We start from the raw sequence: 178,152 nt of genomic DNA, 5'->3' as shown, positions 1-178,152 counted from the left end.
CTTCACGGCTTAGAGTTAAATGAGCTTGAAAATACTGACGAATACCGCCTCCCAACAGAAGCAGAATGGGAATACGCATGTAAAGCCGGAAATAACACCGATTTTTCATTTACAAATGAAGCAACAGATATGGATGAGTATGGCTGGTCTGATTCTTACGGATGGTGTGCCATAAACGCAAATGGAACAACTCATTTTGTGGGTGAAAAGAAAGCAAATGCATGGGGACTTTACGACATGCATGGTAATGTCTGGGAATGGATTCAGGACAACTGGCACGACAACTATGAGAATGCTCCTGCCGATGGAACTGCATGGGAAGAGGAAAACAGTAGTAACCGTGTGGGAAAAGGTGGAAGCTGGATGGATGGACCTAATTATTGTAAAAGTGCTTTCCGTGGCAGCCTTGATGCTGATAGCACATCCTATGTGCTTGGATTCAGGATTGTAAAGGATATATGAAGTTCTTGTCTTACTTTCTGTAACCGGAAAATATAATTCACATAAATCCTCAGTTCAGAGTATGGTCAAAATTGCAGTCACAGGAAAAGGCGGAGTTGGTAAGACAACACTATCCGGCACTCTGGCAAGAATGCTGGCAAGGGACGGTTATGATGTGCTTGCCATTGATGCTGATGCCGATATGAATCTGGCTTCAGCTCTGGGAATAAAGAACGCTCCCAAACCACTTACCGATTACAAGGACCTCATTGAAGAGAGAGCCGGTGAAAAAGGCGGTATGTTCAAGTTCAACCCGAAAGTCGATGATGTTGTGAATAGGTTCGGTGTTGTTGGCCCTGATAATGTCAAAATGCTTGTAATGGGAACCGTGGAAAGAGGTGGAAGTGGTTGCATGTGTCCTGCTTCAGCATTCCTGAAAGCCTTCCTGAGACATGTGGTGCTCAAGGACAGCAGCGCTGTAATTCTTGACATGGAAGCAGGTATCGAGCACCTTGGAAGAGGAACCACACGTGGAATTGACCTTATGATAATTGTTGTGGAACCTGGTATGCGCTCCATTGAGACCGCCCAGAGAATTAAAGATCTCTCTGAAGGTATCGATATCAAGCACCTTGCTGCAATCATCAACAAAGGAACTTCAGCAAACATTAAACCAAAACTTGAGGAAATGGGAATCCCGGTACTTGGACAGATACCATATGACCCGGACCTTGTGGAAGCGGACTTCAATGGCCTTTCGCCGATCGATGTCGGAGGAAAATGGGTGGATTCTGTCACCGAAATTAAGAATCATATACTTGAGATGATATCAGGTTTTGAGAAAAAGGAATAGGCGATCATATGCCGATAATGAGTTCCTGTGACGATGTTGAAGCTTATGTTACAAAAGACGGTTCAATTATTAGAGAACTAATGCATCCGCAGGTTCATGGCAACTCCTCCCAGAGCCTTGCAGAAGCCAGAGTAGCACCTGGCAGTTCCACACTTTTACATCGCCATAATGTAACCGAAGAGATATACCACATTCTTGGAGGCATGGGATTACTTACTCTTGGAGACGGGCTAATTGAAGTAAAAGCCGGTGATTCAGTCTGTATTTCGCCAGGAACATTACATAGTATCAAAAACACAGGAGAGAATGAACTCAGAATTCTCTGCTGCTGTTCTCCTGCATATTCTCATGATGATACTGAACTGGCTGAATAATAGGATCTTCTTTTTCACTTTGTTCGGCCTTTTGAATTAGATGAAGTAAAGGATCACCGGCAATATAATTACGCCCATTGCGTGTGATTTCCGAATTCCCATAAATGAAGGCAGCATTCCTATAGGGGTTGCTATCAGAAATACCAGCAAGCCAAAAAAACCAGTGAATGCAAGACACATCGCAAACAGAAGGGTAAGTACAGCATAACAGAGTATAGAATAATCAAACCCATAGAGCAATCGGTGAATATTGTCCCCTAAAAAGATTGTGGAATAATAAGACAGTATTGCGGTCAATGAGATAGCAAAGAGAAATAGGACAACTAGTGGAGGATTAAGGTCGATGCCCCCCAGTAGTTCATTTATAGCTACCATGGCGCCACTGCGAGTCTTACCGATTACGGCCAGAGCCAGCAGACCAAAAATTGCATTACAGGTGTTCACACCTGAAATAGAAACTATGAATTCCTTTGCTGAATCAGTTACACTGTCTATTGAATCATCAGTGCCTGATGCAGCACCCTGATCCCTGTCAAAATCCTCTTTTATGAAAAGACGTGCAAACACCGTTGCAATAGATGAGGATACTCCCGGCAGCCATGCTACCATGGAGCCGGAAGTTCCACCCACTACAATTCCCCGGATTATTCTTTTTCTTTCAAGTTCCATTCTGGATTTGAACTGGAAAGGAATCAAGGGATGGGACATCAGACTAATGACAAGTTGTGATGAACCAAAAAGACCACTCAAGAGAGGAAGTAGTATTGAAGGTTCACCTATTGACAGAAATGGGTGCATGAGGCTTTCTTTATCGAATGCAAAGACACCAAGAAGTCCACAGAGCATGAATACAATAAATGCGCTTAGAGGATACCTTATCCTTTGTAGAGAGCCTTCTTTTCCAGAGTCGCCTTTTTCAGTAAACACCATGATCAAAACCACAAGGATCAAGACCCAGGCAATGTACTCCTGAATGATAGGATAAACGTAACTAAATGCCATAGAAAGCGGATATGCTGTAATAAGAGCCAGAGCTACCGAGCCTGCGCTTCCAAGAGCAGACAGGCGTATTGCTTCTGCTCCCCGGCCTTCAAGCAATAGTGTATGTCCTGGCAATACTGCCAGAGCCATATCACCTCCAGGAGCACCTAGAAATATAGCTGGAATTATGTCATGAAAAGTATGCGAGAGAGAATTTGCCAGAATCATTGCTGCTATGCAAACGAGTGGCAGGCCGTGCTCGGACAACACCGGAGAGAATGCAAGCAATACCAATGCGAAATTGTTGGTGTGTATACCAGGGATTAGGCCTGAAATCACACCAAGAAGATAACCTGCAAACACTGATAATAGGAAAGTGAATAGGGATACTTCTGTTACCGGGACCATCTGAATTTTCCTGAACGTTTTTGCTCAGGAATATTTGATTAATACTTAATTTTTGTGTTTTAAATCTAAAATATATTTGTAATTATAAGAGATTGATAATTATTAGAGGGAGTAGAATTGCCAGGACAATTTTATATAAGAAATTTCGGTTTATACCCGATATTCTCGATCTTAGGAAGATCGGTAATATGAAAGTGAATGAAATAAAGAATGACCCTGCTATTCGCAGGCTTTTCCGCATACGTGGAATTAAGTCTGAAAATACCATTAATCTATATATTAGTGCTTTTGTGTTGTTCGCAGAATTTACAGGTTTCTCTCCTTCTAAAATTCTGGAGATTGCACAAAGTGAATATGATGAAGGAATAAAACCACATATGATGTCTCATTTCGAGTTGATAGGAAGCTTCAGAGAATATTTGGAAAAATCAACTAGTAATCGAAAAGCACCTTATGCGCCATCTTCCATTAAGTGCTACGTAGACAGAATTAAATCATTCTTTACAACGTATTATTTGCCTGTTCCTGCAACCATCCGCAGTGTTGAAGTACGTGCAAAACCAAGAATAGAAAACCAAAAGTTACCAAATCGTGAACTTATTCTAAAGACAATTAAGATTGCATCAATACGAGACAAAGCCATTATTTTGGTAGGAGTTTCGTCGGGTCTTGCTGCATCAGATATCTGCACCCTTACTGTTAAGGATTTTATGGAAGGGTATGATCCTGCAACAGAGATTACAACATTGTCTTTGAGAAGACAGAAAACACAGATTGATTTCACTACTTTCTTATCTCCAGAAGCATCACGAGCTGTGAAAACATATCTAATGACGAGGGAATCAGCATGCTTAAAGAGTAAGATGATGAATGATGTAATGAAGGTGATCCCCGAAAGCCCACTATTCATAAAAAATAAAAACTTCTATAAGTACTTGTACAGCAAGAAAGAGCAAGATCGTGCATTGAATGCATACTCGCTCAGTAAGAATATTTATCCTCCTATTTCAAAAAGGATAGAAGGGCCTATAAAGCCTGGCACTTTTCGTTTGATACGTAGCCACAACATGAGGAAATACTTCAGCACAACACTAAGGAATGCTGGGGTCGATGGGGACGTCATCGAACATATGATGGGGCATACATTAGGTGAAGTGAAACAGGCTTATATCAAGTATGATCCTGAATTCTTGAAGAAGGTCTATATGAAGAACTATCTTGCTCTCCTTATTGATGAGAGGGCAGATGCTTCAAGTTCTCCTGAATTCAAGGCTTTAAAGGAAGAGAACAAGGAACTCAGTGACAAAAATGATGCAAACCGTTCACTAGCATACCAATATAAGGGACGTGTTGCAGAGTTAGAAGAGGTAAATGAAGAGCTTGCTAAGTCTAATGACACACAGAGTAAGCTGATGAATGCGTTTATGAGCGACCCTTCTATACGTGACCTTATGAGCAAGATTATGAAGCAAACTGAAGCACAGGATGAGGAAAAAGAGAACGAAGAATGATAATCAATTGATGAGTGTATTTATAGACAGGAGTTGATTGATAAAAATCATTATCCTTTTTTCTTTTTTGAAGGGAATAAGAGAAACAACAATCAATTATTTGATGAAATAAGAAACCTAAAACGTTGCTTCAAAAATGTTTGGTAAATATTTCCTACATGTCACATATTCCAAAGCAATAAAAACAATATCTTACTGGTATACCAATTTGTCGTGCTAAGCAGAATTTGTAAATAATTGTGAGCGTATTAATAAAAAGTGAAAGACATGTGGGAGTATAAACAAGTAATAGTGATACCTGAAGATGTAGAGATGTCTCCCGGGAAACTTGGAGTTCAAGTTGCCCATGCATCTATAACTCCAATCCTTAAAAATCTGAATCGTTTCGATGAGATAAAAGAATGGTTCGATGATGGAAAGCAACAAAAGAAAGTTGTTCTGAAGATCAAGAACCGAAGCAAATTATTGAATTTCAGAGACAAAGCAACTGATGAAGGATATATTTGTGAAGTAATACGAGACGCCGGGAGGACAGAAGTAGAACCTGGTACAATAACAGCATTGGGTTTTTTCCCCATGAAAAGTGAAGATATTGATAAATTAACAAAAAAACTAAGTTTATTCTCATGAACATCAGCAGAATACAAGCTATCGTATTTTGTATCGAATAGGAATCTAAAATCAATACTTGTGATTTTAATGTACTTAGTTCTACTCGAAACAGTGTTAAATCAATTATTCTATTCAACATATTTTCTACATGAATAAAGGAAAATAGCAGAATATATACAGTCTTTTGATAAATGTCAATGGCAGTTACTTTTCTCCACTTGTTATTCTATACTCATGCCTATATTGTACTGTCACTAAAATTTAATGAGAAATACCGGCGTGGTGTCGGTATTTACGCCGGGATATAGTACTGTTATTAAAATTTAATGAGAAATACCGGCGTGGTGCCGGTATTTACGCCGGGATATAGTACTATCATTAAAATTTAATGAGAAATACCGGTTTGGTGTCGGTATTTACGCCGGGATATAGTACTGTTATTAAAATTTAATTAGGAATGCCGGCGTGAACTCTAATAGTTATCAATATATTTATTTTACCTTGTACCTTGTTGCTGGTCCCTTGCCAATCTTTTCTAATAATCCAATTTCAATGAATCTATTCAATTGTCTTTGTGTTGCTCTTGAAGTTATATTGAATGCTTTTGTACAATCATTTGATGTGACTATTCTTTTCTTAGCAATAAAGTCCCATCTCTTCAACTCTTCAGCAGACAATTCATTTACTAATTCAGGAGCGTATCCTCTAATAATCTCTTCACTATTCAAATAGATCGTTAAGGTAAGATATAAGTCATCATATGAATACTGAGGACTTGGTAAGTTATATTCTGCAGGCATTGTCTCAAATGATTTCATTCCCAATCCTCTTTCTTCAGCCAAAGCCATTTGAGAGAACACATAATGTAACTTAGGATTACGACTTAACATTGGAGCTTTGAATTCTTTAAGTTGATCAAGAGTAATTGGTGCTACTGGTCCCCCTGGACTTTTAATTACTATTGTATTTGGAGTGATAATTAAATGACATTTAGCTCCATCAATATCATAGTCTCGATGAACTAGTGCATTTACTACAGCTTCTCTGATAAGTTCAAATGGAAAATTCTGCTGTTGTCTTTCCATACTACTCCGATCAATAACATTGGGTAACTTGTTTTTCATCCATTCTTCAACTTTACCAGGAATCAAAACTAATGGGTCATTAAAATCTTCAGTTCCCTCTTTTCCACTTGGATAATGGATTGTTCCTAATAACCCTGCCTGTGAATATGTCTTTCGAGGATCCTCTCCAAATAAAAGTAATCCAAACCCAGTAGGATTAAACGCACCATCCTCTTTCTCTTCCAAAATACCCATTTCAACAAGTTCCTTGTAAAATGCAGGAGACTCCACGTCACTTTTAAATCCAATTGCTTTTTTATACATTTCCAATGCACTTTTTGACAATTTAGACAAAGGTACAGATAAAGGCAAATCCAACTTCGAAATAGATGAATCAATATCCTCGTTTACTTGTTTCTCTTTAGCTCTCTCTTCTGCTTGTAAAATGAAATCATTATTTATTTCAAGAATTTTCTCTTGGAGATCACGATCAAACATTTTAACCGTAACACCATGATTCTGTAGATACTTCATTCCTTTATGATTTACTGTTGGATCCGGATCTTCGATTCCTATCCACACTTCTTTTATTCGAGCATTGACTATCCTTTCAGCACAACTTAATTTTGGATGGTTTCTTGCCCCTGGAGCACATGGTTCAAGAGTTGCAAACAGAACTGATCCATCTAACTTCTCGCTCCTATTCTTTCGCTCAATAAGAGTATATTCGGCATGGTCACCTTCTCGCAATTCTCCCCGGCAAGCTGTATTTTTTTCTCCATTTGGTTTTACTAAAACTGCACCAACTAATGGACTCTTTTTCCCATCAATTCGAGGTTCATGAATTGTATTTTCCATGACACTAACCGCTAACTCCATCATTTTACGTGGATCGAACTTTGTTTTTTTCTCAGAGACCATGGTTCTTATTATAAGTAATTCTTGTTAAATAATTTTGCCAGATTGATATTATTACTTATTAATAGAGTAATATGAACTTTGTAAAATACCTATTAAAATCAACATCTTTTGAATGGTATTGGTAATTATCATCTATTATATTATTACTTCAAATAATTATATATTTAAATCATGAATCAAGTATTGAGGATTCTGCATATCTAATTTTCATCTAAAGTACTGTGATTTATTTTCCAAATATATTTGATTATTATATCATGTAACTCTCCTACTACTCAAAAATTTATTATATATCAATTATAATGTTTTAAGCATGATTAAATAATAAATATTTTATATGTTTTGACTTCATTATTTATTGCATATTATTATAGGTAATTTAAGAGGTGAGTAAGTGAGGGATATTTTTATAGAAGAGTTAATGAAAGAGGTTCTTGGTCCAAGGTATGGTCCTGAAGAAGTACTTATTGGTACAAGTCCATATAATGAATACTTAACAGGAGTCATTATTCCAAAAAACTGCAAAAAAGTAGAGACATCTCCGGAATCGGAAATGATTTCTTCCGAGGAAGCATGCTCTGAATCAGAAGATGACAATTCTTCAGATGATCCAATATCTATACTTCCAACTGAACTTGACCCACGAATGAAACCCAAATCTTTTGGAATATCTTTTTTGATTAAGGGGCAAAATCCTGTAATTGATGTTTGCGTAACTTGGGGGAGATACAAAGATGTAAGTATTTCTGAAGATAGCGCATCCAATGATAGTAGTATACACAAAGCTGATAAATGGAAACGAAAACCTTTCATGAAGATACTGAATATTAATTTGTCGAGTGCTGCTGAAGGTAACGAAACTGTTTATGATGAAGAAGACGGACAAATACATCTAAATATCAAGAAAATTCAGTCAAATGGAACCTTGCATGTAGTTTTAAGTCTTATTAATGATTTAAAAATTAAAGAATGCACAGGGGATGCAATTGTTCAAGCTTCAATTTACCAGCCGTCTTTACGTGTAAATCTCGGAGAAGGATGTAGTCTGGAATCAATGGAGAATTCGAATGAAGATGATATTTTGGCTTTTATATATCGAGAGAATCCCATACTTTCCCGAGGCCATATGTGTTCTGCAATATGGAAAGCAATTGATTACCAAGAACAGTTTGAGATTGAGAAATTATGGCCTGATGGATACTTTTTCGATGATTGTGCTGTATTCTACAATTGTGCTGTAAGAAGCGAATTTATACCGTTATATCCTAACTCTGCACCTAACTTTACCTGGGATGAATCAATTTTTGATGTTAGTCCTGAATTATCTGCTCTCAAATTGTCTGAAATGTGGGAAAGTACAGATATTGATGCATATCTATCTCCTCTTGTAGAAGCTTACAGCTTATGGATTCAAAAGAATGAAAGTTCTATTGGCAAGTACGATGAAAAAAGTGCTGTATTTGTTCAAAAATTAGTTGACAAACAAAAATTATCATTAATTCGTCTGAAGTCCGGGATTGAGTGTCTTAAGAACAATAAAAATGCTCTTTTATCATTCTGCTTTGCAAACAAAACAATTTGGCTTCAAAATCTCTGGAAAAAGAAAAGAAAATACAGTGATGACGATGTTGACTTTAGATGGAGACCTTTTCAGCTTGCATTTTTCCTGATTAATATTGAATCTCTCTATTCACAGAACTCAGAATATAGAAATCATCTTGATCTACTATGGGTTCCTACCGGAGGAGGTAAAACAGAATCTTATCTTGCGATGATGGCATTTGTAATTGCTCTGAGACGTATAAATGCAAAAGATAATGATAAAAATATAAATGACATTACAGGTGCAGGAACTGCTGTAATTACACGTTATACTCTTCGTTTATTAACAGTACAGCAATTCCGTCGTACACTACTAATGGTTACAGCGGCAGAGTATTTACGTATCTTCAACAATAATGGAGCTATTGGTTGGAGGCCGGAAAAATGTTCATTTTCAGAGAACTGGTTGTATGGTTCTACAATATTTTCAGTTGGAATGTGGGTTGGAGGTAGTGTATCACCCAATCATCTACGAGGGGATTATGGTGCAGTAACTGCCTTAACAAAAGGTGATGTTGATGGGGAACCTGCACAAGTTGTCAAGTGTCCTGTATGTGGAGAATGGCTTGCAATTCCCCGGTCTGGTTTGCCTGTAGGGGCAAATAAACTTCATTTAATTGTAAAATCCAAAAGAACTATTAGTGACCTGCAGAATGCTACAATTAAATTAAAAGACCCTATTAAAACTGTAAATTTTTCGCAGGGAGGGCTTCTGCCAGGATACTATACACTTTTACTAACGGTTGATAGTACACGTAAAATTGATGAAAATGAGATTGATGAACTTGTGTGTGAAATGGAAAAAAGTCTTGATATAGAGGTAAAATCATTCCGAGCATCAAGACCTGGATATTTCCCTATAGATTCTGAGCCCGGAAGAAAAAAAGAACAACCAATTGATTTTGAAATATTCTGTACTAATCCTGAATGTGATTTAAATAAAGGAGTAAATCATAAAGAAGGGGTACCATTTACATTATTAACTACAGAAGATGAGCAGTTACCCGATGGTCTCTTTTTGAAAAAGAGGAAAACTCCTTTTTTACCAGAATCACGTATTCCTATTCCTGCATACACAGTTGATGAACAGATATATTCCCGATGTCCGACAGTTGTTGTCAGTACTGCAGACAAAATTGCACGGCTTGCCTTTGAACCCAGAGCTGCATCACTGTTTGGAAATATAACAAATTACAATATTTTTTATGGTTATTATCGTAAGGATATTTTCCCAAAAGAGATTCTCAAGTCTGCTACAAATAACAAATATTGCCTCGAAATAAAATCGTTTGGACCTCCTGAATTGATTGTGCAGGACGAATTGCATCTAATGGATGGACCGCTGGGAAGTATGTTTGGTTTATATGAATCAGTTGTTGACGGCCTTATTCGCAAAGCAGGCGGTAAACCAAAATATATAGCTTCTTCTGCAACAGTTAATCAGGCAGAAAAACAGGTTATGTCTTTATTTAATAGACCATTGTCTCAGTTCCCTGCATATGGTCTTTCTTTTAAAGACAGTTTTTTCGTAACTCTGCCGGAGTTCTCTGATGGATGGGATGAAAACCGACCCGGAAGAGTTTACATGGGAATATATGCACCCGGAATGGGACCTTTAACCCCTCTTGTAAGAATATGGTCAAGATTACTTAAAACCGGACATGATAATCTTTCAAAAAGAGAGATAATAAACTACTGGACACTTGTAGGGTATTTTAACTCTCTGAGAGAGCTTGGAGGAAACCGGGCACTTTACAGAGAAGACATAATAGAACGGCTTGCTCATATATCTGAAAATTTACCTCTACGAAGTACTGATGATGATAAGGCTGTTGAGTTGTCAAGTAGGATTGATTCAACTGATATCCCGCAGATATTGGAAGAACTTGAAAACGGAGGACAAAACCAGAATGTGAATGAAAATCCTGATGCAATTTTCACAACATCAATGTTCGGAACAGGTGTGGATATTCCACATCTTTCATTAATGGTTGTTAATGGACAGCCAAAAACAACATCACAGTATATTCAGGCTACAGGAAGAGTGGGAAGAGAACATGGAGCACTTGCTGTTACATTCTACAAAGCAGGTCGTCCAAGAGATTTAAGTCATTATGAAATCTTTGGAGGATACCATCACAGAGTAAATCTGGAAGTAGAACCGGCTTCAGTTTCGCCGTTCGCAGATGGGTGTATGGCGAAAGCCGCAGGGCCTGCAATAGTCTCTTTCTTAAGAAATATGTCTGAATCTATTGTGGAATGGGCTTCTGAATCAGGTGATGCTATAAGAAATTCCGATGCAATTAAAGATTTCGAAGAATTTATCATGTGCTGTCTGGATGACCGTCTGCAACCAGAAGAAAGAGATAAAATTATTAGATATTTTAAATCCGAGTTTGAAAAATGGGAGAATACATCAAAAAAGCTTGATATTGAAGGACAAGATTTAGTGTATAATGAGTACAGACCTTATCAGAAACCAGAGAAAAATGTTGTTTTGAGTGATCCTGCTCATGAAAGAATTGAGCACCTTACAAAAGTTTATAAAAATGCACCACAATCGTTGAGAGAAATAGAGGAAACAACATCTTTTGAGGTGTGAATATGAAAAGAGATTTCCAGCATATCAGCAGGTCTCAATTCGTGCTGACTTATGGTCCAGGGGCAATAATTGAGACAAAAAATGGACCACGAATAATTCCAATAATGCAATATGGTCTTGATGCCAAATATTTCAGCAAAGATGTTTTTGAAAGCTTTGAAATTGCTGAAACACGACTGTCCAGAATTATCCAACAATCATCCGATAAATGTCATAGAATTGTGGCACTACCTACAAATGCAGGTCTTAAGATACCAAGCAATTCAAGAATATATTCTACATATGTGTTCCCTGCCTGGAAAGTTTGTTATGGAAGAAAGGCAAACCATAGACCTTTGTTATACAATGGTCCTAAATGTCCTCTGTGTAAAACAGATGAAGAATCCTCAGCAACAAGATTTGTTTCGGCATGCTCTGAAGGACACCTGGATGAAGTTAACTGGCAATATGCGGTGCATGGGAAAAACAAGTGTAATCCACCCTATTATTATTGGAAAGCTAATGGTAGTTCTCTTTCAGATATTATTGTAGAATGTCCACAATGTAAATCCAAGAAAACGATGAAGGAAATCTATTCTCTGCAATTTTTCTGTACAGGCAGAAATCCAGAAAAAGAAGCACCAGCTTCAAAATATCCTCCATTTTACACCAGTCCGAATAGAACTAAGAACTGTGAACATAAGATGAAAATAATACAAAGGCAATCAACATCATTGCGTGTGTCTGAAACTATGACACTTCTTACAATTCCAGAATTTGATGATCCTATTTCCCGCAGGCTTCAGAAAAACGAAGTATCAATGGCACTTGACATGATTATGATATCTGCAAATTTGGAACAATTGACAATTCCAGATTTTATTGAACTCCTTTCAAAACTGCTTCAAAATAGAACAAATGACGAGGTTATTTCGACTCTTACAGATGAAATAAAAAAATGTGGAGTTTTGGAGTTCTTGAATTTATATCGTCGTCTTAAAGCAGAAGATCAGACATTTATGGATTTAATGTATGAAGAATTTGAATCACTTCGTTCAGCAAGTGGAAAAGTTACAGATAACTTTTCGATGTCTTCTCCAAAATACATTATACCTGATTCATCTTATGTACCTGAATTGCAGGTTTCTGCAGTGAACAAAATCAGAACTGTCACAGTACAATTAGGCTACACCAGGTTGGTCAATCTTAATGAAAACCAAGATCCTGGAATAGTATATTCAGGTGAATTTTTACCACCTAATGAGATCTGGCATCCGGGTTATGAAGGTTTTGGAGAAGGTATTTTCATTACATTTAAAAATGGAAAACTGCCTGACATCAGTTCTAAGTCTGCATATTCCAAATGGAAAATGTATAAGAATTCCGGTTATGAGCAAAAAAGCAACTGGTCTGATGTGACATTTGAACCTGGATTTGTATGGCTTCATACTCTGTCTCATGCAATTATTCTGTCATTGTCTGCTTACACGGGTTATTCCGCAGCTTCATTGAGGGAGCGCGTTTACATATCCCGTGACGGATCAAATGGTGGTATTCTAATATACAATACATCTCCCGGTGATGATAGTGGAATGGGAGGTCTTGCAGGAACCGTAGATTCCTTTTCAGACATAATCAATGGTGCTATTGATAATCTTTTGATCTGTTCAAATGATCCTCTATGCATTGATGTAGATAAATCTTCAGAAAGTATTAATGGTTCAGCTTGTTACAGTTGTCTTCTTATTTCAGAAACATCTTGTGAACACAGAAATCTCTGGCTTGATCGTCATATTGTAATTGGTAACTGATATGAAAGCAGAAATTGTTCCAGTGGCTACAGGAGAAAAATGGGTTGGCTCAGGTGTCAGATCATTTAAGTCAGTTATTCGTGAGCTAATTTCTACAGCATCAAATGAACTGGTTATGACGGTTTATGTTTTAACAAGTTCTGACATTGTCAACGATCTTCAGAAAGCACTCGAGAGAGGCATCAATGTTGAGATTTATTTGTATGCGGAAGGAATAGAAAAGGAGAACGACAAAGTCCAGACAATAATTCGTTTACAGGATGAGTATGAGTATCTACACATATATAAGATACAAAACGATATGCTTCATGCAAAGGTTCTGGTTGCTGACGGAGTAAAAGTTATTTCCGGTTCAGCAAATTTTACACTTAGCGGAATGACCAAAAATTATGAACTTGGTTTTCTTGTTAGTGACCCCGATATTGCAATGAAAATTCTAACACTTATAAAGAGGTTAAAATCAAAATGAGGTCATATTACTATCATGGGATTACCTGTCCCGACTGTCATGAGCCTCATGTAAGTGGGCAGGCAATTGAAACTATTAATGAAAAAACCTTTAGGTGCATTTCATGTGGTGCAAAATTCCATAAATATATTGATGTCCAATCATCTGACCTATTTCCTAAAACAATTAACCATGTTATAAGTAAGGAAGGAGATAACGCGGCAAATTATCTTTCCAATCTTCCTTTACTATGGAAAATAGAACCAAATATTATCGAACAGGAATATATTGATTTTTTCTCAACTGAAAAAAAAGGTTTTTACTTTATAACATGGCCATGGCGTGATGTACGCTTTATTCCGTTAATGGTTTTTGAATATTTACTAACAAATCCTGATAAAAAAGCAGTTGTAATAGGAAACTACACATGTGATGATAATACGGAAGTAGAATTGTTTCCTTCATCTCCTGCAGTATTCAACAATCTCTCTTTTTTGAAGGATTTTGATGAAGTAGATCGTGATGTTAAAAGAGAAATGAGGAAATTCACCGATAAACTTGTTTTTGAGAAGGAAAAAGTGGTTGAAATCAAATACCGAAACATAGGTTCAAATGATCAAATTTCTCCTCGACTGTGCTACCATACATTGCGAAAATGTAAAAATAAAATTTTGAATGAAGATAGTGAGTTTGGAGACAGTCTTTTAAGAAATATCTCTGAACACAAACTAGGACGTGATCCTGTTGTGGAAACAATTAACGAAAAAGGTGCGTGGGATGTTTCTCTTTATGAACAGGAACGATGGACTGGTTCTCTTCAATATAACAAGGTATGGTTATGGGAAGTTCTTTTTAATTCAACAAATTTACATGCCTGTAAATCATTAGTTCGATCTCATTTCTATAGAGAGATTGCTGACGATATTTACAATAGTTCCTCACATAGAAATATCAGACTTAATTTTTTGCCATCTGAACCTTATCTTGATAAAACGTTAGATTTAGTAGAGGAATTATCTCCGGATATTCTTATAATTGAAAATATGGATGAAATTATTTCCGACTCCCGATTTGGAGGAGAAAGAAGTAAAGTGCTACTTAATTTCCTGCATAATCATTCAGTTAAAACAATTATTATGTTTTCAACTGATCCTGATATGCGCCAATTTTACAAAATACATGATGATGAAACAATTTTCCAAGATATCGATGTAATTGTCCACACATGGGATTCTCAACATATTCTTAATAACTTGCCTGCGGGAAATGAGTCTAAATATCCTAATCCGGTATCATCAGGTACTAACCAGATAATTTGCGAAAATATGGAAAGGATAAATCCTGAATATCTGATTTTGGATTCCTATAACTCAGCAACAGAAAATATAGATAAATATCTATTAAATTTGAGCAATGATCATCGAAATGATTTGATTTTTTATTTTAACAGATTATTCTCCACACCTTTGGATTTAAAAGGTGACTATAGTGATTCAGAAATTTTAATGGTAAAAAGGAAAGGTGATAACTATCTTACCTATGACAATGTCATAAGCAGACTTTATACGTTGGTTGATCAAAACACATTTCAGTCAATTAACTCAACTTTAAATGAAATTTTTCAACTAAATTCTCTTGAACAAACAAATCCTCTTAGAGACAAAATATTATCATTTACTAAAACCATTCTTGAATCTGCAGATGATTGGTGTTTTACAGTAGTCGTTCTTTCCTATGAAGTAAAAGGAACAGAGCTTCTTTTCAAGAAAACATGGTCCACAGAAGATTCATTATCTACACACATATCTTTTTGTGATTGGAACAATTTAAAAGCGCATGAAAATAATGTACCAGACGGGTATAAGCACTGTATCATTTCAACTTGCTATCCTAGTTTGAACTATCGTCTGAATTCATCTAATGCTGACAGGTTAGTATTTATTGGAAACGAAAAAGCTATTGATAATATAAAGTACATTATAGAAAAAAGGCTCCTTGAAATAAATGCCTATCCTCTTATTAACCCAGATGAAGATCTCGACTGTCCTGATTTATTGCGTGAATTGTTTAATCTAGTGGACATTCCTGACAAAGAACAATTTACAAGGGTTACTGAAAGTTTGATAGAAGATGCAAGATTTATAATGCCATATTCTGAAACTGTATCTTCCGAAAGAATGGCAGGAACTTCAGATGATTTCACAACCCACTTGAAGATAAATACTGGGGAGGCTGCAATACTTTGTATAGATGCACAAAACAGAGGATTATTTCTTCCATTGAATAGTAACATATTGATAAGAGCTAATGAGACATTACAGGAATTCATAGTAGATGATACTTTTTCAATAAATAAACTGAAAAAAACTCTCATTGATAATGAAATAGTACTGGGCAAGTCTGGACTTTATATCTCTTTCAAATCCATTTTTTTCCGTTTTATGATTAAATTTGGTGACAAATTACACTTTCAGAGGGGACCTTTTGAATGGTATAGCTTCAAGAACCTATATAACGATTCAGTTTACTGGAATACACTTCTTGAAAGAGCAGTTAATGAATATGCCAAAATTAATCATGTTACTTTACATCAATCACGGAATCATGTTGCAAAAAAACTTGCAGAATCAGAAATTACAGCTGTAAATCCTGATTATATTATAGGTTGGTGGACTAACTATGAAGAGCTAACTCTTGATTGTGAAACATATAATTTGTACAAAATAGAACATCCTTTTACTCCAAATGATATGAGAATTATTTTTTCGGTTGTAAAAAGTCTATGTCCGGAACTTGTAAATGACTTGCAAATTGCAGATCGATCCTATGCTGCTGCTATTACACTTCAAAACCTTCGCAGAAACGCATTAAAAAGAAAAGATCAAAATGTTGATGTAAAGTACTATAGTATTTATTCAAGACTTGAGAGAGAGCTCATGCAGATTGTAAGAAATGCGGAACTATTCAGAGTTAATAATGTTCATATAATAAATGTATCCTGTGATGTAGAAGGGCTAAAAATATTTGATGAATATACTGATTATATTAGTAAATAAACAATTGAATTAAGTAATGCTTTCTACATAAAAATATAAAATATCAAAATCATGCGTATGGGATGCCTTTATATTTCCTATCTCCATATACCAATTATACCCACAATATTATATATCCAGGGATGTAAATGGAAAAAAAATACAGATTTCTCGATCTTTTCGCAGGAGCAGGTGGTTTGTCCGAAGGCTTCATTAAATCTGGTTTTGTTCCTGTGGCGCATGTTGAAGTCGATACTGCAGCATGTTATTCACTAAAAACGAGGATGGCATACCATTGGCTCAATAATAATGGAAAAATAGATGTTTATTATGATTACTTGAAGGGCAATATTTCGAGATCTGAGCTTTATGCGTCAGTTCCTGAATCACTGCTTAATTCTGTTATTAATGAAGAGATATCTGATGATACATTACTATCAATATTTGATCAGGTTGATTCAATGCTTGATGGTGAACCTTTGGATTTGATAGTTGGTGGTCCTCCGTGTCAGGCTTATTCTATTGTAGGCAGATCCAGAGCTGAAAACAAAATGCAAGGGGACAGCAGAAATTACCTATACGAATATTACGCTAAGTTTCTGGAAAAGTATTCACCTAAATATTTTGTATTCGAGAATGTCCAAGGATTGCTCTCTGCTAAATCAGTGGAAGGGGATTCATATTTTGAGAAGATGAAACAGCTGTTCCGCGAAAAAGGCTATACGGTTGAATGGGATGTTCTGAATGCCAATGACTATGGGGTGCTTCAAAGAAGAAAAAGAATTATCTTGGTGGGGAAAAAAGGTGATGACTCCGGATTCTATCCTTATCCTGAAAAATGGATCCCTGATGTGAAAGTAAAAGATATTTTTAAAGATTTGCCTGCATTGAAAGCAGGTGAAGGAACCCTTACTCCCTGTAAAACAGAAGCATATGATGGCAATTATCTTTATGAAGCAGGAATCCGTAAGGACGATGTTCCGGTCACTTTACATCAATCCAGAACGAATAAAGAACGTGATCTGGAAATATATCGAATTGCAGTCCAGAACTGGAATGCTGAGAAGAGACTTAATTATAATGACTTGCCGGCACATCTGAAGACACATAAGAATCGTTCTTCTTTCCTTGACAGATTCAAGGTTGTAGCCGGTGAAGACTCATCTTCTCATACAGTTGTTGCACATATAGCAAAAGACGGACACTATTACATCCATCCTGACATTAAGCAAAACAGATCGCTAACGCCCCGTGAAGCTGCAAGATTACAAACATTTCCGGATGATTACTTTTTTGAAGGTATTTCTGAAAAACCAAGCCGTACAGCAGCTTACAGACAAATTGGCAATGCAGTTCCTGTATTATTAGCTCAGAAAATAGCGGAAAAACTAAGGGAGAATTGGGAATGAATAATAGTCATACTTCATTTAAAACAAGAGCAAGACTTATAAATCAGCTTGGTGAGCAGCTAATAAAAAATGAATCAATTGCTTTGCTTGAACTCATAAAAAACTCATATGATGCAGACGCATCTGAATGCAATGTTATCATACATAACCCAAGTATTCCTGAAAAGGGAGAAATAATAATTCAGGATAATGGTGAAGGAATGGATTATAAAATATTATCCACTTCTTGGTTAGAACTGGGAACCAGTTATAAGGATGATCTTAGAAACAATCCTGATACAAAAAGAAGCAACCAGTTTGGTAGGCTTCGTATTGGTGAAAAGGGAATTGGACGCTTGGGAGTCCATCGTTTAGGGAAGCAGATAGAAATAATAACCAGAAAAGTTGATTCTAAAGAATATGTATTGACTATAGACTGGAATAATATTGAAAAAAGTAAATATATAGAAGATTTCCCTGTATTTATTTCTGAGCGTGAACCAACTGAGTTTGTTTCTGGTTCAGGTACAAAATTAGTTATAAAAAAGTTAAGAGTACCTTGGACACGGAAATTAGTTCGCGAGTGCGCACGTTCAGTTACTTCCCTAAATTCACCGTTTGATAGTGATGACTCTTTTAGAGTTAATTTTGAACTACCAGATTCAGATTGGTTGAAGGGTATTTTAACGTTCCAAGATATTGAACAATACAAATTATATTCATTTGATATAAAAATGGAAGAAGATAAAATTTCTTCATTCATGTATGAATTTACACCATGGCCAACAATGACTAAACTGATTCCAAGAACAATCACACATAATGATGGAAAGATGGGATCTCTTTTACGTATGGTAGCTAAAAAAGGCAGGAATGATTTTGAAGATATTGATTTAAGCAAATTTAAGATTGGTGAAATACGGTTCAAAGGTGTGATTTTTGATAGAGACCCTAAAATATTAAGTCTTGGCGTACAGGATAAACAGGGTTTAAAAAAGTACTTAAATGAAAATGGCGGCATTAAAGTCTTCAGAGATAATATGCGTGTGCTTGATTATGGCGAGCAGGAAAACGACTGGCTTAATCTGGGTGGAAGAAGAGTAAATATGCCAGCTAAGAGAATAAGTAAAAATATTATTTTAGGTGCTGTGTATCTAAATCATGAACATAGTACAGATTTAAAAGAAAAAGCTAATCGCGAAGGATTTGTGGAAAATGAAGCATATTATGAATTCTGGAAGGCTGTTAATTTTTCACTTGAAAGAGTTGAATCTCTTCGTAATACTGACAAGGATATCCTTAGGAAACATTATGGTCCACAAAAAGTTTCAGAGCCTGTATTTACTTCTATTTCAGAACTCAAAGCAATTGTTGATGACAAAATAAAAGATACGGACACTAAACATGAGATTAATCGTTACATCGACAGGATTGAAGATGAATATGAATTAATAACAAACAGTTTAATAACAAGTGCAGGCGCAGGATTAAATCTAGTAATGCTGATACATGAAATTGAGAAGATGATTAAGGAAATCCGTGGTATGCTTGAAGACAAATCACCTTCTGAAGAATTGAATAGAAGGTTTGAAAGTCTTTCATTGTTAGTAGATGGTTATAGTATTTTAGTCAAAAGCTCTGAAAAAAAAGTAAGAGATTTAAGGCCAATTGTTAGTCAGGCAATTTTTAATGTTGGCTATCGTCTTGAGAAACATAATATCAAAATAAACTCTGCATTTACATCACGGACTGAAAAGACAGAGGCTCTTTGCTCGGAAAATCATTTATTAAGTGCTTTAATGAATATATTTGATAATTCTATTTGGTGGCTTAACTACTATAAAATTGAAATGCCAGAAATTTATGTAGATATTTCAAATGAGTTCCCCGGTCATATGAGTATTATAATTGCGGATAATGGTCTTGGTTTTACATCGGAAACAAGTGAAATTATCAAACCATTTGTGACTGATAAACCTGATGGTATGGGAATTGGTCTTCATCTTACACATCAAATTATGGAAGCGTTGGAAGGACAACTTTTGTTCCCAGAAATGGAAATATTTGATATTCCTGAAAAATTTGAAAATGGAGCAATTGTTGCTCTTGCTTTTAAAACAGGAGGTAAATAAAATGAGTTTGCCAGAAGGAGGAGGCATTGTTTTAATCGACGATGTAATGGATGAAGTCTGGCCTTTAATGGAGACATTTGGAAAAAAGGGTATTCCGTATATGTATTTTAATGGTGACCCTGAAAATCTACCAGCATCGCCCCTTAAAGGCATACGCTTTATTTTTTTAGATATCGAGCTAAAAGGAATGCAGGGACAAAATGAAAAGATGAAAATCTCTGGATTGGTGCAAAGACTAAAACAAATAATTTCATTAGAAAATGGTCCTTATGTCATTATTTTCTGGACTCAAAATGATAAAATAATAAAGGATGTTATTACTGGTTGTGAGACTGCCTCAATAAAACCTGTATACTGGCTGGATCTTGAGAAATACAAATACATAAAAGATGGGCAGGGATTAGATGCTCTTGCAAAAAAGTTAGATGATTTTATATCTACCACAAATGCTTTTCAACTTTATGTGGAATGGGAAAATATTGTAAGTTCTTCATCCAAACAGTTTGTTTATGATTTTTCATCCCACGTAGAAATGGGCGATGAATGGTCTAATGATACGGCTTCTCTTTTCTACAAGCTGTATGCCTCATTTGTTAAAGAGAACTTTACAACAGATAAAAATGAAAAATTTCGTTGTGCATGCCATGTGGTTAACAGAAGTTTTCTTGATGTTCTCGAAAGCAAGACAACAACTGAATTAATGGCTCCAAGCAGCTTTGAACTTAAGCAAGGCACAATAACAGAGGACACGACAGCGAAACTAAATACGTCCCTTTTTCTTACAGACAATATTTTTTCCAGACCAGTTACAGGGTGCGTGTTTTTAGAAGATAATCCTTCTATCCTTGAAGGTATTAAAAAATCAATATTTAAGGCTTCCAAAAATCCTGAAAATGTGACTCTGTGCAAGATTATTTTGACTCCACAGTGTGATTTGGTACAGGATAAAACTATAAAAGTGTCAGATAAAGTGTCAGATGAAAAAAAAGAGGACATGATTTTACATCGGATAGTGTATGGCATTTTTTATCCAATGACTAGCAATTACGAAGAGGAAAAAAAGAATTTACATGACCGTGCAAAAGACGCGAGATATATTGTAGGCCCGATATGGCATGATAAAAAACGATGGCTCCTCATAATCAATTTATCAACTATGTCAATTCAGTCAGAATCTTGTCTCAGAGATTCGGTATTGTTCGTTTTACAAAAAGACATTTTATTTGACTTGCAATCTGAAGCATCAAAACATGTAAACAGATTAGGCAATTATTTGCTCAGTTGATGTGATCTATGGACGTTCATTCCCGCAAGCAGCGCAGTTACAATATGTCCCGGATAAAGGGGAAAGACACCAAACCTGAGATTACCGTTCGTAAATGGCTCTGGAATAATGGATATAGATACCGACTTCACAGAAAAGATTTACCTGGCAAACCGGATATTGTATTTCCGGGAAAAAAGAAAGTTATTTTTATAAATGGCTGTTTTTGGCATAAACATGACTGCGAGTACTTCAAATGGCCAAAATCCAATTCTGATTTCTGGTATCAGAAAATCAGTAAGAATGCCCAGAGGGACACAAAAAGTTATGAACAGCTGCGTGCAGATGGCTGGAATATCCTTATTGTCTGGGAATGTGAAATAAAGAAAAAAGATCTGACTTCTCTTTATAATAAGCTGACTGACTTTCTTGATTCATAAGAATCAATATAATATTGTATTCCCATAGCTTATTTTTCTGTGGTTACGATTAATGCTGTATAATTATACCTATTATCAGTATATGCCGCAGTGTCATTGCCAAAATAATCGCATAAAGATTGTACAGTTATTCGTGTTCAATTTCTTATCTCTAAATCTTTTAACATCGATATGCAGACTTCAAAATCATCAGGAATCTCAACCATTATTATCTTTCAGGAAGGCAAATCCACATCTACAAATAACTGCTCTAATTTATTAATTGTATTTTCAGTAGCAAAATGTAAGATGCCGATTCCACCTGCTTCTTCCTAGTTTATGATGTTTTCAATATTATCGTCTACAAGGATACTAGTGGGGGATGAATACATCTTTTTATCTGAACGCCTGCAGATAAGAGCTTTTTCTGCAAAGTCCTTGCCAATTTCTCTGACCAACCAATCATATTTTCCCACTTTACTGAATTCTGCTACGTTTCCTCTTTTAGGATTTGGATGTGCTGAAAGTATTGTTGTATTAAACTTCAATAGATAATCAACAAGTTCTTTTCCATCTTCTTTCCATGGCATCTCTGACCAAAAAGTAATCCCTTGGCATCCGATTATCTTCCAGAATTCATCTCTGTCTGAACTATGTAGTTTGATAAGATCAGCTGAAATACTGTTGCAGGCATTGTCAAAGTCGGTGATTACATTGTCCATATCAAGGTAAATTCTGTATTGGCTATTGGTATGATGATTACAGTTGTTTTTTATTGACATTTGATTACCCCTCTTTTGATAAAATACGTAGAATAATGGAAAGCATGGAACTCTACTTATACAATATATAGATGACATTATTCAAGTGTGACACAATCTTTTGTCTTACATTTAGCACTTCATCATAATTTTTTACATTTTTATGTACCGAGTCATTCCTATAAGAACTAATCATACCACATGCAAATTTGATTTTTTGCATATCTTCTGGAGAATATCGTTTTATTAATTCGTCTTTGAACTTTTGGTATACAGGATTCTTACTTTTTTCATTTACATATTGCAGTATTGTTTTCCAACCATTTAGTCCAATAGACCCTTTTTTGCTTTTATCCAGCATATACTTTAGGTATTGTGGGAATTCTTTTCCTTTAAATTTTCTGTAATCTTCACAAACACAATATCCAAATTCGTCATAAATAATTTGACGTATTTGGTTTGAGATCTGACTGTCAAGCATATTCTCCAGGGCTTTGCCATAATAATGTAAAGCTGTAGAGAAATCACGTTCATTGATATCTTCCATTTTCTTGATGTCACTAATCATCAGTTTTTCAGCAGAATACAATGTTTTTCTGATATTATCATTTTTTAAAGAGCTTAGGTTCAGCCTTTTGCTTGAAAGTGCATCAAGTTCTTCCTTAATAGTTTCGAGTCTCTCTTTATCAGCTTCCGAAGATAATTTTATTGCTTCTTCAATGCATTCTTTTGCTTTTAAGGTCTCTAAGTCTCTTCTATATTCTGTTGCCATTGATTCCCAGGCATAAATAGTTTTTAAACAATCGAGAGATTTTTGATAGTTCTCTATTGCTTTATCTGTTTTACCAATGCCGGAATATGCAAGTCCTTTATTGTATAAGAGAAGTGATTTTGTTTCATTGTCTGCTTTTGTACTCAGTCCACGTTCAAAATAGTCAAATGCATTTTCGAAGAATCCTACTTCTAGGTAGGCACAGCCAGCTATTAGATGAAAATTAATGCCCTTTGAAATTATTTTAGCTTCAAGTGAATCAATGATTTTATCTACATTTCCCTTTGACCACAACAAAGTTGCTGTGTTAATAATCGTAATTATAAATTCCAATAATCCATTGTTTAATTGAGTAAATATATCACAAGAATCTTCGAGATGCTTAATCCCCTCATCAAAATTATTTTCTTTAATGTCAATTAAACCAATATTGATTTTAGCAATAGCAGCATAAACGGGCTCCTGGGAGTTATCAATTAGTTCTTTGCACAACTCTTTTGCTTTTAGAAAATTACCGTAATATAGATTATACGTCGCATTATAATTTAAAGAATTGAAACAAGAAAAACCATGGAGTTTTTCAATCTCATACTCCTTTTCAAAATAGTCCATTGATTTTGCGAATTGAAATGTATGAAAAAGTGATGTTCCGTTTTTTGATAGTTCATCAACTTTTAATATGTTTTCAATTTTGTTCAATTTATTATAATCAAAACTACCATCTTGCAGCATAAATGCCATAGAATTAAGTATACTCATTCTTTCTTGAGCACGTTCTTCTGCTTGTGTATTTATGCCTTTTTCATTTAATACTTTTGACAAATATGTGAACTCTTCATTGAATTTGCCCAATCTTCTATTTGCGCAGGCTAAATTGAAATATATATTACTTTTTTCAGAGGGAGATAATTCAGAACATTTTCCTTCAGTTTCAAGGAAATATTTTTTGGCAATTTCAGTTTTCCCTAATTGATAATACATTTCCCCAATATTCTTTAACTCAATTGCCATTTTATGTGTATAATTGCAGTTTTTGTCAACATATTTACCGATGTGTCTTAATAATTGTTTTTCAGTTTCATCGGTGGTCAATTGATTCCAGTCAACATTATTTTTTTCGTTCAGTTCCTCTGATTTGCTAAGTTCTTCCGCTAAAACAAGTGATTTTTTGTAATAATCTATAGCTTCATCAAATTTTCCAAGTTCCCGAAGAGTTGTTGCTAAATTATCATAGCAACTGAACTTAGTATTTGTATTCTCAGTGCTTTTCAGGATAGAGGTCCAAATTATCCTCGCTTCTTCAAAAAAACATGACTGAAAAAGTTCATTTGCAAATATAGATAACTCAAAATAATCATTTTTCTCATTATTATAAAATCCATATTCACATAGAGCGGACTTATATTCTTCAAGTATATTATCAGATATTTCGAAAGGGTATACATTATTCAAAATATTTATTTTATCCATTTCATTATGTGAATTGAACCAAATGAGAGAAGCAACTGAAAAAGAATCATTTATGAATTTATTATAGTTCATTAAAGTATCTAGCATTGAGACTTCTTTATCATCTATCATTTCTTCCATTATTTTCACAAGCTCTTTCACAAATCTAACATCATGAGGATTCAATTTCACTAAATTGTGAATATTAAAAGAATGGGAATGGTAGTAATGGATACAAAATTTTATATTTTCAAGCATGTATTGGCTCTGAGAGTATAACCAACGATGTGAACCTACTTGTTCTCCATATAAATTATCCTCACTAAATATCTGATAGCCCTTAAAATACCCCGATTTATAATCGCTAATAAGTTGTGAGAGTACAAAGAATTCGTTATCATCCCCATTATCAATCGCATACTGAAGTCTTTTAGAAAAATAATATAAGGAATTATCATTAACCGCTTCGAAGTTCTTGGTTTTGTCTATTGACGGTGAAAATGGCCAGGTTATTGGATTTTTTATCTCTTTGTCAATCAATGTATCTTCAACTTCATTAGAGAATGATCCAAACAATTCTTGTTCAAAATTTAAGCTTGAAGTAACCAATCTATTTGCATATTGTTTAACAGTTGATTTGATTTTTTCATTTTTGTTTACTTTGTCAAGAACATAAAGATAGAAACCAGGATCATGACATCTTCTTATCAAAAAAAGATTATTCAATTGAAAATGATGGTAAAGCTCTTCTTTTTCCACCTCAGTAGTGCACTGTTTAAATTTCTCCCTTACTTTGAGATGATTATCAATTAGATATGTGTCAAAGAAAAATTCTTTAATTATATTATAGTCTATTTTTCTCATTCTCTCACCCACTTATATAAGAAATTATCGTACTAATAAAATCAATTATGAATACTGTTTTTTTCAATTACTGTAATACTTCCATCACAATTTAATGTCAATACTGAATATATATTTTTTGAAATATCATTAATGTCTTTTGAAGATAGTAAAATAGAACATGAATCAATAGTGTTTGTATGTTGATTAAAAACAGGTTCTTCTCCTGATTTCAATATAATATTTTCATTCAATTTTTGGTAATTTAGAAATTCTCGATCACTTATTAAGAACTTTGAATACTTTTCATCTTTTATGTTAAGTGCCTTAAATATCTCCCATTTGTCAGGGTTTAAGGCTCTTATAAATGGTTTCAAATCCTCTTTGCAGTTTAGTTTTGTAATAATGGTGTTAATCTTCAATTTTACATCCGTACATTTGAGAATATTCGATACTCTCTGAATGTTCTGTACGTGTTTTCCACATCCTCTTCCCAGTTCTTTTTCAACTTCTTCTTTACTTGAATCAAGAGGAAGTTCTATCCAATCAAGATAAGGGGATAATATTGCAATTTTCGAGCTTGTTAAAAGTGATCCATTAGTTCTGAGAGTTGTTATGAATCCTATTTTCTTTGCCATTTTTGTGATATCACATATAAATGGATAAAGTAAAGGTTCTCCTCCAACAATGTTTATTTTCTCAAAACCCAAATCATATAATCTGAACAATATAGTTTCGGCATCGAGTATTTCAGTTATCGTTGATTTTTGTTTTTTGACAGAACAAAATTTGCAATTGTAATTACATTTCAATGTAACATACCAGTTTACTGAATCAATGTTTGTCTTTGGCTGAAAAACCGTTGTCGTATCCTTCATACTTCGCACCTGTGTAAAATATCGAGCATTTTTTCAGCAGTATCCTCACCCATCTGAATGATATGAAGTCGTATCCCATACTTCTCTGAAATCTCAGCAGCTTTCTGTCTTTCGAAATCAAGCTCTTTCCTGATGACATCCAGATCAGTGATTCTTTTCTTTTTTGAATCTCTTTGTCTATGGTCAAGAATACGTTCAGGGTATGAATCGAGCAGGATAATGTCTGTATAGAATCCATAATCCATGTGGGTAAAGATGCCATCAATTTCTCCAGTCTTCAGGTTGTAGACCGTAAGGTGGGAATCAACTAGCAGGTCCTTACCATTTACCTCCTGCATTTTGTGAAGTGAATCCCTGATTTTCAACCTGTAAGCATATTTTTTGTATTCAGGTAAGAATTCAAATTGAGAGTAAGTTTCTCCCATCATATCCTGCAATATGTCAGAGCCTGAAGTGAAACAAAGATTCAGTTTTTCTTTGTTGATCTCTTTAAGCACGCTTGACTTTCCAACTCCCCTTACACCTGTAAAACAGATTCTTCGCAACGAACTCAGATAATCCTGAGATGAATCTGAAAAAGAAAAGAAGGTTTTAGTTCCAGTCATAGACACCTCTCCTCCCAGTGTACTTGTCTGCATCAACCAGATCTGTAAGCTCCATATGCTGAAGCAATTCAAAAGGGATTGTTGAGCGTTGATTACCTTTACTCAGGAGAATGTTTCCATCTGGACCTATGATGAAATATGATTCCAGCATATCTTCAACAGATTCAAAGACAGGTGAGGTACCATTCTTGAACACAATTCCATCGTTTATTTTCCTGAAGATTCCAAACTCTTCCTGGTTAAGAATAAGGTCAAGAGCATCATCATTCTGGCCTTTCATGTGTAATATCTGGAAGACCTTCCACCTTTCCGGGCTAAGTGATGAGATGAACGGTTTCATATCTTCAGAATAGTTCATCTTGGTAACTGTGGTGTTGATCTTTAACTTCATTCCGTACTTGTGAACAAGTTTGCAGACCTTACGGACATGTTCGACATGATTTCCGTTTCCCCTCCCTAGCTGTTTTTCAATTTCCCCATCAGCGGAGTCAACAGATATACCAACCCAATCCACATACTCACTCATTTCCCCGAGATTATTCTCATTGAGCAGAGCTGCATTTGTAACAATGCTAACTATGAACCCCATATCCTTTGCCATCTTAAGCAGATGGTCCAGGTTTTTATATAATAATGGTTCTCCACCAGCAAAGTTGATCTTTTCAATTCCTTTTTCCTTTAAAGTTTCAAGCTTTTGTCTGGCTTTTTCAATATCTTTGAATTCCCCACTCATGTTTTTGTAAAAACAAAACCTGCACTTGTAGTTACAATTCATGGTGACGTGCCAGTTTACAGATTTTATTGTTGTATTCATCATCAACTGAGAATTCGTTCCAGCCTACATAATAATTTTTTAGATTTACTAATTATTTAATAAATAGATTTATTACTTAATAAACTTAAATGGAACATAGAATGACAATAAAAGAGAAGATCCACATAATGAGTGCTGGAGCGAATGTGCACAATACATTCCCAATAGCAATTTACAACATCTCACCTGCTTCTGAGGTATATGTCATTGCTGAAAAGCGGGTATACGAGGATTCAGACAATCCTAAAACACAGGAATCACGAGTAGCAATAAGAAAGTCTATAGAGGATTTAATAAAACTAGCAACCCCTATTGTGAAAAATGGAGTGCATGAGGTAATTATAGAAGCTGATACCATCGATTACATCAGGGCAAAAGTCTTTGAAATATACAAGAATAACCCCAATGCTCAATACTACTTTAACGTATCAGGGGGAACTAAAATATTGTCCATTGGCTTATTTATGATGGCAATATGGCTAGAGGCGACACCATACCATATAGATATGGAAGACATAGCTAATGAGATACCAATCCCCAAAGTGCATATCGAAGATTTTCAGTCAAATCAAAATAGAGAGACAATACTGAGAATCCTGGATGCGCAAAAACCATCAGATGAGGATAATTTAAAAACGTTATCAAGAATGAAGCTACGTGAAAAGTTATCGAAAGAATATATCCCTATCAGAGATAAGAACAGAGAAGACAGAACTCTAAAAGATGGTGTATTTAACTCCCTGACACATGACCTCCTTAAATGGAATCTTATTGATGAAAGGCATATAGAAGGCAGAAAAAAAGAGAAAGAATATATTTTGACACCTGATGGGGAATTAACTTTAAAGTTTGTAAGTTTGAAAGGAAAATAAGCACTTAAGACATCTTTAGAGAGATTATCCACAAATATACAAGCAACAAAGAAGGTGATTAAATGGTTAAAATTACAGAAGCATACAATAAAACACCTGAAAACTTCATGAAATATGTTACTATCTCAAATAATGAATTAGTAATACAAGGCGAAGATGTAATCATCAGATTATCTGAAATACTACATATAGAAAATAAATTCGGTCACATGAGATACTATACAAGTAATGGAAATGTGACATTATCAGATGATTCTAAAATGGACAAAAAAATATTTGTGGAATTGTGGTGATTGTATGCGAATACATGCTGGCCTGCCAGAAGATTTTTTAGAAAAACTTGATATGTATAAGGTCTTTTCCTTATAATATCCCAAGAAACTCCCTTATAGTAAAAGCAGTTGATGATTTCCTAAAAAAGAAGGTTTTTGAGATTATTGGAATTATCAGAGGAATCTATAATCGTATTTTTTTACTTGATATTCTTATAGAACAGTTATTAGGCTCTGTAGAAATCCTAATTTGAGCAGTATTTGAGAAACTCTTGAATATTCTAATTTTCGATTTCCAACTTACTTATAAGTTCATCTGCAAGTGCCATATATGCTTCTGCACCCTTACAGTTTGGATTATAAGAGAATATTGTTTCATCAAAAGTAGCACTCTCTTTAAAAGAAACATCCATTGGAATCTTAGTATCAAGGACAGTTTTTCCATACCGGCCTATGACTTTTAGAATGTGTTTTCCTGTTTGTGTTGTCGAATCAAAAGATGTGAGTAAAATAAAAGTGTTGTCAACTCCCCCTATTCGTTTCATGTGATAAGTGTCAGCATCCTCTTTTACATTTTTGCGTTTCTCAATCTTAGAAAATACGCCTGGAAGTGTTCTTAAACTAGAAGAAGATTCTACAGGAACAATCAATGTGTCAGCAGCAAGAAAAACACTTGATTTTGCATATCCTTCAGAAGGAGTATCAATTATAATATAGTCATAATTTTCAAAATTGAAATATTCCAATAGACCTATTAAACCAAAGTAAAGATCTAAAGAATCAAAAGGTCTAATTAACCTTTCAAAATCTATTGAATCAATGATTTTTACGTTCTGTTCAGTCGATTCATATAAGACCATATCTTTTATTTTGCCTTCTAACTTAATACTCAATGGCAGCAAACAAGTTGCTGTATCCCCAAGTGGACTGGCATCAACAACTATAACTTTTTTTCCTTTTCGCCCAAATGCGACCCCAAGATTAATCGTCGTAGTAGACTTACCCACTCCATCTTTTCCCATCACAGAAATTACTTTAGTCACCTTTTCCCACCCCTGAACTTCACTAGAAAATCAAAAAGTTCATATATAGACATATAAACGCTTAGTAATGGCAATAAATATGTAATTATTAATTGTATCATTTCATCTTATAAAAAATTGGCTCAGTATAAATACTCGATATTTTGGTGAATTAGAAGTTAACAGTACTCGCAAACTCAAATAAATGATAAAAGTGAAATAAAAACATTAACCATAAGGTTAATATTCTTAAAAAAAGAACCGTGGACCAATTACATGCTTTTGTGGATGAATTTCTCTCACCTGGATCATTGGGACTACTTAGCAAAGGAATCTCTCAGAAACGGCAAGTACAGCTGATTATTGATTTTGATTATAGAAGACTTTTGACAAAGAGTTGCTGTTATCCAACTGATCACAATGGTTTAGAATTAGATAGAGTACTTGATGACGTGGAAAGAGTGTATTTGACCATACTGGATCAGTCTGTTATCGCAAAAAAAGGATTTTGGGAGAAATGTATTGCAGCTCTGAAAGTGCCGTTACACCTATCACCAAAATTAGAAGGCAATTTGCTTTCTCCGAAAATGGATTTATCTATTTCTAAGAATGAAGCAGAATTGCCACGTGATTTGGATGCCGAGAGAGTGGAATCTGAGAATAAAAGAGTTTGATAGCATGATCAGCTACCATAAAACAATGGCCTATGTAATGATTTTTATTGTTTTAAGCTACAGTGGCTGTATTTCAAAAATCGAAGATGGAAGTATAAACGATCGGGATCCTAGCAATAGTTTTGTTGTTATTTCGAATATAGAAGACTTAGAATTGATTGCAGAATCAAGTCAGAATGCAGGTTTTGATCAAGAGCTTGTTACCTTATTAGAGTCCTTAGAGAATTATGACTACTACTGTAATCCAGAATATGATTATGAAATGGCTGCTGAGACAGCATATTCAATATCCACGGAAATACAAGATTATGGGTTAAAACCACTTAACATTGAATTGTTGAAGGAATATGGGAGCTACAAACACGAAGTTGGACAAGCTAATCGAGTGATAGATACTTTAAATGGAAAGATGAAATATCATTTTGATAAAATCCCTGATGACGAACTATCTCATAATAAATTTATTAGTTTGATTAATAGCGGTCAAAAATATTTACCTATAGTGGATTCATATAACGAATTTTTGAATAGTTCCAAGTATGTGATTGATGATAGAAACAATCAAGATAACATAAGGCGATTTTACATATGTGCTTTTTTACTTGCTGTCGACATTGCTTTGATAGAGTCAGGTGGCATACATAAGACTACATTCAAATCTGTAGGCACCATTAGTAGAGATTTGAAGTTGATGAAAACGGTTCCATATTTGGGATACAGTGGATATGGTTTGTTATTAAGCACTATTTATTGGAGTATAAGGGGCTATATGGAAGAAACCAAAAATGAGGTTTTTGACGTGTTGCGCGATGGAATTCCTGAAGAAGAAATAAAAATTTATGTTTCACAAATAACAGCGGAAAATATAACCTCATGTTTTGATGCGGTTAGTGAAACTTCAATGAAGAAAATAGATATTGTGAACAATGAAGTCAAAAAGTTAGGTATTGATTGATTCGAGGCAGTTGAATGTTTTCTCCTATGGTAATTCTGACAATTGTTAAACTTGTACTTGCATATGGCATGTATCTATTTGTCTCGCAAAGCTACCCATTTGTACCAACACTAACAGTTTCAGCATGGGCATTGGGTACAGCATTCACAGTGTATGATGGAAGCAAGATCAAGTATAGTATTATAGTCATATCTATTGTGGCTCTCATATCTTTTATTAAATGGTTCGGCCAGTTTGTATAATTTAAAGTGGCATAGGAAGTTGGTTTTGTATCAATGGGGGATAATTTTAACCATTTTTAGTTTTGCACCCCTTCTGATATTAATTTCGTTGCGGACACCAAATATTTTAGAGATTATTACGTCAAAATAAAATAGGAAATAGGTTTTCTACAAATCTATTTTATCATGCAGTAACTCTTCTCATGTAAATATTGTTTTTCTTACGCACTAATTCAAAAACATCTGAATCTTCTACCATTTTAGAAAGCTTAGAATACCCATGAGTTCGTGGGTCAAAATCTGGATTCATATTATGCAACATATTGCTAATCTTTGATAATAACACGAGTTCATTGCTTTCCGATATTTTGTCGTATGCCCCTCCAAGGATCTTACGAGCTTTAATGGAGTGACTGTTCTTTGTTGCTACTATCTCTTTGTTTTTCACATCAGGCAAATCTTGATCTGTTAAGTTTTCAATATAAACAAATTCTATGCATGCGTTGACAAAGGGTTTTGGTGTTTGTTTTCTACCAACTCCTAAGACGAACAATCCTTCTTCCCTATACCTCGTTGCCAGTCGAGTATAGTCACTATCACTGGAGACAATTACAATTCCATCAATTTTTTCATTATAAAGAATATCCATAGCTTCGATAATGAGTGAGCTATCTGTACAGTTTTTGCTACCTACATTTCTGAATTGTTGACTTGGATGAACAGCATACTCTTGAAGAAATTCTTTCCATGGAGCAAGTTCCTGTGAAGTCCAATCACCATATGCTCTTCGAATGGTCGCAATCCCATACTTTGAAACCTCATTGAATATCTCGTTTAAACACCTGTATGAGGTGTTATCACCATCAATTAGTACAGCCAAAGCGCTTAGTTTCAAGTTTTGATCTTTAATATCGCGTATCATAGTAATATCCCCAATAAAATAAAGTAGAAATGAAGCTGCAATGAGCTTCACTTTTTGTTTTTAGATGCAGCAGACATGGCACGAGCTTTAAATCCCTGGTTTGTTCCAGATTTATCAGCACTTGACTGTATCCTTGATGCTGCTTTTGAGTCCATTGATTTTCCTGACATTACATTCCTCCTGATTTTATGTTCAACAACTTTCTGTTTTGGATTACGATCACTTCTCATCTTTAGATTCATAATCGTCTGGTCTTTCATCTTCTCCACGGCTCTGCCAGTATGCATCATTGTTTGGATTGCACTGGTTTGCATGGTTGTCACGATCTGACTTATCACTCATCTTTCTGACCTCCTTTAGTTGATGAACTCACATCTTCGAGAAATATATAAATAGTTTACAAAGAAGTAAAGACTTGAAATAATGTATTTGTAAATTGTTTTAAGAAACACTTTACTTAAAGCAAACTTATAAATAATAAGGCATTTCGGGAAATGGGACTACAATGAAAAGCGTCACAGAGGCACAGTGGGAGGTTCTTGAATATTTCATAATCAAAGAAAGTAATCAAATAGAGGATTATCTTAAAAGAAAAGAATGGGATAATAATCTGAAAAAAACACCTTTTAAAACCTATCCTGCCAAGATTGAAGAAGAAATTAAAAAAATAACAGGCAATGAAGTTTCAAGGGTAACTGCACAGAAAGCCTGCCAATCTTTTTTGGAGATGCATATTTTAGAAGTATTGGACAAAGAAACAGGAAAACATTTGAAAGGGAGAGATGTAGAACCATATGTACTCAAATCTGATCTACGGTCTATCAGAAAAATAGTTGCTTTGATATTCGATAGGACTTTTAATCAATCCAACAAAAAATACCAGTTCTCCTATCTTGATGCAATGAAGTTGCTTAATAACTACTATTTTACTTACAACATAAATGAATCACTTGTAAAAGAAGTCCTGGCTGAAAAGAACATAGCAATTAAACGCAGTTTTCAGATTTTAGATTGGGACTTAAAAAGTGCGCAGAGGTTGCTGGAAATTTATAAGGTGAATGATGAAGGAGTCACTATCTCTGAGATCGACAAAAATGCAGCTACTAATATAATGCTACAAGTCGTAGATGAATCAGAAAAGAAGAATAAAGATGCAGAAAATTCAATGATTCGTAGGTTGGCGGGGTATTGCAATGATTTTCTAGAATTTGTAAGTGAACACAAGTCTACAGAGTTATCAAATTATGAAACTCGTGCAATGAGATTATTTGAAGACTTTCGGTCTGGTGGATTGCTTGTTCCAAATGAATTTCAATATCATAATGAATGGCCTTTGTCTTGGGGAATATTGACAATCCCTTTGTGTAGCAATGAAACAACTATAATTGAGAGAATAACTAAGGTAAAAAAAGCAAACTATCAAGATTTTTACTATGTGTATCATGCAGAAGGAATAATAAAACTCTCTTTAATAGTTGATTTAGTGATTGCCAAGTACGATGCGACTATATGGTCACTCCAAGAAATAGAAACTTTTTTGGAGTTGGACCATGGATCAGGTTTGTCACTTCATTTTGAAAATGAATGCGATCAATTCAAAACAAAATGGAAGAAAATAGTTGAAGATAATGACAATGAATTTGATTCTAATCTTTCAGGAAAGTTGTTAGATGATATCAAGATCCTGAATGATGGATTAAAGGCTGATTTGAATAAATTGACCGAGACGTATGATGCAGATAACAGTGATTTATGGTCAAAGATACGAAAAATAGAATCTGATCTTCAATTTATGCCAAAGGATGCTAAAAAACATTCTACTATCGAAGACATAACAAATGATTACATAAAAAATAATTACAAGACCATTTTGGACGAACACGAAACAAAATTCGAATATGAGAAAGTCATTCTTCCCATTTTAGCTTTAATACATGCTTCCCCAATGGCTTTGAATGAATTCCTTAATGGAAACTGGGAGTCTTCTGAAATGGAGTTTGATCCCAGTTTTGGAGTAGAACAATTGAATAAGAGTACTCTTTTATCAAAATTAATCCAGATAGCTAGCATCAATTTATTAATGTATCCAAAAACCCTTACCAAAGGAATCATAGAAAGTGCAGGTATGGAACATTTCAATCTGCCTAATAACAGCCATTCCCAATCTGAGTATTATTCAAAAATGGATGTAAATGAATATTGGAAAATATATGATCAAATGCATAAAGATTGGTACAATAACCTCACTTATTCTGAAATTAAAAGCTATGAACCCACTTTTTTGAAATTGAAATTGAAACAACTTTATGAAATACAATACAAACTCAGCTTCTCAACAGATTCATCATCTAATGCTGATGCACCCATTTATTCAAAGATAGATATTAGAAATCATCCTGATTTTGATCTTCATTTCTTAAAGGTTGGGGATATTAGAGATTCTGTAGGTATAATTGAAAAACTCAGATCCGAAGAAAGATCATTTGTTTATATCATGAATAAATTCTCAACCAGAATGCAAAATAAGCTTAAATTTATTGATACCAGTACACAACCTTCACTGTCCTTTATTAAAGAGATTACACAGGAACTGAATAATGTACTTCTTCAGCCTGATTTTTATAGTAAGGATATTTTTGGATATATTCTGGATGACAAAGAAGATATTAAATCTGAATTTGAAAAACGGATTTCTAACAAATATCCAAGTAAAGAAGTCATGAAACTGATTAATATAGATATGCGGTATCATATTAATACCTTCAGTAGCAATAAGTACATCTTTCTGAAACTTATGAAAGATGAATTTCATCCTTGGGTTCTTGAAGATGATGTTGAACAATTTGAGGAATTATTACAAAGATGCGCCATGTATGATGAAAAACAAATCAAATCTCAAAATTAGTTTCACTGATTATCTCAATGAAACGTATTTTTGTAACCTCACAATCCATAATGCGTATTAGCAATTCATTCTCCAATTTTATTTCCTTATTTATCATCGCTAGTTGTAACCGAATATGTTGAAGCTCGTCAAAAGCATCACGATATTCATTTGAGACAGCGATTTGCTCTTTCAATTTATTTCTTACAGATTCGAGTTCATCTTCTTTGTTTTTGTATGCAAGAGAGTTTTCAACGTTATCACTTTCATTGATTAACAAATATGGAAGGTATTTTTGGTATGTTTCTTCAAGGTAAGATGTCTTATATTTAAAATATGCATCAACTGTATCGTTATTTTTGTGCCCTGAATAATGATTGATGATATTGAAATCGCATCCTGCATTTAATAAAGTAGATGTAAAATACTTTCTCATATTGTGGCTTCTTAAAATATTATACACTCCAGGCGTCTTACTCTCAACACCTAACGTTTTAGAGAGTTCTGCATATATGTCATCGATATTTTTTGTTGTTAATGCTCTGTCGCTTTCTATACGAGTTCCGAGATAAGATTCTAACTTCTTGCATAGAATGAAGAGAGGACTATTATCTGTAATTCTCACCTTTTGATACTCACGTAAATCATTATTATTCATTGAAGTAATGTCTTTTTCTCTTGTTTTTAGATATGTAAATATGGCTTGAGATGTCTCTGGTGAAAAGAATGTTGTAAATACAACTTCTGTTTTTTGTCTTGCGATATGAATAGTCACTATGCCTGTTTTGGAATTAAATCCCTCATAAAACTGCTTTACAGTCAGATTACAAATATCACTTGCTGATAATCCTGAACTAACTCCAACCAGAATGATGGCACGATCCCTAGGACAAGCAACTTTTAGCGCCTTTCGTATAAGTTCCTTATCTGGTATTTCTTGATTCTCAGGCCGTGATGAGGCTCTTTTTTGTTGTACGAGTGCTTTTGGAGGGACAGGGAAATGGTATGTTTTGAAGAATGATTCAATGGCACTCAAGTACTTTCCAATAGTACTTGTTGCATAGGGAACTCCATACTTGTTGGTCCTTTTTGTAAGATCATTCCTGAAGGAAATTATAAGAGAATAATGAGTCATTTCCTCTGGTTCAAAAGCACGTTTGCGTTCTTCAACTGCAGTTTCTATGATAGTTGAAGGACTTTGTCCGGCATATTGACAGAATAAACGTAAGGCAGTAGTATATCCTGCTATTGTGCTCTTGTTATGAATTCCTTTTATAGCCAAGACGTAAGCTACTCTTTTATCGTCCAGGATGTTGTCGAAGGTTATGGTAAATCCTCCTGGGGAATCTTACCAGTGATAATTTCAAAAACAATTTGTGTGAGAATATGCTGAATAATATTGTCACTTGATTTCCATGACTTTAGCATTTCCGGATTATTGACATATATGTTAACAACAAATTCTTTAAGGAGCAAATATTTCGAAATATTATCAATGTCATCTGTTGAATTAAATTCACGGTTCAGAATTCATCCTCCCTATTTTTGTGTTTTCTATTCCATAATTGTTTTCAAAGCTATTCTTGATCAGATTATACTAGTTATACGTTATATTTTCCAATCTTTTCATAATAGATCTGTTACATTGTGATTTTGCTGTGTTATTAGAATTACAAGCTTGATTCGCATGAGTATTATTATGTTATTCAAACATATAATGGTATCTAAATAATCAATGATTATTATTTTTTATTAAATTATTCACAAATCGCGCAATATGCTTAATGATACGGAAAATACATAATGAAATAACACATAATCATTAAAAATAAAAAAACACAATATTTAATCCACCATGCCTAATAAAACATTAAAGAACAAATTTGAAGATGAATCCTTTGAAGGGCTTCTGTATCTTGCAACAATGAATGAGAAAACAGCAGAAGAGACGCTTCACTTTATGTATAATAAAAAGACACTGAGTACATCAACATTTCAACGAGCAAGAAAATTTTTGATGGAAAACAATGCACTTGAAATCAAAAGTGTACTTGGAAAAAAAGGGCTTATTTCTGTATTACATGCAAAACCCGAACCATACCTTGATTATTTAAAAAATCGAGTTAAAGAATGCAATGAATACAAAAAAACAAATCTAATCCTTTCGGACATTGAAATTCGTTACCTAAAATTTATTTTTAATTCTACACTGTTCAAGGAAACATTTTTTAATACAAATCTATTTGGAAAAGCTGAATATGCATATAACGTTTCAATGTTTCTTGATAGTAAAGGAAAGACACATGCTTATGATATCTTTCGATGGATTGATGAGATATTTATATCAATGATTCCCAATCTAAGAGAATTCTACAACAATGGTTTTGAGGATTTATTCTTAGATGATATTCGTACTTTTTTAGAATATGAATATCCAGATGATTTTGTTAAAGCACAAATATCTTCGGTTCCTGTCGAGAAGGCAGAGCAAATTAATTCATATTGTAATGATTTCCTTTCAAGTACTTTTGGGAAGTATCCTCATGTACAATACATGATTAAAAATTCAATAGCCAATAGTTTATTTACAGTTTTTAATTACGAATTTTTAGCAAAAATTTACGTTATTATGGCTTTTGATAGTGGCATAAATATTACTGACACATTCATCAACGATTTTAATATGTTGTGAAGATCCGCAAGGAATAATCATTTATATGTAATGTTTCATATGGAAATTGTCAGTGAGTAATCTGGCATATTTCTATAAATTAAGATTAAAGAACATCGGATATATTCTGGAACTTCTAGTATGAACTATCGGTTTATACCCACATTTTATATAATAAGATTTCATGTCCATAATTAATGGATTCAAAAACGATCAAATGTAATAAATGCAACAATGATGCAATTATTTTCCAGAAATATTCCGGAATGCACCTTTGCCGGAAGCACTTTATAGAGGATGTTGAACGTAAGATAAAACTTACAATCAGGAAGCATTACAGCATCAAAAGAAATGAAATGATAGCTGTGGGTCTGAGCGGTGGTAAGGATAGTAGCACAACACTCTACATACTTCACAAATTATTCGGCAAAAGACCTGATATTGAGATTGTTGGAATATCCATCGATGAGGGAATCGAAGGTTACCGTCCTGATACTATTGAATCCGCACGTGAACTCACATCAAAACTTGGTGTCAGGCACATTGTACGTTCATTTAAAGATGAATATGACACCACCATGGATGAGATAGCTCCACAGCAGAGAGAAAAAGGTGCCTGTAGCTATTGCGGAGTCCTCAGGAAATCACTTATCAATAAGATTGCCTTAGAGATGGGAGCTACAAAACTTGCAATCGGTCATAATCTGGATGATGAAGCACAGACTATTTTGTTGAACCATCTGAAAGGTGATGTTTCACGTATGGTGAGACTGGCTCCTCCCAAGGAACTTGAAGGACTGGTGCTCAGAATGAAACCTCTGAGACACATACCTGAAAAAGAGGTTGCTCTTTATGCTTATTTGAATGACCTTCCTCTTGGATTTGGAGGTTGTCCATATGCTCATGAAGCCATGAGAAGAGAGATAAGGGTAATGTTGAATGACTTTGAAGTAAAGCATCCGGGTACAAAATATGCACTTTTAAGTGGGTTTGATAAGGTTTCAGGAATACTTGGAAGAGAATACCCGCAGGAAGGCCTTCAGAAATGCAGTATATGCGGTCAGGCTTGTACCGAGAAGGTCTGCCAGGCTTGTAAACTGCTTAAACGGGATCAGTAATCCAGCAAGTAATCCTCAAATGAATATAATTTCCTTTCTGTCCTGTCAAGATAGAAACGTGTCAGCCACACAGTGATCAGTGGCTGTATTACGATGGTGCTCAGGAGTAGATCGATTAGTGACCATAACTGAGCTACGATATCAACATAAGATGTGATCTGTCCAACGACTCCCAGTACAAAGGAGATACCCATAATAACCAGCCACATTCCAATCGATGCCAGTTTATTGGAAAGGACAAAAGATACTCCGGTTTCAATTGCAGTTATCGGATCAAGTTCGTCTGCCACAAGCACATAATTTACAAGGAAGAGCAACAAGCTGATAATAATGGTGTAAAAAGCCCATAGGAACATACCTAAGACCAGTAGTGATGCACTGGCAGTGGCCATATCAGGATTTGACAGAAGAATATTGATGTCATCTATGGAGAGAAAACCTGGTACAAGGAATATCACTCCAGCCAGTATCAGCAAAACTATCAATACATTAACAAAGAACAGGTGCAGATAATTCCGCTTGCCTATTATGAACATGGTGCCTATACGAGTGTGCCCTTTTTCAAGTGCTTCTTTGGCCATGCCGATGGCACCGGCCATTATGAAAGAATCAATTATCATATATATAGCAAACAGAAAGATAGAGAAGATTGCTATTACCAGCATATGTTCATAGAATACGGAATACATCAGATCAAACATTTCATCCTGTGTCATACTTGCAGGATCTATTGTATCTGACATTGCAGGGACAATGAACAATATTGTGAACAATATCACCGAGAACATAAGAAAAAAAACAGATGCAGCTATTTTCAATATAAAAGGCACACATAAGTTCAGGTTGCCAGTCCATGTTCCAAATCCCTTGCGAACAAGTGTTCCAATATCCTCTACCATCTATATTACTCCGAAGACACTGACACTACGTTTCTCTATTATTTATTTGCATCCCATATTTAATCCTGATAAATAGAAGAGAGAGATTGATTGCTAAATTTGAAAATATTAAATATGAGCAAAAGTGCAATGCCAAAACAAAAAATATAAATAGCATTATGCCATTTTTAGCGTGTTCTTGCGCGGGTGGCTCTTTTCATACACTAAACCCACTCCCACACTTAAACCCCACTCCCCAAATACATTAAACCCAACCACCCGTGCAAACAAATGTTTTTTGCTATTATTTTTAAACTTAAAGCACTAATAACAGACCGGTAGGTCTCTTCTAATTAAAACATATAGCAGAAAATAAGTAATAAGCAACAGCTACATAGCCAATTTACAATATTTTTACTTCGCTAAGTCCCGGATAAAATATATATAGAGGGTGTAGGCTATCTTTTTTGAGGTGATATTTATGTCAATGTTGTATAACATATGGGGATTAATCGTACTGGCTTCATTTATATGGGTAGTCTATGATATCTTTACAAATAACAAAGGCCTAGACCCAATTAAGAAAGCACTCTGGATCATTGTGGCTTTTCTATTTGGTATATTAGGTGCAGCTGCATACTACTTCCTTGGAAAGAAATAAAGATATAAATATTGACTTTTGATTATTTTGTTTAAAATTAAAATATCCGGATTCGGATATTCTATTCTTTTTTATTGAACACTGAATCGAAAATAGACTTATTGTTAATGGAAATAAGAGTATAAGAATCTAAAAAGAAAAACCATTTCCGGCTTAAGCCGGAATGATTTTTGTATATTTTGTTTAGAACAGTCCTGCGCCAATGAACAGAGATGCGAACAGGATTGCAACCATGTTCACTACTTTGATCAAAGCGTTAAGAGCAGGTCCGGATGTGTCCTTGAATGGGTCACCAACAGTGTCACCGACTACAGCTGCCTTGTGAGCTTCTGAGCCCTTTCCACCATGCTGTCCATCTTCGATGAGCTTCTTAGCATTGTCCCATGCTCCACCACCGTTGTCCATTGTGAGTGCAAGTAAAAGACCACAGACAATGATACCGATAAGAAGACCACCAAGAGCTGCTGGACCGAGTACAAGACCTACAATAAGTGGTGTGAAGATTGCAAGAGCACCAGGTATTGCCATTTCCTTAATTGCGGCTGCTGTGACGATATCGACACACTTACCATATTCTGGCTTTGCAGTTCCTTCCATGATTCCTGGAATTTCACGGAACTGGCGGCGAACCTCGTTGACGATCTTGAATGCTGCCTTTCCTACAGCCTGCATTGTTACAGCACTGAAAACGAATGGAAGCAGTCCACCAATGAAAAGACCTACAAGAACAACTGGCTTGGTAAGACTGAGATCAGCACCTGTAAGATTTACCTTTCCGGTGTAATCTGCGAAAAGTGCCAATGCACCAAGTGCAGCTGATCCGATTGCATATCCTTTTGTGACTGCCTTTGTGGTATTACCTACTGCATCAAGTGCATCAGTGATCTTACGTACATTGGATGGCATGCCAGCCATTTCTGCAATACCACCAGCGTTGTCAGTGATAGGGCCATATGAATCAAGAGCTACAATCATACCGGTTGTTGAGAGCATTGCTGCTGCTGCTACTGAAATTCCATAAAGGCCGATTGCAGGACTTGCTGCTCCACCTACAATGAAGAATGAAGACAGGATACCTATAATGATAATGATTACAGGAAGTGCTGTACTCTCAAAACCAATTGCAAGACCTGAAATGACATTTGTACCGGCACCGGTTTCGGATGCTGCTGCGATTGTCTTTACAGGACGGAATGAAGTTGAAGTATAATATTCTGTGAAAACCACCATGAGAACCATGATAATTACACCCACTATGGATGCATAATAGAAGTTCATGTCTCCCATGAGGGAAGTTGTAACGAAATAGAAAGCAACAAGACAGAGAACTGCAGAGACTGCTACTCCTTTATAGAGTGCTTTCATGATCTTTCCATCGCTGCCGACTTTCACGAAGAAGACGGAAATGATAGATGCGAAGATTGCCACTGCACCAAGGATGAGTGGGAAAAGAATTGCGTTTGCGTATGAATCAAGGATAAGTGATCCAAGAAGCATTGATGCAAGAACTGTTACTACGTATGTCTCGAAAAGGTCAGCACCCATACCGGCACAGTCACCGACGTTGTCACCGACGTTGTCAGCGATTACACCAGCGTTACGTGGGTCATCTTCAGGGATACCTGCTTCGACCTTACCTACAAGGTCTGCTCCTACATCGGCTGCCTTGGTGAATATTCCACCGCCAACCCTTGCGAAGAGACTGATAAGACTTGCACCAAAACCGAAACCGACTACAAGATCAACATCACCGTAAAGAATGTAGAAACCACTTGTACCGAGAAGTGCAAGACCGACCACAGCAAGACCTGTTACAGCTCCACCACGGAACGCAACGGACATTGCCTTCTGAAGGCCCTTTGATGCTGCACTTGCGGTTCTGACGTTTGCCCTTACGGAAACGTTCATACCTACATAACCTGCTGCTGCAGAACTTAATGCACCAACAAGGAATCCGGCAGCAATCTTGCCACCTTCGGGAAGAAGAGCAAAGATAAGTACTGCAAGAATAACAGCAACAATTGCTATTGTTTTATATTGACGATTCAAATATGCCATCGCACCCTCCTGGACGGCACCTGCTATTTCCTGCATTTTCTCTGAACCTGCATCCTCACTAAGGACACTTTTTGCAAAGAAACCAGCAAATAACAAACTAACGAGACCAGCAAGAGGGGCAAGATAAATTAATGCTTCCATATTAAAACTCCTCTCAAAGTTTAATTTTATTCTGATTTTAAATGTAAATTTAGTTGTAAATTTTATAATCGATACTATTATAATTATTATAAAGCAACAGGTCACTTACAGTATGACTTGCTACATAAATGTAACCACGACGGGGTATAATACTAAAGTATAATATATAAAGGTAGGCCGAAATTGTGCACACATAATATGAATATGTCGCTGGGAATAGCTACTTACATTCCCCCGCCTATCTGCATCAGTTCGAAATCTATATCTTCAGGAACATCTACCCTGAAAACAAAAACATTATATCTTGATCTTCTGGCAGCAGAGATAGCTGTTTTTTCCTCATGACTCAGGTTTCCATCTGTACTGGCAATACATAGCGATTTCCTGGAATCTTTCACGAGGAAGTCAAAATAATGGCCATATGCATTCAGAAACTCCACAAGTTCGCTCAATTCTTCCCAGTTCTCACACATATGTGTGCTTTTTGTAGCGGAGTTACTGACATACCAGTCCCTGCTCATATAAGGATATGCAGCATATTGATCCCGAAGGTCATCATGTGCTTTGTGTATCTTTGAAATGTCAGCATTAAGATCAATCCATTTCCAGCCCTGTTCAGAAAAATAGCGTGACGCTACAATTGATACAATCCTATCCTTATCTTTTTGGTCAAGCTTCATTTTAACACCTGTTGCCTATAATGAGGCTTATTGCATTTAATCTTATATTAATACCGTATCCTTATATTTTGTTTAATGAAACAAATCATTCGGGTGGATAATTGAAACAATGAATCGTTTCTGTTGATGTCATGTTTATGCATCGGATAGTTTGCTCAATATCTATAAGATCTTCCTTTGATGAATTTTCGGAATTGATAAGAATACTGCCTTCTATTGATACAACAGAACCAGGAGAAACATACCTGTTTATCTCACTGACCAATGAACGCTGAGTTGAAAGTATTCTTGGATCAGAGGAAAGTACAGGTTCTATTGTGTTAACATAGATGTTTTCGTTCCCACTATTATAAAAAGTCAAGTTGTATTTATACACCACAGTTGAACTATCGTTGCCAGAGTGCCCGGACATAAGACCCTCCACAAATATCAAACCTTCCACAGGAACAGGATCACATGAAAGATTACTTGCACTAAGACCTATAATCACTCCCAGAAAAAGAAGTAATGAACCATGCAGAAATCCTTTGTCTATCATTTTAACCTCGTCATTTACTCATTACAAAGTATATTTATTTTTAGTGACATGAATTTTTCAATCATAAAAAGTAATTCACATTTCATGAGCAACTTAAAGTAGCAAAGGGAGCATGTGTTCTCAAAATATGAAAAACTGGTTGGTATGATTAAATTATGAGACAATGGTGGTAATTTTCGCTCCCTTTGCCAATTAATCTGTATGGCACCCATACTATATAAAATATGACAAATTTGGTATAAAAAATATAAATATGACGATGATAATGTATGGCGATGAAATATATAGAAAGAACACAAGAGATATAAGCGTGGACACAAATATATTATGATTGTAAATATATTAACCCATATGCTGTTATAAAAGGGCCTAAATTAGTATCTGGAGAAAGAAAATGGACTGTAAAACATGTAACTATAAGAAAAATATCCCCCTATTTTCTAAATGTGCAGGTGTCCCTGGAAGAACCCGAGTTGGAACTGCATATTACTGTAGCCATCCGGATATGCAAAACCCGGTACCAGTAATAACTTCTGAAAATGTCCTTGAAGACTGTCCTGTAGACAAAAATCGCCTTGAAATTAAAAAAGAGCTGGAAGAATCAGGGATTATAGAATCCTGAATATTAACAATCTCATAACAACCCACATCTCATTTTTTCTTCATACAAAGTAATAAAGTAATTGTTATTTTGAAAAATAATTTCCAGCTTTTGTAATCTTACATATATGAGTCTTTCAAAAGCTTCATACTACCCTAAATTCAAGTTTTTTATATTCAACTACTCTTAAAAAATATGCAAGAGACATATTAGGACGAACTATAAGTATAAATCAATAGCAACCAACCATATGATATTCAAAAGGAGTATCATACGATGCATAAATCAAATATTATACTTATAATTACCCTTAACATACTTATAATATTAGCCAGTGGCAGCTCAGGTTGTCTTTCTGACAAAGAGACAGCATTTTCAGAAAACGCAAATGTGGATAGTTATGACAATGCAGATGAAACCAACACCCATATAGAGAACAATACAACTTATAAAGATGAAAAAGACGAACATAAAAACTTCAGTGAAGAAGAGCAGTTTGCCTCTATTGAAGATCTTGAAGAAGACTCAAACATCGAAAATGCTCCAGAACCGGAACCTGTGATAAATAATGTTGAAAACCTGAAAATTGGTTCTTTCAATATACAGGTATTTGGTGTTACAAAAGCAGGAAAAGAAGACGCCATGGACACTATTGCGAAAATAGTCCATGAATATGACATCATTGCAATACAGGAAATCCGTGGCTCATCCCAGACAACCATACCTGCACTTATGGATCAGGTCAACTCTGATGGACATCAATATGATTATGCCATAAGTGAAAGGCTTGGAAGAACTTCTTCAAAAGAACAATATGCATACATATTCAACACCGAAACCGTGGAGATTACCGGATACGCTCAGGTATATCCTGAAGCAAACGATAGTGACAGTTTCCACAGGGAACCTTTCATTGCATCTTTCAGCTCAACTGAAGGAAACTTTGACGCAGTCCTTATGGTCATACACACTGATCCTGATGAGGCTACTGAAGAGATTAATGCCTTGGATAATGTCCTGGAATATGCACAGGATATCTATCCTGCTGAAAAGGACTTCATCATCCTTGGCGACCTGAATGCAGATGGGTCTTATTTTGATGAGGATGGAACAAATGACCTTGAAACATATACATGGGTCATAGACAACAGCGTAGATACAACAACAAAAGCCACAAATTATAGCTACGATCGCATAATCCTGACTGATAGTTCTGATTTTACAGGCAATGGCGGAGTTTTCAGGTTCGATCTTGAATACGGACTCGATTATAATGAGACTATAGCAGTATCAGATCATTACCCTGTGTATGCAGAGTTTATTGCAGTGAATGATATGGATTAAATCTGCAATACAGATTTTATCTGTGAAATTTACCAGAAAAAATGGGACATGCAGAATGCATGTCTCTTTATCAAAATAGGATTATTAAGCGAGAAGCTGGGTTCCGGCTATCTTAGCCTGTTCCATAAGCTCTGCGTTCTCTTTTGCCTCACCTGGTGCATGGTGTCCGACATCGATAAAGGTACCTTTGACTTCCATTCCAAACATCTGGAGAACCTGTGTGAACTCATCAAAGACTCCCTTGAAGGCATCAGGTTCAGGATTTCCCTGTGCACCGACTATGATAGCTTTCTTTCCACCAGCAATACGTGGTGTAAAATCAGGATTTACAAGTGCCCAGCAACGGTCAATTACCTGACGCATCTGACTTGTGAATTGGAAGAAATAGATAGGTGAGCCGAATACAAAACCATCTGCATTTTTAAGGGCACCATATACTTTAGACATATCGTCTTTTAGTTTGCATCCATCGACTTCTCTGCAGTATGTGCATCCCTGGCAGCCTTTTATATTCATTTCATTAATGTAGAATTTCTCTACATCTGCCCCTGCTTCTGCAGCTCCGTCAAGAACCTGCTGGACGAGTACATCGGTGTTACCGTTCTTTCTTGGACTTCCTACAAAACCTACTACTTTCATTTTGACCATTTCCTTAAGATAGAATTGTAAAATGTATTATATTCAAAAGGTAGATGTGTTTGCACTATATTTATACAGTATACAGTCATTTTTGATAGCAGCTAACAAAAAGTATAGTAATGATAATATGAAGAAAAATATGGAGGAGACATTTTGGAAAGCATGAAAAATACTGAATACAGCTGCCCTGTGGAAGCCACACTTGGTGTTATCGGAGGGAAATGGAAAACACTTATACTCTGGCAGCTAAAAGAAGATGTGCTTCGCTACAACACACTTCAACAGATGTTGCCCGGCATATCTCCGAGGATGCTGACAAAACAACTCCGGGAACTGGAAGATGATGGGATTTTGAATAGGAAAATGTATCCTGAAATACCACCAAGAGTTGAATATTCACTTACTGATTTTGGAAAAACCATTATCCCTGTACTGGAAGCACTGGCACAATGGGGACTCACATATATGGACATAAGACAGGACAAAAATGAGAAATGAATTAATGGAGAAAATATATACCACAAATTATTAAATATATTAAATATAATAGTGCATTGGTATAGTGAATTTTAGTCCTGAGGTGTGGCTTCTTTCTCTGAATCCTCCTAGTAGTTCCCAGCCCGTCTAACGTGGTATCCACACCTCAGAAGAATTCGCATAATATAATTTGATTGGAAAAATATATATTGCTAAAGACTTTCTCCTTTTAGGTGATGATATGAAAGCAAAACTGCTATGCACATGTATTTTTATTGTAGTATTGCTTGCTGTGATATCCGGATGTGTGGAAGATTCAAGTGAGAATGATAAAACTGAAACAACTGTCATAGTTGTAAATGAAACAGAATTCTCACAGGTTATGGAAGAAGCAAATACTGCCTATGTAAAGGCATTGATATCAACCAGCCAGAAGAATGTTAATGCTTCCACATCTTCTATTGATGAACTGGTAAGCAAGCTGACCTACGTGTCAGATACATACGGAGAAAATCCTCCTGAAATGTATGTCAATGATAAGGATTGGAAGACAGAAATTAAAAGAGCAGTGCTGATTGCAGAGCATTCACAGGAAATGCTTGAAGTAGAAGGAGACATTGAAGCCGCACATACAGGACTTGAACCTATGAGGGATCTTTTCTTCAGTCTGCATGAAAGGAACAATGTCCTGCACATGGGAGATTATCTTACTATTTTCCATATGACCATGGAGGCAGCAATTGATGCGGCAAGTATCAATGATACCGAAACAGTTACAACATACATTCCAACACTTAAAAGAGAATGGCAGGATGTATAAGATGCCGATATTCCATATACTGCAGATAGTAACTATAACCAATCACTTGCAACTGTAGATACTGCAATAGAGGTTCTGGAAGAATCAGCAGCAACTGAGGATGCAATTCAGGTGCAGGAAGATGCTGAAAATCTCAGGCTTGCGTTTGCAAAAGTATTTGCAAAATACGGTATTGTAATTTCCTGAATAAAGTAAAAGGAATAAAATGAACAAAAAGTGCATATTGTTCTGTACTTTAAATTTTCAGTAAGGATCGAAAATGAAGAACGATGAACAAAATAAGCACAAAAATTTCAAAATTGAATCAGGAATTGTGGGCTTCCCCGGGAATCCAGCGTTCTCCTGATTCTCCAATTTCTTTTTTCCATATGGGGACACTTTCCTTTATACGCTCAAGGATGTATTCACATGCATCAAAAGCAGCCTTGCGGTGTCCAGCACCTACTATTATCAGGAGTATGTTCTCTCCCACAGGAAGGTCACCAATACGGTGAATGACCTCAACACTCTCAATTTCAAATTTCCCGAATGCTTCATCTTCTATAGCTTCAAGTTCATTGACGGCCACTTCTTCGTAGACCTCGAATTGAAGCATGTCCATGCCATCGTCCCTGACCGTTCCAAGAAATGTGACCAATGCACCCATTTTAGGAGTTCTGGCATTTGAAATCATAGCATTTACATCAAAATCATCATGTGTTATCTTAATCATGAATCTCACTCCTGTAATTTGGAACCTGTGCCGCATATCTTACAATCAGGCCTTCTGGAAACTTTCATGTATTCCATCTCTGAAGAAAGTCCGTTCCATATCAGCAGCCTATCAGTCAGAAGATCGCCTTTTTTAAGCAGGTATTTGATGGCTTCGTTGACCTGTATCATCGCTATGATCCCCGGAGTCACACCCAGCACAGGAAATACCTCGGTTGGTGTGGGAGATGGGAAAACACAATTAAAACAAGCACTTTTTCCCGGGATTATTGTCATTGCCTGACCGTCAAAACCACGAATTGCACCATGGATCAATGGAATTCCTTTTTCATAAGCAATCTGATTGAGAAGATATCGGACAGGATAATTGTCCATTGCATCAATAATAAGGTCTGCATCACCTACAAGCTCCCTTACATTTGATTCATCGATCGTAATGTGGAATGTCTCTGCCTCAATATGAGGATTAATCTCACGAAGTTTATCACCAACAGAGAGAACTTTTTCCCTGCCAATGTCATTTTCCCAATGAAGCACCTGCCGGTTGAGATTTGTTTTCTCAACTGTGTCCTTGTCTGCAATACGCAAGTGACCTACACCTGCCACTGCAAGATAGAGTGCCACAGGACATCCGAGTCCTCCTGCGCCTGCAATGAACACACAGGCATCTTTTAGACGCTCCTGACCGTCCTCACCAAAGAGCATGATCTGCCTGCTGTAACGTTCGAGTTCATCCTTGTCTAACATAAGAAATGTCCTTTTAAAATGTGAATGTTTAATATGTAATTTAGTATGTAACTATCAAGTAAATAATATGAGGTCAAAGGTTATCCCTGTTGTTATATAAAAAGGAGGCAACTACTATCCTTACCATTGATATTGCCAGGTCTGGTGGACTTACAATCGTTGGTTTTGTACAGGACAGGAAAAAGAACGTTTATTCATATGGATACGAGACAATTGATATTCCCGACTCAATAGATGATTTTTTGTAAAACTGTAAAAAAGAAAAGTAAAAAAATAAAGTGATCAATTTACAATCATTGAACCGGTTGGCATCATATCGTCTGATGGTGCAACACCATTTTCTTTTCTATAAGCTTTTCTTTTGCATTCATCCATTTTTGGTCCTTTGCAATACATGGCAATAAAACCGCTGCATGCCGCCTGTTTGGAATCCTGGTATTTACTAAAAAAACCACATTTAGGAAGTAATTCACATTCTACCATAATATTAACCTCATAACATTTTATATAATAGTGTAAATTATATATTAAGATATATATAACTTTTGTGTAACAGTGTTAACTTGTGCCTAAATATCAGTAATATAAATTAATTATTGAAAAAAATACAAATATTTGGATATACCTAAAAGAGTTTTTTAAATACATTGACTTAATCATAAGTCACTATGCTACATAATCGACTTTAAAATAAGCTTTATTTCAGGTCACTGAGCTGTTAGGGCACTTTTATGATTTATACCAGCATTAAATACGAATGTTTGTTTTCTTGTTTTTTTCTTTTTATTTCAACTACTGTTGATTCAACTGTTTCTTTAATTCAACAATTCCAATCCCTGCTTCAGGAAATAGAATGCAAAAACCATATAAACAAGCCCCAATGACCTAATTGTGTATAGATAATAATTGTTTTTCAAAAAAGTTCTTGATCTTCCCACCAGCATTGCAATAATGATTTTTGAACCAACCAGTAAACCATAAAAACCTGCAACAAAAAGCATTGCTGAAAAGATACTTGTATCCTGAGCTTTGAAAATAATTGGTCCGCCTATTGCAATCCAGAAAAGATATGGATGTGGGCTCAGGAAGTTTGCGATAATTCCTTTCTTTAAAGAATCTGTTTTCTTTGTTTCAAGCTCAAGATTAATGTTTTTTGTTTTTAGGGAGGAGATTCCAAGATAAATAAGATAAAAAGCCCCTCCAATACTTATCATGGCAATGACAGAATCGTAATTCTCAAATTCCAAAAGAAATAGTAAGATTATTGAAACAATAAGAATGTCTGTTATAAATGGAGATACTGCAACCTTGATCCCTGCACGTGAACCGTGCTCAAGTGATTCTGAAATTGTCATTGCCAATAGTGGTCCCGGAGAGATGCCAGAAGCAAATCCCATAAGTATCCCGGATATAAGAAATTCATTGAGCATAACCATATCAGAAACGCCTATTGAATTTAAATGTCTAAAAGTTGTTGATTCAATATTAAAGAGTGGTCCTACTTGTACAAAATACACAGTCTGTCATCAGTGAATAATATATATTTGATACTAATATATAATAATCATAATACGATTTGAAAAAGCATTCTGAATCAAGCAATAAAATCGTGAATATCAGGAATGGGGGAAAGCGATGAAAAATCTTAAAATGAACAAGTACCTGGCACTAAAAGTTTCTCTATTTTATGTATTCTTAGCCGGCTTATGGATATTAGGTTCAGATACTGTACTCAGCTGGATAATAACAGACCCCGAGATCTATATGCAATTTCAGACCTATAAAGGAATGTTTTTTGTCATTACAACTGGTTTTCTGCTTTTCGTTTACCTGAAACCGAAAGTTACAGAGCTCAATGACTCAAGAAAGAATTTGCTTGATGCAGATTCATTACTTAAAAAACGACTTGATTATGAACTGACTACCATTGAATGTATGCGATTGCTACAGGAACCGGAAGATATTGAAGAAATAATTGCACGCATACTTGCAAAAGTCCATAATACTGTAAACAATAGCAGAACCTATATATTCAGAAATGAAGATGATACTGAATTGGGCCTGTGCATGTCTCAATTATATGAAGAAGTTTCAGATGGTATTGAACCCCAGATAGATAATCCTGAATTGCAACACCTTCCGTATTCAGAAGGAGCTCCTACACTTCTACATGTTCTGCTTTCTGGAGAAAACTATGCACATATCGTTGAAGAACTCGAAGAACCTGAAAAATCAATTCTCAAAGAGCAGGGCATTCTTTCTGTACTGATAATACCTATTTTTGCCGGAGAAGAACTCTGGGGATTTATCGGCTTTGATGATTGTGCTGAAGAACGCAGATGGCACGAAGATGATATCAATCTCCTGAGAGTTGTAGCCGATGGTATTGGTGAAGCTCTTTTACGTAAAGAGTCTGGAAATAAGCTTATCGAAAGTGAAAAGAAATTCCGCACATACATAGAGAATGCACCTTATGGAATATTCATTGTGAACGAGAATGGTAACTTTGAGGAAGTGAATGAAACTGCATCTGCCTTAACTGGCTTTTCCGAAGATGAATTGTTAACCATGAATGTTTATTCACGTGTAGATCCTGAATGCAAGGAAAGAAGCATCCAGGGTATTCATGAATTGGAAACAAAAGGATTCTCCAGTCAAGAGTTACTGATCAGACGAAAGAATGAAACTGGCATCTGGGTGAGAATTGACTCATCTAAACTTTCAGATGGTCGTTTTATTATGTTTGCAAATGACATTACAGAAAAGAAAAAGGCTGAAGATGCACTTATAGAAGCTAAAATGCTTGCTGAAGAGAACAATCGGATGAAATCCGAATTCCTTGCTAATATGAGCCATGAACTAAGAACTCCACTTTCAGCAATTATTGGTTTTTCAGATGTACTGACAGATGAGATTTTTGGAGAGCTGAATGACAAACAAAAAAGACATGTACAACACATTAACAATGGAGGAAGACATCTTCTTGACCTTATCAATGATATTCTTGATTTATCAAAAGTAGAAGCAGGTAAAATGGAACTGAACCTGGAAGTGTTCAGTATTTATGATATAATGGAAGATATCAGGTCATCCGTATTTCCAATGGCATCAATGAAGAACATAGACCTTGAGATAATCAATAATATTGAAACTAAGGAAATATCAGCTGACAGAATGAAGTTCAAACAGATAATGTTAAACTTACTTAGTAATGCTATTAAATTCACTCCAGACAATGGTAAAGTTTCAGTCACTGCTACAAAGAAAGATGATGAAATTATGATATCTGTTACTGATACAGGAATAGGAATTCCGAAGTATATGCATGAAAATATTTTCAACCCATTCATGCAGGTGGATTCTTCAAACAAAAGGAAATATGGCGGAACAGGGCTTGGGCTTGCTCTTGTTAAGCAGTTTGTAGAGATGCATGGAGGAAAAATTTGGGTTGAGAGCGAAAAAGAAAAAGGAAGTACTTTCACATTTACTATTAAAGACGTGAATTAAAAAGAATAATAACTAAAATTAAGCTGTTGTATACGTGATACAGCAAAGGCACGTGCACCCCTCAGTAAAATATTGGTTGGTATGCGAGTTCCCGCCAAAGGCATGTTGCACACATGCCACCGTGCCTTATTAAGAAGATTATTTTAAGTAATATTTAAGTTTTTATAAATTATCCTGATTTTTGTAAATGAGTTACAAAGATACATTTTGGATTAAGTTCAGGATGAAAAGTAAAAAGAAATTAATTGCATATTCAGTTTGCAAGGAGCTCCTGATTTTGCTCGAATATGCTTGAAAAGAGCTTCATGTTTATTAATTTTTCATTAGCCTGTTTAAGATTATTTTTGAGTTCATAGAGATCATCTTCAAGGATCTTGATGTATGCCATCTGCTGTTCGATCCTTGCATCTTTTTTAATCATATCAAGATGTTGTCTATGAATAGTTACATGCTTACCGATCTCATCCTCTGTCTTTTGTTTTAACTGAACGAGTTCTTTTTCACGGGATGAGAATTCTTCTTCCTGTGAAGACAGAAGATCATGCATATGCCTGACATATTCACGCCTGCGTTCTATCTTCTCATTTTCAATATCAATATCCATCTCACCGGAAACAATCTCTTTTTTTAGTTCAGCAATTTCTTTGGCCTTCGATTCCAGCCTGTTTCTGGTCCTTTCAAGTCTTTTTTGCCTTTTCCTAAGAGCTAGCTCTTCTTCAAACTGAGCACGTTGAACCCTATATTGTTCACAATTCCTTTTCTGAAGAGAGGCTGTATCAATATCGTATCTGTCCATACGAGTAGCGAGCTCTGCTTCCAGCTTTAAGAATGAAACATGCTTTTTTTCGTATTCCTTTTTTGCCTCTTTGAGAAGATCGCTTTTACGAGAAAGGTTTTCGAATTCTTTAGTGATCAGCTTTTTTGCGTCACGTATCCTGTGGTATTCTTCCATTATATGAGCTTCATCAGCTTTAATTTGCTCCTTCTTCAAAGCTATTTCAGCACGCTTTTTCTCAACTTCATCGAGCTGGCTGAAGTATGAAGCTTTGATATCTTCAAGGTTCTGAAGTTGGTTCTGATAGAAAAGTTCCTCGCTCATATTGTAATCCCGTTTTTGCCATGATAATCTATTAGAAATACTACTGTTGCATATACAGAATAATTATGTCGATGTATAAAAGAATCATGTTCATGATTTTAAATTATGTCTGCAAATATGAACATCATAAATATCCTACAGGATTATAAAATTTTTAATCATTGTGCAAAATGATAATTAATACTGTAATTTTTAGGATTTTCCGTCACAAAACAACCGATAGACACTACAGAATTGACTAATTTAATCCGATACGAAACAAGAAAATATGGTATGTATATAGATACATTTATCCCAGGGAGTAATAAATAGTACCATATATACTAGCTATAAGTAGTATGAAGACTAACTGTAAGTGCTTATCAAAAAGAGAAAGGGGTTTTAAATTTGATGGGAAAAATGAACAAATTAGAAAACTGTCCGGAATGTAATTCCAAACTGAGTGAAAACGAAAATATCCAATATTGTGAAAACTGCGGTTACTGGACACAGAAAGGAACTGCAAGATTTGATTCTATTGCTATTTTCGCCTGAACATAAATTCGGAATTGTTTTCGAACAGTAAACCATACATAATTAAAAACGAAGGACTTGTTCCTTCTTTATTTGTTTTTATAAATTGATTCTCTTCTTAAAAGCATCTAAAGCGGCATTCAATTTTCCGGTGAAGCCGAAATTCACTCTACATGTATGCCCATAATACGTAGTCTTTGGAACAATAGCAAGAGACAGGATAATGTTTAATACTATATAAAGAAGAAATAGAACAATAGATTATTTATTACTATATGAAAACCGGTGTAAAACTATTTGTAGAAAAATGCTATCAATTACCACTACGGGATGCGTTTCCCAGTTTCTTTCCATGGCCTGTAGGACCAGAGTACATAATAACCCCACAAATGACTGTCCTACATGTCTACTTTTTAGTCATATGCTATTTCAGTGAATCGCATCATGTTTTACATAAGGTAAACTACTTCAAGTTTGTTTTAGCTAATAATAGCAATATAGAGATCATAGAACGAAAACATCAATTTAGATTATACAGGTGACTTTTGAGCTATATATTTCCATTAGCTTACAAATAAGTAAGATGTTATCGAAGAAGAGCTGAAGTTTGGGGAAAAACAACTGATAGGAATTTAGTGTACGATATGGAGCGTCAATTCGGGACGTTGACGTTCCATACCTTCCTTAGTTGGATTCTGTTATTTCGCATTCTATACTCTTTATACTCTTATATATCAGGAGGCTTCCAGCCACCCAGAGCATTTTCAATGTTTGCGCTATAGATAGAGCAACATCATGCAACCTTTGTTTGTAAAGATTAATCGTACTGGATCATGTCAACATAAAATAGAGCGTGTAAGATGGCGTCGCACTTATACCACCACCCGATGCCATACTTTTAGCCACACGCAAATCCAACCAGATAACATCAATTTCAACTAAAGATGCGCCCCCGCAAATAGTCCTTATATTCCTGATATAAAGGATTAATTGCTATGGAAAAAGACTAGAGGAAACATCATTCTGTTTCCTCATATTCCGGACTTTCAACTTTACCCATAAACAAAATGCATCCTGTTCTCTTGTCTTCTATGAAGAACATAAAAGGATGATCTGCCCTGAATTCCCTTTCAGGAATGGGTTCAACATCTACAGCCTCAGATGTTTCCACCGCCACTTCTGTCGCTGCAGCTGCTTCTGTACCTTCCTCCTGAACATCAACAAAAGCCTGATGAAGTACTTTTGATATCATCAAGTATTCATCTGAAATTCCAGACAAATTGGCGTTTTGATCGCTGAATGCAGCTATTACTCCCATCTGGATGAGCTGATCTGAAAGCTCGGTTCTTGACTCAAATTTAAACTTGGGTAGCCATGTTTTTACTTCATATTCAGAATCCATACCGGATTTGAGTTCTTCATAGTCGCTTATAGAAAATGAGTTTTCAAAGGATTCGATGTCATTCTCATCCGGGAGAACTACATACATGCAGAGGTTATCACCTTTGTATGGTAGTTCTAGCATCTTCGCATCTGAGCTTTCTGAATAATTGAAATATTGTTTAGTGTACATGGTGTCTACTGTGATGTCATCATCCTCTGAAATGTAAAAATCCCTCTTGCCGGTGCCTTCTTCGTTAAATTCGTTTAACCATTTGCCATTAAAGTAAACTGCATTTGTGATGATTAATCTGGTATAGTCGTTAATCACTCCATCAGAGATTGGGTCTTTTATTTTATCATTCGTCTTTTCTGCAACCCACTCGTTGATGATATCCTTTGATTCTTCAGGCTGGCCTATAAAATCCAGGTTTGTCACGTTTCCAAAATAGTAAGTTTCAACGTTGGAAATGTATTGCTCTTTTACCGGGAAGTTTTGTTGAATCCACAATGCATTTGCAGTTTCAAGTTCATAATTTTCATTATCGGAATTAATTTGCTCAATCATTTCCCCAAGACTTATTTCCAGCACATTTTTGTTGAGTGGGAAATAGAATACATTTGACATCTCCTCTTTGGTTGTACTTTCGGCTCCTTCATAGCACATAGCCATTGCTGTGAATATGCTGTAAGGAGAAAAGAACATGTTTCCGTCACTTGTATTTACAATTTCTGAATACATATCAAAAGCGAAGGCATTGTTTGCAGCGGCAATATTATAATCTTCAGCCGACTCTGCATTTATGGTTGACTCTGTATTTACAGTAGAATCTTCTACGCACCCGGAGATTAGCAATGTGCATAACACACACAGCAAAACTAACATTTTATTATATTTCATATTATAGCCACTCTTTTTTAATTAGTGGTTGGTTTTATGACTATTTAAGTTCTTTTGGATAATACTAAGAAGCGCAATAATTTGTAGTATTACTATTTTTGTGGACATTTTTTGTGAATGCTACCATTATCTATTTCTAATTCTTTGTGCAATTTCTCAATTTCGTCAACAAACGATGGTGGCCTATAACAAAAAGTATCATTTCCTATTTTATAAGAGGATTCATTTTTTGTAAGGTATTCTATTTTTTTGCATATACTTAGTACGAGTTCTGCATGCCATCGCATGCCGTAAGAAAGTGCATTTCTGATTTCATCCTCATTGACCTGCCCCTTTTTTATTGAGAAATATAGCCGTTTCAAATATCCAAAGTAAATAACCATATGCTGGTGTTCTGACAAATTATCAATCTGTGTATTGCCCTCATAATATTCCCCCACCACATGATATAGAAATCCCCTGGCTATTTCCATTAGAATCGTATCTTCATAGGTAATATTATTGCCATATGTTGCATTTTTATGAGTTTTATAGAGAGATGCCCTATGCATTGTGAAATCGTTGGAAAAGAATTCGTCAATAAAATCAGCGGTTTTCTGTTCTCTTTTTCTTTTTTTCTCTAATACATGATACATAAGTGCAGCAGCACCAGCACCTGCAAACGCACTAATAAGAGGAATAAAAATATCTGTAAATTGTGTATGAATATAATTGATAACAATAGAGAATGCATAGTTATGCGTTAAGAAAAAAATAATCAATACGATTGATACAATCAGGATTATAGCAATAAGTGTCTTATTTTCCCGTATAATAGGATAGTTCATTAACCAATATCTAAAGCCAGTCCATATTGCAACTATCAGCAATAATATAGTCACAATTTGAGTATCTGATGCATTGGAATTATTTAGGAAATCAATAAAAAAAGATGTAATTTGATTCGTGAAGTTTAGAAGAATAATTACCAGTACACTCAAAATAGGAACATATTTAAAACAATCTCCAGAGTTATACTCTACAGTTGTGGATTTTTTAGTGTTTAACTCCGCTTTCTTTTTCTGCTTTATTTTATACCAACCTGAAATAATATAGACAATCAACGTTACAATTGCGAGTGAAAAGAGGGCTATCACTGGATAAGGATTGGGATTTTTTGGAGATCCTGCCAGAGTTCTTAAAGAATTATAGTACAATCCAAGCGAAAGCACAGTAATTGAAAATAAAAAACCTATGCATATACTTGCCTGGAATTCAGGAGACTTAGTGATTTTCGTGATCATCACCCTCCTTCACCTGAAGGTGAGATTCAGTATATTATAGATAGTTAGGTACTTTAATAAGATAAGGTTAGTGCTCAGATTAAAAATTCTTTACACTTAACAAAGAATGCTGAAACTGATAAGCTATGTACTACAAATAATAGTGTTCGGGAGAGATGGGATAATAATCCACATTTTTACTCAGACTGGAACTAATAAAGAACAAAGGCTAAAAAATGCTAAAAAGGATTTCATCCTTTATAGTCATGCAAAATGAGATACGCACGCATATCGTCTTTTTGAATACCTTCATCACTATATTGAGGGAAATTGGTAACTACATACACTCTTGCATCGAGTATCTTAACCTGTGCACTTTCAGACATATCGTCATCAATGCCCTTTTTTGCAACTGTGAATTGACGTGAAAAAGACAATAAGTCTTCAGATGAATTAAATCCAGATGAATCCAAAAATTCGAAATACTGTTTAAGATCATCTTGTTTCCATTCAGTTTTCATTATTACATTTACATTTTCAACATTATCAATTGCAAATGTTCTGTTTGCGTCAGAACCGTTTATCGGAACATTCGCATGTAGCATGCTTTCTCTGAATTGACCCCATGTATCAACTACCTTTAAGGCGCTTTTTAATCTTTCTTTATGTTCCTCTGATAAACAATGATTAAAGAGGATATTTCTGGAAAATATTATGCAATTAAGTTGTTCGTCTTCAACGCCATACATCGGAGTAAATGCAGAAGATATGAGTGCATTCAAATGTGACCTGCCATATTCCACATCGCCAAACTCTTCGATGTTGTTGAGACCTACAAAATGAATTGGTGTTCTGTTAAAGTGGATAAGCGACTCTGTATCTTCTAAATCATCCAATTCATCTTCACTCATGTAAAATACTTCTTCGGGAAATATATAGCCTGCATTAGGCCGGCTATAAAAATCTATTACTTCCATCTTCTCGACATAGGATGCTATTTCCTCTGCGTCATTTAGACTTTCAGCAAAATTATCAATTAAAGCTATGTCTTCTTCTGTAAGAGGATTACGCGTATCCGTGCATTCGTCTCCATCGATTACCTGTGCTTGTTTATCTTCGATGCATCCCGTGCATAATATGATTATAATTAGACAGATAGCACATCCTAATGTTTTGCTCATGCTCAATAACACCTTTTACAATCCTGATTGTTTATGAAGTTGTAAGACTTAATAAATGTGTTGACATTTGAAATTTAGTGTTTAATTGGGCAATAATAATTATGTTGTACTTTTGCAATAGCGTTGCTAAAATTACTCGACTATTAATGTTATGTTATTTGATCTGAGAAACCCATTCCAGTGTGGTTTGGTAAAAATATTATAGCCAGTAAAATACTTTGAAGATAAAGAATGATTGCCTTTTGCAAAAGGCTCCCATGAAATGGAACTGACATTGATGGACAGTGACTCGTTTGGCTTCAATTCAATCAGATAGTCATCACCCATTGCATCTATTGAAGGAAGACTTTCATATCCAATATCTGACCCATTGGAATAAATTATATTGTAAGTAACGTGTTCTTCATTAAAACCTATTCACACAAACCAAATTAACAATCATTTTTATCTCAAGGTGATGCGCTGAAGAGAATGATAGCCATCTTTAGAGACCTTGAGGAATGGGCCTATGGCACCAACAGCGTAATGGTTATAACAAACCAGCTGAAAGCGAATTCAACAAAGAACCAAGCCACGCATTCTGGCCATTCGGAGACGAATCACAATTCGCAGCCAAGGAGATATGGAGAAAACTCTCAAATAATATATCAGAGTATAAATATACGTGGATTGATCAATAATGGCTGCAGAAAGTGATGCCATAGTACTGGACGATTCTGTTCTTGACGATATCTTCTTTAGCCCGGTCTGTACAAAATGCATGCACCTTCATTTCACAGCTGACATGAAGCACACTTGCGATGCTTTCCCGGATGGCATTCCTGAGGAGATCTGGAAAGGCGATAATGATCACACGAAGCCTTATTCAGGCGATAATGGGCTTCTGTTTGAGGTGGTTGAATGATACTGTTTTATCTCAATTCCACATGGAAATCTTTTATTTTCCATCCATCCGATTCGTTTATCAATTCAATTCTTTTTGTGAAAACATATTCCTGACCCAATGCTTTACCAAGTAACTTTGTTAACCCAAATGATTTATCGTCAGATATCGACTCTTTTTCATATTCAACTTCAAGAAAAGCAGAATTCTTATTAAGTTTTTTACTTCCTTCAATGACACTAATGAACTTATATTCATACCAGCTATCCCCATCATCTTGTATGCTGGTGGCAAAGTCATCTAATGTAGTATTGTTCTTGTATTCGCTGGACATTAGCTCATAACAAGTATTGCTGTCGCCCGTGCTTGCAGAATATGCAAATGAAGTAACTGTTTCTTCTGGTGTATTTGTAGAAACACATCCCGTGGTTAATATTAATAAGCTAACTATAATAATAACATAGATTGATTTCAAATAAATTTCTCCATGCGGTTTTATCTTTTTGAAATATTACAGTGTTGTTGCTATACTTTAACAGATATTCGTTTTTCCATTTAAAAAAAAAAGAATGATAAGTGCTGAGCTCCTATCATTATTCAATACCTTGTGCGGCTTGTGACAAGTCAGTAATCGACGACAATATTGAATCGGCTGTGTTTGGTGCAACCATTGCAAGCAAAACAAAAGCAATGACTGCTATTAACAGGTATGTCATAAACCCTGCATGGAATACATTTCCCATGATTTCACCTCAGTTTTTACAGAGATGTTCAACTACAATCAATTACGATTTATAAAAATCGAAAAAATACGCAAATTATAAATAGTTTTGAGTCTACAACGAAAGTACACAATAAAACATCAGGTTATTGGGTAAACTGAATATTATTGTTATTGTGCATGTTTCGTTTTATATTATCTCCGTTTTCGCCACGAAGGGCAAATAATGGAGACATTTATATTTTTATGAGATAAATAGTTTACGACATTATATATTTTTTGTGAATGTAATATATATTGAATAATATAGTAACTAGTATTATACTGATTTTATTGTATGAATCAAATATGTCGCTCCTTTTCTCTATTTTTGCCATAAAATTTTTATATCGTTGACATACACCCTGCAGTATCTAATGGTAATAATTGAAGGAACAGCTTTTCCATTAGACAAACTCAATTCTAATGGATGAGGAGTCACATCTTCCGAGGCAGTCAACGCTATTTCTTCTCTTAAAAACGCAGTTATCCGTGTCTGCCCTCGCGATTCTCCACACGGCTGTGACTTTTCTGAAGATCCTAATGCTGAGATCGGCAAAGTGCTCGATGTCTGGAAAGAAAAAAACCAGGTACGTGTCTGTGCCGACATCACTGATTCTATTGCCTCGCAAAAAATAGATGACGGGACTTGACCAAAGAAATGGAGTCCCTATGCTACTGCTTCTTCACTCAGCGGTAGCTGGGCTAAAGACATAGATGTCCGTTCCCTGACAAAAGTGTGTTTTCCAAGGATGATTAAAATGTGTAAGTATTAAAATTCTAGAAGTACGCTGAGGGGGAGATTCGAACTCCCGCAGCGCGTTAGCACTACCGGTTTTCAAGACCGGCGCCGTAGTCCACTTGGCTACCTCAGCATGTCGGATGGTATCTTAATAGCGAGCTAGAATATAAGGGTTTTGATACAAAATCGATACTAACAGAAATTGTCAGTGATACTGTAAAGAAAAATCCTATTCAGTATAAAAGTGAAGTAAAGAAGAGGAAGATTATTCCTCTGTAGCTTCAGCTTCTTCTTCCTCTGCAGGAGCTTCGGTTGCCTCAAGTGCTTCTTCTGCCATTGGAGGAACGTATGGGTGCTTCTCGACGTATTCGAGGCTTGCAATGCCCAGCTTGTCGATAAGCTCGCTTGCGATGGTCATCTTGGATACGATCCATCTCTGGTTAAAGCCAAGCTCGATTGGAGTGTAGATTCTGATAAGGTCATCTGTAACCTCAACCTCAATCTCTGGCATGCCGGTATAGAGTGAAAGCAGGCCCTGTGCTTTAGCAATTGGGTCCTCGATCTTCTCGACGATTGTGTACTCGTACTCGACTTCCTTACCTGCAAGAGCATGGTTCATGTCAACACGTACTCTGCGGCCGATAACCTGTGAGATAACACCACGTTTGCCGTTGAGCTCAACAGGCATTCCCGGATATGGTCTCTGGTCAGCGAGCTGGTCCTTAAGCTTTGTAACTGAAACAGTCTCAACAAGAGCAGGGTTGTGTGGACCGAATGCCATCTCAGGTGCAATGGTAACGGAACCGGTATATCCTACGTCCTTACCAACGAAATCCTCATCAAGACCCTTGATAGTGTGGCCGGAGCCAACGATCACAACATCTCCGCCGTAAACACCGCGTGGGTTGTAGATACCATTATCTTTTGCAAGCTGTTCATCGGTAGTGTCAAAGATCTGTCCTTCATTGAACTTACCGGTGTAGTTAATCTTTATAAAATCGCCTTTCTCAATTGCCAAATCTATCAACTCAATATAAGTTATTTGATTAATAATCTAATTTGATAAAATCCATGAATTGAATTACCTGCACGCTATACTCATATGTCTTTAAGAATCTTTTGCCAGCAAAACAAGGGATGTGGCTAAAAAGAAGAAATGATGATCAAAAAGTATCATCCACAACAATGCCAAGGACAAAATCCCTGTTAGGTTCATCAAGAAGAGTAATAGAAGACGGCAAATCCAGTATATCCTCAAAACCATGGAACATATTCTCAAAAGGAACCCTGGTATCGTGCCAGTCAACCTTCCTGCTATGGCTCAGTACACCCTTGCCCTCACGATACTTGTAATTATCACGCACCCTGCCAATTGCCACCTGTTTCTCACACATCAGCGGGATAACTATTAAGTCATATCTCCTGACATCATTAACAAAATGCAGCACATCCTTTGCCCATACTTCAAGCAGATCAACCGGAGGAGTGCTTAACCTTTCGATCAAAGCCTTCTTCATCTGCTCCACACGCTCAAACTCATCAAACTCATGCATGGTAGCATCGAACTGCTTGAGCTCATCATCGAATTTCTGGAGCTTACTGTTAAGACTTTTCATCTTTTTGACCATCTCAGGTCTTTCCGTTGACGAATCAACGTTTTTGATGGCATCCTCAAACTCCTTCCTGAACCTCTGGTCAAATTCCCGGTACTTATCCCCAAAATGCATATATTTCTTATAACTGGGCGACTGATGCTTGATATCCATCAGCTCGTTACCGAACAGGTCCATGATATGCAGGTTCAGGTCAAAAGAAATGAAATCCCTCTCTATGCAGGACTTTTCCTGCAGGCCGCAATAACCTGTGCGTATTACCCATACATTGTTCCTGTGCTCATGTACCATGTTTTTCACCATTCAAAGAGCCTGATAAACTCACCCTAAAAGACAATTATCAGTAATAGTTAGATATATCTAATAGAATGTGGTTTTTGATAAGCATATTGAGTCAGGGATAAAGAAGTTACGGGCGAAATACACTTTTTGGTCCGCCAACTTGTGCAAACTGCAAAAACCAATTCACAAATCTTTAAAACAACCATGACACCTGAAGATTCTTATGATATTATTGTGGTCGGAGCTGGTCCGGCTGGTTCCACCGCAGCAATGTATGCTGCCGAGAATGACATGTCAGTACTTCTTATTGAAAAGAAAAGGGATATAGGAGTACCACTCCAGTGCGGAGGATTTCTCCCCCACTATCCCGTTCTGCAGGAACTTGTCCCTAATGCAGAACTACCGGTAACACTTGAGGAGATCCCATCAAGCTGCATACATGCTACTGCCTCATATCAGCGTTTCATAGCACCAAACGGCCTGTCAAAAGGTTTTGATGTTGATGCAGATTCAATTGACAGGAGACGTTTTGATAAACACCTTGCAAAGGAAGCAGCTCGAGCAGGAGCAGAACTCCTTGTTGGAACAAACGTCACCGAAGTGAACGAAACAAAACTCTTCATGGATGGTGCCTTCGGTGAATTCGAAGTTGAAGGAAAGGTTATAATCGGTGCAGATGGGCCAAATTCTATAGTTGGGAAAGCATCAAACATGCTCCGTGATTCAGACCCAATGGGAACCGGAACAGCTTTTGAATACGAACTCAGCGGAGTTGACATTGATAAAGAAGCCGTTGAGATGTATTTCGGCAAGGATTTTGTCCCCGGCGGATATGCATGGATCATCTCACAGGGAGACGACACCGCAAACATAGGCGTGGGTATCAGGGAAGCTCTTTTTGAAGAACATCTTTGTGCCAGAGATTATCTCGAACGTTTCATGTACAAGCACCCTATCGCAAGCAAAAAGCTTGAAGGTGCATCCATAACCTCAGTTGTGGCAGGACTTGTCCCTGTAGGTGGAGCGCCAAAAGTAACAGCATCACACAACACACTGATTGCAGGTGATGCAGCAGGCCATATCATCGCAACCAACGGAGGAGGAATTTCCACCGCTATGGTCGGAGGTAAACTTGCAGGAGAAACAGCCGCAGAATTCCTCAAAGGTAAATGCAGACTTCAGGAGTATGATACAAGATGGAGGCAGCAGATGGGACTTGAAATCAAGACCGCAGTCTATGTCCGCAAACTCATGGATAAGCTAATGCTCTCTGACAGGCTCATGACCACAGCCATAAAAATGATCACACCGGAACAGATGAAAGCCATACAGTGCGGCCAGCTACCGGATCCTGTCAAAAAAACATTAATGAAACTGAACGTGGGACTCAGTTAATGTACATCTTCGTTTACGGCACTCTCAAAAAAGGTGACCCGAATCATGCACGACTTGAAGGTTCACGCTTTGTGTGCGCAACACAGACTATTGAGAATTACGTGATGCTTGACCTTGGAGCGTTCCCGGGAATTCTTAAACCCGAAGATATATCTCAAATGCCAGTATCAACTATTACGGGAGAAATTTACCAGATAAGTGATCAGACCTTAAAAGAGCTGGATCACTACGAAGGTGAATGGTACTACAGAGAAGAAGTCCACCTTGAATGCGGATTTTCAGCGCTTATGTACTTTCTGAAGAAAATCCCGCCTATCAATTACAAAGTCATCACAAATGGAAACTGGGAAAATAAGATAGTGGAGGTCAATAGTTGAAAGATAACAACAAAGAGAATACAATCCCTATGTTTAAAGGAACCATCGGCTATGAAGCATTTGGAAACCTCTATCTTAACATAACAAACCAGTGCAGCGCAAACTGTACATTCTGCATCCGTGATGGATGCGACGGGGTTTATGGTTACAATCTCCGCCTTTCCAGGGAACCCACTGAGCAGGAAATAATATCAGACCTCGAAAAACACGACCTTAGCACTTACAAAGAAGTTGTCTTCACCGGTTTTGGTGAACCAACCTGCCGTTTTGATACTGTTCTTCATATAACTAAATGGCTAAGCAAAAAAGGAATTAATGTCAGGCTTGACACTAATGGTCATGCTGCACTTATGTACCCCGGCAGGAATGTCGTAGAAGAATTAAAATCAGCTGGAATGGATGCTGTTTCAGTGAGTCTTAATGCAGAATCCGAAGAGATATACAACAAGATCTGCAAACCCAAATATGAAGGATCATATCAGGCAGTTCTTGATTTTGCAAAAGAAGCAGTAAGAGCAGGAATAAAGACCCGTATGACCGTTGTCGGCCAGGATGCAATTGACATCGATAAATGTGAAAAGATAGCAACCGATATTGGTGCTACTTTCAGGGTCAGATAACTATACGGCATGAATAATTTACAGGAAGACATCGGAAATAAGAGAACTGTTCAGAAATACTTGAACAGGTCGTCCCTCTTTTCATTGTGCAGTCTCTGCCTGACAAGTGATTTCAAAGCTTTAAGGTCACCTTTTTTTGCACTTATAGGAGCAACAGTATCAAGCCACTGTCTCCACGGAGGCAGCATATTCAGCTTATCACATATCTGATCCAGGGTCGCATCAAGTTTATCAGTTTTGATCTTATCGACCTTATTTACAGCTAGGATAATATCAAAACCCAACTCCTGGAAAAGTTCGAACATTTCAATATCAATGGGAATTTCGTTACGCTCTTCCCAGCGTTGTACTATTTCAAGAAAAGAAGCTCCGTCAATGACAAGCACAGCAACATTGATCCTTTCAGCATTTTTCTCGATATAACGCACGATCTGGTCTTTCACGATATCCTGCTTGCGGTCTTTCACACCGCTCATAAAACCAAATCCCGGCAGGTCAGTAAGAAGCAGGTCAGAATATCTTATATGAGTAGGCTTAAGTGTAACACCGGGACGCTTTCCGACTTTAACGTTCTTTCCCGTAAGTTCCTTCATAATAGAAGACTTGCCTACATTCGATCTTCCTGAAAAAATAATCTCGAAATTAATACCTTCAAGTTCATCAGTCTTCTTTGCCATTTATACCGCCATTAATGCTGCTATTTTGTTCTCTTATTAATTCTGCAGCCTGTTGTTTTTGTACCCCTATGGCCTTATCGAACTCACGAAGGAAAGCATCAAATGATTCTTTTGGAATCCTGGCACCTGCAGCAGAAGCATGCCCTCCACCACTGCCGCCAAATGAAGGTGCTATCCTGCGCAGCAAACGATTCAGGTCTACAGACTCTGAATTCCTTGAACGCATGCTCATATCATAAACGTTCCTCTTGTGGCGGAATTCGGCAGATACACCCACATCCCGCTGTCCATAGGAAGCAGCATATATAGCGGATTTTGACATATAACCATTGGGGTCAACCACATAAGCCAGATTATGGAGGGCTTTTACTTCATGCTTCACATGAATACGAAGCTGCTCCTCAAGATCAGCGCCTTCTTTTGCAAGCCTGAGCACATTTGGTATATCCGTAGGAATCTTGTCATGAGAAAGAGGTAAAAGGAGCTTTCTCTTAAAATCATAGTTCCTCCCTGAATAGATGAGCGCCTGAATAAGCGTTCCTGCCTGGAAAAAGAGACTTCTCTTATCCCAGTCCCGCAACCACTCTTTCACGGAAGGAGTGTTATCATAATAATCGCCAATAGCACCATAAATAGCCACCCTGCGCATATCACTGCTTAAGCGTTTCTCAAGAACCTTATATGTGAGTTCCGAGGCACAAACGGTAAGATCATGATGCAGCCAATCTGCAGTTATACATTTTTCCGGTAAAGGATGATGATCGATATATGTCAGATTAGAAACTGATGCAAGCTCAGCAAGTCTTTTGAACAGGGCAGTGCAATGTCTTTCATCAATAGCAATATCGCAAATGATGATATTTTTATAACCATCTGCAAGGTTCAAGTCATCAAGGACACCCACAGGAGATGTAAAATAAACATCACCCTCTGGATAAGCACTTTTTGCAATCGCACCTGAACATACCCCGTCCGAATCCCCATGTGTCAGGATAAGGGTGGATTTGTTCTTATGCTGTCTGGATTTTGTCATGGAAAACTCTCTCTTAAGCAAATATAGAGTAACTCATAGAAATATTCTCAAACAGGAGAAGGACATCATAGTATTTTGTCTTTAGTGTTCTTCAGAACTTCCGTTATCTTGTCCAGGATATCATACAGGAATTGTAATTTCCCATGGTCTACTTCAGATTCTACAGAATCCTGAGAGCTATTATCACTTACAACTGTTTCTTCAATTATTGTTTCGTCCTCAATATCTTCGGTTCCTGAACTTGAGGCTATAACTACATCAGGATCATTTACTTGAACAAGAGTTTTTTTGGAATAAGAGGTTCCTGAATATTCATATGAATCTATAAATTTTACAGTTGCTGATGGAATAACAATTTCTCCTTCTTTATCCATTCGCACTGTATACTCAACTGAAAATGTCTTATCAGGATGTAAAACAAGACTTCCACCCATTACACCGGATAATATCTTTCCCCCTAAAGGAAGCTGGTCTGAAAGAGTAATATAAGCTGCTCTGTCGCCTTCATTTACCACATCAACACTTATATTTACATTTTCATTCAAATTGATGCTATCCGTACTAAGAGTCTTATTGACAACAATATCGGGACCATGAACCACTAGAGTGGAAGAATTCATTTCTTTAGAATAGGATGTTCCATTCAATTCTGCATCTATTAAAGTTCCGTTTATCTCATATGTGCCTGGTCTTAATGCTTTAACTGAATATTGAAGTGACTTCGTACCATATGAATCGAAAGAATAATTCCAAACTCCGTCCGAATCCGGATCAAAGACCAGGCCATCAGGCAATTCTGCTCTTATTGAAACTGAATCGACAGGTTCTGGCTGCATATGTTTCATGTAAAGGCTATAATAAGCCCTTTCGCCCATGTACACTTCATTACTGAATTGCTCATCAAACTCAAAAGTTGCATCTATTTTTTTCACAGTTTTAGGAATTGATTCTGTTGAATTAGAAATAGCCACACTTAAAACGGTATAAGGTGCAGGTATATCATTACCTGTAATAATTTCAATTGCAGTGATATTTAGTCTGTCATCAAGAACACTATTATTTGAAAGACCAATGGTATTATTACTTAATATAGCACTCCATGAATCACCATAAATACTGTTGATAGTGAGCATCACATAATCGGTTTCGACATCAATAGGTTTTGCAGGAGAAAAATCCGCGGCTTTTATAAGATAGCCGCTATGATTTACTTCATCTCCCCAATAAAGGGTGTACTCTTCTGCATCCAGCCATTCAACATCATCCGACTGTGCACTGGCAACAATACAAAGATGTGACAACAGCACAGTCAGTCCTATAAAAAGGAAGATTTGCTGTTTCATAAAGTCATTACCTGTCTCTGCGCTTTGATACAAAATAAACTGCAAACAGTGCAAGCATCATAAAGCTTGCTTCAAATCCCGGTTCAACCCTGTCAGTATCTTCCTCATAAGTATAAGCATAATTGTCATCTGAGCTACTTTGTTCCGTATCTGATGAACTTGAGGAGGAAGAAGAAGAAGAAGCGGAAGAACTTTCAGTTGTCACTTCCGAGGGATCAACAACTGTAATAACAGGCATATTGGATACCTTTTCACCCTTGTAATCTTCAAGATCAATGAATGTTGCAGTTGTCTCAGGAACTTTGATATCCCCTGTTCCTTCAACTTTTAATATATATGAATAAGTATAGCTTTTTCCATGTGCTGCAACATCATGGAAACTAAGATCACCACTTACATAAGTTGCATTCTCAGGCATTGTTTCAGTTGTAGTTACACTGGCATCCTTTGTACCCTGATTCTTAACAGTTACCTTTACCGTAACTTCATCACCCGGACTTACTGATTCAGGACTTACTGTTTTAGTAAGTACTACATCCGGACCATCAATTTCCATTTTTGTTGTATCGGACTTAAAAGTATGTGTGTTTCCATCAGGATCGATAAAAGTAGCACTTGCAGCAGGGATAGTAAAAGATCCGGTTTTTGTTGGCTTTAATGTATATTCAAATATTTTTGCCTCGGTTTCCTTAGAACCGATAGATAATGTAACTTCATTCTCAACATTATCCTGAATTTCAAGATCGCTTGTTTGCGGATTAGTAAGAGTCACGGAACTCAGGCTGTATATACCATTATTCCAGATACTCACTGAAACATGTGCGGTTTCATCCATATAAATTTCTTCGGTTACTGTTTTTGTAACGATGAGCTCTACAACTGGCTCTATTGTAATTGTCTCGGTTTCAGTATCTTCATGAATCTCACCATTGATATCTTCTGATTTTGTAGTTACTGTGATATCAACATCAGTCTCATCCCAGTATTCAGGAATCTCAAGTTCGATTTCTATCTGGTCAAGCACCTCATCCTCTTCTACGGATGTAAAATGATATGAATCCTCGCCATCCAGAAACTCCATACCATCCGTATCAATTTCCACGATCAGATCCTCGGCCTCTGCATCTCCTTCGTTGTCTATATCTATGGTTGCAATAATTGAACGGTATGTTGACATACGTGGGTCATATTCATCTGATTCAGTTGTAATCGCTATATCCATCTCAGGAATACCACGTTCATAAATCTCAATGGCAGCACTAGGATCATCCATGTTGCCAGTCCATTCGTCAATATTAAGAGTTACTGTTTTAATAAGAATACGGAGGTCATCACCTTTTTCAGTATCCCTGAATTCAATACCTTCACCAGCACGTGCAGGGGATTTCTTTTCAAGCACACCATCACGATAGATACCCAGACTTACGTAACCATCCTCATTAAAGTCTTCAGCTTTTATTGTATAATCATCCAGGGTAAGAGTACCACCCCATTTCAAAGTTCCAGTTTTAGCAGTACTATCGCTCCATTCAATATCATCAAGCGTATATGCCATAGCAGGCAAGCTCAATAAAACAATAAACATTAAACAAAAAAACACTTTACGTATCATAGAAATCCCTGGATTATACGTTATTTAATACTAAATTTTTGGATATAATGGCTTAAATCCCCGAATCTGGGCAGGCTGGTCAATGACCCTGGTTCTGGAAGTAGATTCAGGCATGTTCATAAGCGAAGGCTGCATGATCATTCCTGCAATACACTTGTCAGTTACAAGAGAACTTCCATATCCTGAATCTATAGGTTTATTAGTAGATGAACTTGTAGTACATATTCCCTTTGAATTCTGACGCTCTTTTTCAGCCTCTTTTTTAGAGAGGCCTGCATTCATGTCCCTTTCCTTGGCCTTAAGACCGTCTTCTTTACCACATGTGTATTGTTCCTTTACTAACGTATCAAACCCGGCGGTTTTGGCAAGGTCTTCAAGCATGGAATAACGTTCACTAACCCATCCCAATTCTGAATGCTTATGGTAACCTACTTCATAGCCCAGATCATAGGCATTTTTTGTAAGTTCCGAAACCTCAGCATCAGTAAGCTGGGTTTTTTCTTCCTTTTTAGAAAAAAACCTTACCATTTGTATACACCATCATTCGAGAAGGCCACTTACCACAAGTCCCTTATCACTAAAACCCACCGCACGCATGTTGCAATCATGCTTGGTTCCACGCATCTTGATGATTTGCATTGCACGGGTCATCGTTTTGTCATAAAGGAAATTGTGCATAAATACAACTCCATGTGCAGCAAACTGCTCAGTTGAGTAAGCACTTGGATCGGTCATCTCAGATATGAGTATGGTTGTACAGCCAAGTTTCTTAAGATTCCTGATAAAACGGCTCATTTCTTTTTCCTGCAATGAGAGATCCCTTGTAGTGAACCTTATGGCAGAAACTGAATCAATAACAAGTCTTTTTACATCATACTCTGAAACATAAGCTGCTATTTCCCTGAATACCATTGCAGGTGACGGAGCCTCGTGTTCTCCAGCTGATGTTGAAACCTCGTATTCCGGAGTAATATACTCGCTCATCTCATCCATGAAACCGTATTCCATCCTCGGACCAAGATCTGCAAAGAGCAGTTTTTTCATCTTGATCAGGGTGAGCACATTCATGGAGTAATTGGACATATCATCGATAATATTCTGCGGACTTTCCAGTAAAGTCACATAAAGTCCGGTTTCACCGAGAGCTGCACCATGCGCCAGATACTGAACGCAAAAAGTTGTTTTACCACTGCCTGGTGGACCACTCACTAGATATACACGATCCGATAGCAGGCCACCCTGCACCAGTTCGTCAAAACCTTCTATGCCTGTCTTTATCCTCATGAACTATCCTCGAATAACCGTTAATTGAAGAATATATATAATAATCATTTATAATTATACAGTGCATCTATTTGAATGCTTCGATTGTATTCACATGAATAAAATAATAGTGAACTTATAAATATTGCGCAAAATTTTCAAAGCATTTTCCGACAGCTTAAAATCTGTTTGGATTTATTCTTTTTTTATGCAATTAAAAGATGTTATCAGTGTATTGGAGAATATTGCCCCCCCTGAACTAGCAGAAGATTTTGATATCGGCAGGATAGGCCTGAACCTTGACCTGCAAAATGACATTAAAAAGATAGCTGTAGCACTTGACCCCACAGAATACGTACTTAACAGGGCTGCTATGATAGAAGCAGATCTGCTTATCACACATCATACCCTGATATTCCATGCTGTGCACTCTATCAATAAAGAACTTGCAGACAGTCTGAAAATTGCACTGGATAACGGAATATCGTTGTACTCCATGCACACGAACTTTGATAAAGCAAAAGGAGGCATCAATGATGCGCTGGCAAACAGACTTGGACTTTCAGATGTGCAGGAAACTCCTATTGGCCGTATAGGCAGCATTGCCCCATGTTCTGTGGAGACTTTCGTTAACCATGTTTCCAAAAGTCTTGGCACCCATATTCAGTTTACTGGTAGTAAAGATGAAATTAAAAAAGTAATGGTTTTCGGAGGAAGTGGTTTCAGGTCAGAATACATTGATACGGCCAGAAGTTATGGTGCTGATGCCTATGTATCATCTGAAATAAAGCATGACATAATACGCTCTTATAGTGACATGCTGCTTGTGGATGCAACACACTATGCTACCGAAAATCCGGGAATGCAGGATCTCTGCCCTGTGCTTGCTGATAGACTGGGAATTGATGTGGAATTTATAGACCACGATCCACTGATAAAAACACTCTGAAATCCGTGATAATATGCCGGAAGAAGAAAGTAGAAATGCTAACGAAATCGATGAAGATGAACTTGACGAACTCTTCGAGCAACATGTGAAGAAAAGAGATGATCCAAAACACAGAGGATACGGGGATTATGAAAGGAGAAGAATATACAGAGGTCCTTCTGTAAAAAGAGATTAGTAAAAAATTCTTTACTCTCTTCTGTCTATAACATTTTTCCCGCATTTTTCAGGAATTATTGTAAGTTCCCCTCCTTCGAATTCCGACCTTAATGGATCGGTTCCTGCTATGCGATCAAGAGTTACCGCCACGGCTGCAACTTCAGAATGAGGCTGGTTTCCAACTGCAACGTTCCAGTCAGCCATCTCATATATCTCGAACGGGACTTTTTCAGCACCTACCACGATCATGAGCTTATCACATTCACTTACCTCAGGAACAGCATCAGGAAGGTTGACACCATACATTGACAGGTGGCATACTTTTCCACCGTCTTCTTTCCACTTTTTGATCTCAGCTTTCCAGCTTACATTATTCCTAACATAGAAATTACCGCCAAAACGGTTGGAAACGTCAGCAATGTTGTCTGCAAGTTTCTGATCATCTGATGCCAGGAGCATTCCCTCGGCACCGAAGGCACGTGCTGTCAGGCCAACATGAGTTGTTATTCTCTTATCACGCTGAGGACGATGGCCAAGTCTTAATATTACAATTTTTTCAGGCATATTTATCATTTCAGTTCTGTTATGTCAGCAACCTTCTCAAGAAGCATGCCTTCTACTACGATTGGAAGATCTTCTCTTGCGTTCTTGATCGCATCTGCCAGCTTGTCTTCTTTTTCAGCGTAAATAGTCAATACTGGTTGACCAGCCTTTACTTCCTCGCCACGCTTCTTATGTATCCTTACACCTGCACCTTTATCATTTGGAGCACCTGCAAGTCTTGCGATCTGCACAATGCGCTTGTTGTGGAACTCAAGAACATATCCATTTGTAGGAGCCTTCAGTTCTGCTGTATACTGACCTACTTTTATGTCCCTGTAAGTCACATTCGGGTCACCGCCCTGTATCTCAATGATCTCTTTCAATTTTGCAAATGCTTTACCATTTTTCAGGGTTTCTATGGCTAGATCGTGGCCCTGACCTTTTGCAGCAACACCGCCCATCTCCAGAAGCATACCAGCAAGCGCTGCGCTCTTTTCAATTAGACTGTTCGGACCTTCCATCGTTTCAAGAACCTGAAGTGCTTCTATCACTTCAAGTGCAGGACCGACTGTTCTTCCTACAGGAGAAGCACCATATGTAAGTGCACAATCAACATCCATTCCAAGGCGGTCTCCAAGGTTGATCAGATCCCTTGCAAGTTTTCTCCCGGTCTTTACATCAGGTATCTTTGTACCTGCACCGGTTGGAATATCCATGACAACTTTCTGGGCACCTACTGCACCCTTTTTAGCCATTATGGAAGCCAGAAGCTGGCAATGTGGATCAATTGAAAGCGGATACTCAATCCTGATAAGCTTATCATCAGCAGGTGCGATATTAGTTGCACCGCCCCAAACGATTACACCACCGACCTTCTCGGTCATTTCCTTGATCTGCTGGGCGGTGAATTCTACAGGAGCCAGAATCTCCATGAGATCTGCAGTACCACCTGCACCTGTTATTGCACGGGAACTTGTTTTAGGTATAAGTAAGCCATTGGCTGCAACAATAGGAACTATCAGAAGGGAAATCTTGTTTCCAGGAACTCCTCCAATGGAGTGTTTGTCCATAATAGGCGTGGTGGCAAACTCTATACGTTCACCGGTATCGATCATAGCCTTGGTGAGCCATTCGGTCTCATCCTCGCTCAGATCCTTAATATAAGTAGCAGTAAGGAAAGCAGCCAGTTCAATATCATTCAGGTTCTCTTCAACAATATCCTTTACAAGCTCGTAGATTTCGTCCCTATCAAGCCTTTTACCGTCCATAACCTTTCTGATTATGCGTGTGGATTTTGGTTTATCTGCAGGTTCGACTTCAACTGTTTCTGTCCATTCTTTCTTGAGTTGTTCCTGCACTTCATGATACAGCCCTATCATCCCGGGAGCGATCATATCTTCTGTAAAGTCTACGATGGCCGTAAGAACCCTGTGGTCTTTGATCCTTACTCTGTCACCTTCATTAACTCCCAGTTCTTTGGCGTCAATAGTATTCATTACTACCTTGTATTTGCCGACCTTAATATCAATAGGCTGAACTTTTAACTGCATTATTTCACCTTATAATAGTACAGGGAAATACGCGAAGGAATAAATAGCTTTATGATTAGCTGAAAAAAAGGGTAAGAATATCTGGAAAATACCAGATACCTGGATGATAATTAATTTAGTCTTCAACTGGATGTGCTACTTCGCACATTACAGATGATTTACTTTTGCTGCTGAAGAAGTTTCTTGTTGTGCAAGCCATCCACTTCCAGTGCAATACCAGATGGATTACTGAGAACGCAACCATCAGGATTCCGATCTGTTCATGCATATGGAGCAGTTCCCTGCTGTCAAATCCCAGGAAACTGGTACCGTGGCTGCCATACATCAGGACAACTCCTGTTACACTCACGATGGCTGACTGCACTAATAGTGGGATATCAACTATATAGTTTAATGTATTTTTTTTCATTTCTCCAATCCTCCTATAATTATAAGTATAATGCCTCAGAATGTCTCAATTTCTTTCGTGCATTTTTCATCTCTTGCTATTGTTTTTCAGGTGGTTTTTTGGTGGTGTACGATATGAATTTGTAATTGTTAGAAAGATCACATGTTTTGGTGTACGATATGTATGGTGGTACATTGTTGGTAGGTGATGATGGTGGTTGGTTGTTGGTGGTATGTGAACATGTGATCTTACAATTCGATGATTCTCAAATGCGAATATAAAGATACTTACAGTCAAAAACACAAAATAAAGCTTTAATTTTGAATTAAAAGAAGATAAAGTTTTGAAATTGGTATGAAGTTATATTGATCATTATTTCATTGAATTAATTAACTATAAAGCTTTATTTTGATTAATATTCTTAAAAAATCAAATCTACCAGTTCATTTAAAACTAATAGATAAATTATAATGTCTCATGGACAATTTCATGCAGGCTGCAATTGATGAAGCACGAGAGGGAATGGAACACAACCACGGAGGACCTTTCGGGGCAATTGTAGTCAAAGATGGAAAAATAGTATCCAGAGCCCACAATAAAGTCTTGCTTACCAATGATCCAACAGCGCATGCTGAAGTTCTGGCAATTCGCCAGGCATCCGAGGTACTAGAGAAATTTGACCTTTCTGATTGTGAAATCTATACCAGCTCCCAGCCATGCCCCATGTGCCTTGCAGCAATATACTGGGCACGAATAAAGAAAATCTATTTTGGAACTAACAAAGAAGATGTTGCTGCAATAGGTTTTGATGACAGCCTATTCTACAAATTGATCAGGGGAGAAGAGGAAGAGGAGACACTTGAAATAGTCAACATTGACAGAAAAGAATGTCTTGAGCTTCTCAAAGAATGGGATGAAAAGAGTGATAAAAGAATGTATTAGTTGATGATATTGGTGAGAAGGGCCATTATCCAATCTACATTATATATAGGATGAATTGTTGATAATTAAGGAATTATCAAAATAGAGCGAAATAAAGAGAGTTTGCTGAAATAACATCAAACATTATCACAGAGGGTAAGCGTGGAAATAGATCAATTAATCCCGGCAATAATTTCATTACTGGTAACCCTCTCGCTAATACTAATTTTCAATTTTCTGTTTCACAAAAAGAGCCTCTTTTCCAGGGAAAGGATTATTCAGCAAATAATCTACATATTAATATTAGCAATCGGGCTCTTATTTGCAATTTTTACATTGCCAATTGATGTTGAAGACAAGAACCTTGTCCTGACCTTTGTGAGTATCATTATTGGTGCCATCATCACATTCTCTTCAACCACATTTGTAGCAAATGCAATGGCAGGCATCATGCTGCGTCTGATAAATCCGTTCAGGGTAGGGGATTTTATCAAAACCGATGGAACCTTTGGCAGGGTTACAGAAATCTACTTCCTGAATACTCAGGTACAGTCTATTGACCGTGATCTCATCACAATTCCAAATCTGGCTCTTGTCTCAAAACCCCTGAAGACCATAAGATCGTCAGGTACTATTATTACTACAAGTGTTTCACTGGGGTATAATATACCCAGAAAGGATATCGAGAAAAGTCTTCTTCAGGCTGCTGAAATTACAGGGCTTGAAAATCCATTTGTGCATGTTGAAAAACTGGGAGACTTCTCGATAAGCTACAAAGTCGGAGGGCTCCTGAAAGATGTTGACAGGATAATCACTGCAAGATCTGATTTCAAGAAGAACGTCATTGATAACCTGCACAATTCAGACATTGAAATAGTCTCACCCACTTATATGAACCAGAGAGTTTTCAGCGAGGACTATGTGTGCATGCCACCAAAAGAAGATACCAGGCTAGCTCCAAAAGAAAAAGAACCTGAGGTCCAGACTGAAGATATAATCTTTGACAAGGCTATAATGGCCCAGATGCTTGACAGGATCTATACAATAACTGAAAAATTCCCGGATCGCAGAAAGGACATGGAAGATAAGATTAAAGACCTCTCTGATACCGATAAAAGGGATGAGTTAAAAGAGCAGATCAATGCACTTGCTAAAATGGAAGATAACATAAATCCTGAAGTTCAGGCACTTAAAGACCTGCCGGATATAACTGCCATGCCTCACGATAAGGATAATGAATATATAGAAAAACTTGTTACTGCTGAAAAAGATGTAACTCTTCTTGATAACAGGCATGAAGACCTGGAGAAGAAAATATTTAAAACACTTGAACAAGAATGATGCAAAGATTTTCTTAGATTACTGTCATTGAGGAAAAAAATGAGAATTGGAGTACTCGGGCTTAAAGGCTCATATTCAGAAAAGGCTGCAAAGCAGTGGATTGCAAAAAATGTAGCTGAAAACGACAATGTTCTGGAGCATTGTTCTGACATCCAGGATGTTTTCTCCATGCTGGAAAACAAAGAGTGCGATATCGGTGTAGTGCCTCTGGAAAATTCTATCGAAGGGTCTGTAGGTGTTACCTTAGACCTGCTTCTGGAAAAAGATGTAAACATCATTGGTGAAACAATTGTTACAATAAAGCACTGCCTTCTTTCAAAAGGAAAGGAAGAAGACATAAAGGTGATACTATCGCATCCCCAGGCTCTTGGACAATGCCGCAACTTCCTGAAAATGACGTTTCCTCTTGCAGAACTGAGAACCACTGGAAGCACATCGCATGCTGCAAAACTTGCAACTGAGTTTGAGGAAATGGCTGCTATAGCGTCCCCGGAGACTGCGGATGTTTACAAACTGGATATTCTGATGCCTGATATTCAGGACAGGAAACATAATCACACACGTTTTGTTGTTATTACAAGGTCGGAAACCACAGAAAATATGGTCAAATCCCTGAAACAGGCGGATTCATCCAGTCCTTACAAAACATCAATAATAGTCTATCTTGACCGCGACCGGCCAGGTGCACTTTATTCCATACTTGGGGAATTTGCAAAGCATAATATCAACCTTACAAGGATAGAATCAAGGCCATCAAAAAAAGTTCTGGGAGACTATGTGTTCTACATAGACTTTGAAGGAAACATAAGCGATGATATTATAAAAGATGCAATATATAACATAGAGTCGAGCGTAGGGATGTTGAAAATGCTTGGTTCGTATCAGGAATTCGATTCCACTTGCGAATCAAATTGAATCCAATTAATATACAGGTCATTGTAAATTACTACCTTGCAGAAAAAAGCGGTGAATTATGGGCATGGACGTCAGGAGTTTTATTAAAAAACAGGAAGCTGCACTCAAGAGATATCGCAGGTTATACACAATCCTGGATTTTCTTGGAACTGCTATTATTCTGTATTTACTTTTATTCTATATTCATGTTGATGAGGTATTCCAACATCTCCCTAGTTTTGAAGTCCGTGCAGGGACTTCTTATGACATTCTTGGAATGGATATTGCATTTGGAACTGTTGCACTGGCAATCATTGCAATATTCCTATCGTTGTTAATAACATTCCTCAGACATCTGCGCGATCATAAAGAAAAAGCGATCATGCTGATCGAGCAACAATATCCGGAACTTAGTGAAAGACTGCGTACTGCTTATGATAACGCAGGTGTTGAAAACCTTATAGTTTCAGATCTTGTAAGTACCGTATCTTCAGGTATAAGCAAAATTAGTTCTTCAACTTTACTAATTAAAGGGAAGCTTATCTTTGGATTAATAATAATACTGGTATCAAGTACAACAGTTGTTTATGTCGTTGATAATGATGTTCGTACAGACGCTGTAACTCCGGAAGATATAGCAGAACTTATTGAAGATCTTCCTTTTGTCGGCGGAAATGACGATACCAATGATGGTCTTTCCGAATTTGGAAGTGAAGAGGACGAGGAAGTAAGTGAATCAGATTCTAACATGACACAAGAAACTGACATAATAGTTTACGACGGTGTGGATGTGGACCTGACTCTTTCCGGAAGCTCAGCTGAAGGTTTTGTAAACGAAGAAAATGCAACAGATGAAGATGTTGATTTTGAAAAATCATCTGCTTATGAAACCAGTGTAATTTCAGCCCAGGCATATTATGAAGATTTTCCTGAAGGATACGAAAGTATAATTAAATCATATTTTGAAGAACTGGCAAATGCCTGACCCTAATAAAAAAAAGCTTTATTCAAATCATAAAATTCACAGGACAAAGACAAAGGAGATAATAGATGGCTAGTGAGATGAACTCAAGGGACCTGTCGCAAACATACAAAATGGCTGGCGATATGTTCGTGACTCTTTTTAATGAAATAGGAAAGGTAGTTGTAGGCCAGGCAGATACAGTTGAACAAATAGCAATTGCCATACTCTGTAATGGCCATGCACTTATTGAAAGTAATCCCGGTCTTGGAAAAACACTTACAATTTCCACTATATCAAAAGCAATGGACCTTAATTTCAGCAGAATTCAGTGTACACCTGACCTCATGCCAGCAGATATTACAGGAACACAAATTATAGAAGAAAGCGGTGGACACAAGGAATTTAAGTTCGAACCCGGACCAATATTTGCCAATATCGTACTTGCAGATGAGATCAACCGTGCATCACCAAAGACACAATCATCCCTGCTGGAAGCAATGCAGGAAAAGCAAATTACAGTTGGAAATGATACTTACATACTTGAACAGCCTTTTTTCATACTGGCAACCCAGAACCCGATAGAAATGGAAGGAACATTCCCGCTTCCTGAAGCTCAGCTTGACAGGTTCCTTCTCAAGATCCTTGTGGATTATCCAAGCTATGAAGATGAGATCGAAATCGTAAACCGCTATACAAAATCTATTACTCCAAGCGTCAATAAGGTTGTGAACAAGAATACACTTCTTGACCTCCAGAGACTCACAAGGGACGTGCCTGTTGCAGATGATATCAGGAACAGGGCAATACAAATAGTCATGGCTACCCGTATCGGAAGTGAGTTTATCGAATACGGGGCATCTCCAAGAGCATCTATTGGTATTATACTTGCTGCAAAGGCAAGGGCACTTATCAGAGGCAGGAATTATGTCAGTGCGGAGGATATTGATGCCATGGCATATCCGGTACTCAGGCACAGAATTATGCTCACATTTGAAGCTGAAAGGCGAGGCATAACTACTGATCAGGTTATCAAGAGCATACTTGAGAAGACAAAGTAAATCAGTTTGCTAACTTACAAGGGCACTTGCAATGAGCGACAAGAGACACAATATAGATGTTGAGTTTTTCAGGCAGCTTGACCGCTTTACCTTCATGGTAAAGAAAAGAATATCAACTGCGTATGCAGGTAGCAGGCGTTCCATCCATAGTGGAAGAGGTCTTGACACCAAAGGATACCGTGAATATGATAGCGGAGACGAGATCAAAACTATAGACTGGAAAGTTTATGCAAGATCTGAGAAACTCTATATCAGGCAGTTCGAGGAAGATAAATCCCTGACAACCCATATTCTTCTGGATTCCAGTAAAAGTATGGATTACACAAGCGGTGATGCTCCCAGTAAATTCGAATATGCAACTATGCTTGCTTCTGGTTTTGCGTACCTTGTAACCAAAGATAATGATAAGTTTGCCATATCCACCTTTGCAGAAGATGTGAATATTACAAAGCCCAGAAGAGGAAGAAAATATCTCCTTAAAACAATAGAAAGACTTGAAACTGCTCCTGTTGGTGGAAAAACTGCTATCGATGAATCTACTCTTGTTTACAGTAAAGTAATTCACTCACGCTCACTTGTAATTATAATATCAGATTTCCTGCAAGATCCAAAGGAAATTGAATCGGCTATTTATCGACTTTCTGACCACGACCTGATACTTGTACAGGTACTTGACAGAACAGAAAGCTCTCTTGAAATTCATGGGCATAGCAGACTCATTGATCTGGAATCCGGATCAAAGCTTGATACCTATGTCAGTGAAGATATGAAAAATGAGTACCAGAAAAAACTCACTGAGCATGTAGGTCACATAAGTGATGTTTGCAATAAGGTAGGTGCCGAATTCTACTCATTCACAACAGATACACCGATATTTGACGCATTCTTCAATACTATCAGTAGGGGGAAATGATAATGCCTTTTGATAATGTACTGGCATTGGGAGCACTTGTAAGTGTAATTCCACTTATTCTGCTATATCTGTTAAGACCTAAGCCACTTCAGGTGCAGGTTCCTTCACTTATGTTCCTTCTTGATATTAAAGAAGAGAAGAAAAGATTCTATACATCTATTTCTAAAATTGTCAAAGACCCGCTCTTCCTTATACAGCTTCTTGTACTGATACTGCTTGCACTTGCTGCTGCCTCACCTTATTATGAAACAGAGGAAGCACTAAGTGGTGACCATACGGTAATTGTTATTGATGCTTCCGCAAGTATGCAGACAGATAATAGGTTTGACGATGCGATATCAAAGGCAGAGGACTACGTGAGTAAAAAGAATACTATAATTCTTGCAGAAAGCTCGCCGGTGACAATTATAGAAGGAGAAGGCGCAGATGCAACCTATGATATGCTTGATACACTTGAGGCTAAATCTACGGTTGCAGACCTTTCGAGTGCAATCTCAGCTGCTACAAGACTACTCTCAGAAGAAGGCGGAGATATAGTTGTTATTTCCGATTTCACAAACTGGAACGGGGACGATCCTGTAAATGCCCTGAAACTGGCAGAGTCCTATAGTCTTAATGTTGAATTTGTCATCGTTGGAAATGACGCTGATAATGTTGGTTTCATTCAGGGTGGCATTGAAACAGATGACGATAGTTACACATACACAGGAGTTATCAAGAACTATTACAATAGCAGGCAAACAGTTGATATAGAAATTGAAAACCTGAAAAGTGGAAATACAAAATCCACTTCACTTGCAATACCTGCTCATTCAACAAAACAGTTCCAGTTAACAAATCTCGGTTCCGGTATAACCGAAGTAACCATTACAAATGACGATAGTCTGATGGCTGACAACACTGCTTATATTTCCATACCAGGCATATCTGACAGACAACTGCTTTTTGTTTCGGATGTTGATAATCTGCCATCTATGATTGCACTGTCACTTATACCAAGTATAGAATTAGATCAAAGTGAAGGTGTTCCAAATGCTCTGACTGATTACAGCATGATTGTTATTGCTAACAAAGAGAGAACACTCGGAAGTAATGAAATATCAGCTCTCAACAGCTACCTGAATAGTGGCGGAAAAGTTGTTTTCATTGCAAGCGAAGCAATATCATCTGGTAATGCAGCTACTGAACTCAAAGAACTGATGCCGGTTATGCCGGAATCTGTAATTGACGCAGATGACGGAGTGACAATTGAAGTCCTTCAGGATACCAGGCTTAGTGAGGATATCAAATTTGATGAAGTAGCTATGTATCACTACCTCAATGCTACAGAGAGATTAGACACGACCACTCTTGTTGCAACTGAGGACGGTATCCCAATTCTTAGTTACTGGTCTTTTGGTGAAGGAACGTCTGTGTATTTTGGAATTAATGATATTACAGGTGAAAGTGCCTGGAATAATTTCCATAACCTGCCTGAATATCCTGTCTTCTGGTCAAAGCTGGCAGGATGGCTTGGAGGAACAGGAGACGTACAGGATTATAATCTTAAAACAGGCACTATTTCAATACTTGCCAAAGAACAGGAAATAGAGACTCCAGGCAGCACTGAAACCACCACACGAGTATATTATGATGAGACGGGTGTTTATCAGGTAGCAGGAAAAAAGATTGCAGTAAACCTGTATAATGATAAGGAATCGGATACAACGCTTAGTGGGGACGATGTAATAGAACGTGCAGAGTCCGATAATGGAGCCGGTATTGTGCGTGCCAGTTCATATACAGGAAAACAATATCTTGATACGTATATGGTTATTCTTGTCTTACTATTGGTACTGCTTGAACTTCTGATTATTAAAAAGAGAGGTGAACTCTGATGATAGAATTTGAAGAGCCTCTGGTAATACTATTAGTTATTCCAATAATTATAGCAGGTTTTTATCTGCTGAAAAAGGGTGCAAAGAAAAGCCTTATCATTTCACGTATAATTGTGCTTTCACTTCTCATTACCGCTCTTGCTTCACCCTACGCAGTGGTTACAAGCGAAACTGTTGATGATACACCTGATCTTATCATTATTTCAGACGAAACAAATAGTATGGAACTATTTGAAAATGAAACTGCAACAGAACTATATGAAGCTCTTCAGGAAAAAACATCTACTCAAATTGTCAAGCTGACCGGGGAAAGTACTGCCCTGGGAGATGCAATTGAGCAATATGCTACCGGAGACAATCAAATTGTTCTTGTTACTGATGGTAACAGCAATACTGGTGAAGATATCGAGTCTGCTCTGGAATATGCCCAGGAAATGGGTACAACTGTATATTATGTAGAACCGGAACTTACATCTAACGACCTGAGTGTAAAAATCGAAGGAGACAAAGATGTAGTTATTAATACTGAAAATCAGTTTGAGGTAGTTGTATCTCAGGCAACAGAGCAGGAAACGTCATTTAGCTACGAACTCTATAATGATGACAAGCTTATAAGAAGTGGTAAGAAAACATTTACAGACAGAGATTCAACAATAATAGTCTCACAGGTGGAGTTTTCAAAACTTGGAACACACACACTAAAAGCAATCATATATCCTTCAGGCTCTGATGTTGATTCCATTAATAATGAGTTCTATAAAGCCATCTATGTAATTCCAAAACCGGAAATTCGTACAATCGGACTGGATAGAGATTCACCCCTTGCTTATGTATTATATAACCTGTATGATGTTTCAAATTCCGGTGAGCTAAAAAATATAGATGACAAAAAAGCGATTGTTATTGATAACACAGATGAAAGCGATTTTAGTGATGAAGAAGTTGAAAAACTAAAAGATTACCTCAACGATGGAAGAGGAATTGTAGTTGTTGGAGGAGATGGTTCCTACAACTTCGGTGATTATCTGGATTCATCAATTGAAGAGATACTACCTGTCAGATCAGAACCAACTGACTGGACTGGTGGAAGAAATGTTGTTCTTCTTATTGATACATCAATAAGTATACTTAATTACGAAATCCAGAACGATGTTATTTCAAATGCAGTCGCAATTATAAACGATGAAGATGTCAAGGATTCCTATGCAGGAGTCATTGCTTTTGGAAGTACAGGATTTGATATTACTAACGGGCTTTTGTATTTAGGAACACAAGCTAACATCGATTACATAGAAGATCAACTTACCAATGATCTCTCTTTTGGTGCAAGTGACAGTGATCTTAATGAAGGACTTGACGTTGCTGATGAGTGGCTTGATGAACAGGATGGAGAACTTGAAATAATAATTATTTCAGATGGGGCAATCGGTAATACATATGATGATACACTGGATATTGCAACATCCCTTCATGAAAAAGGTATCAGTTTTTATTTCCTGCAAATAGAAAACAATGATCCAAGTCAGAGATTTAAGATTGATGACGATGGAAATTATTATGCCGAAACTTTGATGGAAGAAGTTGAAGGAAGCTACGTCCCACTTGAGAGAGGGGAAGTAGCAGACATCAGCCTGGGGGAAAGTTCTTCAGATACATCATCTGAAGGAATCCAAACTGATGACTTCTCGCTTGTTGAAGTTAATACCAGACATTTCATCACTAAAAATATTGATGTTGATGGAAGTATCACAGGGTATAATGACGTTACACCAAAAGCCGGAGCTGACAGGCTTGTAATTACAAGCACCGGTAAGCCGGTACTGACCACATGGAGATACGGACTTGGAAGAGTGGCAGCACTTACTACCGATAACGGCTATGGCAATAACAAAATGTGGGCTACCCAGTTATATTCCGGAAACAATTCAAAACTGATAGCTGCAACTGTAAATTGGGCAATTAGTAATCCCAGGGAAGAAACAGGAGCAGTTGTAGTGGCAGAAGATTCGTGGTATGGATCATCTGTGGATATTGAACTTACAATGTATGAAGAAGGAGTTCCAACCCTCAAACTCAACGACGAGGAAGTTGAACTCTCACTTGTTGGTAACGATATCTATGAAGCCACTATTTATCCGACTTATATCGGAATACATGATCTTTCAGGGTATCCTCTTGCTGTAAATTATGCTATTGAATACCGTGATGTAGGACTTAACGAGGATCTCCCTTCACTGATAATAAAGTATGGAGGAGAAACTTTTACGGTAAACAAAGCCAGGAATAACTTATTTGAAGAGGCACAAAGTAATGCAGTAAAAGAAGTAAATGAAAGTGTCAGCCAGAAGATATACTTCCTGATTGCAGCCCTTATCATATTCCTCGGCGAAGTGGCTTTAAGAAGGATTAAAGAGATAAAGGAAATGAAAAAACTGGAAAAAGAAATCGAGCATGAGAAGTGAATTTCTGCTACATTTCTTTTTTCTTTTTTGACTTATAACTATTTTTTATTAAATAACCTGCAACTTTATTAATAAGTAATTAACATAATAACATGGGTAAAAATTGCCATGTGAGGGGTACATGGATGAAAATAGATGAAATTTCCATAGTATAATTATACTTATTTCTAAGGGGATCAGATGAGTGATACAGGCTTTAAAGATTCTGTTTGTAGAAGACCTACCAGAAGATTTAGAACTTGCCAAAAGAAAAATTAAAAGTTGCGGCATCATTTTTGAATCATTTCTGGCAGAAAATGAAGATGATTATTTAAAAGGCCTATATGAATTCAAACCCGATATTATCATATCAGACTACATGCTACCCGAATTTGATGGCATGCGTGCACTGGAACTGGCACTTACTTATAACAGTAACATGCCTTTTATCATTCTTACAGGCTCTATGAACGAGGAAATTGCAGTAGAAGCCATGAAGGCTGGTGCCACTGACTATATTCTGAAAGAACATATTAGCAGGCTTCCATTCGCTATCAGGGAGGCTATTGATAGCAAAAAGGCGATGGTTGAAAAGAAAATAGCCATGGATGCCCTGAAATCCATGTCAGACATAATACAACAATCTCCATTCTCTGTGATCTCCACCAGCTTAGAAGGAATAATAACAAGCTGGAACAAAGGAGCTGAAAGGATATTTGGATACACTTCAGAAGAAGCTCTGGGAAAAAACATCTCGCTGCTTTATCATGAAGATGACCTTGATATACTGAACAACGACATCATAGAACCTTTGCTTTCAAAAGAATATAACCAGATACAAACAAGATTGGTACGCAAAGGCGGGGAAGTCTTCATCGGATCACTGTCCTTATGGGTGGTTAAAGACAGAGCAGGAAAAACCGTTGAAATGGTCGGATACACATATGACATAACCAAAGAAGTAGAAGCGGAAGAAGCACTTGAAACCAGCGAAAAGATGTATCGCCTGCTTGCGGAAAACACTCAAGACTGTATATGGTCTATGGACATGGATCTTGTATTCACTTATTCTAATCATTCCGTTTATGACATACTTGGATTTCTTCCGGAAGAATGGATCGGATCTAATTTGAAAGATCATTGTGATGAAGAGAATTACATGAAAATGCTGGAGTCCATACGTCTCGGACTGCAAAAAGCACCTAATTCAGAAGGTATTTGTTTTCAGGTAGAGGTGCTTAACAAAGAAGGCCATGCAGTACCTGTAGAAATAATAGGCAAGATTATTTTTGATAAAAACGGAGCACCTGTTTCTATACAGGGAAACTCAAGAGACATTACCAAAAGAGTGGAAACCGAGAATGCCCTCAAAGAGAGTGAAGAAAGACTTGAACTTGCTCTGAGAGTATCCGAACATGGTTTCTGGGTTTGGGACCTTGATGAGGATGATTTTTATTTCAATCCGCAGTCATACATGATGCTTGGATACGAAAATAATGAAGTTCCCATGTCAATTGATACATGGAGTAAATTGATGCATCCTGATGACAGGAAAAATGTGATGCCTGAAATCATTGATTCGGTTAACGAAAGAAGACCTTTTAATTTTGAGATGCGTATGGCAGCAAATTCAGGAGATTGGATCTGGGTGCTGGCAAAGGGAAATACCTTCAATCTGAAAAGTGGAAAACACTGGGCGATCGGAACTCTTGTTGATATCACAGAAAGCAAAAAAGCTGAGGAACAAATGTTGCTGGCAAAGATAGCTGCTGAGGAAGCTAACCGCTGTAAAAATGAACTGCTGGCCAACATGAATCACGAACTGCGGACACCACTTAATTCTATTATCGGATTTTCGGATGTGCTTCTGGATGGAAGCCTGGGAATGATCAATGAGGAACAGGAAAAATATCTTCGTCTCATGAACAATGACGGTCACCGGCTCTTGAGTCTTATCAACCATGTACTTGACCTATCCCAGATAGAGTCAGATGGAATAACACTTCACTTTTCAAACTTCGATCCGGTTCTGGTTGCTGAAAATGTTATGGAAGCCACAGAGACACTTGCCAGGAAAAAGAATATCAAGACATGCATCAGTATTGGGAAAAATATTGGTACCATAACTGCTGATGCAGACAAGTTCAGGGAAATACTTTACAACATTATAGAAAATGCTCTTAAATTCACACCTGAAAACGGGAATATTATTGTTGTCATGAACAGGAGAAATGATGAAATAGAAGTATCCGTTCAGGACACCGGCATTGGTATTGCTGAAAAGGACAGGGAAAGGATATTTGATGCTTTTGTACAGGTAGATGGTTCCAATACCAGACAATACGGAGGAGCGGGACTTGGACTTGTGCTTGTCAGGGAATACCTGAAAATGCATAACGGATGCATACGTGTGGAGAGTAAAACGGGCAAAGGTAGCAAATTCATCTTCAGGATGCCTGTATATCCGATCAAAAAAGAGATGAGTGATTTTGAAAGTCCGGTGAGAAGTAGTATTTGCAGTCCAGACTCACAGCACCGCTACCAACCACCTAAACCGTAAGTTTCAAGGACGTTTCTTATCAATATCTTTGTGGAGTGTATCTTATGAAAGTCAGTATTATAGGCGGAGCTACAGGCAGTGGAAAGACAACGCTAATTCTAAAGCTTGCAAAATATCTCAATTCCCGGGGAGAGAAAATTGGCGTCATTGTTCAGGAAAACGGTGAAGTGGATTATGATGAGAAAACACTTACAGACCTTGGAATAAAGACGAGGGAAGTTAATAGTGTGTGCATCCCATGTTCTCTTGATACAGATATCAGGAGTAATCTCCTTACAATACAGGAAGAGTTCAACCCTGATACTGTTTTCATTGAAGCCGAGGAAACAGTGCTACCCCATAAACTGAAAGCTGACCTTGAAAGAATGGAACTTGATGATGTGGAACTTTTGCCTTCTGTTGTACTTGTTGATTCACCCGAATTTGAGATAGAAGAAGACCAGCTTACCGAATATGTCAGGAAACAGACAGCAGGCGCAGAGATTGTTTGTATGGGTAAAGTGTGGTTAGATACTAATAAACATTCCGATGCCGTTTTGAAACTTATCAGAAAGCTTAATCCTGATGCCAAGATAATTGTTTATCCTGAAAATGATGATGAAAATTTCCCGGCTGAATTGCTGGGATGAAATATTTCTTTTTTTGGCTGATTTTTCCGGATTCTATTTTATTCTCAAAATGTTTCATTTTTGAATCTTATACGCCATCAAACAAAATAACCATTAGTAATAATTAACGAGTGGATTATGCATAGCTATATATAACATTGCATATATCACAAAATAGTGCAAAACTAAAGCACACTACAAAATCCAGAGGAAATAAGATGGACAAAAGAAACTATGGACCAAATACACTGGCTTTACATGCAGGCCAGGAACCTGATCCTGTAACCGGGTCGCGTGCAGTACCAATCTACCAGACAGCATCGTACACATTCAAGGACGCAGAACATGCAGCCAATCTCTTCGGACTGAAGGAATCCGGTAACATCTATACCAGGCTAATGAACCCTACCACCGATGTGCTTGAAAAGAGAGTTGCTGCCATTGAAGGCGGCACAGGTGCACTTGCAGTTTCCTCTGGAATGTCCGCCATCACTCTTGCAACACTTGGTGTGACCGGTCCGGGCGATGAAATAGTTGCAGCCGACAATCTCTACGGTGGAACATACCAGTTATTCAACAATACATTTAGGAATCTGGCAAGGAAAGTAGTCTTTGCTGACTCTACAAAACCTGAAGAATTCAGGAAAGCCATTACGGAGAAGACAAAGGCAATCTACACAGAGATAATAGGAAATCCCAAACTTGATGTTCCAAATCTGGAGGAAATCTCAAAGATAGCACATGAAGCAGGAATTCCACTTATAGTTGACAACACAGTGGGAATTGGAATTGTTAAACCAATTGACCTTGGTGCTGATATTGTCGTTCTCTCTGCAACCAAGTTCCTCGGAGGACATGGAACAACAATAGGCGGAATTATTGTAGATTCCGGCAAATTCAACTGGGACAACGGGAAGTTCCAGGGACTAACAGAACCTGACCCGGGTTATCACGGACTTAAATACTGGGAAGCATTCGGGGATGTTCCTGAACTTGGTAACATTGCATTCATAACCAAGATGAGAGTTCACCTGCTGCGTGACCTTGGACCTGCACTTAGTCCTTTCAATTCATTCCTGCTCTTGCAGGGACTTGAGACACTTCCGCTCAGGGTTGAAAGACACAGTAGCAATGCACTCAAAGTTGCTGAGTTTCTGAACAAGCATCCTGCTGTTGAATGGGTGAACTATCCAGGACTTAAAGACCATCCTAGCCATGAACTTGCAACAAAATACCTGAAAGGAAAGTATGGTGCAATCCTTGGGTTTGGAATCAAAGGCGGTCTTGAAGCAGGAAAGAAGTTCATTGACGGTGTGGAACTACTGTCACATCTTGCAAACATCGGTGATGCGAAGACACTTGTCATTCATCCTGCATCTACAACACATCAGCAATTGACAACCGATGAAAAGCTGGCAACCGGAGTTACAGATGATTTCATCCGCATGTCCGTGGGACTTGAAGATGTGGAAGACCTGATAGCTGATATCGACCAGGCACTAAAAAGATCTCAGGAACTATGAAGAAAGAATCTATAGGAATAGTGGAGACTGAGGTCTTCAATCTCCCGGGAGAACTGGTGCTTGATAGTGGGAAAAAGCTGAAGAATGTCAATATAGCTTATGAGACCTACGGAAAGCTGAACCCTGAAAAGAGCAATGCAATTCTTATCTGTCATGCACTAACAGGTGATGCGCATGCAGCAGGGCTGCATAGCGGTGAAAGCAAAGCCGGATGGTGGGATACATTGATAGGTCCCGGAAGGACCATTGATACTGATAGGTATTTTGTTATTTGTTCCAATGTACTGGGAGGATGTAAAGGCTCGACAGGACCATCCTCTATAAATCCTGAAACCGGGAAAGAATACGGAACTACATTCCCATTCATAACAATAAAGGACATGGTGAAGGCTCAGAAAGAACTTGTTGACCACCTTGGCATAAAAAAACTCTTTGCTGTTATCGGAGGTTCTATGGGAGGAACTCAGGTCCTCCAGTGGTCTGTGACATATCCTGGCAGCTTGAGCAAGGCAATTGTTATTGCAAGTACGGCACGTTCATCACCTCAACAAATAGCATTCAGTGAGGTTGGAAGAATGGCAATACTCTCTGATCCTGACTGGAACAATGGGGATTATTACTCCGGTAGCGGGCCTATTCACGGGCTTGCACTGGCACGGATGATAGGACATATAACCTATCTTAGTGATGACTCCATGCACCAGAAATTCGGAAGGAGACTTCAGGATAAGCAAAAACTGGATTACAATCTTGATTTTGATTTCCAGGTTGAGAGTTATCTGCATTATCAGGGACAGTCATTTACGAAGAGATTTGATGCTAATTCCTATCTTTATATTACAAAAGCACTGGACTACTTTGACCTTGCAGTGAATGGTTCCTTGATTGAAGGAATGAAAAATGCAAAGGCAAAGTTCCTGGTCGTAGCAGTAAGCTCTGACTGGCTTTACCCGCCTTACCAGTCAAAAGAAGTTGTTTCCGCGTTGACTGCCAATGATATTGATGTAACCTATAGGGAAATAGAATCCAATTACGGGCATGATGCTTTCCTGCTGGAATCGGGACAATTAGGTTATATTATCGGTAACTTCCTTTCCCATACACTTGTTTCTGACATAATGAAAAGAGAGATCAAGACAATCAGAAATGAGCTTAGCATTGAAGAAACCGCACAGGTCATGTTTGAAAATGGTATCACGCACCTACCGGTTGTTGATGATGAAAACGAGCTTATCGGAATAATAACTTCATGGGATATTTCAAAAGCTGTTGCCTTGAAATGTACATCCCTGGACAAGATTATGGTCAGGGATGTTATCACGGCAAAAGGAGATGAGGATATTGAAAGTGCTGCAAAGAAGATGGAGCAGAATTTCATCTCCGCTCTTCCGGTGGTTAATGACGATAACCGGATAATCGGCATCATTGGCAGTGGTGAGATCAACCGGATGATAGGTGGGTGTCAGTAAAAACCCATTTCAACTATTTTTGTAGTACTTCTATTTTTTTGCCTTTTTTTTCAGTACTTGAAACTCCTTATATATGGCTGTTACTTTAATGCAGTACTGTTAATAAATGGAGGTATCAAATGGTTGACTTTGCCTGTAAAGAGTTTGAGATCGAAGCTGTAATAAAATGCGGATTGAACCTGACTAAAGCCGAACTACAGATTTTGAAGTATTTCCTGCAATACGGACAGGACTGGCTTACTACAGAAAAGATAGCAGAAGAACTCGAACTTAACCTTTCGACTGTCCAGAGAAGTGTTAAGAAACTCTACGAAAGAAAGATACTCATTCGTTCCCAGAATAATATGGACGGCGGCGGATACTTCTTTGTGTATAAGATTCGCAGCAAGAAGGACATTCATGAACTGATCATGGAGGTTGTCAATAACTGGGTCAAGAGAGTGGACAGCGAATTGCAGTCATGGGCTGACGAGAACCAGTAATACTCCTAAACCCTCCTAAAAACTGCTACAAGATACTTGAAAAACATTGTAATTATAAGAAAAAAGGTGAAATTGTGCTGAAAATTACTCCATATCTTGGAATCCTTGTCGTTATCGTATCCATTGCAGGACTATGGTTCCCACTTCTGGGATATTTCCTGCTGCTTGTGTTTGCAACACTGCTTATAACGAGTATTTCCCGTGGAAGATGGTTCTGCGGAAACCTTTGCCCCAGAGGAAGTTTTAATGACTTCTGGGTGGGGAAAATAACGCGTGGCCATAAAATACCTAAAATACTTAGAAGCTACTGGGTCAGAGTCCCTATATTCATGCTTATGATGGGATTTATGGGCTACAGACTCCTGAGCACCCACGGACTTGTTAACCAGATAGGCATGGTCTTTGTCATAATGTGTCTTGTAACAACTACAATTGCACTGGTTACAGGAACCGCCATCAGCCCACGCACATGGTGTACTTTCTGCCCAATGGGAACCGTACAGAACCTGATAGGCGGAAAGAAGTATCAGCTCCAGACTGATGAATCAAAATGTATTAGCTGTAACAAGTGCGAGAAGATCTGTCCGATGCAGCTCGATGTACATACAAATGGTCCAAAACCTGACTGTATCAAGTGCGGAAGATGCATTACAGCATGTCCGACAAAAGCACTGTCATTTAAAGCCTGAATATCTTTCCTGATAATTCAGGTCTACCTCCTATTTTTTGTTTTTAGTGAAGCAAAAACAATCTTGATCTAAAAACAAAGTAACCATCTGCCGAAAGCGGCACATTCCTATGATTCCATACGGATGGTATACGAAAAAGTCGGGAATTTGCAGATATTTTGTTTAGTAATTTTGGAAAACGCCGGCTTCGCCGTGCCCTCCGGGATCATTCAAGCTATTCAAGCTATTCAATTTATTATTTCTGTTCATTTCTGTTCATTTCTGTTCTTCGCTGTCCTTACAGATACAGAACTCACAAAAAGAAATACCGGTTTCTGACTGTTTGTCCTTAACCGGACAATAATAAAAAGTGCCATCCTCAGTGATCTTCAGTCCTCCGGGAAATACCATCCCCACTGGATGCAGTGGTTTTTTGACGATGAAAGTCAGGTAAATGTGAACGATACTGATAAACCGGTTCATAGCATCTTTTTTCCGGTCAACTGAATCTGTTTTCTCTTTGATGCTGTAAAGAGCTGCTTCATAGTCTGCCGGATCAATTTCCTGAATTATAATTTCATGAGGCCTGAGTTGTTTAATTTCCAGAAAACTCTCATAGAGATAGACAAAATAGTCCGAGGAATAGATTGTTTTGTATGGTTCAGGAACATGTTCCACAGCTTCCATGGCAAAAGCTCTTGCAAGACTAATGTCTGCATTACTGATGCTTCTGCTATCTTTTTGCAGCTTAGAAAGGAGTTCTGAGGTATTCATTCTTATAGTAAACAGTACTACCCATGTGTTAACCTTTTTTACGACTAACGGGGTGTAGGGGTAGAGAAAGCCCATTGCTTTAGCTGTGGGATGAATCGTACCCCACTTCTTAGATAATCAATACTAACATAACCTTTTTAAGCAAATATAATATAATATGATATAATGCGTAAAACATACAAGTTTCGTATCTATCCTACTAAACCACAACAAAAACAGATGGAGCGTAGCTTGGAATTATGCAGACAAGTGTATAATCGCACATTAGCAGAACGAAAAACTGCTTATGAGGAAAGAGGCGAGACACTTTCAAAGTATACTCTCAATAAACTACTACCTGAATGGAAAAAAGAGAAACCTGAATATAAAGAAGTGTTTTCCCAAACCCTTCAAGAAGTACAGGAAAGAGTAGACCTTGCATTCAAGCACTTTTTCAGACGTGTGAGGAACGGAGAAAAACCCGGATACCCTCGTTTCAAAGGTAAGGGGTGGTACGATAGTTTCACATATCCTCAGATGGGCTTTAAACTCGAAGATAATTTTCTATATCTCTCTAAAATCGGGAATGTCCGTGTAAAAGTACATCGAGAAGTTGAAGGTGACATTAAAAGAATCATCGTAAGACGTTCTGCATGTAAAAAATGGTACGTTTCCTTAACAACAGAATGTGAAGATATAGAAATCCCTGAGAGAAATATGGAACATGTTGTAGGTATCGATATGGGTTTATCCAGTTTCGCAACCCTATCAGATGGAACAGCTATTTACAACCCTCGATTTTTCCGTAAGGAAGAAAAGGAACTCGCAAAGGCTCAACGTAAATTATCCAAAGCCACAAAGGGTTCCCCTGAACGCAAAAAAGCTATCCGTGTAGTACAAAGAGTACATGAAAGAATAGCAAACAAGCGATATGATTTCATACATCGATTAAGCAAACGGTTAGTAGATGATTATTCCTTCATAGCTTTTGAAGATTTAAACATCAAGAACATGCTTAAAAATCATTGTCTCGCAAAAAGCATATCTGATGCCGCATGGAATATGTTAATCTCTGCAACAAAATACAAGGCTGAAAGTGCTGGTTCTTTAGTTGCATTGGTTAATCCTGCGAATACTTCTAAGATGTGTTCAAGGTGTGGTCTGTTAGTTGAAAAAACATTAGCAGATAGAACACACGAATGTAATAGCTGTGGTCTGGTTTTAGACCGTGACCACAATGCCGCTATCAACATTCTCAGATTGGGATTGCAATCTGTCGGTATCGAATCCGTAGAAGCCCACGTTCTTTAGACATGAGAGCAGTCACTAACAGGTTCTAAAATAACTCTTAGCTAATACATTCCATATATATTGTAAAACCAATCAAATAAAAGAGAATGACAATGCACACCGGTAAAAATAGGCGTGACTATAACGATATTGAATCTATCTTTTCCTACAGGAAAGATATCATCTTCAGCGAACACGCCGCCAAACTGGCTATATTTCAAGATTCCATAGAATTGTTATTCTATCTTACAACAGTTCTGAATGCCGGATTTCGTGATGAGGTTAAAAGAACCAGTAAACGTCCCGATGATCCTAAATCCATTATACCTGTACTATTTGAGCGTAACAACCATAATTTGATCGCAGCCTACAAACTAGCATGTATTGGTCTGAATAATTCTACTTACCTGAATTTAAGAACCGTTTTTGAAGGAATTACCCAGATGTATTTGCTTCAACTGACTGACAGAGAAGCATATATTTTCTACAAGCAGCAGTTAGGCACACTCACAGAGACGGAAGAAAAAGAGCTAAAGAACAAACATCACTGGCTCAGACCTGCAAGAATACGCCAATTATTATACACAGGAGAGAAGAAAAAACAGGTTGATGGTTTTTATATACTCATCTCCAATGCGGCTCACCCTGGTATAAAAAGAGCAATCGGTGATTTTGATTACCGCGAAGAAGTTACTGTTGATGTGCTATCCATTTTACTGGCTCTGTCGGCTGCCAGCCTTGTGAGTATCAAAAATATCTATTCTTCTATGATCAATGAAGAGGAAACGGAAGAGATTGATAACATGCTGGACAGGGTGACGCAGGAATTAAATGGGCAAGTGATGGATATTAGTCCGAATCACCCGGGTTTGGAAAAAGATTAGGGGATATAGTTATCTCTGATTTTAGGCATAGGTTTGTGTGCCTAATTCACACAACCATGATATAAGCATCTAATAAAAGATTATCTATATTTCATACGCAAATTTATTTCAAGTTGAAAGTAAATACTATTCAAGATGATTTTCCTAGGATTGTTATTTCTTTTTTGGATTTTAAAAATATTTAAATAACATAAGATTATATTAGAAAGTCCTAGACTGGTGTAAAGGAAAACACACTCACTCTCACGAGTGAGAGATTTTGAGGGTTCGATTCCCTCTTCTATTCACTTTTTTATTGAGGTGGTTTTTTGGGTTCATATTACGACAAACATTGTGATAATCTTAAAATGATAGAAACAGCAATCTCTTCAATAGAAGTCTCATTAAAGCAATCTATTCGAAAGCAAGATCAACAAAATGTCGATATTTATACACGTATTTTAGCTTTTTTGATTAATTCTTGGACTGAAGTGCGAATCATTAAACTTCTCAATGAATCAAATGCATTTAGTGATGTTGAAATCAAAAATATAACAAAAAATTCACTTGAAAATAAATGGAAACAAACATTGAAAAAAGCATATGATAAAAGCTTTCCAAATACTGGTACCGACCCAGAAAATGAGGCTCGTTTAAATGCATTGATGGATATTATTACTGACCACTTAAAATATTCCGCAGATATAAGAAATAAATTAGCCCATGGTCAATGGATACATTCTTTTGATAGGGATTCAATTGAATATGATAATATTTTGACATCTAAAGTAAATGATGAGAATTATCTGAAAATAAACTTTAGATACTTAATATTCAAGGATTTATCACAAATGATACATGACCTTGCTGTATCAACTCCTACTTTTGAGAGAGATTTTGAAAGACTGTTTTTGCGTGTTGTAGAAAAACAGAATCAATCAAAAAATATGATATATGAAAAATTTGTTCATCAATTAGTTTCAAAAGAAATGAAATCTAGGCAGATTAGAGAAGCTAATAAATGTGGAACAAACACCTAATTATCTTCATCACATTCCTGCGCTAAAATTCAAAACCTCTTCCTTTGCTTTTTTCTTCAAATAAGCCAAATCTTTTTTAATTAGAAAACAAATAGAATTAACATGTTTTCAGGAATGTTTCAGTATATTGGTTATCTAAAATACATTCTAAAATATGTAATGGACTTAGACGATACTCATAAGTTAAAACCTGCTTTTGCCGATGAAATTGAGCCAGATATAATAGCTTTTGAAGATGCTTACTTGGAATTGCTAATGAGTTTATACCTAACAACGGGTGCATTTTTGGTTGGAACAATAATTCCACCTAACGAAACAGAAGTAGCAATAGACAAAATAACTGAAACATATCTTACATCTATAGCAAAGATGGAAAATAGCTTAGTGCAACTTGTAAAAACGTTAAAGGTTCATGAAAGTGATGTGTATAAAATTATAGGCAACAAATACTCAAATAAAATGCTAATGAATAATCTTCTTGCTTCAGTCGACGTTGAACAAAAAACGATTGATTGGGATTATCTATCCCGAAAAAACAGTTTAATGCAATTTGATTCAAAGAATATATACAATACAGATTTCCCAAAGAAATTGAATGAATCATTAACACCTTTTACTGAAGAGATGGAAATAAACAATGTTGTTTGGGATAACATTAATCTAAAAAACATGGAAATAATGGAAAATCTATGGCTTAACAAAGAGTTCAGAAGAGATTATCACGATCTACTTAAGAAATATTTACATTAGCATTATTTAACCTTTTTATGCTAATGTTTTATGATTGATTTCATCAATCTCCTCATAATTGCAATTCTCGCCATAGTATTCATAGTCTTTACTGTAAGTAGTTTCTTAACAGACCAGACTGATACTGATAAACTACATCTTCAGATAATGCAACTCAGGAAATATCAGAAGAAAATGCAGACTTTGTAGTTTCAGGAACAGAACTAACCTTAGTGCAAAGTGGTTTTCAATTCACAGAAGGGCCTACTGCTGATTCAGAAGGAAATATTTATTTCAGTGACATTACAGACGGAAAAATCTACAAATGATCAGAGGGAAACAATACGATCACACTTTACAAAGAAGCCGAATAAGCATTTAATCAATGAAAAACAATTTTAAAATACTCACTTAAATTAAGTTGTAGATGGGGGAGTCTGCAAAATGAAAACTAGCTTACAAGTTTTATGCAAGATTATGCTGCTGGTTGCTACTTTTATGCTATTCAGCCATACAGCTACAGCATATACCACAATTGAAAGTGGAGACACGGTTGTCATTGATGAAGTAATTGATGATGATGTGATAGTTGCCGGCGGAACCGTCATAATTGATGGAACGATAAATGGTGATGTAATCGTTGCCGGTGGCATGGTTGAGATTAATGGGAACATAGAAGAAGACCTGATCGTAGCAGCAGGCGATGTGCAAATTAACGGCAGGGTCGGAGATGATCTTAGAGTTGCATCAGGCACACTCGCTATTTACGGTGAAGTGCAGGATGATGTCATCTCCTTTGCCGGTGAAACTGTACTTGCTGACACCGGATACATTGGCGGAGACTTTTCAGCCGGTTCGGGAGAAATCACAATTTCGGGACACGTTGGTGGAAATGTAAAAGCATCTGCCGAGGAAATCACTATTCATGGTAATATTGGCGGAGATGCAGAACTGAACGCAGAAGAAATAAACATATCACCTGATGCTTCCATATCTGGAAATCTTGAATATAGGAGCAAATCCGAAACAAAGATAGAGGAAGGCGTTGTTGGAAATAATGTTCACTACTCTGAAATGGAATCTCACAAGGATGGAGGAATAGTATCATCCCTGATAAGCGGACTTATTTCATATCTCGGTCTTGTTCTTATAGGTCTTATCGGACTGGCAATATGGCCCGAATATATGGAGAACATTGCTGCTAAAACCTCTGAATCACCAGGAATGGCTTTTCTTACCGGACTGCTAGTTCTGATAGTAGCTGGTATACTGACAATTCTGCTCTTTGTTACAATCATAGGAATTCCACTTGGACTTATCCTGCTCACAACCCTCTTTGTAATGCTTTATGTTGCAAGGATAATCGCATCCATATGGATTGGACGTCATTTGCTAAGTAAAATGGGTAAAAGTACAAAGACGATGAATGAAATGGCCTTCGGACTTCTGGTACTGCTACTTGCCAGTGCTATTCCGGTTATCGGTGGACTTATTTACCTGGCTGCAACCCTGATTCCTCTTGGAAATATCTACATGACAGCAAGAAACTGATTTTTAAGTTTCTATTTTTACTTTTTTTAAGCAATTTTATATAAACATTTAATAAGCATGAATGCATACTAAGAGCCGGATGTTTTAAGTTAAAATAAGAAACGAGAGATTTAAAACAAATATTTCTTAGATTGTATTTTGAGGGACGAATTAGTGTACGTTTTAGACACGAATCAATCAAGCATTGTTAATCAGGATTATGAATTTTTCACGGAGCTGTTATTTAAATGAGTGAAAAACAAGCTTATGATGCAAGCAATATTCAGGTACTTGAAGGGCTGGAAGCTGTTCGCAAACGCCCGAGCATGTATATCGGAAGTATCGATGGCAGGGGACTTCACCACCTGGTTTATGAAGTGGTGGACAACAGTATCGATGAAGCACTGGCCGGATATTGTACACAGATAGATGTATCGATAAATCATGACGGGACAATTACCGTTCAGGATAACGGACGAGGTATTCCGGTTGGAATGCATCCGAAATACAACAAATCCGCACTTGAAGTGGTAATGACTATTCTTCACGCCGGTGGTAAGTTTGATAAGAACACCTACAAGGTATCTGGTGGTCTGCACGGTGTCGGTGTTTCAGTTGTGAATGCACTTTCCGAATGGATGGAGGCTGAGGTTCAGCGTGACGGGAAGACATACTACCAGCGCTATGAACGTGGAACTCCTACGGATGAGCTACTGGAAATTGGAGAAACTTCCGGTACAGGCACAAAAATAACCTTCATGCCGGATTCAAAAATCTTCGAAACCATTAAATTCGTATATGAAACACTTGCAACAAGGCTTCGTGAGCTTGCATTCCTCAACAAGGGAATAAAAATAAGCATATCTGATGACCGCGGAGAAGAAAAGGTCGAAGAAAAATTCGAGTACGAAGGCGGAATTATTTCTTTTGTGGAACACCTGAACCACAACAAGAACTCACTTCATGATACACCAATCTATTTTGAAAGAACAAAAGACGATGCCGTTGTTGAGATCTCAATGCAGTACACGGACAGTTATGCCGAATCTGTTTTCTCATTTGTTAATAACATCAACACTCATGAAGGCGGTACACACCTTGTTGGATTTAAGGCGGCACTCACAAGGGTTGCTAATGATTACATAAAAAAGAACAACCTGGCAAAAGGTGATGCAAAGCTTTCCGGAGAGGATATCCGTGAAGGTCTGACAGCTATCATCAGTGTCAAGATCACAGAACCTCAGTTTGAGGGACAGACCAAAACTAAACTTGGTAACAGTGAAGTAAAGGGTATTGTGGAGTCCATGGTTTCAGAAGGTCTTTCTGAATACATGGAAGAGAACCCAAAAGTTGCCACTGCCATCCTTCAGAAAGCACTGGATGCACAGCGTGCAAGGGAAGCAGCAAAGAAGGCAAGGGAACTCACACGCAGAAAGAGCGCACTTGACGTTAGCACACTTCCGGGAAAGCTGGCAGATTGTTCCGAGAAAGATCCATCTGTAAGTGAATTATATTTGGTGGAGGGTGAATCTGCAGGAGGTTCCGCGAAACAGGGAAGAGACAGGAAATTCCAGGCAATACTTCCGCTCAGGGGTAAAATACTCAATGTTGAAAAAGCACGCCTGGCAAAAATCCTCAAAAATAATGAGATTCTTGCATTCATAACTGCAATGGGTACCGGAATTGGCGATGATTATGATATTGAAAAAGCACGTTACCATAAAGTAATCATCATGACTGATGCTGATGTTGACGGAGCGCATATCAGGACACTTATACTTACACTCTTTTTCAGGTACATGCGACCTATGATAGATGCAGGTTATGTGTACATTGCACAGCCTCCTCTTTACAAGATAAAAAAGGGCAAGGCAGAATATTATGTTTATTCTGACCGTGAACTGGCAGCAAAACTGGAAGAAATTGGTGACAAGGGCGTAGGTATTCAGCGTTACAAGGGTCTTGGTGAAATGAACCCTGAACAGCTCTGGGAAACCACCATGAACCCTGAGACAAGAACACTTCTTCAGGTTACCATGGATGATGCGATTGCTGCAGATGAAATGTTCACAATTCTTATGGGAGATGAGGTAGCGCCACGTAAACAATTCATCACCATACACGCAAAGGATGTTGCGAACCTGGATGTCTGAGGTGAGGAAAAATGGCAGATAATATTGATGATAATAATATTCAGGACGATGAGGATAAAAATCCTCAGCAGGAACTTACCTTTGATATCCAGCCAACTGATACGGGAGAAAGAATAGTTCCGATACTTATTGAAGACGAGATGAAGAACTCATTCATGGATTATGCCATGAGTGTTATTGTAAGCCGTGCTCTGCCGGATGCAAAGGACGGTCTGAAACCTGTTCACCGAAGAATTCTCTATGCCATGAAAGAGGCAGGAATCACACATGACAAAGCTTACAAAAAGTCCGCCCGTGTAGTGGGAGACGTTCTTGGTAAGTACCACCCACATGGTGATTCTGCTGTTTATGATTCTCTTGTCAGGATGGTACAGGAATTCTCCCTGAGATATCCGTTCATAGACGGACAGGGTAACTTTGGTTCAATTGACGGTGACTCCGCTGCTGCCATGCGTTACACTGAGGTACGCATGGATAAGATATGCGATGAGATGCTTCTGGATATCGATAAGGAGACCATTGCAACACGTCCTAATTATGATGGTTCACTTGAAGAACCGGTTGTGCTTCCTGCAAAACTGCCAAACCTGCTTATTAACGGGTCAACTGGTATCGCTGTGGGAATGGCAACCAACATGGCGCCTCACAATCTTACCGAGGTTATCAATGCAACCATGATGATGATCGATAACCCTGATGTGACAATCCCTGAACTTATGACAGTAGTTAAGGGACCGGACTTCCCAACCGGTGGTGTCATACTTGGTAAACAGGGAATCAGGGAAGCTTATGAGACCGGTCGTGGAAGAGTCCGGGTCAGAGCTGTTGCTGAGATAGAGGAGATGAAGAAGGACAAGTACCGCATAGTTGTCTCCGAACTTCCATATCAGGTCAACAAGGCAAAACTCATTGAGGATATCGCAAGTCTTGTCAGGGACAAGAAAGTAACAGGAGTTTCCGACCTTCGTGATGAATCCGACCGTGAGGGTATCAGGGTTGTTGTGGAACTGACACGCGGAACAAATGCAAATGTTGTGCTTAACCAGTTGTACAAGCACACCCAGATGCAGACAACTTTTGGTATTATTAACCTCGCACTTGTGGACGATGTTCCAAAAGAGTTGAACCTGAAACAGATACTTCGTATCTATCTGGATCACCGTATTGACGTTATCCTCAAACGTACACAGTTCATGCTGAAAAAAGCAGAGGACAGAGCCCACATACTCAAAGGTCTCAAGATCGCCCTTGACCACCTTGATGAAGTAATTTCACTAATTCGTTCTTCTGCAAATGTTGATGAAGCAAAGGAAGGACTCATTTCAAAATTCGGTCTTGATGAGATACAGGCAAAGGCTATCCTTGATATGCGCCTGCAGAAGCTCACCGGTCTTGAAAGACAGAAGATCGACGATGAATTTGACGAACTCCTCAAGCAGATTGCTGAGTATAAAGCTATCATCGAAAGTGATGAGAGGAAATATGGAATTATCAGGGAAGAAATCACTGACCTGAAAGAGCGTTTCGGTGACGAGCGCAGAACAGCTATTAAATCCTCAGTTGAGGAACTTGAAACTGAAGACCTCATTCCTGAAGCTGAGATGGTTGTGACCATCACTAACAGTGGCTACATCAAGAGACTTCCTGTTGATACATATTCCAAGCAGCACAGAGGCGGAAAAGGTGTCATCGGAATGGATACAAAGGATGAGGATTTCGTGGTTGATATCTTTGTAGCTTCAACACATGATTATCTTATGTTCTTCACAAACAAGGGTCGTGTGCACTGGCGTAAGGTATATGAGATTCCGGAAGGCAGCAGGCAGTCCCGTGGTAAAGCCATTGTGAATCTGCTTGAACTTGGAGAAGGCGAACTGGTTACAGCCATGATACCTGTAAGCGAGTTCAAGGAAGATGAGTTCCTGTTCATGGCAACCCGTACTGGTACTGTAAAGAAGAGTCAGCTTTCTGATTTCAGCAACCCACGTAAGAAGGGAATAATTGCCATAAGCCTTGTCGAGGGAGATGAACTTGTCAACGTTGCACTTACTGATGGTTCCAGAGAAATGGTAATGGTATCCCAGCATGGAAAAGCTATCAGATTCCCTGAAGAAGAAGTCCGTGTTATGGGTCGCAGCGCCAAAGGTGTTCGTGGAATGAACCTTGAAGAAGGTGACATGGTAGTAAGCCTTGATATTGTGGATGATAACAGCGCACTTCTTACAATAACCGAGAATGGTTTTGGTAAGAGGACAAAGTTTGATGAATACAGAGCCATGCATAGAGGTGGACGTGGTGTTATTACCATAGTTACAAGTCTGCGTAACGGACCTGTCATCAATGTAAAGGCTGTCCATGAAGAGGATGATGTTATACTCACAAGCTCAGAAGGTATTATCATCAGAATACCTGTGAAGGATGTACGTGTCCAGGGCAGGAACACCCAGGGTGTTAAAATCATGGATGTGCGTGCAAGCGATAAAGTAGTAGGAGTAGCACGGATCAGACCTGACGATGAGTAAATGTAAATGTTTTTAAGCATTAACTATATCTAGTAGGCTGAGTAGGTAGGCATTAAATCAATAACTAAAGTAACTATATTCACAAATTAATTCAGGATGATATTATGGAACTTGAGAAATTAAGACACGGTACCGAGCTTATCAAGCGCGGCTTTGCAAAGATGCAGAAAGGCGGTGTGATCATGGACGTCGTGAACCCTGAGCAGGCAAAGATCGCAGAAGAGGCTGGTGCTGTTGCGGTTATGGCACTTCAGGCTGTCCCTGCAGACATCAGGAAAGAGGGCGGAGTTGCCAGGATGGCAGACCCTAAGATTGTCGCAGATATTATTGATGCTGTTACAATCCCTGTTATGGGAAAAGCACGTATCGGTCACTTTGTGGAAGCTGAGATCCTTGAAGCTCTTGGTGTTGACATGGTTGATGAGTCAGAAGTACTCACACCTGCAGACCACAAGTACCACATTGACAAGACTGAGTTCACAGTTCCTTTCGTATGTGGTGCAAGAAACCTTGGTGAAGCACTCCGCAGAATCAACGAAGGTGCTGCAATGATCCGTACAAAGGGTGAAGCAGGAACCGGAGATGTCAGCGAGGCTGTCAAGCACATGAAGCAGATTATGGGTGAAGTCCGTTCACTCAAAGGCAAGACTAAGGAAGAACTCATTGCAGTTGCTCGTCATATCGAAGCACCTATCGAGCTTGTGCTTGAAACTGCAGAGATGCAGCGTATCCCTGTTGTTAACTTTGCAGCAGGCGGTGTTGCAACACCTGCAGATGCAGCTCTTATGATGCGCATGGGCGCTGACGGTGTTTTTGTCGGTTCAGGAATCTTTAAGTCAGAGAACCCTGAGAAGATGGCAAAGGCAATCGTTGAAGCTGTAAACAACTATGATAACCCACAGGTACTTGCTGAAGTATCCAAGGGCATTGGTGCAGGAATGAAAGGAATCAGCGTTGATTCAATTCCTGAATCTGATATCCTGCAGACCCGCGGATGGTAATCCCATCCACAATTCTTTTTTATTTTTAATTTATTTTATTTACTCATACTAACTTTACATATACTAACTAAAACGTGATCATATGAAATTAGGTGTTATTGCTATTCAGGGAGATGTTTCCGAACACGTTGAAGCTCTTGAAAATGCCCTCAAGCAGCGTGGAGAGAATGGAAAAGTTGTTACTATCAAACACAAAGGAATTGTTCCTGAATGTGATGCACTTGTACTTCCAGGCGGAGAAAGCACAACCCTTGGAAAACTGCTCATGCGCGAAGGCATCGCCGATGAGATCAGAGAAATGAACGCAGCAGGCAAACCAATCATGGGAACCTGTGCCGGTCTTATACTTCTGGCAACTGCCGGAGACGAGCAGGTAGCAAAAACCCACCAGCACCTTTTAGGACTCATGGACACAAAAGTCAACCGAAATGCCTTCGGAAGACAGCGTGATTCCTTTGAGATCGGACTTGAACTCCCATTCCTCGACACACAATACAATGCAGTCTTCATCAGAGCACCGGGAATCGTTGAAGCAGGCAAAGACGTAAAAGTCCTTGCTAAAATCGATGATATGATAGTGGCTGCAGAACAGGGAAATGTTCTGGCACTGGCATTCCATCCTGAACTTACCGATGATCTGAGGGTTCACCAGTATTTTTTGGATAAGCTGTTTTGAAATGGCTTATTTGGTTCAAATCTGAATGCCAGCATAGGATTTATGGGTAATAGTAATAGCCAAAAAACGCAACGATATTAGAATAATGACTGAATAGATTTCAGATTAACTTCTTAAGTGTCTTCCATTATTAATTTAGAAACATGAGTTTTATCGTTAAAACGTTCACTAATATAAGGTACAAAAACGTTTTTCTCTTGCGCTTCCTTAAACATCTCCTTAAGATGCTTATCATTTCTCATTCTTGTATAGAAAGCCCAGTAATCACATTCATCGAGTGCCCAAATTGGCATGTTCTTTTGGCTCCTCCATATTAGAAAATCTTCAAATAAATGTGCATCTGGTTGATTCAAAATTGTTCTGAGATCAAAATAATTGAAAACACATACTGGATGCTTGCAGTTGTCTAAAGCATTATTAGGCAACAAAGGTTTTACTCTAATATTTGGAAAAATACCTTCAATTACTACAATAATCCCACAAATATTTTTAACCCCATATTTCTTCATATCTTTCGAGTTTTTGTATGCAATATCTCGCTCTCCTTGTTCTATTCCTTCTTTTATTGCTCTTTTTATGTCCTTTTGTATTTTGTTTCGTTTTCCTTTTAGAGACTCTGAAGAAATATTTCTACTTTTACATTCTATAAACCAACTTGATCGCCTTAAATTAAGCAGACAATCAAGTTCAAATTCTTCATACTCAATATTCTCATAAATCATTTTTTTAGCAGGGATTTCTTCAAGTAAGTTAAAAATTATGTTTTCAAATTCCTTACCTTTCGATGCTCTATATTTTTTAGTTTTTTGAAGTAAATAATCCATTTTATGAGGTAAATATTGGATTAAAGCTAGTGGATTTATGAGGATAATTTTATCCTTATAACAGAAAAGAGGATATTCCCGAAACCTTAAATCTGGTTCAGTTTTAATTCTATCGAGATTAAATGCATATAGCTCTAAGTATGTATCGAATTCATCCCGAGTTAAAGAGGAAGTCAATTCAGCTAATTTTTCAGTTTGTACAATTATTTCAAATAATTCATCATAATTAAATGTAGAGGTATTTTTCCATTCATCTATATATTCATCGTCAGGTAAAGCAATAAAATTTTTATTTAAGTACTCTTCTTTTGTAGTAAATTGATATGGTTTAAGACATGAACTTTGAGACAGTCTATTCGTGTAAGTAGTAAATATAATCGTAGAAATAGCCACAAACACATGGAGAGAAATGTTGTATTTTTCAAGAAAAATATCTTCATAACTACCATATCTTAAAAATATGTACTTGAGAACATTTTCTATGCTAAGATTGGAAGTTATAAGGTTATCTTGTTGTTGAAATAACATTTTTAATATTTCAGTTTCAGAGTTATTGGGTGTATCAGAGACCGAATTAGACCCAATATTCTCAAAAATATTAAAGTTGTCATTGCTTTCGCACAAAAATTGTTTAATCAAAGGCTGTGTTAATCCTTTTCTTTCAGAGTTATATTCATGAATAGCCGTTAATTCATAAAATATATCTAAATTAATTAAACCCATACATCGTAAAATAATTATAATTATCTTATAAAAGCATATTGTTCAACGTTTTACGCCATCCCACACCTCTAACCGTTCCCTCACATGAGCATTAAGAGTAAACGGTTTATTCCCTTTCGCATTTTTCTTCATGTAATGCAATGTCCCTTTAGAAAATCCCATTTCCTTCCATTCAGAATAGGAAATACTCAAGACACCACCTCCATCTTTCACTACCACTAATGAAAAAGCTTAAGCTTGATTAAAGAGTACAATTACTGTACTTTTTATTTTGAAATGCAGAGGTAATAGCAATGGTAAAATTATCAGATGAGATGAAAACAGAGTTTGAAAAGATGAAGATCTTCCCACTGGCAACCGCATCAAAAGACGGTGTTCCAAATGTAATTCCTATTGGAATGTGCTTCCTTCAGGAAGATTTAGAGACGATCTGGATCGTGGACAACTACTTCCTCAAAACAAAAGAGAACATCATGGCAAATCCAAAAGCTGCTATCTATGTGTGGGGACCGGAGATCAACGGATGCTTCCAGGTCAAAGGTGACATTGAAGTCGTTGACAGCGGAGAGGAATATGAGGCAATGCGCACAATGGTGAAAGCAAAGAGTGACCGCTTCCCTGCAAAGTTGCTCATGAAAATGACAATTACAGATGTCTTTGAGTGTAAGAGCGGCGAAGATGCCGGAAAGAAGTTACTTTAAGTAACTTCAACTTACTTCTTTTTTAACTCTATTTCTACGGCACTGTAGAAAAATTGCTAAATGCGACTTTGAACTCAGCAATTTTTAATAGCTGAACTGTTTCAATAGTATTCAGGATAGTAACAATGGAGCGCGCTGCCTGCGGCGGGTGGTTGCATTGTTCTTTGTTTGTCAATTATTTTTGAGAAGCTACCAGAAACACATGGATGCCGGGAACAATAAATAAGATTTAGATAATATGAGTCGCTGACGCCTTGAAAGTCAGATAGACCCATGAACCAACATAAAGACCCATATCATCATATGCTCTTTTTGTAAGCACTGCCCTGAAAGGAATTCCCGTATCTATCACCAGATTGACAGTTGACTTCATTCTGGAGATTTCAGTAAGAACACCACTGAATGAATTCTGCGCACTTGAATCAATTGGGTCCTTTGATATCAGAATGTCCTCCGGCCTGATAGAAACACTCACATCCCCTGATTTCAGCGTGCTTGAAATTATAGTCAGCCCATTAGCCCATATCTCTGACAGATTACCTCTGATGACCGAGTTTCCATGGAAAAGATTCTCAACACCAACAAAGTTAGCAACAAAAGCAGAGTTCGGTTTCCTGAATACTTCATCAGGAGTACCTATCTGGTGAATCTTTCCACCATACATGATGGCTATTCTGTCAGCAAGAGCAAAAGCTTCTTCAAAACTGTGAGTTACATGAATTGTAGTCGTTTTCTTTAAGTGATGTATCCTTAAGAGTTCCTGCCTAAGCCGGCTCTTTGTTCCGGAATCAAGAGCAGATAGCGGTTCATCCAGCAAAAGAAGATCGGGTTCTGTTATTATTGCCCGTGCTATTGCCGTTCTTTGCTTTTCCCCACCACTCAATGTTGAAGGATGCCTGTCAAGCAGATGAGCTATTCCAAGCTGTTCTGCCGTTCTTTCAACCTTCTCCGCAATTTCAGATTTATCAAAACCCTTATACTTGAGCCCGAATCCTATGTTTTCCCTAATATTCATATTGGGAAATAGCATGAAATCCTGATAGACAACACTGATGTTCCTGTCTTTTGGAAGGAGATCGGTTACATCATGATTATTGATCAATATAGAACCCAGATCCGGCTTGTATATACCTGCAATAGACTCCAAAAGAATAGTCTTACCGGAACCTGTGGGACCAAGTATGCAGAAATATTCCCCTTCTTTTACACATAGGTTTATGCTTTCAAGATCAAACTCGCCTAGTTCTATTGAAAGATCACTTACTTCTATCATATTCACCATTCGACAAACTCCACCGCCTAGTAGAGTTTTGCCACTCCTCCCTTGCGTTCGAATAAATAGAGTGTAATACCGGAAATTAATATAAGTATTGTAGCAGCCGCAATTGCAAGGTCAAGTTCACCGGAAGACATGTTCAGGTAAAGCGCTATCGGCAACGTTTCGGTCTTCATCCTTGTAGCCCCTGCAAGCATTAAAACCGCACCGAACTCCCCCATTCCTCTTGACCAGGTAATAACAGAACCTGCAATCATTCCATTCTTAGAAAGAGGAAGTGTTGTTCTGATAAAAGCCTGAAAAGGTGTGCAACCAAGCGTTTGTGCCACATGTTCGTATCTTGGATTTATGCCTTCAAAAGTTGAACGCATGATCCTGAGCATCAGGGAGATGTTCACTGCAAACTGCGCCATGATTATTCCAGGTACTGTGAATACGAATTTAAGACCTGCATCAGCCAGAAAATTTCCAACACTGGTTGTACCGAATATAAGTAGCAAGCCAAGTCCTGCAACTATCGGCGGTAATGCCATTGGCAGGTCAAGAAGTGTATTTATCAACGCTTTTCCATGAAAATCATATCTTGCAAGTGAATATGAAACAGGAATTGCTATCAGTATGCACATAAAAGTAGAGATTAAAGATGTCAGCAGGCTTAGGCGTATTGCAAATTGTATCTCGGAAGAGATTATATTTGTGATAAGACTGGCCGGATCTGTGTGAGTAATTATCTCATATATCAGGGTGAAAATGAAAAGAGTAAGCAGGAGCATCAGAAAAAGATTTGCATATTTAAATCCATTTCTTTGCATTGAATACCCCTGCTTCGTTTTTTATGTTTTTGACAAGTTCCGTAGACTTAGTTATGCCTCTAAATAGGCATACTCCTCGTCCGGATAAAGTGTAAATCCATATTCCTCAAAGATACTGCGACCTTCATCTGAAACTACAAAGTCTACAAATTCAGCAGCTATTTCAGGGTTTTCAGATGTTGTCAGAGTTGCTATCGGCACTATCTTTATGAGATTATCGTCCTCTGAAATCTCAATCATATTCACTTCATCATTATTCCTTACAAGGTCTTCCCATACTATGGAGGCATCTGCCTGACCAAGTGAAACGTATGTGACAAGTTCATTGACTGTTGCACCTTTTGCGACAACGTTCTCTTCGGTTTCATTATATATACCTTTCTTGGTCAGCATCTTTTCACAAAGAACACCGATTGCTGCTGCTTTCGAGTCTCCAAGTACAACGCTTACATCATCATTTGCAAGGTCATCAAGACTATCGATATTTGCCGGATTATCCGGTGGAGTGATAATCACTGGAATATGATACACAACCTTGCTGAAATTATCTACAAATCCTTTTTCTGCAGCTACTTCAAAGTAGTAAGTTGCACCTGGCATGTAGACATCTCCTTCACCTGTAAGTTCTATCTGTGTCAGGAGTGTGTTGGAACCTGCATAATTATACTGTACAGGAACACCATATTCCTCTTCAAACATAACTCCTATCTCGTCCATTGGCCTGCGCATTCCGGCACCGCAGTATACCAGAAGTGCTTCTTCACTGGTTTGTTCATCTAAACTACCTGAATCTGTAATTGCTGTATCCTGATCAGCTGTTGAATCACCAGTAGAATCAATACAACCCAGAACCAGAATACAAGAAATCAATAATGAGAATACTATAACATGTTTTTTATTAACCATCCGATCCTCTCCTTGAAATTTTACCTGAATGCATGTTATGCTCTTTCGAGCACAACATCATTCTAAGTAGCAATGTTCGGAGTGTTATGTCTGACGCAACATAACGATACTTCCTTGGCATGTTTACTATAAATAACTTCCTATTAAGGGACTCTGTAGAAATCCTATTGATATGAGTAATACAGACATTGCTCTCTTTCATTTTCACAAAAACAACCGGCAATCTAAAAACAAAGTGATTATCCACCAAAGGCGGCATATTCCTACACAGTCATACAGAAATCACATGACGAAAGTATTCCAGCGTATTATGCAGACTAATTTGTTTTTTCTTGTTGGAAAACGTCGGCTTCGCCGGACCCTTCGGGATAATTCAAATAATTAATGTCAGATTTCTACAAAGCCCTATTAAGTACATTGTCGATCTAAAGAGTACGAAAAACCAGTAGAGAAAAAACAAGAAATGTATGCAGTCCGAAAGAACTACATACATTCGATAAAATTACAGTTTTTATTATTCCATCGATTCAGCTATCAGAATTAGTTCATCTCTGTCAAGAGGTGCACTGAGGGTAACCATAGCATTCTCGATTTCCCATTGAAGCATCAAGGAATCACCATACATAGAATAAAGGTCAGCTTCATTACCATTGACAGAAACTGTTTCGCTTTCCAGCATTATTGAATTCTGATCTATTTCCCCATTATAGAAACTTTCAGTTATTACAATGCCATTGTTATCATAAGAATACATCAGGGTAACTGATTCATCAATGTTTGCTACAATGGAAGTATTGCTGAACATTACACTACTTAATTCATAACCTTCAGGCAAATAGGAAGGAGTGATAATTTCATTATCTGATAGATTCTGTGCTTCGTCAAGTGTCATCGAAACAGGAAGTAAGTCATCAAAATCATCAATCTCTGTGACCTCGGCACCTTCGGGAATCTCAAATTCAAATTCATCATCAGATATACCGGTATTCACTTCAAAATCCCTGTATTCCACAATGACATGATATGTATCGTCTACCCCCATCTCAATCTTCAATGGAGTCCATGTCCCCTCATCGATCCAGACTTTCATATCGGAACCATACAGGCTTTCATTTTCTTTTGGAATCAGCGTCAATACAAAAGTATCTCTTCCGTCAATCTCTTCAGTACCTTCAAGAGAAACATCAGTTTCGTTTAAAATGTCTCCGATAATTAATGAGTAATCCATCTCAAGGTCATCAAAAACTTCTGGCATTGTCATAATTGTAACCTTGTTAGCATCCGGATAATAAATCCACATTTTCTCTCCATTGGAAACTGTTACCTGACCTGCCATCTCTTCTGGAGAGATAACAACACTTTTAGTCTTATCAGGCTTCTTCTGAAGTGTCTCATATTCCATCTCCTGAGTTCCAGCTTCAGTTGAAACTGTCATATGCAATGTTGCTGAGATATCCTCTATATTTGCCTGTTTTTCCTGCATTTTTTCAGCAATCTGATCAGCAGTTAACCCCTCGCCAATACAGCCTGAATTTAAAAGTGCTATGCTTATTAAAAATAATACAAATACGATTTTAGATTTCATTTTCATTCATCCACCCATTTATTTTAATAATTGATACTCTACAAACAACCAACAGAATAATAATTTTTGTTGATATTTAAAAAATCACATGTTTTAAAGCAAAATAATTAGATATAAATATTATGGCCCATAGTTCCAACTATGGTAGCTAAAAAAGAAGAAAATAAAATTCAATACGTTTTAAAAAAAGAGATGATAGTAATCCTTTAACCAGGATTATTCAGAGTCGGTTAACAAAGATTCCCTGAATGAATTAATTTTATCCTGATCAAAAAGTTCTTCCACTTCTTCACACATTCCCAGAATACGCTCCATGTCAGAAACCTCTGGTTCTCCGTGGAAGTAATCATCAATGCTACAGATGCCAAAGATCTCATCCAGTGACCTTATCTCCTTATTGAGCTCTTCCGGTGGTTCCATGAACATCTCAACAGTATCCATCAAACAGGTATAATTGTGGTTGAAAGGCTCCATATCATGAAGGTAACAAAGTGCCACAAGATAGCGTTCAAGAGCCAGTGAAGCTACATTAAACACAACACTATGATCCTGTCCTTGTTTTAGGAACAATTTTGCCCTGCGAAGGTATGCTTTGGAGTCACGATACTCCTTTTCAAAATCATCAAATCTTGATCTTTTATCTATAAGCTCAAGTCTCATCAATAACCTCCTTTAAGGACATTTCTAATTAATTCAATATATAACTATCAGTAAACCCAAGCTTACTGCTAAGGAAGTTGTATTCCGAATAATACTACTTATAATTTGCCATAACTGTAGAATTTATTATTTGCTGTAATTTAAAAAGTGACTGCAAAATGTATATGAGCTATAAACTCACTAATATATTTATAAATAAAACCCTATAAGATACTTAACACTAATGTAAAAAGGTGATTCAACTGAACCTGGGACCTTTGAATGATATTACAAGATCCCTCACCTACACACTTCAAAATGAAGCAGGTGGAAGAATTGGAATCTTCTTTCAATTCTATGTATTCCTCTGGGTCATGCTTACCTCATTCTTTACTGTGACCCGCGTACTTTCAGTTACAAGTAGACCTGATCCGGCCTACATCGCCAGTGCTCCGATGTATGTAATTCTCCTATACATACCGCTATATTTATTCTGGATGTATGAAAAGAAAATCGGTATCGAAAGAAAAAGAGTTAGGGAAATGCAGGTAATCGAATCAATTAATGTCGACTACCGATTTGCAGATTCTGCAGAATTAGGATTTAAAAATCCACTTTGTCTAAGAGTAAACAATCCAACTGATAAGCGAATTGAAAACATATGGTTGCGAGTCGTTTTTCCAGCAACGGTCCTTTGCAGCAAACCAGTTCTTAGTCTTGGTTCACTCGAACCGGGATCGTCCATCTGTGCAAACATTTCATTTGTGCCTATGATAGCAGGTAGTCTTTCCATGGGTTATTATGACCTCTATCTTGAGGTTGACAGACACAAACACCAGAAACCACCATTCTTTTTTGAGAACATAAAGGTCAATCATACTTACCTTCAATTAAATGCAGACATAGAAAACCAGCTAAAATTTGGACATGAAAGTAAAATCTCATTAAAGCTGACAAATAAATCAAACATTGAACTTGAAGAACTGCATGTCAAATGTTCTTTCCCTGATTACCTGAAATATGACACTGCTTTTTCCGAAACAAAGAATATAAAACCAGAATCTGTTTTCAATACCAGATATCTCATAACACCCTGCAAAGGAGGAGACATTGAACTTGGAAGCTTTGAAGTATTTTTTAAAATCGGAGGAAACAATTGTAAAATCGGACCTGAACCTTTTGGAAAATACTGTGTCCGGACTCCTGAAGTCAATATCAGGATTAAAATGCCGGAATCATTATATCACGAAGTAGGGAATTCCATTGGTATATATATCGATAATAGATCAGATGATATTCTACACAATGTATGCTTCAATAGTTGTTTTTCATCCTTTATAGAATGCCATGAACCAAATGTATGTATTAAAGATATCCAGCCACATTCATCCGGTTTTACATCAGTTGTTGTAAAACCGATCAACTCAGGAAAAATTGATTTTGGAAACCTGAACTTTTCCTTTGAGGTCAATGAAATAATCTGCCAGCAGGAACCTTTTGACCTTGGTGTACACAAAGTGGTGTGACAAAATCTTGTATTCAATCAAGTTTCTGACCACACTTAAGGCAGAATCTTTCATTATCTCCTGCCTCACGTCCACATTGAGGACATTTCCTTTTTCCGGTTCCAATATTGGAACGCTGGATTACACTATCCTGAATTGTGGTACTGTTTATATTATACTGTGTAAGAGAATCATCAACAAAGAGTTTGATATCAGTTCTTTTTTCAATCTCCTCAAGGATCTTATGATAAAAACCTGTCAGTGCTTCTTCCTTTTCAGCCCAGGCCTTAACGATGAGCCGGGATTTACGTTTACCTACAACTTCAATATAAGCTGCATATTTCATACCGGCAACCCCCTGCGCATAGAACCTTGCAACGCCGGTAAAAAGTTGCTGTGTTGAAGTTACTTCCGGAGTTATCATATACATATTCAGATCTTTCAGTATACGGGTTGTAATATCAAAGAGATTCTCAGCCGGTATCTCCAGGTCTTTGGTATCCTCTTCTGCGATCATCATTGAACTTACATTAAGTCGCCAGTTGTTCTCATCGATCTCCATTACTTTCAGCACAGGACAGACAATATTCACCATCTTATTACTCAGGTCCACCTGGACATGTTTCTTCATGCTGTAATCATAATACCTGATATTGCCGGAAAGTATACAATCACCACATTCGCCTGTTGGTCGGATGATGAATGTAACAGTCTTTCCTTCACCGGACTGCAGCATTGAAATATTCTTGCGGCTTTCCTTTACATGGAATACTTCCGGAACAAAGAGACTGATAGTTATATCGCCCAGTGGTTCGTCTGATGGGTTTTCTACCTTTATCTTGTAAAGTATGTTTGAACCTTTGTACTGGATAGCCGATTTAACAATTACAGGTTTCTTTTTTGGATCTTTTGAAACAGAAGCAACAGAAGCACTGTTCTTAACTGCGTCAACATTTCCCTTTGAATCAGGCAGGTTATTCTGTGACTGGCCTGAAAAACCGGATTTCGGTTCTATTCCATCTCCGGAATTCTTGTCTACTTTATTCTTCTTTCTATTCTTTGATATTTTTCGAAGTACAAGAGCCACTATAAAAATAAAAATAAGAGTACTGATCATCTCATACAATGCATCTTCATCTGATGTATCGGGGCGATCATAGTCAGAATAAACATAGGTCACAGTATAATCCGGATAGAGGTATAGATCGGAGATGACCACATAGTCATAACCATAGTAAGAATCATAATAGACATCACTTACCTTGAACTGCACCACGATATTACGATCCTCATAATAGAGGTAGTCACCAATTGCATAATACTGGTCCAACACCGAAGTATCATAGTAAGATAAAATGAATCTCACCGTTTCACTATAGGTATCTACATCTTCAACAGTTAGATGGTAACCATCCTGTATTTCTACGACATCACCCTCCACGAAAGTAAAATCAGAATAGTCCACATCTGTCCTTGCAGTAGAACTATCATCATAGGTCACAGTATAATCCGGATAAAGGTATAAATCGGAGATGACCACATAGTCATAACCATAGTAAGAATCATAATAGACATCACTTACCTTGAACTGCACCACGATGTTACTGTCCTCGTAATAGAGGTAGTCACCAATTGCATAATACTGGTCAAGCACTGAAGTATCATAATAGGAAACAATAAACCTTGCCGTTTCCCTATCGGTATTGACATCAATAACGCTGAGATAGTAACCATCCTGTATCTCTGCGATCTCACCTTCTGTGAGAGTTATATCATAATAGTCACTGGATGGTGCAATAGCTACACCGGACCCTAGCATTGCACATGTCAGGAGAACTATACACAATAACTGAAGAAGCTTCTGTACCAATATTACACCCTTGCCTGTCCTATAATGCTACTACTTTTTTTGCTTTAGTGATATATAAATTTCACATAAAAAAAGATGTGTGGAGTTTGTCTGCATTTTCCATCAGACATCAGTTAACTTTTTCCCACACTGACTGCAGAAACTTGATTCTGCCGGAACGGTAGAACCACAACCCGGACATTTTCGGACGGTGGGTGAGCGTTTACCCTGTGCAGCTCCCATCATAGAAGCATCAAGTTCCTGTCTGCGATAGGAATCTGCACGTTCCCTGTCTTCTACTTCCATCATGAAATTAACCTTGTCATCTTTTGCCTGAGCTTCGCTTTGTTTGACCTTTGCCAGAGCTTCAAGCTGCTGCGGAGACATACGGCCATATTCTCTTCCCTCAGACACTGTCTTTGCAACATCAGAACCACCGGCTTCGGTTATGTGTTTCAGGTATTCCATGTCCCTTCCGTGTTCACGGTCTTTCATGTCCTGATCGACTTCAAGTTCTGCCCTCATGCCCCTTGCTTTTGAGATTTTTAATTCCTCTTTAAGACGGATGGCATCCTGAGCTTCCCGAATATCAGCTTCATGCTGCAACCTGTCAATGTCAAGATCAGAATGGACATCTTTCAGTCTCTGGTTTCTCTGGAACTCATTTCCAGTAGCAATTGTTGCCTGGTCTGCACGGATACCTGCAACTTCCTCCCTGCCCCTGCGTTCAAAATCTCCTTCAACTGCAAGAGTATCAAGTTCAGCAAGTTCTTCACGTGTCTGGAAATCATTTGTTGCCTGCATGACCTGACCATAGGAACCAAGATCCCACTGCACAGTGTACTTCAGCATTTCCAGACCCCACATTGATAGCGTGGAGCGCAGGCGCATTTCAAGCTCATTCTCAATGTTAAGGCGAAGGTCCCTGTTACCATAGAGCTTCTCTATATCTTCCTGCCTCACTTCTGGCTCAAGGACAAGAGTGATAACTTCACTTTCAAGGCGCTTGTATATATCCTGTATTGAAAGTGCCCTTATTCCTTTTTTGTCAGTTGTGGCATAGGCATAGAGCATCTGGAAAAAACGTTTAGGGTCCTGTATCCTGAACCTGAGAAGACCGTTGCATGATACTTTCTGGTTATCCCCTGTCCAGAGATCATTCTCTGCCCACTGGAGATCTTTTGGAGAGGTATCCATCAGGGCAACATCCACATCCTTTCCGATGTTGCCGGGTTTTAATAAACCTCCTACCTGCAATTTGCCGCTGTCTACTATCTCATCCACTACACCATTCTTTACCATGGCTGCCTTTTCATTAGGAGCGAGGATCACTGCTTTACTAAAAAATCCCCCAACCTGCTTTTTTGGAACCACTCTGGCAATGTCATCTGTTTCTCTTTTCCACTTAAATGCCATGATCTTATCACCCTATTTCAATAGGCATGTTCATAAAGTATCGATTATAATATCTAATAAAGATATTGAATAAATATTATATATATTGTTTTCCATTGTATACATAGGCATACAAATATCAAGTTGGTAAACTATGGCTAATTCTTATCCTGTAAGCGCAAGAATATCAGAAGATAGTAAAGTATATCTGGATACATTAGTAGAAATGGGGATAGCAATCAACAGATCCGAAGCCATGAAGCTTTGTATCAGATTTGCGAAACAGAAGAAAATGGAGGAGGAATTATAAGTGGGATTGACCAATCCATTTAAGAAAATATCACCAGAAGAGCTTAAGACAAAACTGTCCATTTCAGAACAAAGGTTGTCAACACGCGAGAAAGAACTTATCAAGAAGCAGAACCAGTCAAGAGATCAGGCAAAAGAAGCACTGGCAAAAGGTAATGACAGAGAGTTCAGGGTTGCTTCGAGAAGATATTCACTCGTCGAAGGTCAGGTCAACACTATCAGCAGTATGGTGGAAATGGCACAGTCCATGACCGATGTCATCGAGATGCAGACAGGCCTTAAGGAAGTTGTTGAGATTGGTAATGATCTTGGCAAATGGCAAAAACAACTTGGATTTGATACTTCTAAACTTGAAGATGCTGTGACCAATATCAGAACATCTATGGAAAAAGTGAACACTGCAACAAGCATGATGACAGCTTCCATGGATGCAGCCATGAGTGGCGGCACTGAACTCAGTGAAATGCAGGATTCACTCAGGTCTGAACTGCTTGCTGAGCTTTCAAGTGAACAGCCTGCAAAGGATGAACTTTCAAAGAAGATTGAATCAGAGATGGCAAATACCGAATAATACGGTATTCTTTTCTGAAAATATCAGGTTCTGAATTGAGGTGCCTGTTTGAACTCAGCCATTACGTTAGCTGCCCAGGCCCGAGGGTATGCAAAAGCTGCAAGGGAACTGGAAGATAGAAAGGAATCTGAAAGAGCCAGGGAACTGTATCTGAAGGCTGCAAAGCTGTATAACGATGCATCCATGTTGTCCAAAGATGACATGGATAAAAATACCCAGCGTGATCTTGCTGAACACCTTTTTGCCAGAGCCCAGGCACTGAAAGGTTCAAATGCAGTCTCATCAGGGGGAACTCTTGAAGGAAACAGAAGTTCTGGAAATAATGATGAATCTTCCATAACAAAGGATGATGTTTTCCTTAAAGAGATTCCAGACATTGGTTTTCCAGATATTGGCGGCCTTGAGGATGTTAAAGAGGAAATACGAAAGGCCATCATCTATCCTTTTACACATAAGGAATTATACCAGATGTACGGTCAAAAGGCTGGAGAAGGAATTCTGCTTTACGGACCTCCCGGATGCGGTAAGACCATGATGGCAAAAGCAGCCGCAAAAGAGTGCGGTGCAGAATTCATCAGTGTGAAGACCAGTACCATTGTCAGTAAATGGGTGGGAGCATCTGAAAAGAATATCAAACAGATATTTGATATCGCACGTCAGGGAAAAAGGTCTATCATCTTTTTTGACGAGATAGATTCCATTGCTACCAGAAGAAGTGAGAGCGAAGATTACGCAAAAAGGGTTGTCAACGAACTGCTGGCCCAGATGGATGGTGTGGATACAGCTTCCGATGACCTGCTGGTACTTGCAGCAACCAATGAGCCATGGGCAATTGACCCGGCCCTTCGGCGCCCCGGACGTTTCAGTAAACTTGTATTTGTTCCTGAACCTGACCTTGAAGCCAGAAAAGCCATACTTCATATACACCTGAAAAAACGTCCGATTGATGATGATCTGGACATATCATATCTTTCAGAGATCACTGACTCGTATTCAGGAGCTGATCTTGCAGCTATTTGCAAAGAAGCTGCTGATATTCCACTTGGAGAAGCACTGAGAGGTGGAAACCCAAGAAAAATAAAAATGCAGGACTTTGAAACGGTTTTGCAAAAACGCAAGCCATCTATTGTAAGCTGGTATATAGAAGCAAAGACTGCTGTCCAGAAAACAGGAGAAGAAGAAGTATTCTCTGAACTTGTTCAAAAATGAGATTACATTAACAAAACCAATAGATGCTGGAAGGATTGGATGGATGGATTAAAAGATCCCAATGAACTGGAGAAACAGAACAGGCAGGCAATCATCAGGAACCTGAATGATGTTTATAGCTCCATTGAAAAGCTGATTCAGAAAACATATCAGAACAAAGAGACTGACCTGAATTTTCAGTTACGGAATATCAGATCATCCGTTTCCCAGCTACTTGCAGATATCAAAAATAAGGATCTGGACAGTTTTTCAGGAAAGAAAGGAACTCTGGAAGAGTTCTACAGAATTGAAGATACGCTTTTAGCAGAATCTGCTAAAATGAATGATATTTTTGCATCAACAATAAAGTCCGATAGCATTGATATTTTTTCACTGGACGATATGGTTGAGAGTTTCAAAAAAGCATTTAATGAGCGTATAAATGTTGATAAGGACATTCTTAATGAATTCAAGCTAAAACAGATGGAAGCTTCAAGTGCAGAACGTGTGATGTCCCGTGATAAGAAAATTCCAGAGAAAAAAGAAATAAAGAAAACAGAACATGAAAGTATCAGTCTAACTTATGGCAGGTCAGGAAATGCAACTAAACCTGAACCTACAATCTCAAGCTCATCTGTAAATAAAGAAGTCCTGGAAGAACAACAAAAAGACAATGTGAAAAAAGAGATTGATACGGAAATACTTTCAAAACTTTACAATTACATGAATATTCTGGAAAAAAAATATTCCAATCACCAGCCTGAGGTATCATTTGATGGTGAATATATAGGAGATAAAAAATGGAAAGTAGAAATCTCAGACAAGTATATTTCCGGAACCATTTTTCGGAAAATGGTACTTAATGCTATCTTATTTGAAACCTACTGGAAACCATTTGATAATCTTAGAACTATTATGGAATTTGTCCAGAAAAAAGCAACTACGGTTCCTGCAGGACAGTATAAAAGCCTGTGTATTGTGAACTCGGATTGGAATGCAGATATTAAAGACTGGGCTGAAAATTACATCCATCCAAGACTTGTCCTCTATCTTTACGACATATCTTCAAATGAAATAATTTATAATGAATCCGTATTCAATGCTGACAGAATAAAGCTCTGGCACAATCCCGATACTTATAAAACAATAGAATCTGAAATTCTGCCTCTTATCGATAGGGAAGAGCCTTTTGATGATACTGAAGTTGCTGAGCTGACAGGATTAAGTATTGAAGGCGCTAAAAAATTCCTTGCAGTAATGGTTGCAGAGAATAAGATTGTAGATGTGGGCTTTGGAAAATCCCAATATACCGGGTTGAGAAAAGAATAAAAAATCTTATAAAAAATTATAAAAAAAATGTAAGAAAGAGTGAGGAACTCACTCTTCTGCTGCTGCTTCAACTTCCTCTGCTGGCTCTTCGTCGCCGCCAAGGATCTTCTCAATGGTCTTCTCACCATATTCTGCAACAACTGTGTTGATCTGGACGATGTCCGGTGCAACTTCTCTTCCACGCATCATCTTTCTGCGGCGTACACCCTTTGATACAGGAGAGTATCCTGTTCCGTTTGCAACAAGGACTCTCTGTCTTCTTGGTCCTGGGAGGTCTGGTCTCATGACCATTCCACTCTTGTCGCTTCCGCCGGTGATCTTCAGTGAGTATCCTGAAAGACCGACGGTTGCTCCGTCTACTGTTTCTCCAATTGATTTACCAATGAATTTGTTGGCTTCAGCACCTGTGACATCAAACTGGTATGACTTTGTCTTAGGGTCTGCAACCACTACTTTAAAATCTGCCATATTTTTTCCTCCTTATGGTTTTATTTTCCTGTGTTTGTTATGATCTTTCTAAATGAATTGTGCATCTCCATTTTACTTTGCCCAGAAAGGATTATCCCTTCTTTTTATTGCAAGGAATGCATCAAGTGTTTCTAATTCATCTGCCGTCATTGAGTCGTAAATTTCATGTTCCATTCTCTTTGCATGTCTTTCAGGGACATTTACAAAGAGTGTATCCTCTTCCTTGATCTGCCTTCCAACTGTCGGACCTTCAATAGCCATTGCAACTTCCATGCCGATTTTTGCTTCGGAGACTTTTTCCCCGCGCATCTCAAGGCCTTTTACCTTACCAACAACCTCACCTTCAGTGTTAGTAATATCTACACCCGTCCTTACCACGCCGCCAATGATCTTTACACCTACAACAGCAGGCTTGCTCTGGCGGAATGTACAGTCTGGCATGATCTGGAATCTTCCGGGTTTTGTGATAGTATCGGATATCTCTTTCTCAGCAAGTTCTTTCTGCTTCTTTACCCAGTCCTTGTAATCATCTATTAAACGATATATTACATCGTTCAGGAAAAGTGTTACTTCTGTTGACTGAAGCTTGTCTTTTGCATCAGGAAGGATCTTCACATTAAAGCCTACGATCACCGTGAAGAACGGATCCTCAATTGCAGTTACTTCTACGATATCCCTGTTACTGATATCGCCTACATCTGCCTTTCTTATAGGAATCTCTTCTTTCTTCAGTTCATTGACAAGTGCTTCAAGTGAACCTATAGTATCTGCTTTGATAGTAATACCTATAGTATCAGTGTCTATCTGGACATCCTCTATCTCACTCTTAATCTCTTCTGTGATCGCATCAATGGTATCCGGACTTGCAACTCTTACAGGAGCACCTGCTAGCGCACCATCAAGGTTTGGTGCAGATATCTTGACACCGACTGCTGCTGTGACCTCAGAAACTCGCTGGAATTTTTCCTCAGCCTTGATCTCTGAAAGCGGACGTGGTTTAAGTAAAGCCCGTATCTTTGTCTGAATAGGATCTCCAAGGCTTCCTACAACAATAGTATCACCTTTTTTGATGATACCATCATAAAGAATTATGTCAAGAGTAGTTCCGAGGCCTTTTTCCTCCTTCACTTCAAGGACAGTACCTATTCCTGGGGCTTTTGCATCATAATGCAGGTTACCCTCAAGGAACCTCTGAGCAAGTCCAAGAAGGATCATAAGCACATCAGCAATACCTTCGCCTGTTGCTGCACTTATTGGAATAACACCGATATTGCGCTGGAAATCATTCACCCTGTCATACCTTTCAGAGTTAAAACCGATATTGTAAAGCTCTCCGATAACCTCATAGAGCTTGTTATCAAGATCAGACCTTACACGTTCACTCTGCTTATTATATGTAGCAAGGAAAGGAAGGTTTTTGTTAGCTTCCCAGCCGTGGATCCTGTCAATCTTATTTGCCACAACCACAAAAGGAGTCTTGAATCTTTTAAGTATATGGAGACTCTCTATTGTCTGTGGCATGAATCCTTCATTGATATCAACAATAACAATAGCAAGATCGGCAAGTGCACCGCCTCTGCTTCGAAGAGATGTAAATGCATGGTGTCCGGGAGTGTCAATAAAAAGAAGACCCGGTACTATGAACTTGTCTTTAAGTGAAGGATCACCGCACTTATTTACAATATTCTCTATGGGAACCTCAGTTGCACCTATATGCTGGGTAATAGCGCCTGCTTCACCATCGGCAACAGCGCTTCCCCTGATCCTGTCAAGTAAGGTTGTCTTGCCGTGGTCGACATGTCCCATTACAGAAACGATTGGTGTACGTAGATTTTCATTTACAGCCATGTGCAAACACCTTCAAAGATCATCCGGATAGTTGGAAATGAATTAAGGAAAGAATTATCAGGATATTTGCAAAAGCAAAAACCCGATTCTAACCTTTTTACTCGTAGAGACAGACCTCATCGATCTTGGTATAATTAACTATCTCTGAATCCTTGAAGTGGATAGCCATTTCACGCTTTGCAGCTTCTGTTGAATCTGATGCATGGACGACATTTCTGCCGGTCTCTACTGCGAAGTCACCTCTGATTGTACCAGGAAGTGCTTCAACAGGATTTGTTGCACCATTTACTGCACGCATGATTGCAATAGCATTCTTACCTTCAACAACCATTGAGACAGATGGTCCTGATGTTACATATTCTATAAGTGAAGCGAAGAAAGGTCTTTGAACATGTTCCTTATAGTGCTCCTTTGCACTTTCCTCACTCATGACACCAAGTCTCATGGCTGCGATCTTAAGACCACGTTTCTCAATTCTTGAAATGATCTCACCCATAAGTCCACGCTGTACAGCGTCCGGTTTGATCATAATGTATGTCTGTTCCATTTAGAACACCCGATTATGCTTTCTTCAAGTAAATTCTGCCCTGTTCGGTCCAGACGGTACGCCTTGGTAATCTTCCAAGTTCAAAGTTGCCTTCGCATTTGGATGAGCAGAAATAGTATATTGAGCCATCCTTCTTTACGAAGAGCTTACCTGTGCCTGGTTCAAGAAGTTCACCACAAAATGAACATTTTCTCTGTTCCATATCAGTCACCTCATCTGGTAGTCAGTTTCTTGGCTTCTCTGGAAGTCTCGATCAACATGAAAATGTCACCGATCCTTACAGGACCAACGCAATTACGGGTGATTATACGACCCTTGTCGCGTCCTTCGAGTACGCGGCACTGAATCTGGCTGGCTTCACCATGCATACCGGTGTTACCGATAACATCAATGACTTCAGCCGCATAGCCTGAATCTTCGTCTGCCATAACGATACCTCACGTATCAGGATTATTTAAGTGCACTTACTTTCTGTGCAACGTCTTCTACAATCTCGCCACCCTTGCCAGCGTCTACAATAGCGACTGCTGAGCAAGCGACACCGATTCCACAGGCTGCACCGAGCTCTTTCTGCTCTTTTACATATATATATGCAGTGTTCTTCTCTTCACAAAGTGGTGCAATGTGTGCAATGACTTCTGCCGGATCGACATCCTCTGCAATTACTGCGAGCTTTGTAATGCCTCTCTCAATAGCTTTTGTCACTTCATTGATTCCTTTCTTTAATTTGCCTGTGTCTCTTGCAAGCTCTACACTCTCGAGTGCCTTGTTAGCGAGTTCTTCCGGAACATCAAATTTTGCTGCCATATTATTTTCTCCTTCGAAACCATGCTGTATACTCATGGTTTTTCATTATTCATTGTGTGCCGCAACTGCGGCTAATTTGGCCAATTACGATTGTAACAATGTTAATCAATAAGTTAACTGACACATATGCCAAAGTAATGGCTGTGAATTACTGCATTCCTGCTTATAAATTAATTATAGCTTTTCCAGAATGCGCAATTGGAGTCTTTAAATAACCTGTTCAGGTATAAAGCTTGTGGCCGAAAAAAGAGAAATAGAGATGAGAATTCATCTCATCAAAGTTAGTAATATTGTTCTGTTACGAGATTGATGAAATTTGTTGTATTAGCTGTAACAACAACTTTCAAAATATTTCCATCATCATAAGTACTGGTATTGTAAACAAGGTTTCTTGCAGTACAATTTGCTTCAAGTTTTGAGACTGTATCAACAGTGCTGTCAAGTGGATTAAGGAATATCTCAGTCTTGGAATAATTTCCATCATTCATATTTCTATATTCCAGATAATGCTGATCAGCCAGAGTGTCTGTAGATATCAAAACCTGATATTCCGCACCAGGAGTTACATAGCCCATAATTTCATTGAATTCATCTGAAGCAGGACTTGTACCTGATGCCACATCAATGACTTTTTCAAGAGTTCCAACATCTCCCAACAGAGTTGGAGTTCCAATTATGTTATAAATACCATTACCTCTGAACAGAAGCGAATAACCATTATAAGAATCAGCGATAGTATAATTAAAGCCTACAACCTCAGGATTCAACTTATCTGCTTCAAATCCATAACTGCCTGTAATATTATATGCTGAGTATCTTGTGATCATCATAGTATTGTAATACATATACAGATCGGTAACATTATAATCCTGAAGCGGAGTACCATATGTTCTGGAATAATCTACATATATTGCATTAGTCATGCCTTCTGGAGTAAATGCAAGCCCATCAGAAAGAGAATTCATTTCTGCGCTAAAATGAGTACCACCGATAACCTCAAATCCGGGTGCATCCTGCACATCTGTACTTGTATCTTCAACATCGTTGGAATTTCCTACAAAGCTTGCAACAAAATAAGAAAAAACTGACAAGACCATTATAGCGGCTAAAATAATTGCTCCGTATTTTTGATTCATTCATTCTCCTCAAACAATTAATTAATATGAGTTAATAAACCTTATTCAAAGTATAAATAAAAATAGGAAAGATCAGATCGCATTCTCTCCAATCTTTGCAATAGTGGCATCAATATCCGCCTTAAGCTCGTCTGGAATACCCTGAATACCAACATCAAGGAAACCTCTGACGATCATACCCACTGCATCCTCTTCTGTAAGGCCTCTTGCCATCAGATATTCAATCTGTTCCCGTGCGATCCTTCCCACAGCAGCCTCGTGTGACAATTCGATATCCTCAACATTTGCCTCAAGTATAGGAATTGCTCTCTGCATTCCTCCACCAAGAACAAGTCCGTGACATTCCAGGTGACCTTTTGCATTGTTTGCATTACCTATCATCTCACCACGGGCAATAGCCTTGCCGCCTGTGGTGATGGTCCTGGAAATCAGCTCAGCCTTTGTGTCCTCGGCATTGAACACAACCTTGCTTCCAAGGTCAAGTTCGGATCCCGGATGTGCAACAGCAATTGTATTAAGTCTTGCAAAAGCACCTTTACCTTCAAGAATTACTGTAGGATATGCCTGAACTGACTTTACAGGTTTCAGGGTTACATAATTACTGATGTATGTACCGCCTTCTTCCACATGAACAACAGTCCTTGGCCTTACACCAATCTCTTCACCCCAGTTGTGGATCATAGTGAAATTAAGAGTTGCACCCTTTTTCACATACATTTCTGAGATACCAAGGTGAAGACCTTTGTCAATACCATGCTTTGTAGAACATCCTGTAATAACATCAAGTTCTGCTCCCTCTTCCACAATGACAATATTGTGAACGGTCTGGGATACCTGTTTGGAACCGATAAGCAGACATGTCTGCACAGGCATTTTGGACTTCTTACCTGCAGGTGCTCTGATAAAGTATCCGTTTGCATCCTGAAGATAGCTCATTGCAGTGTACTTGTCCTTATCCGGCTCTACAAGCTTCCATGAATAGTCTTTTACCCAATCATGAACCCTCATAGCATCACGCAGGGACATCAGTTCTACAACATCATCGTCACGCAGGGATGAATGAGTCACAGCATTATTAAGCATCAGGAAACTACCTGACCTGTTATCCTCGGAAGGTGTGAATCCAACATTGAGAAGTGTTCTCTGATCTTCTTCACTTAGCTCTTCGAGGTCATCGGCCCTTTCTTCCGTTTCTGATGCAAGCCCATATTCATTAAGGTCAAAGTCCTCACCGTATGCTGCATTCTTTTTGAGGGCTGCTTCTGCCTTCTTCCTCATATCTTCATCAGCTTGCATTTGATACACTCCTCATATCCCTGTTCCTTTATTTCAGTGAGCATTTCACGTGGGTTTCCTGAGCACATAACGGTCCCATTGCACAGGATATAACCCCTGTCAGCCTCGATATAATCAAGTACCTGACCAGTGTGCGTGATTACCAGTGCAGATTTACCATGACAGCACCTGTCACCAGGACACTTGCAGTCTTTCTGAAGAAGACTATTTATCGTTTTACCAAGTTGTTCAATACTTACAAGGTCAACACCTGATTCAGGTTCATCAAGCAATATAAAATCAGGATTTTGCGCTGAAAGCTGGAGAAGCTCAGATCTCTTGATCTCTCCTCCGGAGAATCCTACATTGACATCTCTTTCATAGAACCGGACCATATCGATAGCTTCAGCAAGGGCTTCTGTATCTTTCATATCTTTTGATATGACATTCAGGAGATCGTATAGTTTGACGCCACTCATGTTAGGTGGTCGCTGCGTCATAATACCCATGCCCATCTGTGCTCTTTCATAGACCGACATATTGGTTATATCCTCTCCTTTGAAAATTATTTCTCCCTCTACAACATTATAACCACTAAAACCCATAAGGGTCATCAGAAGTGCAGATTTGCCTGCGCCGTTTGGCCCGAAAAGAACATTAGTATAACCGGCTTCGACATCGAGGTCAACGCCTTTCAGTATCCTTCGGCCGCCGATTTCAACTGTCAGATTATTGATCTCCAGCATAATATGGCCTCCTTTTTTATGACAATATATCCATGAAAGCAGCTTTCATGGGAATCCTGCTGTACTATAAGGGTTATCGGTTAAAAACCTATTGAAATGTTAAATTAAATAAACTAATTCGACTTCATGCCAGAGATATAAAAAATATAGTGAGTTAACCGGACTATCAGACAAATTGACCCCCATACATCATACTTTGTAATGAAGTTGGTGATGTTTGTTGTTTACTCACCTTTGAATAAATAATCCTTTTTAATTCACTTTATGTTGTTCAAATACTCCCGCTTTTACTATTTTCTCTATCCATAGTAACATAAGCATAACTATCAGGAAAATAAAGGTTATTTGCCATAGATAGTAATGCATATAGCTAAAAAGTGAAGGATACATAATCCCAATGAAAGAGAGGAAGATCAGCCTGAACATATTTATGATCAACATTGCAGGTACACCCAGAGCCAGACCCATGAATTTGTTACGCAACGTTGTGGGATAAGCAAGCACACATCCTGCATAGACCAGCAGTTCATAGATGCCCGTACATTCATCTATGACCAATACAGAGATACCACCCATATAAACAGACTGACCGTAGGAATAACTTTCCACCCCTAAAAGAGACATTATACCAGAAAGTGTATTTGCGGTCAATGTACTCAGGAAGACAAACCTATCCTGGAAGATCACATATATCCCTGTAAAAAGTGCTATGTAAAACAGATAAGGACCTACAAATCTAAGTACTGTCTTATTCTTTTCCAGAAAACTCACTACATGGACTTTAAGACCGATTGAAGGAATAGATACCTTTTCTGCAGCCTTTTGTTTTCTGCTACCCTTAAGTTTCCTGTCTTTTTTCATTGTAACTCTTCCAGCAGATATCAAAAAAGAAAAAAAAGAGAGGATTGGAATTAATCACGTCTTCTTAGCGTGACCATTCCAAGAATTCCAAGCGCACCGATCATGGCCAGTATACCAACAGGCGTCAGTGTTGGAACTACAGATTTGCAGTGGTAGTGACTTGGATCTTCATCTGTTACAACAGTTCCATCATCTACAGCTTCACCGGTCACATTTCCAGTGTTCTTGTACAGAGGAGTGCATTCCTCCAGTGTATCAGTGACAATATAGGTCCATTCCTCTCCTATCTCAAGAACATCATCGCCATCGGCCTTGTCAGTGATCTTATCATTACCAATAGTGCCAATGACATCATCCACAACGACAATGTTCGTCAGTGCTGCATCCCCGGTGTTGGTTACAACGTATTTCCAGGTTATGGTCTCACCAACTTCTATCGCAGGACCTGAAGGGAAATCTGCATCAAAACCGTTAGTTGACTTCTCAATGTCAATATCAGGTTCGCAGCTTACAACATAGTGACTCGGGTCATCATCTGTTACTGGAATGACACCATAATAACCTACGACGTCGGCAACATTCTCGTAGTCACCACATTCAGCAGTGCCTTCTGCCTCATAAGTCCAGGTCTCAGTCAGATCAAGGAGACCATCTCCGTCAGTATCACCGCCTTGGAAGACTGGAATTACACCCTGATCATCCGTAACTTCAACATCTGCCAGTGGTACATTTCCAGTGTTAGTGACAACATAGGTCCATGTCACATCCTGTCCAAGACTTAGTTCAGGAGCCTCTTCATAAGTATCTGCGTCAACGCCGTTAGTTGCCTTCTCTATGTGAATCTCAGGATTTGGAATCTCGATGAAAACAACAGCTGTATCTTCACCAACAGAACTATCACCGGATGAACCAGATAATACCTCTACCGCCAGAACTTCCCCTGGGCTCACGTCATAGAAAGTACTGAAATCTGAAATGCTGATTTCATAGACGGACTTTGGCAGATCATCAGGATTGGCCACATTGAAGTGATCAGATGTCAAATGGGCATATACGTCCGAATTCGTCATACCGACACTAGAAGAAACTGTCCACGCATTAGCGTTCACCAGGATAAGTGAAGAATCACCCGTAGATACTTGAATAATCCTGATGACCCAAGACTCGGTCAGTCCAATTCCAGAACCTGCAGGACCTGCGGTTGTATCGCCATCAGCTGGTTCTTCTGAATATATTTCGCCATTCCCATCGCCATCTCCGGGTATTCCATAAACTTCAGTCATACCATACAAAATATCATTTATCGGATCGTAATGTCCATATATCTTACTGACATCAAGGCCACTTGAATAGTCCGTAGCAGCAACACCATTTACTGCCATTGATTCATCAAAATCTCCGCCCGAATCATCTTTGGGGTCAATATCATTCCACTCATCTGTTACAAGATCGACAGGATTATTATATACACCCTGTCTGACCACCATTCGGTCACCAAATGAAGCATAGGGATTATACGATGAAGCATTATACTGCGCATAAGCCCAATTTTCGTCCCACTCACCAACTCCACGTACCCCATCCACGGTTATTGCCATGGCACTGGGCACGGAGAATAAAATGATCAACATTACAAACATTACATGTAATCTATTCATTATTTTCCGCTCCCATTTCATAAAGAAACACTTCTCAATAATGGTTTAGTCATCACAATATATATCGATGCAGCAAACTAAGTTCAGTAAATTTGCTTAGTACAAATGTTCAGGAAAACGGTTTTTATTTAATACCAGCATAAAAAGGCAGTTCGACTCTATAATATAAAATGAAATGAATTTAATCGTTGCAGCAAAACCAAATCAGTATATGTTTTTAGGAAAAAAAGGAGGAATTAATCCTCCTAAAATGAAATACACCACAATCCCATGAGATACAATGAACATGGCCATTCCAGCAGGAATCAGTAGTTGATAACTGATCGGCAATAATAACCTTTACATCCTCATCTGTGACCCCGGTGCCAAACTCACCATTGGTAACTGTCCGTTTTAAGATGCGGCACATATCGCTTCAAACTGCCCTTTAGCCCATATATCCAGACCTCACCCAAACCAGGGATGTCATCATTCCTGATGCTCTTTGAGATCAGACTTGATCCAGGGAACGTAGTAAAGTTATAATTGGCCACAACAACACTACTCACATCACTCATATCTCAAGATCCCCGGAAAGGAGGTCTTCGATAATTCTAAGTGATTCATCACTTATCTTCGTTCTTTTGCCCTTATCGATCTTTTCCATGTTGTTATAATCGAAGATCGTTTTGCATACACCATGATCTTTGTCCAGAGGATCATAATCCTGGAGGAATACAATACAACCTTCCATACCAATCTCTTTTTGGACATATCTCAACGCGTACCCTACACCATAGTGGCATCCTACACCCGGAAGGAAATAGTTGTAACCCTCACTTTTTTTCTTTTTGAGCCAGGGGAAAAGATTGGAATCACTATCAATTACGAATATCCTTTCTTTTGTGAAACCTTTCTCCATTAATATATCTACCATTCTCCCTAAGGAACAGGGAACAATGCATTTTTTCCCATCCAGCTTTAAACATTTCCTGTTTTTTCTCATATTTATATCAGATGCAGGACAAACGTAATCAATGGAAGGTTTCGCACAGTAGGGAATAAAAGATACGCAGCTATCCAGCTCATCATCAACTATCTTCTGAATATCTAAAGAAGGTGTTGAAAGAGCCATATTGTAATTTAGCAAACGAGTATTGACCTGATTGAAACTCAACCTCTTTTCGGTCAATCTCTTATTCAATGAATACGGAATAAATGAGTATACTTTTTCCAGCACTGATATTTTCGTTTATACCCCCACCTTAAAAACCAAATACTAAAGATACGCCTATTTTCCCCACAATAAAGTATAACTTATTTAATTCTAAAACCTTAGCATTACAATAAAATAAAGGAAGGAATAGGTTTTTTTGCAATGATAAAAAAATATACATAACAACTTGTAAAATTAGGGAATATTCATAGCAGGTATTAATAAAAAAAATGATAATAGAGATATACCGATAAGGCAAAAAGATAATGATCAATAACCATGGAAAGCTGAATGATCATTACCTGAAGGAAGTTCGTTTTTATGAAGGGAACTGTTAGAGTCCGCTTTTGTACCCTGATAATTGCCTGAGAGTATACGGTCCATCAGGAGAACTGTACCTTCATGAACTTTAGTTCTTTTGCCTTTGTCAATACCTTCCATTGCCAGATAATCATTCATGCATTTACAGACACCATTATCTTTGTCTTCCGGACAAAAGTCATCCACAAAAGCTATGCATCCCTTGTAACCAAGCTTCCCGCCAATATAATCGAGTGCATAGGACACGCCATATTTGCAACCTGTACCTGGCATGAAATACTCATAACCTTCCGCTCTTTTTTGTTTGAGCCAGGGGAAAAGATTGGAATCACGGTCAATTATGAAGATCTGGTCCTTTGTGAAACCATGTTTTAAAAGAATATCCACCATATTTCCCAGAGAGCATGGAACAGTGCATTTACCTCCGGACACCTTGATACATTTCTGATTCTTACGTTTATGCTCCCTGTCAGATACAGGACAAGCATGATCGCCTAAAGGCTTAGCACAATATGGTAAAAAGGCAACACACTTATCCAGATCATCCCTTACAACTTTGTTTATGTCGAGAGAAGGGGGATATAATGCCAGATGATTCTCTATTAAATTATTATCCTGTTTTTCGAATTTGCATTTCCAGCTGACTATCTTTTGATGAACTGAATAGGGCAGCAATCCATATATTAATTCTCTGAGTAGCATTTTTCCTCCGTGAAGTTATTGGATGTGTTTTTATTGATCATCCGGAGATAATCATGCATCCATTTTTGAGATATAATATACCATTGGTCTGTTCACGACTATAAATATCATGACCCTATATAGAACTATTCATGTACATAGACACTCTCAATTAATAAATAGTGTGTGCATATTCATAAATAATTAAGACAGATAATGTACACAGTTCCTATATTTTATGTACAAGTTAATTACGAATAGAAATAACTCTCATATTGAATGATTACAACATGCCCATAAAAAAAATTAAAGTCCTAATTCCTTTGCAATCTCCTGGAATTCCTTGCCTTTCGAAGTTGTTACATACAGATTTCCTTTGCGTTCAATCAGACCTTTTTCCTCTAACATCTCAAGATACCTGTTAACCATATCAAAGTTCAGGTTTGCACTGTAAACTATATGTGTTTTTTTAGCTCCCTCCAATGCAGTTTTTAATATCTCCACGCTAATGGCAGTCCTGCTTCTCCTAATGTAACCACTCCCCATTAGTCACAGTATCTTTCATCTGCTGTTCCCCACTCAGATAGAATAATAAGTTGGAAGAAAAAATAATTCCAACTTGCAGATTCGGTCTATTTCTTCTTGGACCTATAACCAACAATGACAATCCCCATGAGGATTAGACCAAATATGGCTATAATTCCACCGGTCCCACTTACAGAAGAGAATCCTTCCGTCACATCTTCTGTAACTTCACTAGCCGTTTCTTCAGCTATTGTACTCTCGGTTGTACTTTCAAGAGTAGATTCAGTATCCACATCAGCATCTGGTTCCTCTACAACAGTTTCCGAGGTCGTAGCACTACTACTACTAAAACCTCCACCACCGCCACTACTATGTGAAGTGGTAGTTCCTCCTGTTCCTGTTGTTGAAGTAGGAGCAGTTGCACTAATATCGAGTGAAACCATCTCATCGGACTGATAATTACTCAGGTCTATTGTAGCCGCTTCCACACCATCTACTTCAAGTGTGACAATACCATAATCAGAACTCACTCCCAGCCTGTTACTTCGTTCATCACCAAAAAGACCTGCGGTTGTTACAGTTGTTTCAGCAACTACCTGTCCATCAGCAACCACTGTCACTTCCGTCCCTACTGATGCAGGACTTCCATCCACCAATAAGTTTCCCCCTAATACAATTGGAGGACCAATGGCCACAGCAGGCGTAGCTATTACTATGAGTGAGAATAGGATTATTAAGAACTTCAATGAAACACTATATATTTTACCACTAATCATACGTCCACCTCTGATAAATTAAAAAAGCAGTGAGAAAACTCACTGCAAATCTTTCATTTTCCTTTCACCTCAGGCCAATACACATTCTTCATCCACGTATACGAAATATCCTTCATACACATTCATAGCGAATACATCGGTACCTACCTGGTTACCATTGATGATACCTTCCTGTCCGTTGTAGCCCACATAGGCAAATTCACTTGTAGCAGGAAGCCATGGTCCAGTGACCTTGACATAGCAGTCATCTATGGTGGAAAGAGCAACCTCTGCAGACAGCTCTACCATAGCAGTGTGACCTATTGCATTCCATCCAGGATAGAGCGTAAGCATCGGTGGTACAGATGGTACCATTGGTACGAGGTATGTCTCATTGATGGTAACTGTCTCGCCCATATCGTTGTGTACCCAGTATGCCTTTAATGGCTCAAAGTCTTCTGGTATCTCCATCATGCCTGAAGATGCATTGTAATAGAACACACTATCTACTTCAGTATCGCCGAAATCCTGAAGCACAAAGTCTACGTCTGCATTCTCAAGTGTCTCCGGAACTGATATCAGGTTCCATCCTGGCAGGAGATCTATTCCTTCAATGACCACTTCTACAGGTGTTTCGATCTCAACAATGTCATCTATGACATCGACATCTGCTATTGGATTTTCATCTCCGTCCTCAAGTGTGACATCAGTAAGATCCAGAGTATAGAATCCATCTGGTGCACCTTCCTTTACCTCGAAGTCAATGGTAAGGACAGTTCCTACCTGTGAAGCATAGGGTGATGTATCCAATGCTGCAAGTAATACCTCACCATCGTTCAAATTCACGAAGTACATGCCGTCCAGCAGACCTGAGTAAGTAGCACTTGTTACATCAAGAGCAGATGTATCATATGCCATACTAAAGTCAAGACCACTGAGAGCTGTTTCAGCAGAATCCACAACAACGGTTGCCTGGAAGGTATCACCCACTCCGAAGACACCAGTATCAGCTATGATCTCCAGTACTGGAACCTCCTCGTCTCCACTACCACTGCTCTCTGCTTCAACCTCTACCTGACCATCATTGATAGTTACTGGAGAAATATCCTCTTCACTACCATCTTGCAGTGTAACACCGTCCAGTTCAAGGTCATACATACCATCTGCTGCACCTGCCTTTACCTCGAAGTCAATGGTAAGGACAGTTCCTGCATGTGAAGTATAAGGTGAATTATCCAATGCTGCAAGTAATACCTCACCATCGTTCAAATTCACGAAGTACATGCCGTCCAGCAGACCTGAGTAAGTAGCACCTGTTACATCAAGAGCAGATGTATCGTATGTCAGACTAAAGTCAATACCACTGAGAGCTGTTCCAGCAGAATCCACAACAACATCTACTGAAAAAGTATCTGTTGGAGCAAGATCCTCTGTTAGTGCCGGATTAACTGACAATGATGCTGCACCAGCAAGACCTGTACCTACCATGATGAAACATGCGAAAAATATCAAAAGGGAGGTAGCTGAAACTACCAGACCCTTCATCTTTTTATCTGTCATGATCACACCTCAATCAGGTATTATACACATCTGCAAATGCTCTGAAGTCATCGAGATCAATATCTCCATCATCATCCATGTCGAAGATGACATCATAGTACGAATCGCCTTCTTCAGTGCCATATGCGTCGGCAAATGCTCTGAAGTCATCAAGATCGATGTCTTCATCACCGTCACCGTCACCTTTCCTCTGATCAACGACTGGTTCATCTGGATCATCTATAGCTGGAACACCACCGTTCATGTACAGACCTGTGCCATCCGTTGGATCATAGGTGAACATCAGCCTTACCGGCTCGAGACTGTCATCACAAGCATCAGTATTAGGTGCTGTGAATGAGCTTGTCAGGAGATAGTCACCACTGTTTCCATCATAGTCAGGCACATCCGGATAGACGAACTCCTTGTAGAATTCCGGCATAGTACTGATGTGTAGCCACTTCCATGTCTCACAATCATCAATGACTGTATCACTTGATACACCAACTATACCGCAGCATTCTCTGAGAATCTCCAGCAGGTTGGTGTGGAACCTTGGCTCATCATCCTTGCCTGTGAAGTATATTTCAAGGGCAGGAGCATCAAGCGTGCGGTCACAAGCAGCTGTGAAATCAGAGTAATAGCAAGTCTTATCCTCGTTTGAAGAGCTGTGAACCAGATCAATGTCATCGATCATCATGTAAGGACCATTGAATGGTGGTAGTACAGGTATGATCTCTTCATCATATACACATCTCTTGATAACGGACAGATCTTCCAGGAAGACATCTCTGTGCTCAGGTACAGGGTTCCTGATTGTGATATACTTGACATCGTAATCACCTGGACCATAGATCATGGAGACATCGTATTCGGCACCATCTACGAAGAAGGTCTCACCAGTGTGGAGCAGACGTCCTACACGGAGAACAACCTTATCGTTGGCTACGCCGGTACCAGTTACCTGCATTGCCCATGGGTTATAGAAGTCAGGTATATCCATTGTCACTGTGTGACGACCTGCGCTCAATATACCCTGTTCAACATTGATCATCTGCACTCCACCGATCTGCTGTGGACCGAGAACGTGTTCAGGTGTATCAAGAACTTCACCAGAAAGGTGGTCAAGATATGTTGGGTTTTCGTCGTTACCGTTGTAGTAAACCTTTACAGCAACTCTGTCGATCTTACCATCAGCGTAGTAGATACCTTCAACTTCTACAATGTGATCAAGGAACTGTACTGTATCGCCTACACCTACCACGAATTCCTCAGAACCAAGAGCTACATCTTTTCTACCGTCATTGTTGAAGTCCGTTGCAGCAAACAGGTATGTTGGGTCGTCGATACCGTCACCGTTCATATCCATGCTGTCAAGACCGATCTGAGTATCATCATCTGCAACCGGGAACCAGAAGTATGTCCATAGTGGATCATCCAGATTCATCAAGTCCCAGAAGCATGATGGGTTGCCATCGGGTGTTGCAATGCCTGATATTGGCTGGCAGTGCTTATCAATGAACATGTAACTGAATTCGTTCACAACATCTTCCCATACATATTCATTATGATTTGGTACCCACTTTCCAAAGACATCGTCAAGCCATACCATACCTGTTGGTTCTGTGTACTCAGGTACGAACCACTGCCTGAAGAATACCTTTTCGTATGAATCCTCATTGTCTACAACAATTGCGGCCTTTATCAGGGCAGGATTGATTGTCACAAAGTCCTTCTCAGGTGCTTCTGGGTTCAGTGGATCAAATGGTCCTTCTGGATTGTCTGCTGAGTATGGGAATTCAGCATCCATGTCTCCTTCACCATAAACCCTGAGTCCATTGGTATCGTCGTCTATCTCGTTGACATAGATATCATCTGCTCCGGTCTCCTGGTCATAGGTAAACATAAGTCTCTGTGGCGGGATGATATAGTTTTCAGGGTTGCAGACATATGCCTCCCAGTCGTCACAAAGTTCTGAGTTTGGTGCAGTGAAGGAACTGGTCACAAGGAAGTCACCTGTACCATCATCAATATCAGGTAGTTCTGGATAGACGAACTCCTTGTAGAATTCTGGCATTGTCCTTATGTGCAGCCACTTCCATCCTTCATCATAGATGTCACTCTCATCAAGTATCTCATACAGGTCTGTATGGAACCTTGACTCATCATCCTTATTGATGAAGTAGATCTCTAGTGGCTCAACGTTAAAGATCCTCCTCTCTTTTACTGTGTCATATGAAGAATCTATGCACTCATCCTCATAAGTTGAACTGTCATGGCCTATATATCCCGTGACATCACAGCAGTACTCTGTGTGAGGAATGTTAATATCATCGATCATTGTGTGCTCCATGTTGAATGGTGGGAGCAGAGGTATGATCTCTTCATCATACACACATCTCTTGATAACAGACAGGTCTTCAAGGAAGACATCAGCATGTTCTGGAACTGGGTTTCTGAGTGTGATGTACTTGACATCGCCGTTATACCAGCTATCATCAGGACCATAGATCATGGCAACATCGTATTCAGCACCATCTACGAAGAAAGTCTCTCTTGTATAGAGCTGCCTTCCTACTGTCAGAACAACTTTATCAAGGCCTGCACCAGCGGCTTCAACCTGAACATACCATGGTTCATAGAACTGTGGTCTGTCCTTTGTCACTGTGTGACGACCTGCACTCAATATACCCTGTTCGATATTGATCATCTGCACTCCACCGATCTGCTGTGGACCGAGGACGTGTTCAGGTGTGTCAAGAACTTCACCAGAAAGGTGGTCAAGATATGTTGTGTTTTCGTTGTTACCATTGTAGTAAACCTTTAGACCAACTCTGTCAATCTTACCATCAGTGTAGTAAATACCTTCGACTTCTACAATATGATCAAGGAACTGTACTTGATCACCGACGCTAACAACCATACTATCAGAACTGATCATGACGTCCTTATATCCGTCACGGTTAAAGTCACCGACCTTCTTGAGCACGACCATGTCATCAACGCCATCGCCGTTCATGTCGTAATCATCAAGACCGATCTGTTCATCATCATTGTCTGCAACTGGGAACAAGAATGATGTCCAATAAGCGCCAGTTGAACTCTTTGAAGTTGCACTCACTGGCTCGTAGTGCTTGTCGACGAACATGTAGGTAAATTCTGTGACCACATCTTCCCATGTATACTCGTTGTGATCAGGTATCCATTCAACCTTCAGTATGGGCTTCTGGAACTCATCAAAAGAGATCTCTCTTAGCTCATCATCAGTTAACAGCTCTGATGCGTCCTCTACACTTCCGTCATCAAGTGTACGCTCAAAACAGCGATCAAATTTATCAAGCCATACCATACCAGTAGGTTCGGTGTACTCGGGTACGAACCACTGTGTTGCAAAAACCTTCTGCTTGGAATCGATATTGTTTACGAAAATATCAGTGTTTTCCAATACAGCCGGATTGAATGTTACAAAATCTTTCACTGGCGATTCATTGTTCATTGGATCGAAGGGAGCTTCAGGGTCAGTGTATGGAAATGCTGCACTGAGTCCATCTTCACCGTAGATTCTCAATGAATTTACATCATCTTCAGCACTGGCAGTAGCTGCTATCATACAAATAGTAACAAGAGCAACAGCAACTAATAATAGCCCGCGCTGGATTTTCATTTTCATTATTAAAATCCTCCTTTCTTAGACCATACATACCGTACCATCAAACATGACTCCGTCTCCACTCGTCAATGATTAGTGTCCACTCGTTCAATGATACCTGCAAAAGTTGCCCTGGATTAGACCCACCGACAACCCCATTTAATCATATGAAGTCAGATATTATAAACCGATAAGAAATAGATATTAGGAACTGTTTTTGCAAATAATGTTCAGAAACAATGCTACAGAACAATATTACTCATTAAGCAATAAATTTCTTAATAATAATTGACTCGGATATTGAAAATAAAAACAAGGAAACGATCGTTCAGAAGAACTAACCCTGTAAAGTAATAAGCAGCTTGTCGTAAGTAAAGACCAGCCATAGAAGAAATGGAAAAGCAATCCTTCCGATCGCATAAATATAGAGCAATTGTTCCTGGTAAGAAAAAAAGGCCAGTTGAAGATAAACTATTGTGAAATTGAAAATAATCGTAATTATAAGACCTATAATAAGGATCTTTACAGTCATTTTCCTTTCAAGAGATGTTGCAAGTACAAGGGCAGCAAAAGGGATGAAATTCAAAGGGAGATAGAATAAGAAGAAATTCTGGAAATCAACGACAACAACAGAAGCTGCAAAGTACCTTCCGCCTATTGGAATCCATAAAATGAAAAAAATAGTGAGATAAAGAAAAAACCTTTTCAAAAAAGGTATCATTCTTATCTGGTTCTTCATAAGCATTCCTTCTTATCAGTCCTCATTAACACGCCTCCCAAATCTGATTATCACATAGCATACCATTGAAATGGAAAGAAGGGAGATAGCAATATTGAACCCAGGTGTTTCCTGTACCTGGTTTTCTACATCTTCCGTTTCCACGGTCTCTTCTTCCGAAGTAGATGTCAATGTTTCGCTTTCATCAGGAGCAGAGAGTTTGAAAACAACCGGAACTTCACTTACCCCAATATCCAATGCCTCCCTGTTAATTATCGCATATACCTCGTCCGTCAATGACTTTCTGTCCACATCTGCCTCCTGATTGATATCTATCTCAAAATATCCACCCGGAGATAATCTGGTACTTAGGAGTACTCCACTGCGTAAATCGCTATCGAATTCATCCCCGATGCCAAGGGAGATATCATATGAATCCTGGAAATACCATTGCCAGCATTCTTTTTCAGTTCTTATCCGGGGGATGTCACCAAATGTGGCTATAACTGCCGGATCATAGAGAGAACTTTGAGCATTCATGAAATTATCAATTCCCTCATTTTCTATTTCCTGTGTCCTGGTCATCAATTCCTGAAGATCATCACTGATTGCAGGAATATTGCCTTCTCCAAATTCCACAGGCACATTGTCTATATCCATATCCTTTGCTGCTGCATCAATTATATCATAGATATCCTCTATCTCCGACCTTTCGACCATAAGAGGTTCATAAAATACAACTACCAGGTATCCATCGGAATTCGTTCCAAGAGATGTGACCTTTCCATGCCATAAAAAATACTCTTTCAGCTCATCCTCAACACGACCTTCAAGTGTCAGCACTTCCTGAGACCAGTTTGCTCCGGTCTGTAGCTGGCCATATCTGCCCAATACTTCATAATCAACAGGAGTGGAGCCGAAAATATATGAATACCCGACCTGTTCAACTGAGTTGACCGATGTTGAACTAGAAACTGATGTACTTTTTACCGGACTGCCCAGGTCAATGGACCCCGGAGGCGTAGAGGTAGCATCGACTTCAATTCCCACACCAACTATGCTTCCGGTTGCTGTACCACTTAGATCCTTACCGTTTTCGTTTTGAAGCCTTACTTCTTTAAAGTCCAGACTGTAAGTACCATCTGCTGCACCATCCATTACCTTGAAGTCAATAGTAAGAATAGTTTCTTCTTCATATGAAATATAAGGTTCGTTACCTAGCACTGCAACTAATATTTCACCATCATCTTCATATTGCTCGACAAGCATACCGGACATCAGACCTGAGTAAGTAGCACCTGTTACACTAAGGACAGACGTATCATATGCCACACGAATATCAAAACCACTTAGATCTGTTCCAGCAGAATCCACAATAACATCTACTGAGAAGGTATCACCAGCTGACAAAAAACTTTGCGAGTCAGGTGATATAATAACAGATGCTGCTGCAGATACGTTCCCTACTGCCACCATTAAAATAAAGAGTGTAGGAACTAGGATTTTTAAATACTTGTTATTACTCCACATAATATAACCCCGGTTACCGCATTATTGGTATGAACTCCAAAATTAATCAGTAACTCTTCTCTGTTTTTACCTGTGAAGTTATATAGCTTCCTATTTTGAAATATAACAGATATTAGTGATCAAAGAACAAACCATAAGATAATCAGCAAGCAAATAGAACAGTTATGAGGAATAAACAGCTGAGCCATTTATTCCCCAAGTATTTTAGGGTGGTACGTGGTGGTATTTCCTAAAAGGATATATTCTTCTAAACAAGCTTTGGAGACAAGTCATGCCACCAATAAGAGATTGCCTTTACAGGAAATAAATACTAACGAAACTATACTGTGGATGATTATTCAGAAGTTAACTGTTTTAGTCATTTGATAATAGTTTTAAATAAAGCTTAAAATGGATATTGAATTGTGTAAGATAATACCTTAAATGATGAACAAGAAAAGAAGTCAGGATAACCTGTTAAAATAAGAGACAGGTAAGTAAGTAATAAGTAACTCACATACTTGACCTTACTTCCTGCCCCTTACTTTCTTTGTTGCTTGCTGGTGGTATCTAGTAGTTGTGGTACGAAATGAGCTGTCCCTTCAAGCAGGGGCTGTCGGAGACAATTTGACCCACCCATATTTTATTATGTTTTCAAGTGAAATAAAACCTGAAGAAACACTTTTGCTTAAGATTGATACGTACTTGATTTAAGTAAGACAATAAACTCAGCACCTACATTTTCAAATTTCTCTTAGCCATGAAGCTCGAACCTGCGGCATAAAAGAATATAATGATACCGAGCCAGATCAACGGTTCACCTATGTTTGAATATCCAAAATATGAAAGCGCAAGACCTATGCCAAGAATCGGTATGTTTGCCTTGAGAAGTAACCTGTTACGCCGAATGATAGCGATCTGCCTATTCCTTTCATGAACTATCTGTTTCTTATTATTATTCACAAAAATCACTATACCCTGATAATCATATCTGCTGCCTTGCGAACTCTATTAAAAACTGCTGCACCGATTCCTCTGGGATCAAATGAACCATCTACTATGATAACATCTACATTTTTTAGATCAAGGAAACGAAGACCATAAAAAAGAGACTTTGCAGCCTGTTCGGGTTTGTCTTTACAACCTATCGAGAAAGATTCTGCACCAGAGAAATATTTCTCTGGGTTTTCAGTAAGCATCAGCCCAATCTTTGCGTTTCTCATACTGAGATCATCAAGAAGTTCCTTTATTCTGTTTACAACCGCTTCATTATCACCCTCTACCAGAATTACTCCGGCTTTGGGGGAATAATGCGTATATTTCATTCCTGGTGAACGAACGGTCTCACTTTCAGGATGGACTTTATCATCATAGCCTATTTTTACTTCACCTATACAATCCTCAAGTTCTTCTTTACTGATTTTTCCCGGCCTGAGAATTACAGGTATCTCTGAAGTTGTGTCAATAACTGTTGATTCAAGACCTATAACTACATCCCCTCCATCTACAATAGCATCTATCCTTCCAAAAAGATCAGCAATCACATGCTCTGCAGATGTCGGACTCGGTTTTCCTGAAAGGTTTGCGCTGGGTGCTGCCAGTGGTTTGCCTGACCTCTTGATCAGCTCAATGGCTATTTTGTTTTCAGGCATCCGGATTGCAACAGTATCAAGCCCACCTGTGGTTACATCAGGAACCATATCATTCCTATTCATTATAATAGTAAGAGGACCTGGCCAGAATTTATCCATCAACAAAGATGCTTTTTCCGGAATTTCACGTACAAGTGATGTACAATCATCCCTGGAAGCAACATGGACGATAAGAGGATTATCAGCAGGTCTGCCTTTAGCTTTAAATATCTGCATAACAGCTTTTTCGTCCAGCGCATTTGCTCCAAGCCCGTACACAGTTTCCGTTGGAAAAGCAACAGTTCCACCATTAGATAATATTTTTGCCGCTTCATCCAAAGATGCGGGTTCAAGTTTTTCACTTATGTGGAAGATCTTTGTTTCTTTTGTCATGTATTAATAAACACTACCAGGGTTATTTTAAGAAGCATATATTAGTATGCAAAGGAATGAAACTTATTAAACAATAATGCTCATAAGGTTTTTGTTCCTCTGTAAAAAGAACTGTAAAATTAAACTGACATTTATGCCATTGCCATGTAAATATTATCCCTTTTAGGCATAAATTTATATTGTATATATTCAAAAGGCAATACTTATATAGGATTGTTCCCTCTAGGCAGGCAGTGAGCGGGTCTGTTTTTAACCCCACTCCCACACTAAACCCCACTCCCCAACCCGCTCACAGATAAAACGGGAGCTTATTTACACTGGTAAGTATTAGTTGTGGTGATAATTTTAGTATATACAATTGAACCTTAGTGTTAAAGTTTTGAAATCACTGATCTGAAATCAAAAATAAGCATTTTTTATAGATCATTTCAAAAATGCTGCCACAAAAACAAATAAGATAATCCAGAAAAATAGAAACAAAAAATGAAGAAAAAAGCTTGTGCAAAATTATGCACCGGCTCTTTCATTCTTGTATTGTGTCTTCTTTTGGTACTGGGCAGGCTGCATCACATGCCTTTCCATACTCATCGATCACTGATTCCTTGCACAGGCCAACACCGTGCCTGTGAGCTGCACGGCTTATCATATGAGCTGCAACCGGAGATGTGACCAGTATGAAAAGCGCTACCGTCAATGCCTTGACACCCATTGCTGAAAAACCTACTTTTAGCAGTATGCTGAGCATGACGCCAAAAGCACCCAGCGTTCCTATCTTTGTAGTTGCATGCAACCTGTTATAAACATCAGGAAGCCTTGCAAGTCCTAGCATTGCCAGGAAAACAAAGAACAGACCTATCACCAGGACTATGTTGCTCAATATATCCAGAATCATTGAAACTGTGCTCAAAATACCACCCCTTCATCAAGATACTTGGAAATAGTTACTGTTCCTACAAATGATATAATAGCAAGCACAAGTGCTACATCCATGAAGAAAACTGATTCCTGATCATATGAGTAGATACCCAGCATTACAACTATTATAGTTGTCATGGCATCAAGTGCCACAACCCTATCAGGTATTGTCGGGCCTTTAATGACCCTGTATAGACATGGTATAAAAGAAATTACCATGAAGATCAATGAATATTCAAGTAGCATAGAGCTCATTCGAATGCCTCCATTGTGTATTTTTCCAGATCATCCTTTATTGACTGAGCCACACCTTCGGGGTCCGTAGCATCAATTGCATGTACATAGAGGACTTGCCTATCCTCGGACACATCAATAGTCAATGTTCCAGGCGTAAGAGTGATTGTATTTGCAATGGCAGTAATACCAATGTCTGTTTTAGAATCAATTGGTACAGCAATAATTCCCGGCTTGATATCGATCTTGGGCTGAAGAACGATTTTTGCAACCATTATGTTTGCCTTTATGATCTCCACCACAAGTACATATAAATACTTAATTTGTGCCGGTATCTTTTTCACCGCATTGCTGAAAGAGAAGTCAAGGTTAAATGGGTATAGAGTTTTGAACGGTCTTATCACAAACGGTGCGATAATAAGTCCAACTATAAAATTGTTAATGCTTACAGTACCATGGACAAAACACCATACCAGAGCCAGTATCGCTGAGTAGGCAAAATATCTCTTCATCTTACCACCCTCATAAGTACAGCATCAATATACGGCTGCGGGTCAAGTATCTGATGAGCTGTTGCATTTGCAAGTGCTATCAATGGTTCTGCATAAATTCCGAATGCAACAACCGTCAGTGCAAGTACAACTATTGGCAGTGTCATCAAAAGAGATGTACCATGATGGGAGTATTCTCCATATTTTTCAACATCCCTTTTCTCTCCCCAGAACATGAGCAACATTGCCCTGAACATGTAGAAGAGAGTGAATATTGCAAAGAAGAGTGCGATTCCTATTGCAAAGTAATACTGTTCACCAATACCTGCATCAAAGAGACTTAGCTTTGCAATAAAACCTCCAAGTGGTGGCATCCCTGCAATTGACATTGCACCTACAAGGAACAGAAGTGACATAAGTGGTGCACTATCAACCATGCCTCCCATTTTTCTCATGTCCCTGGTTCCTGCGTGGTGAATGATTCCACCTGAAGTAAGGAAAAGCATTGACTTTGCAACTGCGTGGTTCGCAAGATAGACAAGAGCCGCTGTTATTCCATAGATGCTTCCAAAGCTGATACCAAGGAAAACATAACCAATCTGGCTTACACTGGAATATGCAAGCAGACGTTTTACATCCGTCTGTGCTACTGCTGAAATTGCTCCGACAACAATGGTTGCCAGTGCAAGATACATAATAACAGGCTTGAAAATATCGAGAGTATCAATGAATATAAGGAAGAATACTCTAAGCATTCCGTATGCTCCTACCTTGATAAGCACACCACTAAGCATTGCGCTTATGGGTGATGGTGCTGTGGGATGTACATCCGGAAGCCAGTAGTGGAGTGGGAAGATTGCAGCCTTGTTACCAAAGACCACAACAAACATCAGAGCAATGGCGAAAACATACCATGGAAGTGTTCCTGCTGCACTCATTGCACTGAGTTTGACAGAGATATCTGCCATATTAAGTGTTCCTGTTGTAGCGTAAAGTGAAGATACTGCAATGAGCATCACAATGGAACTTAACATGTTGAGTACCAGATACTTGAAAGTAGCTTCCATTTTGTCGGAGCTCTTTGTCACACCACCCTGCTCATTTGCAATTACAAGTCCGCATGATGAGAGCAGAAGTAGCTCAAAGAAGACGAAAAGATTGAAGATATCGCCTGTGAGGAATGAACCATTAAGTCCTGCTACCAGCAAACTGAAGAGTGGATAGTAAGATGCACTCAATGATTTTCTCTCAATGTAATCAAGTGAGTAAATCAGTGAAAGGAAGGATACAAATGATGTGAGCACAACCATTCCTGAACTTAGAAGGTCAGCTACCAGTATGATTCCATATTTTCCCCATTCTCCTACTTCGTAAGCCTGGATTCCACCAGACCATACTTGTGAAAGCAGGATTACACTCAGGATAAGCATGACAAATGAGACAGCAACGCTCAGTACTTTCTGTATTCCAGGCTGCTTTCTGAGAAGTATCATAAGTGCAGCCACAAGTATTGGAGTTGCTATCAGTATTATAGGAATGTGAGTAGACAGTGAGATCATCCCCAGAGCCTCCTGAGTTCCCTGATGTCAGTTGTTCCATATTCCTCATGAATGCGGTATGCAAGGATCAGGATGAACGCCGTTGTAGCCAGACTGATAACAATGGCTGTCAGTACAAGAGCCTGCACAAGAGGGTCAACATAATCCACATGATGACCTGCTTCTATAATAGGTGCAAGTATTCCCTGGGAGAGAGAATCTGTAAAGATACTTCCTGTTGCTTCTGCAGCACCATGTCCTCCATCATCAGTTATGATAGGTACCTTTGTTCCGGAAAAAACTCCTGTTGAAACTATCAGAAGGTTAACTGCATGTGAAAGTACACCAAGTCCGATAATAACTCTGACAATATCACGGCGCAGTATGAGGAAAGTACCGATACCGAACAGAATTGCTATTGTAAGAGAGAGCAATGTATTGTTCATTCGTCATCACCTACGTTTTTGAAAATGGAAAGCAATCCTCCGATTACCACAAAATAAACTCCTATATCAAAAAGACCGGCTGATACCAGTTCTATTTCTCCGAAGAATGGCAGGTGGACAAACTCCACAGCACTCCTGAAGAAGTTGTGTGAGAAGGCAATTGCTGAGAAAGCTGTCAGTGCAGCCAGCAATAAGCCAAAACCAAACCAGTTACCCCAGTCGGGGTTAAAGAATGATTTTATATAATCAAGACCGAATGCCACGTATGTCAGTGCTATCACTGAAGCAAACATGACACCGCCAATGAATCCTCCTCCGGGATTATTGTGTCCCGCAAGTAAGAGGGAAATTGAGAAGAGGATGACCAAAGGCAAACATATTTTAGTAACTGTTTTTGTAATCAAGGTTGTCATTCGTCCTCACCCCTGCTGTGTATAAGATTATAAACACCAAGTGCTGCCAGACAAAGCACAGAGATCTCTCCCAGAGTATCATATCCTCTGAAATCCACGATAATGACGTTCACAATGTTGTGACCGCCTGCAAGTGCAAGACTCTTCTCTATGAAATAATAGGAAAGAGACTCAAATGGTGCAACTATTCCCTGTGTTGCGTTTATCAGCAATATGAAAATCATTACCGATACAGCCACAGATATTATAAGATCCCTGGCAAGTGTTGTTGTTGGGATATGTTCCTTGAATTTCTGTGGGATCTTCACAAGTGCCAGCAGGAAGATTATAGTTGAAAGGGTTTCTACAAGAACCTGTGTTAGTGCCAGATCTGGTGCCTGCAGATATATGAATAGCAAAGCAACCAGATATCCAAGACCTGAAAGAGCTATGATGGCAGGCAGATATCTTGGCAGTAATGCTGCACCAAGAGCTGCTACTATCATGAACAGGAATATCAGAGCCTCATAAAGCGGAACATCGAAATTAAGATTCTGCGGTATAAGGTTTGTACCAAGCATCATTGCAGGAATTGCAAACATTGCAAGTGTCAGGAGCAGAACAGCAATCACATAGTTCTTTACCGGACCCGGCTGCATCCTGCTTGAGAATTTGAATGTAACATCCTTTGCATTATTCACTGCACCATCATAGTAATAATTGACACTGATCCACGGGAACATTGCATTGAACCTGTTCTGCCATTCTGCGATCCTGTCATACTGAGTGTAGATAAGGATACCCAGAATGAATGTGGCTATAGTCATCATCAGTGATGTTGTGAATCCATGCCAGAGCTTTACGTGCAGGTGAGCTTCCTCAAGAATAATTCCTGAAACAGTAGGCTCAATGAAGTTATGTACCGGAATTGAAGGTACAAGTCCGAACAATATTATAAGACCTGCAAGGAAAATTGCCGGTGCAAGCATTACCATTGAAGGATCGTGTATATGTTCAGGCAATCCTTTTGTTGGTCTTTTACCAAGGAATATGCCATCTATGAGTTTGATTGAATAAGCGAATGTGAACACACCACCAAGCACCGCAAGTGCCGGGATGAGTATTGTGTATGGTCCGCCAAGGAGATGACCCATTTCAACGGATGCCTCGTAGAACATTTCCTTGCTAAGGAAACCGTTAAGCGGTGGGATTCCCGCCATGGATAATGCTCCGATTGTCGCCACTATAAACGTTATTGGCATTTCTTTACGCAAACCACCCATTTTTGTAATGTCCCTTGTAGCCGTTTCATGTGCTACTATACCTGCTACAAGGAAGAGACATGCTTTGAATGTTGCATGGTTGAGAAGATGGAATGTTGCAGCAGCCACACCAATTCCAGGTTCCTCGTGAGTTGTGTAGCCGTACATGGTCATAAGATATGCAAGCTGACTGATGGTGGAATATGCCAGAATTCCTTTGATGTCAGTTTGTCTGAATGCAAGGAAACCTGCAAGGAGCATTGTAAATATTCCGACTCCACTTACCAGAATGAACCAGGCTTCAGTACCTGAGAACATTGGGTGTATCCTTGCTATGAGATAGATACCGGCCTTTACCATTGTGGCTGAGTGCAGGAATGCACTGACTGGAGTTGGTGCTTCCATTGCGTTTGGAAGCCATATGTAAAATGGACCCTGTGCTGACTTTGAAGCAGCACCGATGAATATGAGAATAAGTGCATAGATGAAAAGATGATGATTTTGCAGGGCTTCCCTTATGGATTCGTTATGTAATATGGTGGGAATGTCAAATGTTCCGGTGATAGCGTGTAACACCAAAAATCCTGCAAGCATGAATAGACCACCTGAAGCGGTGATAAGTAGTGATTTGGTTGCTCCGTAAACTGACATTGGTCTGTTACGCCAGTAACCGATAAGCATGAATGAAGTTATGCTGGTAAGTTCCCAGAATATGAAAAGTTGAATGGTGTTAGCAGAAAACACCATACCGAGCATTGACCCCATGAAGAAAAGGAGCTGCTGGTAATATCTTGGAAGATCCTCTTTCGTTGACATGTATCCATTGGAGTATGACATGATAATAACACCAATACCGGATACGATGAAGCCGAACATTATACTCAGGCCATCGGCATAGAACGAGAGGTTAATTCCCATTGAAGGAAGCCATTCAATAGTTCCCTGAATAGTCTCCCCGTGAATGATTTCCGGTGCAACCTGAGCAACCATTAGTAAACTCAGCAATGCAGTGGCGGAAGCGTACCATCCTATTTTATCTTTTAGGAGTTTTGCAACGGCAGGCAATATACCGGCCAAAACAAATGGCAAAAAAACCGCTATAGTAATTGCTGTAAACGAATCCATGACACCTTACATTCAATTACCCATATATAATGGTTTTTAATGTGAATGATTATTTATGATGAATTATTGATAATAAATAGGATCGCAATGATTATGATAAAAAATAATGTCCTTATTGATAGATAATACTTATATAGCAGATTAATTCTGCAAAATCCTTGAAAAACAGAATAATAGTGAAATATGATGGTTTTCATTATTCCTCATTGAATTGTTCCTGTGATACCATGAAAAAAAGCTCGTATTCTTATTCATCTTACATTATTCCTATAGGCAAATATAACTCGGTGAAACCAGTGGGTCTTGTTTGTCTTTCACTTGCGCTCTGTATTATACTATTGCAAATACCAGCTATGGCTCTTTCTTCTGACAATGGGAATTTGTCTGTAGAATCTGTAACTGCTGAACAGGGAAATGTTTCCGAATATAGTCACCTGATAGAAGTAAGTCTTCTGGATACTGGACACGTCGTTGTCAGCGAATCCATCGTGTATCTTATAGACTCTGCTGAAGATGAATATTCCAACCAAAGTCAAATAATGCTCTGGATATCCGAAAATGCTGAGATCATGCAATTCCAGGCTAGTGATATGGCAGGTGCAAATTCTGCCCTTCCTGTGAATTATACAAGAGATGGAAACTACCTGTATTTCTATTCCCTGGAAAATGAAAGTTCCAGTGGTATGCCGCTCCTTTATGGTATAAGTTATGTACTTCCCGATACAGGAAACGAAGTACTCAGAAAGGTAATTTACAAGGAAGAAGAACTTGAACAGCCAATTTCCAGACTTATTGTTACAGTTTACCATAATGGGGACGCAGGTATTAGCATCAGTTCTGAGAATGAGGATTTGCTTACGGCAGATAATACTGTAATGGAAGAAAATTATAGTTCATACATGTGGAACGCACCGAAGTTCAATGAATTTACAATTACCTGTGAAGAAAAGGAACTGGTGCAAGACACCACAACATCCGGCAATAGTCGGATAATTCCAATACTGATTGTTATTATAATTGTAGTAGCAGGCGGATATCATTATATGAAGAAAAGGACACCTGCAAATTCAAATGACATCAATGAACTGGAAGATCTCTATGAAGCAGAGATGATAGTGATTGACCGAATAAAAAAGGACAGGAAAAATAATAAACTCAGCCAGGAAGAGTTTGATAAACTTAAGAAAAAGCACAGTGAAAGTGCATCAAAGATTAAAAGTGAAATGGAGAAGCTGAAAAAGGACTAATGGTCCTCATATACTTTCTCTTTTTTCGGCTCAAACTCCGCAATATCGGCTGTAAGCCATCCGATATCGTAACTCTGCCCGCAACTTGGACATATCAGTCCAAGTTTTGCTTTTCCGTCTTTTATTTCCTTAAAAAACACATGGAAACCACGCTGATACCCACAGTTTATACATTCCCGAAAGTAGCTATCTTCTAAACCCATAATTAAAAATCAGAATGCTGAAATAAATCATTGTCGATAAAGGTATCATATAGTTCTCCCACAATGTTTATCAGAGAATTTACCGGAATTTTGCATATAATGCCACAGGCAGTGTCATAGAAAGCGGAACCTACCTTACAACTGTCCTCAATAATAATACAGACGATAAAACAGTAGGTATTTACGGAGTTTCTTTGCTGGTGATATACGAAGAACCAGACGGACAGGAGATTGAGTATTGGATCAATGAAGGGGCAATAGATTCATCCGATATCGAGAATGCAAAGCTCATGAATATAGTTCCTTCTAGAAACAAGGCTGGAAACACTCTTCAACTTCAATGATATAGAATGGAGCGGAATCTATAACGGAACTCCATACAATGATTTTGATGTCTTTATCAATGCGTGTGGTGTTGATGATGGTGCTCTCTCAAATGCCCCTCAACCCATTCTGGCAGACTTGCTTCAGGGTAGCTGTCAAAATCCGGAATATAGGGTTTTATGTCCAATATCGGAGTTTTGTCCAGAGCATCCAGTCCTCTTACTACAATCTTTCCACTATCAATCGATATGTCTTGAAGTTTAACTACTGATAATCCGATAGGATTGGGTCTGACTGGCATCCTGGTAGCAAATACTTTGACATGATTGGGCCTATGGCTATGCTTTGGCATCTTCCACCCCGATGATTTATGAATCCAGAAAAGTACGATTATATGAGAATAACCATTCAGCCCTGATATTTTCTTTGCATGTTCAGGAGATAGTACTATTGTAGAAATATCCTCATTCCAACCTTTGTCCCCATGTGGATGAGGTACCTCATCAAAGTGCTGATATTTTGATTCAACATATCCAACCGGTTTTACCAGTAAATCCTCATTGTAAGTATCCATATTCATTTTAATTGCTTCCTTTCTAACCGAGTCTATTTTAGAAGGTCATGTCAGTCCGACTCCAGCGAACTTAATATAGAGCCTATTTCTAAATGTACGGATGTCCTTAAAATAAAATGAATAATAGGTGGATCTGTTGATCTTACCTATTATAATGTGTTTATTGCTGGCGTTTGAATAGAAGCAGAGCGCCAACAAGTCCCAGAATTCCAATAGTTATTTCAAAACCTGGTGTACTGACAGAACTTTCAACTTCAGGAGTGGCTTCTTCCATATCTACTTCAACAGTTTCTTCATCGGTGGTACTGGCTTGTGATTCTGATTCCTCGGATTCTTCTGTTACCTCTGCCTCTCCCATATCAACTACAACAACTTCTTCTTCAGCTGGTGCTGCAGCCGCAGTTGTAGTTGTAGCTGGACTTTTTGCAGTACATGTCTTCCAGAGTGTCATTTTAAGACATGGATTCTTAGTGACTTCTTCTGTTTTAAGGTAAAGCCCGCCATACAGATCAATTTGTTTATCAGCACTCAAGGTTACTGCCTCATTGCTGGTGAGCACAAGAGCATCCTGGCCGGTCTTAAGCACAGTAGTTCCGGCACTACCTGCGTAATTAATGTTATTCATAAGAGCTGGTACTTCAAATCCTTCAACATCAAAAATGCCGTATGTTGAATCTTCTTCAATTGTGATGATGTCACCACGAAGAAATACATATTTGAAAACTGCAAAGTTTGTATCAGTGCCTCTGAAAATAGATTCAACAGTACAGTAGAATACCGGATAATCATCGCTGTCCTTGTAGAGATAGGTTCTTTCCATATTAGTCAGATTTGCAGAGGAACTGATCACTCCACTGTCAATTTCCTCACCTTTATAGTTCAGGTGTACCCATACTTTTTCCCCGTCAACATCTACCTGATCTACAACCAGTGTCCATCCACCTGCAAGTGTCCACTCCTCTCCAGATGCCACGTTTTTCTTTTCATCGCTTTCCAACATGATCTTAGCGATCTTATCAGGCTTGCAGCCCTGTGAAAGTGCTGAAGGATCTTCTGGCATTGCAGTATACTTGGAACCGAAGAAACCCATAAGATAATATTTTTCAAGGTCAACATCATCGACCATGAATGTGCCACCATCATCTGAACCGGCTATCTTTGTCTTTTTCATCTGAGGTTTGCTTATGTAGTAAAGATCGCCTTCTTTAATAGTATCATCAAGTTGAATCCTCTTTGAAGAGTTTGCACTGTTATGGAGATAAAGAAGTTCACTGGAAAGTCCAGGCTTTATCATATACAAAAACCCTGAAAAAGTATTTGCATCCCAGTAGTAATCTCCGACATCTATTGAAGAATCTGTGCTGTCATATACGGTGCTTCGAATATTGTAGGTTGCTTCTGCACTTACCGGTGTTACGAACATAGCTGTCAGAACCGACAACACTAGCATGACTTTTATAATTTTTTCCATGGTGATTTCTCCTATGAGAAAATCAAAGACAGAACCCTATCCAAATATGAATTTAATTGCAGATTACACCCAATTAAACTGGTTTTAGGTTTATTTCCTTGAGCCAGCTGTTCTCTGATTTTCTTGTTTTTATTAAAAGGAGAGAGTGTTTGCTGAAACACCAATACATTTGTTGTATCTGCTCAGGTAATTGCCTTCCACATCTCTCACGTTACAATAACCATGACATGTGTTAGCATTAAAGGATAAAAACATTTTGTTTTTGTTCTGTAGTATCATGAAAAGTAAAACATATATAGATGCTTTACATAGCACTTTTAACATTTATTATTTTGGAGAACAAAAATGAAAGGAAATAAGAATCAATTTATGATTTTTTTATTTGCGTTAGTAGCAATCTCAATTTTGATATCTGGTTGCACTGACACATCTACATCGCAAAACATACAGACACAAGAAGAAGCTGCAACAGTTATAATTACAGATGCTCTTGGAAGAGAAGTGGAAATTCCTGAAAACACGGAGCACGTGATCTGCTCGGGAGCCGGTGCTCTCAGACTTCTTACTTACCTTGAAGCTCAAGACATGATAGTAGGCATTGAAAGAGCAGAAACAACAAGTACAGCCTCCGATGCAAAGCCATATTCACTTGCAAATCCACAGTTTGCCACAAATTATGCAATATTTGGTGAAACCAGAGGTCAGGATGACCCTGAAAAGATACTTTCACTTAATCCACTACCGGATGTTATAATCAAGACATATTCTGCAGTGGGCTATGACCCAGTAGAACTTCAGGAAAAGACAGGTATTCCTGTTGTTGTAATCAATACAGGAGATCTTGCTGAGAACAGAGAGGATCTGGACGCAAGTTTCAGAATAATTGGACAGGTCGTTGGCAAGGAAGAACGTGCTGAAGAAGTAATTGCATTCTTTGATGAAGCACTGAATGATCTGAACTCACGCACAGAAGATATTGCTGATGAAGATAAGCCAACATGTTACGTAGGAGGAATTGGACGTGCAGGGGGACCACAGGGATTCCAGTCAACTGAACCAACATATCCGCCATTCCTTTTCACCAACGCACTAAATGTTGCATACGGTGATAAAGACATCAATGTTGCAGATGTTTCCAAGGAAAAAATCATCGAGTGGGATCCGGACTATTTATTCCTTGACCTGAATACAATTGAATGTGGTGAAGAGAGAAGTGGACTTAGCCTGCTTCAGAATGATGATTCATATGCCCTGCTTTCAGCAGTGGAGAATGGAAATGTGTATGGAGTTCTACCATTCAATAAATACGCAACCAATTTCGGTTCAGTGCTTGCAGACTCTTACTTCGTAGGCCAGACACTCTATCCTGACAAATATGAGGATGTTGACCTTGAAAGTAAGACCATAGAAATATACACATTCCTTGTATGTCAGGGTGATGACGAACAGGGCAAAGAGATCTACGAATCCATGATCAATTCTTATGGAATCCCTGCATTCACCAAGCTAGACATATAATCTGAAATAAAAGAAATTGGTGAAAGGAATGGACACTATACAGGGTGACATTGCACGAAGGTATAAAGAGCACACCGGCAGGAAAATTACCTATATCCTGTCAGGAGTTGCTTTTTTATTTTTAGTACTTATAATGTCGATCTCACTGGGTCCGGTAGACATTCCTCCTCTGGAAGTATTACAAACACTTACAGGGGAGACTGTTTCAATACGCTGGAATAGTATTATCTGGGACATACGTCTTCCCCAGGTACTCACTGCCATTGTAGCCGGTGCAGGTCTATCTGTAGCCGGTGTTGTGATGCAGTCTATCCTCAGGAACCCTTTGGGATCACCTTTCACATTAGGAATATCAAATGCTGCGGCCTTTGGGGCAGCTTTTTCGGTAATGGTGCTGGGAACAGGTGCAACACATACCAATGTTGGTAGTGCTGTCACCATTAGCAATCCTTACATCACTACAGTTGTAGCATTTGCATTTTCCCTTTTAGTGACTTTGATAATACTTGCATTTTCCAGATTCAGGGGAGTATCACCGGAAGTTATGATTCTGGTAGGCGTGGCAATGGGTTCTCTTTTTACGGCAGGAACTATGATGTTACAGTATTTTGCCGATGACACACAGCTTGCATCAATAGTATTCTGGACCTTTGGGGATGTTTCAAGAGCAAGCTGGAGTGAGCTGGCTCTTATCACTGCAATCGTCGTTTTATCTATAATTTATTTCACAATCAATCGGTGGAAATATAATGCTATAGATGCCGGGGATGAAACTGCAAAGGGACTTGGTGTCAATGTTGAACAGGTGCGAATGAGAGGAATGTTGTGTGCTTCCCTTGTAACAGCTATAATAGTTGCATTCCTTGGTGTCATAGGTTTTGTGGGACTCATATGTCCGCATATGGCTCGAAGGATAGTAGGAGATGATCATCGTTTCCTAATAATAGGAAGTGTTGTCATTGGTTCATTACTCCTGCTCAGTGCTGATACTGCTGCAAGGATGATGATAGAACCTTATCAGTTGCCAGTTGCTGTGCTGACTTCTTTTTTGGGTGCACCTACATTTATTTATCTTATTTTAGGAGCGAGAAGAATATGATACTTGAAGTGGACGGAGTGGAATTCCAGTATAAGAGTAAGGAAGTATTGAAAGAGATCAAGTTTGAGCTGAAAAGGAACGAAATTCTCTCAATTCTCGGACCAAACGGTGTTGGAAAAACCACACTGCTCAAATGCATGAATGCAATCCTAAAACCAAAAAGAGGAACTGTACTTATAGAAGATGAGGACGTTCTTAAACTTGAGCAGATAGAGATTGCAAGACGACTAGGTTATGTTCCACAGCGCTGCGAGCCTGCAAGACTTACAGCCTTTGATGCTATCCTGCTTGGAAGAATGCCACACATCAAATGGAACATATCAACCGAGGATGTAATGATAGTTGAAGATACCATCAAGAAACTAAATCTTGATGACATGGCATTAAGATACATAGATGAACTCAGCGGTGGAGAACTTCAGAAAGTTGGTATTGCTAGAGCAATTGCACAGAACCCAAAGCTTCTTCTGCTGGATGAACCAACAAGCAGTCTTGATCTGAAGAACCAGTTGGAGATTCTTGATACAGTAAGGGAAGTTGTCAAAAAAGAGAATGTATCGGCAATTATGACAATGCATGACCTGAACCTTGCTTTCAGGTACTCAGATAAGTTCCTGTTCTTAAAGAATGGAACTATCTTTGCTGCAGGAAGCATGGATGATATAACTCCCGATATAATCAGGGAAGTATACGGAGTACCTGTGACAATTCAGAATTACCAGAATGTCTCAGTTGTAATTCCGGTATAAAGTATGGGAAATCCTGAATATTGATATCATCATTCTCATTGGCAGACAGGTCCATCCTCTTATCAAACCGGCAGGTCTGATATTACGTTTTCCTCATGTATAGTCTACAGCGATTACTGTCACCCATATATGGAGGAATATTCGTGAGAATAACAATTATACAGATTGTAGAAGGAGCGTGGGAATGAAATGAAACAAGGTGGTTGAATCGATTATTAATTTGCGCTTCGATACCTACCTTTTCCAAATGTAATAGAAAAGTAAATTTAAAGAGAGATGGGGAAATATTCAAAAATCCCTATTCTCTGTATCTTTTGTATTTATTCACCTTTAATTTCTGCTAGCTTCTCATTCACAATGGCAAGTTCATTTTCAAGTTTGGTCTTATATTCTTCCAGATTCCCGTGCTTTGAATGCCCACATTTACAGTTGCAAGTTGAAGAATGTTCATGATGCATTTCACTTTTATGATGTTCATTTTGTTCACAACACATACTTATCACCATTTACTTTAGGTTACATACTAACTATCAATTGAAAAGTATTTAACGTGTCAAGTTTATATGAATATAGGCAGTAATGGAAAAGGAATCAACTATGAAGAAAGAAAGTAATGGACATTGTAAAAATGTTAACTGTGCAAATAAGGGAGGAGAAGAAATTTGTTTGTGTCCTCTTGATGGTGTTATCAACGTAATCAGCAAAAAATGGGCATTGATGATCATCTCCATCATTGGAAACCACAAAAAAATAAGATTCAATGAAATAATGGATAATTTAGGAGACATAAGTCCGAAAACATTAGCAGATAGATTAAAGGAACTGGAGAAATTTGGACTGATCGAAAGAGAAGCTTTTGCAGAAATTCCTCCTAGAGTAGAGTATTCACTAACAAAAGACGGGATTGAAGTCCGGGATGCAATGATACCTTTGATGGAATGGGCATTCAAAAAAGAAGCAGAAAAAAGGGAATAATCAAAGTTTATTTTTCACATTTATGATAATAAGAACAGATCTCTTTTTCTCTTGAAAAATAGCCTTCAAAAAAGCAGAATATTGGAAAGAAGTTGATGTTCTCCCTCTTCCCTTACTTATTATTCACCAATTCAAAGGTAATGCAGGAAAGTCTCAATCCTCACATCATCGTTCTCATTGGCATTACCGTCAAACGTTAAGTTTAGAATAGGTCTTTTTTTATCGTGATCCGTCTCTTTTTGGTTCTGAACTGCATTCAGCAAAATTCCCGTATTCTCATACATGGATGCAACTGTAATTATTGCATCAATGCTATTGAGTTCACCAAGTATCTTTGCTTTCCTGTATCTTCCAAATGCTCCGGCATAATATCCCAGACTGTTATCAGCTCTTTCTACTAGTCCATTGATTTTTTCATCAAACGGACTGCAATCTGATAAGCACTTATTGATCTCTGAAATATAATCACTGAACATTTCAAGTTTCAGGAGCATGCTGTTCTTATTGTCTGTTGCACACTGGTCAATGTGGTCTCTCCATAAAAGCCACATATATTCACTGAAAGGAGCATACATAACACAATAACCCTTTGATTCAATATCCTTGAGAACATTATTGTTCAAAACATCATTGAATAGGATCATTGATTCCCCGATAGCAAGTATTGATTTTTTGAACGATTCTGGCTTGAATTCAGATGATATCTCATTTGAGATTGCCTTCAATGCTTCGATATTCAGTGAATAATTTCTGATCATTTCTTTGATATCTTGTAGGTAAGTTTCCCTTTTATCAGAAGCTGCTGTCCTGATTATATCTCCTGCAAGCAGTATAAGGAATACAGATTCCTGGGCTTCCTTTTCCTGATAAACAAGATCTTCCACGTAAGGTGAAATAATTCCTATGTTTGCAAGTCCCTCTTCATCCAGTATGGTTCTGACAAAACGGTTATATTGTCCATCCAGTTCAGCGCCTTCGGCTTGTGGAATTAGCAAGAACTTCTGCTCAGCGCTTGTCTCTCTTATTCCAGGGATACTCAGTATATCTCCTGCCAGAGCAGCCATTGAGAAATACTCGTTGGTAACGGTATGTTTTCTTCCCTCGTCTATGGTTTTTGTACTTGTTTCCGGAATTACTTTCATGTTTCTTCTTCCAGAACGTCTCATTAATTCACAGAAAAGCTCTGAGTAAGGATACATGTTTTGAATATAGATATCTGCATCTTCCGGTACACATGATATCTCGGTCTCAATTTTTCCATGTGGAATGAATGATGCTATTTTGCTTTCATCAAGTGTTGCTTTTGAATCAATACTGTTAATGAAAGCTTCAAGTCGTGTTATCACACCAACATCAGATGAATGTTCATCAACTTCAATATTGAGGAATGGCTTTCCTCCCATTAATTCCCTGAAATAATGTGAGAAAACTGTGTCAGGTCCGCAGCCATGGTGAGTGAGCAGTACTGCATGCATATTAGGATGTTCCCGGACAATTTTTGCTGATTCCAGGATATGCAGGCCAAAAGGCCAGAACATGTTGGGATGCTCTTCTGAGATGTCATTCTCAGGAAGATTATTGAATGAAAGAACTTTGTATCCCATCTCTTCAAGTCTTTCTGGAATTCCAAGGTTCAGGATCGGGTCCACAACACCGTAGATCTTTGACACAAGAACAATAGCTTTTTCATCATCCCTGAGCTCTTTGATAGTATTCTGTCTTTCCTTTTTCCTTTCCTCACGCATCTTTTCTGACTTCTTGTAGGATTTCTGCCTTGCCATCTTTATTTCCTCGGGACTCTTCCCAAGCTGAAGCCCAAGTGACATGTAGCTCTCATCCATGAATTCATCCCCGAAACTTTGTGCTACTGTGGGAGAAAGCAATTTAATTCCTTTACTATCAAGTTCCATTGCCTGATCAACCAGCTTTGAAGCAAGCTGCATGTAAGGACAACCAAAGCTCCTGCGACTGGGTGACCTCGGATGAGCTGATGTGTAAAGGCTGGGGAAAAAGATATAATCAACATTTTTGTTGACTAGCTCTGCAACATGTCCGTTTATGAGTTTCACCGGATAGCAGGTTTCTTCTATAGCATTATCCTGTCCCAGTCTTATGGTATCTTCAGTTGTAGGACTGGACAGCATTATATTAAAGCCAAGTTCTTTGAAGAAAATATTATAGCGGGAGAACATTCCTCCATAATTAAAAAGGGCTCTCGGGACACCAATGGTCTTTTTGTTCTCATCCATGCTTGCATCATGACCTGCAAATGAGAACTTGTTCATCCTCTTCTTGAATTCTGATCCCTTTCCGGCTTTTCTCTCCGGCTTTTCAGGTTTGGTAAATTGAATATCTGACTTATCAATATAGAATCCTTTAAATGAGGAATCAACCTGCTTCATTCCTTCTTTAGATAGAACGGCTGCACCATAGGCTCCTGTCACACTGAAAAACGGAGGTATTATTATTTCTTTTCCAGTCAGTGATCTGAATGCGTTTATTATTCCCTGATTATATGCTATTCCACCCTGCAGGAAGATCTTATCGCCTATTTTTTTCTGGCCAACTACCCTGTTCAGGTAGTTTTTGACTATGGAATAGCAAAGTCCTGATGAGATGTCCTCTATTTTCGCGCCTTTAGCCAGATGTGTTGCAATACTTGTTTCGATAAAAACAGTACACCTTTCTCCGAGATATGCTGGATCAGTACCTTCCATGGCTAAATCCCCGAGAGAATCTATGGGAATATCAAACTTGCTGGCCTGCTCTTCGACAAATGATCCTGTTCCTGCAGCACAGACTTTGTTCATCTGGAAATCAGTGACCATGCCGTTGTTTATGCTTATGTATTTTGAATCCTGTCCACCGATTTCAAAGACCGTATCTACAAAATCATCTATTGTTGATGCGGCTTTTGCCTGGGCTGTGATTTCATCTTTTATGACATCTGCACCAACCATATTTGCGATCATGTATCTGCCGGAGCCGGTTGTGCCAGCACCTGCTATTTGTACACTGTCTCCAAATTCGTGTCCCAGATCTGCAAGACCATCCATTACTGCTCTGGCAGGATCACCTCGTGTTCTCAGATATCTGTAAGCTACAATGTCATTATTTTCGTTGATTAATACCAGATTGGTACTGGTGGACCCTACATCGATTCCAAGATAGCAGTTTGTTTTTTGTCCATTAATATTCGTAATTGGTTCACAGACATGTTTTCCATCTGTATCTCCCCTACCAAAAGGACAAAGTGCAGACAACTTTATGCCCTTTACTGTTTCTGCAGGTTTTTCATCTGATGATTCAAGTTTATTCAGTAATTTTTGAATATCTATTTTCAGAGCCTGTTCCTTTGCCAGCACAGCAGCACCAATTGAAACTACATTACCACACTTTTCAGGGATAATTAACTCATCTTCACTTAGCTTAAGGATGTTTCTCATTGCATCTACAATAGCTTCGTTGTAAGCAACTCCACCTGCAAAGAGAACGGGTTTTTTGATCGGGAGTTTCTTAATTACTGATGCCTTGTAGTTTCTGACAAGTGCATAGGCAAGTCCCTGTAAAATACTCTCAACAGGTACACCTTCCTGCTGATGATGAATTATGTCCGTTTTAGCAAAAACACTGCATCGGCCTGCAATTCGGGGGATTTCTTTTCTTTTTGCAGCACAGGCAGAATAGTCTTCAATGCTCATATTTAGTCTTGAAACCTGTTCCTCAAGGAAAGAGCCAGTACCTGCTGAGCAATTAGAGTTTGCTGAAATCTCGATTGATGACTTGTCCTTATTATCAAATCCAGTTATGTATCTGGAAGTTTCACCGCCAATCTCTATTATGGACCGGACATTTTCATTCAATACCAAGCTTCCTTCGATGAGGGATGCAGCATTGTTTACATGATTCTGTTTATGTTCTGTGCTTAATATCCCGCCTTCACTGCCTGTTACTGCACCTATTGTAATGTTGGAAGCATCATAGTTCTGTAAAAGCTCTGAAAGCATTTTTTTCAAACATTCTCTGGTTTTCCCTTTGTGAATTAGATAGTCTGTATGAACAATGTTATTAGATTCATCGATAAGTGCAATTTTGATAGATGAATAACCAATGTCAATTCCAATACTATAATCAGGTTTTTTCATCTCATTCTCCTCCCATTCAATATAAGGTAGATAAATGCAGGTGCTCCCAAAAATGATGTTAACACTGCAACCGGAAGCTGGTAAGGTTGTATTATTACTCTGGCAACTGTGTCAGCAGTGAGCAGCAATAAAGAGCCTGCTACGATACTGCCTATCAAAAGAAATCGATGGTCATCTCCTATAAGGCGGCGTGCCATGTGAGGACAGATGAGTCCTACAAAACCAATAATTCCAAGAAAAGCAACTGTTGTGGCTGTCACAAGGGATGCACACATCATTCCCCTGAGTCTTACTTTATCCACATCCACTCCAAGACCTTTTGCAGTATCATCGCCTGCATCTATGGCATTGTATTTCCAGCGGTTCAATGTAAAATATATGCTTGCAACAATAACAACTGCAGTGACTAGTCCAAGTTCACTCCAGCTAGCTCTGGCGGTGTCTCCAAATGTCCAGAAAACAATGCCTGCAAGTTGAGTCTCATCTGCAAAGTATTGCAGGAACATTGTCCCGGCTGAAAATAGTGAACCCAATGCTACACCCACCAGTATCATTGTTTCTGATGTGTTGCCTCTGATTCTGGCAAACATCAGGATAACAAAAGTAACAAGCATTGCGGATAAGAATGCAGCAATGGTTGTTATGTAGGGATTATTTATGTTTATGCCTGTTTTGGTGGTGTTTCCAGTACTCAGGAGTATAATCGCAACTGCCGCTCCAAAGGCGGCAGCATTTGAAATTCCTAATGTAAAAGGGGAACCGAGTGGGTTGCGAAGAATCGATTGCATCACCACTCCAGTTATAGCCAATCCGGCGCCTGCTACAATAGCTGTAAGTATTTGCGGGAGGCGTATGTTCCAGACTATACTGTCAAAGGTTGTTGAAACACTATGCCCTGCAAGTGTACTTACTACGTCTGTCACTGGAATAGGCACAGTGCCTATTCCTATTGCAATCACTGCAATCCCTATGACCAGTGCCAGGCCTGCTGTTATATACGTTGCTTTCCTGCCGGTATGTTCTTTGTATTGATCGGCTATGTCCCCTTGCACAAGTTCACCTCTCACTGTTTTTTATTTAATCAAATTCTAAACTTGTGAATACAGGTGTACTGGAAATGGTCAACATGGTCTCATAGACTGACATTCCTTTCTCCACGTCACCTTCACAGACCAGGAATCCGTATATCTCTGCTGCCTTATCTTCCAGCACAATATCTTCAAACTCATCAGGGTAGAGGATTGTTCCTGTATAGTATGAATCTACAAGAGCTGTGTCAGGGTTGTGAGAATAGAACTTGTAAGGCAGCATTCCATACACTTTTTCATTCTGAACTGCTGAAAGCTGGTTTAAGGATACATCATTTTCAAGCTGATATGGTGCGTAGTTCTCACCCTCGAACTGGCTTGGTCTGAGTTCAATGAAGATGACCTCAGGGGCCCATATCAATATGCTTTCCTTTGAGACCTTTGCAACTTTGGGAGCAGCCGGGTCGTAGGCTACATTCTTAGCGTTAATGAAGTATAATGGAGGATAGTAGGAGTCTGTACTCATTAGATCATATGAGCCTGCTGATCCTACGCCACCAGCATAACATGTTATCTTTTGCGCATCAGATACATCTTCAGTACGTTCATTAAGATCGGCTATGGTTGCATCCATGAAGGATATAACTTCTTCTGCTCTGTCCTCTTTCCCCATCACTTCACCCATGATGCGCAATATTTGGTACATGTCTTCCCTGTTTTGGACCATATCTCCTTCTTTAAGTGCTATGACAGGAATGCCTGTCTTGTCCTGAAGTTCATCCGGATCATAGCCATTGGTGGTATACATTGTGAAAATAACTTCTGGCTGTGGGTCAAGGGACACTATCACTTCCAGGTTCTCACTTCCGGATTGACCGAATGTTGGGTATCCCTCAAAATAGGAATTTGCAATAGCATATGCTTTACCAACTGATACTTTGTCCTCGGTGCTGTCAAGTGCAACGATTTTATCCTGTGCTTGTAAATATGTAAGATATCTTGTGCCGCCAGCACCTGAACATATGACTGATTCGGGGTTCTTTGGTACTTCCACTACCCTGCCAAGAGAATCTGTTACAGTTATTGTCTCTTTTTCAGTTACATCTTCAGTTGTTGTTTCAGTTACGGTTTCTGCTTCAGTTACTGCTTCTTCCTGTGGCTGAATACTCTGTGATGTTGATGATTCGTCCACACAGCCTGAAACAAAAGCTGAAACTATGATTAATGCGATTAATAATGGTACTAGAATTTTTTTACTTTCACTCATGTTAGTACTCCTATTCAAAATAGATAGGTTTAGTACAATTATAGGCTATATATGTGTTTCTAAATGATAACAGTAGTAAGAGAATTAGTTTTATATGTAATTCTTATTCAGAATGGCATATATAACTCGTTTCAAAATAATCAAAAAAACAATAATATGTTAAATAATGAGAATCTGAATCGTCAAAATTAACGATATAAACAATGGAAACATCCACAATGTTTATCAAAAAACACCTTAAAGAAAGACCCATGTTCAAGGGAATCATTTTTGACTCTGACGGAGTTCTGGTTAACTCAATGCCATATCATGCAAAAGCATGGGTGGAAGTTTTTGCAGAATATGATATTGAAGTTACAGAAGAAGAAATATATGAGATCGAAGGCTCAAACCATGTTGGAGTCATCAACATCTTTTTTGGCAGGGCTGGAAGGACACCGGAATCTGGAATATATACTGAAATACTGGAAAAGAAAAGAGCACACTTTCTTGAAAATAACCGTGCTGAAGCTTTTGAAGGTATGTATGAATGTCTCAGTTCCTTGAAAGATGATTTCAAACTGGCTGTCGCATCAGGTGCCGACAGGACAATTGTTACATCACTTATGAATAAATTCTATCCCGGAATATTTGATATCATTATCTCAGGAGAAGACGTTGAAAATGGCAAACCTGATCCTGAACCATATGAAAAGGCTATTGAAAAGTTAGGTCTGCGAAAGGAAGAATGTCTTGTTGTGGAGAATGCACCTCTTGGAGTTGAATCCGCTAAGAATGCAGGCGTATTTTGTGTTGGAATTCCAACTTATCTTGATGAAAAAAAGCTTCATGAAGCAGATATTGTTGTTAAGAACCATGCTGAACTTATTGATTACCTGACAGATTTGAGTGACAATATTGCCTAATTGAAAAAATAAAATGTGTTGCTCAAAAAATGTAAATAGTTTACATGTTTTATATTCCTACATGAAATATTATCCTACCATATTGATTCTGGGCACTCTGTTGGTAATATTGTCCGGCTGCATTGAAGACAGTTCCATGGACTCCCTTATTAATGATCTGGATCATGAAAATGAGAGTATCAGGAATGCTGCAATGGAGAGTCTTTCAGGAATTGGTGATGATGATACAGTGTCATCCCTGATGCAGGTGACCAATAATAATAGCAATACAGTCGAAAAAAGGAAAAATGCAATCAAAGTCCTTGGAACGATTGGTAATGACCATGCATCTGAACTTTTGCTTAACATTTCTCTGGACGAAAAAGAAGAGAAAACAGTAAGGATGTCATCAATACTTGCTCTTGGTGAGATTGGCAACGAGACCATGCTCATGCCTCTTGGAAATCTGAGTTATGCCGATGATGGACTTATTCTGTACCATGCTGCATATGTCCTTGATCAAATAGAAGAAAATAAAGAAGATGTTTATGCAAGCTATGGAAAACTTCCATACCCTTTGAGTGAAGAACAAAGAGTCTACAGGAATAATTTAAGTGAATTACATGAGATAGTCGATAAAAATTTACCTGTAATAGAAAATGCCACCACTATGTTTAGTGGATACAATATTAAAAGTGGGTACATAGAGATTGCAAGTGACATTGAACCTGAATCTTCTGAGATGAATGAAATTTACAAAATTTATGACACTGAAGCAAGAAAAATAGGTATCAATCAGGTACCTGTAAGGTTTGTTCAGTGTGAATCAATCTCCTTATTAGAATACTGGTACAATGTATCAGATTTTGATATCAGCATCACATATGTGTATACATGGTCAGATGATGATGACGATGTCAAAAGCCAGATATTTATCCCCTAATTTAAGTTAAAAAACATGTCTAATTAGATTCAATACCCATATTTTGAAAAAAGAGTGTACGGTTAGACCAACCGTACTGTTTCAAGATTAGTAAGTGCTTTTGTCTCCATCTTGTTCTTCTTGTGGATAGAACTTGCAAGGTCTATGCATGAACGCTCATCACCATGTTCGGTGAATACCCTTTCGGGACGTGGCTTCATCTTCTGGATGTAAGACATCAGTTGTCTCCTGTCTGAGTGACCTGAGAAACCATCAACAACCTCAACATTCATGTTCATTTTAACAACATGAGTACCATCTCTTGTTGAGAGTGGGATTTCCTTCCATCCTTTCTGTATCCTTCTACCAAGGGTTCCGTCAGCCTGGTAACCTACGAAAACAAGTGTGTTGTTCTCATTCTCAGCAAACGCCTTGAAATACTCGATAACCGGACCTGCATTCATCATACCGGATGTGGAGAGTATCACACATGGATGTGGCTCTTCAATGATCTTCTGACGAAGTTCATTAGAATCAACCGGCTTGAAGCATTCTGAAAGGAAAGGGTTCTGTCCTTTCTGGAAAATGAGCTTACGCAGATCGTTATTAAGATACTCAGGGTAGGTTGCGTGAATCGCAGTTGCTTCCCAGATCATACCATCCAGATAAACAGGAACATTTGGTATGATTCCCTTACGTATTGCATCCTCAAGAACAATCATTACTTCCTGGCTCCTTCCTACTGCAAAAGCAGGGATAAGAACAATTCCATCATTCTTCAGAGTTGAAGTGACAATGTTCTGCAGGTTCTTTTCAGCTTCCTGAAGTGATGGCTGTGTTGCATTGGAATTTCCATATGTGGATTCCATGATAACACTTTCAACACGCGGGAACTTGTTAACTGCAGCATCGAAGAGTCTTGTCTTCTCATACTTGAAGTCACCTGTGACAACAACATTGTGAAGACCATCTCCAATATGGAAATGTGATACTGCGGAACCAAGAATGTGTCCTGCATTGTGGAATGTAAGTTTGATATCAGGAGCGATGTCAGTTACTTCCTCATAATCAAGAACAATTGTGTGTTTCAGCCCTTCCCTGACATCTGCTGAAGCGTAAGGAGGCCTCTTGCCTTCCTTTGCAGCTACATCAATGTAGTCAAGCTGCAACAGTGCCATAAGATCCCTTGTTGGAGGTGTACAATAAATTGGTCCTTCAAATCCATACTTGTAAAGAAGTGGCACAAGACCCTGGTGGTCAAGGTGAGCATGTGTCAGTACCACAGCATCGATCTGGTTGATAGGGAATGCTTCAGGTACATAGAGATAAGGAGTCATGTTGTCATCAGAACCTACATTGACACCACAATCGATCATTATGCGTGATTCGGGAGTTGAGATGATAAAACAGCTTCTTCCTACTTCCTTTGCGCCACCAAGGGAAGTTACCCTTACCCACTCGTCTTTTGAAGTGCATCCCCTGTGGATCTTTCTTCCAACTGATTTGAGGATGTCCTTTCTTTCTTTATGATTAGTACGCATGAACTCACGTATGTTCTGAACAGTACGTGATTTAATAGGTGGTGTCCTCACAACTTTTGGGGTCCAGCCTATCTTTTTAGTTATCTCCCTTAATGTCTCGCCGTGTTTTCCTATTACAAGACCTGGTTTCTCTGCTTCGATGATAACCTCACCGACATCAGGATCAAAGTGATAATTAGAAACACCTGACTCATCCGGGACGGTCTGCAATATTTTATCAATTGATTCCTCAGGAGGAATCAACACTTTTGGATCGGGACGTACAACAATACGTGTCCTTAGTGCTTTTGCCAGATTCCTGACAATATTACCGTTATCTGCAAACTTTTTAGGCTCTTCTGTATAAACAACTAGCTGGGGGCCTTCAAACTCAACACTAGAAATAGTAGTACCGCTAGGTAGTTTTTCTTCTATTTTCTTCTTCAAATCAGATAGTACTTCTTCTACCGCCATTAAAACAGCCTTCCTTATAAAAAAGTGAAAAATGATATAGTTAAAAAAACTATATTTAAAATATTAGTTAAATGAGAAATTAAATGATTGTCGAACCTATTTTAGAATTCTTCCCTCATTTTCTTAACTTCTTCCATATCAAGTCTTGTGTATTTATCCTCTGTAATTACAACAACGTCAATGTTCTCACCGGATGCAGAGTCCCTCTTCATTGCATTGTGAAGTGCTCTTACAGCCAGTTCAACACCTTCTTCCGTGGACATATTCTCTCTGTATCTGTCCTCAAGTACACCATATGCAAAAGGAGAACCTGAACCTGTAGATACAGCCTTTGTTTCTTCTATACTTCCACCAAGGGCATCAAGTGAATAAATTGAAGGTCCGGTCTTGTCATATCCTCCAACAAGAAGCTGTACCATCAAAGGATAGTACCTCTGTCCACTAAGCATGTTGGATAAGAGTGTTGTGAGACCTTTAATGGTCATGGACTCCTTACGTCTCATTTTGTACAACTTAGACTCAACACTCATGACCCTGACGATCTGCTGTGCGTCTCCCACAGAGCCTGCAATGGTCATTGCGACCTTTTCATCAATCTGGTATACCTTCTTTGCAGTTTTACTTGCAATGAAATTCCCCATTGTTGCACGCTGTTCGGTTGCAAGAACAACACCGTCTTTGCAAACTATCCCTACAGTGGTTGTACCTTTGTAATGTTTATCATTAACCATTAATATACCTCATACAAAAATGAGAAAATAAATTTGAAAAATGCGCTATGCATGATAATGCATCAGTTACCCATTAGCAATTTTTATATTTATATTTATCCCTTGCCAGGTATAAATCCAATTTCCTCAGCAAGTGCCTTCACACGGTCGATGCTCCCCTTGCCGATGCCTTTCTTTTCCATTTTATGGATCCTCTTTTCAATTGATATTCTTTCAGTACCCACTAAAAGGTTATCAGCATGGGCCACGATCTTCTGCTCCAGAGTCACAGGAATATAATCATTGTCAGGAAGATGCAATTCTCTTGCTTCATCCCGCGTTATTCCTGCACCAATATGTCTTTTAATTAGTTCCTGAATTCCAGGTTCAAGACCATAAGACTTTGCCAGCTCTACACCAAGAATTGCATGATCAATCCCATGGCTTTGAGCTCTGCCAAGATCGTGAAGAAGACCACCTATTTCCACAAGATCTATATCAACATCTTTTCCCTGGGATTTTATCCCGGCTGCTATTTCCTTAGCAAGATCAGAAACTGCAATGCAATGAGCTATAACTTTTTTATTGCAACCTGATTCGGTCAGGATATTAAGAGCAGCCTCACGGGAGATCATTTTTCTTTGTCAAGGAATGCAAGACGCTTTTCTATCTTTTCGATAAATCCTGCGTTGTCATCATACATCATATCCTCACCACAGTAAGGACAGAGGAATTCACATTCAGTAGCTTCATTGAAGTTCATGCGAATACAGCCTTCAGGACAGGCATAGAAAACATTTTCCTCTTCGAACTTAACCCTGGTCCTGAGGTTCTTTACAAGTCTTTTCTTCTCTTTAAGAAGCTGAGGTCCTATGTCGGTCATATCAAGTGTCCAGAGGTAAGTAAGCCACCCACTACTGGAATCACGCTCACGCCTGCATATTGCAAGCTTATGCTCATTAAGGATAAAAAGAGTTCTTCGGACTATGTTCAAAAGAATACCAGTGGCTTCCGCAATCTGTTCATCGGTAACCTCTCCCTCAGGCATATTCTCTATCATCTGTAATCCGTCTTCACCTACCAGCCGAACGAGATAACCTCTGACAACCAGATCATTCAAATCTATCAAAAAATTTCACCTCATGATATGCATGTTTAATGCAATTTACTTAAATATTAACCTTTGCTTGCAAATTCTGTCCGATATAAACATCAAGTACCAGTTTGAGCTTATTACTCAGGATTCAAGTAAATTCAATGATTCACGTATAAACATGACGCTATCTTTCATCCCGCAGATGACCTCTTCACGATCATTTCCAGAACAAAGTACAGATATAATAGGTTCATACGGCCCGATAACCTGACCAGTAACCGGAACATCACATACGTTCATTTCAAGCAACATATCCCGGACAGCTTCAGTCATTACCATTTTCCTGTCTGAATATAAAATACATCGCCCAGCATATTTATTTGCACTGCCATTTTCTTTTTCACTTTCAATTTCAGCAGGCACGTCAATAATTCCTTCAAAAGCCTTCAGATGTGAATCCAGAAGATTGATATCAGTTGCCATTTCAACAGAATCAAGACTTCCCTGAAAACGTGCATTCACTTCGATAACAACAGGTCCGCTTTCGGTAATTATAAAATCAATACCATTTGAACCGACAAGTCCCAGCTCAAGTATCAGGTTTTCGGCAATAAGCTTCATTTCAGAAGCGTACGGATTCTCAAAAGGAGTTATGTTACCACAATATGCAAACGGCATTCCAGTAAGCCAGGTTGTTCCAATAAGCTGCTCATTAACAGCAATTGCAACAGCCCTGTCCTTTGTAGACAAAACCGAAACACTTGCAGGAATTCCTTCAACAAATTCCTGTGCTATAATTTTACTCTTACCCGGTGGCATTCCTGCTTCTTTCAACTTATTTCCCAGTTGCAAAAGATCTTCCGGGCTTTCAACTTTCATGTTGAATATCCCTCCACCTGAACAAGCAGGTTTTACCATTACCGGAAACTCCAGCATTCCAATATCATGAAGAAGTACGGTTTCAGGATGTGCTATCCTTCTTTTTTTCAGAAAGATCGAAAATAAGTGTTTGTCGGATACCTCTGACATTATCCGAGGATCATTTCCGAGAATCCAATATGGAAGTCTTTCAAGCCCTATTGTCTCAAAACCCGAACCGGGGATAATAGCGTCAAAATCCACACCAAATCCTTCAATCAGCTCTGTGACCTCATTCAGGCTTATTTTGCTTGCATCAAAACTTTCACCAATATCCAGTTTTGAAAAAGCTTTTGCACATTGTTGCAGGTCATAATCGCAAAAAGCATCAATGGCATACATGTTGTATCCGGCCCTTGAGCCGGAAAAAACGATATTACGGGTGCTAAAACCAATCACAAGTATGTTTTTCATAATCCCACAAACCAGATCATGAAATGTCGGCAATAGCAAGAAGACCTTTTTCAGTCTTGACAACTGGGATTTCGGTACCGGGCTCTGCAGAGAACATTACGGGTTTCTTGACTGTTACCGTTTCATAAGTATCAGGATCAAGTACCATCAAATCTTCATTTTCTATTGCAACCAGCATTGTTTTTGGAAGGTCCTTTCTCTTTGTAATTAGTGTTGCCCCCTGTACATCATCGGGAGTAGCTGTAAAACGAGCTCCGGTTTCAACATCCATACCAGTCACATTTTTAGAGAACTTTCTTATCTCGATGATCCTTCCCTTGTATTCAATAATATCCTGTGGCATAAATTCAGGAAGCCTCAGGGAGAAAGTTATACGATATACATCCTTTCCATCTTTTCTTCCCTGTAAAGATGCAGACTCGGTGAAAGTGCCACCTAAACGGGAATTTATTTCCTTGCAGATATGTCTTGCAGCATTGGAAGAACCTACATAAAGATCGGTTCCTTCCTTGATCTCAAGAGAACTGGATATAAAAGCAAGCCTATCGCCTTTATTTACAAGCCTTTCAAGAACAGTATTAGCTATATTGATGCATTCCTGTTTCTCTTCATCATCCGGAATACGATTTGTAGCGCGTATCTGTATGATAGCCTCAAAATATCCGCCGGATATGCGACTGCACATATCACACGACTCACGGACCACACGAACTTCAGTTTCAAGTTCCTGATGGAATATCTCATCAAGTAACAAAGCATCAACTTCAATGTGTACCTTATACAAATATGGAGTCTGGGCCCTGGGCTCAATATATAGCTCTATATCCTCGGCCATCTCATGCACAAAAAGAGCATCTTCTGCTGTGTGGATCACTATCTCTTCAAGGCTTCCATGGTCAACCCATTTGTTTTTTACATTACGAGCACCGCATGTAGCACACATCTTTGCATGCAACACAGGTGCTATTTCAGCAAGAGTGAAATTCTCCAGAAAACACTCCTTACAACGACCCTGAAACAGTTTTGTCGTTGGCTTTCCGCATTTAGGACATACGGTATTATTCATCGGCTCTGATACCATGCTTAGTTAGATATTGTTTTCGCTCAAATATAATTATATTCTATCATATTTCAGTGAAGCCGCCCCAGCATCCTGAGTTCAAATCATTTACGTATCAATTCATAATTCATGCTTCCAGCACCAATTTTGTCAGCATATTCCAGATGTATCATAGGGTCAATTCCCCATACATTGCTGACACAGCCTTTGCCATCATGTTTCATCCTTTCATTAACAAGATCAAGGCTGGCTTTATCAAGAGCTACCGGATCTTTAGATGCAGTAATTCCAACATCACCGGCAAATGCGGGAGATGAGAAATTAAAGCAATCACATCCCGGAGTGAGATCAAATATCCAGTTAATATATCCTATTTTTTCAGGAAGAACTTTGACAGGACCAAAAGCTGCTTCACCAAGTCTTTCCTGCATTCTTACCGGGGAATCTGCAGGAGGAACGATTGCACCAAAATTGCAACTGGCAAAACATGCTAATTCACCACGACATAAGTCATGATCAACAATTGCTTTTCCTTCTACTACAGAAAGTGCATCCCATGGACATACTTTTACACATTTCTTGCAGCCTACACATTTATCTGTGTCAATAGAGGGTCTTGCTACCTCATGGACCACAGTCTTTCCCGCTTTATCCAGACATCCCATTCCTAAGTTCTTAACAGCAGCACCAAATCCTGATGCAGGATGTCCTTTACAATGAGATATCACAATCATAGAATCTGCGCCTGCTATTGCAGATGCAACTGTAATACTGTCAATCACTTCCCCACCTATATCAACAGAAACAGAATCATCACCATGGATACCATCAGCACAGATAAATGGAGCACCCATAGTGCCTAGAGTAAAACCATTAGTAGCAGCCGTATTAAGAACATCTACACCGTTGAACCTCTTACTGGGATAAAGTACAGTAGTATCAGTAATAAAGGGAATACCTCCTGCTTCTTTAACGAGATCCACCACAGTTTTTATGATCACCGGACGAACATAAGTCGTGTTCCCTAGTTCTCCCGGATGTATTTTTATGGCAACTATGTCACCTTCGGAAACTGGCGATATTGCCGGAAAAAGGTCAGTTATCTGATCAATCTGGGTGTTCATCGGACCGATGTCCTCTGCGGCTTTGAAAAAGACTTGACTCATGAATAATTCTCCATATATGATTTGCCATCTCACTATTTATACATGATTCAATTATGTGAACTGACCAATTATTTTATATATGAGATCCCATAATAATAAATATATTAAATATGTGTTGATTATAATCTGATGATAATTCCGATACAGATGCAATACAAATAATAAAATACCCACAAAAAGCAATCAATCGAATTTAAAATGATATCATCATGATAACTACCCATAAAACTATTATCTATATAGATTCTGCAAATGTAAATATATTACATGCATCTTGTATATATTATTGAATGGAGTATTAAAGCTTGAGAGAAGAAAAAAGGAGAGAAATTAATGAGAAATATAAAAAAGTGTGTGGAAATGTATACAAATAATACAAATGATACATCCGAAACCAGTCTCAAGCTAATAAAAAACGGCCAATATAGAAACAATATGGATGAAGAAGATCTGGAGTTTGCACGTTTCATGATAGGTGGAATGGGTGCAAAATAAAAGCAGAAATATCGGCATAGAATTGCCAACCTTAAGTGTGGGAGAAACATGAAAAAAGAAGAAAATCTGTGTTGTGAATTTTGCAATACAGAACTTAAAAGACAGCTGATAGGATCTAATGTATTCTACTACTGTAAGGATTGCGGAAGAATTACTTCCGCAAAGGATCTTGTTACTATTAGAATAAATGATGACGGAGTAAAAGCATGTGTATGATAGAGGAACTTGGATATTCTGAGGATAATAAAAAAATCTATTGTGAAAGCTGCATTATTTTCCAGAAAACAGGAAAATGCGAATTCCTGAATTATCTTGAATCAAAAATAACTGCAGACGTTAACAATGAATTTTTTCAGGAAATATTAATCGATGAATGCGGTTTTTAACGCAAAATTAAACCGCAGCCATTTATTATTCTATGAACCAGTCCACGTAAGCAAGCAGATCTTTTTTATTCCAGTTATCAAGCTTCTGGGGACTATCTTTCCGGGCTCCGCCAAAGACATCTGCTTTTTGAGAATCATCAAGAACATGGACTTTGTATTGGCCATCTTCACTATTGCGTATAAAATAACCAGGACTCATTGACTCTGATTTTTTCCACATGCTAATTTTAGAATAATCCCACAAGCTGTTTGCCCATTCTGCCATCTTTTCAATGTGCTCATCTTTGACATCCTTAATGTCGCCCATAATGACACAATGCATCCCGTCACGTGTAAGTTCGATGCTGTTGTGAGTTCTTACGATCAAATCCATTTTATCCCAGATAAACGATATTCAAATAATATAATAATTTTTTGTTCCAAAATACGACGTTTTAAAATAAATTAAAAGACCGAATGAACAAGTAAAAAAGATAAAAGATGATGCTATGAAAAAATCATAGCATCTTAATTCTTAATCTTAGAATTATAGTTTTATTTCTTCTGTGGTGGCCAGTTCTTTTCCATCCAGCCAGGGATCCTACCGGAGTCTGCAGGACCTACCATGACATTACAACCTGTTGCATCTTCCACGTCACCCTGCAGACGTGCTGAAAGTCCGGGGATAACGATGGTGTTGTGGGTCGTGTCCTTCTTCATGTCAAAGCCTGAATCCTCAATTCCCTTCTTGATCTTCTCGGCGGTAAGCTGTCCACCGGCTACTGCAGCCTCTACACCGATACCATCGGTATCAATTGCCCAGAGGAAACAGTCGATCTTGTTGGATGCGATATCACTCTCTACTGTGTAGTATGTAAGAGCGAAGTTGGTTGTGACGAGTACTGGTGAATCTGCAGTTGGCTCTCCTACCTTGTACATACCCGGATCCACTGTGACCGGCTTTCTTGGGTCAGTGTAAATTGTGTCACGGATGTGCAGTTCAGGCAGCATTGCATATGGCTCTGTGCTGTGGAGGATCATTATGTCACCGTACTTGATGGTGAATACTGAAGCAACCACTGTTTCCCAGTAAGATGCACTTACAGGGTCATCGTGTGCCATCCAGGCTGTGAATGGAACTGCCATAATTGGATAAGCGATCTCACGGTCACCGTCAATTCCAGCCCTGCGGACCTTGATGAAGTTTGTAAAGGTCTGTTTGAGCTGTTTGCCGGTCGGGAATGTTCCCGGATCGAGTACAAGTTTCTCGGTACCCATTTCTGCAAAGGTCTTTGCCAGTGTCTTGAGCATGTCAAGGTCATCTGGTGCAAAGAGTGTTACAGGTACATCATACTCAAGTGCGAGTTCTCCGACTTCCTTCCAGTTGTCCTTGTTTGCTGCATAGAGCAACGGGTTCCTGTCCTTTGAGACTTCAAGACCGGCCTTCAGGACTGCAGGGTCGAATGAACAGAGGATCAGTGGAAGATCTGTTGTTTCCATGACCTTCTTTACTGCTGCTGCAAACTTTGCAGGGTCGCCTGATGTGCAGCGTACTGCGATCATATCCACGGTGAGGAAGTTTCCTACATAGAACTTCTTGAAGTCCTGGATGTAGTTTACTCTCTCGACAAGATCCTTCTCATCCATTGTGTCAGATACATCGTATGCGAACTGTGTCTGGTTAAAGAATGTAAGTTTGTGCCTGTAGAGAACATCATCTCCACCAATCTTTGCTATCTTGTCACCGACACCAATTTCGACTTCCCTGATCTCAGGTGCAAGAAGTGCGTCAAGCTCTTCGTACTTCTTCTTGAATTTTGCTTCAAGGATTGGCTTACAGTCGGTCAGTTTGTGTGACCTGTCAATAAGGTGTGCTGCAAAAGCCATACATGTAGCTTCACCACATTCACCACAGTTTGTGGCTGGCAGGAATTTGTAAGCTTCCAGTGGACTGTTAATTTTCATTTATCACACCTCCGCTCCTACCCAGTTGGTGATGTCTATCTCTTCGGACTCGATTGAACCGTAGAGTGTCTGTGTAATTTCCTTGAGCACCTGTACGGATGTCGGGTGCATCATCATGAACATATCGTTACCTGCAAGTGAGAGTGCAAGACCTGTGACGATCTCCCAGATCGGTCCACGGTATTCCCTTGGTCCCCAGTCAGAATCCTGATTAAGCGGGGATGAGACCATCCATGCCTCACGAGCACCCCATGCATTGGTGGTACCGGATGACATTGGGAATGTCAGTTCGTCGTCGCCCATAAGACCAGCAAGTCTTATACGCTCCATGTTGGTGTAAGCGTAGTCAAGACCGTAACCCAGTGCTGCTGTGGTTGGGTCCATTACAATTCTTTCCCTTGGAACGTTACACTGCTTCATAAGCTTCCTGTTAAGTTCTTTCTGAGCGTTGATCTCAAGCTGTGTCCAGGAAAGTACGTTGTGTCCGTAGTCCATTGCTGCCTTTGCAATTCTCTCGTAGTCAAGGTTCAGACTTGCGGATGCGAGAAGTACTCTCTCTCCTTCTGCAACTTCTGCTGCCTTCTCGAGAACTTCAGGGTCCTTCTCAGGATTACCTGAACCACCGATAACGATTGGTACGTCAACTGCCTGAAGTACATCCTCGACAACCTTTGCTGCTTCCTTTGCAGGTGTGTCGTTGATGAGCGGGTCAGTTGAGATTAGGTGAATTGTTACCATATCTGCGTTAAAGTCACGCACGACCTTCTTTGCCCATTCGGCAGGGTCGTTGATAACATCCTCGTAGTTGCCTTTTACTGCCTTTGCCATACCAATCGGCATGTCGAAAACGTCCATTGTGACGTAGTTCCTGTGTGGCATTTCGGCATCGAAGTAATATGGAAGTGCGTTCTCTCCACCAATGGTCACAGTGCTCTTCCTTGAGCCACCGTCACCTGATGTTGCACCAAGTGTTACTTCCTGGATAGGGTTCTTCCAGTTGTCTACCTTTGCAACCTCGAATTTGGAAGCAAGGAGTTCCTGTATCTTCGGAGAAGTTGGAAGTGCTTCTGGCTGTGGCATCTCGCCAAGTCCGAAAGCAGATGCGAAC

At 38.5% G+C, this 178,152-nt stretch carries 166 protein-coding genes and 1 tRNA gene (1 of these 167 cut by a window edge); 74 read left to right on the top strand and 93 right to left on the bottom strand.

The features are described 5' to 3' along the window. The 3 genes from FKV42_RS13955 to FKV42_RS13945 form a co-directional block, all read left to right on the top strand. Positions 1-462, top strand: a 462-nt coding sequence (locus FKV42_RS13955) for a formylglycine-generating enzyme family protein (RefSeq protein ID WP_154810906.1), incomplete at its 5' end; no start/stop codon positions are given. Between the two features lie 61 nt (positions 463-523). Beyond that, positions 524-1,294: an ATP-binding protein gene (locus tag FKV42_RS13950; protein WP_154810905.1), complete on the top strand. Its 771-nt coding sequence runs from the start codon at positions 524-526 to the stop codon at positions 1,292-1,294. Positions 1,295-1,302: 8 nt separating this feature from the next. Then, entirely contained in the window at positions 1,303-1,668 is a 366-nt protein-coding gene (locus FKV42_RS13945) for a cupin domain-containing protein (RefSeq protein WP_154810904.1), read from the top strand. A 36-nt stretch (positions 1,669-1,704) separates the two neighbouring features. On the opposite strand, the gene FKV42_RS13940 is transcribed toward FKV42_RS13945, so the two are convergent. Next, entirely contained in the window at positions 1,705-3,057 is a 1,353-nt protein-coding gene (locus FKV42_RS13940) for a tripartite tricarboxylate transporter permease (RefSeq protein ID WP_154810903.1), read from the bottom strand. Between the two features lie 188 nt (positions 3,058-3,245). Here FKV42_RS13940 and FKV42_RS13935 point away from each other — a divergent pair, with 188 nt between their 5' ends. Beyond that, positions 3,246-4,568 (top strand): tyrosine-type recombinase/integrase, encoded by a 1,323-nt coding sequence (locus FKV42_RS13935; RefSeq protein WP_154810902.1) that lies wholly within the window; start codon positions 3,246-3,248, stop codon positions 4,566-4,568. 267 nt (positions 4,569-4,835) lie between these two features. After that, a complete protein-coding gene (gene pth2 / locus FKV42_RS13930) occupies positions 4,836-5,198 on the top strand; it encodes an aminoacyl-tRNA hydrolase (RefSeq protein ID WP_230375741.1) in 363 nt (120 codons plus the stop codon). Between the two features lie 473 nt (positions 5,199-5,671). Here the strand turns inward: pth2 and FKV42_RS13925 are convergent, their stop codons facing one another. Further along, positions 5,672-7,165, bottom strand: a complete 1,494-nt coding sequence (locus FKV42_RS13925; protein ID WP_154810900.1) for an ATP-binding protein — start codon at positions 7,163-7,165, stop codon at positions 5,672-5,674. Between the two features lie 394 nt (positions 7,166-7,559). Between FKV42_RS13925 and drmA the strand changes: the two genes are divergently transcribed. The 8 genes from drmA (at position 7,560) to FKV42_RS13885 (ending at position 21,866) form a co-directional block, all read left to right on the top strand. Continuing rightward, positions 7,560-11,369, top strand: a complete 3,810-nt coding sequence (drmA, locus tag FKV42_RS13920) for a DISARM system helicase DrmA (RefSeq protein WP_154810899.1) — start codon at positions 7,560-7,562, stop codon at positions 11,367-11,369. Positions 11,370-11,371: 2 nt separating this feature from the next. Continuing rightward, positions 11,372-13,159 carry a DUF1998 domain-containing protein gene (gene drmB, locus FKV42_RS13915; protein WP_154810898.1) on the top strand — a complete coding sequence of 596 codons (1,788 nt, stop codon included), beginning with the start codon at positions 11,372-11,374 and terminating at the stop codon, positions 13,157-13,159. 1 nt (position 13,160) lies between these two features. Then, positions 13,161-13,628, top strand: a complete 468-nt coding sequence (locus FKV42_RS13910) for a phospholipase D-like domain-containing protein (RefSeq protein WP_154810897.1) — start codon at positions 13,161-13,163, stop codon at positions 13,626-13,628. Beyond that, positions 13,625-16,663, top strand: a complete 3,039-nt coding sequence (locus FKV42_RS13905; RefSeq protein WP_154810896.1) for a hypothetical protein — start codon at positions 13,625-13,627, stop codon at positions 16,661-16,663. The genes FKV42_RS13910 and FKV42_RS13905 overlap by 4 nt, the downstream gene beginning before the upstream one ends. A 128-nt stretch (positions 16,664-16,791) precedes the next feature. After that, complete coding sequence (locus FKV42_RS13900; RefSeq protein WP_154810895.1) at positions 16,792-18,051, top strand: DNA cytosine methyltransferase; 1,260 nt, start codon at positions 16,792-16,794, stop codon at positions 18,049-18,051. Then, positions 18,048-20,162: an ATP-binding protein gene (locus FKV42_RS13895; RefSeq protein ID WP_154810894.1), complete on the top strand. Its 2,115-nt coding sequence runs from the start codon at positions 18,048-18,050 to the stop codon at positions 20,160-20,162. The genes FKV42_RS13900 and FKV42_RS13895 overlap by 4 nt, the downstream gene beginning before the upstream one ends. A 1-nt stretch (position 20,163) precedes the next feature. Further along, positions 20,164-21,447 (top strand): hypothetical protein, encoded by a 1,284-nt coding sequence (locus FKV42_RS13890; protein ID WP_154810893.1) that lies wholly within the window; start codon positions 20,164-20,166, stop codon positions 21,445-21,447. Between the two features lie 8 nt (positions 21,448-21,455). Next, on the top strand, positions 21,456-21,866 hold the full coding sequence (locus FKV42_RS13885; protein WP_154810892.1) for a very short patch repair endonuclease: 411 nt from the start codon (positions 21,456-21,458) through the stop codon (positions 21,864-21,866). Positions 21,867-22,177: 311 nt separating this feature from the next. Here the strand turns inward: FKV42_RS13885 and FKV42_RS13880 are convergent, their stop codons facing one another. Genes FKV42_RS13880 through FKV42_RS13860 form a run of 5 tightly spaced genes read right to left on the bottom strand, consistent with a single transcriptional unit; the run spans position 22,178 to position 27,967 of the window. Next, positions 22,178-22,627 (bottom strand): hypothetical protein, encoded by a 450-nt coding sequence (locus tag FKV42_RS13880; protein ID WP_154810891.1) that lies wholly within the window; start codon positions 22,625-22,627, stop codon positions 22,178-22,180. A 52-nt stretch (positions 22,628-22,679) separates the two neighbouring features. After that, a complete protein-coding gene (locus FKV42_RS13875) occupies positions 22,680-25,691 on the bottom strand; it encodes a tetratricopeptide repeat protein (protein WP_154810890.1) in 3,012 nt (1,003 codons plus the stop codon). A gap of 41 nt (positions 25,692-25,732) precedes the next feature. Continuing rightward, positions 25,733-26,548 carry a viperin family antiviral radical SAM protein gene (locus FKV42_RS13870; RefSeq protein WP_154810889.1) on the bottom strand — a complete coding sequence of 272 codons (816 nt, stop codon included), beginning with the start codon at positions 26,546-26,548 and terminating at the stop codon, positions 25,733-25,735. Beyond that, positions 26,545-27,153, bottom strand: a complete 609-nt coding sequence (locus tag FKV42_RS13865; RefSeq protein WP_196214152.1) for an AAA family ATPase — start codon at positions 27,151-27,153, stop codon at positions 26,545-26,547. The genes FKV42_RS13870 and FKV42_RS13865 overlap by 4 nt, the downstream gene beginning before the upstream one ends. Beyond that, positions 27,140-27,967 carry a viperin family antiviral radical SAM protein gene (locus FKV42_RS13860; RefSeq protein ID WP_268865999.1) on the bottom strand — a complete coding sequence of 276 codons (828 nt, stop codon included), beginning with the start codon at positions 27,965-27,967 and terminating at the stop codon, positions 27,140-27,142. Before FKV42_RS13860 ends, FKV42_RS13865 begins: the two co-directional genes overlap by 14 nt. A 101-nt stretch (positions 27,968-28,068) precedes the next feature. On the opposite strand from FKV42_RS13860, the gene FKV42_RS13855 reads away from it, so the two are divergent. Next, complete coding sequence (locus tag FKV42_RS13855; RefSeq protein WP_154810886.1) at positions 28,069-28,839, top strand: hypothetical protein; 771 nt, start codon at positions 28,069-28,071, stop codon at positions 28,837-28,839. A 62-nt stretch (positions 28,840-28,901) separates the two neighbouring features. Next, positions 28,902-29,132, top strand: coding sequence for a hypothetical protein (locus tag FKV42_RS13850; protein WP_154810885.1), 231 nt, complete (start codon positions 28,902-28,904; stop codon positions 29,130-29,132). Between the two features lie 260 nt (positions 29,133-29,392). Here the strand turns inward: FKV42_RS13850 and FKV42_RS13845 are convergent, their stop codons facing one another. Then, on the bottom strand, positions 29,393-30,154 hold the full coding sequence (locus tag FKV42_RS13845; protein ID WP_154810884.1) for a ParA family protein: 762 nt from the start codon (positions 30,152-30,154) through the stop codon (positions 29,393-29,395). A gap of 263 nt (positions 30,155-30,417) precedes the next feature. Between FKV42_RS13845 and FKV42_RS13840 the strand changes: the two genes are divergently transcribed. The 3 genes from FKV42_RS13840 to FKV42_RS13830 are packed head-to-tail and all read left to right on the top strand — an operon-like array spanning position 30,418 to position 32,004. After that, positions 30,418-30,807, top strand: coding sequence for a hypothetical protein (locus tag FKV42_RS13840; RefSeq protein WP_196214151.1), 390 nt, complete (start codon positions 30,418-30,420; stop codon positions 30,805-30,807). 4 nt (positions 30,808-30,811) lie between these two features. Next, positions 30,812-31,762 carry a hypothetical protein gene (locus tag FKV42_RS13835; protein ID WP_154810882.1) on the top strand — a complete coding sequence of 317 codons (951 nt, stop codon included), beginning with the start codon at positions 30,812-30,814 and terminating at the stop codon, positions 31,760-31,762. A gap of 14 nt (positions 31,763-31,776) precedes the next feature. Beyond that, positions 31,777-32,004, top strand: coding sequence for a hypothetical protein (locus FKV42_RS13830; RefSeq protein ID WP_154810881.1), 228 nt, complete (start codon positions 31,777-31,779; stop codon positions 32,002-32,004). Between the two features lie 163 nt (positions 32,005-32,167). Here the strand turns inward: FKV42_RS13830 and FKV42_RS13825 are convergent, their stop codons facing one another. The 3 genes from FKV42_RS13825 to FKV42_RS14290 are packed head-to-tail and all read right to left on the bottom strand — an operon-like array spanning position 32,168 to position 33,247. After that, positions 32,168-32,905 carry an NYN domain-containing protein gene (locus tag FKV42_RS13825; protein WP_154810880.1) on the bottom strand — a complete coding sequence of 246 codons (738 nt, stop codon included), beginning with the start codon at positions 32,903-32,905 and terminating at the stop codon, positions 32,168-32,170. A 47-nt stretch (positions 32,906-32,952) separates the two neighbouring features. Then, positions 32,953-33,075 (bottom strand): hypothetical protein, encoded by a 123-nt coding sequence (locus FKV42_RS14295; RefSeq protein WP_268865997.1) that lies wholly within the window; start codon positions 33,073-33,075, stop codon positions 32,953-32,955. Positions 33,076-33,124: 49 nt separating this feature from the next. Next, entirely contained in the window at positions 33,125-33,247 is a 123-nt protein-coding gene (locus FKV42_RS14290; protein WP_268865996.1) for a hypothetical protein, read from the bottom strand. A 163-nt stretch (positions 33,248-33,410) separates the two neighbouring features. Here FKV42_RS14290 and FKV42_RS13820 point away from each other — a divergent pair, with 163 nt between their 5' ends. Then, positions 33,411-35,810, top strand: coding sequence for a hypothetical protein (locus FKV42_RS13820; RefSeq protein WP_154810879.1), 2,400 nt, complete (start codon positions 33,411-33,413; stop codon positions 35,808-35,810). Here FKV42_RS13820 and FKV42_RS13815 read toward each other — a convergent pair. Further along, positions 35,794-37,071: a tyrosine-type recombinase/integrase gene (locus FKV42_RS13815; protein WP_154810878.1), complete on the bottom strand. Its 1,278-nt coding sequence runs from the start codon at positions 37,069-37,071 to the stop codon at positions 35,794-35,796. The genes FKV42_RS13820 and FKV42_RS13815 overlap by 17 nt on opposite strands. A 573-nt stretch (positions 37,072-37,644) precedes the next feature. On the opposite strand from FKV42_RS13815, the gene FKV42_RS13810 reads away from it, so the two are divergent. Further along, positions 37,645-38,481 (top strand): hypothetical protein, encoded by an 837-nt coding sequence (locus FKV42_RS13810; RefSeq protein WP_154810877.1) that lies wholly within the window; start codon positions 37,645-37,647, stop codon positions 38,479-38,481. Positions 38,482-38,657: 176 nt separating this feature from the next. Continuing rightward, a complete protein-coding gene (locus tag FKV42_RS13805; protein ID WP_154810876.1) occupies positions 38,658-39,578 on the top strand; it encodes a TIGR00269 family protein in 921 nt (306 codons plus the stop codon). On the opposite strand, the gene FKV42_RS13800 is transcribed toward FKV42_RS13805, so the two are convergent. Beyond that, positions 39,572-40,477, bottom strand: a complete 906-nt coding sequence (locus FKV42_RS13800) for a DUF7847 domain-containing protein (RefSeq protein WP_154810875.1) — start codon at positions 40,475-40,477, stop codon at positions 39,572-39,574. The genes FKV42_RS13805 and FKV42_RS13800 overlap by 7 nt on opposite strands. Positions 40,478-40,937: 460 nt before the next feature. Here FKV42_RS13800 and FKV42_RS13795 point away from each other — a divergent pair, with 460 nt between their 5' ends. Then, complete coding sequence (locus tag FKV42_RS13795; RefSeq protein WP_230375728.1) at positions 40,938-41,117, top strand: PLDc N-terminal domain-containing protein; 180 nt, start codon at positions 40,938-40,940, stop codon at positions 41,115-41,117. A gap of 183 nt (positions 41,118-41,300) precedes the next feature. Here the strand turns inward: FKV42_RS13795 and FKV42_RS13790 are convergent, their stop codons facing one another. The 3 genes from FKV42_RS13790 to FKV42_RS13780 form a co-directional block, all read right to left on the bottom strand. After that, positions 41,301-43,316: a sodium-translocating pyrophosphatase gene (locus FKV42_RS13790; RefSeq protein ID WP_154810874.1), complete on the bottom strand. Its 2,016-nt coding sequence runs from the start codon at positions 43,314-43,316 to the stop codon at positions 41,301-41,303. Positions 43,317-43,540: 224 nt separating this feature from the next. Beyond that, positions 43,541-43,996, bottom strand: coding sequence for a hypothetical protein (locus FKV42_RS13785; protein ID WP_154810873.1), 456 nt, complete (start codon positions 43,994-43,996; stop codon positions 43,541-43,543). 85 nt (positions 43,997-44,081) lie between these two features. Next, positions 44,082-44,534 (bottom strand): hypothetical protein, encoded by a 453-nt coding sequence (locus FKV42_RS13780; RefSeq protein WP_154810872.1) that lies wholly within the window; start codon positions 44,532-44,534, stop codon positions 44,082-44,084. 394 nt (positions 44,535-44,928) lie between these two features. Here FKV42_RS13780 and FKV42_RS13775 point away from each other — a divergent pair, with 394 nt between their 5' ends. Then, on the top strand, positions 44,929-45,156 hold the full coding sequence (locus FKV42_RS13775) for a hypothetical protein (RefSeq protein WP_154810871.1): 228 nt from the start codon (positions 44,929-44,931) through the stop codon (positions 45,154-45,156). 255 nt (positions 45,157-45,411) lie between these two features. Further along, entirely contained in the window at positions 45,412-46,479 is a 1,068-nt protein-coding gene (locus FKV42_RS13770) for an exonuclease/endonuclease/phosphatase family protein (RefSeq protein WP_154810870.1), read from the top strand. A gap of 84 nt (positions 46,480-46,563) precedes the next feature. On the opposite strand, the gene FKV42_RS13765 is transcribed toward FKV42_RS13770, so the two are convergent. Further along, positions 46,564-47,127 (bottom strand): flavodoxin family protein, encoded by a 564-nt coding sequence (locus FKV42_RS13765; protein WP_230375727.1) that lies wholly within the window; start codon positions 47,125-47,127, stop codon positions 46,564-46,566. Positions 47,128-47,280: 153 nt separating this feature from the next. On the opposite strand from FKV42_RS13765, the gene FKV42_RS13760 reads away from it, so the two are divergent. Both FKV42_RS13760 and FKV42_RS13755 read left to right on the top strand, forming a co-directional pair. After that, the gene (locus FKV42_RS13760; RefSeq protein ID WP_154810917.1) at positions 47,281-47,616 is read left to right on the top strand and encodes a winged helix-turn-helix transcriptional regulator; all 336 of its coding nucleotides are present in this window, start codon (positions 47,281-47,283) and stop codon (positions 47,614-47,616) included. A 220-nt stretch (positions 47,617-47,836) separates the two neighbouring features. Then, positions 47,837-48,415: a hypothetical protein gene (locus FKV42_RS13755; RefSeq protein WP_154810869.1), complete on the top strand. Its 579-nt coding sequence runs from the start codon at positions 47,837-47,839 to the stop codon at positions 48,413-48,415. 304 nt (positions 48,416-48,719) lie between these two features. On the opposite strand, the gene FKV42_RS13750 is transcribed toward FKV42_RS13755, so the two are convergent. Together FKV42_RS13750 and FKV42_RS13745 are read right to left on the bottom strand one after the other, a co-directional pair. Then, complete coding sequence (locus tag FKV42_RS13750; RefSeq protein WP_154810868.1) at positions 48,720-49,127, bottom strand: molybdenum cofactor biosynthesis protein MoaE; 408 nt, start codon at positions 49,125-49,127, stop codon at positions 48,720-48,722. A 5-nt stretch (positions 49,128-49,132) separates the two neighbouring features. Further along, the gene (locus FKV42_RS13745) at positions 49,133-49,873 is read right to left on the bottom strand and encodes a HesA/MoeB/ThiF family protein (RefSeq protein ID WP_154810867.1); all 741 of its coding nucleotides are present in this window, start codon (positions 49,871-49,873) and stop codon (positions 49,133-49,135) included. Between the two features lie 89 nt (positions 49,874-49,962). Here FKV42_RS13745 and FKV42_RS13740 point away from each other — a divergent pair, with 89 nt between their 5' ends. Further along, positions 49,963-50,121, top strand: a complete 159-nt coding sequence (locus FKV42_RS13740) for a hypothetical protein (protein WP_154810866.1) — start codon at positions 49,963-49,965, stop codon at positions 50,119-50,121. Between the two features lie 34 nt (positions 50,122-50,155). Here the strand turns inward: FKV42_RS13740 and FKV42_RS13735 are convergent, their stop codons facing one another. Next, positions 50,156-50,356, bottom strand: coding sequence for a hypothetical protein (locus tag FKV42_RS13735; RefSeq protein WP_154810865.1), 201 nt, complete (start codon positions 50,354-50,356; stop codon positions 50,156-50,158). A 332-nt stretch (positions 50,357-50,688) separates the two neighbouring features. Further along, entirely contained in the window at positions 50,689-51,303 is a 615-nt protein-coding gene (locus FKV42_RS13730; protein ID WP_230375726.1) for a LysE family translocator, read from the bottom strand. Between the two features lie 205 nt (positions 51,304-51,508). On the opposite strand from FKV42_RS13730, the gene FKV42_RS13725 reads away from it, so the two are divergent. Beyond that, positions 51,509-53,380 (top strand): sensor histidine kinase, encoded by a 1,872-nt coding sequence (locus FKV42_RS13725; RefSeq protein WP_154810863.1) that lies wholly within the window; start codon positions 51,509-51,511, stop codon positions 53,378-53,380. 253 nt (positions 53,381-53,633) lie between these two features. Here FKV42_RS13725 and FKV42_RS13720 read toward each other — a convergent pair whose 3' ends face one another. After that, positions 53,634-54,479 (bottom strand): coiled-coil domain-containing protein, encoded by an 846-nt coding sequence (locus FKV42_RS13720; protein WP_154810862.1) that lies wholly within the window; start codon positions 54,477-54,479, stop codon positions 53,634-53,636. Positions 54,480-54,878: 399 nt separating this feature from the next. Here FKV42_RS13720 and FKV42_RS14285 point away from each other — a divergent pair, with 399 nt between their 5' ends. Then, entirely contained in the window at positions 54,879-55,013 is a 135-nt protein-coding gene (locus FKV42_RS14285; RefSeq protein WP_268865995.1) for a hypothetical protein, read from the top strand. Between the two features lie 997 nt (positions 55,014-56,010). Here the strand turns inward: FKV42_RS14285 and FKV42_RS13715 are convergent. The 3 genes from FKV42_RS13715 to FKV42_RS13705 all read right to left on the bottom strand — a co-directional run bounded on the left by FKV42_RS13715 (position 56,011) and on the right by FKV42_RS13705 (position 59,716). Further along, the gene (locus tag FKV42_RS13715) at positions 56,011-57,273 is read right to left on the bottom strand and encodes a serpin family protein (RefSeq protein ID WP_154810861.1); all 1,263 of its coding nucleotides are present in this window, start codon (positions 57,271-57,273) and stop codon (positions 56,011-56,013) included. Positions 57,274-57,365: 92 nt separating this feature from the next. After that, complete coding sequence (locus tag FKV42_RS13710; protein WP_154810860.1) at positions 57,366-58,556, bottom strand: hypothetical protein; 1,191 nt, start codon at positions 58,554-58,556, stop codon at positions 57,366-57,368. A 230-nt stretch (positions 58,557-58,786) separates the two neighbouring features. Beyond that, a complete protein-coding gene (locus FKV42_RS13705; RefSeq protein WP_154810859.1) occupies positions 58,787-59,716 on the bottom strand; it encodes a hypothetical protein in 930 nt (309 codons plus the stop codon). Positions 59,717-60,395: 679 nt separating this feature from the next. On the opposite strand from FKV42_RS13705, the gene FKV42_RS13700 reads away from it, so the two are divergent. Then, positions 60,396-60,620, top strand: a complete 225-nt coding sequence (locus FKV42_RS13700; protein WP_154810858.1) for a hypothetical protein — start codon at positions 60,396-60,398, stop codon at positions 60,618-60,620. 7 nt (positions 60,621-60,627) lie between these two features. On the opposite strand, the gene FKV42_RS13695 is transcribed toward FKV42_RS13700, so the two are convergent. From FKV42_RS13695 to FKV42_RS13675, 5 genes are all read right to left on the bottom strand, one after another. Continuing rightward, entirely contained in the window at positions 60,628-61,074 is a 447-nt protein-coding gene (locus FKV42_RS13695; protein ID WP_154810857.1) for a hypothetical protein, read from the bottom strand. 118 nt (positions 61,075-61,192) lie between these two features. Further along, positions 61,193-61,342, bottom strand: coding sequence for a hypothetical protein (locus tag FKV42_RS13690; RefSeq protein ID WP_154810856.1), 150 nt, complete (start codon positions 61,340-61,342; stop codon positions 61,193-61,195). Positions 61,343-62,148: 806 nt separating this feature from the next. Next, positions 62,149-62,234 (bottom strand) — tRNA-Ser (locus tag FKV42_RS13685). A gap of 132 nt (positions 62,235-62,366) precedes the next feature. Continuing rightward, positions 62,367-63,119, bottom strand: coding sequence for an FKBP-type peptidyl-prolyl cis-trans isomerase (locus FKV42_RS13680; protein WP_154810855.1), 753 nt, complete (start codon positions 63,117-63,119; stop codon positions 62,367-62,369). A 145-nt stretch (positions 63,120-63,264) separates the two neighbouring features. Continuing rightward, entirely contained in the window at positions 63,265-64,005 is a 741-nt protein-coding gene (locus FKV42_RS13675) for a hypothetical protein (protein ID WP_154810854.1), read from the bottom strand. Positions 64,006-64,200: 195 nt separating this feature from the next. Here FKV42_RS13675 and FKV42_RS13670 point away from each other — a divergent pair, with 195 nt between their 5' ends. The 3 genes from FKV42_RS13670 to FKV42_RS13660 are packed head-to-tail and all read left to right on the top strand — an operon-like array spanning position 64,201 to position 66,388. Further along, entirely contained in the window at positions 64,201-65,391 is a 1,191-nt protein-coding gene (locus FKV42_RS13670) for a geranylgeranyl reductase family protein (RefSeq protein WP_154810853.1), read from the top strand. Next, a complete protein-coding gene (locus FKV42_RS13665; protein ID WP_154810852.1) occupies positions 65,391-65,768 on the top strand; it encodes a gamma-glutamylcyclotransferase family protein in 378 nt (125 codons plus the stop codon). The genes FKV42_RS13670 and FKV42_RS13665 overlap by 1 nt, the downstream gene beginning before the upstream one ends. Further along, positions 65,765-66,388, top strand: a complete 624-nt coding sequence (locus FKV42_RS13660) for a TatD family nuclease-associated radical SAM protein (RefSeq protein ID WP_328287534.1) — start codon at positions 65,765-65,767, stop codon at positions 66,386-66,388. The genes FKV42_RS13665 and FKV42_RS13660 overlap by 4 nt, the downstream gene beginning before the upstream one ends. A gap of 50 nt (positions 66,389-66,438) precedes the next feature. Here FKV42_RS13660 and engB read toward each other — a convergent pair whose 3' ends face one another. From engB to FKV42_RS13630, 6 genes are all read right to left on the bottom strand, one after another. Then, complete coding sequence (gene engB, locus FKV42_RS13655; protein WP_154810851.1) at positions 66,439-67,065, bottom strand: GTP-binding protein EngB; 627 nt, start codon at positions 67,063-67,065, stop codon at positions 66,439-66,441. Continuing rightward, positions 67,049-68,098 (bottom strand): DHHA1 domain-containing protein, encoded by a 1,050-nt coding sequence (locus FKV42_RS13650; protein ID WP_154810850.1) that lies wholly within the window; start codon positions 68,096-68,098, stop codon positions 67,049-67,051. The genes engB and FKV42_RS13650 overlap by 17 nt, the downstream gene beginning before the upstream one ends. Before the next feature lie 65 nt (positions 68,099-68,163). Further along, positions 68,164-69,441: a COG1361 family protein gene (locus tag FKV42_RS13645; RefSeq protein ID WP_154810849.1), complete on the bottom strand. Its 1,278-nt coding sequence runs from the start codon at positions 69,439-69,441 to the stop codon at positions 68,164-68,166. A 7-nt stretch (positions 69,442-69,448) separates the two neighbouring features. Next, entirely contained in the window at positions 69,449-70,996 is a 1,548-nt protein-coding gene (locus FKV42_RS13640) for a BatD family protein (protein ID WP_196214150.1), read from the bottom strand. 87 nt (positions 70,997-71,083) lie between these two features. Then, positions 71,084-71,581, bottom strand: coding sequence for a hypothetical protein (locus tag FKV42_RS13635; protein WP_154810847.1), 498 nt, complete (start codon positions 71,579-71,581; stop codon positions 71,084-71,086). A 12-nt stretch (positions 71,582-71,593) separates the two neighbouring features. Then, a complete protein-coding gene (locus FKV42_RS13630; protein ID WP_154810846.1) occupies positions 71,594-72,337 on the bottom strand; it encodes an RAD55 family ATPase in 744 nt (247 codons plus the stop codon). Positions 72,338-72,524: 187 nt separating this feature from the next. Between FKV42_RS13630 and FKV42_RS13625 the strand changes: the two genes are divergently transcribed. Continuing rightward, positions 72,525-73,265, top strand: coding sequence for a Nif3-like dinuclear metal center hexameric protein (locus tag FKV42_RS13625; protein ID WP_154810845.1), 741 nt, complete (start codon positions 72,525-72,527; stop codon positions 73,263-73,265). 13 nt (positions 73,266-73,278) lie between these two features. Beyond that, a complete protein-coding gene (locus tag FKV42_RS14045; protein ID WP_196214149.1) occupies positions 73,279-73,440 on the top strand; it encodes a hypothetical protein in 162 nt (53 codons plus the stop codon). A gap of 11 nt (positions 73,441-73,451) precedes the next feature. On the opposite strand, the gene FKV42_RS13620 is transcribed toward FKV42_RS14045, so the two are convergent. From FKV42_RS13620 to FKV42_RS13610, 3 genes are all read right to left on the bottom strand, one after another. Then, on the bottom strand, positions 73,452-73,985 hold the full coding sequence (locus FKV42_RS13620) for a tRNA (cytidine(56)-2'-O)-methyltransferase (protein WP_154810844.1): 534 nt from the start codon (positions 73,983-73,985) through the stop codon (positions 73,452-73,454). Between the two features lie 5 nt (positions 73,986-73,990). Continuing rightward, complete coding sequence (locus FKV42_RS13615; RefSeq protein WP_196214148.1) at positions 73,991-75,514, bottom strand: AMP phosphorylase; 1,524 nt, start codon at positions 75,512-75,514, stop codon at positions 73,991-73,993. A gap of 115 nt (positions 75,515-75,629) precedes the next feature. Beyond that, positions 75,630-75,923, bottom strand: a complete 294-nt coding sequence (locus FKV42_RS13610) for a DUF4405 domain-containing protein (RefSeq protein WP_154810842.1) — start codon at positions 75,921-75,923, stop codon at positions 75,630-75,632. 456 nt (positions 75,924-76,379) lie between these two features. On the opposite strand from FKV42_RS13610, the gene FKV42_RS13605 reads away from it, so the two are divergent. The 14 genes from FKV42_RS13605 (at position 76,380) to FKV42_RS13540 (ending at position 93,642) form a co-directional block, all read left to right on the top strand. Then, positions 76,380-76,844, top strand: a complete 465-nt coding sequence (locus FKV42_RS13605) for a nucleoside deaminase (RefSeq protein ID WP_154810841.1) — start codon at positions 76,380-76,382, stop codon at positions 76,842-76,844. 315 nt (positions 76,845-77,159) lie between these two features. After that, complete coding sequence (locus FKV42_RS13600; protein WP_230375725.1) at positions 77,160-78,164, top strand: mechanosensitive ion channel family protein; 1,005 nt, start codon at positions 77,160-77,162, stop codon at positions 78,162-78,164. A 39-nt stretch (positions 78,165-78,203) separates the two neighbouring features. Beyond that, on the top strand, positions 78,204-79,079 hold the full coding sequence (gene pheA, locus FKV42_RS13595; protein WP_154810839.1) for a prephenate dehydratase: 876 nt from the start codon (positions 78,204-78,206) through the stop codon (positions 79,077-79,079). A gap of 64 nt (positions 79,080-79,143) precedes the next feature. Continuing rightward, complete coding sequence (locus tag FKV42_RS13590; RefSeq protein ID WP_154810838.1) at positions 79,144-80,043, top strand: DUF7502 family protein; 900 nt, start codon at positions 79,144-79,146, stop codon at positions 80,041-80,043. A 65-nt stretch (positions 80,044-80,108) separates the two neighbouring features. Next, positions 80,109-81,080 carry an AAA family ATPase gene (locus FKV42_RS13585; RefSeq protein WP_154810837.1) on the top strand — a complete coding sequence of 324 codons (972 nt, stop codon included), beginning with the start codon at positions 80,109-80,111 and terminating at the stop codon, positions 81,078-81,080. Between the two features lie 31 nt (positions 81,081-81,111). Next, entirely contained in the window at positions 81,112-81,993 is an 882-nt protein-coding gene (locus FKV42_RS13580; RefSeq protein WP_154810836.1) for a DUF58 domain-containing protein, read from the top strand. 2 nt (positions 81,994-81,995) lie between these two features. After that, complete coding sequence (locus FKV42_RS13575) at positions 81,996-83,870, top strand: vWA domain-containing protein (protein ID WP_154810835.1); 1,875 nt, start codon at positions 81,996-81,998, stop codon at positions 83,868-83,870. Beyond that, on the top strand, positions 83,870-86,332 hold the full coding sequence (locus tag FKV42_RS13570; protein ID WP_154810834.1) for a VWA domain-containing protein: 2,463 nt from the start codon (positions 83,870-83,872) through the stop codon (positions 86,330-86,332). The genes FKV42_RS13575 and FKV42_RS13570 overlap by 1 nt, the downstream gene beginning before the upstream one ends. Positions 86,333-86,516: 184 nt before the next feature. Next, positions 86,517-88,871, top strand: a complete 2,355-nt coding sequence (locus tag FKV42_RS13565; protein WP_154810833.1) for a PAS domain S-box protein — start codon at positions 86,517-86,519, stop codon at positions 88,869-88,871. Positions 88,872-88,915: 44 nt separating this feature from the next. Beyond that, the gene (locus tag FKV42_RS13560; protein ID WP_154810832.1) at positions 88,916-89,500 is read left to right on the top strand and encodes a GTP-binding protein; all 585 of its coding nucleotides are present in this window, start codon (positions 88,916-88,918) and stop codon (positions 89,498-89,500) included. A 197-nt stretch (positions 89,501-89,697) separates the two neighbouring features. Next, positions 89,698-91,002: an O-acetylhomoserine aminocarboxypropyltransferase/cysteine synthase family protein gene (locus FKV42_RS13555; RefSeq protein WP_154810831.1), complete on the top strand. Its 1,305-nt coding sequence runs from the start codon at positions 89,698-89,700 to the stop codon at positions 91,000-91,002. Beyond that, a complete protein-coding gene (metX, locus tag FKV42_RS13550) occupies positions 90,999-92,471 on the top strand; it encodes a homoserine O-acetyltransferase MetX (protein WP_154810830.1) in 1,473 nt (490 codons plus the stop codon). Before FKV42_RS13555 ends, metX begins: the two co-directional genes overlap by 4 nt. 119 nt (positions 92,472-92,590) lie before the next feature. Beyond that, a complete protein-coding gene (locus tag FKV42_RS13545; protein WP_154810829.1) occupies positions 92,591-92,953 on the top strand; it encodes an HTH domain-containing protein in 363 nt (120 codons plus the stop codon). Between the two features lie 74 nt (positions 92,954-93,027). After that, the gene (locus tag FKV42_RS13540) at positions 93,028-93,642 is read left to right on the top strand and encodes a 4Fe-4S binding protein (protein ID WP_154810828.1); all 615 of its coding nucleotides are present in this window, start codon (positions 93,028-93,030) and stop codon (positions 93,640-93,642) included. 255 nt (positions 93,643-93,897) lie between these two features. On the opposite strand, the gene FKV42_RS13535 is transcribed toward FKV42_RS13540, so the two are convergent. After that, the gene (locus tag FKV42_RS13535) at positions 93,898-94,395 is read right to left on the bottom strand and encodes a DUF2115 domain-containing protein (protein WP_196214147.1); all 498 of its coding nucleotides are present in this window, start codon (positions 94,393-94,395) and stop codon (positions 93,898-93,900) included. Between the two features lie 165 nt (positions 94,396-94,560). On the opposite strand from FKV42_RS13535, the gene FKV42_RS13530 reads away from it, so the two are divergent. From FKV42_RS13530 to pdxT, 9 genes are all read left to right on the top strand, one after another. Beyond that, positions 94,561-95,685: an RNA-guided endonuclease InsQ/TnpB family protein gene (locus FKV42_RS13530; RefSeq protein ID WP_154810826.1), complete on the top strand. Its 1,125-nt coding sequence runs from the start codon at positions 94,561-94,563 to the stop codon at positions 95,683-95,685. 86 nt (positions 95,686-95,771) lie between these two features. Beyond that, complete coding sequence (locus FKV42_RS13525) at positions 95,772-96,548, top strand: hypothetical protein (protein ID WP_154810825.1); 777 nt, start codon at positions 95,772-95,774, stop codon at positions 96,546-96,548. A 308-nt stretch (positions 96,549-96,856) separates the two neighbouring features. Then, positions 96,857-97,567, top strand: a complete 711-nt coding sequence (locus FKV42_RS13520; protein WP_196214146.1) for a hypothetical protein — start codon at positions 96,857-96,859, stop codon at positions 97,565-97,567. Positions 97,568-97,669: 102 nt separating this feature from the next. Continuing rightward, on the top strand, positions 97,670-98,317 hold the full coding sequence (locus FKV42_RS13515; protein ID WP_154810823.1) for a hypothetical protein: 648 nt from the start codon (positions 97,670-97,672) through the stop codon (positions 98,315-98,317). Between the two features lie 423 nt (positions 98,318-98,740). Continuing rightward, positions 98,741-99,847, top strand: coding sequence for a bactofilin family protein (locus tag FKV42_RS13510; protein WP_154810822.1), 1,107 nt, complete (start codon positions 98,741-98,743; stop codon positions 99,845-99,847). Between the two features lie 227 nt (positions 99,848-100,074). Beyond that, positions 100,075-101,979 carry a DNA topoisomerase (ATP-hydrolyzing) subunit B gene (gyrB, locus tag FKV42_RS13505; RefSeq protein WP_154810821.1) on the top strand — a complete coding sequence of 635 codons (1,905 nt, stop codon included), beginning with the start codon at positions 100,075-100,077 and terminating at the stop codon, positions 101,977-101,979. 11 nt (positions 101,980-101,990) lie between these two features. Further along, positions 101,991-104,501, top strand: a complete 2,511-nt coding sequence (gene gyrA / locus FKV42_RS13500; RefSeq protein WP_154810820.1) for a DNA gyrase subunit A — start codon at positions 101,991-101,993, stop codon at positions 104,499-104,501. Positions 104,502-104,605: 104 nt separating this feature from the next. Continuing rightward, positions 104,606-105,502 (top strand): pyridoxal 5'-phosphate synthase lyase subunit PdxS, encoded by an 897-nt coding sequence (pdxS, locus tag FKV42_RS13495; protein WP_154810819.1) that lies wholly within the window; start codon positions 104,606-104,608, stop codon positions 105,500-105,502. An 82-nt stretch (positions 105,503-105,584) separates the two neighbouring features. Further along, on the top strand, positions 105,585-106,178 hold the full coding sequence (gene pdxT / locus FKV42_RS13490; RefSeq protein WP_154810818.1) for a pyridoxal 5'-phosphate synthase glutaminase subunit PdxT: 594 nt from the start codon (positions 105,585-105,587) through the stop codon (positions 106,176-106,178). Positions 106,179-106,291: 113 nt separating this feature from the next. On the opposite strand, the gene FKV42_RS13485 is transcribed toward pdxT, so the two are convergent. Continuing rightward, on the bottom strand, positions 106,292-107,725 hold the full coding sequence (locus tag FKV42_RS13485) for a hypothetical protein (protein ID WP_154810817.1): 1,434 nt from the start codon (positions 107,723-107,725) through the stop codon (positions 106,292-106,294). A 293-nt stretch (positions 107,726-108,018) separates the two neighbouring features. Between FKV42_RS13485 and FKV42_RS13480 the strand changes: the two genes are divergently transcribed. Beyond that, a complete protein-coding gene (locus FKV42_RS13480) occupies positions 108,019-108,426 on the top strand; it encodes a pyridoxamine 5'-phosphate oxidase family protein (protein ID WP_154810816.1) in 408 nt (135 codons plus the stop codon). Between the two features lie 229 nt (positions 108,427-108,655). On the opposite strand, the gene FKV42_RS13475 is transcribed toward FKV42_RS13480, so the two are convergent. From FKV42_RS13475 to FKV42_RS13455, 5 genes are all read right to left on the bottom strand, one after another. Continuing rightward, the gene (locus tag FKV42_RS13475; RefSeq protein ID WP_230375724.1) at positions 108,656-109,708 is read right to left on the bottom strand and encodes an ATP-binding cassette domain-containing protein; all 1,053 of its coding nucleotides are present in this window, start codon (positions 109,706-109,708) and stop codon (positions 108,656-108,658) included. Positions 109,709-109,725: 17 nt separating this feature from the next. Continuing rightward, positions 109,726-110,514 carry an ABC transporter permease gene (locus tag FKV42_RS13470; RefSeq protein ID WP_154810815.1) on the bottom strand — a complete coding sequence of 263 codons (789 nt, stop codon included), beginning with the start codon at positions 110,512-110,514 and terminating at the stop codon, positions 109,726-109,728. A 51-nt stretch (positions 110,515-110,565) separates the two neighbouring features. Further along, positions 110,566-111,420 carry a molybdate ABC transporter substrate-binding protein gene (gene modA, locus FKV42_RS13465; RefSeq protein ID WP_154810814.1) on the bottom strand — a complete coding sequence of 285 codons (855 nt, stop codon included), beginning with the start codon at positions 111,418-111,420 and terminating at the stop codon, positions 110,566-110,568. A 514-nt stretch (positions 111,421-111,934) separates the two neighbouring features. After that, positions 111,935-113,011, bottom strand: a complete 1,077-nt coding sequence (locus FKV42_RS13460) for an outer membrane lipoprotein-sorting protein (RefSeq protein WP_154810813.1) — start codon at positions 113,009-113,011, stop codon at positions 111,935-111,937. Between the two features lie 210 nt (positions 113,012-113,221). Beyond that, positions 113,222-113,665, bottom strand: coding sequence for a HEPN domain-containing protein (locus FKV42_RS13455; RefSeq protein WP_154810812.1), 444 nt, complete (start codon positions 113,663-113,665; stop codon positions 113,222-113,224). Positions 113,666-113,898: 233 nt separating this feature from the next. Between FKV42_RS13455 and FKV42_RS13450 the strand changes: the two genes are divergently transcribed. Then, complete coding sequence (locus FKV42_RS13450) at positions 113,899-115,170, top strand: hypothetical protein (protein ID WP_154810811.1); 1,272 nt, start codon at positions 113,899-113,901, stop codon at positions 115,168-115,170. Between the two features lie 13 nt (positions 115,171-115,183). Here FKV42_RS13450 and FKV42_RS13445 read toward each other — a convergent pair whose 3' ends face one another. Further along, complete coding sequence (locus FKV42_RS13445) at positions 115,184-117,019, bottom strand: zinc ribbon domain-containing protein (RefSeq protein WP_154810810.1); 1,836 nt, start codon at positions 117,017-117,019, stop codon at positions 115,184-115,186. A gap of 102 nt (positions 117,020-117,121) precedes the next feature. Continuing rightward, positions 117,122-118,414 carry a zinc ribbon domain-containing protein gene (locus tag FKV42_RS13440; RefSeq protein ID WP_154810809.1) on the bottom strand — a complete coding sequence of 431 codons (1,293 nt, stop codon included), beginning with the start codon at positions 118,412-118,414 and terminating at the stop codon, positions 117,122-117,124. A 289-nt stretch (positions 118,415-118,703) separates the two neighbouring features. Here FKV42_RS13440 and FKV42_RS13435 point away from each other — a divergent pair, with 289 nt between their 5' ends. The 3 genes from FKV42_RS13435 to FKV42_RS13425 are packed head-to-tail and all read left to right on the top strand — an operon-like array spanning position 118,704 to position 121,790. After that, on the top strand, positions 118,704-119,273 hold the full coding sequence (locus tag FKV42_RS13435) for a hypothetical protein (protein WP_154810808.1): 570 nt from the start codon (positions 118,704-118,706) through the stop codon (positions 119,271-119,273). 48 nt (positions 119,274-119,321) lie between these two features. Beyond that, complete coding sequence (locus FKV42_RS13430) at positions 119,322-120,482, top strand: AAA family ATPase (protein ID WP_154810807.1); 1,161 nt, start codon at positions 119,322-119,324, stop codon at positions 120,480-120,482. 39 nt (positions 120,483-120,521) lie between these two features. Then, entirely contained in the window at positions 120,522-121,790 is a 1,269-nt protein-coding gene (locus FKV42_RS13425; protein ID WP_154810806.1) for a hypothetical protein, read from the top strand. A 48-nt stretch (positions 121,791-121,838) separates the two neighbouring features. Here FKV42_RS13425 and FKV42_RS13420 read toward each other — a convergent pair whose 3' ends face one another. From FKV42_RS13420 to mbhE, 28 genes are all read right to left on the bottom strand, one after another. Then, positions 121,839-122,258 carry a 30S ribosomal protein S6e gene (locus tag FKV42_RS13420; RefSeq protein ID WP_154810805.1) on the bottom strand — a complete coding sequence of 140 codons (420 nt, stop codon included), beginning with the start codon at positions 122,256-122,258 and terminating at the stop codon, positions 121,839-121,841. Between the two features lie 72 nt (positions 122,259-122,330). Next, positions 122,331-124,106: a translation initiation factor IF-2 gene (gene infB / locus FKV42_RS13415; RefSeq protein WP_154810804.1), complete on the bottom strand. Its 1,776-nt coding sequence runs from the start codon at positions 124,104-124,106 to the stop codon at positions 122,331-122,333. A gap of 97 nt (positions 124,107-124,203) precedes the next feature. Further along, positions 124,204-124,653, bottom strand: a complete 450-nt coding sequence (ndk, locus tag FKV42_RS13410) for a nucleoside-diphosphate kinase (RefSeq protein WP_154810803.1) — start codon at positions 124,651-124,653, stop codon at positions 124,204-124,206. 13 nt (positions 124,654-124,666) lie between these two features. After that, entirely contained in the window at positions 124,667-124,855 is a 189-nt protein-coding gene (locus tag FKV42_RS13405; RefSeq protein WP_154810802.1) for a 50S ribosomal protein L24e, read from the bottom strand. A 10-nt stretch (positions 124,856-124,865) separates the two neighbouring features. Next, entirely contained in the window at positions 124,866-125,081 is a 216-nt protein-coding gene (locus FKV42_RS13400) for a 30S ribosomal protein S28e (RefSeq protein WP_154810801.1), read from the bottom strand. A gap of 22 nt (positions 125,082-125,103) precedes the next feature. Next, positions 125,104-125,460 (bottom strand): 50S ribosomal protein L7Ae, encoded by a 357-nt coding sequence (gene rpl7ae / locus FKV42_RS13395; RefSeq protein WP_154810800.1) that lies wholly within the window; start codon positions 125,458-125,460, stop codon positions 125,104-125,106. A gap of 281 nt (positions 125,461-125,741) precedes the next feature. Then, complete coding sequence (locus FKV42_RS13390; protein WP_154810799.1) at positions 125,742-126,596, bottom strand: hypothetical protein; 855 nt, start codon at positions 126,594-126,596, stop codon at positions 125,742-125,744. A 72-nt stretch (positions 126,597-126,668) separates the two neighbouring features. Then, entirely contained in the window at positions 126,669-127,892 is a 1,224-nt protein-coding gene (locus FKV42_RS13385; protein WP_154810798.1) for a SufB/SufD family protein, read from the bottom strand. After that, positions 127,871-128,617: an ABC transporter ATP-binding protein gene (locus FKV42_RS13380; RefSeq protein ID WP_154810797.1), complete on the bottom strand. Its 747-nt coding sequence runs from the start codon at positions 128,615-128,617 to the stop codon at positions 127,871-127,873. Before FKV42_RS13380 ends, FKV42_RS13385 begins: the two co-directional genes overlap by 22 nt. Positions 128,618-128,869: 252 nt before the next feature. Then, complete coding sequence (gene artB, locus FKV42_RS13375; protein ID WP_154810796.1) at positions 128,870-129,478, bottom strand: archaeosortase B; 609 nt, start codon at positions 129,476-129,478, stop codon at positions 128,870-128,872. Positions 129,479-129,528: 50 nt separating this feature from the next. After that, the gene (locus FKV42_RS13370; RefSeq protein ID WP_196214145.1) at positions 129,529-131,136 is read right to left on the bottom strand and encodes a DUF7507 domain-containing protein; all 1,608 of its coding nucleotides are present in this window, start codon (positions 131,134-131,136) and stop codon (positions 129,529-129,531) included. Positions 131,137-131,507: 371 nt separating this feature from the next. Next, entirely contained in the window at positions 131,508-131,693 is a 186-nt protein-coding gene (locus FKV42_RS13365) for a hypothetical protein (RefSeq protein WP_154810794.1), read from the bottom strand. Next, positions 131,690-132,307 (bottom strand): hypothetical protein, encoded by a 618-nt coding sequence (locus FKV42_RS13360; protein WP_230375723.1) that lies wholly within the window; start codon positions 132,305-132,307, stop codon positions 131,690-131,692. Before FKV42_RS13360 ends, FKV42_RS13365 begins: the two co-directional genes overlap by 4 nt. 294 nt (positions 132,308-132,601) lie before the next feature. Further along, positions 132,602-133,354 carry a hypothetical protein gene (locus FKV42_RS13355; RefSeq protein ID WP_196214144.1) on the bottom strand — a complete coding sequence of 251 codons (753 nt, stop codon included), beginning with the start codon at positions 133,352-133,354 and terminating at the stop codon, positions 132,602-132,604. A 285-nt stretch (positions 133,355-133,639) separates the two neighbouring features. Beyond that, positions 133,640-133,879 carry a winged helix-turn-helix domain-containing protein gene (locus FKV42_RS13350; protein WP_154810792.1) on the bottom strand — a complete coding sequence of 80 codons (240 nt, stop codon included), beginning with the start codon at positions 133,877-133,879 and terminating at the stop codon, positions 133,640-133,642. Between the two features lie 86 nt (positions 133,880-133,965). Beyond that, entirely contained in the window at positions 133,966-134,634 is a 669-nt protein-coding gene (locus tag FKV42_RS13345) for a hypothetical protein (protein ID WP_154810791.1), read from the bottom strand. A 69-nt stretch (positions 134,635-134,703) separates the two neighbouring features. Next, on the bottom strand, positions 134,704-136,173 hold the full coding sequence (locus FKV42_RS13340) for a cohesin domain-containing protein (protein ID WP_154810790.1): 1,470 nt from the start codon (positions 136,171-136,173) through the stop codon (positions 134,704-134,706). A 13-nt stretch (positions 136,174-136,186) separates the two neighbouring features. Next, positions 136,187-139,822, bottom strand: a complete 3,636-nt coding sequence (locus tag FKV42_RS13335) for a hypothetical protein (protein ID WP_154810789.1) — start codon at positions 139,820-139,822, stop codon at positions 136,187-136,189. Between the two features lie 316 nt (positions 139,823-140,138). Further along, positions 140,139-140,540, bottom strand: a complete 402-nt coding sequence (locus tag FKV42_RS13330; RefSeq protein WP_154810788.1) for a hypothetical protein — start codon at positions 140,538-140,540, stop codon at positions 140,139-140,141. Positions 140,541-140,555: 15 nt separating this feature from the next. Continuing rightward, positions 140,556-141,995, bottom strand: coding sequence for a cohesin domain-containing protein (locus FKV42_RS13325; protein WP_196214143.1), 1,440 nt, complete (start codon positions 141,993-141,995; stop codon positions 140,556-140,558). A gap of 1,004 nt (positions 141,996-142,999) precedes the next feature. Continuing rightward, positions 143,000-144,052, bottom strand: coding sequence for an L-threonylcarbamoyladenylate synthase (locus FKV42_RS13320; RefSeq protein ID WP_154810786.1), 1,053 nt, complete (start codon positions 144,050-144,052; stop codon positions 143,000-143,002). A gap of 523 nt (positions 144,053-144,575) precedes the next feature. Further along, positions 144,576-144,944, bottom strand: a complete 369-nt coding sequence (gene mnhG, locus FKV42_RS13315; protein WP_154810914.1) for a monovalent cation/H(+) antiporter subunit G — start codon at positions 144,942-144,944, stop codon at positions 144,576-144,578. A gap of 11 nt (positions 144,945-144,955) precedes the next feature. Further along, on the bottom strand, positions 144,956-145,222 hold the full coding sequence (locus FKV42_RS13310; RefSeq protein WP_154810785.1) for a cation:proton antiporter: 267 nt from the start codon (positions 145,220-145,222) through the stop codon (positions 144,956-144,958). After that, the gene (locus FKV42_RS13305; RefSeq protein ID WP_154810784.1) at positions 145,219-145,713 is read right to left on the bottom strand and encodes a Na+/H+ antiporter subunit E; all 495 of its coding nucleotides are present in this window, start codon (positions 145,711-145,713) and stop codon (positions 145,219-145,221) included. The genes FKV42_RS13310 and FKV42_RS13305 overlap by 4 nt, the downstream gene beginning before the upstream one ends. After that, positions 145,710-147,251: an NADH-quinone oxidoreductase subunit M gene (locus tag FKV42_RS13300; RefSeq protein WP_154810783.1), complete on the bottom strand. Its 1,542-nt coding sequence runs from the start codon at positions 147,249-147,251 to the stop codon at positions 145,710-145,712. Before FKV42_RS13300 ends, FKV42_RS13305 begins: the two co-directional genes overlap by 4 nt. After that, complete coding sequence (locus FKV42_RS13295; RefSeq protein WP_154810782.1) at positions 147,248-147,676, bottom strand: NADH-quinone oxidoreductase subunit K; 429 nt, start codon at positions 147,674-147,676, stop codon at positions 147,248-147,250. Before FKV42_RS13295 ends, FKV42_RS13300 begins: the two co-directional genes overlap by 4 nt. Continuing rightward, positions 147,673-148,089: a monovalent cation/H+ antiporter subunit B gene (locus FKV42_RS13290; protein ID WP_154810781.1), complete on the bottom strand. Its 417-nt coding sequence runs from the start codon at positions 148,087-148,089 to the stop codon at positions 147,673-147,675. The genes FKV42_RS13295 and FKV42_RS13290 overlap by 4 nt, the downstream gene beginning before the upstream one ends. After that, complete coding sequence (gene mbhE / locus FKV42_RS13285) at positions 148,086-150,455, bottom strand: hydrogen gas-evolving membrane-bound hydrogenase subunit E (protein WP_154810780.1); 2,370 nt, start codon at positions 150,453-150,455, stop codon at positions 148,086-148,088. The genes FKV42_RS13290 and mbhE overlap by 4 nt, the downstream gene beginning before the upstream one ends. A gap of 158 nt (positions 150,456-150,613) precedes the next feature. Between mbhE and FKV42_RS13280 the strand changes: the two genes are divergently transcribed. After that, on the top strand, positions 150,614-151,702 hold the full coding sequence (locus FKV42_RS13280) for a hypothetical protein (protein ID WP_196214142.1): 1,089 nt from the start codon (positions 150,614-150,616) through the stop codon (positions 151,700-151,702). Here FKV42_RS13280 and FKV42_RS13275 read toward each other — a convergent pair. After that, a complete protein-coding gene (locus FKV42_RS13275; RefSeq protein ID WP_154810778.1) occupies positions 151,699-151,905 on the bottom strand; it encodes a hypothetical protein in 207 nt (68 codons plus the stop codon). The two genes, FKV42_RS13280 and FKV42_RS13275, sit on opposite strands and share 4 nt — an antisense overlap. Positions 151,906-151,982: 77 nt before the next feature. Here FKV42_RS13275 and FKV42_RS14280 point away from each other — a divergent pair, with 77 nt between their 5' ends. Further along, positions 151,983-152,249: a DUF3344 domain-containing protein gene (locus tag FKV42_RS14280; RefSeq protein WP_154810777.1), complete on the top strand. Its 267-nt coding sequence runs from the start codon at positions 151,983-151,985 to the stop codon at positions 152,247-152,249. Positions 152,250-152,305: 56 nt separating this feature from the next. Here FKV42_RS14280 and tsaA read toward each other — a convergent pair whose 3' ends face one another. Both tsaA and FKV42_RS13260 read right to left on the bottom strand, forming a co-directional pair. Next, positions 152,306-152,809, bottom strand: coding sequence for a tRNA (N6-threonylcarbamoyladenosine(37)-N6)-methyltransferase TrmO (gene tsaA / locus FKV42_RS13265; protein ID WP_154810776.1), 504 nt, complete (start codon positions 152,807-152,809; stop codon positions 152,306-152,308). Positions 152,810-152,963: 154 nt separating this feature from the next. Next, complete coding sequence (locus FKV42_RS13260; protein ID WP_154810775.1) at positions 152,964-154,274, bottom strand: S-layer protein domain-containing protein; 1,311 nt, start codon at positions 154,272-154,274, stop codon at positions 152,964-152,966. Between the two features lie 405 nt (positions 154,275-154,679). On the opposite strand from FKV42_RS13260, the gene FKV42_RS13255 reads away from it, so the two are divergent. Genes FKV42_RS13255 through FKV42_RS13245 form a run of 3 tightly spaced genes read left to right on the top strand, consistent with a single transcriptional unit; the run spans position 154,680 to position 157,640 of the window. Further along, complete coding sequence (locus FKV42_RS13255) at positions 154,680-155,792, top strand: iron ABC transporter substrate-binding protein (RefSeq protein WP_230375719.1); 1,113 nt, start codon at positions 154,680-154,682, stop codon at positions 155,790-155,792. A 28-nt stretch (positions 155,793-155,820) separates the two neighbouring features. Next, positions 155,821-156,891, top strand: a complete 1,071-nt coding sequence (locus FKV42_RS13250; protein ID WP_154810774.1) for a FecCD family ABC transporter permease — start codon at positions 155,821-155,823, stop codon at positions 156,889-156,891. After that, positions 156,888-157,640 carry an ABC transporter ATP-binding protein gene (locus FKV42_RS13245; RefSeq protein WP_154810773.1) on the top strand — a complete coding sequence of 251 codons (753 nt, stop codon included), beginning with the start codon at positions 156,888-156,890 and terminating at the stop codon, positions 157,638-157,640. The genes FKV42_RS13250 and FKV42_RS13245 overlap by 4 nt, the downstream gene beginning before the upstream one ends. A gap of 320 nt (positions 157,641-157,960) precedes the next feature. Here FKV42_RS13245 and FKV42_RS13240 read toward each other — a convergent pair whose 3' ends face one another. Beyond that, positions 157,961-158,134, bottom strand: coding sequence for a hypothetical protein (locus FKV42_RS13240; RefSeq protein WP_154810772.1), 174 nt, complete (start codon positions 158,132-158,134; stop codon positions 157,961-157,963). Between the two features lie 103 nt (positions 158,135-158,237). On the opposite strand from FKV42_RS13240, the gene FKV42_RS13235 reads away from it, so the two are divergent. Continuing rightward, positions 158,238-158,615, top strand: a complete 378-nt coding sequence (locus tag FKV42_RS13235) for a winged helix-turn-helix transcriptional regulator (RefSeq protein ID WP_154810912.1) — start codon at positions 158,238-158,240, stop codon at positions 158,613-158,615. A gap of 131 nt (positions 158,616-158,746) precedes the next feature. On the opposite strand, the gene FKV42_RS13230 is transcribed toward FKV42_RS13235, so the two are convergent. From FKV42_RS13230 to FKV42_RS13220, 3 genes are read right to left on the bottom strand one after another with little or no spacing between them, the layout of a single operon-like run. Further along, positions 158,747-162,760 (bottom strand): acyl-CoA dehydratase activase, encoded by a 4,014-nt coding sequence (locus FKV42_RS13230; protein WP_154810771.1) that lies wholly within the window; start codon positions 162,758-162,760, stop codon positions 158,747-158,749. Further along, positions 162,757-163,812, bottom strand: a complete 1,056-nt coding sequence (locus FKV42_RS13225; protein WP_154810770.1) for a FecCD family ABC transporter permease — start codon at positions 163,810-163,812, stop codon at positions 162,757-162,759. Before FKV42_RS13225 ends, FKV42_RS13230 begins: the two co-directional genes overlap by 4 nt. A 25-nt stretch (positions 163,813-163,837) precedes the next feature. Next, positions 163,838-165,055, bottom strand: coding sequence for an iron ABC transporter substrate-binding protein (locus FKV42_RS13220; protein ID WP_154810769.1), 1,218 nt, complete (start codon positions 165,053-165,055; stop codon positions 163,838-163,840). 203 nt (positions 165,056-165,258) lie between these two features. Between FKV42_RS13220 and FKV42_RS13215 the strand changes: the two genes are divergently transcribed. Beyond that, on the top strand, positions 165,259-165,960 hold the full coding sequence (locus FKV42_RS13215) for an HAD family hydrolase (protein ID WP_230375718.1): 702 nt from the start codon (positions 165,259-165,261) through the stop codon (positions 165,958-165,960). Positions 165,961-166,021: 61 nt separating this feature from the next. After that, positions 166,022-166,882 carry a HEAT repeat domain-containing protein gene (locus tag FKV42_RS13210; protein WP_154810768.1) on the top strand — a complete coding sequence of 287 codons (861 nt, stop codon included), beginning with the start codon at positions 166,022-166,024 and terminating at the stop codon, positions 166,880-166,882. Positions 166,883-166,944: 62 nt separating this feature from the next. On the opposite strand, the gene FKV42_RS13205 is transcribed toward FKV42_RS13210, so the two are convergent. From FKV42_RS13205 to FKV42_RS13175, 7 genes are all read right to left on the bottom strand, one after another. Continuing rightward, entirely contained in the window at positions 166,945-168,855 is a 1,911-nt protein-coding gene (locus FKV42_RS13205) for a beta-CASP ribonuclease aCPSF1 (protein WP_154810767.1), read from the bottom strand. Between the two features lie 101 nt (positions 168,856-168,956). Beyond that, the gene (gene psmB / locus FKV42_RS13200; RefSeq protein WP_154810766.1) at positions 168,957-169,586 is read right to left on the bottom strand and encodes an archaeal proteasome endopeptidase complex subunit beta; all 630 of its coding nucleotides are present in this window, start codon (positions 169,584-169,586) and stop codon (positions 168,957-168,959) included. A gap of 95 nt (positions 169,587-169,681) precedes the next feature. Then, the gene (locus FKV42_RS13195; RefSeq protein WP_154810765.1) at positions 169,682-170,200 is read right to left on the bottom strand and encodes an HDIG domain-containing metalloprotein; all 519 of its coding nucleotides are present in this window, start codon (positions 170,198-170,200) and stop codon (positions 169,682-169,684) included. Then, on the bottom strand, positions 170,197-170,694 hold the full coding sequence (locus FKV42_RS13190; RefSeq protein ID WP_154810764.1) for a transcription factor: 498 nt from the start codon (positions 170,692-170,694) through the stop codon (positions 170,197-170,199). The genes FKV42_RS13195 and FKV42_RS13190 overlap by 4 nt, the downstream gene beginning before the upstream one ends. A gap of 108 nt (positions 170,695-170,802) precedes the next feature. Then, the gene (locus FKV42_RS13185) at positions 170,803-171,993 is read right to left on the bottom strand and encodes an ATP-grasp domain-containing protein (protein WP_154810763.1); all 1,191 of its coding nucleotides are present in this window, start codon (positions 171,991-171,993) and stop codon (positions 170,803-170,805) included. 16 nt (positions 171,994-172,009) lie between these two features. Next, positions 172,010-173,074: a 60S ribosomal export protein NMD3 gene (locus FKV42_RS13180; RefSeq protein ID WP_230375717.1), complete on the bottom strand. Its 1,065-nt coding sequence runs from the start codon at positions 173,072-173,074 to the stop codon at positions 172,010-172,012. 83 nt (positions 173,075-173,157) lie between these two features. Further along, positions 173,158-174,219, bottom strand: coding sequence for a DUF362 domain-containing protein (locus tag FKV42_RS13175; protein WP_154810761.1), 1,062 nt, complete (start codon positions 174,217-174,219; stop codon positions 173,158-173,160). Between the two features lie 333 nt (positions 174,220-174,552). Here FKV42_RS13175 and FKV42_RS13170 point away from each other — a divergent pair, with 333 nt between their 5' ends. From FKV42_RS13170 to FKV42_RS13160, 3 genes are read left to right on the top strand one after another with little or no spacing between them, the layout of a single operon-like run. Further along, on the top strand, positions 174,553-174,714 hold the full coding sequence (locus tag FKV42_RS13170; protein ID WP_154810760.1) for a hypothetical protein: 162 nt from the start codon (positions 174,553-174,555) through the stop codon (positions 174,712-174,714). A 48-nt stretch (positions 174,715-174,762) separates the two neighbouring features. Further along, complete coding sequence (locus FKV42_RS13165) at positions 174,763-174,930, top strand: hypothetical protein (protein ID WP_154810759.1); 168 nt, start codon at positions 174,763-174,765, stop codon at positions 174,928-174,930. Further along, positions 174,927-175,100 carry a hypothetical protein gene (locus FKV42_RS13160; protein WP_154810758.1) on the top strand — a complete coding sequence of 58 codons (174 nt, stop codon included), beginning with the start codon at positions 174,927-174,929 and terminating at the stop codon, positions 175,098-175,100. Before FKV42_RS13165 ends, FKV42_RS13160 begins: the two co-directional genes overlap by 4 nt. 25 nt (positions 175,101-175,125) lie before the next feature. On the opposite strand, the gene FKV42_RS13155 is transcribed toward FKV42_RS13160, so the two are convergent. The 3 genes from FKV42_RS13155 to cdhD all read right to left on the bottom strand — a co-directional run. After that, a complete protein-coding gene (locus tag FKV42_RS13155) occupies positions 175,126-175,473 on the bottom strand; it encodes a hypothetical protein (RefSeq protein ID WP_154810757.1) in 348 nt (115 codons plus the stop codon). 161 nt (positions 175,474-175,634) lie between these two features. Further along, positions 175,635-177,044, bottom strand: coding sequence for an acetyl-CoA decarbonylase/synthase complex subunit gamma (gene acsC / locus FKV42_RS13150; RefSeq protein WP_154810756.1), 1,410 nt, complete (start codon positions 177,042-177,044; stop codon positions 175,635-175,637). Positions 177,045-177,047: 3 nt separating this feature from the next. Beyond that, positions 177,048-178,152, bottom strand: partial view of a CO dehydrogenase/acetyl-CoA synthase subunit delta gene (gene cdhD, locus FKV42_RS13145; protein ID WP_154810755.1) — the 3' portion only. It continues 221 nt past the right edge of the window; 1,105 of the gene's 1,326 nt are visible here — the last part of the coding sequence; its start codon lies beyond the right edge, outside the window; it ends in the stop codon at positions 177,048-177,050.

This window comes from Methanolobus vulcani (assembly GCF_006546655.1).
In the GTDB taxonomy this organism is placed as follows: domain Archaea; phylum Halobacteriota; class Methanosarcinia; order Methanosarcinales; family Methanosarcinaceae; genus Methanolobus; species Methanolobus vulcani_A.
This window is presented reverse-complemented; position numbering and strand designations above follow the sequence as displayed.

Coding starts and splice junctions, on each gene's coding strand:
- FKV42_RS13950 (WP_154810905.1), top strand. CDS start 524: ATGGTCAAAATTGCAGTCACAGGAAAAGGCGGAGTTGGTAAGACAACA.
- FKV42_RS13945 (WP_154810904.1), top strand. CDS start 1,303: ATGCCGATAATGAGTTCCTGTGACGATGTTGAAGCTTATGTTACAAAA.
- FKV42_RS13940 (WP_154810903.1), bottom strand. CDS start 3,057: ATGGTCCCGGTAACAGAAGTATCCCTATTCACTTTCCTATTATCAGTG.
- FKV42_RS13935 (WP_154810902.1), top strand. CDS start 3,246: ATGAAAGTGAATGAAATAAAGAATGACCCTGCTATTCGCAGGCTTTTC.
- pth2 (WP_230375741.1), top strand. CDS start 4,836: ATGTGGGAGTATAAACAAGTAATAGTGATACCTGAAGATGTAGAGATG.
- FKV42_RS13925 (WP_154810900.1), bottom strand. CDS start 7,165: ATGGTCTCTGAGAAAAAAACAAAGTTCGATCCACGTAAAATGATGGAG.
- drmB (WP_154810898.1), top strand. CDS start 11,372: ATGAAAAGAGATTTCCAGCATATCAGCAGGTCTCAATTCGTGCTGACT.
- FKV42_RS13910 (WP_154810897.1), top strand. CDS start 13,161: ATGAAAGCAGAAATTGTTCCAGTGGCTACAGGAGAAAAATGGGTTGGC.
- FKV42_RS13905 (WP_154810896.1), top strand. CDS start 13,625: ATGAGGTCATATTACTATCATGGGATTACCTGTCCCGACTGTCATGAG.
- FKV42_RS13900 (WP_154810895.1), top strand. CDS start 16,792: ATGGAAAAAAAATACAGATTTCTCGATCTTTTCGCAGGAGCAGGTGGT.
- FKV42_RS13895 (WP_154810894.1), top strand. CDS start 18,048: ATGAATAATAGTCATACTTCATTTAAAACAAGAGCAAGACTTATAAAT.
- FKV42_RS13890 (WP_154810893.1), top strand. CDS start 20,164: ATGAGTTTGCCAGAAGGAGGAGGCATTGTTTTAATCGACGATGTAATG.
- FKV42_RS13885 (WP_154810892.1), top strand. CDS start 21,456: ATGGACGTTCATTCCCGCAAGCAGCGCAGTTACAATATGTCCCGGATA.
- FKV42_RS13880 (WP_154810891.1), bottom strand. CDS start 22,627: ATGTCAATAAAAAACAACTGTAATCATCATACCAATAGCCAATACAGA.
- FKV42_RS13875 (WP_154810890.1), bottom strand. CDS start 25,691: ATGAGAAAAATAGACTATAATATAATTAAAGAATTTTTCTTTGACACA.
- FKV42_RS13870 (WP_154810889.1), bottom strand. CDS start 26,548: ATGAAGGATACGACAACGGTTTTTCAGCCAAAGACAAACATTGATTCA.
- FKV42_RS13865 (WP_196214152.1), bottom strand. CDS start 27,153: ATGACTGGAACTAAAACCTTCTTTTCTTTTTCAGATTCATCTCAGGAT.
- FKV42_RS13860 (WP_268865999.1), bottom strand. CDS start 27,967: ATGAATACAACAATAAAATCTGTAAACTGGCACGTCACCATGAATTGT.
- FKV42_RS13855 (WP_154810886.1), top strand. CDS start 28,069: ATGACAATAAAAGAGAAGATCCACATAATGAGTGCTGGAGCGAATGTG.
- FKV42_RS13850 (WP_154810885.1), top strand. CDS start 28,902: ATGGTTAAAATTACAGAAGCATACAATAAAACACCTGAAAACTTCATG.
- FKV42_RS13835 (WP_154810882.1), top strand. CDS start 30,812: ATGATCAGCTACCATAAAACAATGGCCTATGTAATGATTTTTATTGTT.
- FKV42_RS13830 (WP_154810881.1), top strand. CDS start 31,777: ATGTTTTCTCCTATGGTAATTCTGACAATTGTTAAACTTGTACTTGCA.
- FKV42_RS13825 (WP_154810880.1), bottom strand. CDS start 32,905: ATGATACGCGATATTAAAGATCAAAACTTGAAACTAAGCGCTTTGGCT.
- FKV42_RS14295 (WP_268865997.1), bottom strand. CDS start 33,075: ATGTCAGGAAAATCAATGGACTCAAAAGCAGCATCAAGGATACAGTCA.
- FKV42_RS14290 (WP_268865996.1), bottom strand. CDS start 33,247: ATGAGTGATAAGTCAGATCGTGACAACCATGCAAACCAGTGCAATCCA.
- FKV42_RS13820 (WP_154810879.1), top strand. CDS start 33,411: ATGAAAAGCGTCACAGAGGCACAGTGGGAGGTTCTTGAATATTTCATA.
- FKV42_RS13810 (WP_154810877.1), top strand. CDS start 37,645: ATGCCTAATAAAACATTAAAGAACAAATTTGAAGATGAATCCTTTGAA.
- FKV42_RS13805 (WP_154810876.1), top strand. CDS start 38,658: ATGGATTCAAAAACGATCAAATGTAATAAATGCAACAATGATGCAATT.
- FKV42_RS13800 (WP_154810875.1), bottom strand. CDS start 40,477: ATGGTAGAGGATATTGGAACACTTGTTCGCAAGGGATTTGGAACATGG.
- FKV42_RS13795 (WP_230375728.1), top strand. CDS start 40,938: ATGTCAATGTTGTATAACATATGGGGATTAATCGTACTGGCTTCATTT.
- FKV42_RS13790 (WP_154810874.1), bottom strand. CDS start 43,316: ATGGAAGCATTAATTTATCTTGCCCCTCTTGCTGGTCTCGTTAGTTTG.
- FKV42_RS13785 (WP_154810873.1), bottom strand. CDS start 43,996: ATGAAGCTTGACCAAAAAGATAAGGATAGGATTGTATCAATTGTAGCG.
- FKV42_RS13780 (WP_154810872.1), bottom strand. CDS start 44,534: ATGATAGACAAAGGATTTCTGCATGGTTCATTACTTCTTTTTCTGGGA.
- FKV42_RS13775 (WP_154810871.1), top strand. CDS start 44,929: ATGGACTGTAAAACATGTAACTATAAGAAAAATATCCCCCTATTTTCT.
- FKV42_RS13770 (WP_154810870.1), top strand. CDS start 45,412: ATGCATAAATCAAATATTATACTTATAATTACCCTTAACATACTTATA.
- FKV42_RS13765 (WP_230375727.1), bottom strand. CDS start 47,127: ATGGTCAAAATGAAAGTAGTAGGTTTTGTAGGAAGTCCAAGAAAGAAC.
- FKV42_RS13760 (WP_154810917.1), top strand. CDS start 47,281: ATGAAAAATACTGAATACAGCTGCCCTGTGGAAGCCACACTTGGTGTT.
- FKV42_RS13755 (WP_154810869.1), top strand. CDS start 47,837: ATGAAAGCAAAACTGCTATGCACATGTATTTTTATTGTAGTATTGCTT.
- FKV42_RS13750 (WP_154810868.1), bottom strand. CDS start 49,127: ATGATTAAGATAACACATGATGATTTTGATGTAAATGCTATGATTTCA.
- FKV42_RS13745 (WP_154810867.1), bottom strand. CDS start 49,873: ATGTTAGACAAGGATGAACTCGAACGTTACAGCAGGCAGATCATGCTC.
- FKV42_RS13735 (WP_154810865.1), bottom strand. CDS start 50,356: ATGGTAGAATGTGAATTACTTCCTAAATGTGGTTTTTTTAGTAAATAC.
- FKV42_RS13730 (WP_230375726.1), bottom strand. CDS start 51,303: ATGCTCAATGAATTTCTTATATCCGGGATACTTATGGGATTTGCTTCT.
- FKV42_RS13725 (WP_154810863.1), top strand. CDS start 51,509: ATGAAAAATCTTAAAATGAACAAGTACCTGGCACTAAAAGTTTCTCTA.
- FKV42_RS13720 (WP_154810862.1), bottom strand. CDS start 54,479: ATGAGCGAGGAACTTTTCTATCAGAACCAACTTCAGAACCTTGAAGAT.
- FKV42_RS14285 (WP_268865995.1), top strand. CDS start 54,879: ATGAACAAATTAGAAAACTGTCCGGAATGTAATTCCAAACTGAGTGAA.
- FKV42_RS13715 (WP_154810861.1), bottom strand. CDS start 57,273: ATGAAATATAATAAAATGTTAGTTTTGCTGTGTGTGTTATGCACATTG.
- FKV42_RS13710 (WP_154810860.1), bottom strand. CDS start 58,556: ATGATCACGAAAATCACTAAGTCTCCTGAATTCCAGGCAAGTATATGC.
- FKV42_RS13705 (WP_154810859.1), bottom strand. CDS start 59,716: ATGAGCAAAACATTAGGATGTGCTATCTGTCTAATTATAATCATATTA.
- FKV42_RS13700 (WP_154810858.1), top strand. CDS start 60,396: ATGGCTGCAGAAAGTGATGCCATAGTACTGGACGATTCTGTTCTTGAC.
- FKV42_RS13690 (WP_154810856.1), bottom strand. CDS start 61,342: ATGGGAAATGTATTCCATGCAGGGTTTATGACATACCTGTTAATAGCA.
- FKV42_RS13675 (WP_154810854.1), bottom strand. CDS start 64,005: ATGGTACATGAGCACAGGAACAATGTATGGGTAATACGCACAGGTTAT.
- FKV42_RS13670 (WP_154810853.1), top strand. CDS start 64,201: ATGACACCTGAAGATTCTTATGATATTATTGTGGTCGGAGCTGGTCCG.
- FKV42_RS13665 (WP_154810852.1), top strand. CDS start 65,391: ATGTACATCTTCGTTTACGGCACTCTCAAAAAAGGTGACCCGAATCAT.
- engB (WP_154810851.1), bottom strand. CDS start 67,065: ATGGCAAAGAAGACTGATGAACTTGAAGGTATTAATTTCGAGATTATT.
- FKV42_RS13650 (WP_154810850.1), bottom strand. CDS start 68,098: ATGACAAAATCCAGACAGCATAAGAACAAATCCACCCTTATCCTGACA.
- FKV42_RS13645 (WP_154810849.1), bottom strand. CDS start 69,441: ATGAAACAGCAAATCTTCCTTTTTATAGGACTGACTGTGCTGTTGTCA.
- FKV42_RS13640 (WP_196214150.1), bottom strand. CDS start 70,996: ATGGCATATACGCTTGATGATATTGAATGGAGCGATAGTACTGCTAAA.
- FKV42_RS13635 (WP_154810847.1), bottom strand. CDS start 71,581: ATGGTAAGGTTTTTTTCTAAAAAGGAAGAAAAAACCCAGCTTACTGAT.
- FKV42_RS13630 (WP_154810846.1), bottom strand. CDS start 72,337: ATGAGGATAAAGACAGGCATAGAAGGTTTTGACGAACTGGTGCAGGGT.
- FKV42_RS13625 (WP_154810845.1), top strand. CDS start 72,525: ATGCAATTAAAAGATGTTATCAGTGTATTGGAGAATATTGCCCCCCCT.
- FKV42_RS14045 (WP_196214149.1), top strand. CDS start 73,279: ATGCCGGAAGAAGAAAGTAGAAATGCTAACGAAATCGATGAAGATGAA.
- FKV42_RS13620 (WP_154810844.1), bottom strand. CDS start 73,985: ATGCCTGAAAAAATTGTAATATTAAGACTTGGCCATCGTCCTCAGCGT.
- FKV42_RS13615 (WP_196214148.1), bottom strand. CDS start 75,514: ATGCAGTTAAAAGTTCAGCCTATTGATATTAAGGTCGGCAAATACAAG.
- FKV42_RS13610 (WP_154810842.1), bottom strand. CDS start 75,923: ATGAAAAAAAATACATTAAACTATATAGTTGATATCCCACTATTAGTG.
- FKV42_RS13605 (WP_154810841.1), top strand. CDS start 76,380: ATGGACAATTTCATGCAGGCTGCAATTGATGAAGCACGAGAGGGAATG.
- pheA (WP_154810839.1), top strand. CDS start 78,204: ATGAGAATTGGAGTACTCGGGCTTAAAGGCTCATATTCAGAAAAGGCT.
- FKV42_RS13590 (WP_154810838.1), top strand. CDS start 79,144: ATGGACGTCAGGAGTTTTATTAAAAAACAGGAAGCTGCACTCAAGAGA.
- FKV42_RS13585 (WP_154810837.1), top strand. CDS start 80,109: ATGGCTAGTGAGATGAACTCAAGGGACCTGTCGCAAACATACAAAATG.
- FKV42_RS13580 (WP_154810836.1), top strand. CDS start 81,112: ATGAGCGACAAGAGACACAATATAGATGTTGAGTTTTTCAGGCAGCTT.
- FKV42_RS13575 (WP_154810835.1), top strand. CDS start 81,996: ATGCCTTTTGATAATGTACTGGCATTGGGAGCACTTGTAAGTGTAATT.
- FKV42_RS13570 (WP_154810834.1), top strand. CDS start 83,870: ATGATAGAATTTGAAGAGCCTCTGGTAATACTATTAGTTATTCCAATA.
- FKV42_RS13560 (WP_154810832.1), top strand. CDS start 88,916: ATGAAAGTCAGTATTATAGGCGGAGCTACAGGCAGTGGAAAGACAACG.
- FKV42_RS13555 (WP_154810831.1), top strand. CDS start 89,698: ATGGACAAAAGAAACTATGGACCAAATACACTGGCTTTACATGCAGGC.
- metX (WP_154810830.1), top strand. CDS start 90,999: ATGAAGAAAGAATCTATAGGAATAGTGGAGACTGAGGTCTTCAATCTC.
- FKV42_RS13545 (WP_154810829.1), top strand. CDS start 92,591: ATGGTTGACTTTGCCTGTAAAGAGTTTGAGATCGAAGCTGTAATAAAA.
- FKV42_RS13535 (WP_196214147.1), bottom strand. CDS start 94,395: ATGAATACCTCAGAACTCCTTTCTAAGCTGCAAAAAGATAGCAGAAGC.
- FKV42_RS13530 (WP_154810826.1), top strand. CDS start 94,561: ATGCGTAAAACATACAAGTTTCGTATCTATCCTACTAAACCACAACAA.
- FKV42_RS13525 (WP_154810825.1), top strand. CDS start 95,772: ATGACAATGCACACCGGTAAAAATAGGCGTGACTATAACGATATTGAA.
- FKV42_RS13515 (WP_154810823.1), top strand. CDS start 97,670: ATGTTTTCAGGAATGTTTCAGTATATTGGTTATCTAAAATACATTCTA.
- FKV42_RS13510 (WP_154810822.1), top strand. CDS start 98,741: ATGAAAACTAGCTTACAAGTTTTATGCAAGATTATGCTGCTGGTTGCT.
- gyrB (WP_154810821.1), top strand. CDS start 100,075: ATGAGTGAAAAACAAGCTTATGATGCAAGCAATATTCAGGTACTTGAA.
- gyrA (WP_154810820.1), top strand. CDS start 101,991: ATGGCAGATAATATTGATGATAATAATATTCAGGACGATGAGGATAAA.
- pdxS (WP_154810819.1), top strand. CDS start 104,606: ATGGAACTTGAGAAATTAAGACACGGTACCGAGCTTATCAAGCGCGGC.
- pdxT (WP_154810818.1), top strand. CDS start 105,585: ATGAAATTAGGTGTTATTGCTATTCAGGGAGATGTTTCCGAACACGTT.
- FKV42_RS13485 (WP_154810817.1), bottom strand. CDS start 107,725: ATGGGTTTAATTAATTTAGATATATTTTATGAATTAACGGCTATTCAT.
- FKV42_RS13480 (WP_154810816.1), top strand. CDS start 108,019: ATGGTAAAATTATCAGATGAGATGAAAACAGAGTTTGAAAAGATGAAG.
- FKV42_RS13475 (WP_230375724.1), bottom strand. CDS start 109,708: ATGGTGAATATGATAGAAGTAAGTGATCTTTCAATAGAACTAGGCGAG.
- FKV42_RS13470 (WP_154810815.1), bottom strand. CDS start 110,514: ATGCAAAGAAATGGATTTAAATATGCAAATCTTTTTCTGATGCTCCTG.
- modA (WP_154810814.1), bottom strand. CDS start 111,420: ATGGTTAATAAAAAACATGTTATAGTATTCTCATTATTGATTTCTTGT.
- FKV42_RS13460 (WP_154810813.1), bottom strand. CDS start 113,011: ATGAAAATGAAATCTAAAATCGTATTTGTATTATTTTTAATAAGCATA.
- FKV42_RS13455 (WP_154810812.1), bottom strand. CDS start 113,665: ATGAGACTTGAGCTTATAGATAAAAGATCAAGATTTGATGATTTTGAA.
- FKV42_RS13440 (WP_154810809.1), bottom strand. CDS start 118,414: ATGGCATTTAAGTGGAAAAGAGAAACAGATGACATTGCCAGAGTGGTT.
- FKV42_RS13425 (WP_154810806.1), top strand. CDS start 120,522: ATGGATGGATTAAAAGATCCCAATGAACTGGAGAAACAGAACAGGCAG.
- FKV42_RS13420 (WP_154810805.1), bottom strand. CDS start 122,258: ATGGCAGATTTTAAAGTAGTGGTTGCAGACCCTAAGACAAAGTCATAC.
- infB (WP_154810804.1), bottom strand. CDS start 124,106: ATGGCTGTAAATGAAAATCTACGTACACCAATCGTTTCTGTAATGGGA.
- ndk (WP_154810803.1), bottom strand. CDS start 124,653: ATGGAACAGACATACATTATGATCAAACCGGACGCTGTACAGCGTGGA.
- FKV42_RS13405 (WP_154810802.1), bottom strand. CDS start 124,855: ATGGAACAGAGAAAATGTTCATTTTGTGGTGAACTTCTTGAACCAGGC.
- FKV42_RS13400 (WP_154810801.1), bottom strand. CDS start 125,081: ATGGCAGACGAAGATTCAGGCTATGCGGCTGAAGTCATTGATGTTATC.
- rpl7ae (WP_154810800.1), bottom strand. CDS start 125,460: ATGGCAGCAAAATTTGATGTTCCGGAAGAACTCGCTAACAAGGCACTC.
- FKV42_RS13390 (WP_154810799.1), bottom strand. CDS start 126,596: ATGAATCAAAAATACGGAGCAATTATTTTAGCCGCTATAATGGTCTTG.
- FKV42_RS13385 (WP_154810798.1), bottom strand. CDS start 127,892: ATGCAAGCTGATGAAGATATGAGGAAGAAGGCAGAAGCAGCCCTCAAA.
- FKV42_RS13380 (WP_154810797.1), bottom strand. CDS start 128,617: ATGCTGGAGATCAATAATCTGACAGTTGAAATCGGCGGCCGAAGGATA.
- artB (WP_154810796.1), bottom strand. CDS start 129,478: ATGAAAAAAGACAGGAAACTTAAGGGTAGCAGAAAACAAAAGGCTGCA.
- FKV42_RS13370 (WP_196214145.1), bottom strand. CDS start 131,136: ATGAATAGATTACATGTAATGTTTGTAATGTTGATCATTTTATTCTCC.
- FKV42_RS13365 (WP_154810794.1), bottom strand. CDS start 131,693: ATGAGTGATGTGAGTAGTGTTGTTGTGGCCAATTATAACTTTACTACG.
- FKV42_RS13355 (WP_196214144.1), bottom strand. CDS start 133,354: ATGCTACTCAGAGAATTAATATATGGATTGCTGCCCTATTCAGTTCAT.
- FKV42_RS13350 (WP_154810792.1), bottom strand. CDS start 133,879: ATGGGGAGTGGTTACATTAGGAGAAGCAGGACTGCCATTAGCGTGGAG.
- FKV42_RS13345 (WP_154810791.1), bottom strand. CDS start 134,634: ATGATTAGTGGTAAAATATATAGTGTTTCATTGAAGTTCTTAATAATC.
- FKV42_RS13340 (WP_154810790.1), bottom strand. CDS start 136,173: ATGACAGATAAAAAGATGAAGGGTCTGGTAGTTTCAGCTACCTCCCTT.
- FKV42_RS13335 (WP_154810789.1), bottom strand. CDS start 139,822: ATGAAAATGAAAATCCAGCGCGGGCTATTATTAGTTGCTGTTGCTCTT.
- FKV42_RS13330 (WP_154810788.1), bottom strand. CDS start 140,540: ATGAAGAACCAGATAAGAATGATACCTTTTTTGAAAAGGTTTTTTCTT.
- FKV42_RS13325 (WP_196214143.1), bottom strand. CDS start 141,995: ATGGTGGCAGTAGGGAACGTATCTGCAGCAGCATCTGTTATTATATCA.
- FKV42_RS13320 (WP_154810786.1), bottom strand. CDS start 144,052: ATGACAAAAGAAACAAAGATCTTCCACATAAGTGAAAAACTTGAACCC.
- mnhG (WP_154810914.1), bottom strand. CDS start 144,944: ATGATTCTGGATATATTGAGCAACATAGTCCTGGTGATAGGTCTGTTC.
- FKV42_RS13310 (WP_154810785.1), bottom strand. CDS start 145,222: ATGAGCTCTATGCTACTTGAATATTCATTGATCTTCATGGTAATTTCT.
- FKV42_RS13305 (WP_154810784.1), bottom strand. CDS start 145,713: ATGAAGAGATATTTTGCCTACTCAGCGATACTGGCTCTGGTATGGTGT.
- FKV42_RS13300 (WP_154810783.1), bottom strand. CDS start 147,251: ATGATCTCACTGTCTACTCACATTCCTATAATACTGATAGCAACTCCA.
- FKV42_RS13295 (WP_154810782.1), bottom strand. CDS start 147,676: ATGAACAATACATTGCTCTCTCTTACAATAGCAATTCTGTTCGGTATC.
- FKV42_RS13290 (WP_154810781.1), bottom strand. CDS start 148,089: ATGACAACCTTGATTACAAAAACAGTTACTAAAATATGTTTGCCTTTG.
- mbhE (WP_154810780.1), bottom strand. CDS start 150,455: ATGGATTCGTTTACAGCAATTACTATAGCGGTTTTTTTGCCATTTGTT.
- FKV42_RS13275 (WP_154810778.1), bottom strand. CDS start 151,905: ATGGGTTTAGAAGATAGCTACTTTCGGGAATGTATAAACTGTGGGTAT.
- tsaA (WP_154810776.1), bottom strand. CDS start 152,809: ATGAATATGGATACTTACAATGAGGATTTACTGGTAAAACCGGTTGGA.
- FKV42_RS13260 (WP_154810775.1), bottom strand. CDS start 154,274: ATGGAAAAAATTATAAAAGTCATGCTAGTGTTGTCGGTTCTGACAGCT.
- FKV42_RS13250 (WP_154810774.1), top strand. CDS start 155,821: ATGGACACTATACAGGGTGACATTGCACGAAGGTATAAAGAGCACACC.
- FKV42_RS13245 (WP_154810773.1), top strand. CDS start 156,888: ATGATACTTGAAGTGGACGGAGTGGAATTCCAGTATAAGAGTAAGGAA.
- FKV42_RS13240 (WP_154810772.1), bottom strand. CDS start 158,134: ATGTGTTGTGAACAAAATGAACATCATAAAAGTGAAATGCATCATGAA.
- FKV42_RS13235 (WP_154810912.1), top strand. CDS start 158,238: ATGAAGAAAGAAAGTAATGGACATTGTAAAAATGTTAACTGTGCAAAT.
- FKV42_RS13230 (WP_154810771.1), bottom strand. CDS start 162,760: ATGAAAAAACCTGATTATAGTATTGGAATTGACATTGGTTATTCATCT.
- FKV42_RS13220 (WP_154810769.1), bottom strand. CDS start 165,055: ATGAGTGAAAGTAAAAAAATTCTAGTACCATTATTAATCGCATTAATC.
- FKV42_RS13215 (WP_230375718.1), top strand. CDS start 165,259: ATGGAAACATCCACAATGTTTATCAAAAAACACCTTAAAGAAAGACCC.
- FKV42_RS13210 (WP_154810768.1), top strand. CDS start 166,022: ATGAAATATTATCCTACCATATTGATTCTGGGCACTCTGTTGGTAATA.
- FKV42_RS13205 (WP_154810767.1), bottom strand. CDS start 168,855: ATGGCGGTAGAAGAAGTACTATCTGATTTGAAGAAGAAAATAGAAGAA.
- psmB (WP_154810766.1), bottom strand. CDS start 169,586: ATGGTTAATGATAAACATTACAAAGGTACAACCACTGTAGGGATAGTT.
- FKV42_RS13195 (WP_154810765.1), bottom strand. CDS start 170,200: ATGATCTCCCGTGAGGCTGCTCTTAATATCCTGACCGAATCAGGTTGC.
- FKV42_RS13185 (WP_154810763.1), bottom strand. CDS start 171,993: ATGAAAAACATACTTGTGATTGGTTTTAGCACCCGTAATATCGTTTTT.
- FKV42_RS13180 (WP_230375717.1), bottom strand. CDS start 173,074: ATGGTATCAGAGCCGATGAATAATACCGTATGTCCTAAATGCGGAAAG.
- FKV42_RS13175 (WP_154810761.1), bottom strand. CDS start 174,219: ATGAGTCAAGTCTTTTTCAAAGCCGCAGAGGACATCGGTCCGATGAAC.
- FKV42_RS13170 (WP_154810760.1), top strand. CDS start 174,553: ATGAGAAATATAAAAAAGTGTGTGGAAATGTATACAAATAATACAAAT.
- FKV42_RS13165 (WP_154810759.1), top strand. CDS start 174,763: ATGAAAAAAGAAGAAAATCTGTGTTGTGAATTTTGCAATACAGAACTT.
- FKV42_RS13160 (WP_154810758.1), top strand. CDS start 174,927: ATGATAGAGGAACTTGGATATTCTGAGGATAATAAAAAAATCTATTGT.
- FKV42_RS13155 (WP_154810757.1), bottom strand. CDS start 175,473: ATGGATTTGATCGTAAGAACTCACAACAGCATCGAACTTACACGTGAC.
- acsC (WP_154810756.1), bottom strand. CDS start 177,044: ATGAAAATTAACAGTCCACTGGAAGCTTACAAATTCCTGCCAGCCACA.